Origin of the sequence: Pseudomonas sp. WS 5051 (assembly GCF_012985715.1) — a bacterium.
GTDB lineage: Bacteria > Pseudomonadota > Gammaproteobacteria > Pseudomonadales > Pseudomonadaceae > Aquipseudomonas > Aquipseudomonas bubulae.
On the sequence record NZ_JAAQWV010000003.1, the window covers coordinates 283666 to 489613 of the forward strand.

The following is a 205948-nucleotide window of genomic DNA, read 5'->3' on the forward strand; positions in this document are numbered from 1 at the left end:
TAACTGGCTGACGGATAACGCACCAAAATTGGGCGCTGTTGAGGCCGGGCATTTCCAGGCGATTCGCGAGCGGGTATTGAGTGAGGAGCCGCAGCTCAAGCACCGGATCAGTGCCCTGCGTCGGCGCATTCTGTTTCATGCGCTGCACGGTGCGGGTTACGCCAACGCTGCGTCTTTGGCCGATGATGCCTTTGAGGTGTTTATTGAGGCGCGTCACGCCCTGGACGTATTCCCCCAGGCCGAGCCGACCCTGATGGTGCTGGCACGGGATTACGCCCTGGGTGTGGTGACCAACGGTAACGCCGATGTGCGAAGAATAGGTTTGGGCCATCACTTCAAGTTTGTGTTGTGTGCTGAAGACATTGGCATTGCCAAACCGGACGCGCGCCTGTTTCACGAAGCGCTGGCGCGCGGTGGCGTGGCAGCAGGGGCGGCGGTGCATGTGGGCGATCACCCCGGTGACGATATTGCCGGAGCGCAATTGGCAGGCCTGCGTGCAGTGTGGTTCAACCCCGGCGGCAAGCACTGGGACGGGGACAAGGCTCCCGATGCGGAAATTGGCTGTTTGAGCGAGTTGCCGCTGGTGTTGAAGCACTTGTAACTGTGGGAGCGGGCTTGCTCGCGATGCAGGCACCGCGGTCGCCAGACAAACCGGAATGTTGCAATCACGATAAGCCCGCGCCACAGGGATGTGAAGTTTTCCAACACCCACAAAAAAACCCGCAGCGACGGCGGGTTTTTTCTTCAAGCATGCAAGCGGTCCTTATCCTTAGATAGGACGGCTGCCGTACTTGTTGTCAGGCTTTTTGGGCGGGTCAGCCACCACATTGGCCTCAACTTCCTGCACCTTGCCGCCCTTGGACAAAAACTCTTCCATGGCGCGGGCCAGAGCATCACGCTCCTTGTTTTTAGCTTCTACGCTCGGCAGGTCATCAACCGACACAGCGGCCTTTGACTTGCCTTTGGCCGCAGGGGCCGGCGCATCATCGCCACCATCGTCGTCTGCAACATCCTCGGCGGCCGTTTCCAGGCCCTCTTCGGTATCGTCGTCTTCGCCTACTTCGAGGTCATCGTTTTCCAGATCGTCGTCGCTCATGTTCTACCCCATGACATACGTATAGCAGATTAGTTATAGACCAGCTGTGGCGACTGTCGACCACCGCTGGTGAAAAAGTAGCCTTGGGCAAACCGCGGCTTACGCCTCTTCATCGTTGTAAGGTGAAGAGGGTTTGGCGAATACCACCATCATTACGGCATCCGCCTGAATTAACACCTCGCCAGGCGCCCTGTGCCGAATGCTCCAGCACACGGATCACGGGCCTTGAAAGCGTCGGGAGATCATCCTCGCCTTCGTCGTACTCGAGCATTGTTTTCTGCCCTCGGCGCGCATTCTAGCGTGCTGAAGAAAAAAGCAAAGCGGCTAATAGTCGAGTTGTGTCGCAAGCACGGGTCGCATAAACAAGCGTAGAACTTCGCAACCCCAATAACCTGTAGGGGAAATCATTTCATAGCACCGAATATCGCCTTATTACCGGCAAAAAAAAACCCGGCACGCCGGGTTTTTTTATAGAGGGAACCTTACAGGTTGTAACCACGCTCGTTGTGCTGAGCCAGGTCGAGGCCCACAGCCTCTTCCTCTTCTGTCACGCGCAGCCCCATCACGGCATCCAGTACCTTGAGGATGATGAAGGTGACGATCGCGGTGTAGACCACAGTGAAGGCTACGCCCTTGAACTGGATCCAGACTTGCGCTGCGATGTCGGTCACGGTGCCGAAGCCGCCCAGTGCCGGGGCTGCAAACACGCCGGTGAGGATTGCACCGACGATACCGCCGATACCGTGCACACCGAACGCATCCAGCGAGTCATCGTAGCCCAGCTTGCGCTTGAGGCTGGTGGCGCAGAAGAAGCAGATCACGCCAGCCGACAAGCCGATCACCACCGAGCCCATCGGGCCTACGGTGCCGGCAGCCGGGGTGATTGCCACCAGGCCTGCTACCACGCCCGAGGCGATGCCCAGTGCGCTAGGTTTGCCATGGGTAATCCACTCGGCAAACATCCAGCCCAGGGCTGCGGCTGCGGTGGCGATCTGGGTCACCAGCATGGCCATGCCGGCAGTACCGTTGGCGGCCGCTGCAGAGCCTGCGTTGAAGCCGAACCAGCCGATCCACAGCATGGCAGCGCCCACCAGGGTGTAACCCAGGTTGTGTGGCGCCATCGGGGTGCTTGGGTAGCCTTTGCGCTTGCCGAGCACGATGCACGCTACCAGGCCGGCGATACCGGCGTTGATATGCACCACAGTGCCGCCCGCAAAGTCGAGTACGCCCCAGTCCCACAGCAGGCCGCCGTTGCCGCTCCACACCATGTGCGCAATCGGTGCGTACACCAGGGTGAACCACACGCCCATGAAGATCAGCATGGCGGAGAATTTCATGCGCTCTGCAAAGGCACCGACGATCAGCGCCGGGGTGATGATGGCGAAGGTCATCTGGAAGGTGATGAACACGGCTTCCGGGAACAGCGCGGTGGATGAGGTCAGGCTTTCAGGCGTTACACCCGCCAGGAATGCTTTGCCAAACCCGCCGATAAAGGAATTGAAGTTGGTGACGCCCTGCTCCATGCCCGTGGTGTCGAACGTGATGCTGTAGCCGTAAATGACCCACAGAATGCTGATCAGACCGGTAATGGCGAAGCACTGCATCATCACGGAAAGAATGTTTTTGGAGCGCACCATGCCGCCGTAGAACAGCGCCAGGCCGGGAATGGTCATAAACAGCACCAAGGCTGTAGCAGTCAGCATCCAGGCGGTGTCGCCGGAGTTGAGGACTGGAGCAGCCACTCCGTCTGCCGCCATGGCCAGGCCAGGCATTACGACGGACAACAGGGCTCCGAGCCCTGCGATTTTACGCAGAGTCATAGTGTTTTCTCCTGGGGCGTTGGGTTTGGCGGCTTAGATTGCGTCGGTATCGGTTTCGCCGGTACGGATGCGAATAGCCTGTTCCAGATTGACTACGAAAATCTTGCCGTCACCAATCTTGCCGGTGTTGGCAGCCTTGGTGATCGCCTCGATAACCCGATCAAGATCCTTGTCGTCAATGGCGACATCAATCTTCACCTTTGGCAGAAAATCGACCACATATTCCGCTCCGCGATACAGCTCGGTATGGCCCTTCTGACGGCCGAAGCCTTTGACCTCAGTAACGGTAATGCCTTGTACGCCGACCTCAGACAGCGACTCGCGCACGTCATCCAACTTGAACGGCTTGATAATGGCGGTGACTAGCTTCATGAAACTTCTCCCGAATTGGTGGACTTGCCCCAGGAAAACAAACCCGGCTCAAGTCTAAGCGCAGTGTCTGGCTTTGTAACGCATCGTCAGCCTTCTTCAGGCTGTACAACGTGTGTAAATCGCTGGTGACGAAAACACTCCTTGAACCACCTGCCGCACTGCCTTCGTCACAGCTACTGCATCAGTGCATGAGTCATGTTGGTCTTAGCAGAAACCTTGCCATGTCTGGAAAAATCAATAATTACAGCGATTTAGAGGAAGTTGATGGCTTTTTGCCTGATTTCTCGGGGTATTTGTGCTCGAAGATGGTGCGAAGCTTGCGGGGGTGGTGCGCGAAAAATGTGCAGAAAGCCCCCGCCAATGGGGGCCTACACCCCGTGATACACTCGTCACCATCAGTTTTAAGGACCTTATCCATGCTCGCGCCCAAAGATTTTCTCGACGCCCTTGGCGGCCACGCCTCCCGCTTGTTCAGTGGCGAAACCGCGCTGCCGCGCAATGAAATCGAAAGCCAGTTCAAAGCCTTGCTGCAAAGCGGTTTCAGCAAGCTTGATCTGGTGAGCCGCGAAGAGTTCGACAGCCAGATGGTGGTTTTGGCGCGCACCCGTGCTCGCCTCGAAAGCCTGGAGGCCAAAGTGGCCGAAATGGAAGCAAGGCTGTTGCCGCCGAGCGAATAACGCTCAAAGGCGGTGCATTCGCCTGTATTAACAAGGATGTTTTTATATGCTGGTGATGAACCCGCTAGTGCCCGAGATGATCGTCTCGGACCTTTCGCGCAGTCTGCATTTTTACTGTGAAGTGCTCGGTTTCAAGATCGAGTACCAACGGCCCGAGCATCTTTTTGCGTTTCTGTCATTCCATGGCAGCCAGTTGATGCTGGAACAGGACGACCTCGAAGAGTCTTCCTGGCGGGTCGGCCCGCTGGAGCAGCCGTTCGGCCGGGGCATGAACCTGTCGATCAAATGCCCGGATGCCGATTGCCTGATCGAGCGCCTGCAAGCCGCTGGCCACACCCTGCGCAAACCCCTGGAAGAACGCTGGTACCGCAGCAATGAAGTGCTGTTTGGCGAGTGCAACTTTTTGGTGCTCGACCCCGATGGCTATTTGTTGCGCTTTGCCGAGGATCTGGGGACCCGAGCACTGGAGCAGTGAGTCAGGCGCAGTGGTGAATGGGTTGCACCTGTTCGCGAATCGCTGCACCGCGGTCGATTTCTGCCGTGCGCAGGTCGTAAGTGGTTTGCAGGTTAAGCCAGAACTCCGGGGTGGTTGCCAGGCAAATTGACAGGCGCAGTGCCATATCGGCACTGACGCCACGGCGCTGCAGCACAATATCGTTGACCGTCGGCGCGGACACCCCCAGCGCCCTGGCCAAAGCAGCAGACGAGAGGCTCAGGGGCTCAAGGTATTCTTCCTTGAGAACTTCACCCGGGTGAACCGGGCGCATGCCATTTTTGATCATGATGACCTCAGTGGTAATCAGCTATTTCTACTGCTTCAGGGCCATTGGCGCCCCAGACGAAGCAGATTCGCCATTGTGCGTTGATGCGGATGCTGTACTGGCCCTTGCGTGTACCGCTGAGAGCCTCGAGCCGGTTGCCAGGTGGTGACGCTAGATCTGTCAGCACGCTTGCAGCGTCCAGCATGGTTAATTTTCGTTCAATTACATTGAGAATGTCTGACCATAAGCGCGTCTTGCCATTTCGATACAGACTTTCAGTTCTGTTGCATTTAAAACTTACAATCATGATTAATGAATAACGTTATTGATTAATCATAGGGTCTTATAATTTTTTCGCCACCGCACTTTGGCAGTTCGTTGGCCGTGCTCCCATACCCGTTAACATCCCGTATCCATTCCATGCCTGCCCCTGGCTTGAGATTCGCGCACCATGGTTTTTTTGCGAACTCAAGGAATGAGTCATGGCTCTGGCGATTGTTTACAGCCGCGCCCAGGTGGGCGTCGAGGCGCCTGCCGTTACGGTCGAAGCGCATCTGGCCAATGGGTTGCCTGCGTTGACGCTGGTTGGTTTGCCCGAAACAGCGGTCAAGGAAAGTAAAGACCGGGTACGCAGCGCAATCATCAACTCCACCCTGGATTTCCCGGCCCGGCGTATCACCCTCAACCTCGCGCCCGCCGACCTGCCCAAGGACGGCGGGCGTTTTGATGTGGCCATTGCCCTGGGCATTTTGGCGGCCAGCGGGCAACTGCCGGCTGTGGCGCTGGAGCAGGTGGAGTGTTTGGGCGAACTGGCGCTATCGGGCGCAATCAGGCCAGTGCAGGGCATATTGCCTGCCGCCCTGGCAGCAAGGGCCGCAGGCCGGGCGCTGGTGGTACCGCAGGCCAATGCCGAAGAAGCCTGCCTGGCCTGCGGGCTGACAGTAATTGCGGCCGAGCACTTGTTGCAGTTGGTGGCCCATTTCGCAGGTCGGGAGGTGATAGAGCCCTATATCCCCAGCGGCTTGCTGCATATCAGCAAACCCTATCCCGACCTGAGCGATGTCCAAGGGCAGCTTTCGGCCAAACGGGCATTGCTGGTCGCTGCTGCTGGCAGTCACAACCTGCTGTTTACCGGGCCGCCGGGCACGGGTAAAACCTTGCTGGCCAGCCGCCTGCCCGGCTTGTTGCCACCGCTCAATGAGCAAGAGGCGCTGGAAGTGGCCGCCATTCAGTCAGTGGCCAGCCAAGTGCCATTGAACTGCTGGCCACAGCGACCGTTTCGCCAACCTCATCATTCGGCCTCGGGGCCGGCGCTGGTGGGCGGCGGCTCCAAACCGCGGCCCGGGGAAATAACCCTGGCCCATCACGGCGTATTGTTTCTGGATGAGCTTCCCGAGTTTGATCGCAAGGTTCTGGAAGTCTTGCGAGAGCCCATGGAGACTGGTAAGTGGTATTCTCACACTTTGCCAAACGTCACAGGAAGCCCGGAATGCCTACTGCCTACGCTTATATCCGCTACTCATCCAAGGCCCAAGGCGAAGCCGGTAGAGACTCCGTAGACCGTCAAATGGCTTCAATCCAAGCTATTACAAAGCAACAAGGTATTGAGTTGCCGCCCGAGAATATCTACTCGGATACGGGCATATCTGCACACGATGGAAGCAACAAGAGAAAGGGAAAACTAAAAGAACTCATTGATATGATAAGCGACATGCATATCAAAGAGGGCGACTACATATTCGTTGAAAGTATCGACCGCCTTAGTCGCCAAAGACTTCTACAGGCAAAAGAACTGGTCAATGGCATCCTTGAAAAAGGTGTTATTTTAATAACTACTATTGATGGTCAACGGTATGAAAAACCAAACGAAACAAACCGAATTGATGACTTACAGCAAGATATCCTTTTAAGTGTTATCGCAAAGCGAGCATACGAAGAAAGTAAGACAAAATCAGTTCGCAGAAAGTCCGCATGGAATAGAGCCAAAAAACTAGCGGAAGAAGAAAAGGTCATTTTTAACGCCCATAATCCACCCTATGGCATTCGATATAACAAAGAACTTAATTGCTTTGAAATCGAGGAAGAAGAAGCTCAGGAAATAAGAGATTTCTTTGAGAGCTTGAAATATGTCGGCGTGTCGTTGTCAATTAAAAAGCTCAACGCTTATTCAAAACGAAAATGGTCAAGTAGAAATATAAAGCATCTAATAGATACGAAATACGTTCTTGGTGCTTACATGGCTCAACGAAGAGATGAAAACAAAAAGAAAGTATTTGAGCGATACATTGAAAACTATTATCCGCAAATCGTTTCATATGAACTATTTAATGAAGCAATAGCGGCGATGAAAAACAGAGCACAAAGAAAAAACTATGGCAACCAAAGTGTTGGTAGCTTGAACATTTTCCGCCACAGCATCAAATGTGATTGTTGTGAGGCATCTATGTTGTTTGAAAAACAAACAAACCCCAAAGGCGTCGTTTATCCGTATTTTCAATGCTACACACGCAAAGAATTAAAAAATGGATGCGACCAACCACGCTTTCGTTTTGACTTGGCTTTTGGGTTATTTCTTGAACTCATATATCAATCAACAACAAATGAAGATTTCGACGTTCACCCATGGCAAAACGAAGACCCAAATCCCGAACGTCCACATGAATGGATAACTCGTGAAAGCGGGATGATTTATCGTCTCCCAACACAAGACGACATTGATGAAGAAGAACGGGTAGAGAATTTTAGAGAATTATTAATCAAGCTACTGTCAAACAGAGAGAGCCAAACCAAAGACAACAAGAAAATTGTAGAACTGAACAACCTTTTGCTTGAACAAAAAAGTTATAGAGACAACCTAATGAAATCTTTTGCTGGTTTCACCAGTGGAGTTATCCCAAAAGAATTCTTAGAGGTAGTTAGCAAAACAGAAGCAAATATCAACGATATTGAACAAAACCTTGCAGAACTACAAACACAAATAAACATCAAGAAAACCACTATAAACATTTACTCCGAAAACGACATAATTGATTTGTATAAAACAGAAGATGGTCGCTTAAAAATAAATCAATTCTTTGTTGCTAATGACATCACTTTCAAGTTCAACTTCGAAAAAACCACAAGAACTTTGTTTGCTAAGATTTTCCAGAATGGTTTTGAAATTGACCGCATAGCGAAACAGTTCAGCCTACATAATCCACTTAAAGAGTTTGGCATCAACAATCTCAACGAATACTTTAATTGATACCATAACAATCAAAGTAGGCTGCCTAATCGGTGGCCTTTTTTGTGTTCGCTTGAAAATAAAATAATTAATGGTAACTTGTAGTTAAACAACTCAAAACTGAAAGTATGAGTTTTTATCAACCAGCTGATAATAATTTCACACTTTCCTTCGGAAAGACGCACTACGTGCTTGCGAATTTATTACTGGCCCTTGTCAGGGGGACAGAAGCAAAATCAAAAGCTTAACTGGTCAATAAGAAAATTTTCACCAACTCCATTGGCTGTAATTTCTCTTGTAGACCACGCTATCGAAGTCTCTGAACCCTTGGCAGGGTCATCGCCATACGCAGTCACCAGCACGCCCGTAGGCGGCCTGAGTGACGAAAACAAACCAGTTCACCAGTAAGGTGAACATCGATCAGGAGCAAAATGACCAAAGTCAAAAATATGATTTGGAAACGTTTAAATTTCACCGGTGTGAAATCAAAAACAAAAGGCAATATCCTCGGAACCAATCAACTAACTAAATCCCTTGAACATTCGTTAAGACTTGTTCAAAAGCATGGCATGGAATTTAATTTAGACTTGAAAATGAACAACTTGATTGTTCACAACAATAAAATTATTCAGCTCGAAACTCTATCGAAAGATGAACGAAGAGATATATTGAAAAGCATAGTTGAACCTGCTATTGCAACAAGTGAATCAAAACAGCTATCCACTGTTAACAATTCCGACCTTTCTAAGTACTCGTACAAACTGAAACAACTCGCTCAAAAAAATGAATCCCCTGAACTCACTACACTTCTCGAAAGTATATTGACCAATAAAAACGAGCCAATAGACAAGGGTGAAACCCTTGCCCAGTTAGAGCTTTTGACTTTAAAAAGAAAGGAACAAAAAAAATCTTGCCTATCAACTTACATTGATTTGCACAATTCTAAAATGGAGCTTTCTAAACCTATACCCGATAATTTTCATAAGAAAAGAACAGTTATTCAAGAGGCATTTTGGAAATTTCCACTTAATCAAAATGTGGACAATATAAAACCGGCCCACTATATAAATACTATCAATAGCTTTTATAAAGAACATTTTCCAGATTATCCGATTAAACTGATTGTGTTTCATGGTGATGAAATTTCGTCGCCTGATGATAATGGCTTGGCTGTTCACCCTCATATATTTATAGATGGTAAAAACAGCAAAACAAATAAATACGACATAATCGACCAAGAATTTAGAATGGTGAATAAATTCAGGGGCTTGAAAGGTCTTGAACCACTCGATAGACACGATGGTAAATATTCCACCGCTGTTCAGTTGGGTGTAGATTATCAAGAAATGATTTATAAACACGTCAATGAAAAACTTGCCAAATATAACTATGATATATCTGTGGAGATCATACCGGATTCGCCAGAAAAAAAAGCAAGGAATAGGTTAATAAAAAAAGATACTTCACAACCTAAAATTGATAGGGTTTATAATTCCATAAGTCGAGGGACTGAACAAAAAGCAAAACTTGATAACGAATTGAATTCAATTAATGAACGAACTAAAAAAGCCGCTAATGCAATAAGTGAGCTTAGCGAAAACTTTAAATTAGCAAAGTCTAATTATTCCGAACAATTAGATGAATTCAAGACAGCCGAAAAGAAGAAAGTTGATACAAATTTAAAAGAATATAGAGCCGATGAAATAAAAAAGAACGATGAATACATTAAAGAACAATTGAATTTTATTGATAGAATATCAAGCATGTTCAAATCAATATCAGACTTTGTTGAGGTTTGCGTCAATAGAACTTGGAAGATGGACACTAAACGACCGACGAAGGAAAAAGTTATTGAGGTTAATAAAAGATTAGATGAAATGTATAAAGCATTACCAACAAGTGATGGTAAAAAAATAATCAATGACTATCTCGACGAACAAAATAAATCACTTGAAAAATATGATGTTGAAGCCAGCTTTAAACCTAAAAAACTGAACCCATCTCGCAGAACCTTGAAATTGCACTGATTAATTTTAACAGAGATATAAGAAGACAGAGTTTAAACTCTGTTTTTCATGTGAGTGCCATAAGTGGCAAAATCAAAAGCACTCTGGATGGTAAGAGCAAAAGCAGCGATTTGACTTTATATAATAAAATGATACAACATAAAAAGGTGAACCCCGAATGTTGTTAGCATTCAGGGTTCGGCGTTGATACTGAATGAGGCAGTTTCAACTTGTAATTAAAGTTATATCACATAATTTTATATCTTCAAGTCTCTCCCGCCTTAAAAATTCATAACTATAAGAAATTCAGTATTCACGCCTGTAAGCAATGTTGGAAATTCAGGTGATTGTTCCGTTGCGTAGCCAAAGAGAAATAGAATGGGGATATTGGAAATTTCTCGACCCGCCAGCCATAGAAATATGTTGAACAGGGTTCCAATGTGGTGTTGATATAGCCATCAAGTGTTCAAAGTTTAAACTGAGTATCACAGATTTAAACCCCGAGCTAAAACAAGCGTAATCGGGTAAGGCTCAACTGTTTTCAGTTTATGAAGATAGGAAGACCAGCTTTGCCCGAGCTTTATTCTGGTAAGAATAAAAGCGAAGGGCAAGGCTGGAATTAAAAAGATATCACACATGTACGTACCTACTCACATACACACACCTACACACCTACATACACATACACATACACATACCTACACCTACACCTACACCTACACCCACCTACACACTCACACCTCTACGCCATTACATCGCTAAAACACTCGAAACACCCCAAATTTAAGTGGTTTATTAGGTCGGGAGTAGTAAGACACCTATGCAGCTAATTACGCTTCGTAATCACGCATTTTAAATAACATCTTTTGGTAGCAAAACTTTCGAAAATTTTAAAGTCGTTATTTTGCCGTTTTTAGAGGATTCACCATCATCCTCGTATATTAATATCTACACGCAAAAATACGCTGTTTTTGGCCTATTTCCGTTAATGCACCAAAAAAATGCATTTGTTTTTTTATGAGTTTTTTATGTAGTTTTTTGAGTTTTCATCTTTTTGGACAGCCGTTTCTTGGCTTAAAATCAATGAAAACCACTGTCAATAGCAAAATGAAAATAAATTTAAGGTCGAACCTTATTAGTCAAATAGGGTTAGACCTTAATCAATGCAATCATCTGCTCATTTTTCAACCTTGAACAAGTTCAAGCTTTCAAAATGACCTTGCTTACCTATGCTTATGATTTGCACCACTTTCAGCAATTAACATTCCAACGATACGAGCCCCCCAAGTAATTACCAGAAGACCGACGACTATAAAAAACAATGTCCACATCCCTTTGAATGCACTGGCTAATAATGCAAATGGCACTACTGCTCCCCCAAGTAATACCATGCCAAGAATCGCCCAAAAACCACCCCATAGGAACCATGTAGTCAAAAGGCTAATGAGAAAGCTCAGGAGGCCGAAAACATATGAAAATATGTATATCGTTGCACCAGTAAAAAACCGAAGTCTTTTAAAGATTGAAAGTGGTAACAACACAAACAAAATCAACCCTATACATATCCATCCTACTGATATTAACGGCGGAATTATTTGTTCGTAAGCTCTGGTTATGCCTGCAAAAAATAAGAACGGTAAAGCCAGCAATCCTAGAAAAACGGCAATCCCGAACGCGATGCTCCCAGCTTTTGATAGAAATCCCATACAACCTCCTGTTGGCAAAATGCCATTCTCAGTCCAATCGGGAGCAAAAATCCATTGCTAAAAATTGTGTGGAATAACCCCCTACCATTCGAAAGCGGCTTTATCGTGATTGCACGGGCGAAAGATCGCATGCGTTTTCCGGCGCGCTTCCAACTGGTTGCGGCGATGAATCCCTGCCCCTGTGGATATCTTGGCGAACCCACTGGCCGCTGCCGCTGTACACCGGAGCAAATCCAGCGCTATCGCAACAAACTTTCCGGCCCGTTGCTCGATCGCATCGACCTGCACCTGACCGTAGCCCGCGAGACCACCTCTCTCAATCCGCCGCTTGCTTCAGGTGACACCACGGCCAACGCCGCCGGGCTTGTGGCTGCCGCGCGTGAGCGCCAACTGCAACGTCAGGGCTGCGCCAATGCCTTTCTCGATCTGCCGGGTGTGCGAACCCAATGCCGCTTGAGCGATATGGATAACAGCTGGCTGGAGGCGGCTTGCGAGCGCATGACCTTGTCACTGCGAGCGGCGCACCGACTGCTGAAAGTGGCAAGGACCCTGGCGGACCTGGAGCAGACACACAATATAGAGCGCAAGCATCTCGCAGAGGCGTTGCAATATCGGCCATTCAATGGCTGATTATGGCGGTCAGTGCAACTGCTCAACGGTTGGCAACACCATGGCGGCGACTTCCTGCTGCAAAAAGTCGCTGAGCCGACGCAAACGCTCGCCCCCGGGACGGGTCTTGGGCCAAACCAGATAGTAATTATCGCCGCTGGCCACGGCAGCAGGGAACGGCAGGCTCAGGCGCCCCTGGGCAACGTCTTCGGCCACCATCAACAAATCCCCCATGGAAATGCCGTAGCCCCGGGCGGCGGCAATCATGCCCAGCTCCAGGGTGTCGAAAACTTGCCCGCCCTTGAGTGACACTTGCCCGCCCAGGCCCATGCAGTCGAGCCAACGCCGCCAGTCGCGGCGGTCAGGCGTAGGGTGCAGCAGCTCAGTGCTCGCCAGGCGTGTGACGTCCCATGGCGCGTCGCCCTGAATGGCGGGCGCACCGACCGGGATCAGCATCTCCGGGAACAGCAGCGTGGCCTCCCAGTCAGGCGGAAAGTGGCCGTTGCTCAACAGCACAGCACAGTCGAATGGCTCGTGGTTGAAATCCACGTGGTCAATGTCCATCCAGGCACTGGTCAGTTGCACCTCATTGCCGCTCTGCAAGTGGCGAAAGCGGCTCAGGCGGGCCAATAACCAGCGCATGGTCAGGGTCGAGGGGGCTTTCATGCGCAAGATGTCATCTTCGGCGCGCAAGGTAGTACAGGCGCGCTCCAGGGCGGCAAAGCCTTCGCGCACTCCCGGCAGCAGCAAACGCGCGGCTTCGGTGAGTTGCAGGCTGCGCCCGCTGCGCTGAAATAACCGGCAGGCGAAATGCGCTTCCAGGGTTTTGATATGGCGACTGACAGCGCTCTGGGTAATGGACAACTCTTCGCCCGCCCGGGTGAATGAACTATGGCGAGCTGCAGCCTCAAAGGCGCGCAAGGCGTAAAGCGGAGGAAGGCTACGAGCCATTACTCATATTCCTATAGTTCAAAAAGGTGATGGCACAGAAGGCAAGTTCAACCATGAGTTTAAGTCATGCCAATGATCGTTTTTATCCCTTTGCTTAAAACACTCAACGCGCCGAGAATCAAGCCTTTCAACGCACCTATAGAAATTTCTACAATGACCAAACAGCATCCTGCACGTATCGAACTCTCGGCCATTATGAGGTTGGCCGGGCCGCTGATCGCTTCGCAGCTGGCTCACATGCTGATGGTACTCACCGATACCCTGATGATGGCGCGCTTGAGCCCGGAGGCTCTGGCTGGCGGGAGTCTGGGAGCGGCCAGCTACTCATTCGTGTCGATTTTCTGCATTGGCGTCATCGCTGCCGTGGGCACGCTGGTGTCGATTCGCCAAGGTGCAGGGGATATCGAAGGGGCGACCCGCCTGACTCAGGCCGGGTTGTGGCTCGCCTGGGCACTGGCGTTGGGCGGCGCGGTAATGCTGTGGAATATCAAACCGCTATTGTTGCTGTTTGGCCAGACGCCCACCAACGTTGAGGCGGCTGGCCAGTTTCTGCTGCTGCTACCGTTTGCCCTGCCCGGCTATATGACTTTTATGGCCCTGCGCGGCTTTACCAGTGCAATGGGCCGGGCCACACCGGTGATGGTGATCAGCCTGATCGGTACCGTGGCCAACTTTGTGCTCAATTACGCGCTGATTACCGGCATGTTCGGCCTGCCAAAACTGGGCTTGATGGGTATCGGCCTGGTCACGGCGATTGTGGCGACCTGCATGGCGCTGGGGTTGGCCTGGCATATCCATCGGCATCCGGCCTACAACGCGTACCCGATCAGCAAGGGCCTGTCGCGGATCAATCTGACATATTTGCGGGAACTGTGGCGGCTCGGCCTGCCGATTGGCGGGACCTATGCCGTGGAAGTCGGTTTGTTTGCCTTCGCAGCACTGTGCATGGGCACCATGGGCAGTACACAGCTGGCAGCGCACCAGATCGCACTGCAAATCGTATCGGTGGCATTTATGGTACCTGCAGGCATGTCGTATGCGATCACCATGCGTATTGGCCAGCACTATGGTGGTGGTGACTTGCAGCGGGCGCGGCTGGCAGGACGGGTCGGTATCGGTTTTGGTGCATGTGTGATGCTCGGGTTTTCCGTGGTGTTCTGGTTTTGGCCAAGGGATCTGGTGGGGTTGTTCCTCGATTACAACGACCCTGCATTCCGTCCGGTATTTGAGCTGGCCGTCAGCCTGCTGGCGGTAGCGGCATGGTTTGAGCTGTTTGATGGCGCACAAACCATCGCCATGGGCGCGATTCGCGGGCTCAAGGATGCCAAGACCACCTTTCTGGTGGGGCTGTTCTGCTATTGGGTGATTGGCGCGCCAATGGCCTGGATGCTGGCCTTTACCTTCGGTTGGGGCCCGGCAGGTGTCTGGTGGGGGCTGGCGACGGGCCTGGCCTGTGCAGCGATCAGCTTGACCCTGGCGTTCGAGTGGAAGGTACGGCGCATGATCAAGCTGGAGCGCAAGGCGGCCAAAGTGGCGGGCGTAGCTGTGTAGCAGCTGCCGAAGGAACGAGGCTGCTACGGAAGTTTTTCTTAAGCCCTAGAGCGCAATTGGCACCTGCTGCCCGGCCCCAAACGTCAAATACTCCACCAGTTCGGCCAGCGGCAGCGGCTTGCTGATGAAGTAGCCCTGCACCTGATCGCAGCCAAAATCACGCAAAAGAGCAAGCTGTTCGGGAGTTTCGACGCCTTCGGCAACCACTTCCAGTTTCAGGTTGTGGGCCAGGTTGATCATGGCGTGGACCAGTTTGCGGTTCTCTTCGCGGCTTTCCATGCCGCCCACAAAGCTCTTGTCGATCTTGAGCAGCGTAATCGGCAGGCTATTGAGGTGCACAAACGATGAAAAACCCGTACCGAAATCATCCAGCGAAAAACGCACACCCAGTCGGCCCAGGGCATCCATGGTCTGTTTGACCAGATCACTGCGCCGCATCACGGCCGTTTCGGTCAGCTCGAACTCCAGCCACTGTGCTTCGACGCCGCGCTCGCTGATCAGGCGGCTGAGGGTCGAAAGCAACTGGCTGTCCTGAAACTGGCGAAACGACAGGTTGACCGCCATGTGCAGCGGCTCAAGCCCGCGTTCGCGCAACGCCTGCATATCCCGCAGGGCACGGGAGATAACCCAGTACCCCAGCGGCACAATCAGCCCGCTTTGCTCGGCCAAAGGCACGAACTCACTCGGAGCCAACAGGCCACGCTCGGCATGGCGCCAGCGCACCAGCGCTTCCAGCCCGACGATCTGCCCCGTGCCAAGATCCAGGCGCGGCTGGTAATGCAGTTCCAGTTCGTCACGGCGCAACGCCCGGCGCAACTCGCTTTCGAGGTCGGCCAGGCTGCGGGCATTGCGATTGATACGCTCGTTGAATACGTGGAAGGTACAGCCCTGGGTGCTTTTGGCCTGTTGCATGGCAATGTGCGCGTGCCACATCAACGGGTCGGCCCCGGCGTTGGCGCGGGCATGGGCAATACCCAGGCTGCAGCCGATCAACAGGCTTTCGCCGTCGACCCAGTAGGGCTCGGCCATCACCTCGGTAATGCGCTCGGCCATCCATTCGGCACGCTCGGGCGCGCGATGGGTATTGATCAACAGGGCGAATTCATCACTGCCAAGACGGGCCAGTTGGTCACCCGCTTCAAGCTGGCTTTTGAGGCGCGCCACTACTTGCAGGATCAGGCGGTCGCCAGCCTGATGGCCCAATGCATCGTTGGCGTGACGAAAGTTGTCCAGGTCCAGATGGCCCAGGGCAATGCCACGGCCGTCACTTTCGGCCAGACGCACGGCCAGCAGGGTCTGGAAGCCTTGCCTGTTGGCAATGCCGGTCAGTGGATCCTCTTCGGCGAGGCGCTGCAAGGTGTGTTCCAGCAGGCCGCGTTCACGCACATGGCGCAGACAGCGGCGCAGTACATCGCCCGTCAGGCTGGCGCCGACCAGCCAGTCGCTGACGCCCGCTGGAGCGCTATCAGGCTCGCTGTCGAGCAGCAAAACCGTGGGCAGGCGGCAGCGGCCCGCTGGGGGCTGCAGGGCCGGGGTCGTCAGGAGCAGCGCATTGCGATCGTTTTCGAACAGATGGCTGACAGACTCCCAGCTCGGCGCGCATATCAGGACGGCCGCACTTCCCATTGGCGCCAGACACTCGCGCAACAACGCTGCCCAAGATGGCTCTTCGGCCAATAGCAGCAAACGCAAGGGTTCGACAGGCGTAGACAAGCTAGCTCCCTAGACTCTGCAAAAATTCGGGCAGTGGGCATTATGACGTGCCGGCAACCAATGGCAATGACACTGGTTATCAAATACTTATTTGCTGCATTAACCCTACGGTAGCTGGAAATACTCTTTACATCCTGTGCGAAAGTAACAAAAGCAGTAAATTTAAAGGATGTGGCATGTCACACCGTCGCACAGAGGCAGCAATATTTGCTCAGCCTGTTAAAATGCCCGCCCTTTTTACAAACGACCCCTGATCTCGTCATGTCCCGACTCAATCCCCGGCAGCAAGAAGCCGTGAGCTACGTCGGCGGCCCTCTATTGGTGCTCGCCGGCGCAGGCTCCGGCAAAACCAGCGTGATTACCCGCAAAATCGCGCACCTGATCCAGAACTGTGGCATCCGTGCCCAATACATCGTCGCCATGACCTTTACCAACAAAGCCGCCCGCGAGATGAAAGAGCGTGTCGGCACCCTGCTTAAAAAGGGTGAAGGCCGCGGCTTGACGGTGTGCACGTTCCACAACCTGGGCCTCAACATCATCCGCAAGGAGCACGCGCGGCTGGGCTATAAGCCCGGCTTCTCGATCTTTGACGAGGCTGACGTCAAGGCGCTGATGGCCGACATCATGCAAAAGGAATATTCGGGCGACGACGGGGTCGACGAAATCAAGAACATGATCGGCTCGTGGAAAAACGACCTGATCCTGCCGCCCCAGGCTCTGGAAAACGCGCGCAACCCCAAGGAGCAGACCGCAGCCATCGTCTACACCCACTACCAGCGCACGCTCAAGGCCTACAACGCGGTGGACTTTGACGACCTGATCCTGCTGCCGGTCAAGCTGTTCGAAGAACATGCCGACATTCTGGAAAAGTGGCAGAACAAGGTGCGTTACCTGCTGGTGGACGAATATCAGGACACCAACGCCAGTCAGTATCTGCTGGTTAAATACCTGATCGGCAAGCGCAACCAGTTCACCGTGGTAGGTGACGACGACCAGTCGATCTACGCCTGGCGCGGCGCTCGCCCGGAAAACCTGATGCTGCTCAAGGATGATTACCCGTCCTTGAAAGTGGTGATGCTGGAGCAAAACTACCGCTCCACCAGCCGTATTCTGCGCTGCGCCAATATCCTGATTGCCAACAACCCCCACGAGTTTGAAAAGCAGTTGTGGAGCGAGATGGGCCACGGCGACGAAGTGCGGGTGATCCGCTGCCGCAACGAAGACGCCGAAGCCGAGCGAGTGGCCGTCGAAATCCTCACCCTGCACCTGCGCACCGATCGACCGTACAGCGACTTCGCGATCCTGTACCGCGGGAACTATCAAGCCAAACTGATCGAATTGAAGCTGCAGCACCATCAGATCCCGTACCGTTTGTCGGGCGGCAACAGCTTCTTCGGACGTCAGGAAGTTAAAGACCTGATGGCTTACTTCCGCCTGATCGTAAACCCGGATGACGATAACGCCTTCCTGCGCGTAATCAACGTCCCACGTCGCGAGATCGGTTCGACTACCCTGGAAAAGCTGGGTAACTACGCGACCGAGCGAAAGATCTCGATGTATGCCGCCACCGATGAAATCGGCCTGGGCGAACATCTGGACGCACGCTTCACTGACCGCCTGGTACGTTTCAAGCGCTTTATGGACCGTGTACGTGAGCATTGCTCGGGCGAAGACCCGATTGCAGCGCTGCGCAGCATGATCATGGACATCGACTACGAAAACTGGCTGCGCACCAACAGCTCCAGCGACAAGGCGGCGGACTACCGCATGTCCAATGTCTGGTTTTTGGTCGAGGCGTTGAAAAACACCCTCGAAAAAGACGAAGACGGCGCCATGACCATCGAGGAAGCCATCGGCAAACTGGTGCTGCGCGACATGCTCGAGCGCCAGCAGGAAGAGGAAGACGGTGCCGAAGGCGTGCAGATGATGACCTTGCACGCCTCCAAGGGTCTGGAATTTCCTTACGTGTTCATCATGGGCATGGAAGAAGAAATCCTCCCGCACCGCTCCAGCATTGAAGCAGACACCATTGAAGAAGAACGGCGCCTGGCCTATGTGGGCATTACCCGTGCCCGTGAGACGCTGGCATTCACCTTTGCCGCCAAGCGTAAACAGTACGGCGAGATCATTGACTGTGCGCCGAGCCGTTTCCTCGATGAGTTACCCCCGGACGATCTGGCCTGGGAAGGCAACGATGACACCCCCACCGAAGTTAAAGCGGTTCGCGGCAATACAGCACTGGCTGATATACGCGCGATGCTAAAACGCTAAAATCGACTATTTTTTACTCTACCTTCAGCGCAAAAGCGCTATTTGAGGACGTTACGTTGGAAGCACTGCACAAGAAAATTCGCGAAGAAGGCATCGTGCTTTCCGATCAGGTTTTGAAAGTCGACGCCTTTTTGAACCATCAGATCGATCCTCAGCTGATGAAGGAAATCGGCGACGAGTTCGCGCGTTTGTTCAAGGATTCGGGCATCACCAAGATCGTCACTATCGAAGCATCGGGTATCGCCCCTGCTGTGATGACTGGCTTGAACTTGGGTGTACCTGTGATTTTTGCGCGTAAGCACCAGTCCCTGACCCTGACTGAAAACCTGCTGTCGGCCACGGTGTATTCGTTCACCAAGCAGACTGAAAGCACCGTTGCGATTTCCCCGCGCCACCTGCAAAGCAGCGACCGCGTGCTGGTGATCGACGACTTCCTGGCCAATGGCAAGGCCTCGCAAGCGCTGATTTCGATCATCAAGCAAGCTGGCGCCACCGTGGCCGGTCTGGGCATCGTGATCGAGAAGTCGTTCCAGGGCGGCCGTGCCGAGCTGGATGCACAGGGCTACCGCGTTGAATCCCTGGCCCGGGTCAAATCCCTGGCGGGCGGTAAAGTGACCTTTATCGAGTAACCCTTTCAGTCCGTAGCAGCTGCCGAGGCACGAAGGCTGCGCCGCCGAACGCAGCCTGGCGGCAGCTGCTACGAAAGGCGCGTCAATTGCTTTTCGCGGTTGCCTGCAGCCCTGCCAGCAGCAAACGCTGGTACAGCTCATCGCGCAACCCGTCGGGTTGTGCGAGCTGCATGCGCTCCAGGTGTTCGGGGAATGCCTGGGGCGAAGGCGCGTCCAGCGTAGCCTTGCCCAGTTGGTACATCTGCGTGAGCTTGAATTTGCTTTTAAGCCAGTTCAACGCTCGCAGCAGGTCTTGCTCCTGCGCGCTGAAATCACTGCCCAGCGGGTATTCCGGGAACAAATGCGGGTGCCGATCGGCGATCTCCTGCAAACGCTGCGGGCTGTTGTCGGCAAAACGTGGATCAAGGCGAAAGTCCTTGGGCAGCTTGCCCATCAGTTGTGCCTGGGTGGTCAGTTCGGTCTGGAAGCGCGAGTCGGTGATGTTGAGCAGCGCCTCGATGACTTTGCTGTCGGTTTTGCCGCGCAAATCAGCAATCCCGTATTCGGTGACCACAATGTCGCGCAAATGCCGCGGGATGGTGCAGTGACCGTATTCCCAGACAATATTGGAACTTACGTCACCGCCCGACTCTCGCCAGCTGCGCAACATGATCACCGAGCGTGCGTCATGCAGGGCATGGCCCTGGGCAACAAAGTTGTATTGCCCGCCGACCCCGCTCAGCACCCGGCCGTCTTCGAGCTGATCAGCCACGGCGGCACCGAGCAAGGTCACGGTGAATGCGCTGTTGACGAAGCGCGCATCACGCCGTTGCAGGCGTTTCAACTCTTCCTGGCCGTATAGTTCGTTGATATAGCTGATGGCGGTCATATTGAATTCAAGGCGCTTGCTGTGGGGCAACTCCCTTAGCCGCTGGTAAAAATCGCGGGGGCCGAGGATAAAACCGCCGTGGATGCTGACCCCGTCACCCTGCAAGCTTTCATCCAGGGTGCCCGCATTGGCCTGGGCTTGCCTGTCGGCATCGGGGTAGACCTTGCGTCGCACAATCCCGGCATCGGCCAGCACCATCAGGCCGTGGACAAACATCTCGCTGCAACCATACAGGCCCCGGGCAAATGGCTCGACGCCACCTTGTTGCTCGATCAGCGTGCGCCACTGGGTGATATCGATAGCGTCGAGCAGGTCGCGGTAGCCCTCGTTGTCACCCTGGCGTGCGAGCAGGGCTGCACTCAGGGCATCACCCATCGAGCCAATGCCGATCTGCAGGGTGCCGCCGTCGCGTATCAGGGTGCTGGCATGCAGGCCGATCATATGGTCTTGCAGATTGACCGGCATGCTGGGCGTTGAAAACAACATAGTGTGCTCATCTTCGTCAATCAACAGATCAAAATCGTCGATACTCAGCTCCGAGTCGCCGGGCATATAAGGCAGGTCACCATGTACCTGGCCCAGTATCAGAATGGTCTCCCCCGCCGCACGCCGCTTGGCAATCATGGGCAACAAATCGAGGGTGATATCCGGGTTGCAGCTCAGGCTCAGACGCGCGGCATCCTCGGGGTGTCGAGCAACCAGTTGGGCCACCAGGTTCAGGCCGCTGGCATTGATGTCGCGGGCCGCGTGACTGTAATTGCTGCTGACGTAATCCTGCTGGGCAGCCGGGCTGTTGAGCAAACTGCCCGGCTGCAAAAAGAACTGCTCGACGTGGATGTTGGTGGGCATGCTGTTGTGAAGCAGGTCGGCCAGGTAATCCAGCTCAATGTAATCGCCAAATACCCGCTCGACAAAAGGCTCCAGAAACAACCGTTGCAGTCCGTCCCCAAGTGGGGGGCGGCCCAGACTCAAAGCGGTATAGATCGTCAGTTGGCGTTCGGGCAGCTGCCTGATCCGCTGATACAGCGCATTGACGAAGCGGTTGGCCTTGCCCAGGCCCAGCGGCAGGCCAAGGTGAATATGCATCGGTAATCGCGCCAGCACATCATCGACTGCGCGCTCGATCGAACAGGACTGCACCATCTGATCCTCCTTATCCAGTCTTGAATATAGACGTGATAGCGCAGAGGACGCGGACGAGCTCAAATTTCGGGCACAAAAAAGCCGCCCATCAGCGGCTTTTTCAGAGAAGGTCGGATTATTTCAAACCGGACATTTTCTCGATGGCGCCTTTTAGCTCTTCATCGGTACAGGTCATGCAAGTGCCTTTTGGCGGCATGGCGTTGATACCGGTGATGGCCTTGGCCAGGATGCCATCAAGGCCGCCCTGATGATCGGCGCGCTCTTTCCAGGCGGCGGTGTCACCGATTTTCGGTGCGCCCAACAAGCCGGTGCCGTGGCAAGCACTGCAGTGCTTGGCAATAATGTCGTCGGGGGTCATGCCACCACCACCGCCTACAGAAGCGGTCACTTCCATCCCTTTGCATTCCTGCCCTTGAACACAGACCTTACCCACTGGCTCAAGACGTTTTGCAATGTCATCGTTCGTTGTTGCCTGAGCGTTGACTGCCCATAGGGCCACTACTGCTGCTGGTACGGCCAGCATTTTCATAATTAGGTTCACGCGTTCACCCTCAATGGTGGCTATTCACGCCCACAACCACGGTTTCGCGGGCGGCGAAAGTATAACGGTTAGCCCGCCTCTCTGAAACAACCCTAAAGACAAAGGGGGAATAGAGCTGGCGAAATGCATCTACGGGTGCCTCTGCAAGCAGACAGGGCGCCTCTGTTCTTAGAAATTCGCCGGGGTGGCTGCGCTGATTAGTCGCGCCGCGACGTCGAACGGATTACGAAAGCGGTGTGGTTTGGAGCTTTCGAAATAATAGCTGTCACCGGCTTCCAGCACGAAGGTCTCAAGACCCACGGTTAACTCTAGGCGACCTTCCACCAAAATCCCGGTTTCTTCGCCTTCATGGGTCAGCATTTCGTCCCCGGTATCGGCGCCCGGTGGATAAATCTCGTTGAGAAAGGCAATGGCCCGGCTCGGATGTGCCTTGCCCACCAGTTTCATGGTCACCGCACCGTCGGAAATGTCGATCAGCTCATTGGCTTTGTAGACAATTTGAGTTGGGTTTTCTTGAAGGATTTCTTCGGAAAAAAACTCGACCATGGACATGGGGATGCCACTCAGCACTTTTCGCAGGGAGCTTATGGACGGGCTCACGCTGTTCTTTTCGATCATCGAAATGGTGCTGTTGGTGACGCCCGCGCGCTTGGCGAGTTCACGCTGCGACAGGCCTTTGAGTTTGCGGATGGATTGCAGTCGTTCACCGACGTCCAATGCGGGAGCCTCCTGGGGGTCAGATTCGGGTCGAGAAGCCGCCATCATGGCGATAGCGTTCAGTATTTACAACACTTCGACTTCAAACCCGGACGCCCATTCGCCCCTGCATATTGGATACAACCCATCAGTTACCGGAATAGAGCCGTGGAACGCGTTTGAGGTTGCAGAAAATCTGGTAAGGAATGGTATCTGCTGCAGTGGCCACTTCGCTGGCGAGAATGTTTTTACCCCACAACTCGACCGTCGAACCCAGGCCCGCTTGCGGCACATCGGTGAGGTCGATGCACAGCATGTCCATCGACACACGACCCAGCAACTGGCTGCGCACACCGTCCACAAATACGGGGGTACCGGTGGGAGCCTGGCGCGGGTAGCCGTCGGCATAACCCATGGCCACCACGCCGATTCGCATGGGTTTTGGGGTGATGAACCTGGCACCGTAGCCCACTGGCTCACCGGCGGGCAGTTCGCGCACGCAGATCACTTTGGACTCCAGGGTCATCACCGGTTGCAAGCGAGAGGCAGTGGCCTGTGGCTCGTCAAATGGCGAGCTGCCATACAACATCAAGCCCGGGCGTACCCAGTCACTTGGCACGCGTGGCCAGCCGAGTACGGCCGGCGAGTTGCGCAAGCTGATTTCTGCCGTCAAATCGGTGCGAGCGCCGAGGAACACAGCAACCTGCTCTACGCTTCGGGTGCAATCGAGCTCATCGGCGCGGGCAAAATGGCTCATCAGCACGATTTTCGCCACATTGGCACTGGCCTGCAGACGCTGGTAAGCGGCCTTGTAATCGTTGGGGTGCAAGCCAACGCGGTGCATGCCACTGTCCAGTTTCAGCCACACATGGATGGGTTTGGCGAGCCGGGCCTGCTCGATGGCATCAAGCTGCCACAGCGAATGCACCACACACCAGAAGTCATGTTCGACGATCAGTGGTAGTTCATCCGCTTCAAAAAAACCTTCCAGCAGCAGGATTGGCGCGCGAATACCGGCGGCGCGCAGTTCCAGTGCTTCTTCAATACAGGCCACGGCAAAACCGTCAGCCTCGGCCTCAAGAGCCTGGGCGCAGCGCACGGCACCGTGGCCGTAGGCATCGGCCTTGATCACAGCAAGGGCCTTGGCCCCCGTGACTTCACGGGCCAGTTGGTAATTGTGACGCAGGGCTTGGAGGTCGATCAGGGCACGGGCTGGGCGCATGGCGGCGGGCTTCTAACGGCAAAAGAATAAAAAACGGTGCACACCCGCAGCGTGAACTGCGTGCTGCACCGCAAGAGGGACTGTTACGTGATCAAAAAACTTACGGCAATGCTGCCACAACAGACAGTTCAACCAGGATTTCGGGCTCGCACAGCTTGGCCTCGACAGTTGCGCGGGCCGGCGCTACACCCTTGGGCAGCCATTGGTCCCAGACGCTGTTCATGCCGGCAAAGTCGGCATCGATGTCTTTGAGGTAAATAGTGACCGACAGGATACGGCTTTTATCGGAGCCCGCCAGGTCCAGCAAATGCTCGATATTGGCCAGTGTTTCACGGGTCTGTTGCTCGACCCCGGCGTTCATGTCGTCGCCGACTTGCCCGGACAGGTAGACAGTGCCGTTATGGGTAACGATCTGGCTCATGCGTTCATTGGTGAGCTGGCGCTGGATTGCCATGTTTTGCAGTCTCCTGGTGGTTGCCGTAGCGGGAAATATCAAGGCCCTCGGCGCTGATTTGCGGGGTCTTTTTGGCCATTACGTCCGCGAGGAAACGACCGGAACCGCAGGCCATGGTCCAACCCAGTGTGCCATGCCCGGTGTTCAGGAACAGGTTTTTGAACGGGGTTGCGCCCACAATCGGCGTGCCGTCCGGGGTGGTCGGGCGCAGGCCGGTCCAGAAACTGGCCTGGCTCAGATCACCGCCCTGAGGATAAAGGTCGTTGACGATCATCTCCAGGGTTTCGCGTCGGCGCGGGTTCAGCGACAGGTCAAAACCGGCGATTTCAGCCATGCCGCCAACGCGAATGCGGTTGTCGAAACGGGTGATCGCGACCTTGTAGGTCTCATCGAGAATGGTCGAGGTCGGTGCCATGTCCGAATTGGTAATCGGAATGGTCAGCGAGTAGCCCTTGAGCGGATAAACCGGCGCCTTGATGCCCAGTGGCTTGAGCATTTGCGGCGAGTAGCTGCCCAGTGCCAGTACGTAACGATCGGCGGTTTCGAGTTTGCCGTCGATCATCACGCCATTGATGCGATCACCTGCGTAGTCCAGACGCTGGATATCCTGGCCGAAGCGGAACTCAACACCCAGGTTTTTGGCCATTTCAGCCAGGCGGGTGGTAAACATCTGACAGTCGCCAGTCTGGTCATTGGGCAGGCGCAGGGCGCCGGCCAAAATGTCGGTCACGCTGGCCAGTGCGGGCTCAACCCGGGCAATACCGGCACGGTCGAGCAGTTCGAACGGTACACCGGATTCTTTCAGGACCGCGATGTCCTTGGCGGCGCCATCGAGCTGGGCCTGAGTGCGGAACAGTTGTGTGGTGCCGAGGTTACGGGCTTCGTAGGCAATACCCGTTTCGGCACGCAGTTCGTCGAGGCAGTCACGGCTGTACTCGGACAGGCGAACCATGCGCTCCTTGTTCACGGCATAGCGGCTGGCGGTGCAGTTGCGCAGCATCTGTGCCATCCACAGGTACTGATCAATGCTGGTCGTGGCCTTGATGGCCAGAGGTGCGTGGCGTTCGAGCAACCACTTGATCGCCTTGAGCGGCACGCCCGGTGCAGCCCACGGCGAAGCGTAGCCCGGGGACACCTGGCCCGCGTTGGCAAAGCTGGTTTCCATTGCAACGGCTGGCTGACGGTCCACGACAACCACATCAAAACCGGCTCGGGCCAGATAATAGGCGCTGGCAGTACCAATAACGCCGCCACCCAATACCATAACTCGCATATTCATTCCCTCATCGCGGCCAGCCGCAGACGTTTATTGTTCGATGCAAAGATGAGCGCAGTATATGAAGCATTGAGCAGTGGTATTCACTGTATAAGAAGCTATATTTGGCGACAATTCTCGGGCATAACCCTTTTCACGGAGGAGAATCTCCTATGCGTACAAATCATCAAACAAAGCGTGAATTGGACAAGATAGATCGCAACATTTTGCGCATCCTCCAGGTCGATGGCCGCATCTCGTTTACCGAGCTGGGAGAGAAGGTTGGGTTGTCGACCACTCCCTGTACAGAACGAGTGCGCAGGCTGGAACGTGAAGGGATCATCATGGGCTACAACGCCCGGCTGAACCCGCAACATTTACAGGGCAGCCTGCTGGTATTTGTGGAAATCAGCCTGGACTACAAATCAGGCGATACCTTTGATGAATTCCGACGCGCCGTGTTGAAGTTGCCCCATGTGCTGGAGTGTCATCTGGTGTCGGGGGACTTCGACTATCTGGTGAAGGCGCGGATCAGCGAGATGGCTTCTTACCGCAAGCTGCTGGGTGACATCTTGCTCAAGCTGCCCCACGTGCGTGAGTCCAAAAGCTATATCGTGATGGAAGAAGTCAAAGAGAGCCTGAATCTGCCGATTGCAGATTGACGGCTTTCCCTTAGAGGGGCTGCGCAGACCGGCTTTTGCCTTTAGTCCCCTCTCCCTCCGGGAGAGGGGCAGGGTGAGGGGGCTCTTGATCTAGACCAGCACCTGCCGCGTACTGGCGATGTACTCATGCACCAGCTTCTCTGCGCTGGGGTGAATCATCTCTACCGGGCGTCGACCGTTGGGGCACGGCAAGGTGGGGGTAGTGCCAAACAACCGACAGATCAATGGCCGCTCTTCATACACCGTGCAGCCATTGGGCCCCAGATGCACACAGTTCAGCTCATCCATTGCTGCTTCTTGTTCGGCAGCCGTCTTGCGCGGCAAGCGGGCCATTTCTTCGGATGAAGTGGTCACAGGCCCGCAGCAGTCATGGCAACCCGGCACGCATTCGAACGAGGGGATTTGCTGCCTGAGAAAGCGGATCTTGTGACTGTTACAGCTCATCCAGAACGTACCGATTGAGAAAAGGCCGCAGAGTCTGCCTGAAAACCCCTGCCCTAGACAGGGCCATTCGGCTGTTCTTGCCCCACGGGAATGGCACGGCTTATGCTCCGTCAAATTTTCCAAACATCAATAATCAGGATTACGCACATGAACGCCCCTGTTCAGCGCAGCCAGCACACCGCTTCTTATTACGCCGCCAGCAGCCTGCCACAACCCGATCATCCGGTGTTGCAGGGCGAGCTGGTGGCGGATGTGTGTGTGGTGGGCGGTGGCTTTTCCGGCCTGAATACGGCGCTGGAGCTGGCCGAGCGCGGCATGAGCGTGGTCTTGCTGGAAGCGCACAAGATCGGTTGGGGCGCCAGCGGGCGCAATGGCGGGCAACTGATTCGCGGGGTCGGCCATGGTGTTGAGCAGTTTGAAGGCGTCATCGGCAAGGACGGTGTGCGGCAAATGAAGCTGATGGGGCTGGAGGCGGTGGAAATCGTGCGCCAGCGCGTCGAGCGTTTCAATATTGCCTGTGACCTGACCTGGGGCTATTGCGACCTGGCCAACAAACCCCGTGACCTTGAAGGTTTTGCTGAAGAGGCCCAGGAGCTGCGCGATCTGGGTTATCGCCATGAAACCCGTCTGTTGCAGGCCAACGAAGTGCACAGCGTGGTGGGTTCGGACCGGTATGTCGGCGGCTTTGTCGATATGGGCTCGGGTCATTTGCACCCGCTGAATCTGGCGCTGGGCGAAGCAGCGGCCGCTGCGCAACTGGGTGTAAAGCTGTTTGAAAACTCCGCAGTAACCCGCATCGATTATGGCCCTGAAGTACGGGTGCACACGGCCCAGGGCTCCGTGCGGGCCAAAAGTCTGGTACTGGGCTGCAACGCCTATCTCAAGGACCTCAACCCGCAACTAAGCGGCAAAGTGCTGCCTGCGGGCAGCTACATCATTGCCACCGAGCCGTTGAGCGAAGCCCGGGCTCACGCCTTGCTGCCACAGAACATGGCCGTGTGCGACCAGCGCGTGGCGCTGGACTACTACCGTCTTTCGGCAGATCGGCGTCTGTTATTCGGTGGGGCCTGTCATTATTCTGGGCGGGATCCGCAGGATATTGCCGCGTACATGCGTCCTAAAATGCTCGAGGTGTTCCCGCATCTTAAAGACGTGAAAATCGACTACCAGTGGGGCGGCATGATCGGCATTGGTGCCAACCGCCTGCCGCAGATCGGCCGCCTGCAAGAGCATCCCAATGTGTATTACGCCCAGGCGTATTCAGGGCACGGGGTTAACGCAACCCACCTGGCGGGCAAGTTGCTGGCCGAAGCTATCAGTGGCCAGCACAGTGACGGTTTTGATCTGTTTGCCAAGGTCCCGCATATCACCTTCCCGGGTGGCAAATACCTGCGTTCGCCATTGCTGGCGCTGGGGATGCTGTGGCACCGGTTAAAAGAGCTGCGCTGATTCAAACCTGTAGCCGCTGCCGCAGGTTTGGTTACGAACGCCAAAATGGCTTGCAGCCTTCCTGCCGGGCCATTTCGCGGGTCAACCCCACATCGCGCAGCTGCTGTTCGTCCAGGTTCAGCAGCATCCGGCGACTGCGAGCACGGTGGCAGAACAGCCCCCACACCCCAAGACCGGCCGGGGTGCTGGTGACTTGACGGGCTTCATGCTCAGCCAGTAATTGTTGGCTGTGCAGCGTCAGGCGCACATCGCTCAAACCATTCATCAGACAGCTCCTTTTGACTCGATTGCCATGAGTCAGCATGATGGCCGTGCGCTGGAAACCATGACAGATTCAGCAAAGTCTTTTTAAATACATACAGATCTGCCATTTCAGGCGCTGAATCCTTGGTTTACGCCCCATCTGTACTGGTCCACCCTTCGGGAGTTCTGCCATGACCCTTTATGTCAACCTCGCCGACCTGCTCGGTACGCGCATCGAGCAGGGCTTTTATCGCCCTGGCGACCGTTTGCCGTCGGTGCGGGCGCTAAGCGCCGAGCATGGTGTGAGCCTGAGTACGGTGCAGCAGGCGTATCGCTTGCTGGAGGACAATGGCCTGGCGTCGCCGCGGCCCAAGTCCGGGTACTTCGTGCCGATGGAGCGTGAGCTGCCCGCCCTACCGGGCATGGGTAAACCTGCCCAGCGACCCGTGGAAATTTCACAGTGGGAGCAAGTGCTGGAACTGGTTCGCTCAGTGCCGCAAAAGGACGTGATCCAGTTGGGGCGCGGCATGCCGGACGTCACCACGCCAACCATCAAGCCGCTGTTGCGCAGCCTGGCGCAGATCAGCCGGCGTCTGGACTTGCCCGGTCTGTATTACGACAACGTCTACGGGGTACTCGGCCTGCGCGAGCAGGTGGCGCGGTTGTTGCTCGATTCGGGCTGCCAGTTGGGCGCAGAAGATCTGGTAATCACCACGGGCTGCCATGAGGCCTTGTCGTGCAGTATTCGAGCCGTGTGCGAACCGGGTGATATCGTCGCGGTCGACTCGCCAAGCTTTCATGGCGCCATGCAAACCCTCAAGGGCCTGGGGATGAAGGCCCTGGAGATCCCTACCGATCCGCTGACCGGCATCAGCCTCGAAGCCCTGGAACTGGCCCTGGAACAGTGGCCGATCAAGGCTATCCAGCTCACCCCCAGTTGCAACAACCCACTGGGCTACATCATGCCCGAAGCCCGCAAGCGGGCGCTGGTGACCCTGGCCCAGCGTTTTGATGTGGCGATCATTGAAGACGATGTGTACGGCGAACTGGCCTACACCTACCCTCGCCCGCGAACCATCAAGTCCTTCGACGATGACGGTCGTGTCCTGCTGTGCAGTTCATTCTCCAAAACCCTGGCCCCCGGCTTGCGCGTTGGCTGGGTGGCGCCGGGGCGTTATCTGGAGCGGGTGCTGCACATGAAATACATCAGCACCGGCTCTTGCGCACCGCAGCCGCAACTGGCGGTTGCCGACTTCCTGAAAAACGGTCATTTCGAGCCGCACCTGCGCAAAATGCGCAGCCAATACCAGCGCAATCGCGACCTGATGCTGGGCTGGATCAGCCGCTACTTTCCGCCCGGCACCCGTGCCAGCAGGCCCCAGGGCAGCTTTATGCTGTGGCTTGAGCTGCCTGACGGCTTCGACAGCCTGCGCCTCAACCGCATGTTGCTGGACCAGGGCGTGCAGATCGCGGTGGGCAGTATTTTTTCGGCTTCGGGCAAGTACCGTAATTGCTTGCGCATGAACTACGCTGCAAAGCCTACGCCGCAGATCGAAGAAGCGGTGCGCAAAGTGGGTATGGCAGCCAGTAAACTGCTGGCAGATACCGTTTAACTCCAGTGACGTCTGGCCCGAGGCTTTACCCGTTGAAATCACTTTGCGCATTGTTTTTAGTCGTCTTGCTGGGAGGCTGTGCCACGTTGGACGTACCCCGTGAACCCACCCAGGCGTTACCCGCCGCAGACTCGGCCTTTGGCCGCTCGATCCAGGCCCAGGCCGCGCCGTATCAAGGTCGCTCGGGGTTCAGGCTGCTGCCCAACAGCGGCGAAGCCTTCAGGGCCCGGGCCGAGTTGATTCGCAACGCGCAAACCAGCCTCGACCTGCAGTACTACATCGTCCACGACGGCTTGAGTACGCGCATGCTGATTGACGAATTGCTCAAGGCCGCAGATCGCGGCGTGCGTGTGCGCATCCTGCTCGATGACACCGCCAGTGATGGCCTGGACGATATCCTGGCCACCCTCGCCGCTCATCCCAATATCCAGATTCGCCTGTTCAACCCCCTGCAACTGGGCCGTGGAACGGGTGTAACCCGAGCGATGGGACGGCTGTTCAACCTCTCGCGCCAGCACCGGCGCATGCACAACAAACTCTGGCTGGCCGATAACAGTGCGGCGATCGTGGGCGGGCGCAATCTGGGCGATGAGTACTTCGATGCCAAGCCGGAGCTGAATTTTACCGATATCGACCTGCTTGGCGTCGGCCCGGTGGCCGAGCAGTTGGGGCACAGCTTCGATCAGTACTGGAACAGTGCCCTGAGCCAGCCGATTGGTGATTTTGTCTCCTCGCAACTCTCTGAGCAGGAGCTGGGCAAGGCACGCAAACAACTGGAGACCTCGCTCAAGCGTGCGCAGCAACGCAACCCGGCGCTCTATCAGGAGCTGGCCTCATACGAAACCCGCCCGCAGCTCGACGTGTGGCGCAAGGAGCTGATCTGGGCCTGGAATCAGGCGCTGTGGGATGCTCCGAGCAAGGTGCTGGCCCGGGATGAGCCTGACCCGCATCTACTGCTGACCACACAACTGGCGCCGGAGCTGGTAGGCGTTAATCAGGAGCTGATTCTGGTTTCAGCCTACTTTGTGCCGGGTGAAACCGGGCTGGTGTACCTGACGGGCCGCGCCGATGCCGGGGTCGATGTACGTTTATTGACCAACTCCCTGGAGGCTACAGACGTGCCCGTGGTGCATGGCGGTTATGCACCCTATCGCAAGGCGCTGCTGGAGCATGGGGTCAAACTCTTCGAATTGCGCCGCCAGCCGGGCAGCAGCGGTGGCAGTGGCCCGCACTGGTTCAAGCCCGGGATGAGTTCGGATTCGAGCCTGCACAGCAAGGCGATGATCTTTGATCGGCAAAAATCCTTTATCGGTTCATTCAATTTCGATCCGCGTTCAGGCTTGTGGAACACCGAAGTCGGCGTGCTGGTGGACAGCCCCGAGCTGGCCGCCGAGGCCCGCAAACTGGCGTTGCAGGGCATGGCCCCGGCCTTGAGTTATGAGCCGAAACTGGAGCAGGGCAAGATGGTCTGGGTGACCGAAGACAATGGCCAGTTGCACACTTTGCATCATGAACCGGGCAACTGGTGGCGCCGGCTCAATGCCTGGTTCAGCAAAAGTGTGGGGCTGGAAAAAATGCTCTGATTGGCGGCTGCCCTCTCCCCAACCCTCTCCCGGAGGGAGAGGGAGCTGATCGACGGCGATTCTATAGACGTATGCGACCAGCACGGCGAAACAAGTCGCCCAACGCATGTCTGTGCTCCAATTATGTGGTGTAAAAACCATTGTGGGAGCGGGCTTGCTCGCGATGAAGGCACCGCGGTCTGTCAATCAGACCCGGTGCTGTCATCGCGGGCAAGCCCGCTCCCACAGGGTGTTGCGTTTAGAGGATTACAGCTTGATCCAGGTGGACTTCAGCTCGGTGTATTTATCAAACGCGTGCAGAGACTTGTCACGGCCGTTGCCCGACTGTTTGAAGCCACCAAACGGCGCGGTCATGTCGCCGCCATCGTATTGGTTGACCCATACGCTACCGGCGCGCAGGGCCTTGGCGGTCAGGTGAGCCTTGGAGATATCGGCCGTCCAGACGGCTGCCGCCAGGCCGTATGGCGTGTCGTTGGCAATCTTGATGGCCTCTTCGGCACTGTCGAAGGTGATAACCGACAATACCGGCCCGAAGATTTCTTCCTGAGCGATTTTCATCGCATTGCTGACGCCGTCGAAAATGGTCGGTTCAACGTAGGTGCCGCCGGTTTCTTGCAGAATTTGATTACCGCCTGCTACCAGTTTTGCGCCTTCGCTATGGCCGGACTTGATGTACGACAGCACGGTGTTCATTTGCTGGGTATCCACCAGCGCGCCCACGGTGGTTTCCGGGTCCAGCGGGTTGCCGGGCTTCCAGCCCTTGAGGGCGTCGATCACCAGCGGCAGGAACTTGTCCTTGATCGAGCGCTCCACCAGCAGGCGCGAACCCGCGGTGCAAACTTCACCCTGGTTAAAGGCAATGGCGCTGGCAGCGGCTTCGGCAGCCGCTTGCAGATCCGGCGCATCAGCGAAAACGATGTTCGGGCTCTTGCCACCGGCTTCAAGCCAGATGCGCTTCATGTTGGACTCGCCAGCGTAGATCATCAGCTGCTTGGCGATTTTGGTCGAACCGGTAAACACCAGCGTATCGACGTCCATATGCAGGGCCAGCGCCTTGCCGACCGTGTGGCCGTAGCCTGGCAGTACGTTGAAGACGCCCGCTGGAATGCCGGCTTCAACGGCCAGCGCAGCGATACGGATAGCCGTCAGAGGGGACTTTTCGGACGGCTTGAGGATGACCGAGTTACCGGTCGACAGGGCCGGGCCCAGTTTCCAGCAGGCCATCATCAGCGGGAAGTTCCACGGCACAATGGCAGCGACAACGCCCACCGGCTCGCGGGTTACCAAGCCCAGTTGGTCGTGCGGGGTGGCGGCGACTTCGTCGTAGATCTTGTCGATGGCCTCGCCGCTCCAGCTCAGCGCGCCGGCAGCACCGGGCACATCGATGTGCAGGGAGTCACTGATCGGCTTGCCCATGTCCAGGGTTTCAAGCAGGGCCAGTTCTTCAGCGTTTTGCTTGAGCAGGCCGGCAAAGCGGATCATTGCGGCTTTGCGCTTGGCCGGAGCCAGGCGGGACCAGACGCCGGACTCGAACGTCTTGCGGGCCACTTCCACGGCGCGCTGGGCGTCAGCGCTGTCGCAGCTGGCAACCTTACCCAGCAAACGGCCATCGACCGGGCTCAGACACTCGAACGTTTCATTGGAGACCGCATCGGTGTATTCACCGTTGATGAAGGCGCGACCTTCGATTTTCAGCTGTTGGGCCCGTTGTTCCCAGTCAGCACGCGTCAGGGTGGTCATTCGAGTGTCCTCCTCTTGTTGAAATGGAAGCGCCACCCTAAACCAGTGGCCCTGGAACTTTCAATATATTTGACACAGGTGGCGTAAACACCATGGCTTGTTCGTTTTAATAAACATAGACTTTAATTTTGCTGACCACACATGCCGCAATTTCGGGGGGATAACAAAGATGAGCATCGCAAGCGTAGTCGACTTCAGCACTGCCAATACCCAGGCTGAACGTTTTAGCCCGGCCCCGGAAAAGGTGCTTAAAGGCAACCCTGAGCAAGTTATCCACAACCACTACGACAGCCCCTGTGGGCAAATGAACGCCGGGGTGTGGGAAGGAGCTGTGGGCCAGTGGACCGTCAATTACACCGAGCACGAATACTGCGAGATCGTGCAGGGCGTTTCCGTTTTGCGTGACCATGAAGGTAACGCCAAGACCCTGCGCGCCGGCGATCGCTTTGTCATCCCAGCGGGATTCAAAGGGACATGGGAAGTGCTGGAGCCCTGTCGGAAAATTTACGTAGTCTTTGAGAGCAAGGCCTGAGACAGCTGATCCAGAGCCTTCAACAAGCCCTGCCACGCTTTGATGGCGGGGCTTTTTTATGCCTGCCCTCCAGGGCTACAGGCTACAAATTCAGAAATACGTCGCCAGCGCCCTTCGCGTCAATGTGAGCCAGTCTTGGGAGAACGCCGGGCACTTAAGGAATGAGCAGGCCCGCAGCGTTATTTCATTTATCTGAAAACAGGGAAGCCCCATGTCCAGTCTGAATACTTTGAAACGCCTGTTGTTGACCACCAGCGTCCTGCTGGGGTTTTGCTCCATGCCCGCGATGGCTGAGGAGGACGGCAAGTGCAAAACGGTTGCGATCAATTTTCTGGTTGCGCCTGAGGCGACGCCTGCTTTGCTGGAGATGCTGCGCCGGGAGTCCGGGGCAACCGAGTTGCGTGTCGAGAGGCCGGGCATAGGCTACACCCGAGAGCACAACGCAGACCGCCTTCGCGTGGTCGTCGACGAAAACAACCTTATGCAGAGCTATATGTGCGGCTAAGGCTGACAAACGCGCACAAAAAAGGCCCGTATCGTGAGATATGGGCCTTTTTCGTAAGAAGAAAAACCAATTACTTGATTTTGGCTTCTTTGTAGATCACGTGCTTGCGAACCCGCGGATCGAATTTTTTGATTTCGATTTTGTCCGGAGTGGTGCGCTTGTTCTTATCAGTGGTGTAGAAATGGCCTGTACCAGCGCTCGACACCAAACGGATCAATTCACGCATGATTAGCTCCCTTAGATCTTGCCAGCACGGCGGATTTCGGCCAGCACGACAGTGATGCCACGCTTGTCGATGATACGCATGCCTTTAGCAGATACGCGCAGACGTACGAAACGTTTCTCTTCTTCAACCCAGAAGCGGTGATGCTGCAGGTTCGGCAGGAAACGACGACGGGTTTTGTTATTTGCGTGGGAAATGTTATTCCCAGTCACCGGACCCTTACCGGTAACTTGACAGACTCTCGACATGCCTCAGCCCTCTAAAACCACATGCCCAACCCGGCATGGGTTGGCCGCTTAATCTCTCAGTCATGGCGCCAGGCGCCGCGTTTCTTTAAGGGTCTTACCGGCTACACCTACAAACGCAGGAACCGGGCCCCTAGAAAAGAGCGCTGCTTTATACCAGAAAGACTAAAGAGCAACAACAAGCAGTGTGATTTGGTGTAATTAATGAAGCCGCCATTTTAACGCCAATCCGCGCGGCGTCTATGCCTTGTGGCGTTTTACCGCTCGTCGCTGGGTGAAAGGTTTCGGGGGCTGGTGCCCGCTCGTAGCCGCTGCCGAAGGCTGCGATCGAGCACGTAGTGGTCGCCTTTTCACGCTTGCTCAAGGCCCTGGAAGCCCTTTCCCGGCCTGCGACAGCGACTACAGGATGTCGAATGCCATTAAAAAGTGGTCATTTGAGTACCAGAACACTAGGGTAAGACTTTTCCAGACTGCACTTGCAGATGGGCCTTATCGACTTGTACAGGAAACAGATCATGCGCCTCGCTGCCGTCCCCTTTTTGCTCACCTTTTGCCTGAGCCCGCTCGTACACGCGGCCACCTTGAGCGTTTGCACCGAGGCCAGCCCTGAAGGGTTCGACGTTGTGCAGTACAACTCGCTCAGTACCACCAATGCCTCGGCAGACGTGCTGATGAACCGCCTGCTGGACTTTGACGCTAAAGCCGCGAAGCTGGTGCCTTCGCTGGCGCAAAGCTGGTCAGTGTCCCCTGATGGTCTTGTGTACGATTTCAAGCTGCGTCCCGGGATCAAGTTCCACAGCACGCCTTATTTTTCCCCCAGCCGTGAGTTGAATGCCGATGACGTGCGTTTCAGCTTCGAACGCATGCTTGACCCTGCCAACCCATGGCACAAGGTGGCGCAAAGCGGTTTTCCCCACGCGCAATCCTTGCAGTTGCCTGAGCTGATCAAAAAAATTGAAACTCCGGATCCGCTGACCGTGCGCTTCACCCTGAGTCGCCCTGATTCGACCTTCTTGCCAGCGCTGAGCATGGGCTTTGCCTCGATCTACTCGGCTGAATATGCCGACAAGCTGATGAAAGCAGGCACACCGGAGCTGATGAACAGCCAGCCGATAGGTACCGGGCCTTTTGTATTCAACCGTTTCCAGAAAGACGCGGTGGTGCGCTACAAGGCCAACCCGGACTACTTTGCCGGCAAGCCAGCCGTTGACGGGCTGATTTTTGCCATCACCCCGGACGCCAACGTGCGGCTGCAAAAATTGCGTCGCAATGAATGCCAGATTGCTCTCTCGCCCAAGCCGCTGGACGTCGCAGCTGCCGCCAAGGATCCAGCGCTGGCTGTAGCGCAGACCCCGGCCTTCATGACCGCGTTTGTGGCCATCAATAGCCAGCATCCACCGCTGGATAAACCCGAGGTACGTCAGGCCATCAATCTGGCTTTCGACAAGGACACTTATCTCAAGGCCGTGTTTGAAAACAGCGCCCAAGCGGCCAACGGTATTTACCCGGCGACCACCTGGAGTTATGCCAAAGACTTGCCGGGCTATGCCCACAATCCGCAAAAAGCCCGTGAATTACTGGCCAGGGCGGGTCTGAAAGACGGCTTCAAAACCACGATCTGGACGCGCCCGACAGGCAGCGTGCTCAATCCCAACCCGAGCCTGGGCGCGCAGTTGCTGCAAGCCGACCTGGCCAAGGTGGGTGTCCAGGCCGATATCCGGGTGATCGAATGGGGCGAGCTGATCCGTCGCGCCAAGGCTGGCGAGCATGACCTGCTGTTTATGGGCTGGGCAGGCGATAACGGTGACCCGGACAACTTCCTCACGCCGCAGTTTTCCTGTGCGGCAGTGAAATCCGGAACCAACTTTGCGCGTTATTGCGACAAGGCGCTGGACGGTTTGATCAGCCAGGGCAAAACCCTGACCGATCAGGACAAACGCAGTGCTTTGTATCAAAAGGCGCAAGCGCAGATCCAGCAACAGGCGCTGTGGCTACCGCTGGCCCATCCAACGGCCTACGCACTGACCCGTAAAGACGTACAGGGATATCAGGTGAGTCCGTTTGGGCGCCAAGACTTTTCAACAGTCAGCGTTAAGCCCTGAGCCTTACATCCAGCCGCGCTCGACCATTGAAAGCGGCTGGCCGTCACCGACTATAAAATGATCCAGCACCCGCACTTCGATCAGATCAAGCGCCTGGATCAGGCGCTTGGTCAACGTGCGGTCAGCCTTGCTGGGGTCGCTGATGCCCGAGGGATGGTTGTGGCAGAAAATCACCGCTGCCGCATTGTGCGCCAGGGCACGCTTGACCACCTGGCGCGGGTAGACACTGGCGCTGTCTATCGAGCCCCTGAACAGCACCTCGAAGGCCAGCATGCGGTGCCTGGAGTCCAGAAACAGGCAGCCGAAGGCTTCGTGTGGCTCATGGCGCAGCAATGACTTGAGATAATCCCGAACGACTTGCGGGCTCTCCAGCGCGCTGTCGCGGCGCAAGCGTTCGGCCAGGTGGCGGCGGCTCATTTCGAGTACGGCCTGCAACTGGCTGAACTTGGCCGGGCCCAGCCCGAGCGGGAGACAGAATGCGCGCAGATCGGCTTCGAGCAAGGCCCGCAGGCTGCCAAACTCGCTGAGCAGATGGCGCGCCAGATCGACTGCACTTTTGCCCGAAACCCCGGTGCGCAAGAAGATTGCCAGCAGTTCGGCGTCTGAAAGACTGCCTGATCCGTGTTGCAAAAGCTTCTCCCGCGGGCGCTCCGCCGCAGGCCAATCTCGAATGCTCATAACACCTCCTTGTAAATGGGCGCCGCTGTTCCCTGGCAGGCGCTGTGTTATCTTAGCCCATCATTTTTGCGCGGCATTTGGCCATTTTCTGCGCAGTCATCATCGAACTAAAAGGCAGGCCTATGCAGCGGCTGTATCGAAAACGCATTGTTTTGGGCGTCGGCGGCGGCATCGCGGCTTACAAGAGTGCAGAGCTGGTTCGCCGTCTACTGGACCAAGGCGCGGAAGTAAGGGTTGTCATGACCCGTGGCGGCAGCGAATTCATCACGCCTCTGACCATGCAGGCGTTGTCCGGGCACCCCGTTCATCTGGATTTGCTCGACCCTGCGGCTGAAGCGGCCATGGGGCATATCGAGCTGGCCAAGTGGGCCGACCTGGTACTGATTGCACCTGCAACCGCTGACCTGATTGCCCGCCTTGCCCAAGGCCTGGCCAATGACCTGCTGACCACCCTGGTGCTCGCCACGGATGCCACGGTTGCCATCGCTCCGGCGATGAACCAGGCCATGTGGCGCGACCCGGCCACCCAGGCCAATACCCGGTTGCTCGAAAGCCGCGGCCTGCGCGTGTTTGGCCCGGCCTCCGGAAGCCAGGCCTGTGGCGACGTGGGCTTTGGCCGCATGCTCGAGGCGGATGATCTGGTGAGCTGCGCCGCCGAGTGTTTTCAGCGTCAGGTGCTAACCGGCAAGCACGTGCTGATCACCGCAGGCCCTACCCAGGAAAACATCGACCCGGTGCGCTATATCACCAACCACAGCTCCGGAAAAATGGGCTTCGCCCTGGCTGAAGCAGCAGTGGAAGCCGGCGCCCGTGTGACCCTGATTACCGGCCCGGTACACCTGCCGACCCCGGATCGCGTGACCCGTATCGACGTGGTCAGTGCCCGTGACATGCTCGCAGCCTGTGAGGCGGCGATCCCCTGTGACGTGTTTATAGCGTCTGCTGCTGTTGCAGACTACCGCCCGGAAGTCATTGCCCCGCAAAAACTAAAGAAAGACCCTACCAAAGGTGACGGCCTGTTGCTGCAAATGGTGCGCAATCCAGACATTCTGGCCACTATCGCTTCACGCCCTGATCGCCCTTTCAGTGTCGGCTTTGCCGCAGAAACCGAGAACTTGCTCGATTACGCTGCGCGCAAGCTCAAAGACAAAAACCTCGACCTGATTGTCGCCAATGATGTGGCCAACCCCAGCATCGGCTTCAACAGCGAAGAGAACGCCTGCAGCGTGATTGATCGCGAACTGCACGCCACCGTATTTGCCCAGACCAGCAAGGGCAAGATTGCCCGCCAGCTGGTCACTTTTATCGCCGAACGTCTGAACCAGGTTTAACTCGTATGCACGCTTTGCAAGCCAAAATCCTCGACCCTCGCATTGGTAACGAATTCCCGCTGCCGCAGTACGCCACTCCTGGCTCTGCCGGCCTGGACCTGCGCGCCATGCTTAAAGAAGACACCGTTCTGGAGCCGGGCCAGACCCTGCTGATCCCCACCGGCCTGTCGGTGTACATCGGCGACCCGGGCCTTGCCGCCCTGATCCTGCCGCGCTCGGGCCTGGGCCATAAGCACGGTATCGTACTGGGGAACCTGGTCGGCCTTATCGACTCTGACTATCAAGGCGAACTGATGGTGTCGTGCTGGAACCGTGGCCAGACCGCCTTCAACATCACCATCGGCGAGCGTATCGCTCAACTGGTGCTGGTGCCGGTAGTGCAGGCGCACTTTGAGCTGGTCGAAGAGTTCGACGAAAGCCAGCGTGGCGCTGGCGGTTTTGGCCACTCCGGCAAGCTCTGATTTGTATTTCAAGGCCAGGCGTCCTGCCTGGCCTTTCACGCATTCCCGAACCCCTCTGAACATGGAGTCTCCCCCTACAATGAGTAGCTCAGCTTCGGTCGCACCGAAATTCCCTGACAGCATTTTTCGCGCCTACGATATTCGTGGCGTGGTGCCGGAAACCTTGACGGCTGAAACCGCGTACTGGATAGGCCGCGCCATTGGCGCCGAGAGCCTGGCCAAGGGTGAGCCCCATGTGTCGGTAGGTCGGGATGGGCGCTTGTCGGGCCCTGAGCTGGTCGAACGCCTGATCCAGGGTGTGGCGGACAGTGGCTGCCAGGTCAGTGATGTGGGGCTGGTGCCGACACCCGCCCTGTATTACGCGGCTAACGTATTGGCAGGCAAGTCGGGGGTCATGCTCACAGGCAGCCACAACCCGTCGAACTACAACGGTTTTAAAATCGTGATCGCGGGCGATACGCTGGCCAACGAACAAATTCAGGCATTGCATACACGCCTGAAAACCAACGATTTGACCTGGGGCGAAGGCAGCATTGAACGCGTTGATATCTTGTCGCGCTACGCCGAAGTGATTACCCGTGACATCAAGCTGGCCAAGCCCTTGAAGGTAGTGGTCGATTGCGGCAACGGCGCTGCTGGCGTGATTGCACCGCAACTGATTGAAGCGTTGGGTTGTGAAGTGATCCCGTTGTTCTGTGAGGTGGATGGCAACTTCCCCAACCATCACCCTGACCCGGGCAAGCCGGAAAACCTCGTGGACCTGATTGCCAAGGTCAAGGAAAGCAATGCCGATGTAGGCCTGGCCTTCGATGGTGATGGCGATCGCGTGGGCGTGGTGACCAACACCGGCACCATGGTGTTCCCGGACCGTTTGCTGATGTTGTTTGCCCAGGATGTCCTGGAGCGTAACCCGACAGCCGAGGTCATTTTCGACGTGAAGTGCACACGTCGACTGGCACCCTGGATTGAAGCCTGTGGCGGCCGCCCGCTGATGTGGAAAACCGGTCACTCCCTGATCAAAAAGAAAATGAAAGAAACCGGCGCCCTGCTGGCTGGCGAAATGAGCGGGCATATCTTTTTCAAAGAGCGCTGGTTCGGTTTTGACGACGGTATCTACAGCGCTGCGCGCCTGCTGGAGATCCTCAGCAAGCGTCAGGCAACCGCTGAAGAGCTGTTTGAGACCTTCCCGAACGATATTTCTACGCCTGAAATCAATATCGATGTGACGGACGAGAGCAAATTCAGCATCATTGAGGCTCTGCACGATGCTCAATGGGGCGAGGCCGCCGAGTTGACCTCCATTGATGGTGTGCGGGTTGACTACCCTCATGGCTGGGGCCTGGTTCGCGCCTCCAACACCACGCCGGTGCTGGTGCTGCGATTCGAGGCCGAAACAGAGGCCGAACTGCAACGCATCAAGGATGTCTTTCACGCTCAATTGAAGCGTGTGGCACCTGATCTCCAACTACCGTTTTGATCGACTTGTTCTACCGGAGCCCTGAATGACCCTCGAACGTGATGCCGCCTCCAACGTCGCCAAGGTTTTGTCCGAAGCGCTGCCCTACATTCGCCGTTACGTCGGCAAGACGCTGGTGATCAAGTACGGCGGCAACGCTATGGAGAACGATGACCTGAAAACCGGCTTTGCCCGTGACATCGTGCTGATGAAGGCCGTGGGTATCAACCCGGTCGTGGTCCACGGTGGCGGCCCGCAAATCGGTGATCTGCTCAAGCGTTTATCCATCGAGAGCCATTTTATCGACGGCATGCGCGTGACCGACTCGCAAACCATGGATGTGGTGGAAATGGTGCTGGGCGGCCATGTGAACAAGGAAATCGTCAACCTGATCAACCGCCACGGCGGCAGTGCCATCGGCCTGACCGGTAAGGACGCGACGCTGATTCGCGCCAAAAAGATGGTCGTGACCCGTCAGACGCCGGAAATGACCAAGCCGGAAATCATCGACTTCGGTCATGTGGGCGAAGTCATCGACATCAATACCGACCTGCTGCACATGCTGACCAAGGGTGACTTCATCCCGGTTATCGCACCAATCGGTGTGGGCGCCAATGGCGAGTCCTACAACATCAACGCCGACCTGGTGGCGGGCAAGGTTGCCGAAGCCCTCAAGGCCGAGAAACTGATGCTGCTGACCAACATCGCCGGCTTGATGGACAAGGAAGGCAAGGTGCTGACCGGCCTGACTACCGCTCAGGTGGATGACCTGATCGCCGACGGCACCATTTATGGTGGCATGTTGCCAAAAATCCGCTGCGCGCTGGAAGCCGTGCAAGGTGGCGTGACCACGGCGCATATCGTCGACGGTCGCGTTCCGAATGCCGTACTGCTGGAAATCTTCACCGATACCGGTGTGGGTACGCTGATTACCAACAGCAAACCGGCTTAAGCAGAACCAAAAAAAGCCCCGCCCGGAGTGATCCGGGCGGGGCTTTTTGATGGGCGAGGGGATTAAATCCCGTACTGCGCCCGGTACGCTTCAACGGCTGGCAGGTATTGCTTGAGGGTTTCGTCTTCGGCCAGGAACTGCAAAACCTGGTTCAACGAAACGATGCTGATCACCGGAATACCGAAGTCGCGCTCGACTTCCTGGATCGCCGACAGCTCGCCATTGCCGCGCTCCTGACGGTTGAGGGCAATCATCACGCCGGCCGCCTTGGCGCCCTGGGCCTGGATGATTTGCATCACTTCACGGATAGCGGTACCGGCCGTGATCACGTCGTCGATGATCAGGATATCGCCTTCAAGCGGCGAGCCAACCAGGCTACCGCCTTCGCCATGAGCCTTGGCTTCCTTGCGGTTGAAGCACCACGGCAGATCACGGTCGTGGTGCTCGGCAAGCGCTACGGCAGTGGTCGCCGCCAGGGGGATGCCCTTATAGGCCGGACCAAACAGCACGTCGAAGGAAATACCGCTGTCAACGATGGCGGCAGCATAGAAGCGCCCCAGCTGGGCCAGTGCAGAGCCGGTGTTGAACAGCCCGGCATTGAAGAAGTAAGGGCTGGTACGGCCCGACTTCAGGGTGAACTCACCGAAGCGCAAAACGCCACGATCGATGGCAAAGCGGATGAAATCGCGCTGATACGCTTGCATGAAAAAAGTCCCCAGATACCACGGATTTAGCTAATTAGTAAGACGGCGTGTATCATACACGCACGTGATTTTTGGGGCCATTTATGCGGATCATCAGTGTGAACGTCAATGGTATTCAGACGGCAGTCGAGCGCGGTTTGCTCAGTTGGCTGCAAGCTCAGAATGCCGACGTTATCTGCCTGCAGGACACCCGTGCCTCCGCCTTTGAACTGGACGATCCAGCCTACCAGCTCGATGGCTACTTTCTTTATGCCTGTGACGCCGAAGTCCCCGCCCAAGGTGGCGTGGCTTTGTACTCGCGGTTACAGCCGAAAGCAGTCATCACCGGGCTTGGCTTCGAGACGGCCGATCGCTACGGGCGCTACCTGCAAGCCGATTTCGATAAGGTCAGCATCGCGACCTTGCTGCTCCCTTCGGGGCAGAACGGCGATGAAGACTTGAATCAAAAATTCAAGCTAATGGACGACTTTGCCCGCTACCTGGATAAGCAGCGTCGCAAGCGTCGTGAGTACATCTACTGCGGCTCGCTGTATGTGGCGCAGCAGAAACTCGACATTAAAAACTGGCGCGACAGCCAGCAATCGCCCGGCTTCCTGGCGCCTGAACGGGCCTGGATGGATGAGATTGTCGGCAACATGGGATATGTCGATGCCCTGCGTGAAGTCAGTCGGGAAGGTGACCAGTACAGCTGGTGGCCGGATAACGAACAGGCCGAGATGCTGAATCTGGGCTGGCGTTTTGACTACCAGCTGCTGACACCGGGCTTGCGCCGCTTTGTACGAAGCGCTCGCATGCCGCGTCAGCCACGCTTCTCGCAGCACGCGCCATTGATCGTGGACTACGACTGGACACTGACTATCTAAGTGTTGATCGCAGATCCAGAAAAAGGCTCCCGCTCTGTTATCAAGGGCGGGGGCCTTTTTTGTATCCGAGGCACTTTCAGGCGAAACTGGGCGTTCGTTTATGCAAGGTGCGTATCCGGTACTGCAAAAGCACAGCGGCAATAAAAGTGACAACAGCCTGCAGTACGATGAATAGATAGATTGAAGGGCTATTAAAGTCATACAGGTAAATGACCGGGATAAACCCTGCAAGCATAAAGGTATTGATCAGTACTTGAGGGATCAGGGTGTCTCGCATTGCCCGCAAGTGGCTTGCCGTGAGCGAGAAGTAAAGCGAGCTCAATACCGACATGCATATCGCCACAAATCCTTCACTGGTAAACGTCAGCGAGCGGTCGCCAAAGATAAAAAACAAACCGCTTCCCAGCGCATAACCCCCCCCTGCAATCACGGCCATGAGCACGGCGGCGGCTAGTTGTCCGCGCGGGTAGATCTTGTCCGCATCCACGATATGCTGGCTGGTATAGACGCTATGTAGCTGAGCGAACGCCATGACCGGAATGCTGAGAAATCCGATAATAGACATACAGATCGATAGATCGGCAACCAGGCTTTCATTCAGCGACAGCAGTTTTCCGTTAAGCAGGTAAAAGTACAATTTTTGCCCCGCTACCCCGGCGGCAATAGGAAAGCCCATTGAAACGACGTCTGCCAGTATTTTTGGCTTGACGAGGATGTGCCGGTATCCGAGCCGCATAGAGAGGCAGGCCAGGGAGATGAAGAGGGCTGTTTCGACAATCAAGAAGTAGCCAACAGCCAAGAAAACAAAGTCGTGCTTGCTGCAAAAAACAAAACAAAACATCAGGAATGCGCAGCCTGCACACGTGCACCACTTCTTTACGGTTGCACACGGCAAGGAGTGTCCAGAGGCTTCGTGGAAAAGATGGGTGAAGGTATTGATTACCAGCAAAGGGATGGCCGGAATATAAATAAGAGACAGGTAAAAGAGTTTATCCCTGTCAAGGCTGTCCAGAAAACGGATGGAGGGGAGGTAAGCGAATACGGCAAGGGCTGCGGCAAACGCAATGGCAGCGAATAAAACCGCTATCGACAGTCCGCTCTCAAAGATTGCCTGGGGAGTGAGCGCATTTTTTTGATCATGAACGATATTGCCAATGGCCGCCAGCGGCATGTAGAAAAGGGTAGATATAACTGAAAAGATCGCCAGGACATAGGCGAACACAGGAAGATCGGCAATATTCTTGTGCGCGAGCAGCGCCGCAGCGATGGAAATGCCAAAAAATGGAAAGAGTCGACTGACAATAAAATTCCATAAGTTTTCCTTTAGATTTTGCTCATAGGTCAACTTCACGTTCGACGTTTCCATAGGGTTATCATGTAATGCCCAAATATAGGCTAACAGGCATCCCTATAAGTTCGCATATCCAAGATAAGATGATGCCAGATTTCATCCACTTCCAGCGCGGGTGGCAGGACGGGATACATTGCTTGGTATTTTTATTGAGAAACAAAAGTTTTTATAATACTGGATCGCTATCTCTGCTTCTATCGGTGTCCACTGCCGGCAGAGCAATGGGGTGCAGCACCTTTTGGAGAGTTCATCACGGCAGTTTTCATAATATCTTTATCCTTAAAGATAGTGGCGAAGACTGATCAAGCAGTCGACATAAAAACTAGACGAGCAAAAACAAATAGTCAATAGAATATTTTCAAGTGCCACTTGGTCTTTTTTTAAATTCGGTATTCACAGATGGCCATTGCACTAACATGGCGCGATAAATAACGGTGCGCTTTAAAATGAGGCTCTCTTAAAGGCATGGTTTATTTAGCGCGCATAAGTAAGTAGTTGTCGTTAAACGAATGCCTGGATAAACAAAGCATCGTACTGACGTCCACTCACCTGTTGATTTGGCTCCCGCAACCAGCAAGCGTAGAAAAGCCCACCGAGGTGGGCTTTTCAACAAGGCGCCTGAGTTGCTGACTGAAACGTTACTTGATCGGCCGCCAGGTGAAGGGATAACGGTACACCACCCCGTCATTGGCCTTGACCCCTGCAATCACCACCAGCACTACCGCGCCAATCAGTACCAGGCCCAGCAGCGCAAAGCCGATCAGCACGAACATCAGCACATAGCAAATGGCCGAAGCAATCGCCACGGTGATCTGGAAGTTCAGTGCTTCCTTGCCCTGGTCGTCAATAAACGGGTCGCTCTCGCGCTTTACCTGCCACAGGATCAGCGGGCCGATCAGGCTGCCAAACGGAAACCACATCCCGAGGAACGCCGAAAAATGACAGAACATCGCCCATTTCCGGGCGTCGCGGCCCGGTTTGGGTGTTGAAAGATCCAGCTCACTCATCACGTTCTCCGGTTGGTCGTTTGAAGGCTTTGACAGTCAATCCGGCAATTTAGTCGGCCAATGCCGCTTGTTGCAGGGCAAAAATTTCGTTCATGCCTTTTTGTGCCAGTGCCAGCATGGCGTTCAGCTCTTCAGGCTGGAACGGTGCGCCTTCGGCGGTGCCCTGAACTTCGATGAAACCGCCGCTGCTGGTCATCACCACGTTGAGGTCGGTTTCGGCTGCCGAATCTTCAGGATAGTCCAGGTCAAGTACCGGTACGCCCTGGTACATGCCCACCGATACCGCCGCGATCATCTGCTTGATCGGGTCGCCGCCTTTGAGGCCGCCACGCTTCTTGATGATCTTCAGGGCGTCGACCAGAGCAACCATGGCGCCGGTGATCGAGGCAGTGCGGGTGCCGCCGTCAGCCTGGATTACGTCGCAGTCGACGTACAAAGTGATATCGCCCAGTTTGGACATATCCAGTGCAGCACGCAGGGAGCGGCCGATCAGGCGCTGGATTTCCAGGGTGCGCCCGCCTTGCTTGCCGCGGCTGGCTTCGCGCTGGTTACGGTCGCCGGTGGCGCGTGGCAGCATGCCGTATTCGGCAGTCAGCCAGCCCTGGCCCTGGCCTTTGAGGAACCGCGGTACGCCATTCTCGACGCTGACGGTGCAGATGACTTTGGTGTCACCGAACTCGACCAGTACAGAACCCTCTGCGTGTTTGGTGTAGTTGCGGGTGATGCGGATCGGGCGGAGCTGATCGGCAACGCGACCACTTGGACGTTTCATGTGGGATACCTGTACGGGACGGAAAACTGCCGAGCATTATAAAGGAAAGGCCATGGCTGCGCAGGGCGCGTCTGTGAACCCTGGCGGGGAACGAAGATTGGATGTATTTACGACCGACGCCATTTGGGGCAGTTGCCCGCACTGCGTTACAATCTGTCGTCTAACCTGCCGCCAGGCTTAACTCATCCAATCGCGAGGTACCGTCCATGGTGCACAGCATGACCGCCTTTGCCCGCGTCGAAAGCGCCGGCACTCAGGGCACCCTGAGTTGGGAGCTGCGTTCGGTCAACAGCCGCTACCTGGAGCCGCACCTGCGTCTGCCTGAATCTTTCCGTGACCTCGAGGGCGCGGTGCGTGAAGCGCTGCGCCAGGGCATCTCCCGGGGCAAGCTGGAATGCACTTTGCGTTTCACTGAAGAAACCACCGGCAAGCCGCTGCAGGTTGACCGCGAGCGTGCCGCCCAGCTGGTGGCCGCCGCCGAGACCATCGCCAGCCTGATCAAGCAGCCTGCCGCGCTCAACCCGCTGGAAGTCCTGGCCTGGCCCGGTGTTCTGGTAGCCGATGCCAGCGACCCGCAAGCCTTGAACACCCAGGCCCTGGCGCTGTTCAAGCAAGGCCTGCAAGAACTGAAAAACGGCCGTGAGCGCGAAGGCGCGGAACTGGCCCGACTGATCAGCGATCGCTTGACCGCCATCGAAAGCGATGTCGAAACCCTGCGCGAGCTGGTACCGCAAATGCTCGCCACCCAGCGTCAAAAGGTCCTCGATCGCTTTGCCGACATGAAGGCCGAGCTTGACCCCCAGCGCCTTGAACAGGAAATGGTTCTGCTCGCGCAAAAAAGCGACGTGGCCGAAGAGCTGGACCGCCTGAGCACCCATATTCTTGAAGTACGCCGCGTACTCAAGTCGGGGGGTGCTGCCGGGCGACGCCTGGACTTCCTGATGCAAGAACTGAATCGCGAGGCCAATACCCTGGGCTCCAAGGCATTCGATCCACGCAGTACCCAAGCGGCGGTCAACCTCAAGGTGTTGATCGAGCAGATGCGTGAACAAGTACAGAATATTGAGTAAGGCACACCCTGACATGACCCACAGCACTGGCACCCTTTATATCGTTTCTGCTCCTTCGGGCGCAGGCAAGACCAGCCTGGTCAAGGCATTGATCGACGTTGAGCCGCAGATCCGGGTATCGGTCTCGCACACCACCCGTGCCATGCGCCCAGGTGAAGTGAATGGCGTGAACTATCATTTTGTCGAGCGCGAAGAGTTCGTGAAAATGATTGAGCACGGTGACTTCCTGGAACGTGCCGAAGTGTTCGGCAACCTTTACGGCACTTCGCAAAGCCACCTGCAGCAGACCCTGGATGAAGGCCACGACCTGATTCTGGAAATCGACTGGCAAGGTGCAGAGCAGGTGCGCAAGCTGATGCCGCAGGCGCGCTCGATCTTTATCCTGCCGCCGAGCCAGGAAGCCTTGCGTCAGCGTCTGGACAACCGTGGCCAGGACAGCGACGAAATCATTGACGCACGCATGCGTGAAGCCGTGAGTGAAATGAGCCACTATGTGGACTATGACTACCTGATCATCAACGACGATTTTGCCCTGGCACTTGAAGACTTGAAGGCCATTTTCCGTGCCAATCGCCTTCAACAAAAACGCCAGCAACAGCGTTTTGGCAAATTACTGGCCGAACTGCTCGGTTAATGAACACTTCCCAAAACCCCTGTAAGGGCTTTACATTGGCGCTTACAGAGGTTTTAGGAGCAGTGACGGAAAAATCAGCGCTTCCCTAATGGCTGGTGATTTTTTAAACTGTTCAGTCCGCTCGCCCATCCGGGCAGCGCGCATATTGCATTTGCTACGAGGAAGACCATGGCCCGCGTAACCGTTGAAGACTGTCTAGAACACGTGGATAACCGCTTTGAGCTGGTCATGCTCTCTACCAAGCGTGCCCGTCAACTGGCCACCGGCGGTAAAGAGCCTCTGGTGCAGTGGGAAAACGACAAGCCTACCGTTGTTGCCCTGCGCGAAATCGCAGAAGGCCTGATGAGCTACGAGTTTATCGCCAACGCTGAAATCGTCGAAGACGAACCGCTGTTCGCAGCGTTCGAGGACGAGTCCAACGAGGCGAACTAAGCCTATGCCCGGTCGACGTAGCACGGCGAAGGGTAAAAAGTTTTGGCAGGAGGTTTCCTCATGCCGAGCATAGACGCCCTCGCCGATCGCTTGTCGGCGTACCTCGGCCCGGACCAGGTCAATCTGGTCCGCCGGGCGTACTTCTACGCAGAACAAGCCCACGACGGCCAACGCCGACGCAGCGGCGAGCCTTATGTCACGCACCCGCTGGCAGTGGCAAATATCCTTGCCGACATGCATATGGACCATCAGAGCCTGATGGCGGCCATGCTGCATGACGTGATTGAAGACACCGGTATTGCCAAGGAAGCGCTGGTAGCGCAGTTCGGCGAAACCGTGGCCGACCTAGTCGATGGAGTCAGCAAGCTGACTCAGATGAACTTCGAAACCAAGGCCGAAGCCCAGGCTGAAAACTTCCAGAAGATGGCCATGGCCATGGCACGCGATATCCGCGTGATCCTGGTGAAGCTGGCTGACCGTCTGCACAACATGCGCACCCTCGAAGTGCTGTCCGGCGAAAAACGCCGACGGATTGCCAAGGAAACCCTGGAAATCTACGCACCCATCGCCAATCGGCTGGGCATGCACAGCATTCGTATCGAATTCGAAGACCTCGGTTTCAAGGCGATGTACCCGATGCGCTCCGCGCGCATTTATCAGGCGGTCAAACGCGCCCGGGGCAATCGCAAGGAAATCGTCAACAAAATTGAAGAATCGCTCAGCCACTGCCTGGCCATCGATGGCATTCAGGGCGAAGTCAGCGGTCGTCAAAAGCATATCTACGGCATCTACAAGAAGATGCGCGGCAAACGCCGGGCTTTTAACGAGATCATGGATGTTTACGCATTCCGGATCATCGTCGACAAGGTCGACACCTGCTACCGCGTGCTGGGCGCTGTACATAATTTGTACAAGCCCCTGCCGGGCCGGTTCAAGGACTACATCGCCATTCCCAAGGCCAACGGCTACCAGTCGTTGCATACCACGCTGTTTGGCATGCATGGCGTACCGATCGAGATCCAGATCCGTACCCGTGAAATGGAAGAAATGGCCAACAACGGCATCGCCGCCCACTGGCTTTACAAGTCCAGTGGCGACGAGCAGCACACGGGCACCCACGCCCGGGCGCGGCAATGGGTCAAGGGCGTGCTGGAAATGCAGCAACGCGCCGGCAACTCCCTCGAATTCATCGAAAGCGTGAAGATCGACCTGTTCCCGGACGAGGTCTACGTGTTTACGCCCAAAGGACGGATCATGGAGCTGCCCAAAGGCTCCACGGCCGTCGACTTTGCCTACGCGGTGCACACCGATGTGGGCAACAGCTGCATCGCCTGTCGCATCAACCGGCGTCTCGCACCGCTGTCCGAGCCGCTGCAAAGCGGCTCCACGGTCGAGATCGTCAGCGCTCCCGGCGCCCGACCCAACCCGGCCTGGCTTAACTTTGTGGTCACCGGCAAGGCGCGTACCCATATTCGCCATGCGCTCAAGCTGCAACGTCGTTCCGAGTCGGTCAACCTGGGCGAACGCCTGCTCAACAAGGTGCTTAACGGCTTCAACAGCGCGCTGGACAAGATCCCGGCCGAGCGCGTTCAGGCCATGCTCCAGGAATACCGCCTGGAGCATATCGAAGACCTGCTCGAAGATATCGGCCTCGGCAATCGCATGGCCTATGTAGTGGCCCGACGCCTGCTGGGCGAAGGCGAAGCATTGCCGAGCCCGGAAGGCCCGCTGGCGATTCGCGGCACCGAAGGCCTGGTGCTCAGCTACGCCAAATGCTGTACGCCGATCCCGGGGGATCCGATCGTTGGCCATTTGTCCGCAGGCAAAGGCATGGTCGTGCACCTGGACAACTGCCGCAATATCAGTGAAATCCGCCACAACCCCGAAAAGTGCATTCAGCTGTCGTGGGCCAAGGACGTTACCGGCGAGTTCAACGTTGAATTGCGCGTCGAACTGGAACACCAGCGCGGCCTGATTGCGCTGCTGGCCAGCAGCGTCAACGCTGCCGACGGCAATATCGAAAAGATCAGCATGGACGAACGCGATGGTCGCATCAGCGTGGTCCAACTGGTGGTCAGCGTACACGACCGTGTACACCTGGCCCGCGTGATCAAAAAACTGCGCGCCCTTACCGGGGTTATCCGCATCACTCGCATGCGTGCGTAGCCATCTAATTACAAGGAGTCACCCATGTCCAAGACTGTTATCACCAGCGACAAGGCACCTGCTGCAATCGGTACTTATTCTCAGGCGATCAAAGCTGGCAATACTGTCTACATGTCCGGTCAAATCCCGCTGGACCCAAAAACCATGGAACTGGTTGAAGGCTTTGAAGCCCAGACCATCCAGGTTTTCGAAAACCTGAAGTCGGTCGCTGAAGCCGCAGGCGGTTCGTTCAAGGACATCGTCAAGCTGAACATCTTCCTGACTGACCTGAGCCACTTCGCCAAGGTCAACGAGATCATGGGCACCTACTTCGAACAACCCTATCCGGCCCGCGCCGCCATTGGCGTTGCTGCACTGCCAAAGGGCTCGCAGGTAGAAATGGACGCTATTCTGGTTATTGAGTAACGCCCTCGGCGCAGCGTCTTCATGCTGCGCCACCCCCCCGCTCTTCCCGGCTTCAAAAGGATTCCACCATGCGCAAAGCGCTAGTGTTGTCACTGCTCTCCATTGTTTTGGGTGGTTGTGCCAGCGAACCCGCCCCCCGTGATATCAGTGGCATCTGGATCAATCAGGCAGCAATAGATGAAGCGGCCAAGGGTGGCGGCCTGCTTGACGCCTTGTCGTCGTCAGGGCCAACCCTGGAATGGAGCATCGACGCCAAAAACGCCAAGGCCACCTGGCGAAGCAGCTTTGAGCGGGACGAGGGTACGCTGGTGCCTGATGGCAGCGCGTCGTGGAAGGTCAATTTCTATGGCGGTGAGAATACTGACCTGAAGCTCGAAGGCTCTGAATTAATACAGTCAGCGACTGAATTCTTTCCGCGGCAGGCGTTCGTACGTCCAGCTCAAAGTGATGTCGGTGAAGTTTCCCGGGGCACAAATGCAGACTTGTTCAAATCGGTGCATTTTGAGCAGGCACTCAAGTCAGCCTATCTTGGGGGCGAATGGCGCGTACTGAGTGGTGCAGGTCAGGGTGCCAAGGTGACATTCTCGCCCAAGGGGCAAGTCAGTGGATTGCCTGGCATCAATGGCTATGAGCTGTGCCTGGGAGGTGACTGCGCCACTATGAGCGGCGGTTTGGACAGCCTCTGGCTTCAGCAGGGGGAAATGGGCGCAGCGCATATTTTTGTGCGCAAAGGCCGCACACTTGAAATCTTCGAGGCGGTGGACGTCTCAGCGCCCGACGAAATGCCCCAGTTCTACCCGGGCAAGCGTGAGTGGGCGCTGGAGAAGCTGTAAGCCAACCAAACGCCCGCTCCTACAAGACAACTCTCAGGCCTGCTCCCCCAAAATCGCAGCATAGCCCTCGCGATAATTCGAATAGCGCGGCTCCCAGCCAAGCGCCTTGGCGCGGGCATTGCTGCAGCGCTTGCTGCCTGCGCGGCGCACGCTCGCTTCGGCGGCCCATTCGGTAATGCCCAACCGCTCGCGCAACCAGTCCACCACTTCTGCCAGTGGCGCCGGTGCGTTATCCACACCTATATAGCAGTCATCCAGCGCCTTGCCCTGACGATCAGCCTCCAGCAGAAAGGCCAGCAGCCCCGCAGCATCATCGGCATGGATACGGTTGCCATACAGCGGCGGCTCAACCGCCACGCGATAACCTTTGCGCACTTGCCCCAGCAGCCATTCACGACCCGGCCCGTAGATCCCGGTCAGGCGTACCGCGCTGGCAGCGATGCCACTCTCCAGCGCCACCCGCTCGGCATCCAGGATGATCCGGCCAGAATAGTTGGTGCTCAGGGCGGGCGATGTTTCGTCGATCCATTCCCCGTCTTTCTGGGCGTAAACGCCACTGCTGGATACAAACAGCAGACGCTTGGGTCGCTGACCATGCTGCTCCAGCCAACTCAGGGTGTTTTTCAGGCCGTCTACATATGCCGCCTGATAGCCCGCTTCGTCATGCTCGGTCGCCGCCGCGCTGTACACCACGTAGTCAATTTGCCCGGTTGGCCATTGCGTCGGGCATTGCTCGCTGAACAAATCGCCCTCCACACCGATAACGTCCGTGGGTAAACGGTCAATGGAGCGGCGCAGGCCGTAGACCTGCCAATCCTGGTCGAGCAGTTGAGTCGCCAGACGGCTGCCGACATCACCGCATCCGACGATCAATACAGAGGCTTTGGGCATCGCAAAAATCCTAATGAAAAGTTACAAAAAGACGTAATTTGGCACGACCAAAGTCGTGACTTCCGAAAAAAACAGATGCTATTGCTTTTGTTAACAAGAATTACTTGCAATAATAACCCATCATTTTGCCCTTGGTCTTACAACGCGTTGTAGGGCATTACCTCATTACTTTTCTCAGGTCCGGCTAGCATGACACGCAATCATCCCACCGCTTCGCCAACCCAGCCTTCGAGCCCTGCACGCGTCTGGCGTGGGGTTGCGGCGCTGATGTTCAGCTTGATGTTGGCACCTGTTGCGGCATTTGCCGACGAGCCTGCTGCCCCGGCCGTGCACGCGGCCACTGAAGCAGCTGCCCCGGCACCTGTTGCTGCACCGGGTACGACTGATCCTACACTGGTTGAAGGCGCTGCTGCGCCAGCCGATAACGCGCCGCAAATAGTCGCAGAAGAAGACAACAGCCTGGGCATGGCCCATGACCTGTCGCCTTGGGGCATGTACAAAAACGCAGACATCATCGTCAAAATCGTAATGATCGGCCTGGCTATTGCTTCGATCATCACCTGGACGATCTGGATTGCCAAAGGCTTTGAAGTCCTGGGTGCCAAGCGTCGTCTGCGCAGCGAAATTGCCCAACTGAAAAAAGCTCGCACCTTGAAAGAAGCCAGCGAGACGGCTGGCAAAGAAGGCACCCTGGCCCACTTGCTGGTGCAGGACGCCCTTGAAGAAATGCGCCTGTCGGCCAACAGCCGTGAAAAAGAAGGCATCAAGGAGCGTGTAAGCTTCCGTCTTGAGCGTCTGGTTGCAGCGTGCGGTCGCAACATGAGCAGCGGCACTGGCGTACTCGCCACCATCGGTTCCACAGCACCGTTCGTCGGTCTGTTCGGTACCGTATGGGGCATCATGAACAGCTTTATCGGCATCGCCAAAACCCAGACCACCAACCTGGCAGTTGTTGCGCCGGGTATTGCCGAAGCCCTGCTGGCCACGGCACTGGGTCTGGTCGCAGCGATCCCTGCGGTAGTGATTTACAACGTCTTCGCCCGCTCCATCACCGGCTACAAGGCCCAGGTGGCGGATGCGTCTGCTGAAGTGTTGCTGTTGGTTAGCCGTGACCTCGATCACCTGCCGCCCGAGCGCAGCTCGCAACCGCACATGGTGAAAGTGGGGTAATCGGCCATGGGCCTGCATTTAAAAGAAGGCGATGACGATCTCGCCGAAAACCATGAAATCAACGTCACCCCCTTTATTGACGTGATGCTGGTACTGCTGATCATCTTTATGGTGGCAGCACCGCTGGCCACTGTGGATATCAAGGTTGACTTGCCTGCTTCCAGCGCCAAACCGGCGCCTCGCCCTGAGAAACCGGTGTTCCTCAGCGTCAAGGCTGATCAGCGCCTGTACCTGGGCGAAGAGCCGGTCACGGTTGAAGCCCTGGGCCCGACCCTGGATGCCAGGACCCACAACAACAAAGACACGACGATCTTCTTCCAGGCCGACAAGGGCGTGGACTACGGTGACTTGATGAGCGTGATGGATGCTTTGCGCGCAGCAGGTTACTTGAAGGTGGGTCTGGTCGGACTTGAGACGGCAGCCAAGAAATGACCATAGCGCGCCAAAAGATGACGCGTTACGCAATCAGCCTGGCCGCGGTGTTGGCCATCCATGCAGTGGCCGTGATTCTGGCCCTGCAATGGTCCAACCCGCGAGCAATCGAACTTCCGCCGCAAGCGATGATGGTTGACCTGGCGCCGTTGCCAGCACCGCCACCGCCAGCACCGCCCAAAGTGGTGACACCACCACAACCCCCGGCGCCAGTGGAAGAGTTGCCGATACCCAAGCTGGCCGAAGCGCCCAAGCCGAAGATTTCTGTACCCAAACCGGTCAAGCCCAAGCAAAAGCCTCAACCGCCCAAGCCTGTGGAAAAACCGGACCCGGTCAAAGAGAAACCTTCAGAAGAGAAACCGAGCGACGCAACGCCGACCAAAAATACCAGCGAGAAATCCGCTGCACCGGCACCGGGGCCGTCGGCGCAACAACTGGCGGCCAAGGCCAGTTGGGAAGGCACTTTGCTCAGTCACCTGGGCAAGTACAAAAAGTACCCGCCTGCTGCGCAATCCCGTGGCAAGGAAGGCTTGAACCGTCTGCGCTTCGTGGTAGACGCCGAAGGCAAGGTACTGTCCTACGAACTGGTAGGGCGCTCTGGCAACGCCGATCTGGACCGGGCCACCCTGGAAATGATTCGCCGGGCACAACCCTTGCCCAAGCCGCCGCCTGAAATGCTGACCAATGGCAGCATCGAGATCGTGGCACCCTTCGTTTATTCCATCGATAAACGTCGGCGCTAACACCACAAAGGGCACCTCAGGGTGCCCTTTGTGCATCTGCGGTCTGGATAAAAAACCAGTCATACCTTGATTGGCTACTGTAGCTCTGAGGGTAATGTCTGATAACGTGCGTCTATCGATTGCAGCCGCTATGCTTGGCCCGCAACCACAGGGACGCACGCTATGACGCTTACAGAATTACGCTACATCGTTACCCTCGCCCAAGAGCAGCACTTCGGCCACGCCGCCGAGCGCTGCCATGTCAGCCAGCCGACCCTGTCGGTGGGTGTGAAAAAACTGGAAGACGAACTCGGTGTGCTGATTTTCGAGCGCAGCAAAAGTGCCGTGCGTGTAACCCCCGTGGGCGAAGCCATCGTGGCCCAGGCGCAAAAGGTGCTGGAGCAGGCCCAGGGCATTCGCGAACTGGCTCAGGCCGGCAAGAACCAGCTGACCGCTCCGCTTAAAGTAGGCGCGATCTATACCGTGGGTCCGTATCTGTTCCCGCATCTGATCCCGCAACTGCACCGGGTTGCCCCGCAGATGCCGTTGTATATCGAAGAAAACTTCACCCATGTGCTGCGCGACAAACTGCGCAACGGCGAGCTGGATGCAATCATCATCGCCCTGCCGTTCCAGGAAGCCGACGTGCTGACCATGCCGCTGTATGACGAGCCGTTTTACGTGCTCATGCCCAGCGAGCACCCGTGGACCAAAAAAGACACCATCGACGCCAGCCTGCTCAACGACAAGAGCCTGCTGTTGCTGGGCGAAGGTCACTGCTTCCGCGATCAGGTGCTGGAAGCCTGCCCGACTGTGGCCAAAGGCAATGATGGCGCCATGCACACCACGGTCGAATCCAGCTCGCTGGAAACCATCCGCCACATGGTCGCTTCCGGCCTGGGTATCTCGATCCTGCCGTTGTCGGCTGTCGACAGTCATCACTATGCCCCGGGCATCCTGGCTGTGCGTCCGCTGACCCCGCCGGTACCGTTCCGCACCGTTGCCATCGCCTGGCGCGCCAGCTTCCCGCGGCCAAAGGCGATTGAAATCCTCGCCGACTCGATCCGCCTGTGCTCGGTGGCCAAGCCGCCTGCCGCGACCTAAGTGCCACAGCAATGACCGAGTTGTCGAAAGTGTCGGTCACCGCGCTCAAGGGCGTCGGTGAGGCCATGGCCGAAAAATTGGCCAAGGTCGGACTGGAAAACGTCCAGGACGTGCTGTTCCATTTGCCGTTGCGCTATCAGGACCGCACCCGCGTTGTCCCGATTGGCGCTTTGCGCCCCGGTCAGGATGCCGTTGTCGAGGGCCGGGTCATTGGCGCCGACGTGGTCATGGGCAAGCGCCGCAGCTTGCTGGTGCGCATCAACGATGGCACCGGCGGCCTGAGTCTGCGCTTCTACCACTTCAGCAATGCGCAGAAGGAAAGCCTCAAACGTGGCACCGAAGTGCGCTGCTATGGCGAAGCCCGCCCCGGCGCTTCGGGGCTGGAGATCTACCATCCCGAATACCGCGCCATTACCGGCGACGAACCGCCACCTGTCGACACCACGCTGACGCCCATCTACCCCACCACCGAAGGCCTGACCCAACAGCGCCTGCGTCAGCTCAGCCAGCAAAGCCTGGCCATGCTCGGCCCGCGCAGCCTGCCCGACTGGTTGCCGCCGGAGCTGGCCAAGGACTATCAACTGGCCCCGCTGGATGAAGCCATTCGCTATCTGCATCAGCCGCCTGCCAATGCTGATGTTGAAGAACTCGCCCTGGGCCATCACTGGGCCCAGCACCGCCTGGCCTTTGAGGAGCTGCTGACTCACCAGCTGTCGCAACAGCGACTGCGCGAGAGCCTGCGTTCACAACAAGCCCCGGCGTTGCCCAAGGCGAAAAAACTGCCAGTGCAGTTCCTCGCCAATCTGGGTTTCCCGCCGACGGGCGCGCAGACCCGGGTTGGCAACGAGATTGCCTACGACCTCAGTCAGCCCGAACCCATGTTGCGCCTGATTCAGGGCGACGTGGGCTCCGGCAAGACCGTGGTTGCGGCGATGGCAGCGTTACAAGCACTTGAGGCGGGTTATCAGGTGGCCCTGATGGCCCCCACGGAAATCCTCGCCGAGCAGCACTTCATCAACTTCAAGCGCTGGCTCGAGCCTTTGGGCCTTGAAGTGGCGTGGCTGGCCGGCAAGCTCAAGGGCAAGGCCCGGGTCAGTGCGCTGGAGCAAATCGCCAGCGGCGTACCGATGGTGGTCGGTACCCATGCTCTGTTCCAGGACAACGTGCAGTTCAAAAACCTGGCGCTGGTGATCATCGACGAACAGCACCGCTTTGGCGTGCAGCAACGTCTGGCCCTGCGCAACAAGGGCGTGGGCGGGGTGATGTGCCCGCACCAGCTGATCATGACTGCCACGCCGATCCCGCGCACCCTGGCCATGAGCGCCTATGCCGACCTCGACACCTCGATCCTCGACGAGCTGCCGCCGGGCCGTACTCCGGTTAATACGGTACTGGTGGTCGATACGCGGCGTCTCGAAGTGATCGAGCGGGTGCGCGCCGCCTGCGCTGAAGGGCGCCAGGCGTATTGGGTGTGCACCCTGATCGAAGAGTCTGAAGAAATGACCTGCCAGGCTGCCGAAACCACCTTTGAAGACCTCTCCAGCGCCTTGGGTGAGCTGCGCGTCGGGTTGATTCACGGGCGAATGAAGCCCGCTGAAAAAGCTGAAGTCATGGCGCGCTTCAAGGCTGGCGAGCTGCAATTGCTCGTGGCCACCACGGTGATTGAGGTGGGCGTCGACGTGCCCAACTCAAGCTTGATGATCATCGAAAACCCCGAGCGCCTCGGCCTGTCCCAGCTGCACCAGTTGCGCGGTCGCGTGGGCCGGGGCAGCGCCGTCAGCCATTGCGTGCTGCTGTATCACCCGCCGCTGTCACAAATCGGCCGTCAGCGCCTGGGCATCATGCGCGAGACCAACGATGGCTTTGTGATCGCCGAAAAAGACCTCGAACTGCGCGGCCCCGGCGAAATGCTCGGCACCCGCCAGACCGGTCTTCTGCAATTCAAGGTCGCCGACCTGATGCGCGATGCCGACCTGCTGCCCGCCGTGCGCGAGGCCGCCCAGGCGTTGATCGAACGCTGGCCGAGCCATGTCAGCCCCCTGCTTGATCGCTGGCTGCGCCACGGTCAGCAATATGGTCAGGTGTAAAAGACCATTCAGTAAATGGCCCGGCGGCCGATCAAGAGCTAATCAAAATCAAGTTGTACAGAACGGATGCAGACCATGACTGAAGTTGCCAGTGCCCTTGTTGCTGCGAGCACGCCGTCCGTTATCGGGCGCTTGCTCGGTGACCTGGCTGTTGCCTATCGCAAAGTCCCGGATCACCCGGGGCTCGACCCTGCGCGCAAGGTGCACGCCGTACTGCTCGACGATTCGATCGGTCCCCTGCTGGTGCTGTTCACCCAGAATCATTTACTTGATCTGAACCGTCTGGCCGACTTGACCGGGCGGCGCATGACCGCCGTTGCGCCGGAGCGCCTGCAGGTCTTGCTGGACAAGCATGGCCTGAGCCAGCTACCGGGCTTGCCGGCGCTGGTCAACTCGCCCTGCCTGTACGAAGAACACTTGCTGCAACAACCCTCGCTGCTAATCAGCACGGGTGAACCGGGCCTGTGGCTGGAGATTGCCCAGCAAGACTTCAAACCCCTGCTCAAAAACGCCAGCGCCGGCCGTTTTGGCGAGCCTTTGGGCGCCATCACACCTGATCTCGGCGGGGACGATGGCGAGGCCATCACCCGGGCAGTGCAGGCCTTCACGGCGCGGCGCATCCAGCAGCGGCTGGAGGCCACCATCGAACTGCCACCGCTGTCCGAGAGCGTGCGCAGAATCATGCGGCTGCGCTCCGACCCTGACGTGACCATCGATGAAATCACCAGCGTGGTGGAAACTGACCCGGCGCTGGCGGCGCAGGTCATGAGCTGGGCCTCGTCATCGTTTTACGCCTCGCAGAGCAAGATTCGCTCGGTCGAAGACGCCATTGTGCGCGTGCTGGGGGTTGATCTGGTGATCAACCTGGCACTCAGCCTGTCGCTGGGCAAAACCCTGAGCCTGCCCAAGGACCATCCGCAATCGAGCACTCCTTACTGGCAGCAGTCGATCTACACCGCGGCGGTGATTGAAGGGCTGACCCGGGCCATGCCTCGGGAGCAGCGCCCCGAAGTCGGCATGACTTACCTGGGCGGGTTGCTGCACAATTTTGGTTACCTGCTGCTGGCCCATGTATTTCCGCCGCATTTTTCGCTGATCTGCCGGCATCTTGAGGTAAACCCCCACGTCAGCCACAGCCTGATCGAGCAGCACCTGTTGGGTATCAGCCGTGAACAGATGGGCGCCTGGCTGATGCGCTTTTGGGGGATGCCGGATGAGTTGGCGATTGCCGTACGCTATCAACACGACCCGGCTTATGTGGGGGTGGATGCGCAGTATCCGAACCTGGTGTGTGTGGCGCTGGGCTTGCTGCGCAGCCGCGGAGTCGGTCACGGTGCGTGTGCGCCGTTGCCGGATGCGTTGTTCGAGCGTCTTGGCGTGCCACGAGAAAAGGCTGAGGCGGTGGTGGGCAAAGTATTGGAGGCTGAAGTGTTGCTGCGCGAGATGGCGGCGCAGTTCGGTCAGGCTTGAATAACTAAAAGCACAAGCCCCTCACCCCATCCCTCTCCCAGAGGGTGAGGGAGCTGATTGTCGGTGTTCTTGAAATCGCGCGCGGTCAGTGCCCTCTCCCTCTGGGAGAGGGCTAGGGTGAGGGGCTCTTGATCTTAAGCCTTGGCCTTTTTACGCGGCTTGAGGTACTTGGTCAGGCCCTGGAACCAGATCACCAGCGCCGGGTTGCCCTTGATCTGAATCGACTTGTCCTGAATCCCTGTCATGAACGCCAGTTGCTTGTTCTTCGCCTGCAGCGTAGCGAAGCCGTAGGCGGCATCTTTAAAGGCGATGGCAAACGCCGGCTCGGGGTACAGGCCGCCGTGGCTGGTGATGCGCTGGTCTTTGACCTTGAAATGACGGGCCACTTTGCCGTCGAGGGTTTGCAGCTGGAACACCAGATCCTTGTCCACCAATTGTTGCTGGAAAGCAGGATTGTTGCGGCTGGCTTTGCCCATCAAAAAGCCCAGCATCCAGAGCAGAAAACGAAATTTCATGTACGCGGCCTCGGGGAAATAAAAAATGGCCGGCGCAGTGTAACGATTTGAGCGAAGAACGCCATATTTCTGCAGAGTTAGGCGTAGATGGGCTAGGTTTTGCCACTTATGGCCGCACAATCGGCCCGTGTTTTCTCAAGAACGGGCCGCTGGCAAGGCCAGCTTGCCCATTCTTCATGTAGCCCGTGCCTTAAGGATTCACGCTGTCCTTGAGGAATTTGCCCGGTTTGAACGCCACCGTGTTGCTGGCCTTGATGGTGACCGGCTGGCCGGTTTGCGGGTTTTGCCCCGTACGGGCACCGCGGTGGCGCTGGATAAAGGTGCCAAAGCCGACCAGCGTAACGCTGTCCTTGCGATGCAGGGCCTGGGTGATTTCCTCCAGCACCGCATTGAGAACGCGGTTGGCTTGTTCTTTGGTTAGGTCAGCCTTTTCAGCGATAGCTGCGGCGAGATCGGGTTTACGCATGATGAAGCCTCATTGACGGTTTTTTGTTGTTATGTCCGTGCTGCTCTCTACGGAGCAGCGCCCAAGGCGCCGCAGGCTCTAAACTGCGGCAGACCCGTGTGAGAATGGCACGCGACCAAGGTCGGCGCCAGCCTCTGCACAGGCTTTGTTGAGTCAAGGCAATGGCATATGCGACAGAATGAGCCGCTTTTACGCCAAAAGTGCAGGCAGCTCTTTGTTTAGCGCGAGTTTTTCTCGAACAGCCTCACCCGTCAGCGCATAACCGAGCAACTTGCCGTCTGCGTCGCGGCACAGCGCCTTGATATCGGCGCCCTGACCTTCCACGGTCCACACACCCTCGTAGCCACGCGGCACAGGTGACACCACCAGCGGGCACACCGGGGTTTTCACCGTAATGGGCATGGCTCCGTAACTGACCGCGGTCGGGTTGCCTGCCAGGGTTTGCGCCAGCGCCCGGGCGCAACTCATCAACGGCATCACATACAGCAGGTTAAGGCCGTCGACCTCGGCACAATCGCCCAGCGCGTAGATATGAGAGTGAGAGGTTTTAAGCTGACGATCCACCTCAACCCCGCGATTGACCTTGATCCCCGCAGCGGCGGCCATATCAATGCGAGGGCGCAAACCGATGGCGGACACCACCACATCGCACGGAACGACACTGCCATCCGACAAATGCGCCTCGAGGCCGCTGTCGGTACGTTGCAGGCGGGTCAACACCGGGCCCAGATGAAAGCGTGCGCCCAGGCTTTCGAGGCCAGCCTGCACCGCCGCTGCAGCAGCGGGGTGTAAAAGGGTTGGCATCACTTGCTCGCAGGGCGCGACCAGATCGACCTCATAACCGCCTGCGATCAGATCGTTGGCAAATTCGCAGCCGATCAGCCCGGCGCCCAGGATCAGGACGCGGCGTTTACCTGCGGCAGCTGCGCGAAAACGCGCGTAGTCTTCCAGGTCATTGATCGGGAAGATCGCATCCTGGGCGTCGCCCTCCACCGGGACCTGCACCGTTTGCGCACCCCAGGCCAGCACCAGGTCACGATAGGGCACCGCCTCTTCACCGATCCACAATTGCTTGTGGCCCGGGTCGATACCGCTGATGCGGGTATGGATACGCACCTGGGCCTTGAGCTGCTCGGCCATCGCCTCGGGCGTGGCCATGCTCAGGCCGTCAGCCTCTTTGTTTTTGCCAAAGCCGGTAGACAGCATTGGCTTGGAGTAAGAGCGCCCGTCATCGGAGGTGATCAACAGCAGCGGGGTTTCGCTGTCCAGCTTGCGAAACTCACGGGCCAGGTTATAGCCGGCCAGCCCGGTGCCAACGATCACGACAGGTGCGTTCATGCCAATCTCCAGAAGTTGAATCAGGTTTTAAAAGGGTTGATCAGTTGATTTCAATCATCTCGAAATCCATTTTACCGACGCCACAATCCGGGCACAGCCAGTCTTCAGGTACGTCCTGCCACAGGGTACCGGGGGCGATGCCATCATCCGGCCAGCCGTCGGCTTCGTTATAAATCAGTCCACATACAATGCATTGCCACTTCTTCATCTGGGTATTTCCTAAAGGTTCAGGCTTGGACAAGGCCACGGACTTATCAACAGGCGCCGTGTTACTCGTCAAATTCAGGGCGTTTTGTACTGATGACCACCCGCAGATGCAAGCACCAATACGGGCAAAAGTCCCTTGGACGCTCATTCGAGGATCCGCGTGATAAGCTCGCCGACCTCAATGGCTGCCAATTATGACCCACCGTGCCGCACATAACTTCTCCGCTTATCCCCCCTGTCTGGCTTGAACAAGGCCAACTTCCTGCGCTGCCTGACACACAGACCCTGGACTGGCTATTTGACGAGGGCTCTCTGACTCGGCGTCTCACTGCAATTTCAGATAATGCCTTCAGCGTGCTTCCACTTTATGAAGGTTGGCAAGTACTGCGCCCGGATGAATGCGCTGCGTTGGACCTGCCTGAAGGCGTTCAGGGCTGGGTGCGCGAAGTGTATTTGCGCGGGCACGGTGAGCCTTGGGTGTTTGCACGCAGTGTCGCGGGTAAAAGCTCACTGCAAGAGGGTGGCCTGAACATGGACGAACTGGGCAACCGCTCGCTGGGGGAGTTGCTGTTCAGCGACCAGGCCTTTGAGCGCGGAGCCCTGCAGGTGTGCCACTACCCGCGTAACTGGTTGCCGCAGGCTGATCAGGTCGATCACCTGTGGGCACGCCGCTCGCGCTTTGTGCGTGGCAAACTGAGCGTGCTGGTGGCCGAAGTGTTTTTACCCAAACTGTGGGCCGCCCTCGGTGCCCGGTCGGAGAACAATTGATGTACACGCGCCTGCTCAAATCACTCAACCGTTTCAACCCTCGTGCCTGGGACTTTATCCAGCTGACCCGCATGGACAAGCCCATCGGCATCTACCTGCTGCTGTGGCCGACCTTGTGGGCATTGTGGGTGGCCGCCAAAGGCGTACCCTCGGTGGGTAACCTGCTGATTTTTGTCTTAGGCGTGGTGTTGACCCGTGCTGCCGGCTGCGTGATCAACGACTTTGCCGACCGCAAGGTGGATGGTCATGTCAAACGAACAGAACAACGGCCTATGGCCAGTGGCAAAATCAGCAGCAAAGAAGCCCTGGTGTTCTTTGCGCTGTTGATGGGGGGCAGCTTCCTGCTGGTGCTGTGCACCAATGCTCCGACCATCTGGCTTTCATTTGGCGCGCTGGCACTGGCGGCCACTTACCCGTTCATGAAGCGCTACACCTACTACCCGCAAGTGGTGCTGGGCGCAGCGTTCTCGTGGGGCATACCGATGGCCTTTACGGCCGAGACCGGCAGCCTGCCGGCTGCGGCCTGGCTGCTGTACATCGCCAACCTGCTGTGGACAGTGGCCTACGACACCTACTACGCCATGACCGACCGCGAAGATGATCTCAAGATCGGGGTTAAATCCACCGCCATCCTGTTTGGCGATGCCGACCGCGTGATCATCCTCAGCCTGCAGGGTCTGGCCCTGGGTTGCCTGCTGCTGGCAGGGTCGCACTTTGAGCTGGGCGGCTGGTTCCACCTTGGCCTGCTGGCGGCGGCGGGCTGTTTTGTGTGGGAATTCTGGTACACCCGCGACCGTGATCCGCAGCGCTGCTTCAAGGCCTTCCTGCACAACCACTGGGCAGGGTTGGCGATTTTTGTGGGGATCGTGCTCAATTATGCGGTGGCTTGAGCCCCTGCCCCGCGAGTTTTTTCAACGCTGACCCAACCCCTGTGGGAGCGGGCTTGCTCGCGATGCGGACAGCGCGGTGGCGCTGCAAGACCGCGACGATCCAGTCGCGAGCAAGCCCGCTCCCACATCGGCCTTACCCCGCTGGCACCAGCCGCAAGGTGCTGCGGGTATTGAGCTGGATTTCGTTTTCGTCCATATGCGGTTTGTCGTAATCACCCTCGATGTAGGACTCGGCCTGGTCGCGGTAGTGCTTGTCGAACGGCACGCCACTTTGCCCGACCGGGTTGATGGTCAGCCCGTGGGACGGCTCGGCAAAGTCGATCAGGCGCCGGGTAGACGGGCCGTAGTTCACTGGCCACGGGGCATTGCCCAGTTTGGCGCTGAGGTTGTTGGGCACTTCGTGGCCGCCGGGGGCGGCGAAGGGGCCGACGTTGAGCAGCCAGTCCAGGGGCTTTTGCCGCCCCAGCGGGTGTTCATGGGTCAGGGTGTGGGCCACGCCCCAGCGCCATTGCCCGGGGTCGTCACCCAGGGTGGCCTTCAAATGGGCGATGCTGGCCTGCCACGCCACCTTGACCGTATCGGCGCGGGTTTCTGTGCGCGCGGTGCTGCGGTTGTCCCACCACAGTGAATCCGGGCTGGCCGCAAGGCGCGGCAAGGCAGCATCGATCACACGCGTAGTCAGCATGGCATCAAAAAAACTGTCGCCCAGTTTGTCGCGCATGGTGGCCTCTGTGAGGCTGTACAAAAACTGGTTGAACAAGGTCGCCGCAGTTGAGTCCAGCGGATAATCGCCCTTCCACTGTGCCAGTTGCTCCACCAGTTTGCGTTCGCCCGGGTCCGTGACCACTTCGCGCAGCACCGGCAACAGAGGCTTGAGCACACGCTCACCGTAGCCCGTGGCAGTACCCAGCTGCAGGGCCTGGCTGTTTTTCAGGTTCCACTTGACGCTGTCATCGCGGAGCTGACGATCAAGCTGCTGGCCGCGATCAGCCAGGTTGTAATAACCGGGGATCTCGATGCCGACAGGCGACAATGGCTGGAAGTTGGCTGACACGATATAACCCCGCGCCGGATTTTCTTCCTGGGGGTTGGCGCTGAACGGGTAAAAACCGTCTTTGTCGGCCTGTGCTGTGCCGCCGTCGAGGATAAACGCCGGATTGACTCCGGCCGGGCGCTTGGGCAGTTGCGCCGCTGCCCACCAGCCGATATCACCTTTGGCGTTTGCCCACACCAGATTCAGACCGGGCGCCTGAATATAGGTCGCAGCGGTACGCGCCTTGCTCAGGCTGTCAGCACGGTTGAGCTGGTAGAAGCCTTCGAGGATCGGATTTTTCGTTTCCAGAAAGCCCCACCACATGGCAATCGGCGTGTTGCCCGCCGTGGCGCCCAACACGTCATTGATAATCGGCCCGTGGGGCGACTGGCGCAGAGTAAGGATCACCGGCGCCTCGCCCTTGACGGCAATCTGCTGTTCGCTGCGGGTCATGTCGACCCATTGGCCGTGATACCAGACCTGATTGGGGTTATCGGGGTTGGTCTTCTCGGCGATCAGGTCCAGATCATCGTTCTGGAACATGGTCAGGCTCCAGCCAAAATCGGGGTTGTTGCCCAGAAAAGCGAACGGCACCAGCGCCTGATGGTAGCCATACAGGTCGAAATCCGGTGCCGACAGCTGCGCTTCGTACCACACAGACGGTGCCGCAAAACGGATATGCGGGTCACCCGCCAGCAGTGGCTTGCCACTTTGTGTGCGTTTGCCTGACACCACCCAGGCGTTGCTGCCTTCAAACTGCGGCAAGCCCGCCTGGCTCAGGGCCTGATCGCTCAGTTGGGCCAGCGCCCCCAGGGTTTCCCAGTCGCTGGCCGCCAGTGCAGGAGACAATACGCCCTGGGGCTGCCAGTCGAGGTCGAAGATTTTCAGGTAATCGCTGCCCAGTTGGTCACGTATATAGGTCAGCAGCGGTTCGGTACGAAAGCCGGCGGCAAAGCTGTAAGCCATGTAGCCGGCGACACTGATGGTATCTTCGCCGGTAAAGGGCCGGGGGGCGATGCCCAGCAGGTCGAACTCCACGGGTTTGGGGTTGTTGGCCTGGTATTGATTGATCCCGTCCAGGTACGCCTGCAAGGCCAGAAATGACGGGGAGTGGTGATCCAGCTCAGTCAAGTAACTCGCAGCCCGCTCACGGATGCGCAGGCTGCGAAACAGCTTGTCGGTATCGACCAGCTTGGGGCCCAGCACCTCGGCCAGTTCGCCCCGGGCGAGGCGGCGCATGATCTCCATCTGAAACAGCCGGTCTTGTGCCTGAACGTAGCCCAGGGCCCGGTACATATCCGCCTGGTTGCCTGCACGAATATGCGGCACACCGCGCTCGTCATAACGCACCGTGACCGGCCCCTGCAACGCTGCAAGCGCCACTTGCCCCTGGCGTACGGGCAGTTTGCTCTGCACGTACCAGGCCCCGCCGCCTGCAAGAACGACTATGGCAACGGCGATAACGGTCAGGCTGCGATTCATGAAGCAACTCCTTGTTCTGGTCGTACGCGCCGGGGCGATATCAGTGGGCGGCGCTTTTATCTTGCCAGGAGCAGTAACAGCCCACCGCCATGGTATGGGTGGCCTTGACCGGGCGACCTTCGCTCAGGGCTTGCAGGATGGGTTCTATGAAACTGTTGCTGGCGTTGCAGGTGGCCCCTTCGCTGTAGGGGCCAAAGTAGGCCAGTTGGCCACTGCGGTCCCAGATGGCCACGGCCGGGCTGGCACTCACATGCTCGGCGCCGGGCAGGCTGGCCAGCGCCTTGATCGCGCCCAGGGTGGCGGGTAATTGACCGTGAGTGCCGGGCTTTTGCAGTGAGTAGAATTCGACGCCTTGGGGCGCGTAATGAGCCAGCAGCTCGCCAAGGTGCTGCTGGTTGCCGACGTTGCAGGGGCACGCCGGGTCCCAGAAGTGCACCACGCGAATGGCACCCGGACCCGACAGTTCGGCGGGCAGGCTCAGTACATCCCCGGAGAACAAAGCGGCCTGATCACTGAAGGCACGGATATAGCGGCCCTGGAACCAGTCGTAGGCCGTCCACAACCCCACCGCGCAGATCAGCGTCAGCAGGCAGGCCAACAGGGTTTTGAACGGGGGCACCGGCATTGGAAAGCTCCTTGAAGGCCGCGTAGCTTGCCATGCTTGACCTGACAGATGAATATTGAAGGTCTATAAAGCCTGTTTTGCGCGCCTGCGCCCTGTCTGGAAGCCTCTATGCCTGCCCTGTTTTCTCCCGATTCCTTGCGCGCCAGCCTGCAGCCGCTGGCTGCGGGCCAGCCGTTATCGAGTGAAGCCCTGGCGTATCAGCGTTATTACGGTCTGGATTTTCCCCATCGTCAGGCGCCAGTCAAACGTCAGTTGGGGCGCTTCACTGCGGGGGGTTACGAGATCGTCAGTCAGGTGTGGTGGCCAGCCTCGTCACCCGTGGCGACCTTGTTTGTGATTCACGGGTTTTACGATCATATGGGGCTTTACCGGCATGTGATCGAATGGGGGCTGGACCACGGATTTGTAGTGATCGCCTGTGATCTGCCGGGGCACGGGCTGTCCAGTGGCGAGCGGGCCAGTATCGACGATTTCGCGCGGTACCAGGCGGTGCTGCAAGGCCTGTTTATCGAAGCGCAATCATTGCAGTTGCCGCAGCCCTGGCATCTGTGCGGGCAAAGCACGGGGGGAGCGATTGTGCTCGATCACCTGTTGCGCTGCGGTGCGCAAAGCCCGGCACAGGGCCAGGCAATACTGCTTTCGCCCCTGGTGCGACCCAAGGGCTGGAGCTGGTCGAAACTCAGCTACTACCTGCTGCGCCCGTTCGTCAAAGGCATTGCCCGGCGTTTTAGCGAAAACTCCAACGACCCGGCTTTTTTGCCGTTTCTGCAAGCCGACCCTCTGCAACCGGTGCGCTTGCCGACGGCCTGGGTGGGTGCCCTGGCGCGCTGGATCCCGCGAATTGAAGGCGCGGCACCGAGTGCGCGGCAGCCGCTGGTGATTCAGGGCCAGGACGATAAAACGGTGGATTGGCAGCATAACCTTGAGGTGCTCAAGGCCAAGTTCAATCAGCCGCAGACACTGCTGTTGCCTGAAGCCCGGCACCATCTGGCGAATGAAACGCCCGAGATACGTGCGCGATATTTCGCTTTTCTGGACAAGTATTTCTGAGACCCTGAAGGGCGCTGTCCTATGGGTTCAGGTTGGCAGTGCTTTGCCCCACTGCCAGCCCGGCGCGAACCGCTGCCAGGGCTGCTTGATAATAGGTCTTGCCTTCAGGCGATTGCGCAAAGGTAACGAACTCTTCCAGCTCCGGGTCAGACAGATCGCGATACACGTAGAGCAAGGTGTTATCCAGCTCGCCGCCGATCTGATCCATCAACCGCTGGCGCTGCCCGTTCAACATGCTCTGCGCTTGCCCGCCACCCAATAGCCCCGGGATCATCGAACTCAAGCTGTCCGCGGCAACACCGGCAATCGCCAGGCTGACTTCGGCCCCGGCTTCACGGGCAGGCAGTGCGCGAGACAAATGATTGATCAGCAACTGGCGGGTAGCGTCGGCGTCCATGCGCGGCAGGCCCTGCGCATGCATGGCCAATTGATCGCGGCGCGTGGCCAACAGCTCGGCGGCGACAATTTTGCCGCCCAATGGCGAGCGGAAAAACACCAGCGCCGGCTTCGGATCAGGCAAGTTGTTACGCATCTGTTCCTTGGCCCGCTTATCCATCGCCGCAGGTGCAAAACGCTGGCTACTGTTGTTGACCAACGCCTGGTAGACCGCTGGCGGCAAATTGTTGCGATAACGCTCCTGAGCAGCGCCCAGCGCATCATTGAAGTGCTCACGTTGCTGCGGCCAGCCGGCGACCGTAAACAGATCATCAAGGTTGTCTGCCCATGCGGGTAACGTACAAAACATCATTAACAGTAAAAACAAGCGGCGCATGAGGGGCTCCTGTCTGCAGGGCGCTATTGTCCGGGTGTGGCGTAGGACTTGTCGAGAATTCGTCTCGCTCATATGGGCATTAAAGCGTGCAGGTGATTTATTTCGACATTGCCAGCTAGACGGAGCTGTCAGATTTTGAGGCGGCTCGATACTATGCGCGCCATGCAAATACCCTCTGATCACCCGCTGTTGCTACGCATCGTCGACGACCTGTATACGCAGGGATGGTCACAGCAAAATATTTTCCTGCCCGAGGCTCTGACCCTCGAACTGGCGGCTGAGTGCCATAAACGTTCAGCTGAAGGCGAACTGACCCCGGCAGCGGTCGGCCGCGGTGTGACTCAGGAGGTACGCGAGGGAATACGCGGTGACCATATCCAATGGCTGGAGCCGGGAGAGGCGCTGGCTTGCGACAGTTACCTGGGGTTAATGGAAAGCCTGCGAATCGCCATGAATCGCAGGCTTTTTTTGGGCCTGGAGGACTTTGAAAGCCACTTTGCGCTCTACCCGCCCGGTGCGTTTTACCTCAAGCATCTGGACCGCTTTCGGGATGATGACCGGCGCATGGTTTCGGCTGTGGTCTATCTCAACCAGGGCTGGCTGCCCGAGCATGGTGGGCATTTGCGCATGTACCTGGACGGCGATATCGACTATGACGTGTTGCCGACCGGCGGGTGTCTGGTGGTCTTTCTCTCGGGCGAAATCCCCCATGAAGTCATGCCTGCGACCCGTGACCGTCTGTCGTTGACCGGTTGGTTTCGCCGTCGTGCCACCGAGGTGTTTGTATGAGCCCCAAAGTACTGGTCAGTCGCTGCCTGCTGGGGCATCGCGTGCGCTACGACGGCGGCGCCAGCGGCCCCTATGCACTACTGGCGCAATGGCAGGCCGAAGGCCGGGTGATTGCCTTGTGCCCGGAAGTGGCGGGCGGCTTGCCCACGCCACGCGCTGCAGCAGAGATCCCCGGCGGCCAAGGGGTCGAGGTGCTCGCGGGTAAGGCTGCAGTCATTACCACTGAAGGCGAAGACGTAACCGAGGCGTTTGTGTCCGGCGCGCGTCAGGCACTGGCGCTGGTTGAGCGCCACGGCATCCGCATTGCCATTCTCAAGGCCAACAGCCCGTCCTGCGGCAATCGACTGACCTATGACGGCAGCTTTAGGGGTGTCAAAGTCGAGGGGCAGGGCGTGACTGCAGCCTTGCTGACCCGTGCAGGGGTGCAGGTATTCAGTGAGCTGGAGCTCGAAGAAGCGGCCAAAGCACTGGGTGTTTTGACGCAGAAATGAGTTCAGGTAATATCCGTCATCACATTGCCCAGGGATACAACGATGACTGACAAGCCTAAATCGCAGCCCTCGGCCGCAGCTGAAAGTGCCGATTCAGCACTGCACCATATCGTTGATGGTTTTTTGCACTTTCATCACGAAATCTTCCCTGAACAAGAAGCCTTTTTCAAAAAGCTGGCCACGGCGCAAAACCCCCGTGCGATGTTTATTGCCTGTGCCGATTCGCGCATCGTGCCGGAGCTGATCACCCAGAGCGCACCGGGCGATCTGTTCGTGACCCGTAACGTCGGCAACGTTGTACCGCCTTACGGTCAGATGAACGGTGGTGTTTCCACGGCGATCGAGTACGCGGTACTGGCACTGGGCGTGCAGCACATCATCATTTGCGGGCATTCCGATTGTGGCGCGATGCGCGCCGTGCTCAACCCCGCCAGCCTGAAAAAAATGCCGACGGTAAAGGCCTGGTTGCACCACGTGGAAGTGGCCAAGACCATGGTGCAGGACAACTGCAACTGCGCCAATGAATCTGAAAGCATGCACGTGCTGACGGAAGAGAACGTGATTGCCCAACTGCAGCACTTGCGCACGCACCCGTCGGTAGCGTCGCGTATGGCCAATGGGCATCTGTTTATCCATGGCTGGGTCTACGACATCGAAACCAGCGCAATCAAGGCCTACGACGCCGACAAGGGCGAATTCCTGCCACTGGACGGCACCAGCCCGATCCCGAGCGCGACGCCCAAAGCGCGGTTTTAAACGCGCATGAGCGGTGGGAGCGGGCTTGCTCGCGATTGCATCAGCGCGGTATGTCAGTTAAACCGCAGCGTCTGCATCGCAGGCAAGCCAGCTCCCACAAAAAGCCTGCAAAAATCTTACAACGCCAGGCCAACGCCCAATTGCTTGGACAGGCACGGCCAGCGCTTCCAGGCTGCGCCCGTTTCAGGGCTGGTCAGGCGCTCGCGATAGGCTTCGACCGACTCCAGGGCAAAGCTCTCTTCGTTGAGCATCAGGTCAACCGCATGATGCACGGCGGCATCCAGCTGGTTGGCAAAGTCTTCGCCAATCAACTGGTGGGCGATCAGGTTGGCCACGGTCATGTCCAGCGGAATCAACGGCTGCTGGAAGTGCTTGATATAGAGGTCGTTGACCTCTTCGACCAGGCGGTGCGCCAGGTACGCTTCGTCCAGCAAACCCTCCAGCCCTTCGTGGCCAACGAGCAGCGGCAATGGCTGGGCAAAGAATTGCTCGGCGATTTTCAGGATCGGCTTGATCTGCGACTCGATACCGGCCTCGCGAGCGACTTCATTGGCCGCATCGAGCAAGTCGGGCACCTGGTCGATATAGGCGCTGACGAAACGCGTCATCACCACATTACGGTCGACTTCAGGCAATTGGATGGCGGTGTGAAGGTGTGGCAATTGAGCGGCCAGATGCTTGGCGAGCAGGCCCGTTTCAGCCTCATGGTCTTGGGCACGCGAGATCTGCACGCGGATGGCGGCGGTGTTCATGGGAACTCCAGGGGGGTGCTAGACAGGGGGGTACTTTTAAAAAAGTAGCCCTCTCAGGTCAAGGAGAGGGGTTTTTCAGGGGGAGTATTGTCATTCATTTTGTGACCGGGCAGTGAGTGCCATTTGTCGATGGCCCCTTATTTCATTGTTTTGGCCCCTTATATTGCGGGGCCGGGCCCTGTGTCTATACTCGTTTTTGTAACCGTTATTCGATGACGCCCGACTGCTTGAGCAGACGAGGCTCGGCGGTAAGGAACAGCTGGTTGGAACACCGCCCCCTTGTAGCGCTGCCCGTGTACAGATGCAGACCGGCGCAATAACAAGAAAAATAAAGGGGAACACCGCGATGCGACATCCACAGTTATGGATGGGCCTGCTGTTGTGGTCAGTGTTCAGCCAGGCACAAGCGGCCTGGACCGTGAATATGACGCCAGGTGCAACCGAAGTCAGTCATGCGGTCTTCGACCTGCACATGACCATCTTCTGGATCTGTGTGGTGATCGGCATCATCGTCTTCGGGGCCATGTTCTGGTCGATGATCGTTCACCGTCGCTCCACCGGCCAGGAACCGGCCAAGTTTCATGAGAGCACCAGAGTCGAAATCCTGTGGACAGTCATCCCCCTGCTGATCCTGATCGCCATGGCGGTGCCAGCGACCCGCACCCTGATCCATATCTATGACAGCAGTGAATCGGATGTGGATATCCAGGTCACTGGCTATCAGTGGAAATGGCATTACAAATACCTGGGCCAGGACGTCGAGTTTTTCAGCAACCTGGCCACCCCCGCCGACCAGATCCACAACCAGGCCCCCAAGGGCGAGCATTACCTGCTCGAGGTCGATGAACCGCTGGTTTTGCCCATAGGCGCCAAGGTGCGGTTTTTGGTGACCTCGGCCGATGTCATCCATTCCTGGTGGGTGCCGGCTTTTGCAGTCAAACGTGACGCCATTCCGGGGTTTATCAACGAGGCCTGGACCCGCGTCGAGAAGCCTGGCCTTTACCGCGGCCAGTGCGCCGAACTGTGTGGCAAGGACCACGGCTTTATGCCGATTGTGGTTGATGTCAAAACCAGGGCCGATTACGACGCCTGGTTGACCGAACGCAAGGCCCAGGCCGCGCAACTCAAGGAGTTGACCAGTAAAGAGTGGACCCTCGACGAGTTGGTGGCGCGTGGCGACAAGGTCTATCACACCGCCTGCGTGGCCTGTCACCAGGCTCAGGGCCAGGGCCTGCCGCCGATGTTCCCGGCACTCAAGGGTTCTCCTGTTGCCACCGGCCCTGCCGCCGACCACCTGCACCGCGTGTTCTTCGGCAAACCGGGTACCGCCATGGCCGCTTTCGGCAAGCAACTGTCGGAAGTCGACATCGCTGCGGTGGTGACTTACGAGCGCAACGCCTGGGGCAACAACAAGGGCGACATGGTGACACCAAAAGACGTGCTGGCGCTCAAGCAGGAACAAGGCAAATGAGCCGCCCGGGGATGTGTGCACGTAACGGTCGGGGGCAATCTGCCACTGGCTTCTTGGTCCAGCTGTTTGCAGGAGTCAGGACATGAGTGCTGTTATCGATGACCACGGCCATGCAGACGGTCAGGCCCATGGCCCGGCCAAAGGCCTGATGCGCTGGGTGCTGACCACCAACCACAAGGACATCGGCACCTTGTACCTGTGGTTCAGCTTCTGCATGTTTCTGCTTGGCGGCTCGTTTGCCATGGTGATTCGCGCCGAGCTGTTCCAGCCCGGCCTGCAGATCGTGGCCCCGGCCTTTTTCAACCAGATGACCACCATGCACGGTCTGATCATGGTCTTCGGCGCGGTGATGCCGGCGTTTGTCGGCCTGCCAACTGGATGATCCCGCTGATGATCGGCGCACCGGACATGGCCTTGCCACGGATGAACAACTTCAGCTTCTGGCTGTTGCCCGCCGCATTTTTACTGCTGGTTTCGACGCTATTCACCGCCGGGGGTGGGCCCAACTTCGGCTGGACGTTCTACGCGCCGCTGTCCACGACCTACGCACCCGAAAGCGTGACCTTTTTCATTTTTGCAATCCATTTGATGGGCATCAGCTCGATCATGGGCGCGATAAACGTGATCGCCACCATCCTCAACCTGCGCGCCCCCGGCATGACCCTGATGAAAATGCCCCTGTTTGTCTGGACCTGGTTAATCACTGCCTTTCTGCTGATTGCGGTAATGCCGGTGCTCGCGGGTGTGGTGACGATGATGCTGATGGATATCCACTTCGGCACCAGCTTTTTCAGCGCCGCAGGTGGCGGTGACCCTGTGCTGTTCCAGCATGTGTTCTGGTTTTTCGGCCATCCCGAGGTGTACATCATGATCCTGCCGGCCTTCGGTGCCGTCAGCGCGATCATTCCAACCTTCTCGCGCAAGCCGCTGTTTGGCTACACCTCGATGGTCTACGCCACGGCCAGCATCGCCTTCCTGTCGTTTATCGTATGGGCGCACCATATGTTTGTGGTGGGCATTCCGCTGGTGGGCGAGCTGTTCTTCATGTACGCCACGCTGCTGATCGCGGTGCCCACCGGGGTCAAGGTGTTCAACTGGGCCAGCACCATGTGGCAAGGCTCACTGACCTTTGAAACGCCGATGCTGTTTGCCGTGGCCTTTGTGATTCTGTTCACCATCGGCGGGTTTTCCGGGTTGATGCTGGCCATTGCCCCGGCGGACTTTCAGTACCACGACACCTATTTTGTGGTGGCGCATTTCCACTATGTGCTGGTGCCGGGGGCAATCTTTGGCATCTTCGCTTCGACCTACTACTGGCTGCCGAAATGGACCGGTCACATGTACGACGAAACCCTGGGCAAGCTGCACTTCTGGCTGTCCTTTGTGGGCATGAACCTGACGTTCTTCCCGATGCACTTTGTCGGACTGGCGGGTATGCCGCGGCGGATTCCGGACTACAACCTGCAATTTGCCGATTTCAACATGGTGTCGTCGATTGGTGGGTTCATGTTTGGAGCGACGCAGTTTTTGTTCCTGTTTATTGTCATCAAATGCATCCGCGGTGGGCCGCCAGCACCGGCCAAGCCGTGGGACGGCGCCGAAGGTCTGGAATGGAGCGTGCCTCCGCCCGCGCCGTACCACACCTTTACCACGCCGCCGGAAATCAAGTGAAAGGCCAAAGGCCCCTCACCCCAACCCTCTCCCAGAGGCAGAGGGAGCAGATTGGCGGTGCTCTTGAGGCCGCCTGCGGTCAGTCTCCTCTCCCTTTGGGAGAGGGGCTTTTGCTCCAAGGAGATCAAGCGTGAACAACTCAACCCCCATCAAACGCCTGGTCCTGCGCCTGTCGCTGCTGGTGGTGGTGATGTTTGCCTTCGGCTTTGCCCTGGTGCCGATTTACGACGTGATGTGCAGGGCCTTTGGCATCAATGGCAAGACCGCCGGGCAGTACGAAGGGGAGCAAGTGGTCGACCCGAGCCGTCAGGTACGGGTGCAATTCCTGTCTACCAATGCCATCGACATGGTGTGGGAGTTCTACCCCAAGGGCGATCAACTGGTGGTCAATCCGGGCGCGGTCAACGAGATGGTCTTTGTTGCCTACAACCCTACCGGTCAACCGATGTCAGCGCAGGCAGTGCCGAGCATTTCGCCCGCCGAAGCGGCCCGGTACTTCCACAAGACCGAGTGCTTTTGCTTTACCCAACAGGTGCTGCAACCGGGTGAACGGATCGAAATGCCCATGCGCTTTATCGTCGATCAGGCCATGCCCAAGGATGTGAAACACCTGACGCTGGCTTACACGCTGTTCGATATCACCGCTCGCCATCCGCCCGTCGCCGCCATCGCCGGCAAGGCCGCTGACCAGCCTTCCCGATAAGGAGAACGCCCCATGGCAACTCACGATCAGTACTACGTCCCGGCGCAAAGCAAGTGGCCGATCATTGCCACCATTGGCTTGCTGGTCACGGTGTATGGACTGGGGACATGGTTCAACGATCTGAAGGCGGCGCGGCCTGAATCCCACGGGCCGCTGATCTTTTTCGTCGGCGGTCTGATCGTTGCCTACATGATGTTCGGCTGGTTTGGCGCGGTGATCAAAGAGAGTCGCGCCGGGCTTTACAGCTCGCAGCTCGACCGCTCCTTTCGCTGGGGCATGACCTGGTTTATTTTTTCCGAGGTGATGTTCTTTCTCGCCTTTTTTGGTGCGCTGTTTTATGTACGCCACTTTGCCGGCCCGTGGTTGGGGGGCGAAGGCAGCAAGGCAGTGGCACATATGCTGTGGCCCGACTTTCAGTTCACCTGGCCACTGCTGCACACCCCCGACCCTGCCCTGTACCCGCCCCCCAAAGGGACCATCAGCCCGTGGGGCTTGCCGCTGCTCAACACCGTATTGCTGGTCAGTTCCAGCGTCACCCTGACCATCGCCCACCATGCATTGAACAAAGGCCATCGCGGCGCGCTGAAGTTCTGGCTGGGGCTGACGGTGTTGCTGGGTGCAGGCTTCCTGGGGTTCCAGGCCGAGGAATATGTCCACGCCTACAAAGAGCTGGGTTTGACTCTGGGCTCAGGCATCTACGGTGCGACCTTCTTTATGCTCACCGGTTTTCACGGTGCCCACGTGACCATCGGCGCGCTGATTTTGCTGATCATGCTGATCCGTATTGTGCGCGGTCACTTCAATGCCGAGCACCAGTTCGGATTCCAGGCCGCAACCTGGTACTGGCATTTTGTTGATGTTGTGTGGCTCGGCCTGTTCTTGTTTGTTTACGTGCTATGACGCGCTTTCGCCCTGGTTTTGCCCCCACGCTGGTGGTGTTGGCGGTGCTGCCGCTGCTGGTGTTTCTGGGCTTCTGGCAGCTTGACCGGGGCGAGCAAAAGCGTGAGTTGCTCAACCACTACGCCGAGCGTCAGGTGGCTGCACCGGTGACCGTCGGGCAATTGCTCACCTTCGATGATCCGGCCTTTCGCCGCGTGCAGCTGCGCGGCCATTTCGACGGTCAACACAGCCTGCTCCTGGACAACCGTATGCGCGATGGCAAGGTCGGTGTGGAGTTGCTGCAGCCCTTTCAGGATCAGGCCAGCGGCCAGTGGCTGTGGCTTAATCGCGGCTGGTTGCCATGGCCGAGCCGCCTTAAGCCACCCGAGTTCAGCACCCCGGAGCAGATACTGGATATTCAGGCCTGGGTCTACGAATCACCGGGAGCGCCCTTCCAGCTGCACCCCGACCCGCTGGGCGCACCCTGGCCACGGCTGGTGACGGCTGTGATGCCAGCCAAACTGTGGGCCGAACTGGGCCGTGAAGGCTTTGCCGACGAGGTGCGCATCGCCCCCGGGCCCGCAGCGTATCTGGCCGACTGGCCACTGATCTCCACGGGCATGGGCCCGGAAAAACACACCGCCTATGCCGTGCAATGGTTCGCCATGGCACTGGCGTTACTCGGTCTTTATCTGTATCTCGGCTGGCACACTGCTCAGGAGAAACGCCATGGGAACGGCCATCAATCCGCCTGAAAGCACACGCACCCTGCCCCCGACCACACGACGGCGCGGGCGCTTGCAACTGATCCTTATTTTGCTGCTCACCGTCGGCCCGATGGTGCTGGCCACGTGCATGTACCAACTCAAATTCTGGCTGCCCGAAAGCCGCAGCTACCACGGCGAGCTAATCGGCAACGGGCAAAGCCGCGCTGCCCTTGGGGTGACGGCCGATGAACAACGCTGGCAGCTGCTGGTGACCGCGCCTCAGGGTTGCGCTACGGATTGCCAGCAACTGGTGTACCTGGCCCGCCAGCTGCAGATCGGCCTGGGTCGCGATGCCTCCCGCGCAACCCACGCACTGGCAGCGGCACACCCCGTAGATGCGGCCTACGCGGCCAAGCTGCAACTCGAATACCCGCAACTGCAGCGCTACGCCCTGGACCTGCCAACTTATACGCAGGGTGCCGAGGGCAACGGTGCAGCGCAACTGTGGATCATCGACCCCCACGGCAATCTGGTGCTGCGCTACGCCTACGGGGTGATCGGCAAGGACGTGCTCAACGACCTGCGCCTGCTGCTGAAGCTGTCCAATATCGGATAGAGGGCTACGCCATGGCCAAAGCCGGATTTCGTCTCGCCTTGCTTGCCACCTTGCTGGCGCTGGTGGTGGTGCTGCTCGGCGCCTACACCCGCCTGACCCATGCAGGGCTGGGCTGCCCTGACTGGCCGGGCTGCTACGGTTTTATCAGCGTGCCCAAGACCGAGGCGCAACTGGCCCATGCCGAGCTGCATTTTCCCGATACCCCGGTGGAGGCCGATAAAGGGTGGAGCGAGATGACCCATCGTTACTTCGCTGGCACCCTGGGCCTGTTGATCGCACTGCTGGCGGCCCGGGCCTGGCGGCAGCGGCACTTGCCCGATCAGCCGCTCAAGCTGCCGCTGTTTATCCTGCTGGTGGTGATCGCCCAGGCGGCCTTTGGCATGTGGACGGTGACGCTCAAACTATGGCCGCAGGTTGTCACCGGGCATCTGCTCGGCGGCTTTGCCACCTTGAGTTTGCTGTTTTTGCTGACCTTGCGCCTCTCTGGCGTATTGCCCGCGCTGGCGGTACCGCGGCGTTTGCAACGTTGGGCCAGCGCCGGGCTGATGCTGGCAATCCTGCAGATCGCATTGGGGGGATGGGTCAGCTCCAACTATGCCGCCGTGGCGTGTGTTGATGTGCCGACCTGCCATGGCCAATGGTGGCCTGAAGCCGATTTCGCCAATGGTTTTCATCTGACTCAGCACATTGGCCCCAACTATCTGGGTGGGCAACTGGACAGCGAAGCCCGTACAGCGATTCACCTCACCCATCGTTTGGGCGCCATGCTGCTGACCGGCGTGCTGCTGGGTCTGGCCTGGCAATTGCGCAAGGTCGGCATGAGCCGTCTTGCGGGGTTACTGCTGGTGGCGCTGGCGGCACAGATCGGCCTGGGCCTGAGCAATGTGCTGTTTGGCTTGCCGCTGGCAGTGGCGGTGGCCCACAACGCCGGGGGTGCGGCTTTGCTGCTGACCCTGGTGCTGGTCAATTACCACGCACGCGCAGTGCTGGTACGGGCCCGGGCGCCACGATTTTCCCGCTGGACCTACAGCCTCAAAGGAGAACAACCGTGGCGACCTTGATGGGCGAGCAGGCACAGCGGGCGTTGTGGCGCGATTATCTGGAGCTGACCAAGCCCAAGGTGCTGGTCTTGATGCTGATTACGTCGCTGGTGGGCATGTTCCTGGCGACCCGCGCCGGCGTGCCCTGGCCGGTGCTGATCTTCGGCAATCTGGGCATCAGCCTGTGTGCCGGTGCTGCGGCCGCGGTCAATCATGTAGTGGACCGGCGCATTGACGCCGTCATGGCCCGCACCCACAAGCGCCCGCTGGCACAGGGGCGAGTGTCGCCGGTTGCTGCGCTGACCTTCGCTCTGTTGCTGGCGCTGGCGGGCATGGGATTGCTGCTGGTGTTTACCAATCCGCTGACAGCCTGGCTGACGCTGGCGTCGTTGCTCGGCTATGCGGTGATCTACACCGGTTTTTTGAAACGGGCCACACCGCAAAATATCGTTATCGGGGGGCTCGCCGGGGCTGCCCCACCGCTGCTGGGTTGGGTGGCGGTTACCGGGCAGGTCACCGCCGAGCCGTTGCTGCTGGTGTTGATCATCTTCGCCTGGACCCCGCCGCATTTCTGGGCCCTGGCCATTCATCGCAAGGAAGAATACGCCAAGGCCGATATCCCGATGCTGCCGGTCACTCACGGCGAACACTACACCAAGGTGCATATCCTGCTGTACACCTGTGCCCTGCTGGCAGTGAGTCTGCTGCCGTTTGTGATCCATATGAGCGGCTTGCTCTATCTGGGCTGTGCGCTAGGGTTGGGCGCACGCTTTCTGCATTGGGCGTGGGTGCTGTACCGTGGCACCCAGCCGCACGCGGCGATCAACACGTTCAAGTACTCTATCTACTACCTGTTCCTGCTGTTTATCGCGCTGCTTGTCGACCACTATCTGATGTTGAACCTATGACTAAAATTCAAAAGACCGTCTTTATTCTCGTTGCGCTGGTGGCCTTGGTCATGGGCCTGACGTTTAACAAAATGATGTCGGGTAAAAACCAGGGCGATAACACGTCGCTGATCGATGCCGGGATCATTTTGCTGCCGCAAAGCCGCCAACTGCCGGACGTGACGATGACCAACCAGGATGGTCAGCCGGTGGTGATGAACGCGCTGAAAGGCAAGTGGAGCATGCTGTTTTTTGGCTACACCTTCTGCCCGGACATTTGCCCGACCACCCTCGCCCAACTGCGCCAGATCAAAAGCGAGCTACCCAAAGAGGTACAGGACAAGCTGCAGATCGTGCTGGTCAGCGTTGATCCCCATCGCGACACGCCGCAGCAGCTCAAGCAATACCTGGGCTACTTTGACCCGCAGTTTGTGGGGCTGACGCCGGGCTCCATTGAAGAGCTGCAGACACTCGCCAACGCGGTGAGCATCCCGTTTATTCCCGCCGATACCAGCAAGGCGAACTACACGGTGGATCACAGTGGCAATCTGGCGCTGATCGGGCCGGACGGCACTCAGCGAGGGTTTATCCGCGCACCGTTCAACAACCAGAAGATGGTTGCCCAGTTGCCGGGATTGGTTGAACGCAAGTAAGGAGGGGGGCTGCAGGTTACTGGGTGGGCGCTGGCTTGCCTGCGATGCAGGCGACACGGTCTTTCAGACAAACCGCAATGATGCCATCGCGAGCAAGCCCGCTCCCACAGAGGGGCGGGATTGCTCCGACAGTGGGTGTCAGAACGCCGGAACGATGGCGCCTTTGTACTTCTCAAGAATGAACGCTTTCACTTCCGGGCTGTGCAGGGCTGCAACCAGCTTTTGCATGTCAGCCGAGTCCTTGTCATCCGGGCGAGCCACCAGAATATTCACGTAAGGCGAGTCGCTGCCTTCGATGACCAGTGCGTCTGTTTCCGGGTTCAGCTTGGCTTCCAGCGCGTAGTTGGTGTTGATCAGCGCCAGATCAACCTGGGTCAGCACCCGTGGAATGGTGGCTGCTTCCAACTCGCGGAACTTCAGCTTCTTGGGGTTGGCGGTAATGTCTTTGGGGGTCGACAGGATGTTGGTCTTGTCCTTGAGCGTAATCAGCCCGGCCTTATCCAGCAACAACAGCGCACGGCCGCCGTTGGTGGCGTCATTCGGGATCACCACGGTAGAACCGTCTTTGATTTCATCCAGCTTTTTGTACTTGCTCGAGTAAGCGCCCAGCGGCTCCAGGTGAACGGCTGCAACGTTGATCAGGTGGGTGCCCTTGGCCTTGTTGAACTCATCCAGGTACGGTTGGTGCTGGAAGAAGTTGGCGTCCAGGCGCTTTTCGGCCACCTGCACGTTTGGCTGGATGTAGTCGGTGAACACCTTGACCTTGAGGTTTACACCCTCTTTGGCCAGTGCAGGTTTCACGAACTCCAGGATTTCGGCGTGAGGCACTGGGGTGGCCGCAACCGACAGATCGCCCGCGTGGGCCGAGAACGCCGCAACAGCGGCCACAGCAGCAAATAACTTCTTCATGCAGCAACTCCTTGGGAATACCTGAAATCAGGTATCTGCCAGCCACAGGCTGGCGGTTACGTTTATTAATCCGGGGGGTACTTACTTGCGCGAAAAATGCACCACCAGCCTGTCGCCAACGGTTTGCAGAATCTGCACCAGAATCAGCAGCAGCACCACCGTGACGATCATCACGTCGGTCTGGAAGCGCTGATAACCGAAGCGGATCGCCAGATCGCCCAGACCACCTGCGCCCACCACACCGGCCATCGCGGTGTAGCTCACCAGGGTAATGGCGGTCACGGTGATCGCCGCAAAGATACCAGGGCGCGCCTCAGGCAACAGGGCGCTGGTGATGATCTGCCGCGTGCTGGCGCCCATGGCCTGGGTCGCCTCGATGATGCCGCGGTCCACTTCACGCAAGGCAGTCTCCACCAGACGGGCGAAGAACGGCGTGGCGCCGACCACCAGTGGTGGGATGGCGCCGGCAACGCCCAGCGAGGTGCCGGTAATCAGTACCGTGAAGGGGATCATCACAATCAGCAGGATGATGAACGGCAGCGACCGCAAAATGTTCACCGCCAGCGAAAGAAAGGCATACACCGCCTTTTGTTCAAACAGTTGGCGCGGGCTGCACAAAAACAGCAGCACGCCCAGCGGCAGGCCCAACACGATGGTAAACAGCAGCGAACCGCCGAGCATCATCAGGGTGTCGCCGGTAGCCAGCCAGATTTCCAGCCAGTCGATATTGGAGAAAAAACTCAAGAAAGCGTCCATTAGCGCAGCACCTCCATATGAACGTCAGCGGCAACGAAGCGGGCGAACGCCGCTTTCATATCGCCACCGGTGATGGCGAGGGTCAATTGCCCATAAGGGGTGTCTTTGATGCGGTCAATACGACCGGCCAGGATGCTGTAGTCCACACCTGTTTCGCGGGCGATGGTGCCCAGCAGCGGTGCGTAGGTAGCTTCGCCCTGGAAGGTCAGGCGTACGATGCGACCAGGTACATGAGCGAAATCGTCGCGCTGCTCACTCTCGTCGATCTGCTCGTCTTCCTGCACAAAACGTTTGGTGGTCGGGTGCTTGGGGTGCAGGAATACATCGGCCACCGGGCCTTGCTCAACGATCACCCCCGCGTCCATCACTGCCACTTCGTCACACACGCGACGGATAACATCCATCTCGTGGGTGATCAGCACGATGGTCAACTTCAGCTCACGGTTGATCTCGGCCAGCAATTGCAGCACCGAGGCGGTGGTTTGCGGGTCGAGGGCGCTGGTGGCTTCGTCGCACAGCAACACTTTTGGCTTGGTGGCCAGCGCACGGGCAATGCCCACACGCTGTTTTTGGCCGCCTGAAAGTTGCGCCGGGTATTTTTTGGCGTGATCAGACAGGCCCACGCGCTCGAGCAACTCTGCAACGCGCTTATCAATGGCACTGCGGGACAATTCACCGGCCAGTGTCAGAGGCATCGCGACGTTATCGGCCACGGTCTTGGAAGCCAGCAGGTTGAAGTGCTGGAAAATCATGCCGACCTGCTGACGGAAACGGCGCAGGCCGTTGGCGTCCATCGCGGTTACGTCTTCGTTATCGACGATGATTTTGCCGCCGCTCGGCGTTTCGAGGCGGTTGATCAGGCGCAGCAATGTACTTTTACCCGCACCGGAGTGGCCTATCAGGCCGAACACCTGGCCGCTCTCAACACGCAAAGTGGTGGAGTGCAGCGCGGGGATGTCCTTACCGGCAACCCGGTAAGTTTTATGAACGTTATGAAACTCAATCACGTAGCGAACCTTGTGGGCGCGTAAATAGAAGTTCAGCGGTAAGCCGGGCGCGCATTTTAGCCTGTCCGTATAGATGCACTTAGCATTTATTTGCGCACAAACCTTTGATTTGGCAATAAGACGACTAAAGGTCAGAAAAAAGGAACGACGGTAACGGCCACACGTCAGTACTTAGGCAACTCGCATCCGCTTGGGCGGTATTTGTCTACAAAGCCCTTATCACAGGGCTTTCGCATACAAGGAGTTTAGTCTGATGAGCAGCAAAAAACCGTCTTCCAACAAGAGCCAGATGGCCGGCACCGACACCCTGGATCGTGGTAACACCAACGTCAAACTGGAAAGCCTTGAAACCTTTCGCGACGACGCCACCGATCAGGCCTTACGAACCAACCAAGGGGTGAAGATTGCTGACAATCAGAACACCCTCAAGGCCGGTTCGCGCGGGCCGTCGCTGCTCGAAGACTTCATCATGCGCGAGAAGATCACGCATTTTGACCATGAGCGTATTCCCGAGCGCATCGTGCATGCGCGAGGCACTGGTGCTCATGGTTATTTTCAGGCGTACAAGTCCCACAGCGCACTGACCAAAGCAGGATTCTTGCAGGACCCCGGCAAGCAAACCCCTGTATTCGTGCGTTTCTCCACCGTGCAAGGCCCGCGGGGCTCCGGGGATACGGTGCGTGATGTTCGCGGTTTCGCGGTCAAGTTTTTCACCGACGAAGGTAACTTCGATCTGGTCGGGAACAATATGCCGGTATTTTTCATACAGGATGCGGTGAAGTTTCCAGACTTTGTACATGCTGTAAAACCTGAGCCACACAATGAAATCCCTACTGGCGGCTCGGCCCATGACACCTTCTGGGACTTTGTCTCACTGGTTCCGGAATCCGCTCACATGGTCATTTGGGCCATGTCCGACCGGGCCATTCCGAAAAGCCTGAGAAGCATGCAGGGCTTTGGCGTGCACACCTTTCGTTTCATCAACGCGCAAGGCCAGTCTAACTTCGTCAAATTTCACTGGCGCCCAAGTGTAGGCACTTGCTCGTTGGTGTGGGACGAAGCGCAGAAGCTCGCAGGCAAAGACACGGACTTCCATCGCCGTGACCTGTGGGACGCCATTGAGACGGGCGATTACCCGGAGTGGGAGTTCGGTGTCCAGATCATCCCGGAGGAAGATGAGCATAAGTTTGATTTCGATATCCTTGACCCGACCAAGCTGATCCCGGAAGAACTGATACCGATTACGCCATTGGGAAAAATGGTCCTCAACCGCAACCCGGACAATTTTTTCGCAGAAACCGAACAAGTCGCCTTCTGCCCTGGCCACATTGTTCCAGGGATCGACTTTTCCAATGACCCGTTGCTGCAAGGGCGCCTGTTTTCCTATACGGATACGCAGATCAGTCGCCTTGGCGGGCCGAATTTTCATGAGATCCCGATCAACCGTCCGGTGGCGCCATTCCACAACAACCAGCGTGATGCCCAGCACCGCAGCACCCTCCACAAGGGGCGTGCAGCCTACGAACCCAACTCGATCGATGGCGGCTGGCCAAAAGAAACCCCACCGACGGCCAGTGACGGCGGTTTTGAGAGTTACCCGGAACGCATCGACGCCAACAAAATCCGTCAGCGCAGCGAATCATTCGGTGACCATTTCTCCCAGGCGCGGCTGTTCTTCAACAGCATGAGCAACCATGAGCAAGAGCACATCATTGCTGCCTACAGCTTTGAGCTGGGTAAAGTTGAGCGCGAGTCTATCCGTGCGCGGCAGGTGAATGAGATTCTGGCCAATATTGATTTGGGACTGGCCAGGCGCGTCGCCGAAAATCTGGGCTTGCCCGCACCCAAGGCCGGTACGGTAGCTGAGCGCAAGACTCGCTTTACCCAGTCGCCGGCCCTGAGCCAGGCCAATCTGCTGGCAGGGAATATCAAAACCCGAAAAGTGGCGATCCTGGCGGCCAACGGGGTGGATGGCAAAGCGATCGATGCGCTGAAACAGGCGCTTGCAGCAGAGGGTGCCCACGCCAAATTGCTGGGGCCGACGTCAGCCCCGGTGAAAACCGCTGACGGCACATTGCTGGCTGTGGATGCGTCGATGGAAGGCTTGCCTTCGGTGGCGTTCGACGCGGTGTACGTACCGGGTGGCGCGGCGTCGATCAAGGCACTGAGCGGCGACGGAGTGGCCTTGCACTACCTGCTGGAAGCGTACAAGCACCTCAAGGCCATCGCCTTGCAGGGTGATGCCAGACAACTGCTGGACGTGCTGCACCTACAGGCAGATGAAGGGTTGCTGGCGATCAAGGATGCCCAGGATCTAAAAGCCTTTTTTGCAGCCATCGGGCAACACCGCGTGTGGTCACGGGAGGCCAGGGCCAAGGCAATACCGGCCTAGCCGAAAACAAAAAACCCGTAGCAGCCTTTGGCTGCTACGGGTTTTTCATGCCCGGATGTTTTATTCCGGTTTGCTGGGGATCAGCACCATTTGTGCGGGTACGTGGCGAATGACTTGACGGTTCAGCTTGAGGTCAAACCCGGGGTCGATCTTTTTAACCCGCTTGCTGATCAGTGTGGCCAGCCATGGATAATCCGCCGTACGCGGAACCTGCAGGCTGACGGCGCACTGGTAATTGACGATATCTTGCGCGATCAAATCCAGTTGATGGCGAAGTTTGGCAATATCGTTGATGTTCAGTGCAACGGTGGTGCTTTCGGCCGCCGGGTCGATCACCTTGGCCGGTGGTCGGGCCTCGGCAGCCTTGAGGGCGGCTTCAGCCTTGTCCAGCTCGGCCTTGCGGGCCTGGGCAATGGCGCTATTGACCCCACCGGTCAGTGCAGGGGCCTTGGGCATCAGGGCGCGGGCACGGCTCAGGGCGGTAGCTGCCGCGTTGACATCACCCTTTTGCAGGACGATCTGGCTGCGTTGCAGGTAGGCCTCGGCCAGTTGGCGCTGGTACTGCACCAACTGCGGATCATCCGGGGTTTGCGTCTGCAAGGCGCTCAATTGGTCTTCAGCGGTCGCGAGTTCACTGCTGGCCAGGTTTTGCTCCAGCTGTGCGATGGCCGTAGCGCGTGCGGCGGCGGCAGTAGTGTCGGCCGACGGCGTGCTTTGGCAGGCGCCCAGCAGCAGAGAAAATGCGGCCAGGAGCAAGTAACGGGAGTTGAACAGCTTCATTCCTGCGGCTCTCTAAGTGCGCAAAAAACAAGCAAGTCTACACCCCTCGACGGGGTAGAACAAAACTCAACAAAAACAGTGCTGCGGCACACACCACAATCGACGGGCCTGCTGGCGTGTCCTTAAACCATGACAGCGCAAGGCCACCCACTACGGCCAATATGCCCAGTGCGCTGGCGCCCAGTGCCATTTGCTCCGGCGAGCGAGCATGACGCTGGGCCGCGGCCGCCGGAATAATCAGCAAGGAGGTAATCAGCAACACGCCGACGATTTTCATCGCCACGGCAATCACCACCGCAATCAACAGCATCAAGGCCAATCGTAACGCCGCCACGGGCAGGCCTTCAACCATGGCCAGCTCTTCATGCACGGTGATCGCCAGCAATGGTCGCCACAGTGCAACCAGCAAGGCCAGAACCGTCGCGCTGCCACCCAGGATCCACATCAGGTCGGTTGGGCTGATGGCCAGCAGGTCACCAAACAAATACGCCATCAGGTCGATCCGCACTTCATGCATGAAGCTTAGTACGACCAGCCCGAGGGACAAGGTGCTGGGGGCGAGAATTCCGAGCAGTGTGTCGGATGCCAGCGACTGTCGCTGCTGCAGCGTGACCAACAGCACCGCCAGCAACAGGCAGCCCACGGTCACGGCAATGGTCGGGCTGATATCCAGCAGGAACCCCAGGGCTACGCCCAACAGGGCTGCGTGCGATAACGTGTCGCCGAAGTAGGCCATGCGCCGCCACACCACGAATGACCCCAAAGGGCCTGCAACTATTGCCAAAGCCAGACCTGCCAGCAGGGCGTAAAGCAGAAAATCAGCCATGCTTGCAGCCTTCTCCATGAACGTGGGCGGATGCCGCCGGGTTATTTTCGCTAACCACTGAGCCATGCAAGTCATGAGCATGGTCGTGATGGTGGTGATAAATCGCCAGGCTTTGTGCGTTTTTGCCAAATAGCTCAACGAAAGCCGGGTCACCACTCACCTGCTCGGGATGGCCCGAACAACAGACGTGGCGGTTGAGGCATACCACCTGATCGGTGGTGCTCATCACCAGATGCAAATCGTGGGAGACCATCAGCACGCCGCAGCCGTGGCGGTCGCGCAGGCGGGTGATGAGGGCATACAGCTCCGATTGACCGGCCACGTCCACGCCTTGCACCGGCTCGTCGAGCACCAGCAATTCGGGCTTGCGCAGCAGGGCGCGGGCCAGCAGCACGCGCTGCATTTCACCACCGGACACGCTTTGCACCGGGCTATCGATGACCTTTTCAGCACCGACTTCCTTTAGCGCCTCAAGGGCCTGGGCACGGTCTACACCGGGCACCAGGCGCAAAAAGCGCAACACGGACAATGGCAGTGTCGGGTCAACGTGAAGCTTTTGCGGCATATAGCCCACGCGCAGCTTGGGCTTGCGCCATACGCTGCCGCTGGTGGGCTTGAGCAGGCCGAGCACGGCTTTGACCAGCGTGGTCTTGCCGGCGCCGTTGGGGCCGATCAGAGTCACGATCTGGCCCGGTTCAACGCTCAGCTCGATATTGTCGAGTACGTTTTGCCCGGCATAGGTCACAGTGACATGTTGCAGGCGAATCAGTGCAGCGCTCATCAGGCCTCCCGGCAACCCGAACACAAACCGACCACTTCGACAGTCTGGCCTTCGACAGTAAAGCCGACATCCCGGGCGCTATTGATAATTGCGTCGCTGATGGACTTTTGCTCAAGCTCGATGGCGGCGTGGCAGTTGCGGCAAATCAGGAACTGGCCCTGGTGCGGGTGCTCGGGGTGGCTGCAGCCAACAAAAGCGTTGAGTGAGGAAATGCGGTGCACCAGGCCATTGTCGAGCAGGAAGTCCAAAGCCCGATAAACGGTAGGCGGCGCAGCGCGACGGCCATCCTGCTCGCTCAGTACTGCAAGAATGTCGTAGGCACCCAGCGGCTTGTGGCTTTGCCACACCAGCTCAAGCACCCGTCGACGCAAGGCGGTCAGGCGCAGGCCCTTTTGCGCACACAAGGCATCGGCCTCGGTCAGGGCGCTATGGACACAATGAGAGTGGTCGTGGGGACGGCTGGCAAGCGGTGTTATAGGCATGGGCGGCGACGATTATTGAGAGAGACGTTATTATGTTACCTGTTTCAGCCATCATGAGTGCTTATCGTGCCCCGTCTTTTTTCCCTTTTTCTTGCTCTAAGCGCCAGTTTGCTTGTGATCAGCCCGGCCCGGGCCGAGGTCAACGTGCTGACCAGCATCAAGCCCCTGCAACTGATTGCCGCTGCCGTGCAGGACGGCGTGGGGCATCCGGAGGTGCTTTTACCGCCCAATGCCTCACCGCATAACTATGCGCTGCGCCCATCCGACGTACGGCGCGTGCAGTCAGCAGACCTTCTCTACTGGATCGGTCCGGACATGGAAGGGTTTCTGCCACGAGTGATCAAGGGCCGCACCCTGCCATCGGTTACGGTACAAACCCTGCCGGGCTTGAAATTGCGTCATTTCGCCGAAGATAGCCATTCGCACGAAGAAGATGCCGCCGAACATGATCACGATCATCGTCCCGGCACCCTGGATGCACACTTGTGGCTGGCTCCGGACAATGCGCGGGTGATCGCCGCGAAAATGGCGGCGGACCTGAGTGAAAAAGACCCTGCCAATGCGACCAGGTATCAAAGCAATCTCAAGGCCTTCAATGAACGCCTGGATGCGTTGAATGCGCGCCTCAAAACGCGACTGGCCGGGATTGCCGACAAACCGTTCTTCGTCTTCCACGAAGGCTACGATTATTTTGAAAGCGCTTACGGCATCAAGCACACGGGAACCTTCAGTGTGGCTTCGGAAGTTCAGCCGGGCGCCCAGCACGTAGCCGCCATGCGTAAGCGTCTGCAGGAAGTGGGCAAGACCTGTGTATTCAGCGACCCTCCGCTGCGTCCGCGCCTGGCGGACACCCTGACAGCCGGGTTACCGGTCAAGTTGGCGGAGCTGGATGCCCTGGGTGGCTACACCCCGGCGACGGCGCAGGGGTATGAGCAGTTGCTGGAAAAACTCGGCAATGACCTGGCGGGGTGTCTGGAAAGCTTGTAAGCCGACTCCCACAGATTGTGTGACATTCACAAAAGTTGCGGCTTGCCAGAACCTCTGTGGGAGCGGGCTTGCTCGCGATTGGATCGACGCGGTTGTTCAGATACACCGCGTCGCTACAATCGCGAGCAAGCCCGCTCCCACAATTGATTTCAGTGTTTGTTACAACGCGAACGGCAGCTGTACGGTCACCGTCTGACGCAAAGCCAGGCGTTTTTCAAACTCGCCCGGATCATGAATCAGCACGTCCTGACCGGCAAAGGTCTGGGCTGCGATCAGGCGCGACAGCCAGAACCGCACGCAAGCAACGCGCAACAGGGTTGGCCACAACTCGGCCTCGGCGGCAGTGAACGGACGCAGGGCGGCATAGGCGCCCAGCAGCGCACGGGCGCGGGGAGCATCGATCTGACCGTCTTCGTCTGCACACCAGTCATTCAGGGCAATGGCCACGTCGTACAGCATCGGGCCCGAGCAGGCGTTGTAAAAATCGATCAGCCCGGTCAGATGAGTGCCTTCAAACATCGCGTTATCACGAAACAGGTCGCCATGCAGGTTCGCCCGGGGCAGTGCCAGAATCTGCGCCTTGCGCTCAGTAATTTCCTGCAGCGCCTTTTGCAGCAAATCTGCTGAATCAGGCGACAAACCAGCCATCAAGGCAGGACCTTCAGCCAGCATCCAGTCCAGGCCGCGGTCTGTCTTGCGTTCCAGTACGTTGTTGCGGGTCGCGGTATGCAAGTGGCCGAGCAGTTCCCCAACCTGGGCGCAATGCTGGGCGTTGGCCTCACGAATATGCTTGCCCGCCAGGCGCGGCTGCAGCAGCGCCGGCTTGCCCTTGAGTTCGCGCAGGGCCTGGCCGTCAACGGTGCGCAAGGCGAATGGCACCGGCAGGTCGGCGTCATGCAGCACATCCAGCAGCTCGATAAAGAACGGCATCTCTTTGACCGGCCCACGCTCAACCAGGGTCAGGACAAATTCACCGCGCTCCAGGCTGATGAAGTAGTTGGTATTTTCGCTGCCCGCAGCAATCCCCTGGAAATCGAGCAAACGGCCGAGTTCATAAGGCGCAAGGAAGGTTTCCAACTCGCTGCGAGTCAGTGGGGTGAATACAGACATGATTTAAATTGCCAGTACGGGCGCCGCGCAAGGCGGCGCCAATTAAAGTTAAGACGCTACTTCCATTCGAAGATTTTCCACGAAGGAATCAGCATATCCGGCTGGTCGGAACGGATGTAATTGGCATCAGTACCATCAGCCCGTACCAGGAAGTACGGTTTGCCCCCTTTTGGGGTGACCTTGATGGCGTACAGGAAACCGTTTTGACGGTACTCCTGAATGGTTTTATCGCCTTCCGTGCGAATGGTTACATCTGGATCGGCGGTGACTGCTTCATCTGCTGCGAAGGTTACCAGCGGAGTGAATGCAAACAAACCGGTCAGCAACAGGCGATTGAGTGTGCGCATGATAACCTTGTCCCTTTGTCGTCATTGGTCCGGACATTCTAGCGCCGGACTCGCCGAAAAGGTTGATCCTGCTCATGAGCCAAGCTCCCCTCGTCCTGGTGGACGGTTCTTCATATCTGTACCGCGCCTTCCACGCGCTGCCGCCGCTGACTACGTCCAAAGGGCTGCCGACAGGCGCCGTGAAGGGCGTATTGAACATGCTCAAAAGCCTGCGCAAGCAGTATCCGGACAGCCCGTTCGCGGTGGTTTTCGATGCCAAGGGCGGGACATTTCGCGATGACATGTACGCCGAGTACAAGGCCAACCGCCCGAGCATGCCCGATGACATGCGGGTGCAAATCGAGCCATTGCACGCCAGTGTGATTGCGCTGGGTTTCCCCTTGCTGTGCGTTGAAGGCGTGGAGGCCGATGATGTCATCGGCACGCTGGCCCGCAGCAGCGCCGCGGCAGACCGACCAGTGGTCATCTCCACCGGTGACAAGGACATGGCCCAGCTGGTTGATGGCCACATCACGCTGGTTAACACCATGACCGGCAGCGTGATGGACATTGAGGGCGTTAAAGAGAAATTTGGCGTATCGCCCGAGCAGATCATCGACTACCTCGCGCTGATGGGCGATTCGTCTGACAACATTCCAGGCGTACCTGGTATTGGTCCCAAGACAGCGTCCGGCTTGCTGGTGGGTGTAGGCGGTGGTTTGGTCGATCTGTACGAAAAGCTCGATATCGTGCCGACCCTGCCCATTCGCGGCGCCAAAAACTTGCCTGCCAAACTCGAAGAACATCGCGAAATGGCGTTTTTGTCCTATCAATTGGCGACGATCAAGATCGATGTGCCGCTGGATATCGGCCTGGAAGACTTGCACCTCAAGGCGCCTGACTGCGAAAAGTTGATTGAGCTGTACACCGAACTTGAGTTCAAAAGCTGGATTGCCGAAGTTGAGCGCGAGGCCAAGCGTGCCGGGCAGGTGATTGTGCATGAGGCTCCTGAAGCGCCCGCCGAAGCGGAGCAACAGTACGAGACCATCCTCGATCAGGCTCGCTTTGATGTGTGGCTAAAAAAACTCAACGACGCCAAATTGATTGCCTTTGATACCGAAACCACCGGCCTGGACGCGCAGCAAGCGCAGCTGGTGGGCCTGTCGTTCGCGGTCAAGCCTGGCGAAGCGGCTTACATTCCATTGACCCATTCCTACATGGGCGTACCCGAGCAACTGGATCGCGACACGGTATTGCGTGCCCTCAAGCCGCTGCTGGAAGACCCGAGCAAAGCCAAGGTCGGACAACACGCCAAGTACGACATGAATATTCTGGCCAACTGCGCCATCGGTGGCGATCAATCCTGCGGGATCATGGTTCAGGGCGTTGCCTTCGACACCATGCTTGAGTCCTATGTGCTCGACTCCACGGGCAGCCGCCACGATATGGACAGCCTGGCCCTCAAATACCTGGGCCACACCACCACCAGCTTCCAGGACATTGCCGGCAAGGGCGTCAAGCAACTGACCTTCGACCAGATTTCCCTGGAGCAAGCCGGCCCGTATGCGGCCGAAGATGCCGACGTGACCTTGCGCCTGCACCATGTACTGCACGAAAAACTCGCAGCGATCCCTAGCCTCAACAGCGTATTGACGGACATCGAGATGCCGCTGGTGCCGGTACTGGCGCGTATTGAACGCCAGGGCGCGCTGGTGGATGCCAACCTGCTGGGTATCCAGAGTGTTGAGCTGGGTGACAAGCTGGTTGCGCTGGAGCGTGAGGCTTTTGCCATTGCCGGTGAGGAGTTCAACCTGAGCTCACCCAAGCAACTGGGTGTGATCCTGTATGAAAAACTCGGTCTGCCAATCATCAGCAAAACGGCCAAAGGCCAGCCTTCGACTGCCGAAGCCGTGCTGGCGGAACTGGCCGAGCAGGACTTCCCGCTGCCCAAGGTGCTGATGCAGTACCGCTCCATGAGCAAGCTGAAAAGCACCTACACCGATCGCCTGCCTGAGCAGATCAACCCGCGTACGGGCCGTATCCACACCTCCTACCACCAGGCCGTCACGGCGACCGGTCGTTTGTCTTCAAGTGATCCAAACTTGCAGAACATTCCGATCCGTACCGCCGAAGGTCGTCGGATCCGTCAGGCCTTTGTGGCCCCTAAAGGCTACAAACTGCTGGCGGCCGACTACTCGCAAATCGAGCTGCGGATCATGGCCCACCTGGCCAAGGACGAAGGTTTGCTGCATGCCTTCCGCAACAACCTGGACGTGCACAGCGCCACCGCTGCCGAGGTATTCGGGGTTGATCTGGCGGACGTCACCACCGACCAGCGCCGCAGTGCCAAGGCCATCAACTTCGGCCTGATCTACGGCATGAGCGCCTTTGGCCTGGCCAAACAGATCGGCGTCGACCGCAAACAGTCGCAAGCCTATATCGACCGTTATTTCGCACGTTACCCGGGCGTGCTGGACTACATGGAGCGCACGCGCACCCAGGCTGCCGAGCAAGGCTATGTCGAGACCATTTTCGGTCGTCGCTTGTACCTGCCGGAAATCAACGCGAAAAACCCGGCGCTGCGCAAAGGCGCCGAACGCACGGCAATCAACGCACCGATGCAGGGCACGGCAGCCGATATCATAAAAAAAGCCATGGTGTCTGTGGATAACTGGCTCAGCGCCTCAGGCCTCGATGCCCGCGTCATCCTGCAGGTACACGATGAACTGGTGCTAGAAGTGCGCGAAGACCTGGTGGACCAGGTGCGTGATGAAGTGCGGATACACATGAGCGAAGCGGCGAAGCTGGATGTGCCGCTAGTGGTTGAAGTAGGCGTGGGCAACAACTGGGATGAAGCGCATTAATGAGGGAATGTGGGAGCGGGCTTGCTCGCGATGCAGGCGACGCGGTCTGTCGCAATGACCGCGTTGATGCCATCGCGAGCAAGCCCGCTCCCACACTAAAAATTTATTGCTGCTGCAGAGACCGGGCTTATTCCAAAGAGTTTTTAAGCTCCCGGAACTAAATCTGCCAACACCACTCAGATTTATTGAATGGGTGGTGAAGCCCTTCAAAGCTCCTAATGTTGTGTTAAGTGTTGGCAGATACCTGAACCCCGCCCTAGGGGTTCAGTACTTGAACCCCGGACCTCCTTCCCCCCATGCGAAGTCCGGGGTTTTTTTTGCCTGCGATTTGTTACTCGTCAGCTTCAACCAGTTCTTCGCCTTTGTTCGGCAATTCCATCCAGCGTGCCAGCACGGTGTACGCCTCTTCCAGGCCCATGCGCTTTGGCGTGGAGAACAACTGGATGGTGACGGCATCGCCCCATTGCTTGCGAATGTCCGACTGGATTTTAAGCAGCGTATTTTTTGCAGCGCCGTACGTCAGTTTGTCCGCTTTGGTCAGCAAAATGTGCATAGGCATGCCGCTGGACACGGTCCAATCAAGCATCAAAAGGTCGAAATCGGTCATTGGATGACGGATATCCATCATCAAGATCACGCCCTTGAGGCTTTCACGACTGCCGAAATATGCTTCAAGGTGGCGCTGCCAGTGCAATTTCAGCGGGATCGGCACCTTGGCATAACCGTAACCCGGCAAGTCGACCAGGCGACGTTCTTCGTCCAGTTGGAAGAAGTTCAGCAACTGAGTGCGGCCCGGAGTTTTCGACGTGCGCGCCAGGCTGGCGTGGGTCAAAGTGTTGAGTGCACTGGACTTGCCGGCGTTGGAGCGCCCGGCAAACGCGACTTCGTAGCCTTCGTCATCGGGGCATTGATCGACTTTGGCAGCGCTGAGCATGAAGGTGGCCTGTTGGCACAGACCGAGAATGGGGTTCTTGAGTTGCATGGGATTTCCGATGTGAGCGGCGTCAGGAATGGACGCGGCGAGCGTGTCGTTTCCGTTTCAGTGACGCCAGTATATAATGCCGCAGATTTTGTGTGCGCTTTGTCCCAGCGTAGGATGAAGAACACGGGAGCAAAAAACCCAGGTTGCGCATTAGAACGCAGCAGGCTCCCAACCCTGAAAAGGTCGTTTTATGACTGCTGGTGACGGTGTCTTGATGCCACGTTACAGCATTCAGGCTACACAGGATCCGGAAGCCGTGTACAACCGCGTTTGTATTGTCTGCCATGCTGGTCAGCTAATAGGCCAAGGTAAGAGCAAGGTATGTAGGCGCTGGTACGACATGTGACCCAGGGTTTCAAGGCGATGCCGCCGCGTGGTTTGTGCATGGACTGCAGTGTCGAGGATTACCGAACTGTCCTACAGTGGATAAGCGAGTGAGCCCGGCCCATAACTCTTTAACCCTTAGCCGTAGTTGGATTAGCTGATGAACAAATTACTCGTGAGTCTGCTGTTGACCTTGGGCGTCAGCGGTATTGCCCAGGCTGCTAGCACCGCTGTGGTAGGTGATGCTGCTGCAGGTCAGGCAAAAACCGCTGTATGTGGCGCTTGTCACGGTCCGGACGGCAATAGCATGGCCCCAAACTTCCCCAAGCTGGCCGGGCAAGGTGATCGCTACCTGCTCAAGCAGTTGCATGAAATCAAGGACGGCAAGCGTCAGGTGCTGGAAATGACCGGCCTGCTGGCGAACCTGAACGATCAGGACCTTGCCGACATCGCTGCCTACTACTCAAGCCAGAAAGGTTCGGTTGGCGCTGCTGACCCGGCCCTGGTAGCCCAGGGTGAGGCCCTGTTCCGTGGTGGCAACCTTGAGAAAGGCATGCCAGCGTGCATCGGCTGCCACTCACCAGACGGCCAGGGCCTTGCCGCTGCCGGCTTCCCGCACCTGGGCGGCCAGCACGCCAGCTATATCGAGAAACAGCTGACAGACTTCCGTGAAGGCGACCGCACCAACGATGGTGACTCGATGATCATGCGCGGCATCGCGGCCAAAATGAGCAACAAGGACATCAAGGCGCTGGCCAGCTATATTCAAGGCCTGCACTAAGGTCTGTACGGTCGGCGGGGCCAGGTCTTGATACCAGAGGTCACGTTAACGATCGTTTAATCCTTGAATGTGAACCTCAAAGGGCAGCTTCGGCTGCCCTTTTGCATCGCGTCTACAGTTACACTATCGAACTCAAGCCAGCATGGACCTGTCTGAATACAGGTCACGTTGATATGACCTTATCTGTCCAGGAGTAAAGCATGCGTAATCTGATTCTCAGCGCCGCTCTCGTCAGTGCCAGCCTGTTTGGCATGACCGCTCAAGCTGCCGAGCCGCTTGAAGCGGGCAAACAATATGTAGAGCTGAGCAGCGCCGTTCCGGTTGCCGTGCCTGGCAAGATCGAAGTGGTCGAGCTGTTCTGGTATGGCTGCCCGCATTGCTTTGCATTCGAGCCAACCATCAATCCCTGGGCAGAAAAACTGCCCGCCGACGTGAGCTTCGTGCGTATCCCTGCCATGTTTGGCGGGATCTGGAATGTTCATGGCCAATTGTTCATCACCCTTGAAGCCATGGGCGTTGAAAACAAGGTTCACAAAGCCGTGTTCCAGGCCATCCACGACGGCAAGAAGCTGGCAACCCCAGAAGAAATGGCTGATTTCCTGGCCGGTGAAGGTATCGATAAAGACAAGTTCCTGAGCACTTACAACTCGTTCGCCGTCAAAGGCAAAGTTGAAGACGCCAAGAAGAAGGCACAGGCCTATCAAATTTCCGGCGTACCGACCATGGTCGTCAACGGCAAGTACCGCTTCGACCTGGGCACTGCCGGTGGCCCTGAAGGCGCTTTGAGCGTGGCTGACCAGCTGATCGCCAAAGAGCGCGCAGCGGGCGCAAAAAACTAAGCGGCGCCCTCGCCCATGCTCCGCTGGAAAGGCGAGCGAAGTGTTGGTCTGCATGAGCCGCAGATCAACGAAGATCATCTGGCGTCCTGCGGGATGCCGGATGATCGACGTTTACGACTGCTCAGTTTCAATATCCAGGTGGGTAACAGCACCCAGGGTTACCGGCATTACCTGACCCGCAGTTGGCAGCATGTGCTCCCCCATAAGGGGCGAGCCGGTAACCTGGAGCGTATTGGTGACCTGCTCGGCGACTTCGACCTGGTCGCCCTGCAAGAGGCCGACGGTGGTAGCCATCGTTCTGGCTACATCAATCAGGTCAAGTATCTTGCCCAGCAGGGCGAATTTCCCTACTGGTATCAACAACTCAATCGCAATCTAGGGCGTCTGGCCCAGCACAGTAATGGTGTGCTCAGCCGGTTGCGCCCTGCCGCGATTGAAGATCATCCCTTGCCCGGCCCTGCGGGGCGTGGTGCGATTCTGGTGCGCTTTGGTGAAGGCCCCGACGCTTTGGTGGTCGTGGTCATGCACCTGGCGCTGGGAACCAAAACCCGCACCCGGCAGCTGGCCTATATTCGCGAGTTGATTGGCGACTATCAGCACCAGGTGTTGATGGGCGACATGAACACCCATGCCAACGACCTGCTGCACACCTCGCCACTGCGGGACCTCGGACTGCTGGCGCCGCAAATGGAGGCCACCTTCCCCAGTTGGCGCCCGCAACGTTGCCTGGATCATATTTTGCTCAGCCCAAGCCTGACCCTTGAGCGCGTCCAGGTACTGGATCAGCCTATCTCGGACCATCTGCCGGTAGCCGTCGATATCCGTCTGCCAGGCTCTGTCGGCGTCGACTCCCAGATCGCGCTGCGCCCGCCTGACAACGGGGCGAAGGCATGAGGGACGAGGCCGCGCGCTGGAAAGAGAAATACCTTAAAAGCGTGGAGCTGCAAGACAAGCTTGAGCGCCGCTGGAATGCCCGCCTCGACTTGCTGCGCCGTGGCCTGGTGCGTAGCACCCTGGCCGCTGAGGGCACGGACCGCACGGTCGACCAATGCATGAAAGAAATGCGCGAAGCGGTGCGCACCAATGAGATGGACGCCGCCCTTGCCGCCTTGCTGCCGCGCCTTGAAAAAGCCGTGCTCGACTCCGAGCAGCGACGTGAAACCCGGGTTGAGCAAGTCAGCGCAGCGCTCAATACGCTGGTCACCCAACTGCAGGCCCTGCCACTGCCCCGTGAGGTCAGCAAGCCGCTCAAGGCCTATGCCAAACAGCTAGAAAACCGGGTGACGCACGCCCGAGAAATACCGCTGCTGCTTGATGAGCTGAGTCACTTGCAAGGGCAGGCACTGGCGCCGCAACTCAATGACGCCCAGCCGCCCAAGCCAGGCTTGTTACAGCGATTATTTGGTGCACAAGACGCTGAAAAGGCACTTGGCGAAGCGACTGTGGTTCCGATTCCGGTTGAGACTCAGGCGCCGCGACCGGCTGCGCCGAACAGTGTGGTCCCAGCGCATGTTGCCGAGCCGCCGGCAGTACCCACGCCTCAGCCTGAACCGGTAATTGTTGAAGCCGAACCACAGCCCTTGCCGCCCGTTGCTACGGCTGACGATGACGCCCAGGCGCTTGCCGAGCCGTCCCCTTCGGTACCTCAAGAGGCTCAAGAGCATGCATCCAGCGGTGCACTTGAGTCAGTGGTCGCGATGGTTGAGGCCGAAAATGATCAAGCCAGGGATTTCGTTGAGCAGTCGCCGCTCGACGAACAGACTGAGCTGGCCGAAGTCGATGCTGTCTATGCCCTGCCTGATGCCCCCGAGCCAACCTACAGCAGCGTGGCCGAGCACATTGAGTCCACACTGCTCGGGTTGTTGAGCGGCCTGTCGCTGCCTGAACACCACAGGCCACAGGCCGAGGCCATGTGCCGGCGTCTGGAAAAAGGGCTCAACTGGTACGAATTACTGCCGATCCTCGACGATCTTGCGGTTTTGATGCTGGCCATTACTGACAGCGGCCAGCATGAATTCGAGGCTTACCTCAAACAGCTCAATGAACGCCTGGAGTCATTTCAGAACAACCTCCAGGCGGCCAGCGAGGGTCATGCCGAGGGTCGATCCGCCGCCGACGACTTGCACAGCCAGCTGCGCGAACATGTGGACGGTTTGCAAAACAGCGTGCAGGACGCCGTTGACCTTAACAGCCTCAAGCACCTGCTGGAGAATCGTCTCGAAGGACTGCTGGGCACGATGGACCAGCACCAGCAGCAGCGCATCGCCCGTGAACAGGAGGTCTCGGCCCACCTCCAGGGGCTGGCCGAGCGTATCGCGAGCATGGAACAGCAGGCCCAGGGCTATCGCGATCATCTTGAAGAACAGCGCCAAAAAGCACTGATAGACCCCCTGACCGATCTGCCTAACCGGGCGGCATGGGGCGAACGCCTGCAATATGAAGTCGATCAGTGGCAAAAAAACGGTAATCCTCTACTGATTGCCATGCTCGACCTCGATCATTTCAAGCGTATCAATGATGGTTATGGCCACCTGGCGGGCGACAAGGTGCTCAAGATCATTGCCACCCAGTTGCGCAAGCATCTGCGGCCGATCGACTTTATTGCCCGCTTTGGTGGCGAAGAGTTTGTGCTACTGATGCCCGATACTCCGTTGAGCGCAGGTTTGCATCTGATCGAGAAGCTGCGGGCAGCAATCAAGGCCTGTCCGTTCCACTTCAAGGGCGAACCCGTGACCATCACCACGTCTATCGGTGTATCCGCGTTCAGGCCGGGTGATCGCAGTGACCATGTGCTTAAACGGGCTGATGAAGCACTGTATCGGGCCAAACGGCGTGGACGTAACTGCGTGGAGCCTCAAGCAGCGACTATTGAAACTTGATATTTATTTGTCGCTTTATGTAGTTACTTTCTAGACAGCAAGTAGTCCCTGTCGGTATTTAAAATTAATTAACGGATTCCCTCGCGGCTTTCTTGACGGGTTGTGAGTGGGCGACTTATATAAAATAACAGACCGGTTTGGTTACCCGACAAGTAACGACGGCACTGTAGACATCTCATTATCAAACCCCCATCGACAATGCCGCCGGGCACTGCAGGCTCTAGCCCGGTGGTATAAAGCCAGTACGGTGTACGGCCGTAAAAGGTAGTGTATGAAAATATTGATTTACTTGTTATCTGTGTTCTTTTTGATCACGGGCTCTGTTTCGGTAAGTGCAGCCACTAAAACCCCGATCTATTCGGCCTCCATTAACAAGGATGGAACACTGGCCGCACAATCGCCGCACTGGATTGAAAGTATTGAATACTCCAGCCAACCCGATTATGCAGCCAGTTATAAAGTTAATCTGATGCCCGATGCCTTTCAAAAGGAGCCAAAATTTTGTGTGGCATCGACTTACGACAATTCAAGCTATGAACATACCCTTTATGGCATCGCCAAATTGTCGAGCAAACCGACCCGATCCGAAGTGAATGTTATAGGCTTGATGCTAGGTGCCAACGGGCCATCCGGGGATTCATCGATGAGTTTTTACCTGGTGTGCGGCAAATAAATCACCTTACGAAGGCTGCGACCCTGTTGGTGTTTACAAGGTCGCAGCCCTTGTCTTCATCCGGTACAGCTGCACGACACGGGCGGTAAGGTATGCTTGCCTATTAATTGCTCAGTCGTGTTGTTCTCGCCCATGAAATTCTCCGCCCTGATCTTGTCCCTTGCCCTGCTGGCCGGTTGCAGCAACGGTCTGCGCATGGACACCAGTCATCCTTCGATCAACCACGACAGCCGCGTGCAGTTTGTGGTGCTTCACTACACCTCAACCTCGCTGGAGCGCTCCCTGGAGCTGTTAACCCGCGGTCCGGTCAGCAGCCATTACCTGGTCGGGGATACTCCGCCGACCATTTACAAACTGGTGGATGAAAACCAGCGCGCCTGGCACGCCGGTGAAAGCCAATGGAAGGGCCGCACCTGGCTGAACTCCAGCTCCATCGGCATTGAAATCGTCAACAAGGGTTTTCGCGATACGCCCGAAGGTCGAGTCTGGTACCCCTATACAGAGGGTCAGGTCCAGTCGGTTATCGCACTGCTCAAAGATATTTCAACCCGCTATCAGATCGACCCGCGCAACATCATTGGCCACAGCGATATCGCGCCCTTGCGCAAGCTGGATCCGGGCCCGCTGTTTCCCTGGAAGCGCCTGGCCGACGCTGGCTTTGGCATCTGGCCAAACGCCCGGGCCGTAGCCCGGGAGCAAGCACTGTACGCCAGCAACTTGCCAAGCATCACCTGGTTCCAGCAGCAACTGGCGCTTCTGGGCTACGAAACCCCGCAAACTGGAGAGCTGGATGTCGCCACTCGTCACGTTCTGGCCGCCTTCCAGATGCATTTTAGGCCTTCGCGATACGATGGCACTCCGGATGCTGAAAGTGCGGCCATTTTGAAAGTGCTGAACACGCAAAAGCACTGATGAGCTAGAGCAATGGCAGGGCCATGTAAAATTGTGTGCCTTGCCCTGGACGCGAATACACCCCAATGCGCCCGCCATGCAGTTGCACAATCTCTTTGCACAGTGCCAGCCCAAGGCCGGCGCCACCCTTTTTGCGCCCCACTTGCACAAAGGGCTCAAAAATCCGCCCTTGTTGGCTATAGGCAATGCCTTCGCCATTGTCTTCGATGCTGATAATCACCCGTTCCCCATGGCGCCTGGCCTGCAGGCAGATCTGCCCGCCACTGGCGGTGTGGCGCAAGGCGTTGTCCAGCAGGTTGTCCAGCACCCGCTCCAACTGGGCCTGATCGGCCCGCAACTCAGGTAGCGGTTGTTGCAGCTGCACCAGCAGCTCGACATTTTTTACCCGCGCACGGTCGGCGAAACGGACACGGGCGTCCTCGAGCATGTGTTCGACACTGCAGGGGGCCAGCGTCAGCTTCTGCATGCCGTTTTGATAGCGGGAGAAGTTCAGCAGGTCATTGATCAACTGCATCAGGCGCTGCATTTCTTCGTTGACGGTGTTGAGCAGGTCGGTTTCCCGTGACTGGGGATCAAAGCGTGAACGCTCCAGAAACAACCCGAACGCCATATGCATGCCGGTGACGGGGGTGCGCAACTCATGGGAGGCCCGCAACACGAACTCGCTGCGTACCCGCTCAAAGGCACGCTGCTCGGTGACGTCGTGCAGCACCATGACGGCGCCGAGGATAGGCCCCTTGGGCTGGCTCACCGGGGTCAAGCTGTAGGTCAGGAGTCGGGTTTCGCCTTCAATGTCGACGCTCAAGTCTTCCGGCAAGCGCTCAAGACTGCCTCCGCGCAGTACTGTTTGCAGTTGCTGGTCGAGTTCCGGACGTTGCAAGGCCTCACCCAGCGACTGCCCCAATCGCCCTTCATCCCAACCCAGCTGGCGCTGTGCGACGGGGTTCAAGTGCTCCAGCCGGCCTTGCTGATCGATCATCAACAACCCGTCATCGATACTGTCGAGTACCGCTTGCAGCCGCTGCTGGCCCGCCAGCAGCTCGTCGATGTTGGTTGCCTGATGCTGGCGCAATGCCTCGGCCATAATCCCAAAGCGCCGCGTCAGCAGGTTCATCTCTGTGGCCGAGGAGAGCGGCAACACCACTTCGAAATTACCTTTGCCAATGTTATCCGCGGCCTTGGCCAGCGCCTCGATCGGGGCACCAAAACGCCTGGCAATACCGTGGGCGGTGATAAAGCCGATGATCAGCACGGCAATGCCGACCAGGCCGAGCAAGGCGGCGACGACCAAGGCGCGATCCCGGGCTGCGGCCTGGGCGGCATATATGGTGTCGAGCGCACGACGGTGTTCGGTAATCAGACCGTTGCGCAGTTGATTGAAGCGGCTGGTCAGATCCTTGTCATTGCTCAGGTTCAGTTGCGCGTCGCTGGCCTTGTTGAAGGCCAGCAAAAAACTGCTGTAATCCTCCCGGGCCTGGGCAAAACCGCTATGCAGATTGTTTTTACGCTCATGCTCGATGCCCTCGTCGAGCAGCTTCAAATACTCCCGGGCTGATGACTTCAGCGCTTCAGGATCTGGCTGGTTGTGCAGCATCATCACCAACTGATCGCCCAGCGACTGACGCAGTTTCAGGCCCAGATCGAGGGTAATGAAGTTGTTACGAATCAGCGCTTCCTGGGTTTTCGCCATTTGCATCACGCTGACGACGCCAAGCAACAGGCCAAGCAGCGCCACCGTGATTAACGCGGAAATGCTCAGGAACAGGCGGGTGCGCAGCTTGATCGCAAGTTTCATCGCGGGCTCACAGGTTGTACTGCTTACGTTTGCGGTACAGCGTCGAGGCATCGATACCCAGGGTTTTTGCTGCCTGATCCAGGGTTTCACTGGTGGCCAGGACGGCGCCGATATGGGCTTTCTCCAGTTGATCGAGGCTCAGAGCAGCGCCAATGCGCGGGGCGTTGGGTACCGTTTGTTCGGCCATGCCCAGATGGCTGACTTCAACCACTTCCTGCGGGCAAATAATACTCGCGCGCTCAACCACATTGCGCAACTCGCGGATATTGCCCGGCCAACGGTAATTGGCCAGGGCCCGGCGGGCTTCCTCACTGAAGCCGCGGGCAGGGCGAGCATATTCCTTGACGAAACGGGCCAGGAAACGGTCGGCCAGGGTCAGGATATCCTCACTGCGTTCGCGCAGCGGCGGCAAATGCAGGGTGATCACGTTGAGACGGTAGAGCAGGTCTTCACGGAAGCGGCCATCGCGCACCATGTCCTCAAGGTGGAGGTTGGTGGCGGCCAGAATCCGTACATCGGCGCGGCGGGTAACGGGGTCGCCGACGCGCTCGTATTCTTTGTCCTGAATAAAGCGCAGCAGTTTTGGCTGTAGGGCCAGCGGGAAATCGCCGATTTCATCGAGGAACAAGGTACCGCCATCGGCCTGATTCACCCGGCCCAGGGTGCTTTCGCTGGCACCGGTAAAGGCTCCACGGGTATGGCCAAACAGTTCGCTTTCCATCAGCTCGGCCGTCAGTGACGGACAATTGATCGTGACACAGGACTTTTTCGCCCGTTTGCTCCAACCGTGGATTGCGCGTGCCAGCTCCCCCTTACCGGTACCCGACTCGCCCAGAATAAGGATATTGGCATCCGTACCGGCCACCTGGCGGGCGGTTTCGAGCACCGCCATCATGGCCGGGCTATGGGAGTCGAGGCCTTCTTTGGGCTTGCGTACTTCACCCTCCAGGGCTTCAAGCCGGGCCGCCAACTGGCGCACTTCCAGTTGCTTGGCCGTGGCCAGCCTTAGCTGGTCGGGGCTGCACGGCTTGACCAGATAATCGGCGGCACCTGCCTGGATCGCATCAACGGCTGTATCGACGGCCGAGTGGGCAGTGACTATCACAACACGCATCCACGGCGCCTGGATACGCATTTGAGCCAGCACATCCAGACCGTTGTCTTCGCCCAGGCGCAGATCGAGAAAACACAGATCAAACACCTGTCGTTGCAGCAGTGCGTCGGCCTGCGCTGCGCTGTTGGCGGTGGCGACAGTGTAGCCCTCGTCTTCGAGGCAATAGCGGAATGTACGCAGGATGGCGGACTCATCGTCGACCAGCAGAATGCGGCCCTGTTGCTCTTTGGCTGAATCCATTTCCTACGTTCCTTTATATGTGGTCTTGGTTAGTGTCGGAATAATCGGGCAAGTTGCATGATTTTTCTGATTGATTCCGAGGCTAGCACCGAAGGCTCTGGCCTGCATAAGGTAACTGGCTGATTTTGCGGCTTTTTGCGTTGAGTCGCAGGTCGAAATTAATCCCTCTCGCAGCAGCTGACTCGCGGAGCAAGGCTGCGTCCGACGGCGAAGCCGTCGTAAACCCTGAAAACCGAATTTTACTGGCACACCGTGGTGTCTGATTTGCGACGGCTGTGCCGCCGCACGCAGCCTCGCTCCGCGAGTCAGCTGCTACGCGACGTGTGGTATCCCCTGATCGTGCAGAACGCCCGACCCGCAGGCCGGGCATCGTGCAGGTTGCGCGTCAAATCCATCCGAACAAATAGATAACATATTGATTTATAACGGTTTTTTATTGTGCCAAAAGCTGGCACGGCCCCTGCAATTACCCTTGTACAGAGCGTCGCACAGAGCGGCTCAACCTCACATTGACCACCGGGTGGCAGGAGTTTGAACATGAATATTCACGAATTCTCCAACTTGCGTGTTTCGTCATTGCATCTGCAACAAGGTCTGTTCGCCAGCCTTGCGTTGTCGGTGACCCTGATCGGTGGTCAGCAGTTGGGCCGGTTGGAGCAAGCACCGCAGCCGGTTGCCGCTGCACAGCACTACATCGCTCCCCAGCAGCACTTCAAGGCATTTGGCCCAGTGTCTGATACCACTGGCCGTTACGAACTCGCAGCCTCGGACGAAACCCAAATCGCCCGCTCGCAACCAGCACCTGAACGTTGGGTGTTTTAAGTGTTCACAACCTTGAGGCCCTGATCGGGCGTCGAGACACACCCTCATCACCCTGTTTCGCACAGTAATAAGGAGAATCACCATGTTGAGTTGGGCCATTACCTTCCTGATTATCGCCATCATCGCTGCTGTCCTGGGCTTCGGTGGTATTGCGGGCACCGCTACCGGCATCGCCAAGATTCTCTTTGTCGTGTTCCTGGTGATGTTTGTGGTGTCCTTTATCTTTGGTCGCCGCGGTCGAGGCTAGAGATGACCGCCCCCTCCTTTAAGGCTACGGTCGCTGTCCTGGTAACGGGCGGCGGCCGAGGGGCATGAAACCGGTTACATGGATGCAGGCAGCCAAGGTTCTACCTTGGTTTTTTTGTGCCCTGAGAAAATCTTTCGGCGGCTGTAATGCCTTATCAGGGTTCATTTTTTTGAAAACAAATGTGGCCTGAACAGCACTTCGAAACGTCGACCGTATATCGACTTGTAGAAAAATAGCCCGGACTTATATCTGATTTGTGTTGTCGGATATTTCTTGGATATAAGCGGCTCAATGCCACCCCCTCCTTAGCCAAAAAGACCTTGAAACAGCCGGTCTACGGCACTTATGTCGTCTATTCTGTGGATTCTCAGGAGGGGCGATTTGAGGTCTTGTCGGACAAAACCCATGCCGATTCGGCATAGGGTAGGCGTTTACGGCATTAGACGGCCACCTCATGCATGGGAATAGTTGCGCCTTTTTTCGCCTGCCAAAGAGCCTTTCGGGCTCGGTTTGGGCGACCTTCTACGGGGGTGGCGGTTTCTGCTTTTTGCGCTTTCAAGCGCTCTATTCAGAGCCTCTGCCCGAGTCCACTTGAAGTAAGGGTAATGACATGAAGAAGGCAAAACTTAGCCTCGCCTGGCAGATCCTGATTGGTCTGGTCCTCGGGATTGCAATCGGCGCGCTGCTTAACCATTTCAGTGCTGAAAAGGCCTGGTGGATCAGTAACGTTCTGCAACCTGCCGGCGATATCTTTATCCGTCTGATCAAGATGATCGTAATCCCAATCGTGATTTCTTCACTGGTTGTCGGGATTGCAGGCGTGGGAGATGCGAAGAAACTCGGTCGTATCGGTTTTAAAACCATCATTTACTTCGAGGTGGTCACCACCATCGCGATCCTGGTCGGCCTGGTGCTGGCCAACGTGTTCCAACCCGGTGCCGGGATCGACATGAGCACCCTGGGCACGGTCGATATTTCCAAGTACGCAGCCACGGCAGCTGAAGTCACGCATGAACATGCGTTTATCGAGACCATCCTCAACCTGATTCCATCGAACATCTTCGCGGCCATGGCTCGCGGTGAGATGTTGCCGATCATCTTCTTCTCGGTGCTCTTCGGTCTCGGTTTGTCGAGCCTGAACGCCGAACTGCGCGACCCGCTGGTGAAAACCTTCCAGGGCGTGTCCGAGTCGATGTTCAAAGTCACTCACATGATCATGAACTACGCGCCAATCGGTGTGTTCGCCCTGATCGCCGTGACCGTCGCCAACTTCGGTTTCGCCTCGCTGGTGCCTCTGGCCAAGCTGGTGCTGCTGGTTTACGGCGCCATCCTGTTCTTCGCCGTTGCGGTGCTGGGCCTGATTGCCAAGCTGTTCGGCTTCTCGGTGTTCAAGCTGATCCGTATCTTCAAGGATGAACTGGTTCTGGCTTACTCCACCGCCAGCTCCGAAACCGTGCTGCCACGCGTGATCGAGAAGATGGAAGCCTACGGCTGCCCGAAAGCGATCTGCAGCTTTGTGGTACCGACCGGCTACTCGTTCAACCTTGACGGCTCGACCCTGTACCAGAGCATCGCGGCAATCTTTATCGCCCAGCTGTATGGCATCGACTTGTCGATCAGCCAGCAACTGCTGCTGGTACTGACCCTGATGGTGACCTCCAAAGGCATCGCCGGTGTACCAGGCGTATCCTTCGTGGTACTGCTGGCGACCCTGGGCAGCGTGGGTATCCCGCTGGAAGGCCTGGCCTTTATCGCCGGTGTTGACCGTGTGATGGACATGGCCCGTACAGCCCTGAACGTGATCGGTAACGCCCTGGCGGTACTGGTAATCTCCCGTTGGGAAGGCATGTACGACAACGCCAAGGGCGAGCGCTACTGGAACTCGCTGCCGCACTGGCGCAGCAAGGAAGCCCTGCCAAAAGGTGAGTAACCTCGCCTGGTAGTGCAACTCCCACAAACCCCGGCCCTGGCCGGGGTTTGTTGTTTCTGGGGGTAGGCCGCTATCATTCGCATCATCTTCCAGGAGTTTTCTTGATGCTCAACGGCCTATGGCTCAGCTTTTTCGTCGTCGCTACGGTGTCGGCGCTCGCCCAATGGCTGGTGGGGGGCAACGCGGGGATCTTCTCGGCGATCGTGGAAAGCATCTTCGCCATGGCCAAGTTGTCCGTCGAAGTGATGATCTTGCTCTTCGGCACGCTGACGTTATGGCTGGGTTTTCTGCGCATTGCCGAAAAAGCCGGCATCGTCGATTGGCTGGGCAGGGCCCTGGGACCTCTGTTCAAGCGCCTGATGCCGGAAGTCCCGCCTGGGCATCCGGCGCTGGGCTTTATCACCCTCAACTTCGCCGCCAACGGCCTGGGGCTGGATAACGCGGCCACGCCCATCGGCCTCAAGGCCATGCGTGCCCTGCAAGAGCTCAACCCGAGCCCGACCAGTGCGAGTAATGCACAGATCCTGTTTCTGGTGCTCAACGCCTCGTCCCTGACCCTGCTGCCGGTCACTATCTTCATGTACCGTGCCCAGCAAGGGGCGCCGGACCCGACACTGGTATTCCTGCCGATCCTGCTGGCCACCAGCGCCTCGACCCTGGTCGGCTTGCTGTCGGTGGCCATTGTCCAGCGCCTGCGTCTGTGGGACCCGGTGGTGCTGGCGTACCTGGTGCCTGGCGCGCTGATCCTGGGCGGTTTCATGGCATTGCTGGCGACCCTGTCAGCCACGGCGCTGGCCAGCTTGTCGTCGATCCTGGGCAACCTCACGCTGTTCGGCCTGATCATGCTGTTTCTGGTGATCGGGGCGCTGCGCAAGGTCAAGGTCTACGAAGCGTTTGTGGAAGGGGCCAAGGAAGGCTTCGACGTCGCGAAAAACCTGTTGCCGTATCTGGTGGCGATGCTGTGCGCGGTGGGTGTGCTGCGTGCTTCCGGGGCACTGGATTTTGGCCTGGACGGTATTCGCCATGTGGTTGAGTGGCTGGGTTGGGATACGCGCTTTGTCGATGCGCTGCCAACGGCCATGGTCAAACCCTTTTCGGGCAGTGCGGCGCGGGCCTTGCTGATCGAGACCATGCAGACCCAGGGTGTGGACAGCTTCCCGGCGCTGGTGGCGGCCACGGTGCAGGGCAGCACGGAAACCACGTTCTATGTGCTGGCGGTGTACTTCGGCGCCGTGGGCATCCAGCGTGCCCGGCATGCGGTGGGTTGCGCCCTGCTGGCCGAGTTTGCCGGCGTGGTGGCGGCGATTGCGGTGTGCTACTGGTTCTTCGGCTAACCCAGGCCACCTTGTGGGAGCGGGCTTGCTCGCGATGGCATCACCGCGGCCACGCAGGTAAACCGTGTTGCCTGCATCGCGAGCAAGCCCGCTCCCACAGGTTTACAGGGTTTTACGCCACACACTCACCAGCCACGGTTGCTGGTCACGGGGCAAGCCCGCCGGGCGGTAGTAGTGCTCCAGCTCGGCAAACCCTGCAGCCGTCAGCATCGCCCGCCAGTGCTCCAGGTCGTGATAAGCCCCATAACGCTCACCGTTCCAGCCTTCGCGGTTGTCGCCGCGCGGGTTGGAACTGAGCAGTACGCCGCCGGATTTCAGGGCTGCATGCAGCTTGCCCAGCACCTGACCCAGTTCTTGGGTCGGCACATGGAACAGCGAAGCATTGGCGAAGATGCCGTCGAAGCGTTCAGCGGGCAAGTCGAGCTTGAGGAAGTCCTGGTGCCACACTTCACAGCCGCTGTCTTCGCGGGCCATTTGGGTGAAGCGTTCGGTGCCGTCCAGCCCGATTGCCACATGCCCGAGGCGGGTGAAAGCCTGCAGGTCGCGACCCGGCCCGCAGCCGAAATCCAGGACAGTGAAGGGCGCCGAACCTTGAATATGACGCAACAGGGCGTCGATGTTCTGGCTCACGTCATGGTCGCGGGTGCCTTCACGGAAGCCCTCGGCGCTCTGTTGATAGTGGCTCAGGGTCGTGGCGGCAATCTGTTCGAGAGTTTTTGCATCGAGGGTCATCGCAGGCTCGGTCGGCGGCAGGGCTGGCCGCCGACTATACCTCAGCGTTTGTTCAGTGCCAGGGCCAGGCGGTCACCACCCAGCTGAATCACGGCCACCAGAATCACCAGCAATACGATCACGGTCAGCATCACCTGCGAGTCGAAGCGCTGGTAACCATAGCGGTACGCGATGTCACCCAGCCCGCCGGCACCAATCGCACCGGCCATGGCCGACGAATTGATCATCGTCACCAGGGTGATGGTAAAACCGCCGACGATGCCGGGTAAGGCTTCGGGCAGTAGTACGTGCCAGATAATGTGATGGCGCTTACAGCCCATGGCTTGGGCGGCTTCAATCAAACCGTGATCCACCTCACGCAGGCTGACTTCAGCTATGCGTGCAAAAAACGGTGTGGCGGCGATGGTCAGCGGTACGACCGCCGCCCATACGCCGTAGGTAGTGCCCACAATCAGGCGGGTGAACGGGATCAATGCCACCATCAAAATCAGAAACGGGATTGAACGGAACAGATTGACGAACGCACCCAGTGCCTTGTTCAGTGTGGGGGCTTGATAAATCCCGCCTTTGCCACTGGTGACCAGGATCACCGCCAGCGGTATGCCCAGAACCAGCGCGATCAGCGACGACACACCGACCATCAGGAAGGTGTCGATCACCCCCTGCCATAAACGATCAAATCCCATAGCCCACTACCTCGACCTGTTGTGCCCATTGCCCGGCCCGTTTGCGCAGCTCTTCGGCGCCCAGCGAAGTGCTGGTTACGCTGAGCAGCAGTTGCCCCAGGGCATGCCCCTGGATGTGTTCGACGCCGCCGTGGAGCAGCCGCACTTGCCCTCCCAGCGCGCTGAACAGCGCGCCCAGGTCAGGCTCTTGGGCCTGCCGGCCGGTAAAACGCAGGCGCAAGATCACGCTGGCTTGTGCGGACTGTGCCTGCGCCGAAATACGGTTACGCAGCGCTTCAGGCAGGGTCGCCTGCAAGGGCGCCAACAGGGTCTTGCTGACGTCATGCTGAGGATCGCCGAAGACCTGCCACACAGGGCCTTGCTCGACCACGCGACCTTGCTCCAGTACCACTACGCGGTGACAGATATCACGAATCACGGCCATTTCATGGGTAATGAGGATGATGGTCAGGCCCAGGCGCTGGTTGATTTCGCGCAGCAGACCGAGGATCGACTGAGTGGTTTCGGGGTCCAGGGCCGAGGTGGCTTCGTCGCACAGCAAAATCGCCGGATCGTGCACCAGCGCACGGGCAATGCCCACACGCTGTTTTTGCCCGCCCGACAGTTGCGCCGGGTAAGCCGTATGCTTGCCTTGCAGGCCAACCAGCTCCAGCAGCTCACGCACCTTCTGCTCCCGTTGCAGCTTGGGCACGCCCGCCACCTTGAGTGGCAACTCGACGTTCTGCCATACGGTTTTGGCCGACATCAGGTTGAAGTGCTGGAAGATCATGCCGATCTTGCGCCGCAGCGCCACCAGCTTGTCTTCGTCAAAGCTGGCGATATCGACCTGATCGATCAGCACGCGGCCGCGGGTAGGCTGTTCGAGGCGGTTGATGGTGCGAATCAACGACGACTTGCCAGCACCGCTGCGCCCGATGATGCCGAAGATCTCCCCGCGCTGGATTGCCAGATCAATACCCGTGAGGGCATCCACAGGGCCCTGGCGGCCGTCATAGGTTTTGCCGATACCGATAAAACGCACATGGGCGTGGCTCAACTCAGGGTGCAGCTCGGTGTGGTTGGCGCCGGGCTGCGGCTGATCGAGCCGCTCGCGAGCAATGGCCACATTCATGGTCAGCCTCCCCAGCCGGGCTGGTACAGAGTGCCGTAGGTCTTATCCAGCGCAGCTTTGACCACTGGCGAGTGCTGATAGATATCAATAAATTTGGCAAGACGCGGGTCGTCTTTGTTCTTGGGCTGGATCACGAACTGAATCACATACTCGGGGTGGTCGATGCCGTCGAACAGCAAGGCCGACTCGGCATCGAAGGTTTTCGACAGGCGAATGTAGGCTGGATAACCCTGCACCAGGTCGGCATCGTCGTAGGCGCGTACCAGTTGCACGGCCTCAACCTGCAGGATCTTGATCTTTTTCGGGTTGGCGATGATGTCCTCTTCCGTCGCCTTGTAGCCAACGCCCGGCTTGAGTGTAATCAGCCCGGCCTTGGCCAGCAGTTGCAGGCCACGCCCGCTATTGATCGGGTCATTGGCGATGGCAACAGTTGCGCCTTCAGGCAGGGCGTCGAGGCTTTTGTATTTTTTCGAGTACAGGCCCACGTTGTTGATGATGCCTTTGGCGTAGGGTGCCAAATCGAACCCGGCGGCGGCCTTGGCGTTTTCCAGGAACGGGATGTGCTGGAAGTAATTCACATCGATATCGCCGCTGGCCAGGCTGACGTTGGGTGCGATCCAGTCGGTGAACTCCACCAGCTCGACCTTGAGCCCTTGCTTGTCGGCCTCGGCCACTGCGGTTTCCAGGGGAATGGCGAACGCGGCGGTGGTGCCGACCTTGAGCGGCTTGTCGGCCGCGTGGAGCAAACCGCTAAACAGCCCGAGGGCCAGAACCAGTGCGTGTTTTTTGTTCATGATAATTGCCCAGTCAAAGAGTCGGAATTCGAACCCTGTGGGAGCGAGCCTGCTCGCGAAAGTTTGGCAGTCCTGCAAGCTTCGCGAGCAGGCTCGCTCCCACAACAAAAAGGGTTAAGGGTTGTGTCTGTAAGCCGCACCTGTATGGCGTTGCGGCAAGTGCGCATCACCTTCCACAAACAGCTTCTGACGCAGGCTGCCAGTGTCATAAGCGGTTTTATAAGAGCCCCGGCGCTGCAGTTCGGGGACCACCAGGTCGATAAAATCGGCGTAGCTTTCAGGGGTGACGATGCGGGTCAGGTTGAACCCGTCCAGGCCGGTTTCTGCAATCCAGGATTCCAGCTCGTCGGCCACTTGCGCAGGCGAACCCACCAGCGTGATGTAACGCCCGCCCAGGGCGTGCTGTTCAAGCAGCTTGCGCCGGGTCCAGTCGTTGTTTTGCAGCACTTTGGTGGCGGACTGGATCGCGTTGCTCTTCACGTACTGGATCGGCTCGTCCAGTTCGTAGTCGGCAAAGTCGATACCCGTGGAGCTGGAAAAGTGCGCCACGCCGGCTTCGGCACTGGCATAGCTCAGGTACTCGTCACGCTTGGCCAATGCCTGGGCCTCGGTCGGCGCCACGATCACGTTGATCCCCATAAACAGCTTGATGTCGTCCGGGTTGCGGCCCGCAGCCACAGCGCTGGCGCGCACCTTGTCGACCTGGGCTCTGGTCGCCGCCTTGGTCTGCCCGCTGATAAACACGCACTCAGCATGACGACCGGCAAACACCAGGCCGCGATCCGAGCTGCCCGCCTGAAACAGCACCGGGGTGCGTTGCGGCGACGGTGCGCAAAGGTGATAACCCTCCACCTGATAGAACTCACCTTCGTGTTTGATCTTGTGCACCTTGTCGGGCCGGGCATAGATGCGCCGGGCCGGGTCATTGAGCACGGCGTCGTTTTCCCAGCTGCCTTCCCATAGCTTGTAGAGCACTTGCAGGTACTCATCGGCCTGATCGTAGCGCCGGTCATGCTCGACCTGTTCGGTCAGGCCCATGGCTTTGGCTGCACTGTCGAGGTAGCCGGTAACAATATTCCAGCCCACGCGACCGCGGGTCAGGTGGTCCAGGGTCGACATGCGACGCGCGAATAAATACGGCGTTTCGTAGGTCAGGTTGGCGGTCAGGCCAAAGCCGAGGTTCTTGGTGACGGCAGCCATCGCCGAAACCAGCAGCAGGGGATCATTGACCGGCAGCTGGATCGCCTCTTTGAGCGGCATATCAACCGATTGTTGATAAACGTCATATACGCCCACGATATCGGCGATAAACAGCCCGTCAAACAGCCCGCGCTCCAGCAGCTGCGCCAACTCAGTCCAGTATTCAAGGGTGTTGAAGGTGGTCGAGTTGTCACGTGGATGAGTCCACAGACCGTGGTTGATATGACCAATGCAGTTCATGTTGAAGGCATTGATCAGAATCTTCTTTTTGCTCATCAGATGGTCCCCCGCAATGGCGGGTTGGCATCATTTAGGTAGTAATTGCCTACCGCGTGGTACTTCCAGCGCACCGGGTCATGCAGGGTGTGCACGCGGGCGTTGCGCCAGTGACGGTCAAGGCCGTGCTCGGCCAGCGTGGCCTGGCTGCCCGCCAGCTCGAACAGGGTGCTGCCGGCGGCCAGGGAAATTTCTGTACTCAGGGCCCGGGCTTCTGCGATGGCAATCGAGGCTGCGGCGACGGTGCTGGCGCTGGTGTTGCTCTGAGCAATATCCAGAAACGCTCCGGCACGTTCCAGCAGGGCTTCGGCGGCATGCAGACGTACGCTCAAATGGCCGAAGCTTTTGAGGGTCAGCGGGTCTTCGCTGGCGATATCCGTAGTGGCATCAATCCAGGGCCGGGTTTTGCTGCGCACAAAATGCAGGGCGTCTTCAAAGGCGGCGCGGGCGATACCGGTATCGATGGCCGCGTGAAGGATCTGCGCCAGCGGACCAACCGGGGTCGGACGCTCGAAGGCGCTTTGAAACGGGATCACGTCTTGTGCTGCGACCAGTACGTTGTCGAAAACCACCGAACCGCTGCCCGTAGTACGCTGGCCAAAACCGCTCCAGTCGTCGATCACGCTTAGGCCATCGCTGTCGCGGCGCACGAATGCAAGATGCTGGATGCCGTTATCGTCCACAACCGAGGTAGGTATCCGCTGTGCATACAGTGCGCCAGTGGCGTAGAACTTGCGCCCGGTGATGCGGTAGCCGTGTTCGGCCTGGGCCAGATGGGTGGTGCGATCGTGTGCAGTCTTGGTGCCGATTTCAGCCAGGGCATTGCCGAAGCGCTCTCCGGCCAGCACTTCGGCATAGAGCCGCTGCTTTTGCTCGTGTGTGCCATTGACCCGTAAAACTTCGAGTGCATAAAAGTGGTTTTGCGGGATTTGCCCCAGAGAGGCATCGGCCGCAGCGATCAGCGCGATCACTTGCGCCAGGGTGACGCTGGACACGCCTGCGCCGCCGTAGGCCTTGGGCACGGTGATGCCCCACAGGCCGGTATGGGAAAACAGCTCAAGCTCATCAAACGGCAAGCGCCGCTCGCGGTCACGCAGGGCACTGTCGCGTTTGAAAAACGCCGCCAGTTCACGGGCTACGCTCAGGGCCTCGGCATCGCTGTGGATAACCGGGACCTGTTTGGATATCAGTGACATGGGTGTCTCCAGGGTCAGATCCAGGAATGCCGGGCAGGCAGGGTGCCGTTGAGGCGATACGCGCCGATGGCGTGGTATTTCCAGCGCACCGGGTCGTGCAGGGTGTGCACCCGGGCGTTGCGCCAGTGGCGGTCGAGGTTGAACTCGGCAAGGCTGGCGCGGCTGCCGGCCAGTTCGAACAATTTTTCGCTGGCCAGCAGCGACAGCTCGGTGCTCAGCACCTTGGCTTCGGCCACCGCAATCGATGCGCGGGCAGCGCCAGGGGCGTCGATCGCTGCCGCGCTGACTTCGTCCAGAACGCGTCCGGCTTTGCGCAACAAGGCTTCGGCTGCGTGCAGCTCAATGTGCAGTTTGCCGATATCGGCAATCACATAAGGATCATCGCTGTTGCGTTCGACCTTGGCGTCGATCCACGGGCGTGAGCGCTCGCGGACAAAACTCAGGGTGTCGGCAATGGCACCGCGGGCAATGCCCAGGTCAATGGCGGCCTGGATCAATTGCGACACGGCGCCTTGAATGTTCGGAGCATCGTTGAGGCGCGAACTGTCGACCACCTGTTCGGCTTCCACCCGCACGTTGTTAAGCAATACGGTGCCGCTGGCGGTGGTGCGCTGACCAAAACCGGACCAGTCATCCACGACGCGCAAGCCTGGTGTACCGCGACGAACGAAGGCCATGACCTGCCTGCCTTCATCGTTGACGGCTTTTACCGCAATCCAGTGGGCGAACAGGGCGCCGGTGGAGTAAAACTTCTGACCGTTAATGGCGAAGTCGTCGCCATCGGCGATGATCCGGGCCTTAATGTCCAAGGTGTTTTTGCTGCCGCGTTCCGGGCCCGCATTGCCGATGCGCCAGCCTTGCAGCACGCTGGAGAACAGTTGTTCTTTTTGCGCCTGGGTGGCCGTGGCAGCGATCAGGCTGAGAATGCCAACCTGATTTTGCGGGATTTGCCCCAGCGCCGGATCGGCAGCCGAGATGATCGCGAACACTTCAGCCAGGGTCACAAATGACACCTGGGGGCCGCCAAATTCGCGGGCAATGGAAATACTGCCCAGGCCGCTGCGGGTGAAGGCTTCTATGAGCGACCACGGCAGCTTGCGTTGCTGGTCGCGTTTGCCCGCGTGTTCGCGTGCACTGGCTGCCAGTGTGTGTGCGGCTTCAAGGGCTTCGTTGTCGGTGCGCAGAACCTGCGCTGCCAGCAACAGAGGCGCGACATCCTGGTCGCTTTGCAGGTGTGCATTGGCCAAGCTGGACATTAGTTGCGCTCCTTGGCTGCACTCAATGCCCTGGCGTTATGCACAAGGGTGATTGTGTTACGGACCATACCTACCTCACGTTTCATGGGAGCGCCGCTCGTGCGGCGCGGATAAAAGCTGAGAGTCCGGTGGTCCGGTTCATATACCCTAATCGAGTATAAAAATTTTAAGAACTAACTTTTAGGAATATGGATAGACGATTCCCTGGCTCCCTGCTCCTGGTTACGCCAGTTGGAACGGGGCTCTGCGGCGTGCAGTACCTCCCTCGGGGCAGGGTTGAGATAGAGCCTGGGGGCACCTACCTTGAGCACTCGCGCCGGTGCCCAGCGCGAATTGTTGCCCACGCGGTCGATCACGCAGTAGGTGACTTCCAGCTTGGCGTCTTCGCCAGCCTCCTGGATGATGTGGGGGGGCACGAACACGCTGACGGGTTTGTCGATATCCACTTTGCGCAGTTTGGGCAAATCCAGGCGTACATCCCCCCAGAGCAGGGTGATGGCGTCATTGTTGGCCATGTTGCGATAGGGTTCGATACTCACCGGGACACCGCGTTTCATCTGGCTTGGGTTAACCCCGTAGCGCTGGATGGGCTGCGGAATTACAAGCGGGGCCAGGCCCTGGTTTTCGTCGCCAATGGCTTCGCCGCCAGGGCAGTCAAGTTTGACCAATATTTTAAGTTGCGCAGAAAGAACCGGGCTGCTGCCGATATGCATCACCCGGTAGTAAAGGCGCGCCGTACCATTTTGAATAAAACTCTCTGGCACTCTTAACATGACAGGCTGGCCAATACCGGCTTTGAAAATCTGCCGCGAGGCGACATAGCAACCATCCCAGAACAACTCTACAAGGTCACCTTCTTCCATGTTCTTGTAAGGGTTTATTGTAATAAGCAAGTGCTCGGCCGCGCGCGCGCACACAGTATGCCTTGCGGAGTTTGAAAGTACGGGCGGAGGGAGTTTGTTGAAACATGAGGTAAAGGGCATATTTAAAGATTCCTTTCCAGTATGTAAGGGAACGGTACACGTCTGCGCAGACCGGCCCTCGCTTTCAGCACCGAGTACTGGCCGCACATGGTTAACGCGATAAATATTTGCTTTTTGACAAGTGGCTGGGCTCGATTATTTTTATTAGATAAGAGTCTGTGGGTATGAGTGTCAAGGGCGAACAGAAGTAATATAAATGTCTCTGAATTATTCAGAATGTTCCTACTGAAAGAGTACTTTAAAGTTGCATGACAAGTAGTTCTGGCGATGAGCGATGAGTCATCAGTCTAAGTTTACAGGCTGTTTAATGGTTCTCTCTCACCAGGCCTTTGCACGCGCCCAATCACTCGGGACCTCAGCCAGCATGATTTTTTTGCGTTTTTGCCATTTATTTCACACTCCGTCTGCATAATCGCCATGCACGAGGCAGCTGGTTAGCCCGCTTTGTGATATTTAGATCTGGCCCAACATTTCGGAAGCCCACTCAAATGGCAACAAACCCACAGTTGATACCGCCTGTTCCCCGGTCCTCACGTTTCAGCATGCGCTGGTATTCCTGGGTATTACTGGTGGGGGTATTGGTCTACGGGCTCGCGTGGATCATGCATTGGGATGACCGCGGTGCGTTGTGGGTACTGGAGCGGTTTGAGAGCCCGTCCGAGCAGAACGAAAGCATATGGCTACCTGACTACAGGGCGGTGATTGATGCCAAGGTGTTGCCGGGAATGGAAAAGGACGAGGCATCGGACCTGGCCTATAACCCGCTGACCAAAACACTGTTCTCGGTGATGGGTAAAAACCCTTTTCTCGTGGAACTGACTCTGGATGGCGACGTACTGCGCAAAATCCCGCTGGTGGGCTGGAGCAACCCGGAGGGCCTGACAGTCATGGAGAACGGCCTGCTGGCCATTGTCGATGAGCGTGAGCATATGCTGAGCATCATCAACATCGACGCGGACACCAAGTCCCTGAATATTGCCGACTTCCCCAAGTACGACCTGGGGCCTTCGAAAAACCAGAACAAGGCCTTCGAAGCCATTGCCTGGGACCCTCGCCGCCAACAACTGCTGCTGGGTGAAGAGCGTCCGCCGCAGTTGTTTGTATGGAAGAGCGACGGTAGCCAGGTGCTAACCGGCAGCAAGCAGAAAGTGCCAAGCGATGAGCTGGATCTACGTAACCTGTCGGCCCTGAGCATCGATCCGCGTACAGGCCATACACTCGTACTGTCGGCCGATTCGCATATGCTGCTGGAGCTCGATGAGCTGGGTGAGCAGGTCAGCTTCATCACCTTGCTCGGTGGCTTCAATGGCCTGAAGAACACCATTCCCCGGGCCGAAGGTGTCGCGATTGATGAACACGGCACGCTGTATATGGTGAGCGAACCGAACCTGTTTTATCGCTTCGAGAAGGTGGCCAAATAAATCCCGCGCTCGCGCAAGACATGTTGCCCGTTGAGGTTTAAGGTTCAATTCAGACAGCCGTGGTATTTCATTGGCCTGATCTGTTTAGAGTTCGACCCATGCGCCGTGTCAACCGCACTACCGTTTTTACTCTCTGTATAACGCTGGTAGCCTTGCTGGCCGCCGGCTTTGCCGCGCAACATTTTCGCCTGTTTGAACGGACCTGGTTCCAGATCAGCCAGATGTGGCACCCCGCCAATCCTGATGCAATCAACCTGGGAGACTACCGCGCCGTAATGCAGGGCAAGGTCATCGAAGGGCTTGAGGATGATGTCTCGGCACTGACCTTCGATCCATTGCGTAAGAGTCTGTTTACCGTGACCAACAAGAAAGCCGAGCTGATCGAGCTGTCCCTAGATGGCCGGGTCTTGCGCCGCATTGCACTGGTCGGGTTCGGCGATGCCGAGGCAGTCGAATTTATTGGCGAGAATACCTACGTCATTACCGATGAACGTCAACAGCGCCTGATCAAGGTCAAGGTCGATGACAACACCCGGGTTCTGGATGCCCGGGATGCTGAGCAATTGACGCTGGGGATCAATCAGTCGGGCAACAAGGGCTTTGAAGGTTTGGCCTATGACTCGGTGGGCAAGCGCCTGTTTGTAGCCAAGGAGCGCGACCCCATGCTGATTTATGAAGTGCGCGGCTTCCCTCAAGTCAACCCCCAGCAACCTTATGCCACCCATGTTGTGAGCAATCCGCGACGGGATGCACGGTTGTTTGTAAGGGACTTGTCGAGCTTGCAGTTTGACGAACGCACCGGGCATTTGCTGGCACTGTCAGATGAGTCGAAATTGCTGCTTGAACTGGGTCTGGACGGGCAACCGATCAGCACACTGTCGCTGAAGAAGGGCAAGCACGGTCTGACCCGCTCAGTGCCACAGGCAGAAGGCATCGCGATGGACGATGAAGGGACTATCTATGTGGTGAGCGAGCCGAATCTGTTTTACGTGTTCAAGAAACCGGCTTTGTAGATGAGAAATGGCCGATCATTTTCTCTTGTGGGAGCGAGCCTGCTCGCGAAGTTCGTTCGCGAGCAGGCTCGCTCCCACAGTTGAAATTTTCCTGCTGGCGCAGTTACTTGCTCAGGGTTTTCACGCCCTCAGGCGTGCCCAGCAACAGCAGGTCGGCCGGGCGGGCGGCGAACAGACCGTTGGTCACAACACCGACGATGGCGTTGATCTGACGCTCCAGCTCAACCGGGTTGGTGATCTGCATGTTGAACACGTCAATGATGATATTGCCGTTGTCCGTAACCACACCTTCGCGGTACACCGGATCGCCGCCCAGTTTTACCAGCTCGCGGGCCACGTGGCTGCGGGCCATCGGAATAACTTCAACTGGCAGCGGGAACGCGCCCAGCACCGGAACCAGCTTGCTGGCATCGGCGATGCAGATAAAGGTCTTGGCCACGGCAGCGACGATTTTTTCGCGGGTCAGGGCTGCGCCACCGCCCTTGATCAGGTTGAGGTTTTCGTCACTTTCATCGGCGCCATCAACGTAGAACTCAAGATCACTGACCGTGTTCAGTTCGTACACCGGAATGCCGTGGCCCTTGAGACGCGCGGCGGTGGCTTCGGAGCTCGCAACCGCGCCGTCGAATGCGCCCTTGTGCTGGGCCAGGGCATCGATAAAGCAGTTGGCAGTGGAGCCGGTACCGACCCCGACGATGCTCTTGTCATCCAGTTTTGGAAGGATGAAGTCGACAGCAGCCTGGGCTACGGCCTGTTTGAGTTGATCCTGGGTCATGCGAGCTCCGGGGCGGGAAGGGGGAAAAAGAAAGGAGCTGAGTATAACCCAAGGCTTTAAAACCTTTGGATTCGTATGGTCGCCTGCGCAAACGCTGGGGTAGACTCCTTGGTCCCTGCCAACCCGCCCAGTGAAGCTTTCCGATGCTCGAACAGTACGTTAAGAAGATCCTCACCTCGCGCGTTTATGACGTTGCCGTAGAAACCCCACTGCAAGCTGCCAACCAGCTTACCCAGCGGTTGGGCAACCAGATTTTGCTCAAGCGCGAAGATTTGCAGCCGGTGTACTCGTTCAAGATTCGTGGCGCTTACAACAAACTGATGCACCTGACCGACGCCGAGCGCGCGTGCGGCGTGGTGACGGCGTCAGCGGGCAATCACGCCCAGGGCCTGGCCCTGGCGGCCAAGGTGCTGGGGGTCAAAGCGACCATCGTGATGCCCAAGACCACCCCCGAGATCAAGGTCGAAGGCGTGCGCTCCCGTGGTGGCATTGTGGTGCTGCATGGCGACACGTTCCCCGAGGCGCTGGCCTACTCGCTGCAACTGGTCGAAAAAGAAGGCTACGTCTACGTTCACCCCTACGATGACCCGCACACCATTGCCGGGCAGGGCACCGTGGCGATGGAAATTCTGCGCCAGCACCCGGCGCCGCTGGATGCGATCTTCGTACCTGTGGGCGGCGGCGGGCTGATTGCCGGTATTGCGGCGTATGTGAAGTACCTGCGCCCGGACATCAAGATCATTGGTGTCGAGCCCGATGACTCCAACTGCCTGCAAGCCGCGATGGCGGCGGGCGAGCGCGTGGTGCTGCCAACCGTGGGGATTTTCGCCGACGGCGTGGCCGTGGCGCAGATTGGCCAGCACACGTTCGATATCTGCAAGGACTATGTGGATGAAGTGATCACCGTCAGCACTGACGAGATCTGCGCAGCCATCAAGGATATCTTCGACGATACCCGCTCGATCACCGAACCTGCCGGTGCGCTGGGCGTGGCCGGAATCAAGAAGTACGTCGAGCAGCGCGGCGTGCGCGGCCAGACCCTGGTGGCAATCGACTCCGGTGCCAACGTCAACTTTGACCGACTGCGTCATGTGGCCGAGCGTGCCGAGCTGGGTGAAGGCCGTGAAGCCATCATTGCGGTGACCATTCCTGAGGTGCCGGGTAGCTTCAAGGCGTTCTGCCAGGCCGTGGGCAAGCGTCAGATCACCGAGTTCAACTACCGCTACCACACTGGCAGCGAAGCGCACATTTTCGTTGGCGTGCAGACCCACCCCGAGAACGATCCCCGCAGCGCGCTGCTGGCCAGTCTGACTGAGCAGGGCTTCCCGGTGGTCGACCTGACCGAGAACGAGCTGGCCAAGTTGCATATCCGTCATATGGTTGGCGGCCATGCTGCGAAGGTCAGCGATGAGTTGCTGTTCCGTTTCGAGTTCCCGGAGCGGCCGGGGGCGCTGTTCAACTTCCTCAACAAGCTGGGCGGGCGCTGGAACATCTCGATGTTCCATTACCGCAACCACGGCGCAGCGGATGGCCGGGTCATGGCCGGCCTGCAGGTACCGGCGGACGAGCGCCACCTGGTGCCGGCGGCGCTGGAAGAAATCGGCTACCCGTACTGGGATGAGAGCGATAACCCTGCCTACCAGCTGTTTCTTGGCTGATAGGCGCTACGCTGATTGAACGGCTCAAGGGATTAATCAAATGGAAACGTTCACAGCGTTAAAACTGCTGCATGGCGTGTCGACACTGCTGCTGTTTGTCAGCGCCATTGCCTTGCTGGTTGTGGTGATTCGCCGCTGGCGGGCAGGGGATAAAAACCTGTCTGGCGGAGTGGTGCAGCGGCCCTGGAGTTATGTTTGGGCGCTGATGGGCCTGTGTCTGCTGGCGTTGCCCGTCAGTGGCTGGTTTTTGGTGCATCTGGCCGGTTGGCCGTTGAGCCAGATATGGCTGCTGGCGGGCAGCTGCCTGTATCTGCTGGGCAGCCTGAGCTGGCTGTGGCTGGTGGTGCGCCTTAACCGTCTGCGCTTGGGGCGAATGGCCAGATACCCGTGGTTTACCCTGGTGCTGGCCATTTTTTGTGCAGTCTGCTTTATCGCCATCGCGGGATTGATGGGCGCCAAGCCGGTTTAAGCACACGTGCTTGTGTGGGAGCGGGCTTGCTCGCGATGGCATCACTGCGGTCTTGCAGAAAAACCGCGGCGATCTTATCGCGAGCAAGCCCGCTCCCACAGGTTGTGTGTCAGTCGCGCAGCGAGATGACTTCCCAGCCACGCTTGATGGCCTCCGCACGCAAGTTCGGATCCGGGTCGACCGCCACCGGATGGTCAACCTGCTCCAGCAGCGGCAAGTCATTCATCGAATCGCTGTAGAAGTAGCTGTCTGCCAGGCTATAGCCGTTTTCTTCGATCCAGCGGTTCAGGCGTGTCACCTTGCCTTCACGGAAGCACGGTACGTCTGTGCTGCGACCGGTGTAACGGCCATCGATGATTTCGCATTCGGTGGCAATCAAATGTTCCACGCCGAGTTTTTCGGCAATGGAGGCCGTGATCACGCGGTTGGTGGCAGTGATGATCACCAGGGTGTCGCCGGCTTCACGGTGTTTGGCCAGCAGGGCATGGGCCTTGGGCAGCATCAGGCCATCAATGCAGTCGCGCATGAATTCGCGGTGCCATTGATCCAGTTGCGCCATGTCATGGCGGCCAAAGATTTCCATGCTGAAATTAAGGTAGGCGGCGTTGTCCAGCTTGCCGGCCAGGTAGTCCTGATAGAACGCGTCGTTGCGCGCCTTGTAGGCGTCGCCGTCGAGAATGCCCCGGCGGCACAGGTAATCGCCCCAGGCGTGATCGCTGTCACCGCCCAGGAGGGTGTTGTCCAAGTCGAATAAAGCCAGACGCATTGAGGTTACCCGTTGAGTTGCCTGAGAAAAGGCCACAAGAATACGGTCTTTTAACAAGAGTGCACATAAGGCAGGAAGGCGCGTTGCTGCTTTCACAACCTTTGTGGAACAATGCGGCGACATGCGTTTGCGAGGTTGTTGCCGTGATCGACCCCGATGGTTTCCGCCCTAATGTCGGGATTATTCTGACAAATGACGCTGGTCAGGTACTTTGGGCTCGCCGTATCAATCAAGACGCCTGGCAGTTTCCACAGGGTGGCATCAACCCTGACGAAACGCCGGAAGACGCCTTGTACCGTGAGCTGAACGAAGAAGTTGGCCTTGAACGCGAAGATGTAGAAATACTCGCCTGCACGCGAGGCTGGTTGCGTTATCGTTTGCCGCAACGCCTGGTACGTACCCACAGCCAACCGCTGTGCATCGGCCAGAAGCAAAAGTGGTTTTTGCTGCGCCTGGTCTCCAACGAGCAACGGGTGCGGATGGATTTGACCGGTAAACCGGAGTTCGATGGCTGGCGTTGGGTCAGTTATTGGTACCCGTTGGGCCAGGTGGTGACATTCAAGCGCGAGGTCTACCGTCGCGCTCTCAAAGAGCTTGCCCCGCGCCTTTTAACGCGCGCCTGACACGGAGTTCGACCCCGAGCCATGCTCAATACGCTGCGCAAGATCGTCCAGGAAGTTAACTCCGCCAAGGATCTCAAGGCGGCGTTGGGGATTATTGTGTTGCGCGTCAAAGAGGCCATGAGCAGCCAGGTCTGCTCGGTCTATTTGCTTGATCCAGAGACCAACCGCTTTGTCCTGATGGCCACCGAGGGCTTGAACAAGCGCTCGATCGGCAAAGTCAGCATGGCGCCCAACGAAGGCCTTGTCGGCCTTGTGGGCACCCGTGAAGAGCCTCTGAACCTCGAAAACGCCGCCGATCACCCGCGCTATCGCTACTTTGCCGAAACCGGAGAGGAGCGCTATGCCTCTTTCCTGGGCGCGCCGATCATCCACCACCGGCGCGTGGTCGGGGTCCTGGTCATTCAGCAAAAGGAGCGCCGTCAGTTCGACGAAGGTGAAGAAGCCTTCCTGGTGACCATGAGCGCCCAGTTGGCCGGGGTTATTGCCCACGCCGAAGCCACGGGTTCGATTCGTGGCCTGGGCCGTCAGGGCAAGGGCATCCAGGAAGCCAAGTTCGTCGGCGTACCGGGTTCGCCGGGCGCTGCCGTGGGTACCGCCGTGGTGATGCTGCCACCCGCGGATCTGGATGTGGTGCCCGACAAGACCATCACCGATATCCCCGCCGAAATTGCGTTGTTCAAGACCGCCCTGGAAGGCGTGCGCAACGATATGCGCGCGGTGTCCAAGAAACTCGCCACCCAGTTGCGCCCCGAAGAACAGGCATTGTTCGATGTGTACCTGATGATGCTCGACGATGCGTCGCTGGGCAGCGAAGTCAAAAATGTCATCAAGACCGGTCAATGGGCCCAGGGCGCGCTGCGCCAGGTCGTGACCGATCACGTCAATCGTTTCGAACTGATGGACGACGACTACCTGCGTGAGCGGGCGTCGGATGTGCGTGACCTTGGCCGTCGTCTGCTGGCCTATTTGCAGCATGATCGCCAGCAAACCATGGTCTACCCGGACAACACCATTCTGGTCAGCGAAGAGCTGACGGCCACCATGCTCGGTGAAGTGCCCGAAGGCAAGCTGGCAGGCCTGGTGTCGGTACTGGGTTCGGGCAACTCCCACGTTGCCATCCTGGCCCGCGCCATGGGTATCCCGACGGCGATGGGCGTGGTCGACCTGCCGTACTCCAGGGTCGACGGCATCCAGATGATCGTCGACGGCTACCACGGCGAGGTCTATACCAACCCCAGCGAAGTGCTGCGCAAGCAATACGCCGAGGTGGTCGAGGAAGAGCGCCAGCTGTCCCTGGGGCTTGATGCCCTGCGCGAGCTACCCTGCATCACCCCTGACGGGCATCGCATGCCGCTGTGGGTCAATACCGGCCTGCTGGCCGATGTGGCGCGAGCACAACAGCGTGGCGCTGAAGGCGTAGGTCTGTACCGCACCGAAGTGCCGTTCATGATCAACCAGCGCTTTCCCAGCGAAAAGGAGCAGCTGGCGATTTATCGCGAGCAATTATCTGCCTTCCATCCGCAACCGGTGACCATGCGCAGCCTGGACATCGGCGGCGACAAGTCACTGTCTTACTTCCCGATCAAGGAAGAAAACCCGTTCCTGGGCTGGCGCGGGATTCGCGTGACCCTCGACCACCCTGAAATCTTTCTGGTGCAGGCCCGGGCCATGCTCAAGGCCAGTGAAGGCCTGAACAACCTGCGTATCTTGCTGCCGATGATCTCGGGCACCCACGAACTCGAAGAAGCCCTGCACCTGCTGCACCGCGCCTGGGGTGAAGTGCGCGACGAAGGCACCGACGTGCCGATGCCGCCTATTGGGGTGATGATCGAAATCCCGGCTGCGGTTTATCAGACCAAGGAGCTGGCCCGTCAGGTCGACTTTCTGTCGGTGGGTTCCAACGATTTGACCCAGTATCTGCTCGCTGTGGACCGCAACAACCCACGCGTGGCGGACTTGTACGACTATCTGCACCCGGCGGTGCTGCAGGCCCTGCAGTCGGTGGTGCGTGACGCCCATGCCGAAGGCAAGCCGGCGAGCATCTGTGGAGAAATGGCCGGTGACCCGGCGGCGGCGATCTTGTTGATGGCGATGGGCTTTGACAGCCTGTCGATGAACGCCACCAACTTGCCGAAAGTGAAATGGATGCTGCGTCAGGTCAGCCTGAGTCGCGCCAAGGAACTGCTGGCCGAAGTGATGACCATCGACAACCCGCAGGTCATTCGCAGCACCATTCAACTGGCGCTGAAAAACATGGGCCTGACCCGCATGATGAACCCGGCGGCGATCAAGCCTTACTGAAAAGCGCCCTCACCCCAACCCTCTCCCTCGGGGAGAGGGTTGGGGTGAGGGCTAGCGTCACACCGCCAGCCTTACCTCTCCCAACCGCCCCCCATGCGGCCCGAAGCTGTGTTCCACCATCACCCTTGACCCGTCTGCATTCACAATAAGCGCGGTACTGGCACGGGTGCCATAGCTGGGGCTGGTGATAAACACACTCGACAGCAGACTCTCCGTGGCCAGACCTACGCCGGTGTCCGGCAGTTCGCTGAACGGGGCCGTCTGCGGATCCTTGAGCAACGCCAGCAGCGCTTGTGGCTGCGGGTTGTCCAGCACCTCGGCCAGCGCGGCCTTGGCTTTGAGCAGTTTGGGCCACGGCGTATCCAGCCCGCCGTTGGACAAACCATAAATCCCCGCGCTCAGCGGTTGCGGCGCCAGGTCCCCGGAATTGAAATGCCAGAGCTGATCTGCGGTGCCCAACAGCAGATTAAAACCGGCATAGTCGACAGAACGTCGGCCTACCTGGGTGAAATACTCGGCAATTGACTGGTGGCCGGTGAGAAAGTCTGCCACCAGCTCGCCCCGTGAGCGCCGTGAAGGCGGCTTGTGCGGTTCGCGGATATTGGTCAGGGCCGCAAAGCGTCCATCGGCGCCTATGCCCAGCCAGGTTCCTCCCGCTTCAAGGTCGCGCCCGGCATATACCTGTGGCGCATTGGCCCACTGCGCCAGGGGTTTGGCGGGGCGGGCATAGAATTCATCGCGGTTGGCCGCAACGACCAAAGGCTGTGCATGGCCGGGGCGCCAGGCGAAGACAATCAGACACATGGGCAGTCCTTAATGTTTTTTTAACCACACTACTTATAGATTGCTCGGGCGGCTCGCGCCATACCGTGCAGCGCAGTGGAGCCAAAGCCCTTGCTCCGTTACCATGCGGATCAAATTTGGGGGGGGGCGTCATGGAATTTCTGCTCTATCTGGTACTGGGAGGTTTTGCGGGGGTGCTGGCCGGGCTGTTCGGGGTCGGCGGCGGGTTGATCATCGTGCCGGTGCTGGTGTTCAGCTTCACCTTGCAGGGTTTTGACAGCGAGGTGCTGACCCATCTGGCCGTTGGCACGTCACTGGCCACGATCATTTTTACCTCGATCAACTCGATTCGCGAGCACCATCGAAAAGGCGCCGTGCGCTGGCCTCTGGTGCTCTGGATGACGCTGGGCATCCTGATCGGTGCGGGCATCGGTGCGTTGACCGCAGAAGCCATTGCCGGCCCCCACTTGCAGAAAATCATCGGTGTGTTCGCCGTGGTGATCGCCATTCAGATGGCCCTGGGCTTGCAACCCAAGGCCACTGGCACGGTACCTGGCAAGGTCGGGCTGACCCTGGCCGGTACGGTGATTGGCTGGGCTTCGGCGATTTTCGGCATCGGCGGCGGCTCGCTGACCGTGCCATTTCTGAGCTGGCGTAGCGTGCCGATGCAGCAGGCCGTGGCCACGTCGTCAGCCTGCGGGCTGCCGATTGCACTGGCAGGTGCAGCAAGTTTCATGATCATTGGCTGGCACAACCCCGACCTGCCCGCGCATAGTCTCGGTTTTGTCTACCTGCCCGCGCTGCTCGGGATCGCCCTGACCAGCATGTTTTTCGCCCGTTTCGGTGCGCGACTGGCCCACAAGCTCTCGCCACGCCTGCTGAAACGGCTGTTTGCCGCACTGTTGTTCTGTGTCGGCTTGAGTTTCCTGATCTAACAAGGAGTCGCAATGCTGCCTTACCCGCAGATTGATCCGGTGGCACTGGCCATCGGCCCGCTGAAAATCCATTGGTACGGCTTGATGTACCTGATCGGCATTGGCGCTGCCTGGCTCATCCTGTCACGCCGCCTCAACCGCTTCGACCCGACCTGGACCAAGGAGAAACTCTCCGACCTGGTGTTCTGGGTGGCCATGGGCGTGATTGTCGGCGGGCGCCTGGGCTATGTGCTGTTTTACGACCTGAGCGCCTATATCGCCAACCCGCTGCTGATTTTTGAAGTGTGGAAAGGCGGCATGGCGTTCCACGGCGGCCTGATCGGCGTGATGCTGGCGGTGTGGGGTTTTGGCAAGCGCAACGGCAAGTCATTCTTCCAGATCATGGACTTTATCGCCCCTGTAGTGCCCATTGGCCTGGGTGCAGGGCGCATCGGCAACTTTATCAACGCCGAACTGTGGGGCAAGGCCAGCGATGTGCCGTGGGCGATGATCTTCCCTACCGACCCACAACAACTGGCGCGTCATCCGTCGCAGCTTTACCAGTTCGCCCTCGAAGGTGTGGCACTCTTCCTGATTCTTTGGCTGTACTCGCGCAAACCCCGTCCAACCATGGCGGTTTCCGGGATGTTCGCCCTGTTCTACGGCATCTTCCGCTTTATCGTCGAATTCGTCCGTGTGCCGGATGCCCAATTGGGTTATCTCGCGTTCGGCTGGGTGACGATGGGGCAAATTCTCTGTATCCCGATGATCGCGGGCGGCCTGTTCCTGATCTGGTGGGCTTACCACCGCGATCCAGCGGCTCAAAAAGCTGCGTAATACATTCGGATGGCGGGGCTTATAAAGCCCCGCATTCAAACGGTAGGAAAACCATGAAGCAATATCTCGACCTCGTTGCCAACGTCATTAAAAACGGCACCCTGCAAGCCAACCGTACCGGCGTAAAAACCATCAGCCTGCCCGGCGCCATGCTGCGCTATGACCTCAAGGAAGGCTTCCCGGCCATCACCACCCGGCGCATGGCGTTCAAATCGGCCATTGGCGAGATGTGCGGTTTCTTGCGCCCGGTCAATAGCGCTGCAGACTTCCGCGCATTGGGCTGCAAGGTGTGGGACCAGAACGCCAACGAAAACGCCCAGTGGCTGGCCAACCCGTTCCGTCAGGGCGAAGACGACCTTGGCGAGATCTACGGTGTGCAATGGCGCAAATGGCCGGCCTACAAGCAAGTTGATCGCAGCAATGTGGCCGCTATCGAGTTGTGCCTGAGCCAGGGTTATCGCCAGATTGCCGAAGGCGAAGAAGACGGCCAGGCCTATGTGGTGCTGTACAAGGCCATCGACCAGGTGCGCCAGTGCGTCGACACCATCATCAATGACCCGGGCAGCCGCCGTATCCTGTTCCACGGCTGGAACTGCGCCCAGCTCGACGAAATGGCCCTGCCACCGTGCCACCTGCTGTACCAGTTCCACCCGAATGTCGAGACCAGGGAGATTTCCCTGACCCTCTACATCCGTTCCAACGACCTGGGCCTGGGGACACCGTTCAACCTGACCGAAGGCGCTGCGCTGCTGAGCCTGATCGGCCGCCTGACCGGCTATACACCACGCTGGTTCACCTACTTTATCGGCGATGCCCACGTGTACGAAAACCACCTGGACATGCTTAACGAGCAGCTCACCCGCGAGCCGTTCCCGATGCCCAAACTGGTAATCTCGGACCGCGTACCGGAATTCGCCAAGACCGGCGTGTACCAGCCGGAGTGGCTGGGCATGATCGAGCCGGGCGACTTCAGCCTCGAAGGCTACCAGCACCACGCACCAATGACCGCGCCGATGGCGGTGTAATGCCAAAGCCTGTGGCCGTTGCCACAGGCTGTTTCAATTGCCAGGCCCGGACTAACGAACGCGGCTCTCGAAGCGGCTAACGCCCGTCAGCTCCAGCACCAGCTCATCGCCCACATTCAGTGGGCCGACGCCCACCGGTGTGCCAGTCATGATCACATCACCGGCTTGTAGCGAGAAGCACGCAGCCATGTGCTGGATCATCGGTACGATCGGGTTGAGCATCAGGGCGCTATTACCGTCCTGACGCACTTCGCCATTGATGGTCAAACGAATGCCGATATCGGCCAGGTCAGCAAAAGTGCTGCTCTGTACGAAAGGAGCCAGCACACAGGCGCCATCGAACGACTTGGCAATTTCCCACGGCAGGCCTTTGCCTTTGAGCTCGGCCTGTTTGTCGCGCAGGGTCAGGTCCAGGCCAGGGGCAAAACCGGAGATCGCATCCAGCACTTCTTCGGCGCTCGGGTTGTTCGACAGGGGCTTGCCGATCAGTACCGAAATTTCGGCTTCGTAATGCACCGAACCGCGCTCGGTGGGGATCGCAAAGCCGCCTTCCAGTGGCACGACACAACTGCCCGGTTTGATGAAGAGCAGGGGCTCGGTCGGGATCGGGTTGTCCAGCTCTTTGGCGTGCTCGGCATAGTTGCGGCCGATGCACACCACTTTACCGATCGGAAAGTGGATCCGGGTACCGTCGACATACTGGTGCTGATAGCTCATGGACAGACTCCGCTATTGAATACCGTTAACTTTAAACCGCAAAAATCTTGCCGGGGTTCATGATGCCTTTAGGGTCGAACACGGCCTTGAGCGCTTTCATGTACTCGATCTCAACCGGCGAACGGCTGTAGGTCAGGTAGTCACGCTTGGTCATGCCCACGCCATGCTCGGCAGAGATCGAGCCGTTGTATTTCTCAACGGTTTCAAACACCCACTTGTTCACCGTCGCGCACTTGGCGAAGAACTCATCCTTGCTCAGGTTTTCGGGCTTGAGGATGTTTAGATGCAGGTTGCCGTCGCCAATGTGGCCGAACCAGACAATTTCGAAATCCGGGTAGTGTTCGCCGACGATCGCGTCAATTTCTTTCAAAAATGCCGGGACTTTCGACACGGTGACCGAAATGTCGTTTTTGTATGGCGTCCAGTGGGAAATGGTCTCCGAGATGTACTCGCGCAGTTTCCACAGGTTCTGCAGTTGGGTTTCGCTCTGGCTCATCACGCCATCAAGTACCCAGCCTTCTTCCATGCAGTGCTCGAAGGTTTCCAGGGCCGCATTGGCAACCTCTTCAGTGGTCGCCTCGAATTCCAGCAGCGCATAGAACGGACAGTCGGTTTCAAACGGGGAAGGCACGTCGCCACGCCCCATGACCTTGGCCAGCGCCTTGTCGGAGAAGAACTCGAAAGCCGTCAGATCGAGCTTGTTCTGGAAGGCGTGCAGCACCGGCATGATCGAATCGAAATCTGCCGTGCCCAACACCATCGCCGTCAGATTTTTCGGCGCACGGTCCAGGCGCATGGTGGCTTCCACCACAAAGCCCAGGGTGCCTTCGGCACCGATAAACAGCTGGCGCATGTCATAGCCGGTGGCGTTCTTGATCAGGTCCTTGTTGAGCTCCAGCACATCGCCCTTGCCGGTGACCACTTTCATGCCGGCCACCCAGTTACGGGTCATGCCGTAGCGAATCACCTTGATGCCGCCGGCATTGGTGCCGATATTGCCGCCAATCTGGCTGGAGCCAGCCGAAGCGAAGTCCACCGGATAGTACAGGCCGTTTTCTTCGGCCAGGTTCTGCAGATGCTCGGTGACCACCCCAGGCTGGCAGACCACAGTACGGTCGGTCAGGTTGATGTCCAGCACCTGATTCATGTAGTCGAACGACACCACTACTTCGCCATTGGCGGCCACGGCAGCAGCGGACAGGCCGGTACGGCCACCCGACGGTACCAGTGCCACGTCATGGGCGTTGGCCCACAGCACGATGGCCTGCACCTGCTCGGTGGTTTTCGGGAACACAATGGCCAACGGGGCGGGAGCGAAATGCTTGGTCCAGTCCTTGCCGTAAGCATTAAGGGAGCCGGCGTCGGTCAAAACCTTGCCAGGCTCTACCAGGGTCTTCAGCTCATCAATCAAGGCAGGATGGGTCATCAACAGAACTCTCGAACAATTCATGGTCATCCTGAGAACGCTTCACGTCGCAGGAATGGGTGTTTAGCGGGGCGCTTATGCTAGCATACGACCCCCTCGCAGAATCGAGCCACAGGACGATTCTCGGGGCCGGTTTTCACGCCGGCCAGGTCAGCTCTCGCTGTCCATTCCCTGCCATTTTTTCTCTGGGACACAGGTTTACGCAGATGAGCAAGACTTCTCTCGATAAGAGCAAGATCAAGTTCCTTCTTTTGGAAGGCGTCCACCAATCCGCTGTTGAAGTGCTCAAATCCGCCGGGTACACCAGCATTGAGTACATCACCAGTTCCTTGCCTGAAGCCCAGCTGAAGGAAAAGATCGCTGATGCCCACTTTATCGGCATCCGTTCTCGTACCCAGCTGACCGAAGAAGTGTTCGATTGCGCCAAGAAACTGGTCGCTGTTGGTTGTTTCTGCATCGGCACCAACCAGGTCGACCTCAACGCTGCTCGCGAACGCGGTATCGCTGTTTTCAACGCCCCTTACTCCAACACCCGTTCGGTGGCCGAGTTGGTGCTGGCTGAAGCGATCCTGTTGTTGCGTGGCATCCCTGAGAAAAACGCTTCCTGCCACCGTGGCGGCTGGATCAAAAGCGCAGCCAACTCCTTCGAAATCCGCGGCAAAAAGCTGGGTATCGTGGGTTACGGCTCGATCGGTACCCAGCTGTCGGTTCTGGCTGAAGGTCTGGGCATGCAGGTGTTCTTCTACGACACCGTGACCAAGCTGCCATTGGGCAACGCCACCCAGGTCGGCAATCTGCACGAACTGTTGGGCATGTCCGACATCGTCACCTTGCACGTACCGGAAACCGCAGCCACCCAGTGGATGATCGGCGAGAAAGAAATCCGTGCCATCAAAAAGGGCGGCATTCTGATCAACGCCGCTCGCGGCACCGTGGTTGAGCTGGACGCCCTGGCTGACGCAATCAAGGACAAGCACCTGATCGGCGCCGCCATCGACGTGTTCCCGGTTGAGCCGCGCTCCAACGACGACGTGTTCGAAAGCCCGCTGCGTGGCCTGGACAACGTGATCCTGACCCCGCACATCGGCGGTTCTACCGCTGAAGCGCAAGCCAACATCGGTCTGGAAGTGGCAGAAAAACTGGTCAAGTACAGCGACAACGGTACCTCGGTATCGTCCGTGAACTTCCCGGAAGTGGCCCTGCCGGCCCACCCTGGCAAGCACCGCCTGCTGCACATCCACCAGAACATCCCGGGCGTGATGAGCGAGATCAACAAGATCTTCGCCGAAAACGGGATCAACATCTCCGGCCAATTCCTGCAAACCAACGAGAAAGTTGGCTATGTAGTGATCGACGTCGACGCCGAGTCTTCGGACCTGGCGCAAGAGAAGCTGCAGACCATCAACGGCACTATTCGCTGCCGCGTGTTGTTCTAAACGCCTCTCACTAAAAAGGGAGACCCTCGGGTCTCCCTTTTTTATGCGTCGAAAAAGCTTATTTCACATTAACCGTGATTTTTTCCGACACGATGCTTGGCTTGAACGGCACATGAACCTGGTTACCCAGCACCAGTTGCAGGGTGTGCTTGCCAGGTGGCAGGGTGACCTGGGTTTCGGTCTGGGCCTTGCCGAAATGGATATGGTTGGCATCGGCCGGGATCGGTGCGTTCTCGGCCGGCAACTGGTCGACATCGATCAGCAGGTGGTGATGGCCCGCATGCGGCGTGGCCTCGGTGATAGGCGCCAGAGGCATGCCTTCAATACCGAATTTAACGGTGAAAGTTTGATCAACTGTGGCACCGTCTTTAGGTTCGACGATAAACACTTTGGCGCCTTTTGGTGCAGGCTCCGATTCCAGGCCAGCCGCTGTGGCCATGACCGAAGCGCCCATCAATACAGAAGCCAGCGCAACACGAGACAGTAGAGCTTTCATTTTTTTCTCCGGTTTTTTGCAAAATTCTTCGGTGCCTGACAACTTAGAGCCAAACCGTTGTCCAACCCCGCAAGTGACCAACATAAAGCAAAGCGAACGTTAAATGCGATTCGCTTGCATCCCAACCAAAGGAGTGACCATGCGTTTATTGCCGGGCCTGATGCTTTTACTGCCACTGGCGAGCCCTTTTGCTCAGGCCGAACTGATCGACGACATCAATGACCGTGGTGAACTGCGCATAGCCCTGGAAGCCGACATGGCACCGTTCAGCTTCAAGCAGGACGGGCGTCTGACCGGCTTTGACGTTGAACTGGCCGAGTTGCTGGCTCAGGAACTGGAAGTACATTCCTCCATTCTGGTCACCGATAACGCTGACTTGCTGTCAGGGGTTGAGAGCGGTAAATACGATGTCGCGATCAATCATGTGGCTTTGACCCAGGAACTCCAGGATCGGTTCGATTTCAGCGAACCTTACAGCCATCTGCCAGCGCAGACGATTGCCCGGCAAGAGCAGCCGCGCTCACTCAACAGCCTTGCAATGTTTCAAGGCCAGACTTTAGGCGTAGCTCAGGGCAATGGGTTTGTCGAACGTGGGCCATTGGTCACGGTGGCGCAGAAAACGCCGGTCACAGATGAGGAAGTTGCCCTGGTAATCCCCTTCCAGAAAGGCAACCCGGCGTTCCAGGCCAGCCTGGACAAGGCCTTGCAGCGGATCAAGGCAGACGGGAGGCTGGAGGCGTTGTCGCAGAAGTGGTTCGGGATGTCTGCAAGACAGCCCTGAATACCCAATGTGGGAGCAGGCTTGCCCGCGATGGGAGCGACTCGGTAAGTCAGGCATACCGAGTTGTCTGCATCGCGAGCAAGCCCGCTCCCACCGAATACTCAGGGTTAACGAATCGCCTTCACATCCCCGGCCTTCACCTCAGCCGCCTGGTTGCCCCAACTGGTGCGGATGAAATTGACCACATCGGCCACTTCCTGATCCGACAAACGCCAGTCGAAAGCGGGCATGGTGAACGTTGATGGCGCTGTATGCGTTGCAGGCAACGTCCCCCCCTTAAGCACGATATGTATCAACGACGTCGGGTCGGCCGACTGCAATACCGGATTGCCCGCCAGGGCAGGGAACACACGGGTATAGCCGTGACCGTCGGTACGATGGCAAGCCGCACAGTTGTCGATGTACACCGCAGCGCCACGCTTGCTGTCATCACCGTTCCACAGGGCATCCGCCACTGCCGGGTTGTACTGATGCGGTTTGTCAGCCGGATTCACCGCTGGCAACGACTTCAGGTAACGGGCAATGGCCGTCAGATCAGCGTCGGACATGTACTGCATGCTGTGTACGATCACATCGCTCATGCCGCCAAATACCGCACTGCGATCACTGCGACCGGTCTTGAGGAACTGCACCAGCTGGTCTTCGCTCCAGCTGCCCAGACCGTCCTTGTGATCACCGCGCAGGTTCTTCGCGATCCAGCCTTCCAGCGGTGCACTGCCTGACAGAAATGCCGGGCTATCACTGGCACTCAAGGCTTTTTCCTGCATGGTCAGGGCCCGTGGCGTATGGCATGCACCGCAGTGGCCCAAGCCTTCCACCAGATACGCCCCACGACTGACTACCGCGTCCTGCCCGGCTTGCGGCTTGAAATCTTCAACCGCAGGGGCAAACAGCCAGCGCCAGATCGCCAGCGGCCAGCGCATGCTCAACGGCCACGGGATATCGGCTTCCTGGTTCGCTTGCTCGACAGGTTTAACGCCCTTCATGAAGTAGGCATACAACGCCCGCATATCGGCCTCGTTGACCCGTGCATAGGACGGATACGGCATGGCCGGATACAAGGTGCTGCCGTTCTGAGCAACACCGTGACGCACGGCTTTGTCGAAATCTTCAAAGCTGTAAGTGCCAATGCCGTTTTTGTCTGGCGTGATGTTAGTCGAATAAATGGTGCCGATCGGCGTCTCCATCGCCAGGCCACCGGCGAACGGCTTGCCGCCCTTGGCCGTATGGCACGCCACGCAGTCACCGGCACGGGCGAGATATTCACCTTGTTTGATCAACGCCTGCGGGTCGCTTTCAGCGGCCACCGCCGAAAAGCTGGCGAGCAGGCTCAGGGTTGCGATAACAAGTGCTTTCATGGTCATCGCTCCTTATGCCTGAACCAGTGGGCCGGGGTTCTTCAGATACTGCTCACGGATTGCCCGCGCCGACCAATAGGTCAATGCAGCCACCAGTCCCGTAGGGTTGTAGCCCAAACCTTGTGGGAAAGCCGATGCACCCGGCACAAACACGTTGTGCACGTCCCAGCTTTGCAGGTAACGGTTCAGTGCACTGGTTTTCGGGTTGGTCCCCATGATCGCTCCACCGTTAAGGTGGGTGGTCTGGTACGACGACGTATTGAAGTGGTCACCCACTTGTTTGCCGATACGCGCAATGGCCTTGGGGTTCATCGCTTCGGCGATCTTGCCCATTTTTTCCATCATGAAACGGTTCATCTTGATGTCGTTTTCTTGCCAGTCGAACGTCATGCGTAGCAACGGCTGGCCGTAGGCATCGCGATACACCGGGTCCAGATCGAGGTAGTTGCCACGGTAGGACTGATGCGCACCGTGGGCGTCCATCGACACTTGGTGAGTGTAGTAATCGGCGGTTGCACGCTTCCACGCGCTGCCCCAGGCCGGCGTACCCGGCGGGTTGGACGTGCCTGCAATCGGCCGGCTACCGGCCTGGTTGACCCACATCGGCGAGCCGCCGACAAAACCGTGCGGCCCGTGGTCGAAGTTGTCGGCGTTGAAATCATCAATTGCCACGCCATTGCCGCCTGCACCGATAAAGTTATTGGTGTGCACGTCTTTGTCGAAGTAGGCCTTGATGGTGCCCATGTTCTGGTAAGCAAAGTTTTTACCGACAACACCTTCGCCGGTTTTCGGGTCATACGGCTTGCCAATGCCCGACAACAACATCAGACGCACATTGTGGAACTGGAACGCGCCCAGGATCACCAGATCGGCCTGCTGCTCGATTTCTCGGCCCAGGGCATCGATATAGGTCACGCCGGTAGCCTTGGTTTTGCTGCTGTCCAGGTTGACCCGGATCACATGGGCATTCGGGCGCAGCTCGAAGTTCGGCAACGGCTTCAGGGCAGGAAGAATGTTTACGTTGGGCGATGCCTTGGAATACATGTAGCAGACATAACCGCTGCAAAAACCGCAGAAGTTGCACGGCCCCATCTGCGCGCCATAGGGGTTAGTGTATGGCCCGGAGGTGTTTGCCGACGGCAGGTTATAAGGCTTGTAGCCAACCTCATTGGCCGCTTTCTGAAACAGCTGTGCGGAGTAGGTGTTCTTCTGCGACACCAACGGAAAGTGGTCCGAACGGTCCGGCGCATAAGGGTTGCCGCCCTTGCCTTCACCGACCCGTTGGCCATTGACGGTCCAGGCCTGACCCGACGTACCAAAAACCTTTTCGGCATAGTCGAAGAACGGCTCCAGCTCTTCGTAGCTGACGCCGAAGTCCTGGATGGTCATGTCCTTGGGGATAAAGTTCTTGCCGTAACGCTCTTCGTAATGGCTGCGCATGCGCAGTTCGATCGGATCGACCCGAAAGTGCACCCCCGACCAGTGCAAGCCTGCACCGCCCACACCGTTACCCGGCAGGAAAGCACCCAACTGGCGGTTGGGCAGGGCCACGTCATTGACGCTATGGCGAATGGTGACGGTTTCTTTGGAGACGTCCTGGAACAGCTTTTTGCGCACGCTGTAGGTAAGTTCGTCGATGACCTGTGGATAGTTGCCGTCTGGATAGGTGTCCTGCATCGGACCGCGCTCCAGGGCCACAACATTCAGGCCGGCTTCGGTCAGCTCTTTGGCCATGATCGCGCCGGTCCAACCGAAACCAACGATTACTGCATCAACTTTTTTCATAACGGTCGACATGCTCAAGCCCTCTCGCCGCGAATGGAAACTGCCGGGAAGGGGTATTGCTCGTTGCGTTCTACCCAGTCCATGAAATCAGCGCGCGCGCCGGGGAAGCCGATCATGGTCCAGCCGATCATGCCTTTGTTGCCACCGTGAATAGGGTCGCAAAAGAAGCCTTCCTTGGTGTTTTGCAGCAAAAAGCTGAAAAACATCTTGGCCGGGACGCTATCGAATTTAGGCGTGCCGGCTTCCAGCTGTTTGAGCACTTCGTCTCGGGTAGCGCTGTCTAGCCCAGCAAATGTTGAGTTATAGGCTTTTTTGCAGAGCTCCTCCGTGGCAGCAATGCCCAGGCGATAGATCTGTTTTGGCACCAGTTTGCTCTGCCAGCCCATTTCCGGCGCAGCGTCGGCATTGAACGGCCCCTGCATAAACCACAGCGCGCCGCTGGCGTAAGGCGTGTTCATCTGACGGTCGATATATTCCGGAACGCCAGCTTCGAGCGCCCCCGGGCCTTGCTCGTCAGCCGGGATCAGACGCGCGACGGCGGCGTTAACGAACGCCCACTCTTCAGCCGTGAAGTACGTTGGTTCATAGGCCGGGCCTGATGCGGCAACGGGCGGCGCAGCGACCGGTGCGGCTTGAGCGTCTGGCGTAGCCATCAGAACGGAACCACCCAGGCCCGTGCTCGCAACAGTGACCACTGGAATCAGGGTCAGGGTTTTGCGCAAAAACTCACGCCGGGGGTTGTCTTGCTCAGACATGCGGGGCACCTCATCAGGCATTCACGGATTACAGCCGCTCATGGGCAGCTTTTCGTTTTGGCAGCGATACGGGTCGAAATCGACCTGAGAAAAAAAACGCAGGCAAAGTTTGGTTACAAATACTAACAGGCCAGGCGACCAGATGAATCGTTTCATGCGTAAATTTGCCGCACCAATAGCATCAGGCCATCACTGGCTGCGCCCTCACGCTTTTTTGACAAATGCCTGACACAGTTTTGATCAGTCATCCCTCAATCTAGCGTTTCAACTTCCAAATTCTTTGTTAATGGTCGAACTGATATGCCCAAAGCCCGGTTTTTTCCTGCTCTGTGCCTGACCTTGCTGGCAGCGTTTTCTGTGCCTCAGGCCCTGGCCGACGAAACAGCCCAGGCCCCGCCTGTACAGTGGGCACAGCCCATTGCCACGCAATACAACCTCTATCAAATGTCCCCGACCCTGTACCGCAGCGCACTGCCTGACAGTGCCGCGCAGCCGCTGCTGGAAAAATTACAGATAACCACCGTCATCAACTTCTTGCCTGATGCCGACAGTTCCTGGCTCAAGACTCCAGGCGTCGCTCAAGTCCAACTGCCTTATCGCACCAACCATGTAGATGACACCGATGTGCTGGCCGCGCTGCGTGCCATCCAGACGGCACAAGCACAGGGCCCTGTATTGATGCACTGCAAGCACGGTTCGGACCGTACCGGGCTGATGGCGGCGATGTACCGCGTGGTCGTGCAGGACTGGAGCAAGGAAGACGCCCTGAAAGAAATGACCCAGGGCGGCTTTGGCGAAAACTCGCACCACAAAGATGGCGAGAGCTACATGATGAAGGCGGATATCCCACAGTTGCGCGCAGCCCTGAGCAGCGGCGCATGCAGTACCAGCCCTTTTGCTTCATGCGTGGTGAAGAACTGGCTCAAGTCCTGAAGATACCTACACGCTCGCGGGCGGCTGGCCCATAAACTCCTCGAAAGACTCATGCAGCGGGCGTTCGATGCCCGGTGCATGGAAGGCTTCGCGATAGGCCAAGCCCGTTTGCGGGTTAAACACACCTTGCTGTTCAAACCTTGCAAAAACCTGCTCAGCCATCGCTTCGGCCCATTCATTGACGAAATAAGCGCCATCATGGCCCGAGACGATCGCATCGAAAGTGTTGGCAGATCGGTCGTTCTGCGCCAACGGTAACGGCTGGAGTTCATTGTGTGCACTGCGCCAGATCTCTTCCACGCTGCGGCCATCGCCCCAGATGCGGTGCAGTTCAAAATCAAACAGCGCAAGCCCAAGCTCGCGGGCCGTTTCAAGCCAACGCTCGGCACTGCGCGCTTCAAGTACTTGGTCTATCTGCTCATAGGTCAGCTCACTGTCATGCTGGGCATGCCTGGCCAACCAGCGCAGACCGTCCCGTGACCAGCACCACTTTTCAGCGCATTTGCCTGAAAACCCGGACGCCTCAGCATTCAGTACATCCACGCGGGAAAATGCACCGTAGGGACTGCGGGTCAGCAGTTGCTTCATGCAACAACCCAACTCATGGAAAAGCAGGGTTAACTGCTGCGGCGTCAGCAGTGATGGGGAGCCAGGGGATTCGGGTGAGAAGTTGCCATAGAGAATGGCCACCGGGGTGGTCAGGTCCCCTTGCTGATTGAGTCTGCGGTTACGTGCCGACTGCATCCAGCACATATTCGGCTTGGATTCACGAAGGTAAGGGTCGAGATAAAGATGCCCCATCCGAACACCTGACTCGGCCACTTCAAACAAACGAACGTCCGGGTGCCATGTATCAAACGATACCTGTTCGACCAGATCGACCGCGAAGAGGCGCTTGACGAGTAACACGATGCCTTCAAATACACGTGTGAACGCAAAATATGATTTCAATTGATCGCCCGCCAGCGGGCTTAGTTGCAGAGCGCGTTTTTGCGCCAGAAACAACAGATCCCATGGTTTGAGTCCGTCGTATTGCATGGCCGACGCCAGGGCATGCAGCTCTGCGGTTTGAGTTGAAAAAAATGCCGACTTGCGTTCAATTCGAGTGCGCAGAAAACTCAGCACCTCATCAACCGAGGTTGCCGTCTTGCCCTGCAGGCTCAGCTCGGCATGGCTGTCATACCCCAGCAGGCGCGCCTTCTGCTGACGCAGCCTGAGCAGATCATGGAGCACCGGGCCATTGCCATATTGCCCGCCTGCGGGGCCCTGCTCGGAAGCCCGCGTGTTGTAGGCCGTGAACAACTCCTCGCGCAGCGCCCTGTTTTCGCATGAGCGCATGATCGCGGTGTAGGTAGCGCGCTCCTGAAGAGTTATCAGCCAGCCTTGCAGGTCGGCGTCCGTGGCAATGTCTGCCAACTGCCCCTTGAGTTCACTCGCAAGCCCCGCAAGCAAGGACTCATCGGTAACCAGCTTGCTCCAGGATTTTCTGGATTGTCGTGCGTTTTCGTAAAAAACCCATTCCTGTCGGGATATCTCGTGGTTGAGCTCGATGAGTTCGCCTCTGCCAGAGGCTGACAGCTCACTCCCAGCCAACCGGTAGTCGCGCAGTATCTTGCCCAATAGAGCCTGCTGCGAGCGATCAAATTGCATGGCTTCAGGGCTTTCTGCCAAAGCCTTGCAGGCCAGATAAAGCTCGCGGTTTTGCAAGACTTGCGCCTTGTAATTGTAGGCAGCCAGAAAGCATTGGCCGATGTCTGTTTCCCATGACACTTCTCTTGGTACCTGCCCCAGTGTCGTGATGACGGCAATGGCTTCATCCAGCCGCGCCGTCAGGGCTTCCATCGGCAACACCAGGCCCGACCATGTGGGTTGGGACTGGGCACTGACGATTCGGCTGATTGACTGCAGGTTGTCGGCAACAATGTGTTCGATTGCCGGCTTGAGATGTTCTAGACGTACCTTGCTGTAAAGGGGCAGAAGGGTCGCGCTCAACAGCGGGTTGGTTGGCTCCATGGCAGCATTCCTTGAAAGTTCTGCTTCATTTCGGGCTGAGTATCGGTGGGTTCTCAGCCTATTGAGACAGGGATTTCAGGGGGGCTATCTATGTAGTGCAGCCTCAAAAAGCTCAGCGTTCAGCCCATTTATACAAGGCAGCCTTACGCTGTTCGGGGGGCAATTTACCCAACTGTTCAACTTCGGCATAAAAACTCGGCCAGTCGCCGCCCACATGCTTGAACAGGGCTGCGAAGGCAGGTACCCATTGATCGTAAAGACCGAAGGGCAACAATTTGGCGTTATTGAGAGGGCCATTGACCCACGCGTCATAGCGCGGATTTCCCGCCCATTGCTCATCCCGTAACTGACGATAATCACGGCGCATTCGTTCGAATGCAGCGGTTTTACGCTGCTGCATTTCGGCTGCCGGCAACGGCTGTGCATAAAGGGTCTTCAAGCGCTGGCGAGTGTCGAGCACCAGGGTGATAAATTGTTCACGTTGCTGCACATGGCTGCCGTCGGAGGGTGGCAAGCCTTGTTCGACGCGCCATTGGCGGGTGCCTTCCTGTTCCACGAAACTGGCAAAAGACTCATTGAATTCAGTGTCGTCCTTCACATAAAACTGCTGATGGGCCAGCTCGTGAAAGATCAGTGTGGCCAAGCGCTCATCACCCCAATTGAGCATGCCATTGAGGATCGGGTCATCAAACCATCCCAGGGTGGAATAGGCTTCAACGCCGCTGACAAACACGTCCATGCCCTGCTGGCGTTGCAGGGCCGCCTCGCCTCGCGCCGCTCCCTGGCTGTAATAACCCCGGTAGGCCACGCACCCGGCTATGGGAAAGCAATGGGTGACGGGGTCGAGGGAGTACGCCGGGGTGGCAAAGACATTCCACACCACGTACTGCCGTTTCAGGTCGGCATACAGACGATAGCTCTGGTTGTCCGGCAGGTGTAAATGCTCGCTGGCGAAGGAGCGCGCAGCCTGGGCTTTTGCCAATTGCTCACGCAACACTGTCGGGCGCCGGGGATCAACAATCACCTTGCTCACGGGTTCACGGGCCTGCAATAAATTCCATTGGCCGGAGGCCAATTGCGAGTAGTAGCCCGCACTGGAGCAACCGCTGAGCAGAAGCGGCAAGGCAAGAACCAACAAGCCGCGAACACGCGAGGTCATAAAGCGATCCAGTAGGCGAGTGATGTGACCATAATGCACGCTATGCTTGCGTAACACTTTTTTTGGACATCATCATGCGTACGCTTTTGTGGTTGCTGGCTGCTTGTCTGCTCAGCGCCTGTACCAGCACGCCAATCCCCCCGGCTGATCCCACAATGGCCTGGGTCGACCTTGAAACCCAAACCGGCAAGCTGGTAATGGCCGAGCGTCTGGATAACAAGCGACAGGCCGATGGCCGCTATTTTCAAGTAACGCCAGGTAGCCACGAGTTGATGGTGCGCTTCGATTTCGAGGTGTTTGTCGGCGGCATGGGTATGTTCAGTGACCCACAGGAACGCCTGTGTTACGTCACCGTCGATTACGACAACTTCCAGCCCGGCCAGCGTTACCGGCTACAGGCCCGCTCACTGGGCTTCAACGCCTACGCCCGGCTGTACGACGCAACGGGCAAGGTGGTCGCCGAGGAGCGGCTGGTCAACTGCTTACCTTGAAGGCTGACGGTCGTTGTTCTGGTAGATGATTTTCTTGGTGCCGCTTTCACACGAACCAACCACCATGTTCTCGTCATGAACTTCTTCATTGCTCACGATTTCGAGGGTGTAGGACGACACATTGTTCGCCTGGATCTTGGCTTCGATTTCGGCTTTCAGTTCTTCGCACGGCTTGGGCGCCGCCAGAGCCGAGGTGGCCAAGGCGCAGCAAACTACAGCTAGAGCAAAACGTTTCATGGTGAGACTCCCTTGAGGCAGAACGCAAAGTCATGATCTGACGCGAGTAACGACCATTCGATCACATATCGCACAGCGCAGGACTGATCTGTCGCAGCCGGGTAGCGATTGTGCCCCGCTAGCGGTTAGCGGGGCACACAGGTGGTGTCAGCTCACCAGCGTCGCGTCGAGGGTGATTTTGGCGTTCAGTACCTTGGACACCGGGCAGCCCTCTTTGGCTTTGGTGGTCAGTTCGTCGAATTGCGCCTGGGTGGCGCCGGGCACCTTGGCCTTGAGCACCAGATGCACGGCCGTAATTGCAAAACCGCCGTCCACTTGATCCAGGGTTACTTCAGCAGTGGTATCGATACTGTCGGCCTTGAGGCCGGCATCACCGAGAATCATCGACAAGGCCATCGAGAAACAGCCTGCATGGGCTGCGCCGATCAACTCTTCGGGGTTGGTGCCCTTACCGCCTTCGAACCTCGCCTTGAAGCCATAAGGCGCTTCGCGCAGCACGCCGGTTTCTGTGGAGATGGAGCCAATGCCGGTTTTAAGGTCGCCTGCCCAATGAGCCGATGCTTTCTTTTTAATACTCATGCGTGCCTCCTGAAGAACGGCGCGAAGGTTTCACGCCTTGAATGAACTAGTGAGGGTAGTTCGCCCCACAAAGTTCACCCTGTCGGACCAATCTTCATTTTTAGTAGCTCAATTCCCAGTCGACCATTGAAACTCGGGTATATGCCCATATTGCTGTAAGTACTGGCAGGTTATGCGAGCACCCTGACCTGCATCCCACCTGGAGTAGCCGGCTGATGAAACGACTGTCTGACATCAAATTCTCGACCCTCGACCTGGTCCCTGTCCGCGAAAACGGCAGTGCAGCCCAGTCGTTGCGTAATTCGCTGGATCTGGCACAGCATGTGGAAGAATTCGGCTACAACCGTTTCTGGGTAGCGGAACACCACAACATGGATGGGATTGCCAGTTCGGCGACCTCGGTGTTGATCGGTTATCTCGCCGGCGGTACGTCAACCATCCGTGTCGGCTCGGGCGGCGTGATGCTGCCCAACCATGCGCCGCTGGTTATCGCCGAGCAGTTCGGCACCCTCGAAAGCCTGTACCCGGGACGCATTGACCTGGGCCTTGGCCGCGCGCCCGGCTCGGATCAGATGACCGCCCGCGCCCTGCGTCGTGAGCGTTCGGGCAGTGCCGATGATTTCCCGCAGGATGTGGCCGAGCTGATGCGCTATCTGGGCCCACGTACTCCCGACCAACGGATCATCGCCATGCCGGGCACTGGCACCAATGTGCCGGTCTGGCTGCTGGGCTCCAGTCTGTTCAGTGCACAATTGGCCGGTGAACTGGGTTTGCCTTACGCCTTTGCATCACATTTCGCACCACGGTTGATGCATGAAGCGATTCGCGTTTATCGCAACCACTTCAAGCCTTCTGCCGTGCTGGACAAGCCCTACGTGATGCTGGGTGTGCCGCTGGTGGCTGCTGACACCGACGAGCAGGCCGAGTACCTGGCCACCTCGGTGTACCAGCGAATCCTGGCGCTGATGCGCGGGCAGAGTCTGGTGCAGCGCGCGCCGGTGGCGACGATGGACGGTTTGTGGCTGCCCCACGAAAAAGAGGCGGTGATGAGTTTCCTGGGCCTGGCGATGGTCGGCAGCCCGCAGAAGATCAAGGCCAAGCTGGACGTGCTGGTCGAGCAGACCCAGGCCGATGAGTTGATTTTTACCTGTGATCTGTACGAACACGCAGACCGCATTCACTCGTATGAATTGCTGTCGCAGGTGATGAAAGGAGCCTGACGCAAAGGGAAGTGTGGGAGCGGGCTTGCTCGCGATGGTATCGACGCGATTGATCTGAAACACCGCAGCGTGCGCATCGCGAGCAAGCCCGCTCCCACAAGATCTACTACTGCGCTGGACTTACCCGCGCTTGTAGACAATTTCTTTGGTGCCGGCTTCGCAAGAGCCCACTACCTTGCCGTCAGCGGCAGCACCTTTTTCCACAACCGTCAGCGAATAATGTCTGGCGCCGTTAGCTTCAATCTTCGCCGCGATTTCGCTTTTCAGTTCTTCGCACGGCTTGCCCGCCGCGAACGCCGTTCCTGCCAGACTCAGCAAACCTACAGCCAATAAAAGCTTTTTCATCGGTCACATTCCCCGGTCAAAACAAAAAGGGTGCAATGCGAACATGCCGCATTGCACCCAGACTGTGTAGCGGACTTTATGGCAAACGGCCAGTCCACGGGGCAAAACCTTGCCTCAAATCAACTGCTGGCAATCCTGAAGCCGATTTTGAGCGTTACCTGATAGTGCGCCACCTTGCCGTCCTTGATATGGCCGCGGGTGTCGATCACCTCGAACCATTCAAGGTGCTTGATGCTTTTGTTGGCTTCGGCCAGTGCATTACCGATGGCGTCTTCTATGCTGGTCGGGGACGAGCCTACCAATTCGACTTTCTTGTAGGTGTGATGGTCAGACATAACGTTCTCCTTTGTCGTAAATCAAAGCCTAGCAGCGAATGTGCTAAATACTTTGTAGGCAATCTAAAAGGAAAAGTTCAGGTTAACTGCACTTTCTCACGCCCCTGTAGTCCGACTTAACAAGCACCTCACTCATCAATGCAGGAGAGCCCTAATGGCTAGCAACTCTTTACGTAAAGCCTCATTGCAAAGCATGGAAGCAGAGATCGAGAGCCTGCTCAAGTCTCTTGAAAGCCTCAAGCACGACGCTTCGGACGAGTCCAAAAAGACCCTTGGCATTCTCAAGAACAACGCCGAGAACGCGCTCAAGCATTCACGTCATCTGCTCAGCGATGCGCTGGAAGAAGTGAAGGACAAAACCCGCGAAACCGCGATCGCTACCCGTGAATACGCCCAAGAGCATCCGTATGCCACCGCTGGCGTTGCCATCGGCGCACTGGGTCTGCTGGCAGCCTTCCTGTTGTGCAAGCGCGGCAATTAATCTGCGCTGCGCGCAAGCTCTGCCTTGAGCCATTGCGCAAGTTGCCTGGCGCGTCCGTCTGCGGCGCGCTTGGGCAACCATAACGTCAGTTGCCCCGGGGTTTCATTGAAGCCCCAGGGCGCAGCCAGCCGTCCTGCTTGCAGGTCCTGGGCCACCAGCGGCTCGGGAGCAATCGCCACACCCAGCCCCGCAACGGCGGCTTCCAGCAAGTAATACAAGTGCTCAAACCCCTGCCCGTATTTTAAATCCTTCGTCTCAATTGCGTTTTTTTGCGCCCAGCTCGGCCATGCCTGCGGCCGCGAAGTGGTGTGCAGCAACGGTTCGTCGAGCAAGGCGCTGGCCGGGGCATGGCGCAGTTGTTCGTACCGCGCATAACGGGGACTGACCACCGGGCCAATGCGCTCGCTGGCTAATTCGTAAACCTGCATGTCTGCTGGCCAGGGTGGCTCGGCAAACACCAGCAATGCATCCAGCCCGGGGCGACGCGGGTCCAGATCGCCTTCACCGGCCGACAGGTGCAGGCGCAAGTCAGGCAAGTCGGCATTCAATCGGCCCAGGCGCGGAATAAACCAGCGCGCCAGCAAACTGCCTGAACAGCCGAGCACGAACGGAGCGTCAACCTGGCTTTGCGTGAGTTCAGCGCATACATTTCTCAAGCGCTCAAAGGCTTCGCTACTGGCATCCCGCAAGCGGATACCGGCTTCGGTCAGCTTTAGCCCGCGCCCTTCCTTGACGAACAGGCTCACCCCCAGGTGCTCTTCCAGCACTTTCAATTGCCGACTGACGGCACCGTGGGTGACGTGTAGCTGCTCAGCCGCCTGGCTGACGCTGCTCAGGCGGGCGGTGGCTTCAAAGGCACGCAGGGCATTAAGAGGGGGGAGATCGCGGCTCATGGTATCTGTGAGTTTTCCTGACAGGTTACGGCGATCTTATCGGTTTTCATCCCGGGCTGTCACGGGTACAGTCAGGCCCATAGACCTTCGCCATTTTTTATCTGGAGCGTCACATGACTCAATCCACCTTGCGTACCGGCCCTGATGCCAATGGCCTGTTTGGCTCATTTGGCGGCCGTTATGTGGCTGAAACCCTGATGCCGCTGATCCTTGACCTGGATCGCGAGTACGAGCTGGCGAAAAAAGACCCTGAGTTCATCAAGGAGCTGGCTTACTTCCAACGCGACTACGTGGGCCGCCCAAGCCCGCTGTACTTCGCCGAGCGGCTGACCGAGTTCTGTGGCGGCGCCAAGATCTACCTCAAGCGCGAAGAGCTGAACCACACCGGCGCCCACAAGATCAACAACTGCATCGGCCAGATCCTGCTGGCACGGCGCATGGGCAAAAAACGCATCATCGCCGAGACCGGCGCCGGCATGCACGGCGTGGCCACTGCCACCGTGGCTGCGCGCTTTGGCCTGCAGTGCGTGATCTACATGGGCACCACCGACATCGAGCGCCAGCAGGCCAACGTGTTCCGCATGAAGCTGCTGGGCGCCGAAGTGATCCCGGTGGTGGCCGGCACTGGCACCCTCAAAGATGCAATGAACGAAGCCTTGCGTGACTGGGTGACCAACGTTGACAGCACCTTTTACCTGATCGGCACCGTGGCTGGCCCGCATCCTTACCCGGCGATGGTGCGCGACTTCCAGGCCGTGATCGGCAAGGAAACCCGCGACCAGATGCAAGCCCAGGAAGGCCGCCTGCCGGACAGCCTGGTGGCATGCATCGGCGGTGGCTCCAACGCCATGGGCCTGTTCCACCCGTTCCTGGATGACACCAGCGTTGAAATCATCGGCGTAGAAGCCGCCGGCTACGGTATCGAAACCGGCAAGCACGCGGCCAGCCTCAATGGCGGTGAGCCGGGCGTGTTGCACGGCAACCGCACCTTCCTGTTGCAGGACGACGATGGCCAGATCATCGACGCCCATTCGATTTCCGCAGGCCTGGACTACCCGGGCATCGGCCCTGAACACGCCTGGTTGCACGATATCGGTCGTGTCCAGTACACCTCGGTGACCGACGCTGAGGCGCTGGATGCCTTCCACAAATGCTGCCGCCTTGAAGGCATCATCCCGGCCCTGGAAAGCGCCCACGCGCTGGCCGAAGTGTTCAAGCGCGCACCGACGCTGCCGGCCGATCACCTGATGGTGGTCAACCTTTCGGGTCGCGGCGACAAAGACATGCAAACCGTGATGCACCACATGGAACAGTCTCAACAGGAGCAACACTGATGAGCCGCCTGCAAACGCGCTTTACCGCTCTCAAGGAACAAAACCGCGCGGCGCTGGTGACCTTTGTCACCGCCGGTGACCCGGATTACGACACCTCGCTGGCCATCCTCAAAGGCTTGCCGGCAGCAGGCGCCGATGTGATCGAACTGGGCATGCCCTTCACCGATCCGATGGCCGACGGCCCGGCGATTCAACTGGCCAACATCCGTGCGTTGGGTGCCAAGCAGAACCTGGCAAAAACCCTGCAGATGGTTCGTGAATTTCGTACCGGTAACAACGACACTCCGCTGGTGCTGATGGGCTATTTCAACCCGATCCACCACTATGGCGTGGCGCGTTTTATCGCCGAAGCCAAAGAGTCGGGCGTAGACGGCCTGATCGTGGTCGACATGCCACCCGAGCACAACAACGAGCTGTGCGACCCGGCGCAGGCTGCTGGCCTGGACTTTATCCGCCTGACCACGCCAACCACAGACGACGTGCGCCTGCCGACCGTATTGGCTGGCAGTTCGGGCTTTGTGTATTACGTTTCGGTGGCGGGCGTGACCGGTGCCGGTTCGGCCACCACGGAACAGGTGGGCGCGGCTATCGCGCGTCTGCGTCGGCATACTGATTTGCCGATCAGCGTGGGCTTTGGTATCCGTACCCCTGAACAGGCTGCGGCAATTGCCCGCCTGGCCGATGGCGTGGTGGTGGGCTCGGCCCTGATCGACAAGATCGAGAATGCAGCGACGCCTGAACAGGCGGTGGATGGTGTGCTGAGTTTGTGTGCAGCGCTGGCTGAAGGTGTACGTAGCGCCCGCTAGATCAAGAGCCCCTCTCCCGGAGGGAGAGGGGACTGATTGGGGGATGTCACCACACATCGGCTCCCTCTCCCCCGGGAGAGGGCTGGGGTGAGGGCAAGAGGCTTACACAGTATTACTTCTGCGTCCCGTCATCATGCAGCAGGTTGGCCTGGGTCAGGTTGCTGCCTGCCGGTACGCTGCGGGTCAACCATACGTTGCCACCAATGGTCGAACCCTGACCAATGGTGATACGCCCCAAAATCGTCGCTCCCGCATAAATCACCACATCATCCTCAACGATCGGATGACGTGGATGGCCTTTTTGCAGCTGTCCCGACTCATCCGCCGGGAACCGCTTGGCACCCAACGTCACAGCCTGATAAATCCGCACACGCTCGCCAATAATCGCAGTTTCACCAATCACCACGCCCGTGCCGTGATCGATAAAGAAACTGCGGCCAATCTGCGCGCCGGGGTGAATGTCGATCCCCGTGGCCGAATGGGCGATTTCTGCGCTGATCCGCGCCAGCAACGGTAGCCCGGCACGGTACAGGTGGTGCGCCAACCGGTGATGAATCACCGCCAGAATTCCCGGGTAGCACAGCAGCACTTCATCGACGCTGCGCGCCGCCGGGTCACCGTGGTAAGCGGCCAGCACGTCAGTATCGAGAATGCTGCGCAAACCCGGCAAAGCCAGGGCAAAGTCCTGAATCAGCAAGGTCGCCGTCGCATCCACTCCCTCATCCGGCAACCCGCCCTGACGCGCGACATAACGCAACTCCAGCCGGGCCTGGGTCAGCAACGCATTGAGGGCTACGTCCAGGGTGTGGCCCACGTAGAAATCTTCGCTCTCTTCACGCAGGTCCACCGGGCCCAAACGCATCGGAAACAAAGCACCGCAAAGAGCTTCAAGAATATCGGCCATTGCAGCACGCGACGGCAGCTCGCGACCGCCCTGTTCGCCACTGACGCGGCCGTTTTGCGTACGCCACTGGTTTCGCGCCGCGCGCAGTTGGCAGACGATGGCCTGCAATTGCCAAGGATTGGAACGATCACTCACGATGAATACTCCGCACGCTGGCGGCTGGATCAACCAGCCGCGAATAGGCAATGATTTTACGGTATCAAAACGTTTGCGACTCCGGCAATCAAGCCTTAACGCCGGCGCCAGAGGCGCCAACCCACCGCGGCGCTGATCAACAGCAGCAACCCGCCCAAAATGGCCATGCTCAAGCCGTGATAGCTGAATAGCGGCTTTTCGATGCGAATGTACCCGGGCTCGGCAAATAACTCGCGCAGTGCGGCATTTGCCTGCTCCAGGTTAATGGCCTGCAACTGCCGGGCAGGGTCGGCAAAACGGCCTTCATCGTAGTCTCCCAGCGAGGCCCAGTAGTAATCAGCCAGCGCACTGCTGCCTTGCACCGTCCACGCCTGACGGGAAATGGCCATTTGCTTGAGTCGGGCAAACACCTGCGGATCCAGCCCGTCCTTGAGCAGCCGTGACGTGAGTTGCTGCATCACCTCACGGGCCCTGGGCACGTTCTCGCGTTCAAGATCCGCATTCAGACTCAGAAAACTCACGCCGCCAAACACCTCCCGCTCAGCCCAGGGGCCGTAAGACAAGCCGTGCTTGAGCCGCAGTTCGCTGTACAGCGCCCACTCCAGATAATCACGCAGCAGGGTCCAGGTTTCATCGGATTGCCCTTCGATAACCGGTTCGGGCAGCAACCAGTGCAGGGTTGCCGTATCGCCCACCACACCGCGCACCAGCTCGCGCTCTGCGTCGGCCTTGGCATCGATGGCGGCCAGGGGACGGTGCTCGCTGGGGTCAACCGGCTCGAGGGCACCGTAGGCTCGCTCGAGATAAGCTGGCAAGAAACGGTCAAGGTCGCCGACGATAATCAGCGTCATGTTGTTGGGCGCGTACCACTTCTGGCGTACAGCCTCTAGTTGCTGGCGGGTAAGGTCATGCACTTCGGCCCGCTCGGCGCACTTCAGGCCCAATTCGACAGCCAGCTGGTTGCTGGCGCTGTGGCCCAGATCCTGACGGTCCAGCCAGCGCTGCAAGTGCGAATAATGGCCGCCGTCTTCGCGCTCGACCACCTGTTTGGCGTCGCTGATACGTTGTTCGGTCAGCTGGGTGCGGGTCAGCAACCCCAGCAGCAGGTCGAGAATCTTGCGCTGATTTTTTGCCGGGGCCTCGATCACAAAGGTGGTATCGGCGCTGCTGGTAAAAGCGTTCCATTCGCCCCCCAACGCTTGCATGCGCTCCTCCAGCCCCCCTTCACCGGTGTCGTCGATGCCGCTGAAGAGCAAATGTTCCAGCAGATGGGGCAATTGCTGATCGGCGCAGGAAAAGTCATCCATACCCACCCCCACCACCAGCCGAATAGCCACATGATCGCGATCGTTGTTGGGTTTGAGGATCAGTTGCAGACCATTGGGCAGTTGATAGCCCTCAACGCTGTAGCGATCCAGGGCAAAGCCTTGGGCAGCGCCAAGCAGCAAGCAGATAAACAGCAGGCAACGCATAAAAAATCCCTGAATTCTCGAATCCTTGAGCCCGTGCAGCTTAGTCGCTGCATAACGGCTGACAACAGCCCGACGTACAACGTTCAAGGCGAATGTTGCGTGTCGGCTGCGTCATCCAGCTCCAGGGCCCCGGTTTCAGAGGTCTCCAGCACCACGTAGGCGCTGCCGCAAAACAACGAGTTAAGGCGTTTCATGTCCGCGATCAGCTCCAGATGCATAGAACTGGTCTCGATACTTTGTGTGACTTTACGCTGCAAGCGACTTACGTGAGCGTGGGCCAAACGCCGCTCCTGGGCGCGAAAGCGGCGTTTTTCACGCAGCAATTGGCGGGCGTTCTGCGGGTCGGAATTGAGAAACACCGTCAGCCCAAGACGCAAATTATCGATTAACTGAGTTTGCAGGCCCACCAGCTCCTCCAGCCCTGTTTCTGAAAATGACCGGCGCTGGGAGGTTTTCTGCTGCTGGACTTTGCGCAGCATGCGTTCGATTACATCACTGGCAAGTTTGAGGTTGATCGCCAGTTCGATGATTTCAGCCCAGCGCCGACTGTCCTGCTCGCTTAAATCCTCCCGAGGCATTTGTGCCAGATAGAGTTTTACCGCGCTGTAGAGCACTTCGACTTCATCGCTCAACGTGCGCATTTCCGCGGTGATAGCCGTTTGCTTGCCGCGTAGAACGTCGAGCATATTGACCAACATGGTATCGATCAGGTCGCCAATACGCAGGGTTTCGCGCACCGCATTGGCTAGCGCCAGGCTCGGTGTATCGAGGGCGGCGGGGTCCAGGTGGCGCGGTTTGGCGACACCGTTGGTTTGCTCGCGCTCAGGCAGCAGCCAGGCGCAAATGCGCGCCATCAGGCCTACTGTCGGCAACATCAAGAAACAGCGGGCGGTGTTGTAGAGCAGATGGAAGCCGATCACCAACTCCTGGGCGCTATAGCTCAGGCTGTCCATCCAGGCCACCAGCGGGTCGAGCACGGGCATGATCAACAACAGGCCGATCAGCTTGTACAGCAGGCTGCCCAATGCCACCTGCCGGCCCGCTGCGTTCTGCATATTGGTACTGAGAAACGCCAGTATGCCGCTGCCGATATTGGCGCCAATCACCAGGCCGATGGCCACATGCAGGCTGATAACCCCCGCGCCCGCCAATGTGGCGGTCAGCAGCACGGCCGCCAGGCTTGAGTAAGACACCATGGCGAACAGGGCGCCAACCAGGGCATCGAGCAGAATATCGCCGGTCAACGAAGCAAAAATCACCTTCACGCCCTGAGCATGGGTGATGGGTGTGGCGGCTTCGACAATCAATTGCAACGCCAGGATGATCAAGCCCAGGCCAATGCCCACCCGCCCCAGTTGCCCGGCACGGGTTTGCTTGCGGGTCAAAAAGAAAATCACACCCAGAAAAATCAACAGCGGCGACAGCCACGACAGGTCGAAGGTCAGCACCCGCGCCATCAAGGCCGTACCGACATCGGCACCGAGCATGGTGGCCAGCGCGGGAGTGAGCGCCATCAGCCCCTGGCCGACAAAGGAGGTGACCAGCATGGCCGTGGCGTTGCTGCTTTGCACCATGGCGGTAACCACGATCCCCGCGACAAAGGCAAACATGCGCCTGGAGACGTTTTGCCCGATGACATGGCGCAGGTTGGTACCGTAGACCCGCAAGATGCCGGTTCGGACGATATGCGTGCCCCAGATGAGCAAGGCCACGGCGGAAAGCAGATTGAGCAGGGTCAGCATGCTGGCTCCCTGTGGTAGATGTGTCTAAGGATCAGATAGCTGCGGGCCGTTCCTACAGATGTTTCTTAAGATGTAGTCGGCAATTGAGCAGAGCGCCAGCATCGCATAGCAGGGGCAGGGTTGAAAGATTAATACCTCGTAGCAACTGCCGAGGAACGAAGGCTGCGTCCGGCTGCGCAGCAGTCGTAAAATCGGCGATTGCGGTGTGTCAGGCACACCATAGGCTCAGACTTTACGACCGCTTCGCGCTCGAACGCAGCCTACGTTCCTCGGCAGCTGCTACGCGATTGCTGTGTTACAGCGTACTGAACAGCGGGAATGTGCCCAGCAGCAGCGCGGCGACCATGATGCACAGGCACACCAGAATCGCCCACTTGAGGGTGAAACGCTGGTGATCGCCAAACTCGATACCGGCCAGGGCTACCAGCAGGTAGGTCGAGGGCACCAGTGGGCTGAGCAAATGCACTGGCTGGCCGACAATTGAGGCACGGGCCATTTCGGCGGCAGTGATGCCGTAGTGGCTGGCCGCTTCGGCCAATACAGGCAGTACCCCGTAGTAGAACGCATCGTTGGACATGAAGAAGGTGAAGGGCATGCTCACCAGCGCGGTGATCACCGCCAGATACGGCCCGAGCGCAGGCGGAATCACGGCCAACAGGCTTTTGGACATGGCATCGACCATCCCGGTGCCCGACAGGATGCCAGTGAAGATACCCGCGGCAAAAATCAGCCCAACCACTGCCAGGACACTGCCAGCATGGGCCGCTACGCGGTCTTTTTGCTGTTGCAGGCAAGGATAGTTGACGATCATCGCGATACTGAACGCGACCATAAACAACACGGGCAGAGGCAGCAGGCCGGCAATCAGCGCGATCATCAGCGCCAGGGTCAATGCACCGTTGAACCAGATCAGTTTAGGTCGACGTGCATCCGGATACTGCGACACGCTGATTTCGCTGTGGTCGACTTCATCGCCGTGCAGGTGCAATTCGCCCAGACGCGCACGCTCGCGCTTGCCGTAGAACCAGGCGATGACCAGGATCGCTGCGCAGCCGGCGAGCATTGCCGGGATCATCGGTACAAAAATATCCGAAGGATCGACGTGCAGCGCACTGGCCGCCCGTGCTGTCGGGCCGCCCCAGGGCGTCATGTTCATCACGCCGCCGGCCAGGATGATCAGGCCGGCCATGATCCGCGGGCTCATCCCGATACGGCTGTAGAGCGGCAGCATGGCCGCCACGCAAATCATGTAGGTGGTCGCGCCGTCGCCATCCAGGGACACCACCAGCGCCAGCACCGCCGTGCCCACCGAGATTTTCAGCGGATCACCCTTGACCAGCTTGAGGATCTTGCGCACTGCCGGGTCAAACAGACCGGAGTCGATCATCAGGGCAAAGTAGAGGATGGCGAACATCAGCATCACCCCGGTAGGGGCCAGCTTGGTGATGCCTTCGAGCATCATCGGGCCGATTTTCGGGGCAAAACCGCCGAAAACGGCAAACAGGATGGGCACCAGAATCAGGGCGATCAGGGCGGAAAGACGCTTGGTCATGATCAGGTACATGAATGTAATGACCATGGCAAAGCCAAGGAAGGTCAGCATGAAAGTCACCCTTATTGTTGTAGTAAGGCGCTGACCGCGGGTTGTACGCGTGGCAGGCCAACCGGTCTGTTGCCGGTAATGACTCGATGCTAGAGAGGGAAGCTTTCAGCCAGCTTTCGCTGGCAAAAGTTCTTACAGAAGGGAGAGTTGCATAAATCCTTGCAGCAGCTGCCGAAGGAACGAGGCAGCTGCTACAAAGAGCGGGATTTAATCCAGCTTGAGGACTTTGGCCAGGACGATTTTCGGACCTTTCATCTTTTTGATGATGATGCGCAGGCCTTCGACTTCCAGTTGTTCTTCTTCGGCCGGAACCCGCTTGAGGGTGTCGTAGATCAGGCCCGCGACGGTTTCGGCTTCAACGTGGTCAAGGTCCACACCCAGCAAGCGTTCAATCTTGAACAACGGCGTGTCGCCGCGCACCAGCAGCTTGCCAGGCTGATACGACAGAATGCCGCGCTCGGCCTTGCGGTGTTCGTCCTGGATATCACCCACCAGCACTTCCAGCACGTCCTCCATGGTCAGGTAGCCCACCACCTTGCCGTCAGCTTCTTCAACCAGGGCAAAGTGCGCGCCGCCCTTGCGGAACTGCTCAAGCAACTGACTCAGCGGCATATGCCGCGACACCCGCTCCAGCGGTCGGGTCAGTTCTTCAAGGTTGAAGGTTTCGGGCAAGTGGTCCAGGTCGGCCAGTTCCAGCAGCAGATCCTTGATGTGCAGCAAACCGACGAAGGTGTTGGTGTCGGCATCATAGACCGGGTAGCGGCTGAATTTGTGGCGACGGAACAGCGCCAGGATGTCCTTGAGCGGCGCCTTGGAATCCAGGGTCACCAGGTCTTCGCGGGAGTTGGCCCAGTCGACCACTTCCAGCTCGCCCATTTCCACGGCAGAAGCCAGCACGCGCATGCCCTGGTCGCTCGGATCCTGGCCACGGCTGGAGTGCAGGATCAGCTTGAGTTCTTCACGGCTGTAAGCGTGATCGTGATGGGCACCGGGCTCACCCTGGCCGGCAATACGCAAAATCGCGTTGGCACTGGCGTTGAGCAGGTAAATCGCCGGGTACATGGCCCAGTAGAACAGGTACAGCGGCACGGCGGTCCACAGCGACAGGGTCTCTGGCTTGCGGATGGCCCAGGACTTGGGCGCCAGCTCACCGACCACGATGTGCAGGTAGGAAATGATAAAGAAGGCGGTAAAGAACGATACGCCCTTGATCACTTCAGGCGACGAGACGCCGATGGCGCCCAGCAGCGGCTCCAGGATATGGGCGAACGCCGGCTCGCCGACCCAGCCCAGGCCCAGCGAGGCCAGGGTGATACCCAGCTGGCAGGCAGACAGGTAGGCGTCGAGCTGGTTATGCACGGTGCGCAGGATCTGCCCGCGCCAGCCGTTGTCTTCGGCTATCGCCTCAACCCGGGTGGAGCGCAATTTGACCATGGCAAATTCGGCCGCAACGAAAAAACCGTTGAGCAAAACCAGGATCAAAGCAAAAAGAATCATGCCGAAGTCGGCGAAGAGTGTCGCGAGGGTCAAGCCAGGGGAAGGGTCCATGATGGAGTTTTACGGGTTCCGTCGTTACAGATAGGGAGGTATGGCCAAACAATGTAACGGCTGATGTAGCCCTTGCCTAGTGGGAAAGGGCTACAGGGCCTAGTCAATAAGTGTCTTTGGCTGGGGTTTTGTCACCTGGCCCGGTGCGAAATGGCAGGTGAAGGTGCTGCCGTGTCCCAATACGCTGCTGATCTCCAGGCGCGCGCGGTGGCGCAGCAACACATGCTTGACGATCGCCAGGCCCAGCCCGGTGCCGCCGGTGCTGGCGTTGCGGCTGGAGTCGACACGGTAGAAGCGTTCCGTCAGGCGCGGCAAATGCTTGTTGTCGATACCCACGCCCGAGTCCTGCACGCTCAAGTGGGAGCCCGCGCTGTCTGCCCACCAGCGAATGCGTACGCTGCCGCCATCGGGGGTGTATTTGACGGCGTTGAACACCAGGTTGGAGAACGCGCTGCGCAATTCGGCTTCGCTGCCCTTGAGCGCGCAATCGGCTTCCACGTCCAGGGTGATCGTCTGGTTGCGCTGACCGGACAACGCCTGGGCGTCGCTCTTGATCGAACGCAGCAAGCTGTCGATGGCCACCGGCTGGTTATCCGAGGGGTAATCCGTGGCCTCCAGCTTGGCCAGCAACAGCAGGTCGTTGAGCAGGGTCTGCATGCGTTCACCCTGTTGCTGCATTTGCGACAGGGGGCGCTTCCAGCGCGGGTTTACGTCGTCGACGTTATCGAGCAGGGTTTCAAGATAGCCACAGATCACCGTCAACGGCGTACGCAGTTCATGGGATACGTTGGCGATAAAGTCTTTGCGCATCTGCTCCAGTTGATGAATGCGCGTCACGTCGCGCACCAGCATCAGGTGTTCGTTGTTGCCGTAGCGGGTGATATAGAGCTGGATGCGCAAGTGATCGTTGACCGGCGAGGGGATATCCAGCGGTTCGCCATAATTACCTTGCTCGAAGTATTCCTTGAAGCGCGGGTGGCGTACCAGGTTGGTCACTGGCTGGCCGCTGTCCTGTGGCGTCTTGAGACCCAGCAGGGTCTCTGCGGCGAGGTTCCACCACTCCAGGTTGCCGTCACTGTCGAGCATGATCACCGCGTCCTTGAGCGCCGCCGTGGACTCTTGCACGCGATCGATCACCGCTTGCAGTCGCCCGCGTACGCGCTGGTCACGGCGCTGCAGGTGGTAGATGCTGTCGAACACCTCGCCCCACAAGCCGTAGCCATCGGGCGGTGCTTCGTCGGGTTTGTGCTGGCGCAGCCACTCGTGCAGGCGCAGCAACTGCTTGAGGGTCCAGCCCAGATAGAACGCCAGGCCAATGGCCAGGCTCCAGCCGTAAAAGCCACTGATCAGCCCGACCAGCAGGCAGCCAGTGACCAAAAGCAACAAATGACGGATCAGAGTGCCATGCCAGTTTTGATTCACGTCGCGCGAGTCCTTGCTTGCCGCTGGATCAGTGAGAGCCGGTATCAGGCCTTGGTGGAAAACCGGTAACCGGTACCACGCACGGTTTGTACCAGATTTTCGTAAGCCTCACCGAGCGCTTTGCGCAAGCGGCGGATATGCACGTCCACAGTGCGCTCCTCCACGTACACGTTGCCGCCCCAGACCTGGTCCAGCAACTGGCCCCGGGTGTAGGCGCGCTCCTGGTGGGTCATGAAAAATTGCAGCAGGCGGTATTCAGTGGGGCCCATTTCGGCAGGGGTGCCGTCGATGGTCACGCGGTGGCTGATGGGGTCGAGCAGCAGACCGCCAATCTCGATGGGCGATTCGGCATCGGCCGGGCCGGCGCGGCGCAGCACAGCCTTGAGGCGGGCGACCAGCTCACGGGGGGAGAATGGTTTGGTGATGTAGTCATCCGCGCCCACTTCCAGGCCCTGGATCTTGTTGTCCTCTTCACCCTTGGCCGTGAGCATGATGATGGGAATACCGCTGGTCAGCTCTTCGCGCTTGAGGCGTCGGGCCAGCTCAATGCCCGACGTGCCGCCGGGCAGCATCCAGTCGAGCAGGATCAGGTCCGGTTTACGGTCCACGATAATGGCATGGGCATCCTGGGCATTATCGGCTTCAAGGCAATCGTAGCCCGCCATTTCCAGGGCCACGGCGATCATCTCGCGGATCGGCGCCTCGTCATCAACGATCAAAATGCTCCTGCCAACCATGCCGTAATCCTCTCGTCATTAAACTGTCTTGTGGCGCATTAGATAACGCAATTATTGCAGTCGTGTGACAGCTTTGGGGATGGGCGCGCGCTAACGGTTAGTGAACTACGCTTTAGTCTCAAATCGTACAACCACAAAAAGGACGATTCCAATGACATCTAGCTCGTTTTCCCTAAAAACATTGCTGCTGGCCGTAGCCTTCACCTTGCCCGGGTTGGCGTATGCGGCTGAACCGGCGATGACCAAGGACGGCATGCTCGTTGACCACAAAGGCATGACCCTCTACACCTTCGCCAAGGATGCGGGCGGCAAATCGATGTGCAATGACAAGTGCGCCGCCAACTGGCCGCCGCTGGCAGCCGAGAGCACAGCCATGGACATGGGCAAGTGGACGGCCATCAAGCGCGATGACGGCCACATGCAATGGGCCTATGACGGCAAACCGCTGTACACCTTCGTGATGGACAAGAAAGCCGGTGACATGACCGGTGACGGTAAAATGGACGGGGCGTGGAAGGTGGCCAAGCCATAGGAAGATCAAAAAAACCCTCACCCTGACCCTCTCCCAATGGGAGAGGGCTGGGGTGAGGGGTCTTGATCTCAGGCAAAAAAAACCTCGCTTCCCTGTCACAGGGGGCGAGGTTTTTTATGACGCTGTCTTAAACCGCGCTGGTCGACTGCGGACGACGCACGTCCGGCTGCTTCCACGATTCCGCCGCAGACTCATCGATAGCCTGCTGAATCGCCTTTTTGCGGTGCTCTTCAGCGCGGCGGCTGAAGAACCACACCATGAAGGTCACCAGTGACACTGCCAGCAAAATCAGGCTGGCCACGGCGTTGATCTCAGGTTTGACCCCCAGGCGCACCGCCGAAAACACTTCCATCGGCAAGGTCGTCGACCCCGGCCCCGACACAAAACTGGCCAGTACCAGGTCATCCAGCGACAGGGCAAAGGACATCATTGCGCCGGCCGCCAGGGAGGGCGCAATCATGGGAATGGTGATCAAAAAGAACACCTTCCACGGCTTGGCACCCAGGTCCATGGCCGCTTCTTCGATCGACAGATCCAGCTCACGCAAGCGCGACGACACCACCACCGCCACATAGGCCGAGCAGAACGTCGTGTGCGCGATCCAGATGGTCACCAGGCCCCGTTCTTGCGGCCAGCCAATCATCTGCGCCATGGCCACGAACAGCAGCAACAGCGACAGGCCGGTAATCACCTCTGGCATGACCAGCGGCGCCGTCACCAGGCCGCCAAACAGCGTGCGACCCTTGAAGCGGCTGATACGCGTCAGCACGAACGCCGCCAACGTACCCAGTGCCACCGCTGCAATCGCCGTGTACAGGGCGATTTCCAGCGAGCGCATCACCGAACCCATCAGTTGCGTGTTGTCCAGCAGGCCCACGTACCACTTCAACGACCAGCCGCCCCACACCGTCACCAGCTTGGAGGCGTTGAACGAGTAGATCACCAGAATCAGCATCGGCAGGTAGATGAACAACAACCCCGCGACCAACATAAAGCTAGAAAAACGGAAGCGATTCATATCTTGCCCTCCAGCTCTTTAGCCTGGCTGCGGTTGAACAGAATGATGGGCACGATCAGGATCGCCAGCATGACCACGGCAAGCGCAGACGCCACCGGCCAGTCACGGTTGTTGAAGAACTCTTGCCACAGCACTTTACCGATCATCAGGGTTTCCGGGCCGCCCAGCAGTTCCGGGATCACGAACTCGCCCACCACCGGGATAAACACCAGCATGCAGCCGGCGATAATGCCGTTTTTGGACAGCGGCACGGTGATCTTCCAGAAGCTGTTGAAGGTGCTCGAACCCAGGTCAGACGCGGCTTCCAGCAGGCTGGTGTCGTGCTTCACAAGGTTGGCATACAGCGGCAGGATCATAAATGGCAGGTACGAATACACAATGCCGATATACACCGCGATATTGGTGTTGAGGATCTGCAGGGGTTCGCTGATCCAGCCCATCGACATCAAGAAGCCATTGAGCAGGCCGTTGTTGCTGAGAATGCCCATCCACGCGTAAACGCGGATCAGGATCGCAGTCCAGGTCGGCATCATGATCAGCAGTACCAGCACGGTCTGCATCTCTTTACGGGCATTGGCGATGGCATAGGCCATCGGATAACCGATCAGCAGGCACAGCAGGGTGCTGAAGAAAGCCATCTTCAGGGAGCCCAGATACGCGGCGATATACAGCTCATCGTCGCCGAGCATGGCGTAGTTGCCTAAGTTCAGCAGTACCTGGATTTTCTGGTCAACGTAGCTATAAATCTCGGTATACGGCGGAATCGCGACGTCCGCTTCCGCGAAGCTGATCTTCAGGACGATAAAGAACGGCAGCATGAAGAACAAAAACAGCCACAGGAATGGAATCCCGATGACCATATGGCGGCCACCGGGGGTTATTCGTTGCAGTCGGCGTTTGAGTTTTCGCATGTTCATGAGCGCAATACCACGCCGCTGTCGTCTTCCCACCACACGTAGACTTCGTCGTCCCAGGTCGGGCGGGCGCCACGGCGTTCGGCGTTGGCCACAAACGACTGCACCAGCTTGCCGCTCGGCAGCTCGACGTAGAACACCGAGTGCCCGCCCAGGTAAGCGATGTCATGCACCTTACCGCGCGACCAGTTGTATTCGCAGGTCGGCTTTTCGGTGGTGACGAGCATTTTTTCCGGGCGAATCGCGTAGGTGGTGTGTTTGTCTTCCACCGAGGTGCTCACGCCGTGACCGACGTAAATATCGTTCTCCAGCTCCGGGCACTTGATCCGCGCATAGCCTTCAGCGTCATCGACCACTTCACCGTCGAACAGGTTGACGTTGCCGATAAATTCGCACACCAGGCGGCTGACCGGGGTTTCGTAAATGTCGATCGGGCTGCCGATCTGGGCAATCCAGCCCAAATGCATGATCGCAATACGCTGGGCCATGGTCATGGCCTCTTCCTGGTCGTGGGTCACCATCACGCAGGTCACGCCCACGCGCTCGATGATCTCAACCAGTTCCAGCTGCATCTGCGAACGCAGTTTTTTGTCCAATGCGCCCATTGGCTCATCCAGCAGCAGCAACTTCGGGCGCTTGGCCAGCGAACGGGCCAGGGCAACACGCTGGCGCTGGCCACCGGACAACTGATGGGGCTTGCGCTTGGCGTACTGGCTCATGTGGACCAGCTTGAGCATCTCGCCCACGCGGGCATCGATCTCGGCGGTCGACATCTTGTCCTGCTTGAGGCCGAAGGCGATGTTCTGCGCCACGGTCATATGCGGGAACAGGGCATAGGACTGGAACATCATATTGATCGGCCGCTCATAGGGCGGCAGGTCGGTGATATCAACACCGTCAAGGAAGATACGACCCTCTGTTGGGCGCTCGAAACCGGCGAGCATGCGCAGCAAAGTGGATTTGCCCGATCCCGATCCGCCGAGCAAGGCGAAGATTTCGCCCTTGTTGATTTCCAGGGACACATCGTCCACGGCAATCGTCTCGTCGAATTTCTTCGTGACCCGGTCGATTTTGACCAGCACCTGCTTAGGTGTCTGGTCGCCCTCGAGGGCTTTCTTATAGGCGCCGGAGGCAACAGCCATTACGTAACTCCCAACAAATTTAGCAGCCCGGCCTTGATGGCCGGGCCTTGGATAGGTGGTCTGGCGAGATTACTTGCCCGTCTTGACCTTGGTCCACGTACGCGTCATCAGACGCTGTATTTTCGGGGGCAGCTCGGTTGAGACGTATGTCTTGTCCAGCACCGCCTGGGTTGGGTAAACCGCTTCGTCGGTACGAATGGACTCATCCATCACCTTGTCGGCCGCCGGGTTAGGGTTGGCATAACCGACATAGTCACTGACCTGAGCGATCACTTCAGGCTTGAGCAGGTAGTTGATGAATGTGTGGGCCTCCTTGACGTTGCTGGAATCCTTGGGGATGGCCAGCATGTCAAACCACAGGGCGCCGCCTTCCTTGGGCACGATATAGGCGATGTTCACGCCTTTTTTTGCATCCTCGGCACGCGCCTTGGCCTGGAATACATCACCGGAAAAACCAATCGCAACGCAGATGTTGCCGTTGGCCAGGTCGGAGATGTACTTGGAAGAGTGGAAGTAGGTGACGTATGGACGCACCGACATCAGGACTTCTTCAGCTTTCTTGTAGTCCTTGGGGTTGGTGCTGTTGGCATCCAGGCCCAGGTAGTTGAGTACGGTAGGCAGCATTTCATCTGCCGAATCCAGGAAGGCCACGCCGCACTTGGTGAGCTTCTTCATGTTCTCGGGTTTGAACACCGCATCCCAGGAGTCGATACTGTCGACGCCCAGCACTTCTTTGACTTTATCGACGTTGTAGCCAATGCCGTTGGTGCCCCACAGGTAAGGCACGGCATATTGATTGCCCGGGTCATTGGCCTGCAGGCGCTTGAGCAGGGCCGGGTCGAGGTTGGAATAATTCGGCAACTGCGCAAGGTCGAGCTTCTGGAACGCACCCGCCTTGATCTGCTTGCCCAGGAAGTGGTTAGACGGAACGACCACGTCATAACCGGTACGCCCGGCCAGCAGTTTGCCTTCCAGGGTTTCGTTGGAATCAAAGACATCATAAATCGGCTTGATGCCGGTCGCGGCTTCAAAATCAGCCAGCGTGTTCGGCGCGATATAGTCCGACCAGTTGTAAATGTGCACCGTGGGTGCCGCTTGTACGCTGACGGCAAGCGTCAAACCAGCTCCGACCAGCAAGGTCTTGCGAAACAGAGATATAGACACGTGATGGTCCTCTAAATAGTTGGGCCTGAGTTGCCCGCGTCATACGGCAGTCGAACCGCCAAAGACAAAACCGGCGCGCAACTTACCCTCGATAAACCTGCACAGCAAAGTTTTCCGCGAATAATTGCCCTAACACCTTGTTTTTCCGACCATTGCGCCGGTTTTTGTGAAACCGGAAGGCATCAGCCCTCCGGTCTCAATCGCAGCCTTCGGCAGCGGCTACAAGGGGCGAGGCGTTATTTACCGGACTTGATTTTGGTCCAGCTGCGCGTCAGCAACCGCAGGGTAGTCGGTGGCAAATCGCTGATGGCGTAGAGCTTGGCCTTCACTTCATCGGACGGGTAAATGCTCGGGTCGCCCGAGATATCTTTATTCACCAGCGGCGTTGCAGCCTTGTTACCGTTGGGGAAACGCACGCTGTTGGTGATTTCGGCCATCACTTCAGGCTGCATCAGATAATTCATCCAGGCATAGGCGGCGTCGACGTTCTCGGCATCCTTGGGAATGGCGACCATGTCATAGAAGCTGCCGGCACCTTCTTTAGGGATCGCGTACTTGAGCTTGACCTTGTCACCGGCCTCTTTGGCGCGGGAAATGGACTGTTCAAGGTCACCCGAGTAACCCACGGCCACGCAGATGTTGCCGTTGGCCAGGTCGGAGATGTACTTGGAGGAATGGAAGTAGCCGACCGAAGGGCGAATCTTCAGGAACAGCGCTTCGGCTTCAGCCAGTTGTTTCTTGTCTTGCGAATCGGTCGGGTAGCCCAGGTAGTGCAGGGCGGCCGGGATCATTTCGGTCGGCGAGTCGAGGAAGCTTATGCCGCAGCTTTTAAGCTTGGCAGCGTTCTCCGGCTTGAACAGCACGTCCCAGGAATCGATGGTGTCCACGCCCAGCGCGGCCTTGACCTTCTCCGGGTTGTAGCCGATGCCGATGGTGCCCCACATGTACGGGAACGCATGTTTGTTGTCTTTGTCGCTGGCATCGCCAACGGCCTTGAGCAACGCCGGGTCGAGGTTTTTCCAGTTGGGCAGCTTGGACTTGTCCAGCTCCTGGTAAACCCCGGCCTTGATCTGCTTGGCCAGGAAATTGTTGGAAGGCACGACGATGTCGTAGCCGGACTTGCCCGCCAGCAGCTTGGCCTCAAGGGTCTCGTTGCTGTCGAACACGTCGTAGACCACCTTGATACCGGTCTGGTCTTCGAATTTTTTAACCGTGTCCGGTGCGATGTAATCGGACCAGTTGTAGATGTGCAGAACCTTGTCTGCTGCTTGAGCTGCCCCGGCCATCACACCCATCAAGGAGAGGGCGAGAAGGGTCTTGCCAGCTTTTTTAAAACCTGATGCCTTCATCTGTAATGCTCCAATTGTTCTTTTAAACCACCGATTCAGCGACCTGATCTCAAGGTGACTAAAGCCGGCGGCTAGTCTGGCAAGATCCGGGGCAGGCTTTCAAGGGAAGAGCCTTGATTCTTAAGGCTCTGAGCGCAATTGCCTGCTTTAAAACAGCAGTTCTCCTGCGCTCAAAGCCTAGCAGTTAACCTTGCAAAGTTTCCAAGGTCAGATCCAGGCACTTACGCGCCTTGGTCACCAGCTCGTCGATCTCGTCCTTGCTGATCACCAATGGCGGCGAGATGATCATGGTGTCACCCACGGCACGCATGATCAGACCGTTATCAAAACAGAACTGCCGGCAGATCATGCCGACACCACGGCCTTCGTAACGCTTGCGTGTGGCTTTGTCCTGTACCAGCTCAATGGCACCCAGCATGCCCACACCACGCACTTCGCCCACCAACGGGTGATCGTTCAGTTCACGCAGACGCTTTTGCAAATACGGTGCCGTTTCGGCATGCACCTTCTCGACAATTTTTTCTTCGCGCAGGATGCGGATGTTTTCCAGTGCCACGGCGGCGGCTACCGGGTGACCCGAGTAGGTGAAGCCGTGGTTGAAATCGCCGCCCTCATTCAGCACCGCCACCACTTCGTCGCGCACGATCAGGCCGCCCATCGGGATGTAGCCCGAGGTCAGGCCCTTGGCGATGGTCATCATGTCCGGCTTGAGGTCGTAGAAATCACTGCCGAACCACTCGCCGGTGCGACCAAAACCACAAATCACTTCATCGGCCACGAACAGGATGTCGTACTTGGCCAGGATTTCCTTGATGCGTGGCCAGTAGGTGGCTGGCGGCACAATCACACCGCCCGCGCCCTGGATCGGCTCGGCAATAAAGGCACCGACAGTGTCGACGCCCAGTTCGAGGATTTTTTCTTCGAGCTGGTTGGCTGCCCAGATACCGAACTCTTCCGGGGACATATCGCCCCCTTCTCCGAACCAGTACGGTTGCGGGATGTGGGTAATGCCCGGAATCGGCAAATCGCCCTGTTCGTGCATGTAGGTCATGCCGCCCAGGCTGGCACCGGCCACGGTAGAACCGTGGTAGCCGTTTTTGCGGCTGATGATGGTCTTTTTATTCGGCTGGCCCTTGATCGCCCAGTAATGGCGAACCATGCGCAGCATGGTGTCGTTGCCCTCAGAGCCTGAGCCGGTGAAGAACACATGGTTCATGCCTTCAGGTGCGATCTCGGCGATGGCTTTGGACAGTTCAAGGACCGGCGGGTGGGCGGTCATGAAAAACAGGTTGTAGTACGGCAGTTCACGCATTTGCTTGCTGGCCGCTTCAGCCAGCTCGTCACGGCCATAGCCGATGGCAACACACCACAGGCCGGCCATGCCGTCGAGAATCTTGTGGCCTTCGCTGTCCCACAGGTACACGCCCTTGGCGTGAGTGATGATGCGTGGGCCGACTTCTTTCAACTGTTTGAAGTCACTGAACGGTGCCAGGTGGTGATCGTTGCTCAGTTGTTGCCATTCGAGGGTTTGCGGGTTCTTGTTGGTCATACGGCTCTCCTTTAGTCAGTAGAGGAGGGGCGGCGCCTTCCTGGCTCGCCCCTCCAGCGTGTCAGACGGCGAACAGCAGGAATTCCCGCTCCCACGAACTGATGACGCGCTTGAAGTTTTCATGTTCGGCACGTTTGACTGCCACGTAGCCGGTGATGAACTTGGTGCCCAGGTACTTCTCGACCGTCTTGCTGTTTTCCATACGCTCCAGGGCGTCTTCAATGGTCAACGGCAAGCGCAGGTTGCGGCGCTCGTACCCACGGCCCACTACCGGCGCACTCGGGTTGATGCCTTCGACCATGCCGATGTAGCCACACAGCAGGCTGGCGGCAATGGCCAGGTACGGGTTGGCATCGGCGCCCGGCAGGCGGTTTTCGACACGACGGTTCTGCGGCCCGGCATCCGGTACGCGCAGGCCCACGGTGCGGTTCTCCTCGCCCCACTCCACGTTTACCGGCGCCGAGGTATCAGGCAAGAAACGGCGGAACGAGTTCACATTCGGAGCAAACAGCGGCAACAGTTCTGGAATGAACTTCTGCAGCCCGCCGATGTGGTTCAGGAACAGGTCGCTCATGGTTCCATCTTCATTGGAGAAGATGTTTTTGCCGGTGTTGATATCGATGATGCTCTGGTGCAAATGCATGGCACTGCCAGGCTCGCCGGTCATCGGTTTGGCCATGAACGTGGCGGCGACATCGTGCTTGAGCGCGGCTTCGCGCATGGTGCGCTTGAACACCAGAATCTGGTCGGCCAGGGACAGTGCGTCGCCGTGACGGAAGTTGATTTCCATCTGCGCCGTGCCGTCTTCGTGGATCAACGTGTCCAGATCCAGCTTTTGCAGTTCGCACCAGTCGTATACGTCTTCGAACAACGGGTCGAATTCGTTGGCCGCTTCAATGGAGAAGGACTGACGACCGGTTTCCGGGCGGCCGGAGCGGCCCACAGGCGGCTGCAACGGGTAATCCGGGTCGTCACTGCGCTTGGTCAGGTAAAACTCCATCTCCGGCGCCACGATCGGCTGCCAGCCATGGTCGGCGTAGAGTTTGAGGACCTTTTTAAGCACGTTGCGCGGCGACAGCTCGATCGGGTTGCCCTGCTTGTCATAGGTGTCGTGAATCACCTGAGCAGTTGGCTCAATTGCCCACGGCACCACAAAGACTGCGTTCTGATCGGGACGGCAGACCATGTCGATGTCGGCCGGATCGAGGAGTTCGTAATAGATGTCGTCTTCGACATAGTCGCCCGTTACGGTTTGCAGCAATACGCTCTCGGGCAGGCGCATGCCCTTTTCGGCAATGAACTTGTTGGTCGGCGAGATCTTGCCGCGAGTAATCCCGGTAAGGTCGGCGATCATGCATTCGACTTCTGTGATCTTGTGGTCTTTCAACCAATCGGTGAGCTGGTCGAGGTTGTTACTCATAAATGCCTCTGGGCTGAGTGTCCTGACTTGAATAAGTCAGGCGTTTACTGACGCATCTGCGTCGCGTTGTGTTGCGCGCCGTCTGCAGGCATCTCCAAATGCCTGGAAGATGGCGAGGTAAATCGGGTTGGAGCTTACCTGCCATTCGGGGTGCCACTGAACCGCCAAAGCAAAAGCCTTGCCGTCTTTGACCGACACGGCTTCGACCAGACCGTCCGGTGCAAGGGCTTCTGCGCGTAAACCGGGGGCCAGGCGATCGATACCCTGGGTATGAATCGAGTTGACCTCGAACTCAGTGGGCAAGCCCAAAGCGGCCAACACTCCGCCGGGCTGGACGTGCATGGCGTGGCTCGGTGCATATTGCACCTCAACAGGGGCACTGGGGTCTTCGCGATGTTCGATAAAACCTTCGACTTCATGCAATTTCTGGTGAAGTGAGCCACCCAGAGCTACATTCAACTCCTGAAAGCCGCGGCAAATGCCGAGCACCGGAACGCCCGCTGCCAATGCAGCACGAATCAGGGGAAGGGTGGTGCGATCACGCTCGGGATCATGCAGCGTGTCTGGTGCGCTGGCGGGGCCGTGATACAAGTGGGGTTCAATATTGGAAGGCGACCCGGTAAAGAGCAGGCCGTCCAGACCGTCAATAATATCGGTCGGATCAATCAGTTCCGCCAGTGACGGAATGATCAGGGGCAAGCCTTTGGCGGCCACTGCAACTGCTCGCACGTACTTATCGCCAGTGATGTGATAAGGATGCAAACCGATCTGCTTGGTGCAGGCGGTGACGCCGATTAACGGCAGGCGTGACATGTAACACCCCGGTATTATTGCTGTTATGGGTTTGAATCGAGCTTAGCCTTGTTCATTTTTTTACACAACACCCCCGTAAAAAATACAACACGGCCCGCTCAAGCCTGCGGGCGCCACCCGTCAAAACAGAACAAATACGCCCCAAAAAGCGTCAAAAATGGCCTTCCGGCGCTTTTTCAGGGCAAAAAAGAGGCTGCTTGACTTCGGTATGCCGTTCGGGTTGACTGAATCCCGTAGCGCTCAATGATTGATATTTTTAACAACAAAGGTGTTGCATCATGTCGGTACCCCCGCGTGCCGTTCAGCTTAACGAAGCGAACGCGTTCCTTAAGGATCATCCTGAGGTTCTGTACGTAGACCTTCTCATTGCGGATATGAATGGTGTGGTGCGCGGCAAGCGCATCGAACGCACCAGCCTGCACAAGGTTTACGAGAAAGGCATCAACCTGCCTGCCTCTCTGTTTGCACTGGATATCAATGGCTCAACGGTGGAAAGCACCGGCCTGGGTCTGGATATCGGTGACGCAGACAGAATCTGTTATCCCATCCCCGACACCCTGTGCAACGAACCCTGGCAAAAGCGCCCTACCGCGCAACTGCTGATGACGATGCACGAACTTGAAGGTGAACCTTTCTTCGCCGACCCTCGCGAAGTACTGCGTCAAGTTGTTACCAAATTTGACGAGCTGGGCCTGACCATTTGTGCCGCTTTCGAGCTGGAGTTCTACCTGATCGACCAGGAGAACGTTAACGGTCGCCCGCAGCCACCCCGTTCGCCGATCTCCGGCAAACGCCCGCATTCGACTCAGGTTTACCTGATCGACGACCTCGATGAATACGTCGACTGCCTCCAGGACATTCTGGAAGGTGCCAAAGAGCAAGGCATCCCGGCTGACGCCATCGTTAAAGAAAGTGCCCCGGCGCAGTTCGAAGTGAACCTGCACCACGTTGCCGACCCCATCAAGGCCTGCGACTACGCGGTACTGCTCAAGCGTCTGATCAAAAACATCGCCTACGACCATGAGATGGACACCACATTCATGGCCAAGCCTTATCCGGGCCAGGCGGGCAACGGGCTACACGTTCATATTTCGATTCTGGACAAAGACGGCAAAAATATTTTTGCCAGCGAGGATCCCGAGCAGAACGCCGCATTGCGTCACGCGATCGGCGGTGTGCTCGAGACCCTACCGGCACAGATGGCGTTCCTTTGCCCCAACGTGAACTCCTACCGTCGTTTCGGCGCACAGTTCTATGTGCCCAACTCGCCGTGCTGGGGCCTGGACAACCGTACCGTGGCCATTCGCGTCCCGACCGGCTCGGCCGACTCGGTACGGATCGAACACCGGGTTGCCGGTGCCGATGCCAACCCGTATCTGTTGATGGCCTCTGTGCTGGCCGGTGTTCACCACGGTCTGACCAACAAGATCGAACCGGGCGCACCCGTCGAAGGCAACAGCTACGAGCAAAACGAGCAAAGCCTGCCGAACAACCTGCGCGATGCATTGCGTGAGCTGGATGACAGCGAAGTGATGGCCAAATATATCGACCCGAAATACATCGATATTTTTGTCGCCTGTAAAGAGAGCGAGCTGGAAGAGTTTGAACACTCCATCTCCGATCTCGAATACAACTGGTACTTGCATACCGTGTAAGCGATTGCAGTCCACGAAAAACGCCGCCGGCCTTACAGCCCGCGGCGTTTTTTCATGCTCACAGGTCTACAATGCCGGCTGCCCTTGAGGAGACGCTGATGTCCAGCCGCGCCACACCCCGAAAGCCACGCGCTCGCAGCCAGGGCCGCATCGACACGATACTTGACGCTGCCCGCACGCTGCTGACGGCGCAGGGCGTATCCAGCCTGTCGATTTACAACGTGGCAGAGCACGCACAAATCCCGCCGTCGTCGGTTTATCACTTTTTCGCGGGCGTACCCGCGCTCCTTGAGGCGCTGACCGGTGATATTCACGCAGCCTTCCGCGCCTGTCTGCAGGCGCCGATCGAGCATGATGCGTTGAAAGACTGGCGCGATCTTTCGCACATTGTTGAACACCGAATGCTGACGATCTACAACGAAGATGCAGCCGCCCGGCAGTTAATTCTCGCCCAGCATGGCCTTACCGAAGTCACACAAGCCGACCGCCAGCACGACCTTGAGCTGGGGCAATTGATGCACGCGCTGTTTATGCGCCACTTTGAATTGCCAGCACTGCCACAGGACGTGGACGTGTTTGCCCTGGCGATGGAGCTGGGCGACCGCGTGTATGCACGCTCCATCCAGCTGCACGACAGCATCACCCCGCGTATGGCCGAAGAAGGCATGCGCGTGGTGGATGCTTATCTGGGGTTGTATTTGCCGCCGTTTTTGCCGAAACGCAAGAGCCCGACGGTAAACCTGTAGATACTCTGTTGCAGGTCAAGCCCTATTGTGGGAGCGAGCAGGCTCGCTCCCACAGTTGCAGTGTTCATGCCGCTGCGCTCGTCAGCGGCTACACGTCATCCCGCGCTCATCAGAACGGAGCATCACCCAAAATCGTTGCACGGTGCATCACACGGCGGTTCGGACGGTAATCGTCCACGGCGTAATGCTGGGTTACGCGGTTATCCCAAAACGCCACATCGTTCTCCTGCCAGCGCCAGCGAATGGTGTATTCCGGGCGGGTGGCATGGGCAAACAGCAACTTCAGGATCGCTTCGCTCTCTGCTTCAGACAGTTCATTGATGCGCGTGGTGAAACCTTCGTTGACGAACAACGACTTGCGCCCGCTTACCGGGTGGGTGCGGATAACCGGGTGCGACAGCGGCGGGTTATTTTTGCGGGTCTGTTCCCAGCGTGCCAAATCTTCCGGGGTCGAACCAAAGCGCTCCAGCGGGAATGACTTGGTGAAATCGTGCGTTGCGGTCAGCCCATCGAGCAGCACCTGCAACGGTTTCGACAACCCTTCAAAAGCGGCAATACCGGCTGCCCACAACGTGTCACCACCAAAAGCCGGCAGTTGCTTGGCACTCAATACCGCGCCCATGGCCGGGGTTGGCAAAAAGGTCACGTCGGTGTGCCATACCGCGTTGTCACGCACGTCAGTCACGGCGGTGTCCAGCACCAGCACTTCCGGCTGGCCAGGCACGTTGGGGTAGATCGGGTGAATATGCAGGTCGCCAAAATTGGCGGCAAAACGGGCCTGCTGCTGCGGTGTAATCGACTGGTTCTTGAAAAACACCACATGATGCTCAAGCAATGCTTGCTCGATGGCATCACGGTGCTCAAGGCTCAGCGGTTGAGTCAGGTCGACACCCTCAATCTGGGCGCCCAGGGCAGAGCTAATCGGGGTAATGGTCAGGCTCATGATCTCTCTCTTAATCAGCGCGCCGATTAATCAGCGTCGAGTTCTGTTGTTAGTGAGCCTGGCCGTGCCACGGCACCAGCTTGCGTTGCAGGGCGCGCAGGCCCATTTCCATGGCAAAGGCGATGATGGCTATCACCAGAATCCCCAGTACCACCACATCGGTCACCAGGAACTGCGCGGCGGACTGCACCATAAAACCCAGGCCACTGGTGGCGGCGATCAGTTCGGCGGCCACCAGCGTCGACCAGCCCACGCCCAGACCGATACGCACACCGGTCAAGATATCCGGCAAGGCGCTCGGCAAAATCACATGGCGAATCAACTGCCAGCGCGTCGCACCCAACGACTGCGCAGCACGGACCTTGGCCGGGTCAACGGTACGCACGCCGGTGGCGGTGGCAATCGCGATCGGGGCGAAAATCGCCAGGTAAATCAGCAGCACTTTCGACAGCTCGCCAATACCGCACCAGATCACGATCAGTGGCAAATAGGCCAATGGCGGGATTGGGCGATAGAACTCGATCAGCGGATCGAAAATCCCCCGCGCAATGCGGTTGTGGCCAATGGCGATGCCCACCGGCACTGCTGTCAGAATCGCAAAGCCCAGACCCAGGCCGATACGGCTCAAGCTCGCGCCCAGGTGCTGCCACAGGGTGGAATCCATATAGCCCGTGGTCGCCAGCAGCCAGCCTTTTTGCAACACGGCAGAGGGCGGCGGCAGAAACAGGGGTTCAATCAGCCCGGCAGCGGTAACGGCCCACCATACGGCGATCAGGGTGACGAGGGTCAGCACGCTGATCCAGCGTGTGCTCAGGCTGCGCTTGACCGGGCGTGGGGTGTGGGGCGCGGCAACCGGGTTGGCGGCGACTGCTTCATAACTGCTCATGCGCGCTCCTGCCGCTGGGCGGCACCGCGTTGTGAAAACACGCGATCAAGCACGTGCTCACGGGTTTCAATAAAGCGAGGGTCGGACTTGATCGAACGTGCCGATTCGCCAGCGTTGTAGCGCTGGCCAAAATCCAGGCTCAGACGCTCAACAATGCGGCCGGGGTTGGGCGCCAGCAAAATCAGGTCAGTGGCCAGAAACACCGCTTCTTCAATGTCGTGGGTAATCAGAAATACCGGCTTGTCGGTACGTCGGCACACTTGCAGCAACAGTTCCTGCATCTGCTCACGGGTGAACGCATCGAGGGCACCGAAGGGCTCATCCATCAGCAATACGCGAGGGTCGGCAGCCAGCGCGCGGGCCAGGCCCACCCGCTGTTTTTGACCGCCAGACAGCTCCCATACGCGGCGCTTTTCAAAGCCGGACAAATCCACCAGCGAAAGCATTTCACGGGCACGGGCTTCGCGCTTGTCCCGTGGCACACCGGCCAGTTCAAGGCCGAAAGCCACGTTGGCCAGTACGTCTTGCCAGGGCAGCAACACATCATCCTGAAACACCACACCGCGCTCGGCACTCGGGCCGTGGACGGGTACGTTGTCGAGGGTAATTCGACCAGCGCTGGGCTCGACGAAGCCAGCGATCAGGTTCAACAAGGAGGTCTTGCCGCTGCCCGACGGGCCAAGTGCGACCAGCAGTTGCTGTGGCCCGAGGCTGACGGAAATATCCGACAGCACCGGCTCAGCGGCGCCCGGGTACTGTGCGCTGATGCGCTCCAGTGTTAACAAGGCCATGACGGTCGACTCCTCAGCGGCGTTGATTATTGAGTAACAAAAGTGGCGTTGACCGACGGCGCGTAGTCCGGCAGTACAGCGTCGACTTTTTTCTGCTCTTTCAGGAAGGCAGCAGTGTCGGCCAGGGCTTTGGTAGTCGGTGCGCCCAGCAATACCACCTGATCAGCCGCCAACGGGTAGACGTTGCCTTGCAGCAGCAGCGGGATATCGGCCGCCTTGGCGCCCGAGAGCTTCACAACCTTGTCGATATTGCCCTGATTGGCCAGCCAGGCTTTAGGGTCCTTGTGGTAGTCGGCGTAGGCATCCAGAGTCACTTTGGCGAACTGCTTAACGACTTCCGGGTGCTTGGCGGCGTAGTCCTTGCGCACGATCCAGGCATCAAAAGTCGGCGCACCGAGCTTGCCCAGCTCACCGGAAGTGATCAGCACTTTGCCGTTCTCTTTGGCAGTGCCCAAAGCCGGGTCCCATACGTAGGTGGCGTCAATATCGCCACGCTTCCAGGCCGCGACAATGGCAGGCGGTGCGAGATTCAGAATCTGTACTTTCGAAGGGTCGATGTTCCAGTGCTTCAATGCAGCCAGCAGGCTGTAGTGACCGGTGGACACAAACGGCACGGCTACTTTTTTGCCGACCAGGTCCTGCGGGCCGTTGATACCGGAGCCGTTGCGGGCGACCAGGGCTTCAGAACCGCCCAACTGAGTGGCGATCAAAAAGGTTTCGACCGGTACGTTACGGGTCACGGCGGCGGTGAGCGGGCTCGAACCCAGGTAGGCAATCTGCACATCACCCGAGGCAATGGCCGCAATGATGTCTGCGCCGTTATCGAATTTGCGCCAGTTGATCTTGGCGTCAGTGGCTTTTTCGTAAGCACCGTCGGCCTGGGCGACTTTGGCCGGGTCAACGGTGGTTTGGTAAGCCACGGTGACATCCGAGCTGGCAGCCTGCGCGAAGAAGCTGGCACCCGCCAGAGACAAAGCAGCCAAAAGGCGTAGGGGAGAGTGCAGTTTCATCAGGTAGCTCCTCGGCAGGTGGCCGGATATCGGCTGGATGCGAGGTTAAATGATCTAAGAATCAGTAAATAAATAACTTTTAAGCATTAGCTTATGTAGTTACGCAACATACAGGCGCGCACCCGCGCCCTAACTGCCAGGGCGTTTTAGCCAGCGGGTGATTAGGTCGAGTGTTTAATAACCAAAGGCTATTAAAAGATTCATGAAATTATGTTTAGAAATTAGACAAAAGACCGATAGCATTCCCACGCGCGCGTGTAGGAGAAACCCTGCTATATGCCTATTTGATCTGAAAAGATCAGAAACAATTCTTTTTAGGTTTATTAAATAGTCATTAATCTGCGCACAAACGACGAATGATTAGACAAAGGTCGTAGCCATGATGGGTTGCGATTGACTTGCCGGTCACCGTCTGGCGCTAATCGCGCATCTGCAGCACCCAGGCATCAGATCCGGGGCTGAGGAACTACAAAAATTAGAAACGCAAAGGAGCAACACAATGCACAAGTCCACCTTGGCCATCGCTGTGGCCGTAGGATTGTTGGCACAACAAGCCAGCGCTGCCGGCTTTATCGAAGACAGCAAGGCCACGCTGAAGCTGCGTAACTTCTATATCAATAACGATAACCGTGACTCGGGCACCAAAGCTGCCGGTGCGCAAAGCAAGACTGAAGAATGGGGCCAGGGCTTCCAGCTGGACTTCACTTCGGGGTTCACCCAGGGCACAGTCGGTTTCGGTATTGATGCCATTGGCCTGTTGGGCGTCAAGCTCGACTCCAGCGCTGGCAAACACGGCAACCCTAACGGCGCAAACTATGGCGGTTCGGTGTTCCCAAGCGATGGCAACCACGCTGTAGACGATTTCTCCAGCCTGGGCCTGACCGCAAAAGCCAAGGTGTCCCAGACCGAACTGCGCATCGGTACCCTGCAGCCTAAACTGCCGGTTATCGTTAGCAACGACGGTCGCATGCTGCCGCAAACCTTCCAGGGTGGCCAGATCACTTCCAGCGAATTCAAGGACCTGACCTTCACCGGCGGCCAGATCGAGCACGCCAAGGGCCGTAACTCGAGCAACAACGAAGGCCTGTCGATTGCCGGCGCGAACAATTCCATTACGGGCAAGTTCGTTAACAAGTTCTACTACGGCGGTGTGGACTACAAGGTCAACAAAGACCTGTTGCTGCAGTACTACTACGGCAACCTGGAAGATTTCTACAAACAAAACTTCCTGGGCCTGGTTCACAACTGGTCCATCGGTCCGGGCGTGTTGAAATCTGACCTGCGCTACTTCAACAGCACCGACGACGGCAAGAACGGCCACGACTCTGCGTATTACACCACCGGTGATTACGCCAACAGCTCTGCAGGTAGCGGCAAGGGCAAGGTCGACAACAACCTGATCAGCGGCCTGTTCCTGTACACCGTTGAAGGTCACACCTTTGGTGGCGGTTATCAGGTGAGTAACGGCAGCAGCGACTTCCCGTTCCTGAACCAGGGCGACGGTGCATCGGCGTACATCCCTACCGATATGCAGATCTCGAAGTTCGCCCGTGCTGGCGAGCGTACCTGGCAGGCGCGTTACTCGTATGACTTCGCCAAAGTCGGCGTACCTGGCCTGACGGCGGGCGCGGTTTACCTGCGTGGCGACAATATCGACACCTACAACAGCAAAAATGTGCAAACCAGCAATGGCTCTTCCGAGTGGGAACGCGATATCACCGTGGCTTACGTGATCCAGGAAGGCACGCTGAAAAATCTGGGCTTCATGTGGAAAAACGCCATGTGGCGCAACGATATTGCTGGCCAGCGCGACCAGGACGAAAACCGTCTGATCGTGAGCTACTCGATCCCGTTGCTGTAAGCGTGATTTAGTACAAAGTAAGAAAAATCCTGCCCGGCGCAATGCCGGGCAGGGTGTTTACCGAAGACCTCAACGGTCAATTCGCAACACATTAATAGTCGCAGCTCCCTGCCGCTCCCCTTGCCTAAACCAGAACCCACAGTGGCCCCACGCCTGGGCTGCGTCCAATGAAACAGTTTTTAATATCTCTTTTTGTTCTAATCAAATCGATATTTATTCTTTTTAATTAGCTCCAGAGGCAGGCAGAGTGGCTCCATCACGCCCCGCCATTGCCAATAAAAAGGAGCTGCACCATGAGCCTCAGACTCGGCGACATCGCCCCCGATTTCGAACAGGATTCCAGCGCCGGCAAGATCCGTTTCCATGAATGGCTGGGCGACAGCTGGGGCGTGTTGTTTTCGCACCCGGCGGACTTCACCCCGGTGTGCACCACCGAACTGGGCTTCACCGCCAAGCTCAAGGACGAGTTTGCCAAGCGCGGCGTCAAAGCCATCGCACTGTCGGTAGACCCGGTGGATTCGCACCACAAGTGGATCGAAGACATCAACGAAACCCAGAATACCCTGGTCAACTTCCCGATCCTGGCCGATGCCGATCGCAAGGTGTCTGACCTCTACGACCTGATTCACCCCAATGCCAGCGACACCCTGACCGTGCGCTCGTTGTTCGTAATTGATCCGAACAAAAAAATCCGTCTGACCATTACCTACCCGGCCAGCACCGGTCGCAACTTCAACGAAATTTTGCGGGTGATCGACTCGTTGCAACTGACCGACAGCCACAAAGTGGCCACCCCGGCCAACTGGCAGGACGGTGACGAGGTCGTGATCGTGCCGTCGCTCAAGGACGAAGACGAAATCAAGCGTCGCTTCCCCAAGGGCTACCGCGCCGTTAAGCCCTACCTGCGCCTGACGCCGCAGCCGAACAAGTAAAACCAACCTCATACCCTGTGGGAGCGGGCTTGCTCGCGATGATGGCGCCGCGGTTTTTTCTGATACACCGCGCCGATCCCATCGCGAGCAAGCCCGCTCCCACAAACATGCAACCGTGTCTTCAACAGGGTTTTTGGCCGTTTCGACGGCCTTTTTTTGCTTTCGATTTAACAAAAAGGCATATGCATTTTAAGAATAAACAAATGAATAAATATGATTTATAGATATATAAATCACCTGTTATGGTCTGTTCACTCAAGCGAAAACGCTGACAGCGAATTGCACATATTCATTCAAGGAAACGTCTAGATGCTGGTCGTGACACTCGGAGGAAGCCCAAGCCAACGTTCCCGCTCAGGAGTGTTGCTGGACCACGCCAAACGCTGGCTCAACCAGCAAGGCGTTGAAGTGGTGAGCTATCAGGTACGCGACTTTCCGGCCGAGGACTTGCTGCACGCACGCTTCGACAGCCCGAAAATCATCGACCTGTTGCAACAGATCGAAAACGCCGATGGCCTGGTGATTGCCACCCCGGTGTACAAAGCCTCGTTCAGCGGCGCGCTGAAAACCGTGCTCGACCTGCTGCCCGAACGCGCCCTGAGCCACAAAGTGGTACTGCCTATCGCCACCGGTGGCAGCATCGCCCACATGCTGGCCGTGGACTACGCCCTCAAGCCAGTACTGTCGGCACTCAAGGCCCAGGAAATGCTTCAGGGCATTTTTGCCGAAGACAGCCAGATTGCTTACGGCGAAGGCGGCGCACAAGCGCAACTGGTGCCGATTCTGGAACAGCGCCTGCAAGAGTCACTCGAACAGTTCTACAGCGCCCTGGCGCGACGCCCCAAGCCTCTGGACCCGAGCATCCTCAACGAGCGTCTGGTGACGGCTCGCTGGAGTATCTGAAACAGCATTTTTCCCACCGATAAAAGCTCCACCACCTTACTGATCCGCTAACGGCCCAGCAGGTGCTACCCGAATCCCGAACAACAAAAAAGGAGAGCGCCATGCGCCCTGTCATTTTGCGTCGTGGTCTGGTCGCACTCTTAGCTGCGGCTGTGTCCTTCGGTGCTGTTACCCAGGCCCAAGCCGATACCCTGCGCATCGGCTATCAGAAATACGGCACGCTGATGCTGCTCAAGGCCAAAGGCACGCTGGACAAGCGCCTGGCCGAGCAGGGCGTTGACGTGCAATGGACCGAATTCCCCGGTGGCCCGCAATTGCTTGAAGGCCTGAACGTGGGCTCCATCGACTTCGGCGTGACCGGCGAAACCCCGCCCGTGTTCGCCCAGGCCGCCGGCGCCGACTTGCTCTACGTCGCCTACGAGCCACCAGCCCCCACCAGCGAAGCGATTCTGGTGCCCAAGGATTCGACCATCACCTCGGTCAAAGACCTCAAAGGCAAAAAAGTCGTCCTCAACAAAGGCTCCAACGTGCACTACCTGCTGGTGCGCGCCCTTGAAGACGCCGGCCTTAAATACACCGATATCCAGACCGTGTTCCTGCCCCCCGCCGATGCCCGTGCTGCCTTTGAACGCGGCAGTGTCGATGCCTGGGTAATCTGGGACCCGTACCAGGCAGCCGCCGAACAACAGCTGCAAGCGCGCACCCTGCGTGACGCCAGTGGCATCGCTGATAATCATCAGTTCTATCTGGCTACCAAGCCTTATGCCGAACAGCACCCCAAGGTGATCGAAACCCTGGTCGATGAAGTACGCACTATTGGCGAATGGGCCAAGGCCCACCCCGAGGACGTGACAAAACAAGTCGCACCACTGCTGGGCCTGTCTCCTGAGATCACCCTCACGGCGGTCAAGCGCCAAGGCTACGGCGCACAGTTTCTGACCCCGGAAGTGGTCAACGCGCAGCAAAAAATCGCCGACAGTTTTTACCAGCTCAAGCTGATCCCCAAGCCGCTGGTTGTGAAAGACGTGATCTGGACGCCCCCGGCCAATCTGGCCAAAGCCAACTAACGCTTGCTGCCCCTAATTAGGAGACCACTCCATGAGCCTCAATATTTTCTGGTTCCTGCCTACCCACGGTGATGGCCATTACCTTGGCACCTCCGAAGGCGCCCGCGCCGTTGACTACGGTTACCTGCAACAAGTCGCGCAGGCTGCTGACCGCCTGGGCTTTGGCGGGGTACTGATTCCTACAGGTCGTTCGTGCGAAGACTCATGGCTGGTGGCGGCATCGCTGATTCCGGTAACCCAGCGCCTGAAATTTCTCGTAGCCCTGCGCCCGGGCATTGTGTCGCCCACCGTTGCAGCGCGTCAGGCCGCGACCCTGGACCGTTTGTCCGGTGGCCGCGCCCTGTTCAACCTGGTCACCGGCGGCGACCCGGAAGAGCTGGCCGGTGATGGTTTGTTCCTCAGCCACGAAGAGCGTTATCAGGCCTCGGTAGAGTTCACCCGCATCTGGCGCCGTGTGCTTGAAGGCGAAACCGTGGACTACGATGGTGAACACATCACCGTCAAAGGCGCCAAGCTGCTTTACCCGCCGATTCAGCAACCGCGGCCACCGCTGTATTTCGGCGGGTCTTCGGAAGCCGCACAGGATCTGGCCGCCGAACAAGTGGAAATGGTTCTGACCTGGGGCGAGCCACCGGCTGCCGTTGCAGAAAAAATCGAACAGGTGCGCGCCAAGGCCGCCAAATTGGGCCGCACAGTACGTTTCGGCATTCGTTTGCACGTAATTGTGCGTGAAACCAACGAGGAGGCTTGGAAGGCCGCCGACAAACTGATCTCGCATCTGGACGACGACACCATCGCCCGTGCCCAGGCCTCGCTGTCGCGCTTTGACTCGGTGGGCCAGCAGCGTATGGCCGCCCTGCACGGCGGCAGCCGCGACAACCTCGAAGTCAGCCCTAACCTGTGGGCAGGCGTGGGCCTGGTACGGGGCGGCGCTGGTACGGCGCTGGTCGGGGATGGTCCGACCGTGGCCGCACGGGTTCAGGAATACGCCGACCTGGGCATCGACACCTTTATTTTCTCCGGTTACCCGCACCTGGAAGAGTCCTACCGTGTGGCCGAGTTGTTGTTCCCGCACCTGGATATCGAACGCCCGGAACTGCCAAAAAGTGCAGGCTACGTGAGCCCGTTTGGCGAAATGGTCGCCAATGACATCCTCCCTAAAGCCGCGTCGCAGAGCTGAGGTCGCCATGAGTTCAGGCAAGGCCTCGGGCCTCAAAAATATCGGTCACACCCTGGCGCCCTGGGCCTTGCCGGTCTTGCTGCTGGCAGTGTGGCAGCTGTCCGTGTCAGCGGGCTGGCTGTCGACACGCATCCTGCCCGCCCCCAGTGCCGTGATCACGGCCGGCGTCGAGCTGGTGCGCAGTGGCGAAATCTGGAAACACCTGGCCATCAGCGGCTGGCGCGCCGGGCTCGGCTTTGTGATCGGTGGCAGCATCGGTCTGGCGCTGGGCTTTATCACCGGCCTGTCGAAATGGGGTGAACGCCTGCTCGACAGCTCGGTGCAAATGATCCGCAACGTGCCGCATCTGGCGCTGATTCCGCTGGTCATCCTGTGGTTCGGCATCGACGAGTCAGCGAAGATTTTTCTGGTGGCGCTGGGGACTTTATTCCCGATCTACCTCAACACTTACCACGGCATCCGCAACGTTGACCCGGCGCTGGTGGAAATGGCGCGCAACTATGGCCTGTCCGGTTTCAGCCTGTTCTGGCAGGTGATCTTGCCGGGCGCGCTGCCGTCGATCCTGGTGGGTGTGCGCTTTGCCCTGGGCTTTATGTGGCTGACGTTGATCGTGGCCGAAACCATCTCCGCCAGCTCCGGCATTGGCTACCTGGCGATGAACGCCCGGGAGTTCCTGCAAACCGACGTGGTGGTGCTGGCGATTGTTTTGTACGCAGTGCTCGGCAAACTGGCCGACACCGCAGCCCGGGGGCTGGAGCGCATCTGGTTGCGCTGGCACCCGGCGTATCAAGTGGTTAAAGGCGGTGCAGCATGACAGCTCAACAACCTCCACGTTTGCGCCAGGGCATACCGCTGGCCATCAACGGCTTGCAGAAGGCCTTCGGTGAGCGCCTGGTGCTACGTGATATCAACCTGCATATCCCGGCAGGGCAGTTTGTCGCCATCGTAGGCCGCAGCGGGTGCGGCAAAAGCACCCTGATGCGTTTGCTGGCCGGCCTGGATCAGCCCACTGCAGGCCAGTTGCTGGCCGGTAGTGCGCCCCTGCAAGAGGCCCGTGAAGATACGCGCCTGATGTTTCAGGAAGCGCGTTTACTGCCCTGGAAAAAAGTCATCGACAACGTGGGCCTGGGCCTTAAAGGCGACTGGCGGCCAAAGGCGCTCAAGGCACTGGAAGAAGTCGGCCTGGCCGAGCGCGCCAATGAATGGCCGGCAGCACTCTCGGGCGGTCAGAAGCAGCGCGTGGCCCTGGCCCGCGCCCTGATCCACCAACCGCGCCTGCTGCTGCTTGACGAGCCGCTGGGCGCGCTGGATGCCCTGACCCGCATCGAAATGCAGCAACTGATTGAACGCTTGTGGCGCCAGCATGGTTTTACCGTATTGCTGGTGACCCATGACGTGAGCGAAGCCGTCGCGATTGCCGACCGTGTCATTTTGATTGAAGAAGGCCAGGTAGGGCTGGACCTCACGGTCGACCTGCAACGCCCACGGCTACGCGGCTCGCATCGTCTGGCGGCACTGGAAACCGAAGTACTGAACCGTGTTCTTGCACTGCCTGGCTCGCCACCTGAGCCGGAACCCGTTGCACCGCTGCCTACGCAACTGCGCTGGGCGCAATAAACCCACTTTCTATCCCAAGACAGGAATCGACACCATGACCATTAAAGCCATCAACGTTCGCAACCAGTTCAAAGGCCACATCAAGGAAATCGTACTGGGCGACGTGCTGTCGGAAATCGACGTACAAACGGCGTCGGGCATCGTGACTTCGGTGATCACCACCCGCTCGGTGAAGGAGCTGGAGCTGGTGGTCGGTAGCGAAGTGATCGCGTTCGTAAAGTCCACTGAAGTGTCCATCGCCAAGTTGTAAATCATGGGTGATTCACAGCCCCGAACGGCGTAAGCCCTTCGGGGTTTTTTGTGCCTGAAAATCGCGCTCAAATCCTGGGGGTCATGGCTGTGGCCGCTCATCAGCGATAAACAGCGCAACAAATTCTTGGCCGCCTGAATGCGCTGCTCGGCACAGGCCAGCAGGGCAGATACAGAGGCGCGGGGATCGATCAATAAAACGTGGGAACCGACGGGATTGTCGGCTTGGGGAACGTACTGGGACATGCTTTAACTCCTAAGAAAAGGAGCCACCTCAATCAGCTTGCACGCAGAAAGAGGCTAGCAATTGTGCTCGGGTGTGCAAGACCGGTCCCAGATAACCCGGCAGACCCGAAGATCTCCCGCGCACAACCGCCATAACGCCGATTGCAGGCGCAGAGCCTACCAAGCGAAATGAAAAGTTGGAAATCTGAGAGTCAGGCTTGCACGCCTGATCGCTGATGTTCAGCGATGGAGCGGACTATAGGCAGCCCGCTTGGGGCATCACAATGGGGTAACGCGGGTGAAAGCCCGATCCCACATAAGTGCGCGAAAGGTCTGTAGAAATCGCAGCGCCTGCATCGCGAGCAAGCCCGCTCCCACAGGTTTGACGAGCATCCACACATGGTGAGAACACCCAAAACCTGTGGGAGCGGGCTTGCTCGCGATGGCATCAGCCCGGTGACTCAGGCCATCACAGCAGCCTGAATCACCACCAAACCAATCAGCGCACCAAATGCAAGAACTGCAGATGGCGTTCGTACTGGTCGAGGATGTCGTTGATGATCTGCTCTTTGGTGTAGCCCGTCAGGTCGTAGTCCTGGCTGCCTTCGGCCAGATGCACTTCAGCACGGTAGTAACGGCGATTACGCAGTTGCTCCTTTTTGCCGAAGCCACCCCGGGCGAAGGACGGCGTGAAGTAGCCACGCATCTGCACCTGGTAGATAAACGGATGTTCATCCCCATGACCGATTTCCAGGCTCACGTTGTCGTTGGCCGGGTCTGGCTGGGTGACAACGTTAAGGCCTTTCTCCCGGAACACAGCGCTCACTTCTTCAATCGCCGGGCGCACGGTGGTGTCCATAAAGCGGTACACCTCGTCCCGCGACGGGAAGTGCACGGCCTGGCTCAAGCGCTGGCGCCAGCCACCACGACGCGAGTGCGAAACGGGTGCCAGGGAGTGGGTCTGCGCAATCTTCTTCTGCGACTCAAGGTAGAACGCCTTGTGCAGGCCCCACATCATCAGCAGCAAAATCAGCGAGAACGGTAACGAGGTCAGTACTACCGCTGACTTGAGCGCATCGATACTGCCTGAGAACAGCAGCGCACTGGTCACCAGCGCAGTCATCGCGCCCCAGAACACCCGCAGCCATTTCGGGCCGTCTTCGTCCGCGTTATTGCCACGGGCCGAGAGGGTGGACAGCACCACAGTACCGGAGTCAGCCGAGGTCACGAAGAACACGAAGCTGATAAACACCGTCACCGCGATAACGGTCTTGCTCCACGGGTAGGTCTCAAGCAGCAGGTACAGCGTACGCGACGGGTCATCGATAGCCGACTGGCCGAGGGCAACCATACCGTGGTTGAGCACCTGGTCGATGGCGCTGTTGCCGAAAATAGACATCCACGCCAGGGTGAAGCCCAGTGGAATCAGCAGCACGCCGAACACGAACTCGCGGATGGTCCGGCCACGGGAAATACGCGCAATAAACAGGCCTACAAAGGGCGACCATGCGATCCACCAGGCCCAATAGAACACGGTCCAGCCGCCCAACCAGTCACTTGGCTTGTCGTAGGCATACACATCGAAACTCTTGGTGGGCAGTGCACCCAGGTAGTCACCGATGTTCTGCACCAGAGTGTTGAGCAAGTGCTGGGTGGGGCCGGCGAACAACACAAACAGCAGCAGGGCACAGGCCAGCAGCATGTTGATGTCGGACATCACCCGTACGCCCTTGTCGACACCGGCAATGGCCACCAGAATCGCGGCGCCCATCATCAACGTGATCAGGCCCACTTGCACCCATTGGGTATGGGGCATGCCGAACAGGTAGTCGAGGCCGGAATTGAGGTGCAGCACCCCAAAGCCCATGTCGGCGCCCAGACCGAACACCGTGGCGATAATGCCGAAACCATCCACCGCATAACCGATGGGGCCGTTGATGCGCTTGCCGATCAGCGGGTAGAGCGCCGAGCGCAGCGCCAGCGGCAGGTTATGCCGGTAGGCGAAGTAGGCCAGTGCCATGCCGACGAACGCGAACACCCCCCAGCCGTGCAGGCCCCAGTGCAGGAACAGCAGCTGCATGCCCTGGCGCGCAGCCTCGGCATTGCCGGCCGGGCCCTGCGGCGGGTTGAGCATATGGGTGAGGGGTTCGGACACACAGAAGAAAAATAGCGTGATGCTGATCCCGGCGGCGAACAACATGCCCGCCCAGGACAGGTAACTGAACTCGGGTTCGTCGTGGTCGGCACCGAGCTTGATCTTGCCGTAGCCGGACAAGGCGGTGACGACCACGAAGATCAGATACAGGGTCATCGCTAACATGTAGTACCAGCCGACCGTGTTGGCCGCCCAGTTTTGTGCGGCCAGCAGCCATTCGCCGGCAGCGGCAGGCATGGCGATGACCACCACACCGAAGATCAGGATAAACGCGGCGGCAAAGTAGAACACCGGCGGGTTCATGCGGATCGAGGACGTCTCGGACGTGATCGGTACACTCATTGGATGTGCACCTTATAGAGGTAAAACGGGATCAAAAAGAGCGGATTCGGCAAGGGTTAGCCTCCTGTTGTGAGCGGGCAGCGGACCACCGGTTTAACTTGAACAAGCATTCAAGTTAAACATGGATGGCCTTTCAGCACTAATCGCTGCCCGCAGCTGCACGCCTGATACGTTAGCTCATGGCAAGGTATGACACATGGCCATGATCATCGTTCAGCCTTTATAGCGTGGGGCTATCAGGGGGGAGAGGCGGCAAAAGAAAACGGGAATTTCGGGCGCTGAAAAAAAATCCAAAAAAAATGTTCGCAGAAGCGCAGTGATCAAAAAATAGACTGATTTAGACGCCGATCAGTAGTGCCTCAGGAGGAAAGTACCGACGAATTTACAGCAGAGGGGGGGACCCTATTGATTGAAGTGGTCCCAGAGACTTATCTCGCATTGGCGCCCGCAATCTACAAGCACCAATACGAACAAACAGAGATTCACAAAGAACACCTGATAATGTTACCCGATTACAGTTATCAAAAATTTAAGACTACAAACACTCTCTTTCATACATCGAAGTTAACAATAGAACCTAGATAAAAATCAATCGACAGATAAATCATGCTTTCTTTCAACGGATATTTATATCAATTTAACTTTTCAATGTCTCTGCCGATGGCTCATCGGGAGTTATCGTCGAGAAATTAACGGCCACTGCTTCTTTAATTTCACCCTTTTGAGTAAAACCACTGACACCTACAATATCATTACCATTTCGAGCATCTGCTAATGGCCTTGTATAGTTCAGATCAATCTGTGAAATACTTAACTCGTCCAGCGAATGTAACTCGCTTGTACCAGTCGACTCAATCCTGCTTTGGCCATCATGATTGGCATCAACCCAAACCCTCACATCGCCCCAGCGTTCATCCTGGTTATCAAATTTAAGGTCTTTGTTGCTATCCAGGCTGCGCAGTGCATCAAATGCATTATCAAAGTTCTTTTTACTCGGAGAATCTCGGCTTCCTTGTTCGGCACCAAAATACTCTGACATCAACTCCGAGACATTATCAATTTTTCCGTTTCCATCAAGGTCCAAAACAACCATACCTTCGTCAGGGCTGCTCCACCCCGTTTGCACCTTCTCGCCGTCGTTGTTCATGTCGAAATGAACAGGAGAGGCATGAGGGTTGGTGAGTTTTGCTCCGGCCCCACCCAGATCCAAAATCAAAGGGTCTACTTTGTTTTCTAAGGCGCATTTCATTCTTGCAATTTGTTCTGGCGTTATATAGTTGAGACCTCCAACACTTTCCAAAGAAATATCAACATTAGCAGCTGGCCTTTCGATATTTGTCACAGGTACCCCTCCGCCTGTGCTGTAGCCGTTCGATGCAGAAGTAGCGCCACCTGCCCCCCCACTTCCGCCACTGTCAAGACTACCAGCCGTACCGTTACTTATACCGCCACCTGGAATCACAGGCAGTGAAATATCAACTTCTACACCTTTTACTAATAAATCTTCAAATACTATCTTTATGACAATAGGTATAATCATTGAGGCATTGCCAAAATACTTTTCGAAAATCATCCCAATAGCAGCGGCATTTTGTATAAATACCGTGGCATAATTTTCCATTTGCTCTAAAAAGTTACGGCCCGGAATCTCAACGTAATTATGCCCTAGTCCACCCCCCCACACAGGAAACTCATCACCGAGCGTCCCGGCCCATTGCCATGGTTCCAAACCTAAGTATTTTACTGCGGCTTGCACGTCTCTTTTGATCACATCTTTAATTGGCAAAATGCCTTTAGCGTGAATAAAATCCGCAATAACTTGGTGGGCTAATCTGTCAGAAGCATTTTTATACATACGCGAAGTGAATTTCCTTCCGGAGCGCTCAACTGCATATCGCATGGAATTGGAAACCAGTTCGCTTGCAAAGCTTCCGTCAATATTATTGATAGATTTTGCAGCCATAAGCCAGTTAGCCGTCATCAACATCTGGTCTCTCACTTCGCCATCGGCCTGGTTGGCAATAGCTTTTTGAGCAACATTATATAAGTAATGGTATCCTCCCGCGTAGTCTTTCACGGCGAGTCTATGTTCCAGGTATTTGATATCCGCGGGTGCCAGAGGTATTTGCACCATATTGGCGCCTCCTTAATTAATTAAAAAACGATCCAGAAAATTCAACACAAAAACATCGGCTTCTTTAAGGTTGGAAATCTCACGGCTAAACAAATAGTCAATCCCAAAAGTACTTTTGTACGCTCTTTTTCCCATATAAATCAGGTCCCACTCATATATATATGCATTGCTTCCATCACGGCCCGCAACTCTATAAGTCTTTTCACTATCCTCTAACAGTTCAACCCCATCAAAAGACGCAATGGTTTTTAATGTTCGGGTGGCTCGATTTATATCAAACGGAGGAACGGATATAGGAAATAAAACTAACACCATTACATTGTTAGATTTATTTTTATAATCAACCAACTTCATGGATGGATACTCAACACGAAGAGTGACCACGCTTTCACCGTTAAAATCAATAAGCTCGCAATCCTTATCCGAAACATCAAAGGAAAAAACACTGATATTCGTTTTTTCATTAACAAACGTGCAAGCTGCATGGGCGGGCATTGAGCCCCAAGCAAACACCAGTGATATAAGCCCACCTTGAAGATATCTACGCACTACCAGCCTCCAATATTACTGATGTATCGCCATTTCCACAGGAGTAATAAATATAGCGACCAACAAAATTCAATCTTCATAGCTCAGCGCGGAACATGGTTTTTGGACGTGTCATTTCCATACCCCATCCAAGAGCGAGATTAAAAACCTTAACGCCCTGAAAACTTTAGGCCTGGTACCAAAATATGACCACAGCGAAGCCGCCGTTCTTAATGTCGGATATTTCCGTAACTAAAAATAGTATGTAGGAGAGGGTTAAACCGGGCGCAGAACTGCGCGCCCCCGTTTAAAAAACAGACAAGTCCAGCGACCGAATCGCGCCCATCCAGATAGCATGGTCGGTGTGGTCCAGCAGGTCGTTGCCGGTATCGGGATGCAAAAACACCACCAGACCGTGCCGGTAGAGCGCCAGCCACGGCAGGACGATGCCGATCAGTTCAGGGCCGAAAGCCAGCTGGCAGCTCCAGTCCGGGTGCGGGCCAACCGGGCGCTCGTGGACGCGGCCCATGGTGACGCCAAACAGTCGCCTGGCCTCTTCGCACAAGGCGCGCGCCTGATCGATGGTCGAAGCGTCGAAGTAGACATGGGCGTGGTAGCCCTTGATTCGCTGCATAAGTACCTCTTGCCCTCACCCCGCCCTCTCCCGGAGGGAGAGGGCTGCTTTAAAGCGCCAGCAACCGGCGCAATTCAGCCAGCGCCGGTGCAGTATCCGGACGCACCCCGCGCCACAGATAAAACGCCTCGGCGGCCTGTTCGGCCAGCATGCCCAAACCATCCATCACCTGACCCGCGCCATGCCCGCTGGCCCACACGCAAAACGGCGTCGGCTCCTTGCTATACATCATGTCGTAGCACAGGGTTTTACCCGGCTCGATCAGGCTGCTGGCAATGGGGGGCAGTTCGCCGCTCAGGCTGGCCGAGGTGGCATTGATAATCAGGTCGACCGGCTCGTGCAGCCAGTCAAAACCGCTTGCAGCCACCGGGCCCAGGTCGCTGAACAACTCGGCCAGCAACTCGGCTTTTTCAACAGTGCGGTTGGCGATGGTGACCGAGGCCGGCCCTTCAGCCAGCAACGGCTCCAGCGCACCCCGCACCGCACCGCCCGCGCCCAGGATCAGGATGCGCTTACCCTTGAGGCTGAAACCGGCATTGACCGTCAGGTCGCGCACCAGCCCTGCACCATCGGTGTTGTCCCCCAGCAAAACGCCATCGGCCAATTTGCTCAGGGTGTTGACCGCTCCTGCTCGCTGGGCCCGAGCTGTCAGTTGATCCGCCAGGCGGTAGGCGTCTTCTTTGAAGGGCACTGTCACATTGGCGCCACGCCCCTGCAGGAAAAACTGCGTTGCGCAGCCAGCAAAATCATCCAGTGGTGCCAGCAAGGTGTCGTACTGCATGGCCTGGCCAGTTTGCTCGGCAAACAGGCGATGCAGCACCGGGGATTTGCTATGGGCAATCGGGTTACCAAAAACAACGTAACGGTCCATCAGGCAAGCTCCTCGGGCAGTGTCAGGCGTTGGCCAACCAGTCGCGGTCTTGCAGGAAGTAATCCGTCAGGCGCGCTTCCGGGCTTTCCGGTTCCGCTTTCCAGTCATAAGCCCAGCGCACTTGCGGTGGCAGGGACATCAGGATCGACTCGGTGCGACCGCCCGATTGCAGGCCAAACAGGGTGCCACGGTCATAGACCAGGTTGAATTCCACATAGCGTCCACGGCGGAATTCCTGGAACTCACGCTGCTGGGCAGTGTATTCGTCGTTTTTGCGGCGCTGAACGATCGGCAGGTAGGCGTCGATATAGGCATCACCAATGGCGCGAATAAAAGCGAAACAGGTGTCGAAATCCCACTCGTTCAGGTCATCAAAAAACAGGCCGCCAATACCACGGGGCTCATTGCGATGCTTGATATGGAAGTAGGTGTCACACCACGCCTTGTAGCGCGGGTACACATCGGCCCCAAATGGCGCACAGGCCTGCTCGGCCACGCGGTGCCAGTGCACGCAGTCTTCTTCAACGCCATAGTAAGGGGTGAGGTCAAAGCCGCCACCGAACCACCAGACCGGTTCTTCGCCTTCTTTCTCAGCGATGAAAAAACGTACGTTGGCGTGGGAAGTTGGCACATGCGGGTTGTGCGGGTGGATCACCAGCGACACACCGAGGGCTTCAAAGCCACGGCCCGCAAGTTCAGGGCGATGAGCACTGGCCGACGGTGGCAGGCCGCTGCCAAACACATGGGAAAAGTTGACGCCGCCTTTCTCGATGACGTGGCCGTTTTCGATTACACGGGTACGACCGCCACCACCCGCCGGGCGCTCCCAGGCGTCTTCAACGAACTGGGTGCCGCCGTCTTCCGTTTGCAATGCGTTGCAAATGCGGTCTTGAAGGTCGAGCAGGTAGGCTTTTACAGCCTCGGTGCGAGTAGTCATGACATCACCTTAAATCGGGCAAAGCGACGCGGCGTGCGGGGCCGGCGGCAAAGGGGGGCTAGCATAACACCGCACTCCGGCTCACCGCAGTTGACGAAGATCACGCTTCAGCGTTGGATGGTGGCTTCGTGAAATGAGCGAGGACAGTGCAGATGGCAAAGCGTATCCAGTTTCGGGCCCACGGCGGCCCTGAAGTGCTTGAGTATGTCGATTACCAACCCGCCGAGCCGGGTCCGCAGCAAGTTCGGGTGCGCAATCAGGCCATCGGTCTGAATTTCATCGATACCTATTACCGGGGTGGCTTGTACCCGCTGGCTGAACTGCCGTCCGGGCTGGGCAATGAAGGGGCAGGGATCGTTGATGCGGTGGGCAGTGACGTGCGCAACGTGAACGTCGGCGATCGCGTCGCTTACGGCACCGGGCCGCTGGGGGCATACAGTGAACTGCACGTTTTGCCTGCAGCCAATGTGGTGAAACTGCCCGAGGATATTTCCTTTGAACAAGCCGCCGCCGTGATGCTCAAGGGCCTGACAACCCAGTACCTGCTGCGTCAGACCTACGAACTCAAAGGGGGTGAAACCATCCTGTTCCACGCTGCTGCAGGCGGGGTAGGTTCGATTGCCTGCCAATGGGCGAAAGCCTTGGGCGTGAAATTGATCGGCACGGTCAGCTCAGCCGAAAAAGCCGCGCACGCCAAAGCTCTGGGCGCGTGGGAAACCATCGACTACAGCCACGAGGATGTTGCCAAGCGTGTACTGGAATTGACCGACGGCAAGAAGTGCCCGGTGGTTTACGACGGTGTAGGCAAGGACACCTGGCTAACGTCACTGGACTGCGTAGCACCACGTGGGCTGATGGTCAGCTTTGGTAATGCTTCAGGCGCGGTAACGGGAGTCAACCTGGGGATCTTGTCGCAGAAGGGCTCGCTGTATGTCACTCGACCGACGTTGGCGACCTACGCCAATAGCGCCGAAAACCTGCAAGCGATGGCCGATGAGCTGTTTGCGATGATCCGCAGCGGTGCAATCAAGGTTGATATCAGCCAGCGTTTTGCGTTGGCTGATGCGGCCAAGGCGCAGACGGAACTGTCGGCGCGCCGAACCACGGGATCGACGATTTTGTTGCCTTAAAACAAATTCGTAGCAGCTGCCGTAGGAGCGAGGCTGCGTTCGGCGGCGCAGCCGTCGTAAAACCAGACACTGTGGTCGTTCAGAAAAATCTCGGACTCAGGTTTTACGATTGCTTCGCAACCGGACGCAGCCTCGTTCCTTCGGCAGCTGCTACAAGATCGGTTGGGCTGCAACTCATTACGCCGGGCGTACGATTTTGCCGCTAGCCAGGTCGCGGATCAGGCTCGGGTTTTTACGTCCACCCAAGTTGCCACCCAACACATGGTCGATTTGCCCACGGAAATACTGCTCCACTTTCAAGCGAGTACGCGCTGCCGGCAAACCTGCCGGGTTGGCTGAAGTCGAGACAATCGGCCCCACCAGCGCGCACAGTTCGCGCACCAGCGGGTGATCGCTCACGCGCAGCGCCACCGTATCGTGTACCCCGGTGATCCACTCGGGCAGCAAGCCCTGATGCGGCACCAGCCAGGTGTTCGGCCCTGGCCAGGTACTGGCCATGCGGTCGATCCACTCCTGGGGGAAGTCTTCAAACAGGAAGTCGAACTGGTGAATGTTGTCTGCCACCACAATCAGACCTTTATCCACAGGCCGCGATTTGATCGCCAGCAGCCGCTCGACCGCGTCTTCATCCCATGGGTCGCAGCCCAGGCCCCAGACCGCCTCGGTCGGATAGGCAATCACCGCGCCTGCGCGAATGGCTCTTGCAGCTTGTTGGACGCGCCAGGTGCTGATCATTGAATGTCTCCAGATATGTGCTGCGCGCAGTGTACTTAGCTGGCGCGAGCAAACCAACGCCCACCCTCGAGTACAACATGCCCCGCCAGTTCAAGCTCGGTCAGAGTAGCCAGCAATCGGGGCAAATCCCAACCGCTGATATTGGCCAATGCTTCGCTGGTATAGGGCGCTGCCTGCAACAATTGCACTAATGTATGACAGCTTGGAGTAAACATTTCTGTTGTGGGCAACGGCATCGAGCGCCAGCCACGCAGGCCTTCGAGAATGTGCTCAACGGTCTCGACAAGCGTAGCGCCATCACGGATCAACTGATGGCAGCCACGCGCCCCAGGGTGGTGGATGGAACCGGGCATGGCGTACACCTCGCGCCCCTGCTCTGCGGCGAGACGGGCAGTAATCAGCGAGCCGCTGGACACGCTGGCCTCGACCACCAGCACGCCAAGGGACAAACCGCTGATAATGCGGTTACGCCGCGGGAAGTTGGCGGCTTGGGGCCCGGCGTCCAGAGGAAACTCCGATACCACGGCGCTACCGTTGCAAATCATTGCGTCTGCCAATGCCCGATGGCGCTGTGGATAAAGTTTTTCCAGGCCCGTCCCCAAAACCCCCACTGTCTGCCCGCCAACGTCCAGAGCAGCCTGATGCGCTGCGCCATCAATCCCCAGCGCCAGCCCGCTGGTAATCACAAAACCGGCGCCAGCCAGGCTGCGGGAAAAGGCGGTCGCGGTGTCCAGCCCAGGCCTCGAAGCGCGTCGGCTACCGACCATCGCCAACTGCGGTTTTTCCAGAGTTGACGGCTCTCCCGCCACGAATAACAGCGGCGGGGCATCGCTCAATTCGCTTAACAGCGCCGGGTAATCGGCCTGATCATGCAGCAGCACATGGTGTCTGGAGCGCTCAAGCCAGCGCAATGCAGCGCTGGCACCCTCACGGACTTCAGGGCTGCGCCGCGCCTGGGCACACCCCTCGGGCAGCCCCAGGGCACGCCAGGCGCTGGCAGGTGCGCTGAGCGCCGAACTGGCCGAACCAAAGGCTCTGAACAGGCTGTAATAACGCCGTGGCCCAACGTCGGGCAAACGGTGCAAACGCAAGCGGGCCTCCAACTCTGCTGGGGATATTTCTGAGGGTGGCATAGGATCATCCTTGATCGGTTATTCCATCTGGCTGTAAGGAACAAGCTGTGGATAACTCTGTTGACAAGTTGTTTGGCTAACGATGAAAAGTACCGGGTTGAGCCCCTTGGCAGAACTTGAAACGCCAATGGGAAACCCAACATTAGTTGAACGTCGCCTGGAGGCCGGGCAGGTTGGTTTCAAATTGAGACATGCACAGGTGCAGCCCGGCAGCTAGTCGTTTCATCCGTGGGTGAATCCCTTTATTATGTGCTCTCGCGTGAAACGCCTGAGCCCGAGCGGGCTCTCTCTGAAGGAGACGTTTTGCACAGGTTGCTCGAGTCCCCAGGACCCACCTGACAACCGTTTTTGAATCTTTCACACAGTGCACCAAACAAACTTATGGCTATTTTGAACATCCTCGAATTCCCAGACTCGCGTCTGCGTACCATCGCCAAACCCGTGGCGGTTGTGGACGACGAAGTCCGTCAGTTGATCGATGACATGTTTGAAACCATGTACGAGGCGCCAGGTATCGGCCTGGCCGCGACCCAGGTCAACGTGCACAAACGCATCGTGGTCATGGATCTGAGCGAAGATCGCAGCGAACCGATGGTGTTTATCAACCCCGAGTTCGAGATCCTGTCCGACGAGATGGGCCAATACCAGGAAGGCTGCCTGTCGGTACCGGGTTACTACGAGAACGTTGATCGCCCGCAGCGCGTCAAGATCAAGGCGCTGGACCGTGACGGCAAACCTTTCGAAATGATCGCCGAAGGCCTGTTGGCGGTGTGCATTCAGCATGAGTGCGACCACCTCAACGGCAAGCTCTTCGTCGATTACCTGTCTACGCTCAAGCGCGACCGGATCAAGAAGAAACTGGAAAAACTGCACCGCCAGAACGCTTGATCGGCATAAAACGCACAACACTCCCGAACAGGCAGGGACCCGATGTGGGAGCGGGCTTGCTCGCGATCGGGCCAACACGGTTCTGCTGATACACCGGGTAGCCCTCATCGCGAGCAAGCCCGCTCCCACATGAAAATGAGCCAGCCGGTCCGTTCGCTGGCTCATTGCCGTCAGTTCCCGCGCCCCCCTATTCCAAGTGAGTATTCCATGACTGAGCCACTGCGCATCGTCTTTGCCGGCACCCCAGAATTCGCCGCCGAACACCTCAAGGCACTGCTAGACACGCCTTACGAGATCGTCGCGGTCTACACCCAGCCGGACCGTCCGGCAGGGCGCGGGCAAAAGCTGATGCCAAGCCCGGTCAAACAGCTGGCGCTGGAGCACAACATCACAGTGATGCAGCCACCCACCCTGCGTGCCCCTGAGGCCCAGGCCGAACTGGCTGCACTCAAGCCGGACCTGCTGGTGGTGGTGGCCTACGGCCTGATCCTGCCGCAAGTGGTGCTGGATATTCCGCGCCTGGGCTGCATCAACAGCCACGCCTCCTTGCTGCCACGCTGGCGCGGAGCAGCGCCGATCCAGCGCGCCATCGAAGCCGGCGACAGTGAAAGCGGAGTGACCGTAATGCGTATGGAGGCGGGTCTGGACACCGGCCCCATGCTGCTCAAGTCCGTGACCGCAATCACCGCCGATGACACCGGCGGCAGCCTGCACGACCGCCTGGCCGAACTGGGCCCACCGGCCGTGATCCAGGCCATTGCCGGTCTGGCGGCGGGGACGCTGCAAGGTGAAGTCCAGGATGACAGCCTGGCGACCTACGCCCACAAGTTGAACAAGGACGAAGCGCGCATCGACTGGAGCCGCCCGGCCGTTGAGCTGGAGCGCCTGATCCGCGCCTTCAACCCGTGGCCGATCTGCCACAGCACGCTCAATGGCGAAGCCCTCAAAGTACTGGCCGCAAACCTGGCTGACGCTCAAGGTGCACCGGGACAGATTCTCGCCGCCAGCAAGGACGGCCTGATCGTGGGTTGCGGTGAAGGCGCCTTGTGCCTCACACGCCTGCAATTGCCTGGTGGCAAAGCGCTGAACTTCAGTGATTTTTTCAACAGCCGCCGTGAGAAATTCGCCGTCGGTACAGTTTTGGGTGCCGCACAATGAATCCTCGTCTGGCCGCCGCCAAAGCCCTGACTGCCGTGCTCAACGGCAAGGCATCGCTCAACAGTTCGTTGCCGCTGCAACTGGACAAGGTTGAGGTACGTGACCGCGGTCTGACCCAGGATCTGGCCTTCGGCACCGCGCGCTGGCAGCCACGCCTGTCGGCGCTGGCCAACAAGCTGCTGCAAAAACCGTTCAAGGCCGCCGACGCTGACGTCGAGGCATTGCTGCTGGTCGGTTTGTATCAACTGCTCTACACCCGCATTCCGGCCCACGCCGCCATCGGCGAAACCGTAGGTTGCGCCGACAAACTGAAAAAGCCGTGGGCCAAAGCCCTGCTTAACGCCGTATTGCGCAATGCACAGCGAGAAAGCGAAGCCTTACTGGCTGAGCTGGAGCGTGACCCGGTGGTGCGTACTGCGCACCCACGCTGGCTGCAAAAATCCCTGAAGGCTTTTTGGCCTGAGCAATGGGAAGCCATCTGTGCAGCCAACAATGCGCACCCGCCGATGATCTTGCGGGTCAACCGTCGCCATCACAGTCGTGATGCGTATCTGCAGTTGCTGGTCGAGGCAGGGATCGAAGCTCAACCTTGCACCTTTAGCCAGGACGGCATCGTGCTGGCTGCGGCCTGCGATGTACGCAATCTGCCAGGCTTTGCCGAAGGCTGGATCAGTGTCCAGGACGAAGCCGCCCAGCTGGCTGCCGATTTGCTCGATCTGGCCCCGGGCCAGCGTGTACTCGACGCCTGCTGCGCCCCCGGCGGCAAGACCTGCCACATCCTGGAAGTCGAGCCCAAGCTCGCCGGCGTGGTAGCCGTGGACCTGGAAGCCAAGCGCCTGGTGCGCGTTCGCGAGAACCTTGAACGTCTGGGCCTGAGTGCCGAGTTGATTGCGGCTGACGGCCGCGATACCGCAACCTGGTGGGACGGCAAACCTTTCCAGCGCATTTTGCTGGATGCGCCTTGCTCAGCAACGGGTGTTATCCGCCGTCATCCAGACATCAAGCTGACCCGCCAACCGGACGACATCGCCGCACTCGCCACCCTGCAAGGCGAACTGCTGGACGCGATGTGGCCAACCCTGGAAGTCGGTGGCATCTTGCTTTACGCCACCTGTTCGACGCTGCCGACCGAAAACACCGAGGTGATCGAAGCGTTTCTGGCCCGGACACCGGGTGCCCGCGAGCTGGATATCGCCGGTCAGTTCGGTATCAAACAACCCCACGGCCGCCAGTTGCTGGCGCAAGAAGGTGGGCATGACGGTTTCTATTACGCCAAACTGATCAAGATCGCTGCCGCACGCAGCTAACGGTTCCAGGAAATGACGGCATGAAAATCATCATCCTCGGCGCAGGCCAGGTCGGCGGTACGCTGGCAGAACATCTGGCCAGCGAAGCCAACGACATCACCGTGGTCGACACCGATGGCGAACGCCTGCGCGACCTGGGTGACCGCCTCGACATCCGCACCGTGCAGGGCCGCGCCTCGCTGCCCAATGTGCTGCGCCAGGCGGGTGCAGATGACGCCGACATGCTGGTGGCCGTGACCAACAGCGACGAGACCAATATGGTCGCGTGCCAGGTGGCCTACACGCTGTTTCACACCCCGACCAAAATCGCCCGTGTTCGAGAAGCGGCTTATCTGACACGCGGCGAGGAGTTGTTTGATAACGACGCCATCCCGGTCGACGTGCTGATCAGCCCCGAGCAGGTGGTCACCAACTACATCAAGCGCCTGATCGAACACCCCGGTGCTTTGCAGGTGATCGACTTTGCCGAGGGCAAGGCGCAGTTGGTCGCGGTCAAGGCGTATTACGGTGGCCCGCTGATTGGTCAGCAATTGCGCCAGCTACGCGAGCACATGCCGAATGTGGATACACGAGTCGCGGCGATTTTCCGACGCGATCGGCCAATTACACCCCGTGGCGATACCATCATCGAGGCTGACGACGAAGTATTTTTCATCGCCGCCAGAGCCAATATTCGCGCAGTAATGAGCGAAATGCGCCGCCTTGACGAAAGCTACAAGCGTATTGTCATTGCTGGCGGCGGACAGATCGGCGAGCGCCTGGCCGAGGCCATTGAAAGCCGTTACCAGGTCAAAATCATAGAGATGAATCCTGCACGTTGCCGCTATTTGTCCGACACGCTCGACAGTACAGTTGTGCTGCAAGGTAGCGCCTCGGACCGCGACTTGATGCTCGAAGAGAACATCGCCGATGCCGACGTGTTCCTGGCCCTGACCAACGATGACGAGGCCAATATCATGTCCTCGCTGCTGGCCAAGCGCCTGGGCGCGAAGAAGGTGATGACCATCATCAACAACCCGGCCTATGTGGACCTGATCCAGGGTGGCGAAATCGATATCGCCATCAGTCCGCAGCTGGCCACCATCGGCACCTTGCTGGCCCACGTACGCCGTGGCGATATCGTCAGTGTGCACTCACTGCGCCGCGGTGCGGCGGAGGCCATCGAAGCCATCGCCCACGGTGACTCCAAGTCGAGCAAGGTGATTGGCCGCAGCATCGGTGAAATCAACTTGCCACCGGGGACCACGATTGGCGCGATCATTCGCGACGAAGAAGTGCTGATCGCCCACGACTCTACCGTCATCAATGCCGGCGACCATGTCATCCTGTTCCTTGTGGATAAAAAGCATATTCGCGACGTAGAGAAGCTGTTTCATGTGGGCTTGAGTTTTTTCTAAGGAGTCAGGGATGCTGGAATCACTGGAAAAGATGCTCGCCAAGGGTGTGGATAACTCATTGCTGCGCTTTGGCCTGGGCAAGGGCTATCTGGACCTTGGGGATAACTTGAAAGCGGCGGAGCATCTGCAGCGTTGCGTCGACTTTGACCCCAAGTATTCGGCGGCCTGGAAGCTGCTGGGCAAGGCGCAGCTGGCGGCGGGGGATCGTGCGGCAGCGCGGGCGGCATGGGAGCAGGGGATTGCAGCGGCTCAGGCCCATGGCGACAAGCAGGCCGAGAAAGAAATGACGGTGTTTTTGAAGAAGCTGGATAAGTCGCAGTAATTCATCCAGCTTCATATTGGGAACTTGATGTGGGAGCGAGCCTGCTCGCGAAGATCGTTAGATAATCGCGGCGCTTGTGAAACCTTCGCGAGCAGGCTCGCTCCCACGGGATGCATGTCTGGTCAGTACCAGCGCGCCTCACCCGGCGGACGCTTCTTGAAGCGCTTCATGCTCCACATGTACTGGCTCGGGTACGCCCGCACATACTTCTCGACCACCTTGCTCATGGCCGCGCACGAGGTCGCCGTATCGGTGCTGTACATCTCTTCGGGCGCCGCTTCCAGAATCACTTTGAAACCCGAACCGTCGGGCAAGCGCAATGCGTGGAGGAACACGCCCACCGCTTTGCCGCCCGCCAGCATATTGGGCACAAACTTGCTGGTCAGGGCCATCGTGCCGAGGAACGGCACAAAAATTCCGGCTGACTCAGCGGGCTCCGGATCTGCCGGAATGCCCACCTGACCACCTTTGCGCACCTCCTTGATCACGCTCAGGATGCCTTCTTTGGTCGATGCCGCCACGCGGTTGCCCAGCTGAACGCGTTGCTTTTGCAGCAATTCATCCACAGCCTTGAGCTTGGGCGGGCGGTAAAAAATGATCGGCTTGCACTGGCTGCAATAGAAGTGGTTGAGCACTTCCCAGTTGCCCAGATGGCTGGTGATGCCTACCACGCCCTTGCCTGAGGCCAGGGCGTCCTTGAGCACGTCCAGACCTTCGACTTCACGCACCAGGTCAATCGAACGCTGGGCCGGCCAGATCCAGGCGCACGCGCTCTCGGTCAGGCTTTTACCGATGTCCTTGAGGCTCTGGCCCACGAGTTGCTCACGGGCGACCGGGTCCATTTCGGGGAAGCATTTGGCCAGGTTGATCCGCACCACATCGCGCGAACGATTAGGCAGTTTCCACATCAACCAGCCAATGGCCGAGCCCACGCGTTGCACCGCGCTCCACGGGAGCATGGCAAACAATCGCAAAGCCCCGACCAGCAAGGCGCCTTTAAACTTTTCCACAGAATAATCTCTCGAAAGCACTCGTAGCAGCTGCCGAAGGCTGCGTCCGATTGCGAAGCAATCGTAAATGCTGAGTGCTTGATTTTACTGACACATCGCAGGGCCTGACTTCACGACGGCTGCGCCGCCGGACGCAGCCTTCGGCAGCTGCTACGGGTTATGCGTGTGGCGAAAAAAGACATTCTAACCGCCGTTGGCCAGTTCCGCGTAACGGTCGCAATACGTGGCATGGTCCATAACCATGCCGCTGGCCTGCATAAAGGCGTAGCAAATGGTCGGGCCGACGAACGTAAAACCGGCTTTTTTCAGGCCTTTGCTCATGGCTTCGGCCTCTGGCGTCACCGCAGGGAATTCATGGCGTTCAGTAAAGTGGTTGATCTTCGGTTTACCCCCAACAAACGACCATAAAAACTCCACCGGGTTGTCCAGAGCCAGCCAGGCCCGGGCATTGCGTCGTGCTCCGGCCACCTTGAGACGGTTGCGGATAATCCCCGGATCCTGCAACAAAACCTCGATTTCAGCGTCCGTCATAACTGCCAGACGCTGCACATCAAAGCCAAACATGACCTTGCGATAGTGCTCGCGCTTCTTCAAAACCGTGATCCATGACAAACCTGCCTGGAACCCTTCGAGCAATAACAACTCGAACAGCCCATGCGCATCGCGCAACGGCACGCCCCACTCTTGATCGTGATAAGCGGCATACAGCGGATCTTCTGAACACCAGAAGCAACGTGGCATATAGGCTCCAGGGGGTGGAGGGGCGACCGAATCGGGTATACTCCCGCTCTTTAAATCGCAGCCCAAGAAACAGGTGAATTTGTGAGCCAGCCTACGCCAGCAGTGCGTACCTTCCAAGACTTGATCCTCGCCCTCCAGCAATACTGGGCCGAGCAAGGTTGTGTGGTGCTTCAGCCCTACGATATGGAAGTGGGCGCCGGCACATTCCATACCGCCACGTTTTTGCGCTCTCTGGGCCCGGAAACCTGGAACGCCGCTTATGTGCAGCCCAGTCGTCGTCCGACTGACGGCCGCTACGGCGAAAACCCGAACCGTTTGCAGCACTACTACCAGTTCCAGGTGGTTTTGAAGCCAAACCCGCCAAACTTCCAGGAGCTGTACCTGGGTTCGCTGAAACATATCGGCCTGGACCCACTGGTCCACGATATCCGTTTCGTAGAAGACAACTGGGAATCGCCAACACTGGGCGCCTGGGGTCTGGGCTGGGAAATCTGGCTCAACGGTATGGAAGTCACCCAGTTCACCTACTTCCAGCAAGTAGGCGGCATTGAGTGCTACCCGGTTACCGGCGAAATCACCTACGGCCTTGAGCGTTTGGCTATGTACCTGCAGGGCGTGGATTCTGTCTACGACCTGGTATGGACTGACGGCCCGTTCGGCAAAGTGACCTACGGCGACGTGTTCCATCAGAACGAAGTCGAGCAGTCGACTTACAACTTCGAACACGCCAACGTCGACAAACTGTTCGAACTGTTCGATTTCTATGAAAGCGAAGCCAAGCGCCTGATCGAACTCGACCAGCCGCTGCCGTTGCCAAGCTACGAAATGGTGCTCAAGGCATCCCACACGTTCAACCTGCTGGATGCCCGCCGCGCCATTTCCGTGACCGCGCGTCAGCAATACATCCTGCGTGTGCGTACCCTGGCGCGTTCGGTGGCTCAGGCCTACCTTGAAGCTCGCGCCAAGCTGGGCTTCCCGATGGCTCCGCCGGATTTACGTGATGAAGTGTTGGCTAAGTTGGAGGCAGCACAATGAGTGCTCAAGATTTTCTGGTTGAACTGGGCACTGAAGAACTGCCACCAAAAGCCCTCAATACCCTGGCTGATGCATTTCTCGCCGGGATTGAAAAAGGCCTGCAAACAGCCGGTCTGAAATTCAGCGCGAAAAAAGTCTACGCCGCACCGCGCCGCCTGGCCGTTCTGCTGACCCAGCTGGAAACCCAGCAGCCTGACCGCAGCATCAATATCGACGGCCCGCCACGTCAAGCTGCTTTCGATGCCGAAGGCAACCCGACCCAGGCAGCCCTTGGCTTTGCCAAAAAATGCGGTGTTGAGCTGAGCGAAATCGACCAGAGCGGCCCGAAACTGCGTTTCAGCCAGGTGATCGTCGGCAAGCCGACCGCCAGCCTGCTGCCGACCATCGTTGAAGACTCGCTCAATGACCTGCCGATCCCCAAGCGTATGCGCTGGGGCGCGCGCAAGGTCGAGTTCGTACGTCCAACCCAGTGGCTGGTCATGCTGCTGGGCGACGAGGTCATCGATTGCACGATCCTTGCGCAAAAAGCCGGTCGTGAGTCCCGTGGCCACCGCTTCCATCACCCGGAAAACGTGCGCATCAGCGCCCCGGCCAACTACGCCGAAGACCTGCGCAAAGCCTACGTGCTGGCCGATTTCTTTGAGCGTCGCGAGCTGATTTCCAAGCGTGTGGCCGAGCTGGCGACGATGCAGGAAGGCAGCGCTATCGTGCCGCCGGCCCTGCTCGACGAAGTGACCGCGCTGGTTGAATGGCCGGTGCCGCTGGTGTGCTCGTTTGAAGAGCGCTTCCTGGACGTCCCGCAAGAAGCCCTGATCACCACCATGCAGGACAACCAGAAGTACTTCTGCCTGCTGGACGTCGATGGCAAATTGCTCCCGCGCTTTATTACCGTGGCCAACATCGAGAGCAAAGACCCGCAGCAGATCATCTCGGGTAACGAGAAAGTGGTTCGCCCGCGCCTGACCGATGCCGAGTTCTTCTTCAAGCAAGACAAGAAGCAAAAACTCGAGAGCTTCAACCTGCGTCTGCAAAACGTGGTATTCCAGGCCCAACTGGGCAGTGTTTACGACAAGGCTGAGCGTGTTTCGAAACTGGCGGCATTCATTGCCCCGCGCATTGGCGGTGACGCACCGCGTGCCGCCCGTGCCGGTTTGCTGTCCAAGTGCGACCTGGCCACGGAAATGGTCGGCGAGTTCCCGGAGATGCAAGGCATTGCCGGTTACTACTACGCGCTGAATGACGGCGAGCCTGAAGACGTCGCCCTGGCGTTGAACGAGCAGTACATGCCGCGTGGCGCGGGCGCGGAGTTGCCGAGCACCCTGACCGGTGCTGCAGTGGCCATCGCCGACAAGCTCGACACCCTGGTGGGTATTTTCGGCATTGGCATGTTGCCTACAGGCAGCAAAGACCCGTACGCACTGCGTCGTGCAGCGCTGGGTATCCTGCGCATCCTGATCGACAAGAAACTCGACCTCGACCTGACTGAAGCAGTGAAATTCGCTGTCAGCGCTTTCGGGGCCAAGATCAAGTCGGCCGGTCTGGCAGATCAGGTTCTGGAATTCATCTTCGACCGCCTGCGTGCGCGTTACGAAGACGAAGGCGTGGACGTGGCCACTTACCTGTCGGTACGTGCCCTCAACCCAACGTCGGCGCTGGACTTCGATCAGCGCGTGCAAGCCGTACAAGCGTTCCGCCAGTTGCCGGAAGCCGCTGCACTGGCCGCCGTGAACAAACGCGTTTCGAACCTGCTGAGCAAGGTTGAAGGCACGGTTTCGACCCACGTTGAAGCCCGCTATTTCGACAATGCTTGTGAGTTCTCGCTGTTCTCGGCCATCCAGAAGGCCGACGAGGCCGTACAGCCAATGGCTGCTGCCCGTCAGTACAACGAAGCCCTGACCCGTCTGGCCTCGTTGCGCGAGCCGGTGGATGCGTTCTTCGAAGCGGTGATGATCAACGCAGAAGACCCGAGCGTGCGGGCTAACCGCTACGCCTTGCTGGCCCGTCTGCGTGGCCTGTTCCTGGGTGTTGCCGATATTTCACTGCTGGGCTGAGGGGTTGCCGTTGAAACTGCTGATTCTCGATCGGGACGGAGTAATCAATTACGACTCCGACGCTTACATCAAGTCAGTCGAGGAGTGGCAACCACTGCCCGGCGCGATCGAGGCCATTGCGCAGTTGAGCAAGGCCGGCTGGACAGTCGCCATCGCGACCAACCAGTCCGGCATTGCCCGCGGCTACTATGATGTTGCCACGCTGGACGCCATGCACGCCCGCTTGCGGGCGCTGGTGGCAGAGCAGGGTGGCGAGGTCGGATTGATTGTCTATTGCCCACACGGACCTGACGCGGGTTGCGCTTGCCGTAAGCCCAAACCTGGCATGTTGCAAACGATTGCCAACCATTACGGCGTTGATTTGGCCCAATGTTGGTTCGTCGGTGACAGTTTGGGTGACTTGCAGGCTGCGCAAGCCGTCGATTCTCAGCCAGTTTTGGTAAAAACCGGAAAGGGCCTACAGACATTGGCCAAAGAGTTACCGGTTAATACTCTAGTATTTGACGATCTGGCGGCAGTCGCCGCAGAACTTATCCACAAATAAAGCATGTTCGAACACTGGCCTGCACGTTATGCGCTGGCCTGTTCCCTTATGCTTTATCCGCAACGGTAAAAGCCGCTATGTCGATACTGCAGGCCATCAGAACCTTCTTCTTTTACCTGCTGCTGGGCACCAGCTCTCTGCTGTGGTGCTCGCTGAGCTTTTTTGTCGCTCCGTTTTTGCCATTCCGTGCGCGCTATCGGTTTATCAATGTTTACTGGTGCCGCTGCGCGCTGTGGCTGACACGGGTGTTCTTGAAAATTGACGTTCGGGTTACGGGCGCAGAAAACATCCCGCAACGACCGTGCGTGATTCTGGCCAACCACCAAAGTACCTGGGAGACGTTTTTTCTCTCGGCCTACTTTCAGCCGTTGAGCCAGGTACTCAAACGCGAATTGCTGTATGTGCCGTTTTTTGGCTGGGCGATGGCGATGCTGCGCCCGATTGCCATCGACCGTGACAACCCCAAGGCTGCGCTCAAGCACATTGCAAAAAAGGGTGATGAGCTGCTCAAGGACAACATTTGGGTGCTGATCTTCCCGGAAGGCACCCGCGTGCCGTTTGGCCAGGTGGGAAAATTTTCCCGGGGAGGCACGGCCCTGGCGGTCAACGCCGAACTACCGGTACTACCGATTGCCCACAACGCGGGCAAGTTCTGGCCCAAGACGGGCTGGGCGAAAAAGGCTGGCACCATCGAGCTGGTCATCGGTGAACCGATGTACGCCAACGGCAGCGGTCCACGGGCCATTGCCGAGCTGAACGACCGGGTACAGGCCTGGAACGAGCAGGCTCAGCGCGACATGGGTTCGTTGCCTCCTATAGCTAAACCTTCTGAAACGATTGTGAACTAAGCAAATTGTGGATAACTTGTGCACAAGTTTTCTTTTTTTGTGAAAAAACAGACGTAAGCCTATGATTTTCATGCTTATTTCAGACTGTAAGTTTTCACCTAAATACGTGCATAAGTTTTTCTAAGCGCAAAAAAAACCGGCTTATATCAGCCGGTTTTTTGTGCCTGTCGATTCATTGCTTCTACCGCGCGGCCATCCTGCACCTTGGTAAATTCAAGATATCTGGATTCATCGCAACCTAACCAACATTGCTGTCAGGAAAAGCTATTGCTGCGTGTCAGATGCGGGATGAACGTGGTCTGGTACTTCAACTGATCGGCCTTGAGGGTTGACGCCGGATACACCAGATTTTCCAGCTGTCTGGTTTTTTCGATCATCTTTTGATCACCTTTGACGAAGTTTATCGAATACGCATTGTCTGGGCCCGGACTCGTAGGGGTGACCGTCACCGGGGTAAATCCAGCATTGGTGGCCATGGCGATCAGTCTTTCTTGGGACATATAATTGGCAGGTGTTTCAGCTTCCATATATTGATTGTAGGTTCGCTCCAGTTGTGCGGGCGATATATCCGGGTTTTCATGGAGCTTCTTATACAACTCAATGACCACATGCATCAGGTCGATATCATCTCCGCTCAGGCGACTGGAGTGCTCGGTGATGCTCAGTACGCCCCCCTCCTTGAGCAGATCGGCGGCTTGTTTGATACTGTATTGTTGCACCCCGTCGGAGGGGAAGTGATGCAGTGAATGCTGATACATGACGCAATCAAACTTTCCACCTTCCACTAATGGGTTTGCACAATCGCTCCCTGCCACTTTGCCGCTGCTCATGCTAGTGCCGTCATAAATGATCTTTTTAACGGATGCACAATTCTTGCGACTCTCGAGTTGCACCGTTTTGCTGTTTTCGTCCCATCCTGTTTCAGTATCGACTTCCAGGACATAGGGCTCGACATATATGCCGCTGGCCTCGGCCAGACTGGCGGATACATAGGACGTCAGCTTGCCGTCATTTCCGCCGATATCCAAAACCTTGAGCTTGTTCGAACCGCGGCCCAAATCTGGATTCACCTCCATGATCATAGTGGCGATGTCATTACCCTTTCTGCTGAGGTGAGCAGTGACATCAGTCGCAACGGATTGTTTATTGATCGTTGTCGCGTTTCTATACCAATCGCACAGTTTTTCTATAAAAACGGCGTTGGGAAGCTTTCGTGAAACGTCCTTGGCGAGGCCCACCATATCGGCAATCAAGCGTTCCTTGTACTCATTGCTGATTGAAAAAGAATCCGAGTCGCAGTGATAGGTCAGTACTTTGGAAAGATCAGCATGTCGGCCAATATTCTCGCCGTGCAACTTTAAATAGTCATGGATAAAGTAATTACTCTTTGAGTCCAGTCGATGTTGGACAGGTTCGAAGCTTTCCAATGGACCGTCGAATGCCCTAGGCTCTGTACGTAAACCCAAGAAATACGATTTTCTGTAAAATACACCGCCATTAAAGCCAGGAGGCCAAGATGGCAAAGCGGTATGAACTCCCCGACGCAGCCTGGGATCTGGTTGCAGATATCG

Annotated in this window: 194 protein-coding genes and 6 pseudogenes (1 of these 200 cut by a window edge); 101 read left to right on the forward strand and 99 right to left on the reverse strand. The window is 57.8% G+C overall.

Translation table 11 applies throughout. The annotated features are described in order from the left end of the window. Window positions 1-601: the 3' portion of an HAD-IA family hydrolase gene (locus HBN79_RS06075; protein WP_094999746.1), read on the forward strand. It extends 86 nt beyond the left edge of the window; only the last 601 of its 687 coding nucleotides appear in the window; its start codon lies off the left edge, out of view; the stop codon is at window positions 599-601. A gap of 168 nt (window positions 602-769) precedes the next feature. Here the strand turns inward: HBN79_RS06075 and sutA are convergent, their stop codons facing one another. From sutA to glnK, 3 genes are all read right to left on the reverse strand, one after another. After that, the gene (sutA, locus tag HBN79_RS06080; RefSeq protein ID WP_094999745.1) at window positions 770-1096 is read right to left on the reverse strand and encodes a transcriptional regulator SutA; all 327 of its coding nucleotides are present in this window, start codon (window positions 1094-1096) and stop codon (window positions 770-772) included. A gap of 482 nt (window positions 1097-1578) precedes the next feature. Continuing rightward, on the reverse strand, window positions 1579-2916 hold the full coding sequence (locus tag HBN79_RS06085; protein WP_094999744.1) for an ammonium transporter: 1338 nt from the start codon (window positions 2914-2916) through the stop codon (window positions 1579-1581). A 33-nt stretch (window positions 2917-2949) separates the two neighbouring features. Beyond that, window positions 2950-3288 (reverse strand): P-II family nitrogen regulator, encoded by a 339-nt coding sequence (gene glnK / locus HBN79_RS06090; RefSeq protein ID WP_169916447.1) that lies wholly within the window; start codon window positions 3286-3288, stop codon window positions 2950-2952. A 416-nt stretch (window positions 3289-3704) separates the two neighbouring features. Between glnK and HBN79_RS06095 the strand changes: the two genes are divergently transcribed. Together HBN79_RS06095 and HBN79_RS06100 are read left to right on the forward strand one after the other, a co-directional pair. Next, window positions 3705-3965, forward strand: coding sequence for an accessory factor UbiK family protein (locus HBN79_RS06095; RefSeq protein WP_094999743.1), 261 nt, complete (start codon window positions 3705-3707; stop codon window positions 3963-3965). Between the two features lie 46 nt (window positions 3966-4011). Next, window positions 4012-4440 carry a VOC family protein gene (locus tag HBN79_RS06100; protein ID WP_095017856.1) on the forward strand — a complete coding sequence of 143 codons (429 nt, stop codon included), beginning with the start codon at window positions 4012-4014 and terminating at the stop codon, window positions 4438-4440. Window position 4441: 1 nt separating this feature from the next. Here the strand turns inward: HBN79_RS06100 and HBN79_RS06105 are convergent, their stop codons facing one another. Both HBN79_RS06105 and HBN79_RS06110 read right to left on the reverse strand, forming a co-directional pair. Beyond that, on the reverse strand, window positions 4442-4747 hold the full coding sequence (locus HBN79_RS06105) for a HigA family addiction module antitoxin (RefSeq protein WP_094999741.1): 306 nt from the start codon (window positions 4745-4747) through the stop codon (window positions 4442-4444). Window positions 4748-4754: 7 nt separating this feature from the next. Further along, a complete protein-coding gene (locus HBN79_RS06110) occupies window positions 4755-5033 on the reverse strand; it encodes a type II toxin-antitoxin system RelE/ParE family toxin (RefSeq protein ID WP_169916448.1) in 279 nt (92 codons plus the stop codon). A 175-nt stretch (window positions 5034-5208) separates the two neighbouring features. Between HBN79_RS06110 and HBN79_RS06115 the strand changes: the two are divergent. From HBN79_RS06115 to HBN79_RS06125, 3 genes and pseudogenes are all read left to right on the forward strand, one after another. Beyond that, window positions 5209-6174: pseudogene (locus HBN79_RS06115) on the forward strand (YifB family Mg chelatase-like AAA ATPase); the annotation flags it as partial. Between the two features lie 41 nt (window positions 6175-6215). Then, window positions 6216-7970, forward strand: a complete 1755-nt coding sequence (locus HBN79_RS06120) for a recombinase family protein (RefSeq protein ID WP_169916449.1) — start codon at window positions 6216-6218, stop codon at window positions 7968-7970. 410 nt (window positions 7971-8380) lie between these two features. Continuing rightward, window positions 8381-9976 (forward strand): hypothetical protein, encoded by a 1596-nt coding sequence (locus tag HBN79_RS06125; RefSeq protein WP_169916450.1) that lies wholly within the window; start codon window positions 8381-8383, stop codon window positions 9974-9976. Between the two features lie 1202 nt (window positions 9977-11178). Here HBN79_RS06125 and HBN79_RS06130 read toward each other — a convergent pair. Further along, complete coding sequence (locus HBN79_RS06130; RefSeq protein WP_169916451.1) at window positions 11179-11661, reverse strand: hypothetical protein; 483 nt, start codon at window positions 11659-11661, stop codon at window positions 11179-11181. A gap of 78 nt (window positions 11662-11739) precedes the next feature. Between HBN79_RS06130 and HBN79_RS06135 the strand changes: the two are divergent. Then, a pseudogene (locus tag HBN79_RS06135) lies at window positions 11740-12291 on the forward strand (ATP-binding protein); the annotation flags it as partial. A 9-nt stretch (window positions 12292-12300) separates the two neighbouring features. Here the strand turns inward: HBN79_RS06135 and HBN79_RS06140 are convergent. Beyond that, window positions 12301-13221 carry a LysR substrate-binding domain-containing protein gene (locus HBN79_RS06140; protein WP_094999739.1) on the reverse strand — a complete coding sequence of 307 codons (921 nt, stop codon included), beginning with the start codon at window positions 13219-13221 and terminating at the stop codon, window positions 12301-12303. 153 nt (window positions 13222-13374) lie between these two features. On the opposite strand from HBN79_RS06140, the gene HBN79_RS06145 reads away from it, so the two are divergent. Beyond that, window positions 13375-14772 (forward strand): NorM family multidrug efflux MATE transporter, encoded by a 1398-nt coding sequence (locus HBN79_RS06145; RefSeq protein WP_095026821.1) that lies wholly within the window; start codon window positions 13375-13377, stop codon window positions 14770-14772. 45 nt (window positions 14773-14817) lie between these two features. On the opposite strand, the gene HBN79_RS06150 is transcribed toward HBN79_RS06145, so the two are convergent. Beyond that, window positions 14818-16485, reverse strand: coding sequence for a bifunctional diguanylate cyclase/phosphodiesterase (locus HBN79_RS06150; protein ID WP_094999737.1), 1668 nt, complete (start codon window positions 16483-16485; stop codon window positions 14818-14820). Between the two features lie 261 nt (window positions 16486-16746). Here HBN79_RS06150 and rep point away from each other — a divergent pair, with 261 nt between their 5' ends. Together rep and HBN79_RS06160 are read left to right on the forward strand one after the other, a co-directional pair. Next, entirely contained in the window at window positions 16747-18756 is a 2010-nt protein-coding gene (gene rep / locus HBN79_RS06155; RefSeq protein ID WP_016782673.1) for a DNA helicase Rep, read from the forward strand. A gap of 56 nt (window positions 18757-18812) precedes the next feature. Next, window positions 18813-19385, forward strand: coding sequence for a xanthine phosphoribosyltransferase (locus tag HBN79_RS06160; protein WP_016782674.1), 573 nt, complete (start codon window positions 18813-18815; stop codon window positions 19383-19385). An 82-nt stretch (window positions 19386-19467) separates the two neighbouring features. Here the strand turns inward: HBN79_RS06160 and HBN79_RS06165 are convergent, their stop codons facing one another. From HBN79_RS06165 to dadA, 6 genes are all read right to left on the reverse strand, one after another. Beyond that, window positions 19468-21396 carry an acetyl-CoA hydrolase/transferase family protein gene (locus HBN79_RS06165; RefSeq protein ID WP_169916452.1) on the reverse strand — a complete coding sequence of 643 codons (1929 nt, stop codon included), beginning with the start codon at window positions 21394-21396 and terminating at the stop codon, window positions 19468-19470. A 115-nt stretch (window positions 21397-21511) separates the two neighbouring features. Continuing rightward, window positions 21512-21925, reverse strand: a complete 414-nt coding sequence (locus HBN79_RS06170; protein ID WP_029611629.1) for a c-type cytochrome — start codon at window positions 21923-21925, stop codon at window positions 21512-21514. 180 nt (window positions 21926-22105) lie between these two features. Then, complete coding sequence (locus HBN79_RS06175) at window positions 22106-22654, reverse strand: cupin domain-containing protein (protein ID WP_016782677.1); 549 nt, start codon at window positions 22652-22654, stop codon at window positions 22106-22108. Between the two features lie 127 nt (window positions 22655-22781). Beyond that, window positions 22782-23855, reverse strand: a complete 1074-nt coding sequence (gene alr, locus HBN79_RS06180) for an alanine racemase (protein WP_169916453.1) — start codon at window positions 23853-23855, stop codon at window positions 22782-22784. A gap of 100 nt (window positions 23856-23955) precedes the next feature. Beyond that, window positions 23956-24309, reverse strand: coding sequence for a RidA family protein (locus HBN79_RS06185; RefSeq protein ID WP_094999733.1), 354 nt, complete (start codon window positions 24307-24309; stop codon window positions 23956-23958). Further along, window positions 24281-25582: a D-amino acid dehydrogenase gene (gene dadA / locus HBN79_RS06190; protein WP_029611630.1), complete on the reverse strand. Its 1302-nt coding sequence runs from the start codon at window positions 25580-25582 to the stop codon at window positions 24281-24283. Before dadA ends, HBN79_RS06185 begins: the two co-directional genes overlap by 29 nt. Before the next feature lie 155 nt (window positions 25583-25737). Here dadA and HBN79_RS06195 point away from each other — a divergent pair, with 155 nt between their 5' ends. Continuing rightward, on the forward strand, window positions 25738-26226 hold the full coding sequence (locus HBN79_RS06195) for an Lrp/AsnC ligand binding domain-containing protein (protein WP_016782681.1): 489 nt from the start codon (window positions 25738-25740) through the stop codon (window positions 26224-26226). 90 nt (window positions 26227-26316) lie between these two features. On the opposite strand, the gene HBN79_RS06200 is transcribed toward HBN79_RS06195, so the two are convergent. Then, the gene (locus HBN79_RS06200) at window positions 26317-26670 is read right to left on the reverse strand and encodes a YkgJ family cysteine cluster protein (protein WP_003437837.1); all 354 of its coding nucleotides are present in this window, start codon (window positions 26668-26670) and stop codon (window positions 26317-26319) included. Window positions 26671-26817: 147 nt separating this feature from the next. Here HBN79_RS06200 and HBN79_RS06205 point away from each other — a divergent pair, with 147 nt between their 5' ends. Next, entirely contained in the window at window positions 26818-28119 is a 1302-nt protein-coding gene (locus HBN79_RS06205) for an FAD-binding oxidoreductase (RefSeq protein ID WP_095020510.1), read from the forward strand. Between the two features lie 31 nt (window positions 28120-28150). On the opposite strand, the gene HBN79_RS06210 is transcribed toward HBN79_RS06205, so the two are convergent. Next, on the reverse strand, window positions 28151-28384 hold the full coding sequence (locus HBN79_RS06210) for a DUF1127 domain-containing protein (protein ID WP_094999731.1): 234 nt from the start codon (window positions 28382-28384) through the stop codon (window positions 28151-28153). A 169-nt stretch (window positions 28385-28553) separates the two neighbouring features. On the opposite strand from HBN79_RS06210, the gene HBN79_RS06215 reads away from it, so the two are divergent. Then, the gene (locus HBN79_RS06215) at window positions 28554-29975 is read left to right on the forward strand and encodes a PLP-dependent aminotransferase family protein (protein ID WP_094999730.1); all 1422 of its coding nucleotides are present in this window, start codon (window positions 28554-28556) and stop codon (window positions 29973-29975) included. Between the two features lie 32 nt (window positions 29976-30007). Further along, entirely contained in the window at window positions 30008-31558 is a 1551-nt protein-coding gene (locus tag HBN79_RS06220) for a phospholipase D family protein (RefSeq protein WP_095017866.1), read from the forward strand. Window positions 31559-31804: 246 nt separating this feature from the next. Here the strand turns inward: HBN79_RS06220 and HBN79_RS06225 are convergent, their stop codons facing one another. After that, the gene (locus tag HBN79_RS06225) at window positions 31805-33298 is read right to left on the reverse strand and encodes an aldehyde dehydrogenase (RefSeq protein ID WP_094999728.1); all 1494 of its coding nucleotides are present in this window, start codon (window positions 33296-33298) and stop codon (window positions 31805-31807) included. Window positions 33299-33467: 169 nt separating this feature from the next. Here HBN79_RS06225 and HBN79_RS06230 point away from each other — a divergent pair, with 169 nt between their 5' ends. Together HBN79_RS06230 and HBN79_RS06235 are read left to right on the forward strand one after the other, a co-directional pair. Further along, complete coding sequence (locus HBN79_RS06230; RefSeq protein WP_094999727.1) at window positions 33468-33830, forward strand: cupin domain-containing protein; 363 nt, start codon at window positions 33468-33470, stop codon at window positions 33828-33830. Window positions 33831-34041: 211 nt separating this feature from the next. Beyond that, window positions 34042-34335: an I78 family peptidase inhibitor gene (locus HBN79_RS06235; protein WP_094999726.1), complete on the forward strand. Its 294-nt coding sequence runs from the start codon at window positions 34042-34044 to the stop codon at window positions 34333-34335. 70 nt (window positions 34336-34405) lie between these two features. Here HBN79_RS06235 and rpmG read toward each other — a convergent pair whose 3' ends face one another. Together rpmG and rpmB are read right to left on the reverse strand one after the other, a co-directional pair. Continuing rightward, window positions 34406-34561 carry a 50S ribosomal protein L33 gene (rpmG, locus tag HBN79_RS06240; protein ID WP_003437824.1) on the reverse strand — a complete coding sequence of 52 codons (156 nt, stop codon included), beginning with the start codon at window positions 34559-34561 and terminating at the stop codon, window positions 34406-34408. Window positions 34562-34572: 11 nt separating this feature from the next. After that, the gene (gene rpmB / locus HBN79_RS06245) at window positions 34573-34806 is read right to left on the reverse strand and encodes a 50S ribosomal protein L28 (RefSeq protein ID WP_019410280.1); all 234 of its coding nucleotides are present in this window, start codon (window positions 34804-34806) and stop codon (window positions 34573-34575) included. Window positions 34807-35318: 512 nt separating this feature from the next. Between rpmB and HBN79_RS06250 the strand changes: the two genes are divergently transcribed. Continuing rightward, window positions 35319-36905 (forward strand): ABC transporter substrate-binding protein, encoded by a 1587-nt coding sequence (locus tag HBN79_RS06250; RefSeq protein ID WP_094999725.1) that lies wholly within the window; start codon window positions 35319-35321, stop codon window positions 36903-36905. A 3-nt stretch (window positions 36906-36908) separates the two neighbouring features. On the opposite strand, the gene radC is transcribed toward HBN79_RS06250, so the two are convergent. Continuing rightward, the gene (radC, locus tag HBN79_RS06255) at window positions 36909-37583 is read right to left on the reverse strand and encodes a DNA repair protein RadC (protein WP_095020512.1); all 675 of its coding nucleotides are present in this window, start codon (window positions 37581-37583) and stop codon (window positions 36909-36911) included. 122 nt (window positions 37584-37705) lie between these two features. Between radC and coaBC the strand changes: the two genes are divergently transcribed. The 4 genes and pseudogenes from coaBC (at window position 37706) to argB (ending at window position 41783) form a co-directional block, all read left to right on the forward strand. Next, window positions 37706-38914: a bifunctional phosphopantothenoylcysteine decarboxylase/phosphopantothenate--cysteine ligase CoaBC gene (coaBC, locus tag HBN79_RS06260; protein WP_094999723.1), complete on the forward strand. Its 1209-nt coding sequence runs from the start codon at window positions 37706-37708 to the stop codon at window positions 38912-38914. Window positions 38915-38919: 5 nt separating this feature from the next. Next, entirely contained in the window at window positions 38920-39375 is a 456-nt protein-coding gene (gene dut, locus HBN79_RS06265) for a dUTP diphosphatase (protein ID WP_016782694.1), read from the forward strand. A 55-nt stretch (window positions 39376-39430) separates the two neighbouring features. Next, window positions 39431-40852: pseudogene (locus HBN79_RS06270) on the forward strand (phosphomannomutase/phosphoglucomutase); the annotation flags it as partial. Between the two features lie 25 nt (window positions 40853-40877). Next, window positions 40878-41783, forward strand: a complete 906-nt coding sequence (gene argB, locus HBN79_RS06275) for an acetylglutamate kinase (RefSeq protein WP_016782696.1) — start codon at window positions 40878-40880, stop codon at window positions 41781-41783. A gap of 62 nt (window positions 41784-41845) precedes the next feature. Here the strand turns inward: argB and pyrE are convergent, their stop codons facing one another. Beyond that, on the reverse strand, window positions 41846-42487 hold the full coding sequence (gene pyrE, locus HBN79_RS06280) for an orotate phosphoribosyltransferase (RefSeq protein WP_094999720.1): 642 nt from the start codon (window positions 42485-42487) through the stop codon (window positions 41846-41848). Between the two features lie 83 nt (window positions 42488-42570). On the opposite strand from pyrE, the gene HBN79_RS06285 reads away from it, so the two are divergent. Further along, entirely contained in the window at window positions 42571-43350 is a 780-nt protein-coding gene (locus HBN79_RS06285) for an exodeoxyribonuclease III (protein ID WP_016782698.1), read from the forward strand. 76 nt (window positions 43351-43426) lie between these two features. Here HBN79_RS06285 and HBN79_RS06290 read toward each other — a convergent pair whose 3' ends face one another. From HBN79_RS06290 to rph, 3 genes are all read right to left on the reverse strand, one after another. Further along, complete coding sequence (locus HBN79_RS06290; RefSeq protein WP_169916454.1) at window positions 43427-44701, reverse strand: hypothetical protein; 1275 nt, start codon at window positions 44699-44701, stop codon at window positions 43427-43429. Window positions 44702-45339: 638 nt separating this feature from the next. After that, entirely contained in the window at window positions 45340-45708 is a 369-nt protein-coding gene (locus tag HBN79_RS06295; protein WP_094999718.1) for a DUF4870 domain-containing protein, read from the reverse strand. A gap of 49 nt (window positions 45709-45757) precedes the next feature. Beyond that, window positions 45758-46480 carry a ribonuclease PH gene (gene rph / locus HBN79_RS06300; protein ID WP_016782701.1) on the reverse strand — a complete coding sequence of 241 codons (723 nt, stop codon included), beginning with the start codon at window positions 46478-46480 and terminating at the stop codon, window positions 45758-45760. A 206-nt stretch (window positions 46481-46686) separates the two neighbouring features. Between rph and HBN79_RS06305 the strand changes: the two genes are divergently transcribed. The 6 genes from HBN79_RS06305 (at window position 46687) to HBN79_RS06330 (ending at window position 52020) form a co-directional block, all read left to right on the forward strand. After that, a complete protein-coding gene (locus HBN79_RS06305) occupies window positions 46687-47550 on the forward strand; it encodes a YicC/YloC family endoribonuclease (protein ID WP_095017870.1) in 864 nt (287 codons plus the stop codon). Between the two features lie 13 nt (window positions 47551-47563). Then, window positions 47564-48184 carry a guanylate kinase gene (gene gmk / locus HBN79_RS06310; protein WP_016782706.1) on the forward strand — a complete coding sequence of 207 codons (621 nt, stop codon included), beginning with the start codon at window positions 47564-47566 and terminating at the stop codon, window positions 48182-48184. 168 nt (window positions 48185-48352) lie between these two features. Then, a complete protein-coding gene (rpoZ, locus tag HBN79_RS06315; protein WP_016782707.1) occupies window positions 48353-48616 on the forward strand; it encodes a DNA-directed RNA polymerase subunit omega in 264 nt (87 codons plus the stop codon). Window positions 48617-48676: 60 nt separating this feature from the next. Next, window positions 48677-50782: a bifunctional GTP diphosphokinase/guanosine-3',5'-bis pyrophosphate 3'-pyrophosphohydrolase gene (gene spoT, locus HBN79_RS06320; RefSeq protein ID WP_094999716.1), complete on the forward strand. Its 2106-nt coding sequence runs from the start codon at window positions 48677-48679 to the stop codon at window positions 50780-50782. 24 nt (window positions 50783-50806) lie between these two features. Continuing rightward, window positions 50807-51187, forward strand: a complete 381-nt coding sequence (locus tag HBN79_RS06325) for a RidA family protein (RefSeq protein WP_016782709.1) — start codon at window positions 50807-50809, stop codon at window positions 51185-51187. A 68-nt stretch (window positions 51188-51255) separates the two neighbouring features. Continuing rightward, window positions 51256-52020, forward strand: coding sequence for a hypothetical protein (locus HBN79_RS06330; protein ID WP_095017871.1), 765 nt, complete (start codon window positions 51256-51258; stop codon window positions 52018-52020). Between the two features lie 33 nt (window positions 52021-52053). Here the strand turns inward: HBN79_RS06330 and HBN79_RS06335 are convergent, their stop codons facing one another. Beyond that, on the reverse strand, window positions 52054-52911 hold the full coding sequence (locus HBN79_RS06335) for an NAD-dependent epimerase/dehydratase family protein (RefSeq protein ID WP_169916455.1): 858 nt from the start codon (window positions 52909-52911) through the stop codon (window positions 52054-52056). A 189-nt stretch (window positions 52912-53100) separates the two neighbouring features. Here HBN79_RS06335 and exbB point away from each other — a divergent pair, with 189 nt between their 5' ends. The 6 genes from exbB to HBN79_RS06365 all read left to right on the forward strand — a co-directional run bounded on the left by exbB (window position 53101) and on the right by HBN79_RS06365 (window position 59896). Continuing rightward, a complete protein-coding gene (exbB, locus tag HBN79_RS06340; RefSeq protein ID WP_094999713.1) occupies window positions 53101-54081 on the forward strand; it encodes a tonB-system energizer ExbB in 981 nt (326 codons plus the stop codon). A gap of 6 nt (window positions 54082-54087) precedes the next feature. Further along, window positions 54088-54513 (forward strand): TonB system transport protein ExbD, encoded by a 426-nt coding sequence (gene exbD, locus HBN79_RS06345; protein WP_016782713.1) that lies wholly within the window; start codon window positions 54088-54090, stop codon window positions 54511-54513. Then, window positions 54510-55256 carry an energy transducer TonB gene (locus tag HBN79_RS06350; RefSeq protein ID WP_094999712.1) on the forward strand — a complete coding sequence of 249 codons (747 nt, stop codon included), beginning with the start codon at window positions 54510-54512 and terminating at the stop codon, window positions 55254-55256. Before exbD ends, HBN79_RS06350 begins: the two co-directional genes overlap by 4 nt. Window positions 55257-55418: 162 nt before the next feature. Further along, entirely contained in the window at window positions 55419-56339 is a 921-nt protein-coding gene (locus HBN79_RS06355) for a hydrogen peroxide-inducible genes activator (RefSeq protein ID WP_094999711.1), read from the forward strand. A gap of 11 nt (window positions 56340-56350) precedes the next feature. Continuing rightward, window positions 56351-58426 carry an ATP-dependent DNA helicase RecG gene (gene recG, locus HBN79_RS06360; RefSeq protein WP_094999710.1) on the forward strand — a complete coding sequence of 692 codons (2076 nt, stop codon included), beginning with the start codon at window positions 56351-56353 and terminating at the stop codon, window positions 58424-58426. Between the two features lie 75 nt (window positions 58427-58501). Next, a complete protein-coding gene (locus tag HBN79_RS06365; protein ID WP_169916456.1) occupies window positions 58502-59896 on the forward strand; it encodes an aminoacyl-tRNA deacylase and HDOD domain-containing protein in 1395 nt (464 codons plus the stop codon). Between the two features lie 134 nt (window positions 59897-60030). Here the strand turns inward: HBN79_RS06365 and HBN79_RS06370 are convergent, their stop codons facing one another. The 4 genes from HBN79_RS06370 to HBN79_RS06385 form a co-directional block, all read right to left on the reverse strand. After that, entirely contained in the window at window positions 60031-60411 is a 381-nt protein-coding gene (locus HBN79_RS06370; RefSeq protein ID WP_094999708.1) for a helicase, read from the reverse strand. 190 nt (window positions 60412-60601) lie between these two features. Beyond that, entirely contained in the window at window positions 60602-60877 is a 276-nt protein-coding gene (locus HBN79_RS06375; protein ID WP_016782719.1) for an HU family DNA-binding protein, read from the reverse strand. Window positions 60878-61066: 189 nt separating this feature from the next. Further along, entirely contained in the window at window positions 61067-62215 is a 1149-nt protein-coding gene (locus HBN79_RS06380; protein WP_094999707.1) for an FAD-dependent oxidoreductase, read from the reverse strand. Window positions 62216-62255: 40 nt separating this feature from the next. After that, complete coding sequence (locus HBN79_RS06385; RefSeq protein WP_003437744.1) at window positions 62256-62423, reverse strand: rubredoxin; 168 nt, start codon at window positions 62421-62423, stop codon at window positions 62256-62258. A gap of 203 nt (window positions 62424-62626) precedes the next feature. Here HBN79_RS06385 and HBN79_RS06390 point away from each other — a divergent pair, with 203 nt between their 5' ends. Further along, window positions 62627-63190, forward strand: coding sequence for a chorismate lyase (locus tag HBN79_RS06390; RefSeq protein ID WP_094999706.1), 564 nt, complete (start codon window positions 62627-62629; stop codon window positions 63188-63190). After that, the gene (gene ubiA, locus HBN79_RS06395; protein ID WP_169916457.1) at window positions 63190-64080 is read left to right on the forward strand and encodes a 4-hydroxybenzoate octaprenyltransferase; all 891 of its coding nucleotides are present in this window, start codon (window positions 63190-63192) and stop codon (window positions 64078-64080) included. The genes HBN79_RS06390 and ubiA overlap by 1 nt, the downstream gene beginning before the upstream one ends. Window positions 64081-64213: 133 nt before the next feature. Here ubiA and HBN79_RS06400 read toward each other — a convergent pair whose 3' ends face one another. Both HBN79_RS06400 and HBN79_RS06405 read right to left on the reverse strand, forming a co-directional pair. Beyond that, window positions 64214-66595: a penicillin acylase family protein gene (locus HBN79_RS06400; RefSeq protein ID WP_169916458.1), complete on the reverse strand. Its 2382-nt coding sequence runs from the start codon at window positions 66593-66595 to the stop codon at window positions 64214-64216. Window positions 66596-66635: 40 nt separating this feature from the next. Further along, window positions 66636-67220, reverse strand: a complete 585-nt coding sequence (locus HBN79_RS06405; RefSeq protein WP_169916459.1) for a DUF6436 domain-containing protein — start codon at window positions 67218-67220, stop codon at window positions 66636-66638. A gap of 108 nt (window positions 67221-67328) precedes the next feature. Between HBN79_RS06405 and HBN79_RS06410 the strand changes: the two genes are divergently transcribed. Beyond that, entirely contained in the window at window positions 67329-68270 is a 942-nt protein-coding gene (locus tag HBN79_RS06410) for an alpha/beta hydrolase (protein ID WP_094999701.1), read from the forward strand. 19 nt (window positions 68271-68289) lie between these two features. On the opposite strand, the gene HBN79_RS06415 is transcribed toward HBN79_RS06410, so the two are convergent. Then, complete coding sequence (locus HBN79_RS06415; protein WP_095017878.1) at window positions 68290-69042, reverse strand: hypothetical protein; 753 nt, start codon at window positions 69040-69042, stop codon at window positions 68290-68292. A 153-nt stretch (window positions 69043-69195) separates the two neighbouring features. On the opposite strand from HBN79_RS06415, the gene HBN79_RS06420 reads away from it, so the two are divergent. The 3 genes from HBN79_RS06420 to HBN79_RS06430 are packed head-to-tail and all read left to right on the forward strand — an operon-like array spanning window position 69196 to window position 71078. Further along, entirely contained in the window at window positions 69196-69831 is a 636-nt protein-coding gene (locus HBN79_RS06420) for a 2OG-Fe(II) oxygenase (RefSeq protein WP_094999699.1), read from the forward strand. Beyond that, window positions 69828-70322, forward strand: a complete 495-nt coding sequence (locus tag HBN79_RS06425) for a DUF523 domain-containing protein (RefSeq protein ID WP_094999698.1) — start codon at window positions 69828-69830, stop codon at window positions 70320-70322. Before HBN79_RS06420 ends, HBN79_RS06425 begins: the two co-directional genes overlap by 4 nt. 42 nt (window positions 70323-70364) lie before the next feature. After that, window positions 70365-71078: a carbonic anhydrase gene (locus HBN79_RS06430; protein WP_094999697.1), complete on the forward strand. Its 714-nt coding sequence runs from the start codon at window positions 70365-70367 to the stop codon at window positions 71076-71078. 116 nt (window positions 71079-71194) lie between these two features. Here the strand turns inward: HBN79_RS06430 and HBN79_RS06435 are convergent, their stop codons facing one another. Further along, window positions 71195-71830 carry a hypothetical protein gene (locus HBN79_RS06435; protein ID WP_094999696.1) on the reverse strand — a complete coding sequence of 212 codons (636 nt, stop codon included), beginning with the start codon at window positions 71828-71830 and terminating at the stop codon, window positions 71195-71197. Between the two features lie 346 nt (window positions 71831-72176). Between HBN79_RS06435 and coxB the strand changes: the two genes are divergently transcribed. From coxB to HBN79_RS06480, 9 genes and pseudogenes are all read left to right on the forward strand, one after another. Continuing rightward, window positions 72177-73301 carry a cytochrome c oxidase subunit II gene (coxB, locus tag HBN79_RS06440; RefSeq protein WP_130872193.1) on the forward strand — a complete coding sequence of 375 codons (1125 nt, stop codon included), beginning with the start codon at window positions 72177-72179 and terminating at the stop codon, window positions 73299-73301. Window positions 73302-73383: 82 nt separating this feature from the next. Beyond that, window positions 73384-74972, forward strand: a pseudogene (gene ctaD, locus HBN79_RS06445) (cytochrome c oxidase subunit I). A 130-nt stretch (window positions 74973-75102) separates the two neighbouring features. Continuing rightward, window positions 75103-75675 (forward strand): cytochrome c oxidase assembly protein, encoded by a 573-nt coding sequence (locus HBN79_RS06450; protein WP_095017881.1) that lies wholly within the window; start codon window positions 75103-75105, stop codon window positions 75673-75675. Between the two features lie 12 nt (window positions 75676-75687). Continuing rightward, the gene (locus HBN79_RS06455) at window positions 75688-76575 is read left to right on the forward strand and encodes a cytochrome c oxidase subunit 3 (RefSeq protein WP_094999692.1); all 888 of its coding nucleotides are present in this window, start codon (window positions 75688-75690) and stop codon (window positions 76573-76575) included. Continuing rightward, window positions 76572-77309 (forward strand): SURF1 family protein, encoded by a 738-nt coding sequence (locus HBN79_RS06460; protein WP_094999691.1) that lies wholly within the window; start codon window positions 76572-76574, stop codon window positions 77307-77309. The genes HBN79_RS06455 and HBN79_RS06460 overlap by 4 nt, the downstream gene beginning before the upstream one ends. Beyond that, entirely contained in the window at window positions 77284-77877 is a 594-nt protein-coding gene (locus HBN79_RS06465; protein ID WP_169916460.1) for a hypothetical protein, read from the forward strand. Before HBN79_RS06460 ends, HBN79_RS06465 begins: the two co-directional genes overlap by 26 nt. An 11-nt stretch (window positions 77878-77888) precedes the next feature. Then, a pseudogene (locus HBN79_RS06470) lies at window positions 77889-78872 on the forward strand (COX15/CtaA family protein); the annotation flags it as partial. A 53-nt stretch (window positions 78873-78925) separates the two neighbouring features. After that, the gene (gene cyoE / locus HBN79_RS06475; protein WP_094999688.1) at window positions 78926-79825 is read left to right on the forward strand and encodes a heme o synthase; all 900 of its coding nucleotides are present in this window, start codon (window positions 78926-78928) and stop codon (window positions 79823-79825) included. After that, complete coding sequence (locus tag HBN79_RS06480) at window positions 79822-80457, forward strand: SCO family protein (protein WP_095026812.1); 636 nt, start codon at window positions 79822-79824, stop codon at window positions 80455-80457. Before cyoE ends, HBN79_RS06480 begins: the two co-directional genes overlap by 4 nt. 138 nt (window positions 80458-80595) lie before the next feature. Here HBN79_RS06480 and HBN79_RS06485 read toward each other — a convergent pair whose 3' ends face one another. From HBN79_RS06485 to HBN79_RS06495, 3 genes are all read right to left on the reverse strand, one after another. After that, the gene (locus tag HBN79_RS06485; RefSeq protein WP_094999686.1) at window positions 80596-81366 is read right to left on the reverse strand and encodes a MetQ/NlpA family ABC transporter substrate-binding protein; all 771 of its coding nucleotides are present in this window, start codon (window positions 81364-81366) and stop codon (window positions 80596-80598) included. Window positions 81367-81447: 81 nt separating this feature from the next. Then, window positions 81448-82122 (reverse strand): methionine ABC transporter permease, encoded by a 675-nt coding sequence (locus HBN79_RS06490; protein ID WP_094999685.1) that lies wholly within the window; start codon window positions 82120-82122, stop codon window positions 81448-81450. After that, on the reverse strand, window positions 82122-83129 hold the full coding sequence (locus HBN79_RS06495; RefSeq protein ID WP_094999684.1) for a methionine ABC transporter ATP-binding protein: 1008 nt from the start codon (window positions 83127-83129) through the stop codon (window positions 82122-82124). Before HBN79_RS06495 ends, HBN79_RS06490 begins: the two co-directional genes overlap by 1 nt. Before the next feature lie 199 nt (window positions 83130-83328). On the opposite strand from HBN79_RS06495, the gene katE reads away from it, so the two are divergent. Beyond that, window positions 83329-85521 carry a catalase HPII gene (gene katE, locus HBN79_RS06500; protein ID WP_288143078.1) on the forward strand — a complete coding sequence of 731 codons (2193 nt, stop codon included), beginning with the start codon at window positions 83329-83331 and terminating at the stop codon, window positions 85519-85521. A gap of 60 nt (window positions 85522-85581) precedes the next feature. Here the strand turns inward: katE and HBN79_RS06505 are convergent, their stop codons facing one another. Genes HBN79_RS06505 through HBN79_RS06520 form a run of 4 tightly spaced genes read right to left on the reverse strand, consistent with a single transcriptional unit; the run spans window position 85582 to window position 88390 of the window. Beyond that, window positions 85582-86301: a PA5502 family lipoprotein gene (locus HBN79_RS06505; protein WP_095020625.1), complete on the reverse strand. Its 720-nt coding sequence runs from the start codon at window positions 86299-86301 to the stop codon at window positions 85582-85584. 37 nt (window positions 86302-86338) lie between these two features. After that, window positions 86339-87127, reverse strand: a complete 789-nt coding sequence (gene znuB, locus HBN79_RS06510; protein ID WP_094999681.1) for a zinc ABC transporter permease subunit ZnuB — start codon at window positions 87125-87127, stop codon at window positions 86339-86341. Next, complete coding sequence (gene znuC, locus HBN79_RS06515) at window positions 87120-87908, reverse strand: zinc ABC transporter ATP-binding protein ZnuC (protein ID WP_094999680.1); 789 nt, start codon at window positions 87906-87908, stop codon at window positions 87120-87122. Before znuC ends, znuB begins: the two co-directional genes overlap by 8 nt. Then, window positions 87908-88390, reverse strand: a complete 483-nt coding sequence (locus HBN79_RS06520; RefSeq protein ID WP_094999679.1) for a Fur family transcriptional regulator — start codon at window positions 88388-88390, stop codon at window positions 87908-87910. Before HBN79_RS06520 ends, znuC begins: the two co-directional genes overlap by 1 nt. 66 nt (window positions 88391-88456) lie before the next feature. Here HBN79_RS06520 and HBN79_RS06525 point away from each other — a divergent pair, with 66 nt between their 5' ends. After that, complete coding sequence (locus HBN79_RS06525) at window positions 88457-89377, forward strand: zinc ABC transporter substrate-binding protein ZnuA (protein ID WP_095017886.1); 921 nt, start codon at window positions 88457-88459, stop codon at window positions 89375-89377. A gap of 159 nt (window positions 89378-89536) precedes the next feature. On the opposite strand, the gene HBN79_RS06530 is transcribed toward HBN79_RS06525, so the two are convergent. Together HBN79_RS06530 and HBN79_RS06535 are read right to left on the reverse strand one after the other, a co-directional pair. Beyond that, on the reverse strand, window positions 89537-90487 hold the full coding sequence (locus HBN79_RS06530; protein WP_095020623.1) for a homoserine kinase: 951 nt from the start codon (window positions 90485-90487) through the stop codon (window positions 89537-89539). 56 nt (window positions 90488-90543) lie between these two features. Continuing rightward, entirely contained in the window at window positions 90544-90834 is a 291-nt protein-coding gene (locus tag HBN79_RS06535) for a DUF2782 domain-containing protein (RefSeq protein ID WP_019828138.1), read from the reverse strand. A gap of 74 nt (window positions 90835-90908) precedes the next feature. On the opposite strand from HBN79_RS06535, the gene polA reads away from it, so the two are divergent. Continuing rightward, the gene (gene polA / locus HBN79_RS06540) at window positions 90909-93677 is read left to right on the forward strand and encodes a DNA polymerase I (protein ID WP_094999676.1); all 2769 of its coding nucleotides are present in this window, start codon (window positions 90909-90911) and stop codon (window positions 93675-93677) included. A 331-nt stretch (window positions 93678-94008) separates the two neighbouring features. Here polA and yihA read toward each other — a convergent pair whose 3' ends face one another. Further along, on the reverse strand, window positions 94009-94659 hold the full coding sequence (yihA, locus tag HBN79_RS06545) for a ribosome biogenesis GTP-binding protein YihA/YsxC (protein WP_094999674.1): 651 nt from the start codon (window positions 94657-94659) through the stop codon (window positions 94009-94011). A 190-nt stretch (window positions 94660-94849) separates the two neighbouring features. On the opposite strand from yihA, the pseudogene HBN79_RS23920 reads away from it, so the two are divergent. The 7 genes and pseudogenes from HBN79_RS23920 (at window position 94850) to HBN79_RS06580 (ending at window position 101067) form a co-directional block, all read left to right on the forward strand. Then, a pseudogene (locus tag HBN79_RS23920) lies at window positions 94850-95097 on the forward strand (c-type cytochrome). 46 nt (window positions 95098-95143) lie between these two features. Then, a complete protein-coding gene (locus HBN79_RS06555; RefSeq protein WP_094999673.1) occupies window positions 95144-95764 on the forward strand; it encodes a c-type cytochrome in 621 nt (206 codons plus the stop codon). A gap of 200 nt (window positions 95765-95964) precedes the next feature. Continuing rightward, a complete protein-coding gene (locus HBN79_RS06560; RefSeq protein WP_016782754.1) occupies window positions 95965-96603 on the forward strand; it encodes a thiol:disulfide interchange protein DsbA/DsbL in 639 nt (212 codons plus the stop codon). Between the two features lie 15 nt (window positions 96604-96618). After that, on the forward strand, window positions 96619-97497 hold the full coding sequence (locus HBN79_RS06565; RefSeq protein WP_094999672.1) for an endonuclease/exonuclease/phosphatase family protein: 879 nt from the start codon (window positions 96619-96621) through the stop codon (window positions 97495-97497). Next, window positions 97494-99482 carry a diguanylate cyclase gene (locus tag HBN79_RS06570; protein ID WP_169916461.1) on the forward strand — a complete coding sequence of 663 codons (1989 nt, stop codon included), beginning with the start codon at window positions 97494-97496 and terminating at the stop codon, window positions 99480-99482. Before HBN79_RS06565 ends, HBN79_RS06570 begins: the two co-directional genes overlap by 4 nt. A gap of 271 nt (window positions 99483-99753) precedes the next feature. Further along, complete coding sequence (locus HBN79_RS06575; RefSeq protein ID WP_095020621.1) at window positions 99754-100155, forward strand: hypothetical protein; 402 nt, start codon at window positions 99754-99756, stop codon at window positions 100153-100155. A gap of 132 nt (window positions 100156-100287) precedes the next feature. Next, entirely contained in the window at window positions 100288-101067 is a 780-nt protein-coding gene (locus HBN79_RS06580) for an N-acetylmuramoyl-L-alanine amidase (protein ID WP_094999669.1), read from the forward strand. 4 nt (window positions 101068-101071) lie between these two features. Here HBN79_RS06580 and HBN79_RS06585 read toward each other — a convergent pair whose 3' ends face one another. Both HBN79_RS06585 and algB read right to left on the reverse strand, forming a co-directional pair. After that, window positions 101072-102862: an ATP-binding protein gene (locus HBN79_RS06585; RefSeq protein WP_094999668.1), complete on the reverse strand. Its 1791-nt coding sequence runs from the start codon at window positions 102860-102862 to the stop codon at window positions 101072-101074. Window positions 102863-102869: 7 nt separating this feature from the next. Further along, window positions 102870-104216, reverse strand: a complete 1347-nt coding sequence (algB, locus tag HBN79_RS06590) for a sigma-54-dependent response regulator transcription factor AlgB (RefSeq protein ID WP_094999667.1) — start codon at window positions 104214-104216, stop codon at window positions 102870-102872. 537 nt (window positions 104217-104753) lie between these two features. Here algB and HBN79_RS06595 point away from each other — a divergent pair. The 4 genes from HBN79_RS06595 to HBN79_RS06610 all read left to right on the forward strand — a co-directional run bounded on the left by HBN79_RS06595 (window position 104754) and on the right by HBN79_RS06610 (window position 108549). Further along, window positions 104754-105038, forward strand: a complete 285-nt coding sequence (locus HBN79_RS06595; RefSeq protein WP_094999666.1) for a hypothetical protein — start codon at window positions 104754-104756, stop codon at window positions 105036-105038. An 82-nt stretch (window positions 105039-105120) separates the two neighbouring features. Beyond that, entirely contained in the window at window positions 105121-105285 is a 165-nt protein-coding gene (locus HBN79_RS06600) for a DUF1328 domain-containing protein (RefSeq protein ID WP_019828122.1), read from the forward strand. Between the two features lie 610 nt (window positions 105286-105895). Beyond that, window positions 105896-107215 (forward strand): glutamate/aspartate:proton symporter GltP, encoded by a 1320-nt coding sequence (gltP, locus tag HBN79_RS06605; protein WP_094999665.1) that lies wholly within the window; start codon window positions 105896-105898, stop codon window positions 107213-107215. A gap of 104 nt (window positions 107216-107319) precedes the next feature. Beyond that, complete coding sequence (locus HBN79_RS06610; protein ID WP_094999664.1) at window positions 107320-108549, forward strand: spore maturation protein; 1230 nt, start codon at window positions 107320-107322, stop codon at window positions 108547-108549. Between the two features lie 102 nt (window positions 108550-108651). Here HBN79_RS06610 and HBN79_RS06615 read toward each other — a convergent pair whose 3' ends face one another. From HBN79_RS06615 to HBN79_RS06650, 8 genes are all read right to left on the reverse strand, one after another. Beyond that, the gene (locus HBN79_RS06615; RefSeq protein WP_094999663.1) at window positions 108652-109281 is read right to left on the reverse strand and encodes a class I SAM-dependent methyltransferase; all 630 of its coding nucleotides are present in this window, start codon (window positions 109279-109281) and stop codon (window positions 108652-108654) included. A gap of 41 nt (window positions 109282-109322) precedes the next feature. Then, window positions 109323-109967 (reverse strand): methionine ABC transporter permease, encoded by a 645-nt coding sequence (locus HBN79_RS06620; protein ID WP_094999662.1) that lies wholly within the window; start codon window positions 109965-109967, stop codon window positions 109323-109325. Next, window positions 109957-111078: an ATP-binding cassette domain-containing protein gene (locus HBN79_RS06625; RefSeq protein ID WP_094999661.1), complete on the reverse strand. Its 1122-nt coding sequence runs from the start codon at window positions 111076-111078 to the stop codon at window positions 109957-109959. Before HBN79_RS06625 ends, HBN79_RS06620 begins: the two co-directional genes overlap by 11 nt. Before the next feature lie 2 nt (window positions 111079-111080). Next, window positions 111081-111872 (reverse strand): MetQ/NlpA family ABC transporter substrate-binding protein, encoded by a 792-nt coding sequence (locus tag HBN79_RS06630; RefSeq protein WP_094999660.1) that lies wholly within the window; start codon window positions 111870-111872, stop codon window positions 111081-111083. A 114-nt stretch (window positions 111873-111986) separates the two neighbouring features. Then, window positions 111987-113348, reverse strand: coding sequence for an LLM class flavin-dependent oxidoreductase (locus tag HBN79_RS06635; RefSeq protein ID WP_169916462.1), 1362 nt, complete (start codon window positions 113346-113348; stop codon window positions 111987-111989). Continuing rightward, entirely contained in the window at window positions 113348-114544 is a 1197-nt protein-coding gene (locus HBN79_RS06640; protein ID WP_094999658.1) for an SfnB family sulfur acquisition oxidoreductase, read from the reverse strand. The genes HBN79_RS06635 and HBN79_RS06640 overlap by 1 nt, the downstream gene beginning before the upstream one ends. Before the next feature lie 14 nt (window positions 114545-114558). Further along, window positions 114559-115800, reverse strand: coding sequence for an SfnB family sulfur acquisition oxidoreductase (locus HBN79_RS06645; protein WP_095023164.1), 1242 nt, complete (start codon window positions 115798-115800; stop codon window positions 114559-114561). 173 nt (window positions 115801-115973) lie between these two features. Then, window positions 115974-116783 (reverse strand): hypothetical protein, encoded by an 810-nt coding sequence (locus tag HBN79_RS06650; protein WP_095026807.1) that lies wholly within the window; start codon window positions 116781-116783, stop codon window positions 115974-115976. Window positions 116784-117271: 488 nt separating this feature from the next. Here HBN79_RS06650 and HBN79_RS06655 point away from each other — a divergent pair, with 488 nt between their 5' ends. Both HBN79_RS06655 and HBN79_RS06660 read left to right on the forward strand, forming a co-directional pair. Further along, complete coding sequence (locus tag HBN79_RS06655; RefSeq protein WP_094999655.1) at window positions 117272-118204, forward strand: SdiA-regulated domain-containing protein; 933 nt, start codon at window positions 117272-117274, stop codon at window positions 118202-118204. 98 nt (window positions 118205-118302) lie between these two features. After that, window positions 118303-119217 (forward strand): SdiA-regulated domain-containing protein, encoded by a 915-nt coding sequence (locus HBN79_RS06660; RefSeq protein ID WP_169916463.1) that lies wholly within the window; start codon window positions 118303-118305, stop codon window positions 119215-119217. Between the two features lie 103 nt (window positions 119218-119320). Here the strand turns inward: HBN79_RS06660 and rpiA are convergent, their stop codons facing one another. Further along, window positions 119321-119992, reverse strand: a complete 672-nt coding sequence (gene rpiA / locus HBN79_RS06665) for a ribose-5-phosphate isomerase RpiA (RefSeq protein ID WP_048361307.1) — start codon at window positions 119990-119992, stop codon at window positions 119321-119323. A gap of 143 nt (window positions 119993-120135) precedes the next feature. On the opposite strand from rpiA, the gene ilvA reads away from it, so the two are divergent. Continuing rightward, window positions 120136-121650, forward strand: coding sequence for a threonine ammonia-lyase, biosynthetic (ilvA, locus tag HBN79_RS06670; RefSeq protein ID WP_094999653.1), 1515 nt, complete (start codon window positions 120136-120138; stop codon window positions 121648-121650). A 40-nt stretch (window positions 121651-121690) separates the two neighbouring features. Then, a complete protein-coding gene (locus HBN79_RS06675) occupies window positions 121691-122119 on the forward strand; it encodes a DUF2269 family protein (protein WP_095017898.1) in 429 nt (142 codons plus the stop codon). A gap of 109 nt (window positions 122120-122228) precedes the next feature. On the opposite strand, the gene HBN79_RS06680 is transcribed toward HBN79_RS06675, so the two are convergent. Then, window positions 122229-122885, reverse strand: coding sequence for an HAD family hydrolase (locus tag HBN79_RS06680; protein ID WP_169916464.1), 657 nt, complete (start codon window positions 122883-122885; stop codon window positions 122229-122231). Between the two features lie 143 nt (window positions 122886-123028). Between HBN79_RS06680 and HBN79_RS06685 the strand changes: the two genes are divergently transcribed. Both HBN79_RS06685 and ptsP read left to right on the forward strand, forming a co-directional pair. Next, a complete protein-coding gene (locus tag HBN79_RS06685) occupies window positions 123029-123508 on the forward strand; it encodes an RNA pyrophosphohydrolase (RefSeq protein ID WP_019828104.1) in 480 nt (159 codons plus the stop codon). Window positions 123509-123529: 21 nt separating this feature from the next. Beyond that, entirely contained in the window at window positions 123530-125809 is a 2280-nt protein-coding gene (gene ptsP, locus HBN79_RS06690) for a phosphoenolpyruvate--protein phosphotransferase (protein WP_094999650.1), read from the forward strand. A gap of 57 nt (window positions 125810-125866) precedes the next feature. Here the strand turns inward: ptsP and HBN79_RS06695 are convergent, their stop codons facing one another. Then, on the reverse strand, window positions 125867-126613 hold the full coding sequence (locus tag HBN79_RS06695) for an NRDE family protein (protein WP_095017900.1): 747 nt from the start codon (window positions 126611-126613) through the stop codon (window positions 125867-125869). A 131-nt stretch (window positions 126614-126744) separates the two neighbouring features. Here HBN79_RS06695 and HBN79_RS06700 point away from each other — a divergent pair, with 131 nt between their 5' ends. Genes HBN79_RS06700 through HBN79_RS06710 form a run of 3 tightly spaced genes read left to right on the forward strand, consistent with a single transcriptional unit; the run spans window position 126745 to window position 129368 of the window. After that, window positions 126745-127527, forward strand: coding sequence for a sulfite exporter TauE/SafE family protein (locus HBN79_RS06700; RefSeq protein WP_095020617.1), 783 nt, complete (start codon window positions 126745-126747; stop codon window positions 127525-127527). A gap of 12 nt (window positions 127528-127539) precedes the next feature. Beyond that, window positions 127540-128343, forward strand: a complete 804-nt coding sequence (gene lgt, locus HBN79_RS06705; RefSeq protein WP_094999647.1) for a prolipoprotein diacylglyceryl transferase — start codon at window positions 127540-127542, stop codon at window positions 128341-128343. Between the two features lie 53 nt (window positions 128344-128396). Beyond that, window positions 128397-129368, forward strand: a complete 972-nt coding sequence (locus tag HBN79_RS06710) for a thymidylate synthase (protein WP_095020616.1) — start codon at window positions 128397-128399, stop codon at window positions 129366-129368. Between the two features lie 51 nt (window positions 129369-129419). Here the strand turns inward: HBN79_RS06710 and HBN79_RS06715 are convergent, their stop codons facing one another. Beyond that, on the reverse strand, window positions 129420-130085 hold the full coding sequence (locus HBN79_RS06715; protein ID WP_094999645.1) for a fumarylacetoacetate hydrolase family protein: 666 nt from the start codon (window positions 130083-130085) through the stop codon (window positions 129420-129422). 31 nt (window positions 130086-130116) lie between these two features. Further along, window positions 130117-131511: an FAD-binding oxidoreductase gene (locus tag HBN79_RS06720; protein ID WP_169916465.1), complete on the reverse strand. Its 1395-nt coding sequence runs from the start codon at window positions 131509-131511 to the stop codon at window positions 130117-130119. A gap of 206 nt (window positions 131512-131717) precedes the next feature. Here HBN79_RS06720 and serA point away from each other — a divergent pair, with 206 nt between their 5' ends. Beyond that, entirely contained in the window at window positions 131718-132947 is a 1230-nt protein-coding gene (gene serA, locus HBN79_RS06725) for a phosphoglycerate dehydrogenase (protein WP_083369705.1), read from the forward strand. Window positions 132948-133005: 58 nt separating this feature from the next. Here the strand turns inward: serA and HBN79_RS06730 are convergent, their stop codons facing one another. After that, window positions 133006-133443: a DUF4399 domain-containing protein gene (locus HBN79_RS06730; RefSeq protein WP_094999643.1), complete on the reverse strand. Its 438-nt coding sequence runs from the start codon at window positions 133441-133443 to the stop codon at window positions 133006-133008. Between the two features lie 139 nt (window positions 133444-133582). Between HBN79_RS06730 and HBN79_RS06735 the strand changes: the two genes are divergently transcribed. Next, on the forward strand, window positions 133583-134224 hold the full coding sequence (locus HBN79_RS06735; RefSeq protein WP_094999642.1) for a transporter substrate-binding domain-containing protein: 642 nt from the start codon (window positions 133583-133585) through the stop codon (window positions 134222-134224). Window positions 134225-134331: 107 nt separating this feature from the next. Here HBN79_RS06735 and HBN79_RS06740 read toward each other — a convergent pair whose 3' ends face one another. The 3 genes from HBN79_RS06740 to HBN79_RS06750 are packed head-to-tail and all read right to left on the reverse strand — an operon-like array spanning window position 134332 to window position 138122. Next, a complete protein-coding gene (locus tag HBN79_RS06740) occupies window positions 134332-135582 on the reverse strand; it encodes a cytochrome c (RefSeq protein WP_095026757.1) in 1251 nt (416 codons plus the stop codon). Window positions 135583-135594: 12 nt separating this feature from the next. Beyond that, window positions 135595-137379: a GMC family oxidoreductase gene (locus HBN79_RS06745; RefSeq protein WP_094999640.1), complete on the reverse strand. Its 1785-nt coding sequence runs from the start codon at window positions 137377-137379 to the stop codon at window positions 135595-135597. A gap of 2 nt (window positions 137380-137381) precedes the next feature. Beyond that, window positions 137382-138122 (reverse strand): gluconate 2-dehydrogenase subunit 3 family protein, encoded by a 741-nt coding sequence (locus tag HBN79_RS06750; RefSeq protein ID WP_094999975.1) that lies wholly within the window; start codon window positions 138120-138122, stop codon window positions 137382-137384. Between the two features lie 300 nt (window positions 138123-138422). On the opposite strand from HBN79_RS06750, the gene HBN79_RS06755 reads away from it, so the two are divergent. Beyond that, window positions 138423-139055 (forward strand): dual specificity protein phosphatase family protein, encoded by a 633-nt coding sequence (locus tag HBN79_RS06755; protein ID WP_169916466.1) that lies wholly within the window; start codon window positions 138423-138425, stop codon window positions 139053-139055. Window positions 139056-139061: 6 nt separating this feature from the next. On the opposite strand, the gene HBN79_RS06760 is transcribed toward HBN79_RS06755, so the two are convergent. Beyond that, complete coding sequence (locus tag HBN79_RS06760; protein ID WP_222931187.1) at window positions 139062-141068, reverse strand: M3 family metallopeptidase; 2007 nt, start codon at window positions 141066-141068, stop codon at window positions 139062-139064. A 112-nt stretch (window positions 141069-141180) separates the two neighbouring features. Beyond that, window positions 141181-142227, reverse strand: coding sequence for an aminopeptidase (locus HBN79_RS06765; RefSeq protein WP_095038474.1), 1047 nt, complete (start codon window positions 142225-142227; stop codon window positions 141181-141183). Window positions 142228-142301: 74 nt separating this feature from the next. On the opposite strand from HBN79_RS06765, the gene HBN79_RS06770 reads away from it, so the two are divergent. After that, window positions 142302-142718 (forward strand): hypothetical protein, encoded by a 417-nt coding sequence (locus tag HBN79_RS06770; RefSeq protein ID WP_133144125.1) that lies wholly within the window; start codon window positions 142302-142304, stop codon window positions 142716-142718. On the opposite strand, the gene HBN79_RS06775 is transcribed toward HBN79_RS06770, so the two are convergent. Together HBN79_RS06775 and HBN79_RS06780 are read right to left on the reverse strand one after the other, a co-directional pair. After that, window positions 142710-142955, reverse strand: coding sequence for a DUF1161 domain-containing protein (locus HBN79_RS06775; protein ID WP_094999635.1), 246 nt, complete (start codon window positions 142953-142955; stop codon window positions 142710-142712). The genes HBN79_RS06770 and HBN79_RS06775 overlap by 9 nt on opposite strands. Before the next feature lie 147 nt (window positions 142956-143102). Then, window positions 143103-143534 (reverse strand): OsmC family protein, encoded by a 432-nt coding sequence (locus tag HBN79_RS06780; RefSeq protein WP_094999634.1) that lies wholly within the window; start codon window positions 143532-143534, stop codon window positions 143103-143105. Between the two features lie 215 nt (window positions 143535-143749). On the opposite strand from HBN79_RS06780, the gene HBN79_RS06785 reads away from it, so the two are divergent. Then, window positions 143750-144754 carry an LLM class flavin-dependent oxidoreductase gene (locus tag HBN79_RS06785; protein WP_169916468.1) on the forward strand — a complete coding sequence of 335 codons (1005 nt, stop codon included), beginning with the start codon at window positions 143750-143752 and terminating at the stop codon, window positions 144752-144754. 120 nt (window positions 144755-144874) lie between these two features. Here the strand turns inward: HBN79_RS06785 and HBN79_RS06790 are convergent, their stop codons facing one another. Both HBN79_RS06790 and HBN79_RS06795 read right to left on the reverse strand, forming a co-directional pair. Further along, window positions 144875-145099 carry a DUF1161 domain-containing protein gene (locus HBN79_RS06790; RefSeq protein ID WP_094999632.1) on the reverse strand — a complete coding sequence of 75 codons (225 nt, stop codon included), beginning with the start codon at window positions 145097-145099 and terminating at the stop codon, window positions 144875-144877. A gap of 119 nt (window positions 145100-145218) precedes the next feature. After that, the gene (locus HBN79_RS06795) at window positions 145219-145434 is read right to left on the reverse strand and encodes a dodecin (RefSeq protein ID WP_094999631.1); all 216 of its coding nucleotides are present in this window, start codon (window positions 145432-145434) and stop codon (window positions 145219-145221) included. Between the two features lie 154 nt (window positions 145435-145588). Between HBN79_RS06795 and HBN79_RS06800 the strand changes: the two genes are divergently transcribed. After that, a complete protein-coding gene (locus tag HBN79_RS06800) occupies window positions 145589-145915 on the forward strand; it encodes a DUF883 family protein (RefSeq protein WP_016782799.1) in 327 nt (108 codons plus the stop codon). Here HBN79_RS06800 and HBN79_RS06805 read toward each other — a convergent pair. After that, window positions 145912-146808, reverse strand: a complete 897-nt coding sequence (locus HBN79_RS06805; protein ID WP_095038472.1) for a LysR family transcriptional regulator — start codon at window positions 146806-146808, stop codon at window positions 145912-145914. The two genes, HBN79_RS06800 and HBN79_RS06805, sit on opposite strands and share 4 nt — an antisense overlap. Before the next feature lie 113 nt (window positions 146809-146921). Here HBN79_RS06805 and trpB point away from each other — a divergent pair, with 113 nt between their 5' ends. Together trpB and trpA are read left to right on the forward strand one after the other, a co-directional pair. Beyond that, window positions 146922-148142 (forward strand): tryptophan synthase subunit beta, encoded by a 1221-nt coding sequence (gene trpB, locus HBN79_RS06810; protein WP_095020612.1) that lies wholly within the window; start codon window positions 146922-146924, stop codon window positions 148140-148142. Next, window positions 148142-148948 (forward strand): tryptophan synthase subunit alpha, encoded by an 807-nt coding sequence (gene trpA, locus HBN79_RS06815; protein WP_095026763.1) that lies wholly within the window; start codon window positions 148142-148144, stop codon window positions 148946-148948. Before trpB ends, trpA begins: the two co-directional genes overlap by 1 nt. Window positions 148949-149060: 112 nt before the next feature. Here the strand turns inward: trpA and epsC are convergent, their stop codons facing one another. From epsC to phoB, 7 genes are all read right to left on the reverse strand, one after another. After that, window positions 149061-149987: a serine O-acetyltransferase EpsC gene (gene epsC / locus HBN79_RS06820; RefSeq protein WP_094999627.1), complete on the reverse strand. Its 927-nt coding sequence runs from the start codon at window positions 149985-149987 to the stop codon at window positions 149061-149063. 95 nt (window positions 149988-150082) lie between these two features. After that, window positions 150083-151459 (reverse strand): pitrilysin family protein, encoded by a 1377-nt coding sequence (locus HBN79_RS06825; RefSeq protein ID WP_169916469.1) that lies wholly within the window; start codon window positions 151457-151459, stop codon window positions 150083-150085. An 83-nt stretch (window positions 151460-151542) separates the two neighbouring features. Then, window positions 151543-153201, reverse strand: coding sequence for a Na/Pi cotransporter family protein (locus tag HBN79_RS06830; RefSeq protein WP_094999625.1), 1659 nt, complete (start codon window positions 153199-153201; stop codon window positions 151543-151545). A gap of 295 nt (window positions 153202-153496) precedes the next feature. Then, complete coding sequence (locus tag HBN79_RS06835) at window positions 153497-154804, reverse strand: CitMHS family transporter (protein WP_094999624.1); 1308 nt, start codon at window positions 154802-154804, stop codon at window positions 153497-153499. Window positions 154805-155011: 207 nt separating this feature from the next. Then, window positions 155012-156352 carry a hemolysin family protein gene (locus HBN79_RS06840; RefSeq protein ID WP_094999623.1) on the reverse strand — a complete coding sequence of 447 codons (1341 nt, stop codon included), beginning with the start codon at window positions 156350-156352 and terminating at the stop codon, window positions 155012-155014. A gap of 99 nt (window positions 156353-156451) precedes the next feature. Next, window positions 156452-157774 carry a phosphate regulon sensor histidine kinase PhoR gene (gene phoR / locus HBN79_RS06845; RefSeq protein WP_169916470.1) on the reverse strand — a complete coding sequence of 441 codons (1323 nt, stop codon included), beginning with the start codon at window positions 157772-157774 and terminating at the stop codon, window positions 156452-156454. Between the two features lie 44 nt (window positions 157775-157818). Further along, window positions 157819-158511 (reverse strand): phosphate regulon transcriptional regulator PhoB, encoded by a 693-nt coding sequence (gene phoB / locus HBN79_RS06850; protein WP_138738414.1) that lies wholly within the window; start codon window positions 158509-158511, stop codon window positions 157819-157821. 151 nt (window positions 158512-158662) lie between these two features. Between phoB and HBN79_RS06855 the strand changes: the two genes are divergently transcribed. Then, the gene (locus tag HBN79_RS06855) at window positions 158663-159043 is read left to right on the forward strand and encodes a hypothetical protein (protein ID WP_094999620.1); all 381 of its coding nucleotides are present in this window, start codon (window positions 158663-158665) and stop codon (window positions 159041-159043) included. A gap of 127 nt (window positions 159044-159170) precedes the next feature. Here HBN79_RS06855 and HBN79_RS06860 read toward each other — a convergent pair whose 3' ends face one another. The 8 genes from HBN79_RS06860 to HBN79_RS06895 form a co-directional block, all read right to left on the reverse strand. Then, a complete protein-coding gene (locus HBN79_RS06860; protein ID WP_016782811.1) occupies window positions 159171-160061 on the reverse strand; it encodes an ABC transporter permease subunit in 891 nt (296 codons plus the stop codon). Next, the gene (locus HBN79_RS06865; protein WP_029611643.1) at window positions 160058-160978 is read right to left on the reverse strand and encodes an ABC transporter permease subunit; all 921 of its coding nucleotides are present in this window, start codon (window positions 160976-160978) and stop codon (window positions 160058-160060) included. Before HBN79_RS06865 ends, HBN79_RS06860 begins: the two co-directional genes overlap by 4 nt. Beyond that, window positions 160975-162117, reverse strand: a complete 1143-nt coding sequence (gene potA / locus HBN79_RS06870) for a polyamine ABC transporter ATP-binding protein (protein WP_094999618.1) — start codon at window positions 162115-162117, stop codon at window positions 160975-160977. Before potA ends, HBN79_RS06865 begins: the two co-directional genes overlap by 4 nt. 69 nt (window positions 162118-162186) lie before the next feature. Beyond that, window positions 162187-163281 (reverse strand): polyamine ABC transporter substrate-binding protein, encoded by a 1095-nt coding sequence (locus HBN79_RS06875; RefSeq protein ID WP_094999617.1) that lies wholly within the window; start codon window positions 163279-163281, stop codon window positions 162187-162189. A gap of 236 nt (window positions 163282-163517) precedes the next feature. Beyond that, window positions 163518-164630 (reverse strand): polyamine ABC transporter substrate-binding protein, encoded by a 1113-nt coding sequence (locus HBN79_RS06880; protein WP_095017910.1) that lies wholly within the window; start codon window positions 164628-164630, stop codon window positions 163518-163520. Window positions 164631-164814: 184 nt separating this feature from the next. Beyond that, window positions 164815-166179 carry an aspartate aminotransferase family protein gene (locus tag HBN79_RS06885; RefSeq protein WP_094999615.1) on the reverse strand — a complete coding sequence of 455 codons (1365 nt, stop codon included), beginning with the start codon at window positions 166177-166179 and terminating at the stop codon, window positions 164815-164817. 61 nt (window positions 166180-166240) lie between these two features. After that, the gene (locus HBN79_RS06890; protein WP_094999614.1) at window positions 166241-167599 is read right to left on the reverse strand and encodes a glutamine synthetase family protein; all 1359 of its coding nucleotides are present in this window, start codon (window positions 167597-167599) and stop codon (window positions 166241-166243) included. 36 nt (window positions 167600-167635) lie between these two features. Then, window positions 167636-168412, reverse strand: coding sequence for a gamma-glutamyl-gamma-aminobutyrate hydrolase family protein (locus HBN79_RS06895; RefSeq protein WP_095017911.1), 777 nt, complete (start codon window positions 168410-168412; stop codon window positions 167636-167638). Between the two features lie 278 nt (window positions 168413-168690). Between HBN79_RS06895 and HBN79_RS06900 the strand changes: the two genes are divergently transcribed. Together HBN79_RS06900 and HBN79_RS06905 are read left to right on the forward strand one after the other, a co-directional pair. Continuing rightward, on the forward strand, window positions 168691-170067 hold the full coding sequence (locus HBN79_RS06900) for a glutamine synthetase family protein (RefSeq protein WP_094999612.1): 1377 nt from the start codon (window positions 168691-168693) through the stop codon (window positions 170065-170067). Window positions 170068-170165: 98 nt separating this feature from the next. Next, window positions 170166-170813, forward strand: a complete 648-nt coding sequence (locus HBN79_RS06905) for a TetR/AcrR family transcriptional regulator (RefSeq protein WP_094999611.1) — start codon at window positions 170166-170168, stop codon at window positions 170811-170813. A 109-nt stretch (window positions 170814-170922) separates the two neighbouring features. Here HBN79_RS06905 and tauD read toward each other — a convergent pair whose 3' ends face one another. From tauD to tauA, 4 genes are read right to left on the reverse strand one after another with little or no spacing between them, the layout of a single operon-like run. After that, on the reverse strand, window positions 170923-171756 hold the full coding sequence (gene tauD / locus HBN79_RS06910; RefSeq protein ID WP_095017913.1) for a taurine dioxygenase: 834 nt from the start codon (window positions 171754-171756) through the stop codon (window positions 170923-170925). 49 nt (window positions 171757-171805) lie between these two features. Next, window positions 171806-172642: a taurine ABC transporter permease TauC gene (gene tauC, locus HBN79_RS06915; protein ID WP_094999609.1), complete on the reverse strand. Its 837-nt coding sequence runs from the start codon at window positions 172640-172642 to the stop codon at window positions 171806-171808. Beyond that, window positions 172639-173433: a taurine ABC transporter ATP-binding subunit gene (gene tauB / locus HBN79_RS06920; protein ID WP_094999608.1), complete on the reverse strand. Its 795-nt coding sequence runs from the start codon at window positions 173431-173433 to the stop codon at window positions 172639-172641. Before tauB ends, tauC begins: the two co-directional genes overlap by 4 nt. Window positions 173434-173459: 26 nt before the next feature. Continuing rightward, window positions 173460-174443, reverse strand: a complete 984-nt coding sequence (gene tauA / locus HBN79_RS06925) for a taurine ABC transporter substrate-binding protein (protein WP_094999607.1) — start codon at window positions 174441-174443, stop codon at window positions 173460-173462. A 499-nt stretch (window positions 174444-174942) separates the two neighbouring features. Here tauA and HBN79_RS06930 point away from each other — a divergent pair, with 499 nt between their 5' ends. From HBN79_RS06930 to HBN79_RS06965, 8 genes are all read left to right on the forward strand, one after another. Beyond that, window positions 174943-176304 (forward strand): OprD family porin, encoded by a 1362-nt coding sequence (locus tag HBN79_RS06930; protein WP_095017914.1) that lies wholly within the window; start codon window positions 174943-174945, stop codon window positions 176302-176304. A gap of 293 nt (window positions 176305-176597) precedes the next feature. Next, window positions 176598-177236 (forward strand): peroxiredoxin, encoded by a 639-nt coding sequence (locus HBN79_RS06935; protein WP_169916471.1) that lies wholly within the window; start codon window positions 176598-176600, stop codon window positions 177234-177236. 309 nt (window positions 177237-177545) lie between these two features. Next, window positions 177546-178139: an NADPH-dependent FMN reductase gene (ssuE, locus tag HBN79_RS06940; protein ID WP_094999605.1), complete on the forward strand. Its 594-nt coding sequence runs from the start codon at window positions 177546-177548 to the stop codon at window positions 178137-178139. 101 nt (window positions 178140-178240) lie between these two features. Next, window positions 178241-179206, forward strand: a complete 966-nt coding sequence (locus HBN79_RS06945) for a sulfonate ABC transporter substrate-binding protein (protein WP_095017915.1) — start codon at window positions 178241-178243, stop codon at window positions 179204-179206. A 31-nt stretch (window positions 179207-179237) separates the two neighbouring features. Beyond that, window positions 179238-180386 (forward strand): FMNH2-dependent alkanesulfonate monooxygenase, encoded by a 1149-nt coding sequence (ssuD, locus tag HBN79_RS06950; protein WP_016782830.1) that lies wholly within the window; start codon window positions 179238-179240, stop codon window positions 180384-180386. Between the two features lie 7 nt (window positions 180387-180393). Beyond that, window positions 180394-181200: an aliphatic sulfonate ABC transporter permease SsuC gene (ssuC, locus tag HBN79_RS06955; RefSeq protein ID WP_016782831.1), complete on the forward strand. Its 807-nt coding sequence runs from the start codon at window positions 180394-180396 to the stop codon at window positions 181198-181200. Next, entirely contained in the window at window positions 181197-182003 is an 807-nt protein-coding gene (gene ssuB, locus HBN79_RS06960) for an aliphatic sulfonates ABC transporter ATP-binding protein (RefSeq protein ID WP_095017916.1), read from the forward strand. The genes ssuC and ssuB overlap by 4 nt, the downstream gene beginning before the upstream one ends. A 34-nt stretch (window positions 182004-182037) precedes the next feature. Next, a complete protein-coding gene (locus HBN79_RS06965) occupies window positions 182038-182253 on the forward strand; it encodes a TOBE domain-containing protein (RefSeq protein ID WP_003444581.1) in 216 nt (71 codons plus the stop codon). A gap of 723 nt (window positions 182254-182976) precedes the next feature. Here HBN79_RS06965 and betT read toward each other — a convergent pair. The 6 genes from betT to hemF all read right to left on the reverse strand — a co-directional run bounded on the left by betT (window position 182977) and on the right by hemF (window position 190078). Next, a complete protein-coding gene (betT, locus tag HBN79_RS06970) occupies window positions 182977-184974 on the reverse strand; it encodes a choline transporter BetT (RefSeq protein WP_094999601.1) in 1998 nt (665 codons plus the stop codon). 637 nt (window positions 184975-185611) lie between these two features. Beyond that, a complete protein-coding gene (locus tag HBN79_RS06975; RefSeq protein WP_153326286.1) occupies window positions 185612-187108 on the reverse strand; it encodes a hypothetical protein in 1497 nt (498 codons plus the stop codon). 12 nt (window positions 187109-187120) lie between these two features. Next, a complete protein-coding gene (locus HBN79_RS06980; protein ID WP_141228134.1) occupies window positions 187121-187657 on the reverse strand; it encodes a hypothetical protein in 537 nt (178 codons plus the stop codon). Window positions 187658-187943: 286 nt separating this feature from the next. Next, on the reverse strand, window positions 187944-188270 hold the full coding sequence (locus HBN79_RS06985) for a DOPA 4,5-dioxygenase family protein (RefSeq protein WP_169916472.1): 327 nt from the start codon (window positions 188268-188270) through the stop codon (window positions 187944-187946). A gap of 49 nt (window positions 188271-188319) precedes the next feature. Further along, window positions 188320-189141 carry a shikimate dehydrogenase gene (gene aroE, locus HBN79_RS06990; protein ID WP_169916473.1) on the reverse strand — a complete coding sequence of 274 codons (822 nt, stop codon included), beginning with the start codon at window positions 189139-189141 and terminating at the stop codon, window positions 188320-188322. A 22-nt stretch (window positions 189142-189163) separates the two neighbouring features. Beyond that, window positions 189164-190078, reverse strand: a complete 915-nt coding sequence (gene hemF / locus HBN79_RS06995; protein ID WP_094999596.1) for an oxygen-dependent coproporphyrinogen oxidase — start codon at window positions 190076-190078, stop codon at window positions 189164-189166. 152 nt (window positions 190079-190230) lie between these two features. On the opposite strand from hemF, the gene HBN79_RS07000 reads away from it, so the two are divergent. Further along, window positions 190231-191208 (forward strand): quinone oxidoreductase, encoded by a 978-nt coding sequence (locus HBN79_RS07000; RefSeq protein WP_095038500.1) that lies wholly within the window; start codon window positions 190231-190233, stop codon window positions 191206-191208. Between the two features lie 177 nt (window positions 191209-191385). On the opposite strand, the gene HBN79_RS07005 is transcribed toward HBN79_RS07000, so the two are convergent. Beyond that, window positions 191386-191943: an L-threonylcarbamoyladenylate synthase gene (locus tag HBN79_RS07005; RefSeq protein WP_094999595.1), complete on the reverse strand. Its 558-nt coding sequence runs from the start codon at window positions 191941-191943 to the stop codon at window positions 191386-191388. A 35-nt stretch (window positions 191944-191978) separates the two neighbouring features. Beyond that, window positions 191979-193076, reverse strand: a complete 1098-nt coding sequence (gene dprA, locus HBN79_RS07010) for a DNA-processing protein DprA (RefSeq protein WP_169916474.1) — start codon at window positions 193074-193076, stop codon at window positions 191979-191981. A 381-nt stretch (window positions 193077-193457) separates the two neighbouring features. On the opposite strand from dprA, the gene def reads away from it, so the two are divergent. The 5 genes from def (at window position 193458) to HBN79_RS07035 (ending at window position 198148) form a co-directional block, all read left to right on the forward strand. Continuing rightward, window positions 193458-193964 carry a peptide deformylase gene (def, locus tag HBN79_RS07015; RefSeq protein ID WP_016782844.1) on the forward strand — a complete coding sequence of 169 codons (507 nt, stop codon included), beginning with the start codon at window positions 193458-193460 and terminating at the stop codon, window positions 193962-193964. A gap of 207 nt (window positions 193965-194171) precedes the next feature. Continuing rightward, entirely contained in the window at window positions 194172-195122 is a 951-nt protein-coding gene (gene fmt, locus HBN79_RS07020) for a methionyl-tRNA formyltransferase (RefSeq protein WP_094999593.1), read from the forward strand. Continuing rightward, complete coding sequence (gene rsmB / locus HBN79_RS07025; protein ID WP_095017920.1) at window positions 195119-196429, forward strand: 16S rRNA (cytosine(967)-C(5))-methyltransferase RsmB; 1311 nt, start codon at window positions 195119-195121, stop codon at window positions 196427-196429. The genes fmt and rsmB overlap by 4 nt, the downstream gene beginning before the upstream one ends. 20 nt (window positions 196430-196449) lie before the next feature. Then, window positions 196450-197826: a Trk system potassium transporter TrkA gene (gene trkA, locus HBN79_RS07030; RefSeq protein ID WP_094999591.1), complete on the forward strand. Its 1377-nt coding sequence runs from the start codon at window positions 196450-196452 to the stop codon at window positions 197824-197826. Between the two features lie 10 nt (window positions 197827-197836). Then, window positions 197837-198148 carry a tetratricopeptide repeat protein gene (locus HBN79_RS07035; RefSeq protein WP_169916475.1) on the forward strand — a complete coding sequence of 104 codons (312 nt, stop codon included), beginning with the start codon at window positions 197837-197839 and terminating at the stop codon, window positions 198146-198148. A gap of 122 nt (window positions 198149-198270) precedes the next feature. Here HBN79_RS07035 and HBN79_RS07040 read toward each other — a convergent pair whose 3' ends face one another. After that, the gene (locus tag HBN79_RS07040) at window positions 198271-199158 is read right to left on the reverse strand and encodes a lysophospholipid acyltransferase (RefSeq protein WP_094999589.1); all 888 of its coding nucleotides are present in this window, start codon (window positions 199156-199158) and stop codon (window positions 198271-198273) included. Between the two features lie 183 nt (window positions 199159-199341). Further along, complete coding sequence (gene tag / locus HBN79_RS07045) at window positions 199342-199899, reverse strand: DNA-3-methyladenine glycosylase I (protein ID WP_094999588.1); 558 nt, start codon at window positions 199897-199899, stop codon at window positions 199342-199344. An 81-nt stretch (window positions 199900-199980) separates the two neighbouring features. Here tag and glyQ point away from each other — a divergent pair, with 81 nt between their 5' ends. From glyQ to HBN79_RS07065, 4 genes are all read left to right on the forward strand, one after another. Then, window positions 199981-200934 (forward strand): glycine--tRNA ligase subunit alpha, encoded by a 954-nt coding sequence (gene glyQ, locus HBN79_RS07050; RefSeq protein WP_003437964.1) that lies wholly within the window; start codon window positions 199981-199983, stop codon window positions 200932-200934. Beyond that, entirely contained in the window at window positions 200931-202985 is a 2055-nt protein-coding gene (gene glyS / locus HBN79_RS07055) for a glycine--tRNA ligase subunit beta (protein WP_094999587.1), read from the forward strand. The genes glyQ and glyS overlap by 4 nt, the downstream gene beginning before the upstream one ends. Window positions 202986-202989: 4 nt before the next feature. Further along, a complete protein-coding gene (gene gmhB, locus HBN79_RS07060) occupies window positions 202990-203529 on the forward strand; it encodes a D-glycero-beta-D-manno-heptose 1,7-bisphosphate 7-phosphatase (protein ID WP_165446529.1) in 540 nt (179 codons plus the stop codon). A 77-nt stretch (window positions 203530-203606) separates the two neighbouring features. Then, on the forward strand, window positions 203607-204377 hold the full coding sequence (locus HBN79_RS07065) for a lysophospholipid acyltransferase family protein (RefSeq protein WP_094999585.1): 771 nt from the start codon (window positions 203607-203609) through the stop codon (window positions 204375-204377). Between the two features lie 254 nt (window positions 204378-204631). Here the strand turns inward: HBN79_RS07065 and HBN79_RS07070 are convergent. After that, on the reverse strand, window positions 204632-205948 hold a 1317-nt coding region (locus HBN79_RS07070), incomplete at its 5' end, for a class I SAM-dependent methyltransferase (protein WP_222931188.1).

Coding starts and splice junctions, on each gene's coding strand:
- potA (WP_094999618.1), bottom strand. CDS start 162,117: ATGGCTGTTGCCTCCGGCGCCTATAAGAAAGCCCTCGAGGGCGACCAG.
- aroE (WP_169916473.1), bottom strand. CDS start 189,141: ATGGACCGTTACGTTGTTTTTGGTAACCCGATTGCCCATAGCAAATCC.
- HBN79_RS06580 (WP_094999669.1), top strand. CDS start 100,288: ATGAAATTCTCCGCCCTGATCTTGTCCCTTGCCCTGCTGGCCGGTTGC.
- HBN79_RS06480 (WP_095026812.1), top strand. CDS start 79,822: ATGACTAAAATTCAAAAGACCGTCTTTATTCTCGTTGCGCTGGTGGCC.
- HBN79_RS06125 (WP_169916450.1), top strand. CDS start 8,381: ATGACCAAAGTCAAAAATATGATTTGGAAACGTTTAAATTTCACCGGT.
- HBN79_RS06710 (WP_095020616.1), top strand. CDS start 128,397: ATGAAGCAATATCTCGACCTCGTTGCCAACGTCATTAAAAACGGCACC.
- HBN79_RS06415 (WP_095017878.1), bottom strand. CDS start 69,042: ATGCGCCGCTTGTTTTTACTGTTAATGATGTTTTGTACGTTACCCGCA.
- HBN79_RS06770 (WP_133144125.1), top strand. CDS start 142,302: ATGCGTACGCTTTTGTGGTTGCTGGCTGCTTGTCTGCTCAGCGCCTGT.
- HBN79_RS06865 (WP_029611643.1), bottom strand. CDS start 160,978: ATGAACATGCGAAAACTCAAACGCCGACTGCAACGAATAACCCCCGGT.
- HBN79_RS06490 (WP_094999685.1), bottom strand. CDS start 82,122: ATGGACGCTTTCTTGAGTTTTTTCTCCAATATCGACTGGCTGGAAATC.
- HBN79_RS06965 (WP_003444581.1), top strand. CDS start 182,038: ATGACCATTAAAGCCATCAACGTTCGCAACCAGTTCAAAGGCCACATC.
- yihA (WP_094999674.1), bottom strand. CDS start 94,659: ATGCAACTCAAGAACCCCATTCTCGGTCTGTGCCAACAGGCCACCTTC.
- HBN79_RS06745 (WP_094999640.1), bottom strand. CDS start 137,379: ATGTCGACCGTTATGAAAAAAGTTGATGCAGTAATCGTTGGTTTCGGT.
- HBN79_RS06675 (WP_095017898.1), top strand. CDS start 121,691: ATGGAAACGTTCACAGCGTTAAAACTGCTGCATGGCGTGTCGACACTG.
- gltP (WP_094999665.1), top strand. CDS start 105,896: ATGAAGAAGGCAAAACTTAGCCTCGCCTGGCAGATCCTGATTGGTCTG.
- recG (WP_094999710.1), top strand. CDS start 56,351: ATGACCGAGTTGTCGAAAGTGTCGGTCACCGCGCTCAAGGGCGTCGGT.
- HBN79_RS06715 (WP_094999645.1), bottom strand. CDS start 130,085: ATGAGCTATCAGCACCAGTATGTCGACGGTACCCGGATCCACTTTCCG.
- HBN79_RS06225 (WP_094999728.1), bottom strand. CDS start 33,298: ATGACCACCCTGACGCGTGCTGACTGGGAACAACGGGCCCAACAGCTG.
- HBN79_RS06785 (WP_169916468.1), top strand. CDS start 143,750: ATGAAACGACTGTCTGACATCAAATTCTCGACCCTCGACCTGGTCCCT.
- glnK (WP_169916447.1), bottom strand. CDS start 3,288: ATGAAGCTAGTCACCGCCATTATCAAGCCGTTCAAGTTGGATGACGTG.
- HBN79_RS06210 (WP_094999731.1), bottom strand. CDS start 28,384: ATGAATGGTTTGAGCGATGTGCGCCTGACGCTGCACAGCCAACAATTA.
- HBN79_RS06625 (WP_094999661.1), bottom strand. CDS start 111,078: ATGAATGTGGCCATTGCTCGCGAGCGGCTCGATCAGCCGCAGCCCGGC.
- HBN79_RS06535 (WP_019828138.1), bottom strand. CDS start 90,834: ATGCGCACACTCAATCGCCTGTTGCTGACCGGTTTGTTTGCATTCACT.
- HBN79_RS06520 (WP_094999679.1), bottom strand. CDS start 88,390: ATGCCTATAACACCGCTTGCCAGCCGTCCCCACGACCACTCTCATTGT.
- HBN79_RS06485 (WP_094999686.1), bottom strand. CDS start 81,366: ATGAAGAAGTTATTTGCTGCTGTGGCCGCTGTTGCGGCGTTCTCGGCC.
- HBN79_RS06635 (WP_169916462.1), bottom strand. CDS start 113,348: ATGAGCAAAAAGAAGATTCTGATCAATGCCTTCAACATGAACTGCATT.
- HBN79_RS06740 (WP_095026757.1), bottom strand. CDS start 135,582: ATGAAAGCACTTGTTATCGCAACCCTGAGCCTGCTCGCCAGCTTTTCG.
- HBN79_RS06100 (WP_095017856.1), top strand. CDS start 4,012: ATGCTGGTGATGAACCCGCTAGTGCCCGAGATGATCGTCTCGGACCTT.
- trkA (WP_094999591.1), top strand. CDS start 196,450: ATGAAAATCATCATCCTCGGCGCAGGCCAGGTCGGCGGTACGCTGGCA.
- HBN79_RS06110 (WP_169916448.1), bottom strand. CDS start 5,033: ATGATTGTAAGTTTTAAATGCAACAGAACTGAAAGTCTGTATCGAAAT.
- HBN79_RS06610 (WP_094999664.1), top strand. CDS start 107,320: ATGCTCAACGGCCTATGGCTCAGCTTTTTCGTCGTCGCTACGGTGTCG.
- HBN79_RS06365 (WP_169916456.1), top strand. CDS start 58,502: ATGACTGAAGTTGCCAGTGCCCTTGTTGCTGCGAGCACGCCGTCCGTT.
- betT (WP_094999601.1), bottom strand. CDS start 184,974: ATGAGTGTACCGATCACGTCCGAGACGTCCTCGATCCGCATGAACCCG.
- HBN79_RS06350 (WP_094999712.1), top strand. CDS start 54,510: ATGACCATAGCGCGCCAAAAGATGACGCGTTACGCAATCAGCCTGGCC.
- HBN79_RS06620 (WP_094999662.1), bottom strand. CDS start 109,967: ATGGGATTTGATCGTTTATGGCAGGGGGTGATCGACACCTTCCTGATG.
- HBN79_RS06835 (WP_094999624.1), bottom strand. CDS start 154,804: ATGCTGACCTTCCTTGGCTTTGCCATGGTCATTACATTCATGTACCTG.
- HBN79_RS06385 (WP_003437744.1), bottom strand. CDS start 62,423: ATGAAGAAGTGGCAATGCATTGTATGTGGACTGATTTATAACGAAGCC.
- gmk (WP_016782706.1), top strand. CDS start 47,564: ATGACCCACAGCACTGGCACCCTTTATATCGTTTCTGCTCCTTCGGGC.
- coxB (WP_130872193.1), top strand. CDS start 72,177: ATGCGACATCCACAGTTATGGATGGGCCTGCTGTTGTGGTCAGTGTTC.
- HBN79_RS06975 (WP_153326286.1), bottom strand. CDS start 187,108: ATGGTGCAAATACCTCTGGCACCCGCGGATATCAAATACCTGGAACAT.
- HBN79_RS06800 (WP_016782799.1), top strand. CDS start 145,589: ATGGCTAGCAACTCTTTACGTAAAGCCTCATTGCAAAGCATGGAAGCA.
- HBN79_RS06430 (WP_094999697.1), top strand. CDS start 70,365: ATGACTGACAAGCCTAAATCGCAGCCCTCGGCCGCAGCTGAAAGTGCC.
- rpoZ (WP_016782707.1), top strand. CDS start 48,353: ATGGCCCGCGTAACCGTTGAAGACTGTCTAGAACACGTGGATAACCGC.
- HBN79_RS06890 (WP_094999614.1), bottom strand. CDS start 167,599: ATGAGTAACAACCTCGACCAGCTCACCGATTGGTTGAAAGACCACAAG.
- dadA (WP_029611630.1), bottom strand. CDS start 25,582: ATGCGAGTTATGGTATTGGGTGGCGGCGTTATTGGTACTGCCAGCGCC.
- HBN79_RS07065 (WP_094999585.1), top strand. CDS start 203,607: ATGTCGATACTGCAGGCCATCAGAACCTTCTTCTTTTACCTGCTGCTG.
- HBN79_RS06215 (WP_094999730.1), top strand. CDS start 28,554: ATGACCCTTTATGTCAACCTCGCCGACCTGCTCGGTACGCGCATCGAG.
- HBN79_RS06370 (WP_094999708.1), bottom strand. CDS start 60,411: ATGAAATTTCGTTTTCTGCTCTGGATGCTGGGCTTTTTGATGGGCAAA.
- HBN79_RS06760 (WP_222931187.1), bottom strand. CDS start 141,068: ATGGAGCCAACCAACCCGCTGTTGAGCGCGACCCTTCTGCCCCTTTAC.
- HBN79_RS06945 (WP_095017915.1), top strand. CDS start 178,241: ATGCGCCCTGTCATTTTGCGTCGTGGTCTGGTCGCACTCTTAGCTGCG.
- HBN79_RS06660 (WP_169916463.1), top strand. CDS start 118,303: ATGCGCCGTGTCAACCGCACTACCGTTTTTACTCTCTGTATAACGCTG.
- HBN79_RS06825 (WP_169916469.1), bottom strand. CDS start 151,459: ATGCGTTGCCTGCTGTTTATCTGCTTGCTGCTTGGCGCTGCCCAAGGC.
- HBN79_RS06335 (WP_169916455.1), bottom strand. CDS start 52,911: ATGCCCAAAGCCTCTGTATTGATCGTCGGATGCGGTGATGTCGGCAGC.
- HBN79_RS06985 (WP_169916472.1), bottom strand. CDS start 188,270: ATGCAGCGAATCAAGGGCTACCACGCCCATGTCTACTTCGACGCTTCG.
- ssuB (WP_095017916.1), top strand. CDS start 181,197: ATGACAGCTCAACAACCTCCACGTTTGCGCCAGGGCATACCGCTGGCC.
- dprA (WP_169916474.1), bottom strand. CDS start 193,076: ATGCCACCCTCAGAAATATCCCCAGCAGAGTTGGAGGCCCGCTTGCGT.
- HBN79_RS06840 (WP_094999623.1), bottom strand. CDS start 156,352: ATGGACCCTTCCCCTGGCTTGACCCTCGCGACACTCTTCGCCGACTTC.
- HBN79_RS07005 (WP_094999595.1), bottom strand. CDS start 191,943: ATGATCAGCACCTGGCGCGTCCAACAAGCTGCAAGAGCCATTCGCGCA.
- HBN79_RS06575 (WP_095020621.1), top strand. CDS start 99,754: ATGAAAATATTGATTTACTTGTTATCTGTGTTCTTTTTGATCACGGGC.
- tauB (WP_094999608.1), bottom strand. CDS start 173,433: ATGGCCTTGTTAACACTGGAGCGCATCAGCGCACAGTACCCGGGCGCC.
- HBN79_RS06885 (WP_094999615.1), bottom strand. CDS start 166,179: ATGACCAACAAGAACCCGCAAACCCTCGAATGGCAACAACTGAGCAAC.
- tauC (WP_094999609.1), bottom strand. CDS start 172,642: ATGAGCAGTTATGAAGCAGTCGCCGCCAACCCGGTTGCCGCGCCCCAC.
- HBN79_RS06105 (WP_094999741.1), bottom strand. CDS start 4,747: ATGATCAAAAATGGCATGCGCCCGGTTCACCCGGGTGAAGTTCTCAAG.
- HBN79_RS06700 (WP_095020617.1), top strand. CDS start 126,745: ATGGAATTTCTGCTCTATCTGGTACTGGGAGGTTTTGCGGGGGTGCTG.
- radC (WP_095020512.1), bottom strand. CDS start 37,583: ATGAGCATTCGAGATTGGCCTGCGGCGGAGCGCCCGCGGGAGAAGCTT.
- tauA (WP_094999607.1), bottom strand. CDS start 174,443: ATGAAACTGCACTCTCCCCTACGCCTTTTGGCTGCTTTGTCTCTGGCG.
- HBN79_RS07035 (WP_169916475.1), top strand. CDS start 197,837: ATGCTGGAATCACTGGAAAAGATGCTCGCCAAGGGTGTGGATAACTCA.
- HBN79_RS06325 (WP_016782709.1), top strand. CDS start 50,807: ATGTCCAAGACTGTTATCACCAGCGACAAGGCACCTGCTGCAATCGGT.
- rep (WP_016782673.1), top strand. CDS start 16,747: ATGTCCCGACTCAATCCCCGGCAGCAAGAAGCCGTGAGCTACGTCGGC.
- HBN79_RS06120 (WP_169916449.1), top strand. CDS start 6,216: ATGCCTACTGCCTACGCTTATATCCGCTACTCATCCAAGGCCCAAGGC.
- HBN79_RS06205 (WP_095020510.1), top strand. CDS start 26,818: ATGAACGCCCCTGTTCAGCGCAGCCAGCACACCGCTTCTTATTACGCC.
- HBN79_RS06250 (WP_094999725.1), top strand. CDS start 35,319: ATGCGCCTCGCTGCCGTCCCCTTTTTGCTCACCTTTTGCCTGAGCCCG.
- HBN79_RS06165 (WP_169916452.1), bottom strand. CDS start 21,396: ATGGTGCAGTCCTGTTCGATCGAGCGCGCAGTCGATGATGTGCTGGCG.
- HBN79_RS06790 (WP_094999632.1), bottom strand. CDS start 145,099: ATGAAAAAGCTTTTATTGGCTGTAGGTTTGCTGAGTCTGGCAGGAACG.
- sutA (WP_094999745.1), bottom strand. CDS start 1,096: ATGAGCGACGACGATCTGGAAAACGATGACCTCGAAGTAGGCGAAGAC.
- HBN79_RS06195 (WP_016782681.1), top strand. CDS start 25,738: ATGCGTACAAATCATCAAACAAAGCGTGAATTGGACAAGATAGATCGC.
- HBN79_RS06720 (WP_169916465.1), bottom strand. CDS start 131,511: ATGACCCATCCTGCCTTGATTGATGAGCTGAAGACCCTGGTAGAGCCT.
- znuB (WP_094999681.1), bottom strand. CDS start 87,127: ATGGCTGATTTTCTGCTTTACGCCCTGCTGGCAGGTCTGGCTTTGGCA.
- HBN79_RS06285 (WP_016782698.1), top strand. CDS start 42,571: ATGCGGATCATCAGTGTGAACGTCAATGGTATTCAGACGGCAGTCGAG.
- HBN79_RS06130 (WP_169916451.1), bottom strand. CDS start 11,661: ATGGGATTTCTATCAAAAGCTGGGAGCATCGCGTTCGGGATTGCCGTT.
- def (WP_016782844.1), top strand. CDS start 193,458: ATGGCTATTTTGAACATCCTCGAATTCCCAGACTCGCGTCTGCGTACC.
- glyS (WP_094999587.1), top strand. CDS start 200,931: ATGAGTGCTCAAGATTTTCTGGTTGAACTGGGCACTGAAGAACTGCCA.
- phoB (WP_138738414.1), bottom strand. CDS start 158,511: ATGGTTGGCAGGAGCATTTTGATCGTTGATGACGAGGCGCCGATCCGC.
- exbD (WP_016782713.1), top strand. CDS start 54,088: ATGGGCCTGCATTTAAAAGAAGGCGATGACGATCTCGCCGAAAACCAT.
- HBN79_RS06755 (WP_169916466.1), top strand. CDS start 138,423: ATGCCCAAAGCCCGGTTTTTTCCTGCTCTGTGCCTGACCTTGCTGGCA.
- argB (WP_016782696.1), top strand. CDS start 40,878: ATGACCCTCGAACGTGATGCCGCCTCCAACGTCGCCAAGGTTTTGTCC.
- HBN79_RS06235 (WP_094999726.1), top strand. CDS start 34,042: ATGTCCAGTCTGAATACTTTGAAACGCCTGTTGTTGACCACCAGCGTC.
- lgt (WP_094999647.1), top strand. CDS start 127,540: ATGCTGCCTTACCCGCAGATTGATCCGGTGGCACTGGCCATCGGCCCG.
- HBN79_RS06405 (WP_169916459.1), bottom strand. CDS start 67,220: ATGCCGGTGCCCCCGTTCAAAACCCTGTTGGCCTGCCTGCTGACGCTG.
- HBN79_RS06855 (WP_094999620.1), top strand. CDS start 158,663: ATGACATCTAGCTCGTTTTCCCTAAAAACATTGCTGCTGGCCGTAGCC.
- HBN79_RS06795 (WP_094999631.1), bottom strand. CDS start 145,434: ATGTCTGACCATCACACCTACAAGAAAGTCGAATTGGTAGGCTCGTCC.
- HBN79_RS06375 (WP_016782719.1), bottom strand. CDS start 60,877: ATGCGTAAACCCGATCTCGCCGCAGCTATCGCTGAAAAGGCTGACCTA.
- rpmB (WP_019410280.1), bottom strand. CDS start 34,806: ATGTCGAGAGTCTGTCAAGTTACCGGTAAGGGTCCGGTGACTGGGAAT.
- HBN79_RS06420 (WP_094999699.1), top strand. CDS start 69,196: ATGCGCGCCATGCAAATACCCTCTGATCACCCGCTGTTGCTACGCATC.
- HBN79_RS06400 (WP_169916458.1), bottom strand. CDS start 66,595: ATGAATCGCAGCCTGACCGTTATCGCCGTTGCCATAGTCGTTCTTGCA.
- tauD (WP_095017913.1), bottom strand. CDS start 171,756: ATGAGCCTGACCATTACCCCGATTAGCTCTGCCCTGGGCGCCCAGATT.
- HBN79_RS06145 (WP_095026821.1), top strand. CDS start 13,375: ATGACCAAACAGCATCCTGCACGTATCGAACTCTCGGCCATTATGAGG.
- HBN79_RS06200 (WP_003437837.1), bottom strand. CDS start 26,670: ATGAGCTGTAACAGTCACAAGATCCGCTTTCTCAGGCAGCAAATCCCC.
- HBN79_RS06410 (WP_094999701.1), top strand. CDS start 67,329: ATGCCTGCCCTGTTTTCTCCCGATTCCTTGCGCGCCAGCCTGCAGCCG.
- ssuC (WP_016782831.1), top strand. CDS start 180,394: ATGAGTTCAGGCAAGGCCTCGGGCCTCAAAAATATCGGTCACACCCTG.
- tag (WP_094999588.1), bottom strand. CDS start 199,899: ATGCCACGTTGCTTCTGGTGTTCAGAAGATCCGCTGTATGCCGCTTAT.
- ubiA (WP_169916457.1), top strand. CDS start 63,190: ATGTACACGCGCCTGCTCAAATCACTCAACCGTTTCAACCCTCGTGCC.
- znuC (WP_094999680.1), bottom strand. CDS start 87,908: ATGAGCGCTGCACTGATTCGCCTGCAACATGTCACTGTGACCTATGCC.
- ptsP (WP_094999650.1), top strand. CDS start 123,530: ATGCTCAATACGCTGCGCAAGATCGTCCAGGAAGTTAACTCCGCCAAG.
- hemF (WP_094999596.1), bottom strand. CDS start 190,078: ATGACTACTCGCACCGAGGCTGTAAAAGCCTACCTGCTCGACCTTCAA.
- HBN79_RS06730 (WP_094999643.1), bottom strand. CDS start 133,443: ATGAAAGCTCTACTGTCTCGTGTTGCGCTGGCTTCTGTATTGATGGGC.
- rsmB (WP_095017920.1), top strand. CDS start 195,119: ATGAATCCTCGTCTGGCCGCCGCCAAAGCCCTGACTGCCGTGCTCAAC.
- HBN79_RS06900 (WP_094999612.1), top strand. CDS start 168,691: ATGTCGGTACCCCCGCGTGCCGTTCAGCTTAACGAAGCGAACGCGTTC.
- polA (WP_094999676.1), top strand. CDS start 90,909: ATGAGCCAAGCTCCCCTCGTCCTGGTGGACGGTTCTTCATATCTGTAC.
- coaBC (WP_094999723.1), top strand. CDS start 37,706: ATGCAGCGGCTGTATCGAAAACGCATTGTTTTGGGCGTCGGCGGCGGC.
- HBN79_RS06355 (WP_094999711.1), top strand. CDS start 55,419: ATGACGCTTACAGAATTACGCTACATCGTTACCCTCGCCCAAGAGCAG.
- HBN79_RS06695 (WP_095017900.1), bottom strand. CDS start 126,613: ATGTGTCTGATTGTCTTCGCCTGGCGCCCCGGCCATGCACAGCCTTTG.
- fmt (WP_094999593.1), top strand. CDS start 194,172: ATGACTGAGCCACTGCGCATCGTCTTTGCCGGCACCCCAGAATTCGCC.
- HBN79_RS06530 (WP_095020623.1), bottom strand. CDS start 90,487: ATGTCTGTATTCACCCCACTGACTCGCAGCGAGTTGGAAACCTTCCTT.
- HBN79_RS06860 (WP_016782811.1), bottom strand. CDS start 160,061: ATGAATCGCTTCCGTTTTTCTAGCTTTATGTTGGTCGCGGGGTTGTTG.
- HBN79_RS06830 (WP_094999625.1), bottom strand. CDS start 153,201: ATGCTGACCCTGCTCAATCTGCTTTCCGCCGTGGCCTTGCTCATCTGG.
- HBN79_RS06585 (WP_094999668.1), bottom strand. CDS start 102,862: ATGAAACTTGCGATCAAGCTGCGCACCCGCCTGTTCCTGAGCATTTCC.
- HBN79_RS06615 (WP_094999663.1), bottom strand. CDS start 109,281: ATGACCCTCGATGCAAAAACTCTCGAACAGATTGCCGCCACGACCCTG.
- exbB (WP_094999713.1), top strand. CDS start 53,101: ATGACACGCAATCATCCCACCGCTTCGCCAACCCAGCCTTCGAGCCCT.
- HBN79_RS06560 (WP_016782754.1), top strand. CDS start 95,965: ATGCGTAATCTGATTCTCAGCGCCGCTCTCGTCAGTGCCAGCCTGTTT.
- HBN79_RS06595 (WP_094999666.1), top strand. CDS start 104,754: ATGAATATTCACGAATTCTCCAACTTGCGTGTTTCGTCATTGCATCTG.
- HBN79_RS06455 (WP_094999692.1), top strand. CDS start 75,688: ATGGCAACTCACGATCAGTACTACGTCCCGGCGCAAAGCAAGTGGCCG.
- HBN79_RS06935 (WP_169916471.1), top strand. CDS start 176,598: ATGAGCCTCAGACTCGGCGACATCGCCCCCGATTTCGAACAGGATTCC.
- HBN79_RS06330 (WP_095017871.1), top strand. CDS start 51,256: ATGCGCAAAGCGCTAGTGTTGTCACTGCTCTCCATTGTTTTGGGTGGT.
- HBN79_RS06930 (WP_095017914.1), top strand. CDS start 174,943: ATGCACAAGTCCACCTTGGCCATCGCTGTGGCCGTAGGATTGTTGGCA.
- ilvA (WP_094999653.1), top strand. CDS start 120,136: ATGCTCGAACAGTACGTTAAGAAGATCCTCACCTCGCGCGTTTATGAC.
- pyrE (WP_094999720.1), bottom strand. CDS start 42,487: ATGCAAGCGTATCAGCGCGATTTCATCCGCTTTGCCATCGATCGTGGC.
- HBN79_RS06555 (WP_094999673.1), top strand. CDS start 95,144: ATGAACAAATTACTCGTGAGTCTGCTGTTGACCTTGGGCGTCAGCGGT.
- HBN79_RS06775 (WP_094999635.1), bottom strand. CDS start 142,955: ATGAAACGTTTTGCTCTAGCTGTAGTTTGCTGCGCCTTGGCCACCTCG.
- dut (WP_016782694.1), top strand. CDS start 38,920: ATGCACGCTTTGCAAGCCAAAATCCTCGACCCTCGCATTGGTAACGAA.
- HBN79_RS06650 (WP_095026807.1), bottom strand. CDS start 116,783: ATGCCCTTTACCTCATGTTTCAACAAACTCCCTCCGCCCGTACTTTCA.
- HBN79_RS06170 (WP_029611629.1), bottom strand. CDS start 21,925: ATGAAAATGCTGGCCGTACCAGCAGCAGTAGTGGCCCTATGGGCAGTC.
- HBN79_RS06140 (WP_094999739.1), bottom strand. CDS start 13,221: ATGGCTCGTAGCCTTCCTCCGCTTTACGCCTTGCGCGCCTTTGAGGCT.
- HBN79_RS06880 (WP_095017910.1), bottom strand. CDS start 164,630: ATGAAGGCATCAGGTTTTAAAAAAGCTGGCAAGACCCTTCTCGCCCTC.
- HBN79_RS06460 (WP_094999691.1), top strand. CDS start 76,572: ATGACGCGCTTTCGCCCTGGTTTTGCCCCCACGCTGGTGGTGTTGGCG.
- HBN79_RS06640 (WP_094999658.1), bottom strand. CDS start 114,544: ATGTCACTGATATCCAAACAGGTCCCGGTTATCCACAGCGATGCCGAG.
- HBN79_RS06095 (WP_094999743.1), top strand. CDS start 3,705: ATGCTCGCGCCCAAAGATTTTCTCGACGCCCTTGGCGGCCACGCCTCC.
- HBN79_RS06905 (WP_094999611.1), top strand. CDS start 170,166: ATGTCCAGCCGCGCCACACCCCGAAAGCCACGCGCTCGCAGCCAGGGC.
- HBN79_RS06230 (WP_094999727.1), top strand. CDS start 33,468: ATGAGCATCGCAAGCGTAGTCGACTTCAGCACTGCCAATACCCAGGCT.
- HBN79_RS06805 (WP_095038472.1), bottom strand. CDS start 146,808: ATGAGCCGCGATCTCCCCCCTCTTAATGCCCTGCGTGCCTTTGAAGCC.
- algB (WP_094999667.1), bottom strand. CDS start 104,216: ATGGATTCAGCCAAAGAGCAACAGGGCCGCATTCTGCTGGTCGACGAT.
- HBN79_RS06645 (WP_095023164.1), bottom strand. CDS start 115,800: ATGTCCAGCTTGGCCAATGCACACCTGCAAAGCGACCAGGATGTCGCG.
- trpB (WP_095020612.1), top strand. CDS start 146,922: ATGACTCAATCCACCTTGCGTACCGGCCCTGATGCCAATGGCCTGTTT.
- HBN79_RS06600 (WP_019828122.1), top strand. CDS start 105,121: ATGTTGAGTTGGGCCATTACCTTCCTGATTATCGCCATCATCGCTGCT.
- HBN79_RS06765 (WP_095038474.1), bottom strand. CDS start 142,227: ATGACCTCGCGTGTTCGCGGCTTGTTGGTTCTTGCCTTGCCGCTTCTG.
- HBN79_RS06895 (WP_095017911.1), bottom strand. CDS start 168,412: ATGTCACGCCTGCCGTTAATCGGCGTCACCGCCTGCACCAAGCAGATC.
- HBN79_RS06570 (WP_169916461.1), top strand. CDS start 97,494: ATGAGGGACGAGGCCGCGCGCTGGAAAGAGAAATACCTTAAAAGCGTG.
- HBN79_RS06505 (WP_095020625.1), bottom strand. CDS start 86,301: ATGAAGCTGTTCAACTCCCGTTACTTGCTCCTGGCCGCATTTTCTCTG.
- alr (WP_169916453.1), bottom strand. CDS start 23,855: ATGCGCCCAGCCCGTGCCCTGATCGACCTCCAAGCCCTGCGTCACAAT.
- HBN79_RS06185 (WP_094999733.1), bottom strand. CDS start 24,309: ATGGCAATCCAGCGCCAGCTCACCAATGAACGCATGAGCCAGATCGTT.
- ssuE (WP_094999605.1), top strand. CDS start 177,546: ATGCTGGTCGTGACACTCGGAGGAAGCCCAAGCCAACGTTCCCGCTCA.
- trpA (WP_095026763.1), top strand. CDS start 148,142: ATGAGCCGCCTGCAAACGCGCTTTACCGCTCTCAAGGAACAAAACCGC.
- HBN79_RS06435 (WP_094999696.1), bottom strand. CDS start 71,830: ATGAACACCGCCGCCATCCGCGTGCAGATCTCGCGTGCCCAAGACCAT.
- ssuD (WP_016782830.1), top strand. CDS start 179,238: ATGAGCCTCAATATTTTCTGGTTCCTGCCTACCCACGGTGATGGCCAT.
- HBN79_RS06465 (WP_169916460.1), top strand. CDS start 77,284: ATGGGAACGGCCATCAATCCGCCTGAAAGCACACGCACCCTGCCCCCG.
- HBN79_RS06750 (WP_094999975.1), bottom strand. CDS start 138,122: ATGTCTGAGCAAGACAACCCCCGGCGTGAGTTTTTGCGCAAAACCCTG.
- rpiA (WP_048361307.1), bottom strand. CDS start 119,992: ATGACCCAGGATCAACTCAAACAGGCCGTAGCCCAGGCTGCTGTCGAC.
- serA (WP_083369705.1), top strand. CDS start 131,718: ATGAGCAAGACTTCTCTCGATAAGAGCAAGATCAAGTTCCTTCTTTTG.
- HBN79_RS06735 (WP_094999642.1), top strand. CDS start 133,583: ATGCGTTTATTGCCGGGCCTGATGCTTTTACTGCCACTGGCGAGCCCT.
- HBN79_RS06780 (WP_094999634.1), bottom strand. CDS start 143,534: ATGAGTATTAAAAAGAAAGCATCGGCTCATTGGGCAGGCGACCTTAAA.
- HBN79_RS06295 (WP_094999718.1), bottom strand. CDS start 45,708: ATGAGTGAGCTGGATCTTTCAACACCCAAACCGGGCCGCGACGCCCGG.
- HBN79_RS06565 (WP_094999672.1), top strand. CDS start 96,619: ATGCTCCGCTGGAAAGGCGAGCGAAGTGTTGGTCTGCATGAGCCGCAG.
- HBN79_RS06085 (WP_094999744.1), bottom strand. CDS start 2,916: ATGACTCTGCGTAAAATCGCAGGGCTCGGAGCCCTGTTGTCCGTCGTA.
- HBN79_RS06425 (WP_094999698.1), top strand. CDS start 69,828: ATGAGCCCCAAAGTACTGGTCAGTCGCTGCCTGCTGGGGCATCGCGTG.
- HBN79_RS06380 (WP_094999707.1), bottom strand. CDS start 62,215: ATGAACGCACCTGTCGTGATCGTTGGCACCGGGCTGGCCGGCTATAAC.
- rph (WP_016782701.1), bottom strand. CDS start 46,480: ATGAAACGTCCAAGTGGTCGCGTTGCCGATCAGCTCCGCCCGATCCGC.
- HBN79_RS06630 (WP_094999660.1), bottom strand. CDS start 111,872: ATGAACAAAAAACACGCACTGGTTCTGGCCCTCGGGCTGTTTAGCGGT.
- HBN79_RS06305 (WP_095017870.1), top strand. CDS start 46,687: ATGGTGCACAGCATGACCGCCTTTGCCCGCGTCGAAAGCGCCGGCACT.
- HBN79_RS06680 (WP_169916464.1), bottom strand. CDS start 122,885: ATGCGTCTGGCTTTATTCGACTTGGACAACACCCTCCTGGGCGGTGAC.
- HBN79_RS07000 (WP_095038500.1), top strand. CDS start 190,231: ATGGCAAAGCGTATCCAGTTTCGGGCCCACGGCGGCCCTGAAGTGCTT.
- HBN79_RS06655 (WP_094999655.1), top strand. CDS start 117,272: ATGGCAACAAACCCACAGTTGATACCGCCTGTTCCCCGGTCCTCACGT.
- rpmG (WP_003437824.1), bottom strand. CDS start 34,561: ATGCGTGAATTGATCCGTTTGGTGTCGAGCGCTGGTACAGGCCATTTC.
- spoT (WP_094999716.1), top strand. CDS start 48,677: ATGCCGAGCATAGACGCCCTCGCCGATCGCTTGTCGGCGTACCTCGGC.